This is a genomic window from Roseateles sp. GW821-FHT09H11 (assembly GCF_059415845.1).
This window is the reverse complement of record NZ_JBWKOA010000002.1, coordinates 622,367-826,859: the sequence shown is the minus strand read 5'-3', so window position 1 is coordinate 826,859 and position 204,493 is coordinate 622,367. Positions and strand designations below refer to the sequence as shown.

The 204,493-nt window shown below is 69.4% G+C and carries 179 protein-coding genes, 2 tRNA genes and 2 pseudogenes (1 of these 183 only partly in view); 99 read left to right on the top strand and 84 right to left on the bottom strand.

Features of this window, described 5'->3' with window-relative positions; translation table 11 throughout:
• Positions 1-264: 264 nt before the first annotated feature.
• Positions 265-906, top strand: coding sequence for a nitroreductase family protein (locus tag AC07PR_RS10840; protein ID WP_495135292.1), 642 nt, complete (start codon positions 265-267; stop codon positions 904-906).
• 63 nt (positions 907-969) lie between these two features.
• Here AC07PR_RS10840 and AC07PR_RS10835 read toward each other — a convergent pair whose 3' ends face one another.
• Positions 970-1,989 carry a LacI family DNA-binding transcriptional regulator gene (locus AC07PR_RS10835; protein WP_495135291.1) on the bottom strand — a complete coding sequence of 340 codons (1,020 nt, stop codon included), beginning with the start codon at positions 1,987-1,989 and terminating at the stop codon, positions 970-972.
• 204 nt (positions 1,990-2,193) lie between these two features.
• On the opposite strand from AC07PR_RS10835, the gene AC07PR_RS10830 reads away from it, so the two are divergent.
• The 9 genes from AC07PR_RS10830 to AC07PR_RS10790 all read left to right on the top strand — a co-directional run bounded on the left by AC07PR_RS10830 (position 2,194) and on the right by AC07PR_RS10790 (position 11,745).
• Positions 2,194-4,587: a TonB-dependent receptor gene (locus AC07PR_RS10830; RefSeq protein WP_495135290.1), complete on the top strand. Its 2,394-nt coding sequence runs from the start codon at positions 2,194-2,196 to the stop codon at positions 4,585-4,587.
• Positions 4,577-5,956, top strand: coding sequence for an LLM class flavin-dependent oxidoreductase (locus AC07PR_RS10825; protein WP_495135289.1), 1,380 nt, complete (start codon positions 4,577-4,579; stop codon positions 5,954-5,956). The genes AC07PR_RS10830 and AC07PR_RS10825 overlap by 11 nt, the downstream gene beginning before the upstream one ends.
• Before the next feature lie 32 nt (positions 5,957-5,988).
• Positions 5,989-7,026: an aliphatic sulfonate ABC transporter substrate-binding protein gene (locus AC07PR_RS10820; protein WP_495135288.1), complete on the top strand. Its 1,038-nt coding sequence runs from the start codon at positions 5,989-5,991 to the stop codon at positions 7,024-7,026.
• Between the two features lie 131 nt (positions 7,027-7,157).
• Positions 7,158-8,111 (top strand): DUF2272 domain-containing protein, encoded by a 954-nt coding sequence (locus tag AC07PR_RS10815; protein WP_495135287.1) that lies wholly within the window; start codon positions 7,158-7,160, stop codon positions 8,109-8,111.
• Positions 8,108-8,719 carry a hypothetical protein gene (locus AC07PR_RS10810; protein ID WP_377154543.1) on the top strand — a complete coding sequence of 204 codons (612 nt, stop codon included), beginning with the start codon at positions 8,108-8,110 and terminating at the stop codon, positions 8,717-8,719. Before AC07PR_RS10815 ends, AC07PR_RS10810 begins: the two co-directional genes overlap by 4 nt.
• Before the next feature lie 213 nt (positions 8,720-8,932).
• Positions 8,933-9,712: a sensor histidine kinase gene (locus tag AC07PR_RS10805; protein WP_377154541.1), complete on the top strand. Its 780-nt coding sequence runs from the start codon at positions 8,933-8,935 to the stop codon at positions 9,710-9,712.
• A gap of 73 nt (positions 9,713-9,785) precedes the next feature.
• Positions 9,786-10,460, top strand: a complete 675-nt coding sequence (locus AC07PR_RS10800; protein ID WP_377154539.1) for a response regulator — start codon at positions 9,786-9,788, stop codon at positions 10,458-10,460.
• Entirely contained in the window at positions 10,451-11,257 is an 807-nt protein-coding gene (locus AC07PR_RS10795) for a bestrophin-like domain (protein ID WP_377154537.1), read from the top strand. Before AC07PR_RS10800 ends, AC07PR_RS10795 begins: the two co-directional genes overlap by 10 nt.
• A gap of 140 nt (positions 11,258-11,397) precedes the next feature.
• A complete protein-coding gene (locus tag AC07PR_RS10790) occupies positions 11,398-11,745 on the top strand; it encodes a UBP-type zinc finger domain-containing protein (RefSeq protein WP_495135286.1) in 348 nt (115 codons plus the stop codon).
• A 39-nt stretch (positions 11,746-11,784) separates the two neighbouring features.
• Here the strand turns inward: AC07PR_RS10790 and AC07PR_RS10785 are convergent, their stop codons facing one another.
• Together AC07PR_RS10785 and AC07PR_RS10780 are read right to left on the bottom strand one after the other, a co-directional pair.
• The gene (locus AC07PR_RS10785) at positions 11,785-13,113 is read right to left on the bottom strand and encodes a hypothetical protein (protein ID WP_495135285.1); all 1,329 of its coding nucleotides are present in this window, start codon (positions 13,111-13,113) and stop codon (positions 11,785-11,787) included.
• Between the two features lie 25 nt (positions 13,114-13,138).
• On the bottom strand, positions 13,139-13,642 hold the full coding sequence (locus AC07PR_RS10780) for a hypothetical protein (protein ID WP_495135284.1): 504 nt from the start codon (positions 13,640-13,642) through the stop codon (positions 13,139-13,141).
• Between the two features lie 177 nt (positions 13,643-13,819).
• On the opposite strand from AC07PR_RS10780, the gene AC07PR_RS10775 reads away from it, so the two are divergent.
• The 5 genes from AC07PR_RS10775 (at position 13,820) to AC07PR_RS10755 (ending at position 18,350) form a co-directional block, all read left to right on the top strand.
• A complete protein-coding gene (locus tag AC07PR_RS10775; protein WP_495135283.1) occupies positions 13,820-15,472 on the top strand; it encodes a phospholipase D-like domain-containing protein in 1,653 nt (550 codons plus the stop codon).
• A 144-nt stretch (positions 15,473-15,616) separates the two neighbouring features.
• Positions 15,617-16,081 (top strand): hypothetical protein, encoded by a 465-nt coding sequence (locus AC07PR_RS10770; protein WP_495135282.1) that lies wholly within the window; start codon positions 15,617-15,619, stop codon positions 16,079-16,081.
• A 13-nt stretch (positions 16,082-16,094) separates the two neighbouring features.
• On the top strand, positions 16,095-16,337 hold the full coding sequence (locus tag AC07PR_RS10765; protein WP_495135281.1) for a hypothetical protein: 243 nt from the start codon (positions 16,095-16,097) through the stop codon (positions 16,335-16,337).
• Between the two features lie 19 nt (positions 16,338-16,356).
• Complete coding sequence (locus AC07PR_RS10760; RefSeq protein WP_495135280.1) at positions 16,357-17,025, top strand: DUF2625 family protein; 669 nt, start codon at positions 16,357-16,359, stop codon at positions 17,023-17,025.
• A gap of 68 nt (positions 17,026-17,093) precedes the next feature.
• Positions 17,094-18,350 (top strand): DUF1444 domain-containing protein, encoded by a 1,257-nt coding sequence (locus tag AC07PR_RS10755; protein ID WP_495135279.1) that lies wholly within the window; start codon positions 17,094-17,096, stop codon positions 18,348-18,350.
• A 561-nt stretch (positions 18,351-18,911) separates the two neighbouring features.
• Here AC07PR_RS10755 and AC07PR_RS10750 read toward each other — a convergent pair.
• The gene (locus tag AC07PR_RS10750; protein ID WP_377154525.1) at positions 18,912-19,223 is read right to left on the bottom strand and encodes an ArsR/SmtB family transcription factor; all 312 of its coding nucleotides are present in this window, start codon (positions 19,221-19,223) and stop codon (positions 18,912-18,914) included.
• Positions 19,224-19,435: 212 nt separating this feature from the next.
• On the opposite strand from AC07PR_RS10750, the gene AC07PR_RS10745 reads away from it, so the two are divergent.
• Complete coding sequence (locus tag AC07PR_RS10745; RefSeq protein WP_495135278.1) at positions 19,436-20,407, top strand: zinc-dependent alcohol dehydrogenase family protein; 972 nt, start codon at positions 19,436-19,438, stop codon at positions 20,405-20,407.
• Between the two features lie 3 nt (positions 20,408-20,410).
• Here the strand turns inward: AC07PR_RS10745 and AC07PR_RS10740 are convergent, their stop codons facing one another.
• Positions 20,411-21,886, bottom strand: coding sequence for a hypothetical protein (locus AC07PR_RS10740; protein ID WP_495135277.1), 1,476 nt, complete (start codon positions 21,884-21,886; stop codon positions 20,411-20,413).
• Positions 21,887-22,061: 175 nt separating this feature from the next.
• Between AC07PR_RS10740 and AC07PR_RS10735 the strand changes: the two genes are divergently transcribed.
• Genes AC07PR_RS10735 through AC07PR_RS10725 form a run of 3 tightly spaced genes read left to right on the top strand, consistent with a single transcriptional unit; the run spans position 22,062 to position 23,465 of the window.
• Positions 22,062-22,634: a YceI family protein gene (locus tag AC07PR_RS10735; RefSeq protein WP_495135276.1), complete on the top strand. Its 573-nt coding sequence runs from the start codon at positions 22,062-22,064 to the stop codon at positions 22,632-22,634.
• Positions 22,635-22,689: 55 nt separating this feature from the next.
• Positions 22,690-22,944 carry a hypothetical protein gene (locus tag AC07PR_RS10730; RefSeq protein ID WP_377154513.1) on the top strand — a complete coding sequence of 85 codons (255 nt, stop codon included), beginning with the start codon at positions 22,690-22,692 and terminating at the stop codon, positions 22,942-22,944.
• Positions 22,941-23,465 carry a hypothetical protein gene (locus AC07PR_RS10725; protein ID WP_495135275.1) on the top strand — a complete coding sequence of 175 codons (525 nt, stop codon included), beginning with the start codon at positions 22,941-22,943 and terminating at the stop codon, positions 23,463-23,465. The genes AC07PR_RS10730 and AC07PR_RS10725 overlap by 4 nt, the downstream gene beginning before the upstream one ends.
• Positions 23,466-23,511: 46 nt before the next feature.
• Here the strand turns inward: AC07PR_RS10725 and AC07PR_RS10720 are convergent, their stop codons facing one another.
• Positions 23,512-24,279: a DUF72 domain-containing protein gene (locus tag AC07PR_RS10720; RefSeq protein ID WP_483106745.1), complete on the bottom strand. Its 768-nt coding sequence runs from the start codon at positions 24,277-24,279 to the stop codon at positions 23,512-23,514.
• Positions 24,280-24,428: 149 nt separating this feature from the next.
• On the opposite strand from AC07PR_RS10720, the gene AC07PR_RS10715 reads away from it, so the two are divergent.
• The 5 genes from AC07PR_RS10715 (at position 24,429) to AC07PR_RS10695 (ending at position 27,365) form a co-directional block, all read left to right on the top strand.
• On the top strand, positions 24,429-24,737 hold the full coding sequence (locus AC07PR_RS10715; RefSeq protein ID WP_495135274.1) for a hypothetical protein: 309 nt from the start codon (positions 24,429-24,431) through the stop codon (positions 24,735-24,737).
• 166 nt (positions 24,738-24,903) lie between these two features.
• Positions 24,904-25,173: a hypothetical protein gene (locus AC07PR_RS10710; RefSeq protein ID WP_495135273.1), complete on the top strand. Its 270-nt coding sequence runs from the start codon at positions 24,904-24,906 to the stop codon at positions 25,171-25,173.
• Between the two features lie 94 nt (positions 25,174-25,267).
• Positions 25,268-25,789 (top strand): hemerythrin domain-containing protein, encoded by a 522-nt coding sequence (locus AC07PR_RS10705; protein WP_495135272.1) that lies wholly within the window; start codon positions 25,268-25,270, stop codon positions 25,787-25,789.
• Positions 25,790-25,888: 99 nt separating this feature from the next.
• The gene (locus tag AC07PR_RS10700) at positions 25,889-26,746 is read left to right on the top strand and encodes an SDR family oxidoreductase (RefSeq protein ID WP_495135271.1); all 858 of its coding nucleotides are present in this window, start codon (positions 25,889-25,891) and stop codon (positions 26,744-26,746) included.
• Between the two features lie 13 nt (positions 26,747-26,759).
• On the top strand, positions 26,760-27,365 hold the full coding sequence (locus tag AC07PR_RS10695) for a cysteine hydrolase family protein (protein WP_495135270.1): 606 nt from the start codon (positions 26,760-26,762) through the stop codon (positions 27,363-27,365).
• Between the two features lie 37 nt (positions 27,366-27,402).
• On the opposite strand, the gene AC07PR_RS10690 is transcribed toward AC07PR_RS10695, so the two are convergent.
• A complete protein-coding gene (locus AC07PR_RS10690) occupies positions 27,403-27,882 on the bottom strand; it encodes an ExbD/TolR family protein (RefSeq protein ID WP_495135269.1) in 480 nt (159 codons plus the stop codon).
• Between the two features lie 176 nt (positions 27,883-28,058).
• Here AC07PR_RS10690 and AC07PR_RS10685 point away from each other — a divergent pair, with 176 nt between their 5' ends.
• The gene (locus AC07PR_RS10685) at positions 28,059-28,466 is read left to right on the top strand and encodes a DUF3224 domain-containing protein (protein ID WP_495135268.1); all 408 of its coding nucleotides are present in this window, start codon (positions 28,059-28,061) and stop codon (positions 28,464-28,466) included.
• Between the two features lie 131 nt (positions 28,467-28,597).
• On the opposite strand, the gene AC07PR_RS10680 is transcribed toward AC07PR_RS10685, so the two are convergent.
• Positions 28,598-29,380, bottom strand: a complete 783-nt coding sequence (locus AC07PR_RS10680; protein WP_495135267.1) for an SDR family oxidoreductase — start codon at positions 29,378-29,380, stop codon at positions 28,598-28,600.
• The gene (locus AC07PR_RS10675; protein ID WP_495135266.1) at positions 29,377-29,706 is read right to left on the bottom strand and encodes a nuclear transport factor 2 family protein; all 330 of its coding nucleotides are present in this window, start codon (positions 29,704-29,706) and stop codon (positions 29,377-29,379) included. Before AC07PR_RS10675 ends, AC07PR_RS10680 begins: the two co-directional genes overlap by 4 nt.
• Before the next feature lie 101 nt (positions 29,707-29,807).
• On the opposite strand from AC07PR_RS10675, the gene AC07PR_RS10670 reads away from it, so the two are divergent.
• Positions 29,808-30,716, top strand: coding sequence for a LysR family transcriptional regulator (locus tag AC07PR_RS10670; protein WP_495135265.1), 909 nt, complete (start codon positions 29,808-29,810; stop codon positions 30,714-30,716).
• Positions 30,717-30,752: 36 nt separating this feature from the next.
• Here the strand turns inward: AC07PR_RS10670 and AC07PR_RS10665 are convergent, their stop codons facing one another.
• Entirely contained in the window at positions 30,753-31,769 is a 1,017-nt protein-coding gene (locus AC07PR_RS10665; protein WP_483106753.1) for a 1-aminocyclopropane-1-carboxylate deaminase, read from the bottom strand.
• Between the two features lie 135 nt (positions 31,770-31,904).
• On the opposite strand from AC07PR_RS10665, the gene AC07PR_RS10660 reads away from it, so the two are divergent.
• From AC07PR_RS10660 to AC07PR_RS10635, 6 genes are all read left to right on the top strand, one after another.
• Entirely contained in the window at positions 31,905-32,420 is a 516-nt protein-coding gene (locus AC07PR_RS10660; RefSeq protein WP_377154485.1) for an Lrp/AsnC family transcriptional regulator, read from the top strand.
• Between the two features lie 295 nt (positions 32,421-32,715).
• Positions 32,716-34,302 carry a GMC family oxidoreductase gene (locus AC07PR_RS10655; RefSeq protein WP_495135264.1) on the top strand — a complete coding sequence of 529 codons (1,587 nt, stop codon included), beginning with the start codon at positions 32,716-32,718 and terminating at the stop codon, positions 34,300-34,302.
• A gap of 103 nt (positions 34,303-34,405) precedes the next feature.
• A complete protein-coding gene (locus AC07PR_RS10650; protein WP_495135263.1) occupies positions 34,406-35,203 on the top strand; it encodes an alpha/beta fold hydrolase in 798 nt (265 codons plus the stop codon).
• 136 nt (positions 35,204-35,339) lie between these two features.
• On the top strand, positions 35,340-35,867 hold the full coding sequence (locus tag AC07PR_RS10645; RefSeq protein ID WP_495135262.1) for a hypothetical protein: 528 nt from the start codon (positions 35,340-35,342) through the stop codon (positions 35,865-35,867).
• Between the two features lie 90 nt (positions 35,868-35,957).
• Complete coding sequence (locus AC07PR_RS10640; protein WP_495135261.1) at positions 35,958-36,785, top strand: hypothetical protein; 828 nt, start codon at positions 35,958-35,960, stop codon at positions 36,783-36,785.
• A 688-nt stretch (positions 36,786-37,473) separates the two neighbouring features.
• Positions 37,474-38,217 (top strand): hypothetical protein, encoded by a 744-nt coding sequence (locus AC07PR_RS10635; RefSeq protein ID WP_495135260.1) that lies wholly within the window; start codon positions 37,474-37,476, stop codon positions 38,215-38,217.
• Between the two features lie 125 nt (positions 38,218-38,342).
• Here AC07PR_RS10635 and AC07PR_RS10630 read toward each other — a convergent pair whose 3' ends face one another.
• Together AC07PR_RS10630 and AC07PR_RS10625 are read right to left on the bottom strand one after the other, a co-directional pair.
• Positions 38,343-38,825, bottom strand: coding sequence for a hypothetical protein (locus AC07PR_RS10630; protein ID WP_495135259.1), 483 nt, complete (start codon positions 38,823-38,825; stop codon positions 38,343-38,345).
• On the bottom strand, positions 38,822-42,481 hold the full coding sequence (locus AC07PR_RS10625) for an nSTAND1 domain-containing NTPase (RefSeq protein ID WP_495135258.1): 3,660 nt from the start codon (positions 42,479-42,481) through the stop codon (positions 38,822-38,824). The genes AC07PR_RS10630 and AC07PR_RS10625 overlap by 4 nt, the downstream gene beginning before the upstream one ends.
• Before the next feature lie 365 nt (positions 42,482-42,846).
• Here AC07PR_RS10625 and AC07PR_RS10620 point away from each other — a divergent pair, with 365 nt between their 5' ends.
• The 17 genes from AC07PR_RS10620 to AC07PR_RS10540 all read left to right on the top strand — a co-directional run bounded on the left by AC07PR_RS10620 (position 42,847) and on the right by AC07PR_RS10540 (position 65,081).
• On the top strand, positions 42,847-43,419 hold the full coding sequence (locus tag AC07PR_RS10620; protein ID WP_495135257.1) for a Pvc16 family protein: 573 nt from the start codon (positions 42,847-42,849) through the stop codon (positions 43,417-43,419).
• A gap of 17 nt (positions 43,420-43,436) precedes the next feature.
• Entirely contained in the window at positions 43,437-44,288 is an 852-nt protein-coding gene (locus AC07PR_RS10615; protein WP_495135256.1) for a hypothetical protein, read from the top strand.
• An 18-nt stretch (positions 44,289-44,306) separates the two neighbouring features.
• Positions 44,307-45,923: a phage tail sheath family protein gene (locus AC07PR_RS10610; RefSeq protein WP_495135255.1), complete on the top strand. Its 1,617-nt coding sequence runs from the start codon at positions 44,307-44,309 to the stop codon at positions 45,921-45,923.
• Between the two features lie 130 nt (positions 45,924-46,053).
• Complete coding sequence (locus tag AC07PR_RS10605) at positions 46,054-46,512, top strand: phage tail protein (protein WP_431104049.1); 459 nt, start codon at positions 46,054-46,056, stop codon at positions 46,510-46,512.
• Positions 46,512-47,111, top strand: a complete 600-nt coding sequence (locus AC07PR_RS10600; protein WP_377154465.1) for a phage tail protein — start codon at positions 46,512-46,514, stop codon at positions 47,109-47,111. The genes AC07PR_RS10605 and AC07PR_RS10600 overlap by 1 nt, the downstream gene beginning before the upstream one ends.
• A 63-nt stretch (positions 47,112-47,174) precedes the next feature.
• Positions 47,175-47,342 (top strand): DUF5908 family protein, encoded by a 168-nt coding sequence (locus tag AC07PR_RS10595; protein ID WP_297526290.1) that lies wholly within the window; start codon positions 47,175-47,177, stop codon positions 47,340-47,342.
• A gap of 1 nt (position 47,343) precedes the next feature.
• Positions 47,344-48,105 (top strand): CIS tube protein, encoded by a 762-nt coding sequence (locus AC07PR_RS10590; protein ID WP_377154462.1) that lies wholly within the window; start codon positions 47,344-47,346, stop codon positions 48,103-48,105.
• A 1-nt stretch (position 48,106) separates the two neighbouring features.
• Complete coding sequence (gene vgrG / locus AC07PR_RS10585; protein WP_495135254.1) at positions 48,107-49,900, top strand: type VI secretion system tip protein VgrG; 1,794 nt, start codon at positions 48,107-48,109, stop codon at positions 49,898-49,900.
• A 13-nt stretch (positions 49,901-49,913) separates the two neighbouring features.
• Positions 49,914-50,213, top strand: a complete 300-nt coding sequence (locus tag AC07PR_RS10580; RefSeq protein ID WP_377154458.1) for a PAAR domain-containing protein — start codon at positions 49,914-49,916, stop codon at positions 50,211-50,213.
• A 58-nt stretch (positions 50,214-50,271) separates the two neighbouring features.
• The gene (locus AC07PR_RS10575; RefSeq protein ID WP_377154456.1) at positions 50,272-50,727 is read left to right on the top strand and encodes a GPW/gp25 family protein; all 456 of its coding nucleotides are present in this window, start codon (positions 50,272-50,274) and stop codon (positions 50,725-50,727) included.
• Positions 50,724-54,659, top strand: coding sequence for a baseplate J/gp47 family protein (locus AC07PR_RS10570; protein ID WP_495135253.1), 3,936 nt, complete (start codon positions 50,724-50,726; stop codon positions 54,657-54,659). Before AC07PR_RS10575 ends, AC07PR_RS10570 begins: the two co-directional genes overlap by 4 nt.
• Positions 54,656-55,456: a hypothetical protein gene (locus AC07PR_RS10565; RefSeq protein WP_377154448.1), complete on the top strand. Its 801-nt coding sequence runs from the start codon at positions 54,656-54,658 to the stop codon at positions 55,454-55,456. Before AC07PR_RS10570 ends, AC07PR_RS10565 begins: the two co-directional genes overlap by 4 nt.
• Positions 55,453-58,161 (top strand): baseplate wedge protein, encoded by a 2,709-nt coding sequence (locus AC07PR_RS10560; protein ID WP_495135252.1) that lies wholly within the window; start codon positions 55,453-55,455, stop codon positions 58,159-58,161. The genes AC07PR_RS10565 and AC07PR_RS10560 overlap by 4 nt, the downstream gene beginning before the upstream one ends.
• Positions 58,154-60,181: a contractile injection system tape measure protein gene (locus AC07PR_RS10555; protein WP_495135251.1), complete on the top strand. Its 2,028-nt coding sequence runs from the start codon at positions 58,154-58,156 to the stop codon at positions 60,179-60,181. The genes AC07PR_RS10560 and AC07PR_RS10555 overlap by 8 nt, the downstream gene beginning before the upstream one ends.
• On the top strand, positions 60,165-61,577 hold the full coding sequence (locus tag AC07PR_RS10550) for an ATP-binding protein (protein ID WP_495135250.1): 1,413 nt from the start codon (positions 60,165-60,167) through the stop codon (positions 61,575-61,577). Before AC07PR_RS10555 ends, AC07PR_RS10550 begins: the two co-directional genes overlap by 17 nt.
• A 5-nt stretch (positions 61,578-61,582) precedes the next feature.
• Positions 61,583-64,369 (top strand): Ig domain-containing protein, encoded by a 2,787-nt coding sequence (locus AC07PR_RS10545; protein ID WP_495135249.1) that lies wholly within the window; start codon positions 61,583-61,585, stop codon positions 64,367-64,369.
• Positions 64,370-64,457: 88 nt separating this feature from the next.
• Positions 64,458-65,081 (top strand): eCIS core domain-containing protein, encoded by a 624-nt coding sequence (locus tag AC07PR_RS10540; RefSeq protein ID WP_495135248.1) that lies wholly within the window; start codon positions 64,458-64,460, stop codon positions 65,079-65,081.
• A 33-nt stretch (positions 65,082-65,114) separates the two neighbouring features.
• Here the strand turns inward: AC07PR_RS10540 and AC07PR_RS10535 are convergent, their stop codons facing one another.
• Complete coding sequence (locus AC07PR_RS10535) at positions 65,115-65,486, bottom strand: VOC family protein (protein WP_495135247.1); 372 nt, start codon at positions 65,484-65,486, stop codon at positions 65,115-65,117.
• Positions 65,487-65,535: 49 nt separating this feature from the next.
• Positions 65,536-66,234 carry a helix-turn-helix transcriptional regulator gene (locus tag AC07PR_RS10530; RefSeq protein ID WP_495135246.1) on the bottom strand — a complete coding sequence of 233 codons (699 nt, stop codon included), beginning with the start codon at positions 66,232-66,234 and terminating at the stop codon, positions 65,536-65,538.
• 1,033 nt (positions 66,235-67,267) lie between these two features.
• Here AC07PR_RS10530 and AC07PR_RS10525 point away from each other — a divergent pair.
• The gene (locus AC07PR_RS10525; RefSeq protein WP_495135245.1) at positions 67,268-69,349 is read left to right on the top strand and encodes a TonB-dependent siderophore receptor; all 2,082 of its coding nucleotides are present in this window, start codon (positions 67,268-67,270) and stop codon (positions 69,347-69,349) included.
• Positions 69,350-69,469: 120 nt separating this feature from the next.
• Here AC07PR_RS10525 and AC07PR_RS10520 read toward each other — a convergent pair whose 3' ends face one another.
• Positions 69,470-71,059, bottom strand: coding sequence for an FAD-dependent oxidoreductase (locus AC07PR_RS10520; RefSeq protein ID WP_495135244.1), 1,590 nt, complete (start codon positions 71,057-71,059; stop codon positions 69,470-69,472).
• 77 nt (positions 71,060-71,136) lie between these two features.
• On the opposite strand from AC07PR_RS10520, the gene AC07PR_RS10515 reads away from it, so the two are divergent.
• Positions 71,137-71,589: a MarR family winged helix-turn-helix transcriptional regulator gene (locus AC07PR_RS10515; protein ID WP_495135243.1), complete on the top strand. Its 453-nt coding sequence runs from the start codon at positions 71,137-71,139 to the stop codon at positions 71,587-71,589.
• Positions 71,590-71,727: 138 nt separating this feature from the next.
• Here AC07PR_RS10515 and AC07PR_RS10510 read toward each other — a convergent pair whose 3' ends face one another.
• Complete coding sequence (locus AC07PR_RS10510) at positions 71,728-73,911, bottom strand: pectate lyase-like domain-containing protein (protein ID WP_495135242.1); 2,184 nt, start codon at positions 73,909-73,911, stop codon at positions 71,728-71,730.
• Between the two features lie 505 nt (positions 73,912-74,416).
• On the opposite strand from AC07PR_RS10510, the gene AC07PR_RS10505 reads away from it, so the two are divergent.
• The gene (locus AC07PR_RS10505; RefSeq protein ID WP_495135241.1) at positions 74,417-76,936 is read left to right on the top strand and encodes a glycosyl hydrolase family 18 protein; all 2,520 of its coding nucleotides are present in this window, start codon (positions 74,417-74,419) and stop codon (positions 76,934-76,936) included.
• 12 nt (positions 76,937-76,948) lie between these two features.
• A complete protein-coding gene (locus AC07PR_RS10500; protein ID WP_495135240.1) occupies positions 76,949-78,433 on the top strand; it encodes a chitosanase in 1,485 nt (494 codons plus the stop codon).
• Between the two features lie 142 nt (positions 78,434-78,575).
• Here the strand turns inward: AC07PR_RS10500 and AC07PR_RS10495 are convergent, their stop codons facing one another.
• From AC07PR_RS10495 to AC07PR_RS10485, 3 genes and pseudogenes are all read right to left on the bottom strand, one after another.
• The gene (locus AC07PR_RS10495) at positions 78,576-79,421 is read right to left on the bottom strand and encodes an ABC transporter permease subunit (RefSeq protein ID WP_483106799.1); all 846 of its coding nucleotides are present in this window, start codon (positions 79,419-79,421) and stop codon (positions 78,576-78,578) included.
• Positions 79,408-80,280, bottom strand: a complete 873-nt coding sequence (locus AC07PR_RS10490) for a taurine ABC transporter ATP-binding protein (protein WP_495135239.1) — start codon at positions 80,278-80,280, stop codon at positions 79,408-79,410. The genes AC07PR_RS10495 and AC07PR_RS10490 overlap by 14 nt, the downstream gene beginning before the upstream one ends.
• Positions 80,281-80,303: 23 nt before the next feature.
• A pseudogene (locus AC07PR_RS10485) lies at positions 80,304-81,241 on the bottom strand (taurine ABC transporter substrate-binding protein).
• Positions 81,242-81,492: 251 nt separating this feature from the next.
• Between AC07PR_RS10485 and AC07PR_RS10480 the strand changes: the two are divergent.
• The 6 genes from AC07PR_RS10480 to AC07PR_RS10455 all read left to right on the top strand — a co-directional run bounded on the left by AC07PR_RS10480 (position 81,493) and on the right by AC07PR_RS10455 (position 84,864).
• Positions 81,493-82,455, top strand: a complete 963-nt coding sequence (locus AC07PR_RS10480; protein WP_495135238.1) for an alpha/beta fold hydrolase — start codon at positions 81,493-81,495, stop codon at positions 82,453-82,455.
• Positions 82,456-82,640: 185 nt separating this feature from the next.
• On the top strand, positions 82,641-82,880 hold the full coding sequence (locus tag AC07PR_RS10475) for a hypothetical protein (protein WP_495135237.1): 240 nt from the start codon (positions 82,641-82,643) through the stop codon (positions 82,878-82,880).
• A 316-nt stretch (positions 82,881-83,196) separates the two neighbouring features.
• On the top strand, positions 83,197-83,334 hold the full coding sequence (locus AC07PR_RS10470) for a hypothetical protein (protein ID WP_377154393.1): 138 nt from the start codon (positions 83,197-83,199) through the stop codon (positions 83,332-83,334).
• Complete coding sequence (locus AC07PR_RS10465) at positions 83,331-83,519, top strand: hypothetical protein (protein WP_495135236.1); 189 nt, start codon at positions 83,331-83,333, stop codon at positions 83,517-83,519. The genes AC07PR_RS10470 and AC07PR_RS10465 overlap by 4 nt, the downstream gene beginning before the upstream one ends.
• Before the next feature lie 153 nt (positions 83,520-83,672).
• Entirely contained in the window at positions 83,673-84,356 is a 684-nt protein-coding gene (locus AC07PR_RS10460; protein ID WP_495135235.1) for a hypothetical protein, read from the top strand.
• Positions 84,357-84,462: 106 nt separating this feature from the next.
• The gene (locus AC07PR_RS10455; RefSeq protein ID WP_495135234.1) at positions 84,463-84,864 is read left to right on the top strand and encodes a hypothetical protein; all 402 of its coding nucleotides are present in this window, start codon (positions 84,463-84,465) and stop codon (positions 84,862-84,864) included.
• Here AC07PR_RS10455 and AC07PR_RS10450 read toward each other — a convergent pair.
• Positions 84,809-85,678, bottom strand: coding sequence for an NmrA family NAD(P)-binding protein (locus AC07PR_RS10450; RefSeq protein WP_495135233.1), 870 nt, complete (start codon positions 85,676-85,678; stop codon positions 84,809-84,811). The two genes, AC07PR_RS10455 and AC07PR_RS10450, sit on opposite strands and share 56 nt — an antisense overlap.
• 230 nt (positions 85,679-85,908) lie before the next feature.
• Between AC07PR_RS10450 and AC07PR_RS10445 the strand changes: the two genes are divergently transcribed.
• Positions 85,909-86,583 (top strand): DUF6345 domain-containing protein, encoded by a 675-nt coding sequence (locus tag AC07PR_RS10445; RefSeq protein WP_377154377.1) that lies wholly within the window; start codon positions 85,909-85,911, stop codon positions 86,581-86,583.
• A gap of 16 nt (positions 86,584-86,599) precedes the next feature.
• Positions 86,600-87,448, top strand: coding sequence for a hypothetical protein (locus tag AC07PR_RS10440; protein WP_483106807.1), 849 nt, complete (start codon positions 86,600-86,602; stop codon positions 87,446-87,448).
• A gap of 87 nt (positions 87,449-87,535) precedes the next feature.
• On the opposite strand, the gene AC07PR_RS10435 is transcribed toward AC07PR_RS10440, so the two are convergent.
• On the bottom strand, positions 87,536-88,834 hold the full coding sequence (locus AC07PR_RS10435) for an immunoglobulin domain-containing protein (protein ID WP_483106808.1): 1,299 nt from the start codon (positions 88,832-88,834) through the stop codon (positions 87,536-87,538).
• A gap of 333 nt (positions 88,835-89,167) precedes the next feature.
• Here AC07PR_RS10435 and AC07PR_RS10430 point away from each other — a divergent pair, with 333 nt between their 5' ends.
• Positions 89,168-89,455 (top strand): YMGG-like glycine zipper-containing protein, encoded by a 288-nt coding sequence (locus AC07PR_RS10430; protein WP_421034114.1) that lies wholly within the window; start codon positions 89,168-89,170, stop codon positions 89,453-89,455.
• A gap of 194 nt (positions 89,456-89,649) precedes the next feature.
• Here AC07PR_RS10430 and AC07PR_RS10425 read toward each other — a convergent pair whose 3' ends face one another.
• The 6 genes from AC07PR_RS10425 to AC07PR_RS10400 all read right to left on the bottom strand — a co-directional run bounded on the left by AC07PR_RS10425 (position 89,650) and on the right by AC07PR_RS10400 (position 99,885).
• Positions 89,650-90,723, bottom strand: coding sequence for a hypothetical protein (locus AC07PR_RS10425; protein WP_377154367.1), 1,074 nt, complete (start codon positions 90,721-90,723; stop codon positions 89,650-89,652).
• 170 nt (positions 90,724-90,893) lie between these two features.
• Positions 90,894-92,585 carry a dipeptide ABC transporter ATP-binding protein gene (locus AC07PR_RS10420; RefSeq protein ID WP_495135232.1) on the bottom strand — a complete coding sequence of 564 codons (1,692 nt, stop codon included), beginning with the start codon at positions 92,583-92,585 and terminating at the stop codon, positions 90,894-90,896.
• Positions 92,582-93,514 (bottom strand): ABC transporter permease subunit, encoded by a 933-nt coding sequence (locus tag AC07PR_RS10415; RefSeq protein ID WP_483106811.1) that lies wholly within the window; start codon positions 93,512-93,514, stop codon positions 92,582-92,584. The genes AC07PR_RS10420 and AC07PR_RS10415 overlap by 4 nt, the downstream gene beginning before the upstream one ends.
• On the bottom strand, positions 93,511-96,135 hold the full coding sequence (locus AC07PR_RS10410) for an ABC transporter substrate-binding protein (protein WP_495135231.1): 2,625 nt from the start codon (positions 96,133-96,135) through the stop codon (positions 93,511-93,513). The genes AC07PR_RS10415 and AC07PR_RS10410 overlap by 4 nt, the downstream gene beginning before the upstream one ends.
• A gap of 14 nt (positions 96,136-96,149) precedes the next feature.
• Positions 96,150-97,571: a tetratricopeptide repeat protein gene (locus AC07PR_RS10405; RefSeq protein WP_495135230.1), complete on the bottom strand. Its 1,422-nt coding sequence runs from the start codon at positions 97,569-97,571 to the stop codon at positions 96,150-96,152.
• A gap of 130 nt (positions 97,572-97,701) precedes the next feature.
• Complete coding sequence (locus AC07PR_RS10400; RefSeq protein WP_495135309.1) at positions 97,702-99,885, bottom strand: TonB-dependent receptor; 2,184 nt, start codon at positions 99,883-99,885, stop codon at positions 97,702-97,704.
• A gap of 405 nt (positions 99,886-100,290) precedes the next feature.
• Between AC07PR_RS10400 and AC07PR_RS10395 the strand changes: the two genes are divergently transcribed.
• A complete protein-coding gene (locus AC07PR_RS10395) occupies positions 100,291-102,444 on the top strand; it encodes a TonB-dependent siderophore receptor (RefSeq protein WP_495135229.1) in 2,154 nt (717 codons plus the stop codon).
• A 29-nt stretch (positions 102,445-102,473) separates the two neighbouring features.
• Here the strand turns inward: AC07PR_RS10395 and AC07PR_RS10390 are convergent, their stop codons facing one another.
• On the bottom strand, positions 102,474-102,809 hold the full coding sequence (locus tag AC07PR_RS10390) for a hypothetical protein (RefSeq protein ID WP_495135228.1): 336 nt from the start codon (positions 102,807-102,809) through the stop codon (positions 102,474-102,476).
• A 104-nt stretch (positions 102,810-102,913) separates the two neighbouring features.
• Between AC07PR_RS10390 and AC07PR_RS10385 the strand changes: the two genes are divergently transcribed.
• Complete coding sequence (locus AC07PR_RS10385; RefSeq protein ID WP_495135227.1) at positions 102,914-103,123, top strand: hypothetical protein; 210 nt, start codon at positions 102,914-102,916, stop codon at positions 103,121-103,123.
• Between the two features lie 12 nt (positions 103,124-103,135).
• Here the strand turns inward: AC07PR_RS10385 and AC07PR_RS10380 are convergent, their stop codons facing one another.
• Together AC07PR_RS10380 and AC07PR_RS10375 are read right to left on the bottom strand one after the other, a co-directional pair.
• The gene (locus AC07PR_RS10380; RefSeq protein WP_495135226.1) at positions 103,136-104,092 is read right to left on the bottom strand and encodes an ABC transporter substrate-binding protein; all 957 of its coding nucleotides are present in this window, start codon (positions 104,090-104,092) and stop codon (positions 103,136-103,138) included.
• 37 nt (positions 104,093-104,129) lie between these two features.
• Entirely contained in the window at positions 104,130-105,215 is a 1,086-nt protein-coding gene (locus tag AC07PR_RS10375; RefSeq protein WP_495135225.1) for an LLM class flavin-dependent oxidoreductase, read from the bottom strand.
• 154 nt (positions 105,216-105,369) lie between these two features.
• Between AC07PR_RS10375 and AC07PR_RS10370 the strand changes: the two genes are divergently transcribed.
• The 3 genes from AC07PR_RS10370 to AC07PR_RS10360 all read left to right on the top strand — a co-directional run bounded on the left by AC07PR_RS10370 (position 105,370) and on the right by AC07PR_RS10360 (position 110,452).
• The gene (locus AC07PR_RS10370) at positions 105,370-105,972 is read left to right on the top strand and encodes a cysteine dioxygenase family protein (protein ID WP_495135224.1); all 603 of its coding nucleotides are present in this window, start codon (positions 105,370-105,372) and stop codon (positions 105,970-105,972) included.
• 278 nt (positions 105,973-106,250) lie between these two features.
• The gene (locus tag AC07PR_RS10365) at positions 106,251-109,844 is read left to right on the top strand and encodes an alpha-1,6-glucosidase domain-containing protein (RefSeq protein WP_495135223.1); all 3,594 of its coding nucleotides are present in this window, start codon (positions 106,251-106,253) and stop codon (positions 109,842-109,844) included.
• Between the two features lie 11 nt (positions 109,845-109,855).
• Positions 109,856-110,452: a PEP-CTERM sorting domain-containing protein gene (locus tag AC07PR_RS10360; protein ID WP_495135222.1), complete on the top strand. Its 597-nt coding sequence runs from the start codon at positions 109,856-109,858 to the stop codon at positions 110,450-110,452.
• A gap of 21 nt (positions 110,453-110,473) precedes the next feature.
• Here AC07PR_RS10360 and AC07PR_RS10355 read toward each other — a convergent pair whose 3' ends face one another.
• From AC07PR_RS10355 to AC07PR_RS10345, 3 genes are all read right to left on the bottom strand, one after another.
• Complete coding sequence (locus AC07PR_RS10355) at positions 110,474-111,379, bottom strand: OmpA family protein (RefSeq protein WP_377154335.1); 906 nt, start codon at positions 111,377-111,379, stop codon at positions 110,474-110,476.
• 29 nt (positions 111,380-111,408) lie between these two features.
• Positions 111,409-111,795, bottom strand: a complete 387-nt coding sequence (locus AC07PR_RS10350) for a DUF4398 domain-containing protein (RefSeq protein WP_495135221.1) — start codon at positions 111,793-111,795, stop codon at positions 111,409-111,411.
• A gap of 182 nt (positions 111,796-111,977) precedes the next feature.
• Positions 111,978-112,214, bottom strand: coding sequence for a hypothetical protein (locus AC07PR_RS10345; protein WP_377154330.1), 237 nt, complete (start codon positions 112,212-112,214; stop codon positions 111,978-111,980).
• Positions 112,215-112,486: 272 nt separating this feature from the next.
• On the opposite strand from AC07PR_RS10345, the gene AC07PR_RS10340 reads away from it, so the two are divergent.
• From AC07PR_RS10340 to AC07PR_RS10295, 10 genes are all read left to right on the top strand, one after another.
• A complete protein-coding gene (locus AC07PR_RS10340) occupies positions 112,487-112,708 on the top strand; it encodes a hypothetical protein (protein ID WP_483106824.1) in 222 nt (73 codons plus the stop codon).
• Between the two features lie 10 nt (positions 112,709-112,718).
• Complete coding sequence (locus AC07PR_RS10335) at positions 112,719-113,258, top strand: universal stress protein (RefSeq protein WP_495135220.1); 540 nt, start codon at positions 112,719-112,721, stop codon at positions 113,256-113,258.
• A gap of 151 nt (positions 113,259-113,409) precedes the next feature.
• Positions 113,410-117,159 carry a chemotaxis protein CheB gene (locus tag AC07PR_RS10330; protein ID WP_495135219.1) on the top strand — a complete coding sequence of 1,250 codons (3,750 nt, stop codon included), beginning with the start codon at positions 113,410-113,412 and terminating at the stop codon, positions 117,157-117,159.
• A 237-nt stretch (positions 117,160-117,396) separates the two neighbouring features.
• Positions 117,397-118,221 carry an SDR family oxidoreductase gene (locus tag AC07PR_RS10325; RefSeq protein ID WP_483106827.1) on the top strand — a complete coding sequence of 275 codons (825 nt, stop codon included), beginning with the start codon at positions 117,397-117,399 and terminating at the stop codon, positions 118,219-118,221.
• A complete protein-coding gene (locus tag AC07PR_RS10320; RefSeq protein ID WP_495135218.1) occupies positions 118,218-118,910 on the top strand; it encodes a D-glycero-alpha-D-manno-heptose-1,7-bisphosphate 7-phosphatase in 693 nt (230 codons plus the stop codon). The genes AC07PR_RS10325 and AC07PR_RS10320 overlap by 4 nt, the downstream gene beginning before the upstream one ends.
• Entirely contained in the window at positions 118,883-119,383 is a 501-nt protein-coding gene (locus AC07PR_RS10315) for an adenylyltransferase/cytidyltransferase family protein (RefSeq protein ID WP_377154315.1), read from the top strand. Before AC07PR_RS10320 ends, AC07PR_RS10315 begins: the two co-directional genes overlap by 28 nt.
• Complete coding sequence (locus tag AC07PR_RS10310; RefSeq protein WP_495135217.1) at positions 119,380-120,309, top strand: bifunctional heptose 7-phosphate kinase/heptose 1-phosphate adenyltransferase; 930 nt, start codon at positions 119,380-119,382, stop codon at positions 120,307-120,309. The genes AC07PR_RS10315 and AC07PR_RS10310 overlap by 4 nt, the downstream gene beginning before the upstream one ends.
• On the top strand, positions 120,306-120,992 hold the full coding sequence (locus AC07PR_RS10305; protein ID WP_495135216.1) for a D-sedoheptulose 7-phosphate isomerase: 687 nt from the start codon (positions 120,306-120,308) through the stop codon (positions 120,990-120,992). Before AC07PR_RS10310 ends, AC07PR_RS10305 begins: the two co-directional genes overlap by 4 nt.
• On the top strand, positions 120,989-122,164 hold the full coding sequence (locus tag AC07PR_RS10300) for a hypothetical protein (protein WP_495135215.1): 1,176 nt from the start codon (positions 120,989-120,991) through the stop codon (positions 122,162-122,164). Before AC07PR_RS10305 ends, AC07PR_RS10300 begins: the two co-directional genes overlap by 4 nt.
• A gap of 94 nt (positions 122,165-122,258) precedes the next feature.
• Complete coding sequence (locus tag AC07PR_RS10295) at positions 122,259-122,486, top strand: hypothetical protein (protein ID WP_495135214.1); 228 nt, start codon at positions 122,259-122,261, stop codon at positions 122,484-122,486.
• 100 nt (positions 122,487-122,586) lie between these two features.
• Here AC07PR_RS10295 and AC07PR_RS10290 read toward each other — a convergent pair whose 3' ends face one another.
• The 11 genes from AC07PR_RS10290 to AC07PR_RS10240 all read right to left on the bottom strand — a co-directional run bounded on the left by AC07PR_RS10290 (position 122,587) and on the right by AC07PR_RS10240 (position 134,704).
• Positions 122,587-123,165: a hypothetical protein gene (locus tag AC07PR_RS10290; RefSeq protein WP_495135213.1), complete on the bottom strand. Its 579-nt coding sequence runs from the start codon at positions 123,163-123,165 to the stop codon at positions 122,587-122,589.
• The gene (locus AC07PR_RS10285) at positions 123,162-124,343 is read right to left on the bottom strand and encodes a zinc-dependent alcohol dehydrogenase (RefSeq protein ID WP_495135212.1); all 1,182 of its coding nucleotides are present in this window, start codon (positions 124,341-124,343) and stop codon (positions 123,162-123,164) included. Before AC07PR_RS10285 ends, AC07PR_RS10290 begins: the two co-directional genes overlap by 4 nt.
• Before the next feature lie 43 nt (positions 124,344-124,386).
• Positions 124,387-125,424, bottom strand: coding sequence for a UDP-glucuronic acid decarboxylase family protein (locus tag AC07PR_RS10280; RefSeq protein ID WP_495135211.1), 1,038 nt, complete (start codon positions 125,422-125,424; stop codon positions 124,387-124,389).
• Complete coding sequence (locus AC07PR_RS10275; RefSeq protein WP_495135210.1) at positions 125,421-125,666, bottom strand: glycosyltransferase; 246 nt, start codon at positions 125,664-125,666, stop codon at positions 125,421-125,423. Before AC07PR_RS10275 ends, AC07PR_RS10280 begins: the two co-directional genes overlap by 4 nt.
• A 674-nt stretch (positions 125,667-126,340) precedes the next feature.
• The gene (locus AC07PR_RS10270; RefSeq protein ID WP_495135209.1) at positions 126,341-127,558 is read right to left on the bottom strand and encodes a glycosyltransferase family 9 protein; all 1,218 of its coding nucleotides are present in this window, start codon (positions 127,556-127,558) and stop codon (positions 126,341-126,343) included.
• Positions 127,559-127,593: 35 nt separating this feature from the next.
• A complete protein-coding gene (locus AC07PR_RS10265; RefSeq protein WP_495135208.1) occupies positions 127,594-128,601 on the bottom strand; it encodes a glycosyltransferase family 2 protein in 1,008 nt (335 codons plus the stop codon).
• Positions 128,598-129,764, bottom strand: a complete 1,167-nt coding sequence (locus tag AC07PR_RS10260; RefSeq protein ID WP_495135207.1) for a glycosyltransferase family 9 protein — start codon at positions 129,762-129,764, stop codon at positions 128,598-128,600. Before AC07PR_RS10260 ends, AC07PR_RS10265 begins: the two co-directional genes overlap by 4 nt.
• On the bottom strand, positions 129,761-131,083 hold the full coding sequence (locus AC07PR_RS10255; RefSeq protein WP_483106840.1) for a glycosyltransferase family 4 protein: 1,323 nt from the start codon (positions 131,081-131,083) through the stop codon (positions 129,761-129,763). The genes AC07PR_RS10260 and AC07PR_RS10255 overlap by 4 nt, the downstream gene beginning before the upstream one ends.
• 36 nt (positions 131,084-131,119) lie before the next feature.
• Positions 131,120-132,349 (bottom strand): glycosyltransferase, encoded by a 1,230-nt coding sequence (locus tag AC07PR_RS10250; protein ID WP_495135206.1) that lies wholly within the window; start codon positions 132,347-132,349, stop codon positions 131,120-131,122.
• A gap of 40 nt (positions 132,350-132,389) precedes the next feature.
• Positions 132,390-133,409, bottom strand: coding sequence for an amidohydrolase family protein (locus AC07PR_RS10245; RefSeq protein ID WP_495135205.1), 1,020 nt, complete (start codon positions 133,407-133,409; stop codon positions 132,390-132,392).
• 2 nt (positions 133,410-133,411) lie between these two features.
• Positions 133,412-134,704 (bottom strand): glycosyltransferase, encoded by a 1,293-nt coding sequence (locus tag AC07PR_RS10240; protein WP_495135204.1) that lies wholly within the window; start codon positions 134,702-134,704, stop codon positions 133,412-133,414.
• 432 nt (positions 134,705-135,136) lie between these two features.
• On the opposite strand from AC07PR_RS10240, the gene AC07PR_RS10235 reads away from it, so the two are divergent.
• The 3 genes from AC07PR_RS10235 to AC07PR_RS10225 are packed head-to-tail and all read left to right on the top strand — an operon-like array spanning position 135,137 to position 141,049.
• Positions 135,137-137,962: an ATP-binding cassette domain-containing protein gene (locus tag AC07PR_RS10235; RefSeq protein WP_495135203.1), complete on the top strand. Its 2,826-nt coding sequence runs from the start codon at positions 135,137-135,139 to the stop codon at positions 137,960-137,962.
• Positions 137,963-137,981: 19 nt separating this feature from the next.
• Complete coding sequence (locus AC07PR_RS10230; protein ID WP_495135202.1) at positions 137,982-139,871, top strand: carbamoyltransferase family protein; 1,890 nt, start codon at positions 137,982-137,984, stop codon at positions 139,869-139,871.
• Positions 139,868-141,049, top strand: coding sequence for a PAS domain-containing sensor histidine kinase (locus AC07PR_RS10225; protein WP_495135201.1), 1,182 nt, complete (start codon positions 139,868-139,870; stop codon positions 141,047-141,049). Before AC07PR_RS10230 ends, AC07PR_RS10225 begins: the two co-directional genes overlap by 4 nt.
• Positions 141,050-141,256: 207 nt before the next feature.
• Here AC07PR_RS10225 and AC07PR_RS10220 read toward each other — a convergent pair whose 3' ends face one another.
• Both AC07PR_RS10220 and AC07PR_RS10215 read right to left on the bottom strand, forming a co-directional pair.
• Positions 141,257-143,701 (bottom strand): catalase, encoded by a 2,445-nt coding sequence (locus tag AC07PR_RS10220; protein ID WP_495135200.1) that lies wholly within the window; start codon positions 143,699-143,701, stop codon positions 141,257-141,259.
• Positions 143,702-143,812: 111 nt separating this feature from the next.
• Positions 143,813-144,424 (bottom strand): hemerythrin domain-containing protein, encoded by a 612-nt coding sequence (locus AC07PR_RS10215; RefSeq protein WP_495135199.1) that lies wholly within the window; start codon positions 144,422-144,424, stop codon positions 143,813-143,815.
• A gap of 415 nt (positions 144,425-144,839) precedes the next feature.
• Between AC07PR_RS10215 and AC07PR_RS10210 the strand changes: the two genes are divergently transcribed.
• The 3 genes from AC07PR_RS10210 (at position 144,840) to AC07PR_RS10200 (ending at position 147,228) form a co-directional block, all read left to right on the top strand.
• Positions 144,840-145,370 (top strand): hypothetical protein, encoded by a 531-nt coding sequence (locus AC07PR_RS10210; protein ID WP_377154280.1) that lies wholly within the window; start codon positions 144,840-144,842, stop codon positions 145,368-145,370.
• An 85-nt stretch (positions 145,371-145,455) separates the two neighbouring features.
• Complete coding sequence (locus tag AC07PR_RS10205; protein ID WP_495135198.1) at positions 145,456-146,601, top strand: extracellular catalytic domain type 1 short-chain-length polyhydroxyalkanoate depolymerase; 1,146 nt, start codon at positions 145,456-145,458, stop codon at positions 146,599-146,601.
• Between the two features lie 123 nt (positions 146,602-146,724).
• Positions 146,725-147,228: a YciE/YciF ferroxidase family protein gene (locus tag AC07PR_RS10200; protein ID WP_377154275.1), complete on the top strand. Its 504-nt coding sequence runs from the start codon at positions 146,725-146,727 to the stop codon at positions 147,226-147,228.
• A 21-nt stretch (positions 147,229-147,249) separates the two neighbouring features.
• On the opposite strand, the gene AC07PR_RS10195 is transcribed toward AC07PR_RS10200, so the two are convergent.
• The 3 genes from AC07PR_RS10195 to AC07PR_RS10185 are packed head-to-tail and all read right to left on the bottom strand — an operon-like array spanning position 147,250 to position 149,416.
• A complete protein-coding gene (locus tag AC07PR_RS10195) occupies positions 147,250-148,557 on the bottom strand; it encodes a cation:proton antiporter (RefSeq protein ID WP_495135197.1) in 1,308 nt (435 codons plus the stop codon).
• 31 nt (positions 148,558-148,588) lie between these two features.
• Positions 148,589-149,287 (bottom strand): hypothetical protein, encoded by a 699-nt coding sequence (locus AC07PR_RS10190; RefSeq protein ID WP_495135196.1) that lies wholly within the window; start codon positions 149,285-149,287, stop codon positions 148,589-148,591.
• Entirely contained in the window at positions 149,288-149,416 is a 129-nt protein-coding gene (locus AC07PR_RS10185; RefSeq protein WP_377154269.1) for a hypothetical protein, read from the bottom strand.
• Positions 149,417-149,598: 182 nt separating this feature from the next.
• On the opposite strand from AC07PR_RS10185, the gene AC07PR_RS10180 reads away from it, so the two are divergent.
• Both AC07PR_RS10180 and AC07PR_RS10175 read left to right on the top strand, forming a co-directional pair.
• Positions 149,599-150,324, top strand: coding sequence for a Crp/Fnr family transcriptional regulator (locus AC07PR_RS10180; RefSeq protein ID WP_431104102.1), 726 nt, complete (start codon positions 149,599-149,601; stop codon positions 150,322-150,324).
• 83 nt (positions 150,325-150,407) lie between these two features.
• Entirely contained in the window at positions 150,408-151,424 is a 1,017-nt protein-coding gene (locus AC07PR_RS10175; RefSeq protein ID WP_495135195.1) for a sensor histidine kinase, read from the top strand.
• A 143-nt stretch (positions 151,425-151,567) separates the two neighbouring features.
• Here AC07PR_RS10175 and AC07PR_RS10170 read toward each other — a convergent pair.
• The 7 genes from AC07PR_RS10170 to uvrC all read right to left on the bottom strand — a co-directional run bounded on the left by AC07PR_RS10170 (position 151,568) and on the right by uvrC (position 157,607).
• Positions 151,568-151,643: transfer RNA gene (locus tag AC07PR_RS10170), tRNA-His, on the bottom strand.
• 119 nt (positions 151,644-151,762) lie between these two features.
• Positions 151,763-153,676, bottom strand: coding sequence for a peptidylprolyl isomerase (locus AC07PR_RS10165; protein ID WP_495135194.1), 1,914 nt, complete (start codon positions 153,674-153,676; stop codon positions 151,763-151,765).
• A 102-nt stretch (positions 153,677-153,778) separates the two neighbouring features.
• Positions 153,779-153,854, bottom strand: a tRNA-Val gene (locus tag AC07PR_RS10160).
• A 9-nt stretch (positions 153,855-153,863) separates the two neighbouring features.
• Complete coding sequence (locus AC07PR_RS10155) at positions 153,864-154,136, bottom strand: HU family DNA-binding protein (protein WP_067270581.1); 273 nt, start codon at positions 154,134-154,136, stop codon at positions 153,864-153,866.
• Positions 154,137-154,449: 313 nt separating this feature from the next.
• The gene (pgsA, locus tag AC07PR_RS10150) at positions 154,450-155,016 is read right to left on the bottom strand and encodes a CDP-diacylglycerol--glycerol-3-phosphate 3-phosphatidyltransferase (RefSeq protein ID WP_377154260.1); all 567 of its coding nucleotides are present in this window, start codon (positions 155,014-155,016) and stop codon (positions 154,450-154,452) included.
• 62 nt (positions 155,017-155,078) lie between these two features.
• Positions 155,079-155,642, bottom strand: coding sequence for a hypothetical protein (locus AC07PR_RS10145; protein WP_495135193.1), 564 nt, complete (start codon positions 155,640-155,642; stop codon positions 155,079-155,081).
• A gap of 27 nt (positions 155,643-155,669) precedes the next feature.
• Positions 155,670-157,607 carry an excinuclease ABC subunit UvrC gene (gene uvrC, locus AC07PR_RS10140; protein WP_431104907.1) on the bottom strand — a complete coding sequence of 646 codons (1,938 nt, stop codon included), beginning with the start codon at positions 157,605-157,607 and terminating at the stop codon, positions 155,670-155,672.
• Positions 157,608-157,789: 182 nt separating this feature from the next.
• On the opposite strand from uvrC, the gene earP reads away from it, so the two are divergent.
• A complete protein-coding gene (gene earP, locus AC07PR_RS10135) occupies positions 157,790-158,896 on the top strand; it encodes an elongation factor P maturation arginine rhamnosyltransferase EarP (RefSeq protein ID WP_495135192.1) in 1,107 nt (368 codons plus the stop codon).
• A 179-nt stretch (positions 158,897-159,075) separates the two neighbouring features.
• Positions 159,076-159,630: an elongation factor P gene (gene efp, locus AC07PR_RS10130; RefSeq protein ID WP_088383725.1), complete on the top strand. Its 555-nt coding sequence runs from the start codon at positions 159,076-159,078 to the stop codon at positions 159,628-159,630.
• A gap of 87 nt (positions 159,631-159,717) precedes the next feature.
• Here the strand turns inward: efp and AC07PR_RS10125 are convergent, their stop codons facing one another.
• From AC07PR_RS10125 to AC07PR_RS10100, 6 genes are all read right to left on the bottom strand, one after another.
• Positions 159,718-160,053, bottom strand: a complete 336-nt coding sequence (locus AC07PR_RS10125) for a hypothetical protein (RefSeq protein ID WP_495135191.1) — start codon at positions 160,051-160,053, stop codon at positions 159,718-159,720.
• 86 nt (positions 160,054-160,139) lie between these two features.
• The gene (locus AC07PR_RS10120; RefSeq protein ID WP_483106859.1) at positions 160,140-161,000 is read right to left on the bottom strand and encodes a 2OG-Fe(II) oxygenase; all 861 of its coding nucleotides are present in this window, start codon (positions 160,998-161,000) and stop codon (positions 160,140-160,142) included.
• A 181-nt stretch (positions 161,001-161,181) separates the two neighbouring features.
• Complete coding sequence (gene yaaA, locus AC07PR_RS10115; RefSeq protein ID WP_377154249.1) at positions 161,182-161,967, bottom strand: peroxide stress protein YaaA; 786 nt, start codon at positions 161,965-161,967, stop codon at positions 161,182-161,184.
• Between the two features lie 253 nt (positions 161,968-162,220).
• Positions 162,221-163,591: a TolC family outer membrane protein gene (locus AC07PR_RS10110; RefSeq protein WP_377154247.1), complete on the bottom strand. Its 1,371-nt coding sequence runs from the start codon at positions 163,589-163,591 to the stop codon at positions 162,221-162,223.
• A gap of 249 nt (positions 163,592-163,840) precedes the next feature.
• A complete protein-coding gene (locus AC07PR_RS10105) occupies positions 163,841-164,494 on the bottom strand; it encodes a protein-L-isoaspartate O-methyltransferase family protein (RefSeq protein WP_377154245.1) in 654 nt (217 codons plus the stop codon).
• A 57-nt stretch (positions 164,495-164,551) separates the two neighbouring features.
• The gene (locus AC07PR_RS10100) at positions 164,552-165,256 is read right to left on the bottom strand and encodes a TetR/AcrR family transcriptional regulator (RefSeq protein WP_495135190.1); all 705 of its coding nucleotides are present in this window, start codon (positions 165,254-165,256) and stop codon (positions 164,552-164,554) included.
• 248 nt (positions 165,257-165,504) lie between these two features.
• Between AC07PR_RS10100 and AC07PR_RS10095 the strand changes: the two genes are divergently transcribed.
• The 5 genes from AC07PR_RS10095 (at position 165,505) to AC07PR_RS10075 (ending at position 171,829) form a co-directional block, all read left to right on the top strand.
• On the top strand, positions 165,505-166,332 hold the full coding sequence (locus tag AC07PR_RS10095) for an undecaprenyl-diphosphate phosphatase (RefSeq protein ID WP_377154240.1): 828 nt from the start codon (positions 165,505-165,507) through the stop codon (positions 166,330-166,332).
• Positions 166,333-166,487: 155 nt separating this feature from the next.
• Positions 166,488-167,306: a type I methionyl aminopeptidase gene (map, locus tag AC07PR_RS10090; RefSeq protein WP_377154237.1), complete on the top strand. Its 819-nt coding sequence runs from the start codon at positions 166,488-166,490 to the stop codon at positions 167,304-167,306.
• Positions 167,307-167,322: 16 nt separating this feature from the next.
• Positions 167,323-169,989, top strand: coding sequence for a [protein-PII] uridylyltransferase (locus AC07PR_RS10085; protein ID WP_495135189.1), 2,667 nt, complete (start codon positions 167,323-167,325; stop codon positions 169,987-169,989).
• 4 nt (positions 169,990-169,993) lie between these two features.
• Positions 169,994-171,061, top strand: a complete 1,068-nt coding sequence (gene mnmH / locus AC07PR_RS10080) for a tRNA 2-selenouridine(34) synthase MnmH (protein WP_495135188.1) — start codon at positions 169,994-169,996, stop codon at positions 171,059-171,061.
• Positions 171,062-171,496: 435 nt separating this feature from the next.
• Positions 171,497-171,829, top strand: a complete 333-nt coding sequence (locus tag AC07PR_RS10075) for a 1-deoxy-D-xylulose-5-phosphate synthase (protein WP_431104115.1) — start codon at positions 171,497-171,499, stop codon at positions 171,827-171,829.
• Positions 171,830-172,227: 398 nt separating this feature from the next.
• Here the strand turns inward: AC07PR_RS10075 and AC07PR_RS10070 are convergent, their stop codons facing one another.
• The 4 genes and pseudogenes from AC07PR_RS10070 to AC07PR_RS10055 all read right to left on the bottom strand — a co-directional run bounded on the left by AC07PR_RS10070 (position 172,228) and on the right by AC07PR_RS10055 (position 174,922).
• Positions 172,228-172,575 carry an FKBP-type peptidyl-prolyl cis-trans isomerase gene (locus AC07PR_RS10070; protein WP_231993353.1) on the bottom strand — a complete coding sequence of 116 codons (348 nt, stop codon included), beginning with the start codon at positions 172,573-172,575 and terminating at the stop codon, positions 172,228-172,230.
• A 33-nt stretch (positions 172,576-172,608) separates the two neighbouring features.
• Positions 172,609-172,953: pseudogene (locus AC07PR_RS10065) on the bottom strand (FKBP-type peptidyl-prolyl cis-trans isomerase); the annotation flags it as partial.
• 77 nt (positions 172,954-173,030) lie between these two features.
• A complete protein-coding gene (gene gluQRS / locus AC07PR_RS10060; protein ID WP_495135187.1) occupies positions 173,031-173,963 on the bottom strand; it encodes a tRNA glutamyl-Q(34) synthetase GluQRS in 933 nt (310 codons plus the stop codon).
• Positions 173,963-174,922: a LysR family transcriptional regulator gene (locus tag AC07PR_RS10055; protein WP_377154224.1), complete on the bottom strand. Its 960-nt coding sequence runs from the start codon at positions 174,920-174,922 to the stop codon at positions 173,963-173,965. The genes gluQRS and AC07PR_RS10055 overlap by 1 nt, the downstream gene beginning before the upstream one ends.
• A gap of 131 nt (positions 174,923-175,053) precedes the next feature.
• Here AC07PR_RS10055 and AC07PR_RS10050 point away from each other — a divergent pair, with 131 nt between their 5' ends.
• From AC07PR_RS10050 to AC07PR_RS10040, 3 genes are all read left to right on the top strand, one after another.
• A complete protein-coding gene (locus tag AC07PR_RS10050) occupies positions 175,054-175,776 on the top strand; it encodes a pirin family protein (protein WP_377154222.1) in 723 nt (240 codons plus the stop codon).
• A gap of 112 nt (positions 175,777-175,888) precedes the next feature.
• Complete coding sequence (locus AC07PR_RS10045; RefSeq protein ID WP_495135186.1) at positions 175,889-176,380, top strand: hypothetical protein; 492 nt, start codon at positions 175,889-175,891, stop codon at positions 176,378-176,380.
• Between the two features lie 125 nt (positions 176,381-176,505).
• Positions 176,506-177,213 carry a DUF599 domain-containing protein gene (locus AC07PR_RS10040; RefSeq protein WP_377154217.1) on the top strand — a complete coding sequence of 236 codons (708 nt, stop codon included), beginning with the start codon at positions 176,506-176,508 and terminating at the stop codon, positions 177,211-177,213.
• A gap of 140 nt (positions 177,214-177,353) precedes the next feature.
• Here AC07PR_RS10040 and clpB read toward each other — a convergent pair whose 3' ends face one another.
• From clpB to AC07PR_RS10025, 3 genes are all read right to left on the bottom strand, one after another.
• Positions 177,354-179,966, bottom strand: coding sequence for an ATP-dependent chaperone ClpB (gene clpB / locus AC07PR_RS10035; protein ID WP_377154214.1), 2,613 nt, complete (start codon positions 179,964-179,966; stop codon positions 177,354-177,356).
• 181 nt (positions 179,967-180,147) lie between these two features.
• A complete protein-coding gene (gene crcB / locus AC07PR_RS10030) occupies positions 180,148-180,534 on the bottom strand; it encodes a fluoride efflux transporter CrcB (protein WP_377154211.1) in 387 nt (128 codons plus the stop codon).
• Positions 180,531-181,028, bottom strand: a complete 498-nt coding sequence (locus AC07PR_RS10025) for a molybdenum cofactor biosynthesis protein MoaE (protein WP_495135185.1) — start codon at positions 181,026-181,028, stop codon at positions 180,531-180,533. The genes crcB and AC07PR_RS10025 overlap by 4 nt, the downstream gene beginning before the upstream one ends.
• 153 nt (positions 181,029-181,181) lie before the next feature.
• Between AC07PR_RS10025 and AC07PR_RS10020 the strand changes: the two genes are divergently transcribed.
• The 4 genes from AC07PR_RS10020 (at position 181,182) to AC07PR_RS10005 (ending at position 184,235) form a co-directional block, all read left to right on the top strand.
• Positions 181,182-181,901, top strand: coding sequence for a type 1 glutamine amidotransferase (locus tag AC07PR_RS10020; RefSeq protein WP_483106872.1), 720 nt, complete (start codon positions 181,182-181,184; stop codon positions 181,899-181,901).
• Between the two features lie 189 nt (positions 181,902-182,090).
• Complete coding sequence (locus AC07PR_RS10015; protein WP_495135184.1) at positions 182,091-182,579, top strand: hypothetical protein; 489 nt, start codon at positions 182,091-182,093, stop codon at positions 182,577-182,579.
• A gap of 170 nt (positions 182,580-182,749) precedes the next feature.
• Positions 182,750-183,259, top strand: coding sequence for a DUF2306 domain-containing protein (locus AC07PR_RS10010; RefSeq protein ID WP_377154194.1), 510 nt, complete (start codon positions 182,750-182,752; stop codon positions 183,257-183,259).
• Positions 183,260-183,485: 226 nt separating this feature from the next.
• The gene (locus tag AC07PR_RS10005; RefSeq protein ID WP_495135183.1) at positions 183,486-184,235 is read left to right on the top strand and encodes a glutamine amidotransferase; all 750 of its coding nucleotides are present in this window, start codon (positions 183,486-183,488) and stop codon (positions 184,233-184,235) included.
• Here the strand turns inward: AC07PR_RS10005 and AC07PR_RS10000 are convergent.
• The 15 genes from AC07PR_RS10000 to kdpA all read right to left on the bottom strand — a co-directional run.
• Entirely contained in the window at positions 184,217-185,365 is a 1,149-nt protein-coding gene (locus AC07PR_RS10000; protein ID WP_495135182.1) for an AAA family ATPase, read from the bottom strand. The two genes, AC07PR_RS10005 and AC07PR_RS10000, sit on opposite strands and share 19 nt — an antisense overlap.
• 20 nt (positions 185,366-185,385) lie before the next feature.
• Complete coding sequence (locus AC07PR_RS09995) at positions 185,386-186,306, bottom strand: RNA ligase family protein (RefSeq protein WP_495135181.1); 921 nt, start codon at positions 186,304-186,306, stop codon at positions 185,386-185,388.
• A gap of 473 nt (positions 186,307-186,779) precedes the next feature.
• On the bottom strand, positions 186,780-187,514 hold the full coding sequence (locus tag AC07PR_RS09990) for a hypothetical protein (protein ID WP_495135180.1): 735 nt from the start codon (positions 187,512-187,514) through the stop codon (positions 186,780-186,782).
• A gap of 245 nt (positions 187,515-187,759) precedes the next feature.
• Entirely contained in the window at positions 187,760-188,737 is a 978-nt protein-coding gene (locus AC07PR_RS09985) for a TIGR03571 family LLM class oxidoreductase (protein ID WP_495135308.1), read from the bottom strand.
• Between the two features lie 48 nt (positions 188,738-188,785).
• On the bottom strand, positions 188,786-189,703 hold the full coding sequence (locus AC07PR_RS09980) for a hypothetical protein (RefSeq protein WP_495135179.1): 918 nt from the start codon (positions 189,701-189,703) through the stop codon (positions 188,786-188,788).
• A 92-nt stretch (positions 189,704-189,795) separates the two neighbouring features.
• Complete coding sequence (locus tag AC07PR_RS09975) at positions 189,796-190,068, bottom strand: hypothetical protein (protein ID WP_431104132.1); 273 nt, start codon at positions 190,066-190,068, stop codon at positions 189,796-189,798.
• Positions 190,069-190,141: 73 nt separating this feature from the next.
• Entirely contained in the window at positions 190,142-191,002 is an 861-nt protein-coding gene (locus tag AC07PR_RS09970; protein ID WP_495135178.1) for a hypothetical protein, read from the bottom strand.
• 90 nt (positions 191,003-191,092) lie between these two features.
• Positions 191,093-191,800: a two-component system response regulator KdpE gene (gene kdpE / locus AC07PR_RS09965; RefSeq protein ID WP_377154173.1), complete on the bottom strand. Its 708-nt coding sequence runs from the start codon at positions 191,798-191,800 to the stop codon at positions 191,093-191,095.
• Positions 191,801-191,807: 7 nt separating this feature from the next.
• On the bottom strand, positions 191,808-194,612 hold the full coding sequence (locus tag AC07PR_RS09960; RefSeq protein ID WP_495135177.1) for a DUF4118 domain-containing protein: 2,805 nt from the start codon (positions 194,610-194,612) through the stop codon (positions 191,808-191,810).
• 17 nt (positions 194,613-194,629) lie between these two features.
• Positions 194,630-197,452, bottom strand: coding sequence for a hypothetical protein (locus AC07PR_RS09955; protein WP_495135176.1), 2,823 nt, complete (start codon positions 197,450-197,452; stop codon positions 194,630-194,632).
• A 71-nt stretch (positions 197,453-197,523) separates the two neighbouring features.
• The gene (locus AC07PR_RS09950; RefSeq protein WP_495135175.1) at positions 197,524-200,298 is read right to left on the bottom strand and encodes a hypothetical protein; all 2,775 of its coding nucleotides are present in this window, start codon (positions 200,296-200,298) and stop codon (positions 197,524-197,526) included.
• Between the two features lie 70 nt (positions 200,299-200,368).
• Complete coding sequence (locus tag AC07PR_RS09945) at positions 200,369-201,217, bottom strand: TorF family putative porin (RefSeq protein WP_495135174.1); 849 nt, start codon at positions 201,215-201,217, stop codon at positions 200,369-200,371.
• 5 nt (positions 201,218-201,222) lie between these two features.
• Complete coding sequence (gene kdpC / locus AC07PR_RS09940; RefSeq protein WP_483106883.1) at positions 201,223-201,858, bottom strand: potassium-transporting ATPase subunit KdpC; 636 nt, start codon at positions 201,856-201,858, stop codon at positions 201,223-201,225.
• 16 nt (positions 201,859-201,874) lie between these two features.
• Positions 201,875-203,956, bottom strand: a complete 2,082-nt coding sequence (kdpB, locus tag AC07PR_RS09935) for a potassium-transporting ATPase subunit KdpB (RefSeq protein WP_483109260.1) — start codon at positions 203,954-203,956, stop codon at positions 201,875-201,877.
• Positions 203,957-204,134: 178 nt separating this feature from the next.
• Positions 204,135-204,493, bottom strand: partial view of a potassium-transporting ATPase subunit KdpA gene (gene kdpA, locus AC07PR_RS09930; RefSeq protein WP_495135173.1) — the final stretch only. It continues 1,435 nt past the right edge of the window; 359 of the gene's 1,794 nt are visible here — the last part of the coding sequence; its start codon lies off the right edge, out of view; its stop codon occupies positions 204,135-204,137.

Sequence of the window (204,493 nt, the reverse complement as noted above, 5' to 3'; positions counted from 1 at the left end):
CTGAGCCTCAGTGGCTCGAACAAGTGTGGGTCAAGATTGGATGGAAACGGTGGGTCAGGATCGCGCGGGAATCAACAGAGAGAGGACGGACGAGAAAGGTCAGACGCGACAACGCCGGCCACCGCGGGATGTCCTCGGCGCCCTGACGGTCACGCAGTTGCTTATGCGTCTTTCTGCGTGGCGCGCCGGCGGGCGACATGCCAAGGTCCGGGCCATCCCGCGCCGGCGGTTGGTGTCCGGCGATCCGTTCCAAGGAGTCTCGTCATGTCCCAAGCCCTGTCCACCGCACAGCCCACCGCCGTTCCCGCAGCCCTGCCCGCCGTCCGCGAGGCCGACCATCCGATCGATCCGCTGTTCCTGAACCGCTGGTCGCCGCGCGCCTTCACCGGCGAGCCGCTGGACACCGCCACGCTGTTGCGCTTCCTCGAGGCCGCGCGCTGGGCGCCGTCCGGCTACAACGTGCAGCCGTGGCGCTTCGTCTATGCGCTGGCCGGCACGCCGGCCTGGGCCACGCTGTTCGAGACCCTCAGCATCACCAACCAGAGCTGGGCGCATCGCGCGTCGGCGCTGGTGCTGGTCGTGTCCCAGCAGCGCTGGCTGCCGCCGGGCAAGTCCGCGCTGGAGCCCAACGCCACCCACGCCTTCGACGCCGGCGCCGCCTGGTCGCACCTCGCGCTGCAGGCCTCGCTGTCGGGCTGGCACGCGCACAGCATCGGCGGCTTCGACCGCGCGTTGGCGCGCAGCTCGCTGGACATCCCCGAGGACTACGCGCCGCAGGTCATCGTGGCGCTGGGCCGTCGCGGCGACAAGTCCGTGCTGCCCGAAGCGCTGCAGGCGCGCGAGCAGCCCAACACACGCCTGCCGCTCAGCGCGATCGCGGCGGAAGGCCGCTTTCCTTTCGAGTGAAGCGCGGCTGAGGCACCACCGAGGCGCCCTTACCCGTGCCCTTGTCCTCGCAGGACACCGCGTTCACGCGCTCTCGCGCGCGATGACTTCGCACTGGAGCGCCGTGAGGCGCTCCGGCTGTTCGCCCGCCACCAGCTTGAGCACATGCGCCGCCGCGTGCTCGCCGATCTCGCGAGCCGGCGGGCGGATCGTGCTCAGGCTGGGCAGCAGCTTGTCGGCGAACGCGTAGTCGCCGAAGCCGAAGACCGCCACGTCGCCCGGCACCGACCAGCCTTCGCGCTGCGCCGCCAGCAGCGCGCCGCAGGCCAGGTTGTCGTTGGCGAAGAACACCGCATCCGGCCGCTGCCGCTTGCGCGCCAGCAGCGCGCGCAGCGCCTCGGCGCCCGCCTCCATCGGCGCGGGCGCAACCGGGCGGAGGGCCACCGGCTCGCCGCGATGGCCGAGCTCACGCAACGCTTCGGCAAAGCCTTCGTGCCGCTCCTGCGCGCTGAGGTCGCCCGCCGCGCAGTTGTGCACGAACGCCAGCTTGCGATACCCGCGCGCCCACAGGTGCGCTGCGGCATCGCGTCCGACCTGACGGTGCGAAAACCCGATCTGCAGCGTCGGCCGGCGCGGCGTCAGCTCCCAGGTCTCGATGACGGGGACCTGCGTCGCCTCGATCAAGCGCTCGGTCGCGGCGCTGTGGTGCCGGCTCGTGAGCACCAGCGCGGCCGGCCGCCAGCCGAGGAAGGCGCGCACCGCGCGTTCCTCGTTCTCCTTCGAGAAGTAGCTCGACGCAAGCAGCAGTTGATACCCCGCCGCCGCCAGCCCGTCCGAGAGCGCCTCCAGCGTGTGGGCAAAGATCGGCCCGGAGATGTTGGGCACCACCATCGCCACGACGCGGCTCTGCGCCGACGCCAGTCCGCCGGCGGCCAGGTTGGGCACGTAGTCCAGCGCGTCGACGGCGGCCTTCACGCGCGCGGCCGCCTCCGCGCCGACGCGATGCGGTTCGTTGAAGAAGCGCGACACCGTAATCGCGGACACCCCCGCCGCCGCCGCCACATCCATCAGCGTGGTCCGCTGCGTGGTCTTGCGCTTACGCATCGGTGCCTCCGCCGCCTGCGTCTGCGTGGGACGCGCGCGCCGAAGAAGCACCCGCCACGACGCCGTGGCCAGAACGGAAACCGTTTAAGGAAATCATCTTTTGGTCTTTGACGCGCCTTGGCGCCGATTCGGATGATGCGAACCATGTTAGCGCTAACAGCTTGTTGGCCATCTCAATCGCTTCTGAGGAAAACGGAGAACGCCATGCGCCGCCCGACCATCGCCCCACACCGCCCCGCCCGGCGGCGCTACGACCGGCAGCACCGGATGCTCACCGCGGCCTGCAGCCTGCTGTGCGCCATGGCGGCCGAGCAGGTGCTGGCGCAGGACACCGCAGCAGCAGCGGCATCCGAGACCGCGGCGTCCGGCGCCGCCTCCCAGGCCGGCGCCGCAGTGGGCGGCGGGGCCGACGCGGCCGCGCTGAACGCCCTCCCCGCCGTGACCGTCACCGCTGCCAAACGCAGCGAGTCGCTGCAGCGCGTCCCCGTCGCCGTGTCCGTGCTCGACGGCGAGACCTTGGAGAACGCCAATCGCAACACGCTCGGCAGCCTGGCCGCCGCGGTGCCCAGCCTCAACTTCCGCACCGGCGCCTCCAACAAGGACACCTCGCTGTTCGTGCGCGGCGTGGGCACGATCTCGACCTCGCCGGGCGTGGAGCCCACGGTCTCCACCGTCATCGACGGCGTGCCGCTCGCGCGCCCCGGCCAGAGCACGCTGGATCTGCTCGACGTCCAGCGCGTCGAAGTGCTGCGCGGCCCGCAGGGCACGCTGTTCGGGAAGAACGCGTCGGCGGGCGTGGTCAACATCGTGAGCCGCGAGCCGGCCTCGCAGCTGGAGCGCTTCATCGACCTCAGCCATTACGGCGGCGGCAACGAGACGCGGCTGCGCGGTGGCATCTCCGGCCCGCTGGCCGGCGGCGTGCGCGCCTCGCTGACGGCGCTGGGCGCCCGCTACGACGGCAACGTGACCAACGTGCAGGACGGCAGCCGCGTCAACGGCTACGACAAGCGCGGCGTGCGGGCGCGCGTCGACTGGGACATCGACGCGCTCAGCAGGCTTGCGCTGACCGCCGACTACCTCAAGTCCAAGGACGACATCCCGACCGGCGTCGTGACCCGCACGCACCTGATCGCGTATCCGTCGGGCGCGGTCACGGACTTCCCCGCCTTCGCGTCGGCGCTCGCGCCGGTCGTGGCCAGCGACGACAACCGCCGCATCAACACCAACCTCGCGACCACCGTCCACGACCGCAACCGCGGCGCCTCGCTGACCTACGAGCGCAAGCTCCCCGCCGGCCATCAGCTGACCGCCATCACCGGCTGGCGCGGCTGGGACAACACGCAGGTGCAGGACGGCGACCGCCTGGCCGCGCCCGCCGCCGGACTGCCGCAATCGCATGACCGCGGCATCGTGGACTTCGAGCAGCTGTCGCAGGAGATCCGCATCGCCTCGCCGCAGGGCTCGGCCTTTGGGCTGCCGATCGACTACGTCGCCGGGCTCTTCACGATGCACACGCACGACAAGGAGATCTACCGCCGCGACGTGGCGCGCGTCACCGCGACCGGCACCTACGCCGACTGGGGCGAGGCGCATTACGGGACCGACAGCCACAGCACCGCGCTTTTCGGCGAGGGCCGCTGGCACCTGACCCCGGCGTGGACCGTGCTGGCCGGGGCGCGCTGGACGCAGGATCGCCTGGACTTCACGCACGAGCGCGCCCGCAGCACGCCGGATGCGCAGTTCGCCGGCGCGATCCCGGGCGTGAACGGCGCGGTGGCGCTGGGCGGCGACACGACGGCGGTCGGGCGCTCCGGCCGTGTCGGCCTGCAGCATGCGGTCGACGAGGACCTCAGCACCTACCTCACCTGGTCGCGCGGCTACAAGGGACCGGCCTTCAACGTGTTCTTCAACATGCTGGCGCGCGACGCGCTGGCGCTGAAGCCCGAGACCTCCAACAGCGTCGAAGCCGGCCTGAAGTCGGAATGGCTGGACCGCCGGCTGCGGGTCAACCTGGCGGTGTTCTCCACCGACTACCGCAACTACCAGGCCAACTTCTTCGACACGGTCGACGGCACCGTGATCACGCGGCTGATCAACGCGGGGGATGTCGCGAGCCGCGGCGCGGAACTCGATCTCGATGCGCGCGTGACGCGCGACTTCAGCGTCGCCGCGTCGGTCGCCTACGTGCATGCGCGCATCGACCGCTTCAACTGCCCCGTCGGCGCGACCGCGAGCTGCGACGTCAACGGCAAGCCGCTGCCCTTCTCGCCGGACTGGAAGGGCACGGTCCGCGCGAGCTACCGCATCCCGCTGGCGGGAGGACGGCAGCTGGAGCTGGGCAGCGACTACGCCTGGCAGAGCCGCGTGCAGTACGACATCGGCCAGTTCGCCGACACCCGGCAGGGCGCGTACGGGATCTGGAACGCGAGCATCGCGCTGCAGCAACCCAGCCAGGGCTGGCGCGTCGCGCTGGTGGCGAAGAACCTGCTCGACAAGTCGTATGCCTCCTTCCTCGGTCGCGGGGGCAGCTACGTGAACCGCTGGGTCCCGCGCGACGACCAGCGCTACTTCGGCGTGCAGGCGCGGCATGACTTCTGAGGCGTCCCCCTCCGGGATCTCCGAGGCTGCGGCACGTCATCGCGGCCAGGGGCGCCGCATGCACCTCGGCGCCTTCCTGCTCGAGTCCGGCCATCACGTCGCCGCGTGGCGGCATCCCGACGTGCCGCCGCATGCCGGCGTCGATCTCGCGCTCTATCGACACCTGGCACGCGAGGCGGAGGCCGCCTGCCTGGATGCGATCTTCCTGGCCGATTCCGTGGCGACCGAGGACGGACCGGGCGCGGAGCGCCTGTCGCGGTCCTCGCGCTTCGAGCCATTGACGCTGCTGTCCGCGCTGGCGGCGGGCACCTCGCGCATCGGACTCGTCAGCACGGTGACCACGAGCTACAACGAGCCCTACACGGTCGCGCGCCAGCTGGCATCGCTGGACCACCTCAGCGGCGGTCGCGTGGGCTGGAACCTGGTCACCTCGGACAACGCGAACGAGGCCGGCAACTTCGGCCGCGACGCGCACCTCGCACACGGCGACCGGTATCGGCGCGCGCAGGAGTTCCTCGCCGTCGCCCAAGGCCTGTGGGACAGCTGGGAGGACGACGCGCTGATCGACGACCGCGATCAGGGCCTCTATTACGACCCGACGCGACGCCACGTGCTGAACCATCGCGGCGAGCACTTCCGCGTGCGCGGACCGCTGAACGTGCCGCGTTCGCCGCAAGGCCGGCCGGTGATCGTCCAGGCGGGCGCGTCCGAGCCGGGACGGCAGCTGGCCGCGGCCAGCGCGGAGCTGGTCTTCACCGCGCAGCCGACCCGGGCGCGTGCGCAGGCCTTCTACGCCGACCTGAAGTCCCGCGCGGAAGCCGCCGGTCGCCCGCGCGACGCGCTGAAGATCCTCCCCGGCGCCTATGTGCTGGTCGCGCCGACGCGTGCCGAGGCCGAGGACCGGCAGGCCGAGCTGCAATCGCTGGTTCACCGCGACACCGCGCTGGGCCTGCTGTCCCGGATGATCGGCAACATCGACCTGCGCGGCCTCGACTGGGACGCGCCGCTGCCCGAACTGCCGCTCACCGACAGCGGCCAGCGCAGCCGCCAGCAGTTGCTGACGCAGCTCGGCCACGACGGCGGCCTGACGCTCGGTCAGCTCGCGATGAAGATCGCCGGCGGTCGCGGCCACCTGTCCGCCATCGGCAGCGTGAGCGACGTGGCCGACATCCTGCAGGACTGGTTCGAGCACGACGCCGCCGACGGCTTCAACCTGATGCCGCCGCTGCTGCCGACCGGCTTCGAGGCGATCACGCGCCTGCTCGTGCCCGAGCTGCAGCGGCGCGGGCTGTTCCGCACGCGCTATGAAGGCACGACGCTGCGCGATCACCTGGGGCTGGCGCGGCCGGCTCATCCCGGTCACACCTAGGCCATCGCCAACACCCTCGTCAAGGAGTCCCCATGAAGCGCCGTACCCTGCTCGCCGCCGTGCCCCTGTTGTCGACGGTGATCGCCGTCGGCACCGGTGCACGGGCCGCGGCCGCTGGCCCTCACCCCCACCCGCTCTCGCAAGCGGGAGAGGGAGTCCGACCGAGCGGTGCCACGACGGAGCGCTCGGTGCGCACCAGGCGCACGCTGCGTGTCGGGTTCCAGAAAGGCGGGCTGTTGCCGCTCGTGAAGGTTCGAGGGCTACTGGAGCAACGACTGGCCCCGCTCGGCTGGCAAGTCGCCTGGCTCGAGTTCCCTGCCGGCCCGCAGCTGCTGGAGGCCTTCAACGTGGACGCCGTCGACATCGGCGTCACGGGCGCGCCGCCGCCGATCTTTGCGCAGGCGGCGCGCACCGACTTCGTCTACATCGCCGCCGAGCCCGGCCAGCCGCACAGCGAAGCCATCCTGGTGAAACCCGACAGCCCGCTGCGCGGCGTCGCGGACCTGAAGGGCCGCCGCGTCGGGCTGCAGAAGGGGTCGAGTTCGCACTACCTGCTGCTGGCCTCGCTGGCCAAGGCAGGACTGCAGCTGCGCGACGTGTCGCCGGTGTTCCTCTCGCCGGCGGACGCGCGCGCGGCCTTCGAGCGCGGCGCGATCGACGCGTGGGTCGTCTGGGATCCCTACCTCACCTTCGCGCAGGCGGCCACGCAGGCGCGCGTGCTGGCCGCCTTCAGTGCCCTCGCCCCCGAGTCCCCGCCGTGGAGCTTCTACGAGGCGCGCCGCGCCTTCGCCGCCGAGCATGGCGCGCTGCTGCGCGAGCAGGTGATCCCGCTGCTCGCGGAGGCCGGGGCCTGGGCCAACGAGCACCGCGAGGAGAGCGCGCGCCTCGTGGCGCCGCTCTTCGGCGTGCCGGAGGCGCAGCTGCTGCAGTTGCAGAAGCGCCTGCGCTATGGTGCGCGTCCGCTGACGGCCGCGATCGCGGCGGACCAGCAGCGCATCGCCGATGCCTTCTTCGCGCAGAAGATCATTCCAGCGAAGGTGGCGGTGAAGGAGGCGTTCTGGGGCTTGTGACCCAGCGCCGGGGCGGCGGGAGCGGTTCCGGATTTCTCACCCTCAAGCTCAGCCTTCCTCCGATGCCCTGAGCGCCGGGCCGCCACGACGATGAGCCTTCCGCGTCCCCGTTCCGCGACGCAGGAGGCCTCATGTCACAGCGTCCGCCCCGGCGGGTGTACCGCCACGATCCGTTTCCTCGCGATCTCTCGCACGCCGTGCTGCTGGCGCTGCTCGCGCTCGTCGCGCTCTGGCTGCAGGGCTGCGCGCAGACGAAGCCGATCGCGGCACCGCCGCCGTGGCCGCTCGACGATCCGGCGCCGGTCTATGAAGTGGAGCCGCCGCGTCCGGCCGCCATGTCGAACCTCGGTTCGAACGCCGCTTCGAAAGCCACTCCAGACGTCAGTCCGACGACCGGCCTCGGCGGCGAGACCGCGCCGCCTGCGCCGTCGACCGAGCGCCTGCTCGCGCTCGCGCTGCAGGAATGGGAGCTCTGGGGTCGAGGTCGCTGGGATGCCGCCACCAACCTCACCGAGCGCCGGCTGGACGCACCGCGCCGGCAGGAAACCGAGCCCTACCTCCACACCCGCGTGCTGCTGTACTGGATCGGCGTGAAGGGCCCCGACTACCCGCTCCAGCGCACGCGCTTCGACGATGGCTCGCTGAAGCCGTGGAGCGCGGTCTTCATCTCCTGGCTGATGCGCAACGCCGGCTTCGGCGATCGCCAGTTCGAGGCCAGCGAGCTGCACTGGCACTACATCCGCGCGGCGCTGGACGGGAGCCGTCCGGGCCTGGAGGCCCGCGACGCCGCCGTCACGCCGCCGCGACCGGGCGACGTCATCTGCGCGCCGCGCGACGCGCAGCCCGACGCACCGACCGGCTTCGCCCAATGGAGCACCCTGCCCCGCACCTTGCGCGGCCGCATCTGGACCTGGCATTGCGACCTGGTCGTGCAGGTGGACGGCGGCGAGCTGGGCGCCATCGGCGGCAACGTCAGCGAAAGCGTCAGCTGGACGCGCGCGCCGCTGGACGCCGGGGGCCGGCTGATCGCGACGCCGGACCGCGCCTGGACGGTCCTGCTGCGCCAGAAGGGAGCGCCGCCTTGAGCGCCTCCGACAACGTCAGGATGCCGCGCGACCGCCGCGCGGCGGTGCTCGGCTACTGGCAGGCGGCGGTCGGGCTGGCCACGGGCCTGAGCGTCATCGTCGGGGTGCTGATCTCGGTCACCCAGCTCGTCGCCTGGGTGGACGACAGCAAGCGCGCCAACCTGACGGAGCGGCTGCAGTCGCTGCAGCACGTCGCCCACCTGCTGGAGCGCGACGAGCGCATCCGGCTGCGCGCCCGCGCGTTCCAGCGCGAGCTGCTGCCCGAGATCGGCCCGCACGCCCAGGAGCTCATCCGCCTGGCCGGCTCGGGCGAGGACCTCTACCTGAGCCAGGACATGGAGAACTTCGCCGCCGTCCACTTCCATTACGAGCAGCTGGGCGCGCTGGTGAAGCTGGAGTACATCGAGTTTCCCCTGGTCTACGAAGTCGTCCCCTTCCCCGACGACTACATGGCGGCCGTCGACCCGCTGCGCAAGGCGCTGGCCGAGCACTGGAAAGGCATCGGGCGGCCGCTGCCGGACCTGGGCGCCAACATCGATTACCTGAAGCGCTGCTACGACCTCAGCCGTGCCACGCCGCACCAGCGTCCGCACTGCCCCCGCGAATGAACGGCCTGGCCGGTCGGTCGCGAGCGCGGGCAAAAGCGTGCAAGGGCGTGCAAACGCCCGCAAGCGCCTGTTTCCGGACCTTCCGGAACCTGACGGCGCTTCCGGAAGGTTTCCGGAAGGTCGCGGAAGACGGCGCCGACTACCGTCTGCGGCACCGATCCCCCGGGGTCGGCATCCACACGACGACGCCGTCCAGGCGCACAGGGAGCTCGCATGAACCTCACCCCACACCGTCCCCGCCAGCGTGAAGAGTCCCCGCCGCCGACGCGGCCCCGTTCCACCGGCCCGACCGGCCGGCTCGCCCGCGAGCACCGGCTCGAGCGGCTGACCCGTCTGCAGATGACGCTCGCGGAAGCGCACGCCGACGCCGAACTCCGTGAGCGCGAACGCGTCGCCCAGCTGCTGCATGACCAGGTCGGCGGCCTGATCGTCCGGCTGCGGCTGGCGTTCGGGGAGTGGCGCCAGGGCGCGACCGCCCCGGCCGGCGCGGATCCGGCGCTGGCCCAGGTCACCGCGCTGCTGGGCGAGCTGTCGCAGACGGTCCGCACGCTGACCTTCGCGCTGGCGCCGCCGGACTGGCACGGCGACCTGCCGACGGCGCTGGCCGCCATGGCGGCGGAGCTGGGCCTGCTCGGCCCGCTGGCGATCCATGTCGACGGCAGCGCGATGGCGGCCCCCGGCACTGTCGAGATCCCGGCCGCGCAACGCGCGGTCGCCTGCCGCGTGGTGCGGGAGCTCTGCCTGAACGTGCAGAAGCACGCCTCGGCGTCCCGCGTCGACATCGTGCCGACGGTCGACGCCGGATGGCTGAGCGTGCGCGTGCGCGACGACGGGCGCGGCTTCGCGACCGGCCAGGGCGACACCGAGGCGCGAGGGCTCGGCCTGAGTGGCGCGCGCGCCCAGCTGCAGGCCCTGGGCGGCGCGCTCGTGCTGCGCTCCGAGCCGGGTCGCGGCACCTGCGCGACTCTGCTGATCCCGATCGACTCCGCGTGATCACGCGGAGTGCCGAGCGATCACACGCCCGCTTCCTCGTTCCGCTTTCACGTTCCTTTTCAGGGAGATTCCGATGACCCTCCGCATCGTCCTGGCGGACGACCACCAACTCGTGCGCGAAGGCTTGCGCGCGCTCCTGTCCCGAGACGCCGAGCTGGACGTCGTCGGGCTGGCCGAGGACGGCGCCGCCGCCGTCAAGCTCGTGCGCCATCTGCAGCCGGATCTGCTGATCACGGACATCGCGATGCCGGGCCTCAACGGCATCGAGGCCACGCGCCGCGTCCGCGCCCACCATCCGTCGGTGCAGGCGATCTGCCTGTCGATGCACGGCGATCAGCGCAGCGTGGTCACGGCGCTGCAGGCGGGGGCGTCGGGGTACGTGCTCAAGGACGCGTCGAGCGAGGAGCTGCTGCGCGCGGTGCGCGACGTGGCCAGCGGCCGCATCTACCTGAGCCCGGGACTGATGGGCGGACTGGTCGACGAGATCCGTACGCGGCACCGGCTGCCCGAGGCCGGCACGCCGATCCCGGCCGGTCCCGCGCTGACGGCGCGTGAGCGGGAGATCGTCCAGCTCTTCGCCGAGGACCTGAGCACGCAGGAGATCGCGGACCGGCTCAAGCTCAGCGCGAAGACGGTGGCGACGCATCGCGAGAACGTGACGCGCAAGCTCGGCGTGCGCGGGGTGGCGGGCATGACGCGGTATGCGCTGAGCGAAGGCCTGAGCGAGGGAGGCGTGCCATGCCGGTGATCGTCTACGACGTGCCGAACTGGGCGCTCGGGATGGGGCTGGTGCTGACCTGGGTGCTGCTGGGACTGGGGGCGCAGGCGGTGCTTCCGCGGCGGTGGCGCGAGCATGCGACCGAGGCGGATCGCAACGTCGCGCTCGCGTCGCTGGGCGTGATCGCGACGATCAACTCGCTGCTGCTGGCGTTCTCGGCGGTGTCGGTGTGGGACTCGTTCAGCGCGGCGGAGCAGGCGGTGAGCCGGGAGGCGACGGCAATGGCGCAACTGGGCCGGTCGCTGGCGGTGTACGGGACGCCGGAGTCGACGCTCGCGCGCGAACGGCTGCGCGGCTATGGCCGGAGCGTCATCGGCAAGGAATGGGCGGCGATGCAGCACGAGCAGCCGAGTCAGCAGACGCAGGACGCGTTCGACGACGTCTACCGGTCGCTGGGCGCCCTGCGACCGGCGAGCGCGGCGGAGACCGTGCTGGTCGAGCAGATGTGGAGCCAGGTGAATGACCTGCTGATGCAGAGACGCGCCCGGCTGGAGGCCAGCGATGGCAAGGTGCCGACGACGCTGTGGGTGGTGGTGCTGGTGAGCTCGCTGCTGACGTTGGCTCCGGTGGCGGTGCTGCCGGTCACCGCGTGCAGTCGCGGGGCGATCGTGGTGCTGGCGATTGCCCTCGGATTGGTCTTCCACTTCGTCGCCGCGATGGACCGGCCATTCCTCGGCGCGGAACGCGTCACGTCAGATCCGATCGAGAACGCGCTCGCGAACATGCAGCGGTGGGATGCGAGGAGTTTGCCGGTGGCGGCGAGGTAGCGGTCTGTTGGCTCAGAGCCGCCAGCTCGACCCGCGGCACGGCGCTGTTCATCCCGTGCCGATGGCGGAACGCAGTGTTTCCGGATACTGGACGACTCAGGCAGGCCGAGCGAGCTCCGACGCCATGGGCCACTGCTAGGATGAGCTCGCCGTTCAAAGGCGACTCTGAGGAGACCACAGTGGCACGTTCTTGCACACACCGGGACAGCATTCGAACGGTGATTCCCAGCGCGCGAGGCTGCGAGGAGTGCCTCAAGATGGGCAGCGAATGGGTGCATCTCCGCATCTGCCGCACCTGTGGGCACGTCGGATGCTGCGATGACTCGCCCCATCGGCATGCACGAGCCCACTACACCGCGACCCAGCACCCCATCATCGAAGGCTACGACCCGCCAGAAGGATGGGGATGGTGCTTCGTCGACAAGACCATCGTGGACCTGGGAGCGGATACGACCCCGCAGGATGGCCCGATTCCGAAGTACCTGTAGCGATTCTCCTTCCCCGATTCCTGTCTCGGCTGCCCTTTCCTAGCTGCGGGGACTGCAGGTGAGTTTCTGGAACGACGTGCAGTCGCGACCATTGCAGATCCGCTGATCAGAGATCACGACGGTCAGGCCGTAGTTCGGCTTCGCGACTTCATTGCTCGATGGTCCCAAGCCCTTCGATGCGCAAAAGGCGTCCGCGGCCGGCTTGCCGCAATTGGTGGCCCACTCGCGGCACCAATCGAGCTGGACGCTGTCGCCGCTCTTGAGCTTCAGCTCTGGAGAGAAGACGGTGAGGGATCCGTCCGCCGCGCGCTGCGTCGACATCTCCGAATACGCGCGCGGTGCACGGGCGCACCTCATGTTCACGTCCGTCACAAAGCGCCCGTTGCTGGAGGTCCAGACCGACAACGACGTGGCCAATTCGCCGGCCGGGCACCTGCCCTTGTTCGGCTTGCCTTTGCCACGCGGGAGGTTGTTGCTTCCTCCGAAAGCGATGGCCGAGCCGGTCACCGTCTGCGGCGGTGCGAGCGTGCTGCACTGCAGGGTCACCCTGTCGGCAAACGCGGCATCCCCCTGAAGCACCTTCGCGACTTCCCACGCGCTGACGGCGGAGCCCGCAGGACAGCTCTGCGTGACCGCCCCGCCGCCTTTGCCGCCAACGGGGCGACCTGCCCGCCCCTCGATAGGAAGGTGGGTTCTCTCGTTCCAGCCGGCGCATGTCGGGCCGACGGCGTCGATCCAGAGGCCGGCTTTCCCGGTGAGTCCTGTGACCCACTGGTCTTTGCCGCACGCGGCTTCCTTGCCCACGGTGAGCGAGGCCCAGGCGGGGACGGCCATCGATGCCATCGCGGTTGCCAAGGCCCACGCCCGCATGCGGATGAGTGAACGTGTCATCTTGGCCTCCTCCCAGTGCCGGTGGATCGTGCACCAGCCAGCGAGGACGGACATCCCTAGTTCCTCAGGAAGACCGTGGTTGGTGACTGACGTCCTTGGCAAAATCGATCGTCCTTGACCGGCGGACACCTTCGTCCACCAAGACCAGACATCTTCCGGAGCCAAGACTTGACCGCTCAGATCCACGACAGGCTCCACTACGCAGGCCGGGAGTTCATCATCATCGGCTCGCGCGGAGACGAGCTTTTCAATCCCGCACGATTCGGTCTGAAGGTGAACCCGATCTCGACCGCGTGCTATCGCGGATTCCATTGCAGCTATGTCGTGGATGAAGAGGGGCTGCTGTTGCTCGATGAGGTCTACCTCGGAATCGATCTGGACGACGCATCGCAGCGCAACGCGACGTTGTTCGGGCGAACGCCAGAGACCTATCTCCGGCACGCCACGAAGCTGACGGACACGGGTCTCGTCGACCACACCTGGACGCCTCACGACCGCCGTCTCACCGATCTCCGGGAGTCGGCATCGCAATGCCGATCTTCTCGAGCTCGCCCTTGGCTTGCTCGAAGGTCATCTCTCCCTTGTTCACCTTGGCCAGGATCTCGTCACGACGCGTGGCTTGCAAAAAGTTGGCGGCGCGCTCGTTGTCGGCGGACTGCCGGATGGACGCGGTTTCCCTCGCCTGATTCAGGGCGTTGAGCTTGAACGCCGGATCGAGGCTGACTCCGAGCTGGGCCGCGGTGATGGCGAGGGTGTTCAGTTCCACGGCGCCGCTCACGTTGAGTGGCGCCTTGTCGAGCTTCTCGCGCTGTTCGCGCAGCCAGCGCTCCTGCTCGCCACGATCGTTGATCAGGCGCTCCCGGCCCTCGATGCGCGGGCTGCCGACATAGATCTGGCCGTAGTTGGTACCGGGCTCGTTGCGCTTGAGCAGCGTGTCACAGCCAGTGCTGAGCAATGCAACGCCAGTGGCTGCGGCAATCAGGCCTGTTCTGCGATGACGGTTCATGCGCGCCTCCATTTGACCCCGCGCACTCTAGGACCAGCGGCCAAACGAATCATCCTCAGTCCAGTGGATTGGGAGAACCCTGCCGGACCGGGACCGCAAGCTCATGAATTCTGTGGATGCGAAGCGATGTCGCGACTGACACAGTGGACGGTCTCACGAGGATCAGGGAGGTCCACCATGCGCAGTGCCGTCGTCACCAGTCCCAAGGGCCTTCAATTGCGGGCCATCGCCGGTACCTACGTGGTACTGCTCGCGATGAATTGCGATGAGGCGTATAGCCGCAGATTGCTGGGATTCGGAATCCTGCGCATCGACCGTGGCGGCGGCAAGCCCAAGTGGCTGCCCGCCCTGAAGCGCTTTGACCTGCCACCCACGGGTGCTGCCGACACGAGCCAGCACCCGATTCAGAAGTTCCACTGGGGCGACTACACCGCCAGTCCAGGGGGGCGCTATACCTACGAGGTGCACGCATTCCGGGGCCATCCGGGAGCGCTCGTGGACGACGATGTCGTCTCGGTCGACGTGCAATGCGAGAATCCCGACCACGTGGGGGCCAGCGGCCATGCCGTCCACTTCAACCGCAGCGCGGCCGCGAGCCAGGCCTTCGCCAGACGTTTCCCCAACCTGCCCAAGGGCGACGTGGACGACCCCGCGGCGAGGAATTGGCTGTCGCGCGGATTGTCTGAGGCGTTGATCGCCTTCATCGACAACACCGCCGCCACTGAGAAGCTGCGCCTGTTCGTGTATGAGTTCGAGAAGCCGGAGTTCCTGCAGGCCCTGCGCCGCGCCGCCGACCGCGGCGTGGAGTTGCAGATCCTGTACGACGGCATCATCAACGCCGCCGGCAAAGGCCCCAGCGTGAAGAGCGTCCCGGCAATCGAGGAGGCCCGTCTGGAAGGCTTCTGCCGTGCGCGCCTGGGCAGCGGCCTGAAGATCTCGCACAACAAGTTCATGGTCCGGTGCGACAGCGCCGGCAAGGCCCGAGCGGTGTGGACCGGCTCCACCAACTTCACCGACAGCGGCATCTACGGCCAGTCCAACGTCGGTCATGCAGTCACCGATGACACGCTGGCCGACCAGTTTCTGCAATGGCACCAGTGGGTGTGGCAGGGCTCGGACGTCGCCGGCAGCGGCCTTTCGGCGGTCGACTCACGCATCCAGGCGATGCTGTTGTCGCCCGTGCCAGGCATGCCGAGGCCGACCCTGAGTCTGTTGCTGAGCCCGCGCAAGACGATTGAAGCCATCGATCTTTGCGCCTCGCTCGTCGGGCAGGCAGAGCAGATGGTGTGCTTCACCGCGCCGTTCGCGATGCACGACGATCTCGAGAAGGCGCTGGAGGAGGCGCCGGCCCAGGTGTTCGGCCTGCTGAACAATGATGGCGTGGTCGGCCCGGACCTGAAGGCTGCGCCCAACACCCAACTCGCCGCCGCCGCGGCACTGAATGAAGCGAGCGTGCTCGAAGCGTGGCAGGACCGGTTGCTGGCCGAGTCCATGCAGCACAGCGGCGTGTTCATCCACACCAAGTTCCTGCTCATCGATCCGTTGGGCGAGCACCCGGTGGTGGTTTCCGGGTCGGCCAACTTCAGCATCAGCTCATCGACGGGCAACGACGAGAACCAGCTCTTCATCGTCGGCGACAAGGCCGTGGCCGATGTCTACCTCGGCGAGTTCATGCGCATGTTCGACCACTACCAATTCCGCGATTACATGCGCGAGGTCGCCCGGCAGAAGCTGCGCGACCCCACGGCGGGATTTCTGGACAGCACCGACGGCTGGACCGACCGCTTCTTCGGCGGGCACCGTGAGGCGGCACGGTTGGCGTTCTTCTAAGCACAACCCATCAGGACGGGCCAGGGCCTCGAATCCGTGGAGGAAGTGCGGGCGAAACCCCTTAGGGGTCAGGACTTGCCAGAAACCGTTGACGGGGCGACGTCAGGACGTATCCTCCTCCCCGCGTCAAAGGCATCTCTGCGCATGGACCTCAGCCTCACATTCCAGGACAACCAGACCGGCCACAAGGACATCGTTCTCCGGTTCGCTGGGCAGGAGTGGATCTGCGACTCCTACTATCTGGCGCTAGACAATGACCTTCTCCCCGGCATCGAGGACGAATCCAAGATTCGAGCAGTCCTGTCGCGAATTCACGAGCAGTGGCTAGCCGTCGTTCAGAGTCTGAAGGTCGGTGAGACCGGGTATCTTCCCTACGACTTCTCCGACCAATACTCCGCGTGGCTGCGTTGCACCGCCACGCTGAACGGGTACACCTTGGCCCAGGGTTGGTCGACCGTGGAAGGCTGCACGCTCTCACCTTCCAACGTCGGCGATCTCCTTCACCACCTCGACGGCTTCCGCGTCGACGGCCCGACGCTGGAGGTGGATCGCGACGATCTCCTGTCCGCCATCCGCGCGTCGGCCTTGCTGGCAAAGATCCATGAATAGCGGACAGCACGTGGTGTACCTCGTGCTCACCCCTGCGGGGCTCCAGCGAGCGATGCTCCGGGCATTGCAGGACGACAGCATCTGGTGCGCATCCGACGCCATCTCGGCGGATGAGTTCAGGGAGAATCCACCGCCGCGCGTCACCCGGCTTTCCTATTCGCTGGACGATGAGGAAAGCACCCAGCGCGCGCTAGGGACCATCGCCGAGCATCATCCCGGAGACCTGATCTGGGTTGAGACGGTCATGGCGAAGTGAACCTCATGGAGCCACACGCTTGAAGAGCCTCGACGAGTTGATCCGAACCGACGATCCCGCCTGGCCGATGGTCTCGGAGTGGATAGCGTCCTGCCCGAACGTGTCCGTCCTTCCCACCGACCCCGTGAGCGCCGATGCCGCCCTGCTCGCCCTGCAGGTCACGCTGCGCTCACCCATGGGCGCGCTGGTCCATCACACGGGCGGCCTGCTCATCGATAACGGATGGCTGCGCATCCTCGGGGCCGGCGGCTCGCAGATGCAGCGCTCCCTGCCCGGCTGGAACAAGGACAAGGCGCCCTTCGATGAGGACGGCCGTCCCGGCTTCCTGCTCATCGCCGACGACGTGATGGGCGGCTGGTTCGCTCTCAACGGCGGCAGCCTCGGACCGAGCCTGGGCCACGTCCTGTACTTCGGCCCCGACTCGCTGGAGTGGCAGGACCTCGGTGCCGGCTACAGCGACTTCCTCGCCTGGGCACTGTCGCCCGACATGCCGACCTTCTATCAATCGCTCCGTTGGCCCGGATGGGAACGCGACATTGCAGAGGTGACTGGCGATCATGCGTTGTCAGTCTTCCCCTTCGCTTGGGCCAGCGGCCCTCCCTTAAATCAGCGCGCCAAGCGCCCCGTACCCGTGGATGAACAATTCAGGCTCTCCATGGACATCGCCCGGCAGATCAACGATCGCTGAACGGGGATCGACGCCCGACCGGATCCTTCCTCGACAATCCGCCCCAACCAGACAGCAGGGACTTGCTCATGATGGAATGGATCCGTTGGCATTTCAGCAAGCCGACCGCGGCTGACGTCGTTCAGCGCGTCGTCAATCGCCTGAACGATGCCGGCGCCACGCAGGTGATCTTCAAGGAAGGATCGCCCGAGGTCACTTTCACGCTCAACGGCACGCAGATGCACTCGCATCTGGTGCATCTGCTGAGTGACGTCCTCCGGGCCAAGGGCGGCCGCGCACGCGACGCCGAGGTCTACCGCTACGTGGACGGCGTCATGCTCCGCTCGATGTCCAAGGACCTTCCCGAGCACGCGGAGGACTACGCCAGCGTCCGCTCCCGCCTGATCCCCCTGCTGCGCACGCACGCCGACATGGGCAAGAACGCGCTGAACGCCGCCAACAGCCTGAGCCTGGCCAAGGACGCGCCGCGCGAGGCGAACGACATGCCTTATCGCGCCCTTGTCGGCGACTACGTCGCCCTCCTCGGTCTGGACACGCCGGAGAGCACCGCCCGCGTGGCACAGGGCATGCTCGACAGATGGGGCGTCAGCTTCGACGACGCCTTCAACGACGCGCTCCAGAACCTGCGCGGGCTTCCGGCGAACGACGGCTGGCAGCAGGTCGCCCCCGGACTCTGGCAGGGCGCGTGGAACGACTCCTACGAATCGTCGCGGCTCTTCCTGCCGGATGTGATCGACCGCTCCGGCGTGGCGCATCCCGTCGTGATGGTGCCGCTGCGGCACGTGCTGTTCGCGACGGATGCCAACGACCTCGCGGGCCTGGCGCTGATGGCCGCCGCGTGCCGGCGGATGCAGCAGGAGCACACCCGCTGGCTGTCCTGCCGGCCGCTGCAGCTCGTCGACCGCGAGTGGCAACCCTTCGAGCCGCCCGAACCGCTGCGCGAGCAGTTCCAGGCGCTGATCGCGGTCGAGGACTCGGAGGACTACATCACGCAGAAAAACCTGCTGGAGCAGCAGCATGCGCAGGATCCGGCGGCCCCCTTCGTCGGCTCGATCCAGCTGCTGCAGTTCAAGGACAGCGATCGGGTGGTGAGCTACTCGGTGTGGTCGAACGGCGTGGACACGCTGCTGCCTCACACCGACCTGGTGGCCTTCGCCTCGCAGGAGAAACCGGATCAGACGGTGATCGTCGCCTGGGCGGACGCGGTACGCATCGCCGGGCATCACATGCAGCGCGTCGACGGCCTGCATCCTCCGCGTGTGCGCGTGAGCGTCTTCCCGACCGAGGATGAGCAGGCGCAGTTGAAGGCGGTGCAGGCGCTCTGAGTGCCCCGGTCCACATCCGTCGCGCGAGCGCCCCGTGCCCCGACCTGGACCGATCGGATTTGACCTGGACGACGCGCTGCCCCATTCCGTGGCGCGGCGATGCGGGCGACCGCGACTACGTGCTGCACAATTTCGAGGCGCTCAAGAAGTACTTCCTGGATGCGGCGGCGTCCTGAAGCGGCATGCTCCGCTGGATTGCCTGAAGGCGATCGGACTCGCCGACCCCAGTGCAGCTCCTCACGCAGAGATTCCCAAGACGCCATGAAAATCCCGGCAGTTCCCCTTCTACCGGCACCAGACACACCGGAATCCCAAGCCATCGTCGGATTCAAGTGGGCAGGTCGCCCAATGGGCGCTCGCCATCGGATAGGCGGCGACCCTGAGTGGATCCAGGATCCAGACGTCCCCACCTGCGCATGCACAAGGCCGATGTCTTTCTATGCCCAGATCGATTCCCTCGGCGATGCGGTCTGCATCGGAGACTGCGGGATGTTGTACGTCTTCATCTGCTGGGACTGTCTCACGACCAAGAGCGTGTTGCAGTCCTTCTAGCAGCAGAAATCACAGCTCGCGCGCCATCCGCTTCGCCAACGCCGCAATCGCCCGCTCATCGCGCCGGTAGTACGACCACCTCCCCGCCCGCTTGACGGTCACCAGACCGACGCTCGCCAGGTCGGCGAGGTACTTCGAGGTCGTCGAGAACGCCAGTCCCTGCCCTTCCTGAATCGACGACACGCAGACGCCGTCGACCAGCGGGTCGCCCTCGTCCTGCGGCGGGAAACTCCCGGGCGTCTTGAGCTTGCGCAGGATCTCCAGGCGCTGCGCGTTGGCCAGCACTTCGAGCACGCGGAGCAGGGGCACTTCTTCGGACATGGGCGGAATCGAGCGTTTGAGCGGCCAGTGTACGGGCGGCTCGCGCGAGGGATAGCAGCGCGCGCCGGGACGCGCAAGGCCTGACCCATCACCATCGCCGCCAGGAGGGTTGAAGTTCATCGCCTCAACATATCGATGATTTGCGATATGACAATGGCGACGTTCCGCAGAAATCGGCGGAGCGAGACAGACCTCAACCTTTGCGAGCCCCCATGAAAGCCATCGTCCTGACCGCCTTCGGCGGCGTCGAGCACCTGCAGCTGCAGGAGATCCCCGTGCCGGACGTCGATCCCGGTGAACTCCTCGTGCGCGTCATCGCCACGTCCATCAATCCGCTGGACTATCAGATCCGCCGCGGCGACTACCCGGCGTACGTGCCCCTGCCAGCCGTCATCGGGCACGACGTGTCCGGCGTGGTCGAGCGCGTCGGCGCCGGCGTGCACGACTTCAAGCCCGGCGACGAGGTCTTCTACACACCGAAGATCTTCGGCCCCAAGGGCGGCAGCTACGCCGAGTTCAACGTCGTCCCGCAGGAGCTGGTGACGCACAAGCCGCGCAACCTGACGCACGCCGAAGCGGCGTCGACCACGCTGGTCGGCGGCACCGCCTGGGAAGCGCTGGTCTCGCGCGCCCGCCTGCAGCCTGCTGAAACCGTCCTGATCCACGGCGGCGCCGGCGGCGTCGGCTCCATCGCCATTCAGCTCGCCAAGACGATGGGCGCACGGGTGCTGACCACCTGCAGAGCCCCGCAGTCCGACTTCGTCCGCTCGCTCGGCGCGGATGAGGCGATCGACTACGAGTCCGGCGACTACGTCGACCACGTGCGTGAGCTGACGGGTGCCCGCGGCGTGAACGTCGTGCTGGACACCATCGGCGGCAGGACGCTCGAGCGTTCGCCGCAGGTCCTGGCGGATGCGGGACGCGTCGTGTCGATCGTCGACATCGCGACGCCTCAGAACCTGAATGCCGCCTGGGGCGTGAATGCGGAGTACCACTTCGTCTTTACGCGGCAGAACCGCGGCAAGCTGCTCGCGCTGAAAGACCTGCTGGAGCGCGAGCGCATCCGGCCGGTCATCGGCGCCACCTTCCCGCTGGCCCGGATCGGCGCGGCGCACACGGCCCTCGAAAGCGGTCGGAACGGCGATCAACCGCTCCGCGGCAAGGTCGTCATCGAGGTGGGTTGAGGATCAGTTGCGCGTGATTGCCAGGAACTCGGAGAAGATGCTCGCCAGGTTTCCCTCCGTCCCCGCGCTGGCGGTGAACGCCCGCAACTGCATCTCGCACAGCACCAGCTTCTTTTGCCTTTCCGCATGATCCTGCTGGTCGGAAGCCACTCGGCCGTCGATCATGTCGAACCCGAAGTTGATGCCGATGTCGGTGATGAGGTCGCCGATCTCGGCCCCTTGCACAAAATCGAAAGGCCTCTGGTTGATCGGATTGATGAACAGCTTCTGCATCTCCTGAAGAATGTCATTCAGATCGGCCGTGACGGGATTTGGCACCGGGATGTTGGCCTGCCGGCTCGCCGTTTCGATCAACCCGGAGACCGCTTTCAAGGTTGCAACGGGGTCCACCATCTCATCCTCGTCAACCAGGGACTGACCGAGGGCTTCCACACGATCGGCAGAGAATCCGATGATCTGGTTGTAGGGCCCCTGACCGGAAAATAGATTGGCTTCATTCAAGTACACCGTGTCGTAGACCTTCTTGGTGATGTCATGCACCGTTTCACCATCCGTCGAAACGCCAACGGCATTGCCGATTTCGATCATCCTTCTTTTGCGCGCAGGCGGATCGGCCGTGTACTTGCCGTACTCCACCTCAAGCGCCCGTTTCAGGCTGGCGTTGCGGATCACATGACGGATGTTGTCGCCCGCTCCGAAACCGAGCTTGGTCTTGAGGTCACCACTCCATGTCGGACGACTGAGGCCCGTCACCGTGAACTTCTTGAGGACCGGCGTCGTCTTGTCGCCTTTTGTCTTCCGTTCTCGCCCCGCCAGCCAGGTCATGAAGGCGCCCAGAAATTCGGACGCGTCGGCGAAGTTGATGTTGTGCTCGCGGATGTAGGCCACCAGCTGCGACTTGATGCCGTACGACTTGAAGTCGTTCTTTTCGAGATGGGGAACGACAACCTCGCTGTGCAGAGCGTTGATGCGTCGAGAGGCATGTGTGAATGTGTCGGTGCCGATCTTGATCACCCGTTGCACCGTGGGTGTCGGCGGGTGCCGGAGATGCGGCAGGCGCCATTGGCCGGGCACCACGCCCGCGAGTTGCGCGATGTCCCCATCGCTCTTCGAAGTACGCCCATCCGGCGCCGTTGCGGATGAGCCGTCTCGTATCGAGGCGACCAATGCGCGTTGGGCAGCAATCCGAGGACTGTGCTCGATCGCCTCCCTCAGCGCTCGCTGAGCCACGGTGGCCGGGCCGCTGCCAGCGAATGTCAGGACCTCGCCCGGTTGGAAGACGCGCTCGGCAGCGGGTTGGCGGCTCTGTTCAGCGGATCGAGGCTTCGCCGCATGTTCCATCGCATGGGCCTCCAGGTTCCAGATCGAAGGGATCCGCATTGCACGGCGTGCCAGCGGACTGATCGAATCTAGAGAGGAGCGCCGCCGTGCGGCATCGGAGGGATGCCGAATCCGGCCTTCATGAAATCGCAGACGCATGCCGTGGCACAGGCGACGAGCCGATCCACCGCACTGCTGGCACGTCATGACAGTAATGTCGACGGCTGATTGCGCCGCAACGCGGCGGCTGGATGATGATCCGACCTTGTCGAAATCCGCCCACCCGATTCGTCGTCAGACAGGCACTCCCGCCAAACCCACTCAAGGAATCCCGATGAACTCGCTGCTGCTCGTCCCCGCCCTGCTCTTCTCCGCCGCCGCCGCGCAGGCCGCGCCCGTGACCTACGACATCGACCCGTCGCACACCTACCCCAGCTTCGAGGCCGACCACATGGGCATGTCCCACTGGCGCGGCAAGCTCAACAAGAGCGCCGGCACCATCGTCTACGACAAGGCCACCGGCGCGGGCAGCGTCGACGTGAAGATGGACCTGGCCAGCATCGACTTCGGCCTGGACGCGATGAACGCCTGGGCCACCGGCGACAAGTTCTTCAACGTCGAGAAGAACCCGAGCGCCACGTTCAAGGGCCGCTTCGACGGCGCCAAGGGCGGCGTGCCGACCCAGGTGGTGGGCGAACTCACGCTGAACGGCAAGACCCGACCCTTGACGCTGACGATCCACCAGCTCAAGTGCATGCCGCACCCGATGTTCAAGCGCGACTTCTGCGGCGCCGACGCCTCGGGCAGCTTCAACCGCGAGGAGTTCGGACTGGCCGCGGGCAAGGACTACGGCTTCAAGATGGACGTGGCCCTGCGCATCCAGGTGGAAGCCGTCGCGAAGGAGTGACCTCGGGACGCCAGGCGCGGGCTGTTACCCTCCTGGCCCCGTCGAAGGCTTCTTCATGCTGCACATCTCCCCCGTCAAAATCGCCGCCGGCATCGCGGCCATCGTCCTGGCCGTGACCGGGCTGTTCTACTTCTCCGAGGCTCGCCAGGGCGTGGTGAACATGTTCGCGGCCCGCAAGAAGCCACCGGCGGCGCAGACGACTCGTCAGGCCGACGCCACGGCGACCGCCTCCGGCGTGCGTGTCATCCCCATCGGCGTCGCGCCCCAGGCGAGTTCGGCCCCCGCGAGGCGCTCGTCGAGCGGCGGTTGACCCGCCCTGCCATGCGCCTGCCGCGCCGCTTCGACGACGCCCTGATGATCCCGCCCGATGCGCTCGGCGCGGTCGATGCGCCTTTGCTCTCGTCGCTGCGCGCCTGGTGCGAGAGCGGCACCTTCCCGGTCGTCACGGAGCCGCTGCGCGCGGCCAGCATCGCGCCTCACAACGGCCTGGATGGCCTCGCGTGCGAACTCGACGGCAGCCATGAACTGGCACGACTGGGCCGCTGGCGAGGCCTGCAATGGCGCTTGGAGATCTTGTGGCGCGAATGCGTGATGCAGCGAGGCGCTCAGCCTCACGACCCGTGGGATTGCGGTTGGTGGCGAGCGGGTCCGCTGGAGTCCGCCGCGGCGTTCCGACCGCGCCGGCCCACGTTGTTGATGGTGCATGAATCGGACCCTGCTGTCGTCGCGGCACTGCTCGCCACCCTGCGCGCAAACAGTCCGGCTTATACGAAGCCCGTGCGTGTGCTGGTGGTATCGGCCGTGTCCGTTGACGGCATCGAGCGCCTCTAGCCACGGCCCGTGGCGCGCCTTCGCTTGAACGATCCCGCGCCAGCGATCACGGCCCCTTGAGACCGCCGCTCAGCAAGGCCTGCAGTCGCAACGCGTCGTCGGCGGCCGCCCCGGAGGCAGTGTTGTCGAAGACGCACCAGACCTGCGTGCCCGTCGGCCACCGCGAGATCTCCGATGCCTGCGCGGCGAGCCAGTCATCCTCATACCGCGACCAGTACATGCGCGGCGAGCCGTGCCAGCGGTAGTAGACCGTGGCGCCGCGGCCATCGCCCTTTTCCCCGAGCCATCCGCCCGGCGCGGCCGCACCGTCCGGTTTCGCGGGATCCGCGGCGACGCGTCCGACACGTTCCTCGATGAGCAGCCGCTCGGCGGCCGCGGTGAACCAGCTCGGGTGCCGGGGCTCGCACAGCACGGCGCCTTCGAATCCAGCGTGGATCGAACGGAAGAAGGCGCGCGCCGTCCTCGTGTCCAGGTCGAGCGACGGCGGCAGTTGCACGAGCAACGCGGCCAGCCGATCGCCCAGCCCGGCCAGCGACGCGGTGAAGGCCCGGACCTCCGCGCGAGGCACCTTCAGCCGCGCGCCGTGCGTCATCGCTTCCGGCACCTTCGCCGAGAAGCGGAAGTCCGCCGGCGTTTCGTTCGCCCAGCGCTCAAACGTCGTTGGCCGGTGGGTGCGGCTGAAGGTCGTGTTGATCTCGGCGCATTCGAGGACGCGGGCATAACGCGTCAGCTGACTGCCGTCGCCGGGGAAGGAGGACGCGACGGCCTTGGGGATGCTCCAACCGGCGGTGCCGATGCGGACGGTGACGGGCATGCGGGCGACTCCGGGACGACAGGTTCTGCCGGACCGTGGCAAGCGGCGCACCGCCCCGGCGATGGCAACCGGCATGGCCGAGCCGGCATGCGCATTGCCCATTTCCTGCTGTCGGTGTCTTTGCCGACGCGCACAACGTGGAGACCATCATGGCTCAGCAACCCAACGCGCAGAACCCGCAGCAGGCCCCGGGCGGACAAGGCCAGCAGAAGCAGCAACAACAGCAGCATCAGCAAGGCCAGCAAGGACAGAACCAGCCCGGCGGCCAGCAGCAAGGATCAGGATCGCAAGGCCAGCGGCAATCGCCGCAGCAGGGCCAGCCCGGCAGCGGCCGGCAAGGCCAGATGAACGAAGGTTCGCAGCAGCAGCAGAACCCGCAGACCTCCCGCGATCAATCCAACCGCGCCTCCAAGGACGATCAAAGCCAGGACAGCGACTCGTCGCGCGACGATCGCTGAAGGCTCGTCCTTTCGAACGGCTTCGCGGCGGTCGCTACCGCTGACAGCCCGCGTCACCAGCCCCGGCCCGCCGGGGCTTTTTTTTCGTCCCCCCGCCGCAGGTCCTCCGCAGTCCTCCGCTGAATGCCGTGGACCATCGCTGGCGAGCCGCTTGCCTCGGCGGGTCATGGACCCACTGCTCAACGCGCTTCAATGGCCCGCGATGGTCGTCACGCTCGTCGCCGCCTGGCTGGTCGGCGGTCGCAGCGCACGGCGCCGGACCTGGGGCTTCTGGGTCTTCGTGCTCAGCAATCTGCTGTGGTGCGTCTGGGGCGCCTTCACGCAGTCGTACGCCCTGATCGTCCTGCAGCTGGGTCTGTTCGCGATGAACCTGCGCGGCGTGCGCAAGAACAAGAAGGAGGACGAAGAAGCTGCGCCGTCGGACGATCCCGGTTAGCGGACGCGGCGGCGGGCATCGCCTTTGCCAATGAACTTGCTGCGGCGAGCCATGAGGGCTCGCCGCCCCAGCCATCACCGCCAGGAGAACTTCCATGCCATCCACGACGACCGCGACCAACAGCCGCAAATCGACCACCCGCCGCACGACCACCGCGCGCACGAAGACGCCGGATGCCGTGAGCCTGCTGCGCGCCGATCACAAGCTGGTCGCCGGGCTCTTCGATCAGTTCGAGAAGTCCCGCTCCACCGCGAAGAAGAAGCAGCTCGTCTCGCAGATCTGCCTGGAGCTGACGGTGCACGCCCAGGTCGAGGAAGAGATCTTCTACCCGGAAGTCCAGGCCGCGTTGAAGGACAAGGAGCTCGTCCCCGAGGCGCGTGTCGAGCACCAGAGCATCAAGGACCTGATCGCCGCCGTCGAAGGCGTCGAGCCTGGCGGCGAGGACTATGACGCCAAGGTCAAGGTCATGAGCGAATGGGTCAAGCATCACGTCAAGGAAGAACAGAACGAGATGTTCCCGAAGGCGAAGAAGTCCGGACTGGACATGGCCGAGCTCGGCGAACGGATCCTGCAGCGCAAGCAGGAACTGATGGCGCAGGAGCAGGCCAAGCATTGATCGCGGCGCGAGGCCGGCGCCACAGGCATCCGCGTTGCCGCATCTGCGTCACTGCGGATGCGGCAACGCGGTCGCCGCGTCTTTCCCAGGAGTATTCCGATGACGGACAAGATCGCCTTTCCGAAGCAGTCACAGCCATGGCCGGGCCTTGCCCGCGACATGACGCCGCCGCCCGACCACGGCGAGAAGAGCTACGTGGGGCATGGGCGACTCGCCGGTCGCCGCGCCTTGATCACCGGCGGTGACAGCGGCATCGGCCGCGCGGCCGCGATCGCCTTCGCGCGCGAGGGCGCGGACGTCGCGATCAACTACCTGCCCGACGAGGAGCCCGACGCGCGCGAGGTGATCGCGCTGATCCGGGAGACCGGACGCCAGGGGATCGCGCTACCGGGCGACCTGCGCGAGGAAGCCTTCTGCCAACGCTTGGTGGCGGACGTGGTGCGCGAGCTCGGCGGCCTGGACATCCTCGTCAACAACGCCGCCCGGCAGCAGAGCCACGAATCGATCCTGGACATCAGCACCGAGCAGTTCGACTGGACCTTCAAGACCAACATCTACGCGCCGTTCTGGCTGTGCAAGGCGGCGATCCCGCATCTCGCGCCGGGCAGCTCGATCATCAACACGGCGTCCGTCAACTCGTACGACCCGGGCGAGAACCTGCTGGACTACGCGTCCACCAAGGGCGCAATCCTGATCTTCACCAAGGGGCTCGCGAAGCAGCTGGCCAAGCAGGGCATCCGCGTCAACGCGGTCGCGCCGGGGCCGTTCTGGACGCCGCTGCAGGTCTGCGGCGGTCAGACGCAGGAGAAGTTGCAGAAATTCGGCACCGACACGCCGATGGGGCGGGCGGGTCAGCCCGCGGAACTGGCGGCGGTGTACGTGCTGCTGGCGTCGGCGGAGTCCGGCTACGCCACCGGGCAGGTCTACGGCGCGTCGGGCGGACGCGGCGATCCATGAAAGCGCGTTGACCATGCCATCCCGTTCCAGCGCCCGCGCGATCGACCGGAAGGTCGCGAGCGGGACGGGCATGCCGCGTTCACGCAAGGTGCTGCTGCTGGTGGACTTCATCAATCCGCTTCGCTTCGAAGGCGCCGGGGACATCGCCGACGCGGCGGTGGAAGCGGCGCGCGCCACCGCGCGGCTGAGGAAGCAGTTCCATGCCGACGGGTCGTGCGTCATCTACGTCAACGACAACTTCGGCCAGTGGCGGTCGGATGTGCAGACGCTGCTGCGCGAATGCCGCAAAGCGGGCGGCGCCGCCGCCGAACTGGCGCGGCTGCTGCCGCCCGCCAAGGCCGACCTGCTGATCCTCAAGCCGCGACATTCCGGCTTCTACGCGACGCCGCTGGATCTTCTCCTGGCGCAGCTGGGCGCCAAGGATCTCGTCATCACGGGTCTCGCGACGGACTATTGCGTCAAGTGCACGGCGATGGACGCGTATGTCCGCGGCTATCGCGTGGCAGTCCCCGCCGACTGCACGGCCTCCGAATCGGAGCAGCGCAAGCACGAGGCGCTCGACTGGATGAAGGACGTGCTGAAAGCGCGGATCACGGCGGTCCCACAACACGCTCGGTGAGCGGCGGTGTCAGGTCTTGCCCAGCTGCTCGTGAGGCTCAGAGATGGTCGATGACCCTCGGGGCGTCGGCCGGCACGCCGCGGATGCGCATCGGCCCCTCTCCGATCAGGTCGACCGATGCCACGCCATTGCGCTGAGCGGCAGCCATGACGGCCATGAACGCACCGTAGCGGGCCCATTTGTGCGGCACGACATGGATCGCCGGCTGCTGAGCGATGGCCTCGGCACCGATGGCGCTCATCCGGCGATCGAGGGCCGCGCGATCGGCCAGCACCTCGCCATCCCAGGTGACGTCCCCGACCTGGTCGATGATGACGATGTGGACTGGAGGCCCCTCCGGACCCATCACGCCCACGCAACCGTCGCCGGGAAGATCAAAGCCGATCTCATGAAGCGACGGAGGAACCGCCGCCATCCACAGCGCCAACAAGGCGAGCAGCACGCCGCCGAGGGGCGCCGTGCTCGCGGCCATGAAGCGCATGGGCTCTGCGTGTTCGGAAAAGTGGAGCTTGCTCATTCCCGGTCCGGTCAGCGTCTCGTGCCGAGCATATCCAATGACTAGACTATCCGGATGACGACGCCGCCGTTGCGGTGTCCGTTCTGAGCCGCCTGGAGCAGGCATTTCAGCATTCCCGTCATGCCAGGATGAAGCGGCTCGTCATCATCGATTGGTAGATCGACCCCGAGGCCACCATGACCCAGACCCACACCCTCCGCGGCACCTTCGACGTGCAGATGACGCCGCTGACCCCGGCGCCTGAAGAGGCCGAGGCGAACCTCGGCCACCTGCTGCTTCGCAAGCAGTTCCACGGCGAACTCGACGCGACCGGCCTCGGCCACATGCTGGCCTTCCGCAGCGCGGAGCCAAGTTCGGCCGGCTACGTCGCCATGGAGCGCGTCGAGGGCCGGGTGGCGGGCCGCAGCGGCTCGTTCATGCTGATGCACTTCGGCGAGATGAATCGCGGCACGCCCAGGCTGATCGTCCAGGTCGTGCCCGATTCCGGCACCGGCGAACTGGTCGGCCTGAGCGGCACGCTCAGCATCGACGTGCGGGACGGCAAACACTTCTACGAATTCAGCTACTACCTCCCGGCGGAGTGAATCCGCAACCCCGAGACTTCAGTCGCCGCCCTTCTTCCGCAAGCGTCCGCCTTTGCGGACCACGCCAATACGTGATTCTCTTGGGGTCAGGACTTGCCACCTCCCGTCCGGGAACGGCACGCCCCGTCGCCCTACACCGTCGGGACGGTCCCGCCGTCGATCAGATGCTCCGACCCCGAGATCGAGCCGGCGCGCGGCGACACCAGGAAGGTGATCAGATCCGCCACCTCCTGCGGCTTGGCCGGCCTGCCCAGTGGAATGCCGCCGAGCGACTGCATGATGATCCGCTTCCCGCCCTCGTAGTCCGTGCCGGCCTGGGCCGCCAGCCGCTGCGCCAGCGCCACGGCTGCTTCCGTCTCGATCCAGCCTGGCGCGACGCTCAGCACGCGGACGCCCTTGGGCGTCACCTCCTTCGACAAGGCCTTGCTGTAGGTGGACAGGGCCGCCTTGGCCGCGGCGTAGGCCGTCGTCGACTCCGGCAGCGGCAGCAGCCGCTGGATCGAGCTCACGTGAACGATGACGCCCGACCCCCGCGCCAGCATGGCGGGCAGCAGCGCGCGGTCCAGGCGCACCGCGGGCATCAGGTTCTGGTTCAGCTCGCTGAACCATTGCGCATCGTCCAGCGCCGCGAAACCGCCACCGGGCGCGCTGGAACCACCGAGCAGGTTGACCAGGATATCGACGCCACCCCACCGCTCGAGCGCGACCTGCGCGACGCGGCTCGCGCCCTCGGCCGTCGACAGATCGGCGGTGACGTAGAACGCGCCGTCCGTCGATGACGCCGGCACGGCCCGCGCCGTAGTCATCACCTGCGCGCCGGCATCGAGCAGGCTCTGCACGACCGCGGCTCCCACGCCCTTGGTACCGCCCGTGACCAGCGCCCGAAGGCCATTCAATTGAAGATCGAAACTCATGCGGTGATCTCCAGCTGTGCGATCAGGCCGCGCTCAAGGCGGAAGTGATACCTGAGATCGACCGGGCTGCCGGGGAAGTTCCCGACCACATGGCTGCTCACGACGTGACCGCCCTCCTCCGGCGCCACGGCGAACGGCTCGCTCGTGTACGTGTACCTGGCCGCCGCCTCGGCCTTCCACGCCTTGATGGCATCGCGGCCCGTGTAGGTGCGCCCCTCGTCCTTCACGACCGCCTGGGCGGTGAAGCATCGGGCAACGCTGTCCGGGTTCTGCCTGTCGGCGGCGAAGTAGGCGGCGATGGGATCGGGAAGGATCGATTCGTTCATGACGAGACTCCTTTCAGGCTTCGAAGTCCCTAGCTTCCGTCCGATGGAGACATTAGAGAATCACCTAGAATCTGGATAGGCCATGTAGCAACGGATACAGAATGCGCGGATCGGAATTCGCCGAACTGAAGGCCTTCGTCGCGGTGGTCGAGCGGGAGAGCTTCGCCCGCGCCGCCGAGCATCTCGGCCTGTCCCCTTCGGCGCTGAGCCAGACGATCCGGCAACTGGAAGAACGGCTCGGCGCGCGGCTGCTGAACCGCACCACCCGCAGCGTGGCGCCGTCGACCAGCGGGGAGCAGCTCTACCGGCGCGTCGCCCCGCTCTTCCGGGAAATGGCCGACGCCGTCGCCGAGGCCAGCGCGGCGACCGGCCAGATGGGCGGAACGCTGCGCATCAACACGCTGGGGATGGCGGCACGAACCGTCATCGCGCCACGGCTCGGCCGGTTCCATCGTGCGCATCCGGATGTGGCGCTCGACATCGTGGTGGACGACGCGCTGAGCGACATCGTCGCCGGTCGCTTCGATGCCGGCATCCGCGTGGGCGCTCAGCTGGAGAAGGACATGGTCGCCGTGCGCCTGACCCCCGACGTGCGCATGATCGCGGTGGCGTCGCCCGACTATCTGGCGAGCCGCGGCACGCCGCAGTCACCCGCCGACCTGCACGGCCATGCCTGCATCAACTGGCGGCTGCAGCTCGACGGCCGCGTGTATCGATGGGAGTTCAAGAAGAAGGGCAAACGCGTCGAGGTCGCGGCGGAAGGCCCCCTGGTCACCAACCACTCCGACATCGGTGTGGCCGCGGCGCTGCAAGGGCTGGGCATCACCTACGCCTTCGACCGCCAGCACGTCGACGAGTGGCTCGCCCAGGGGCGTCTGGTGCAGGTCCTCGCCGACTGGACGATCACGCGGCCCGGGCTCTTCCTCTACTACTCGAACCGGCGCCATCGCCCCGCGGCGTTGAGCGCCTTCATCGACTGCCTGCTGGATCGCGACCTGACCCCGGCTTAGGCTGGCCGTTAGCGCAACGAGCTCTCGCGCCCGCCGTCAGCCGTTGCGGAAGAGGAAGCTGTAGGCGTTCAGCGCGGGCACGCCGCCCAGATGCGCGTAGAGGACGCGGGAGCCCTCCGGGAACTCGCCCTTGCGCACCTTGTCGATCATGCCGTGCATGGACTTCCCCTCATACACCGGGTCGGTCAGCATGCCCTCCTGCCGTGCGCACAGACGGATCGACTCTAGCGTGCCGTCGTTCGGCAGGCCGTATTCCGGTCCGCCGTAGCGGTCGTCCAGCACCACATCGCTGTCCTGGAGGGAGCGCCCCAGTTCCACGATCTCGGCAGTGTGGCGCGCAATGCGCAGGATCTGCGCGCGGGTCTTGTCGGGTCTGGCCGAGGCATCGATGCCGATGACCCGGTCGGCACGACCGTCCGCGGCGAAGCCGACCACCATGCCGGCCTGCGTGCTGCCCGTCACCGAGCAGACCACGATGTAGTCGAACCGGAAGCCCAGGGCCTGTTCCTGCTGTCGCACTTCCTCGGCGAAGCCGACGAAGCCCAGTCCGCCGAGCGGATGCTCGGAGCAGCCCGCCGGGATCGGATAGGGCTTGCCGCCGGCGCGCTTCACGTCCTCGATCGCCTGCTCCCAGCTGGGACGGATGCCGATGTCGAATCCCGCCGCGTCCAGCGTGACCTCGGCGCCCAGGATGCGGGACATCTCGATGTTGCCGACCCGGTCATAGACCGCGTCGGAATAGTTGACCCAGTTCTCCTGCACGAGCACGCAGCGCAGGCCCAGGTGCGCGGCGACCGCGGCGACCTGGCGGGTCTGGTTGGACTGGATCCCGCCGATCGACACCAGCGTGTCATAGCCGCCTGCCAGGACCTCCGGGATGAGGTACTCGAGCTTGCGCGTCTTGTTGCCGCCGAAGGCCAGGCCGCTGTTGCAGTCCTCGCGTTTCGCGTAGAGCTCGACCTTGCCGCCGAGGTGCTCGGACAGGCGCTTGAGCGGTTGGATCGGCGTGGGCCCGAAGGTCAGCGGATGACGGGGAAACTTCGACAGATTCATCGCAGGCACTCCTGATTGCGGGTCCATCGATGATAGGAACAAGCCTGAACAATGTTGCTGCAACATCACGGCCTTTCACGAGTCGATAGTTCTCCGTACAGTCGATTCAAATCACAAACCCTCTCGAAGGTCAGAATGAACGCAAGAAAAGTGCAGAGCAAGAGTGTCGTCGCCACGGATCTCTCGCCGGCCACCCTGGACAAGATCGACAAGGCGATCCTGAGGGCGCTGCAGAAGGATGCGTCGATCTCCAACGTGGCCCTCGCCGGCAAGGTCAACCTGAGTCCGCCAGCCTGCCTGAGGCGCGTGGAACGGCTCAAGGAGGCCGGCTACATCAAGGGCATCGTGGCGCTCCTCAATCCGTCCGCGCTGGATGCCGGGATGCTGGTGGTGATCGGCGTGGTGCTCGACCGCTCGACACCGGAATCGTTCGCGGCGTTCGAGAAGGCCGTGCAGAAGGTCCCCGGCTGCCAGGAATGCCATGTCGTGACCGGCGAGTTCGACTACTTCATGGTGGTCCGCGCCAAGGACAACGCCGGCTACAACCGCCTGCATGCCGAGCACCTCCTGCATCTGCCCGGCGTCCGGCAGGTGAGGTCCTTCATGGTCCTCAAGGAAGTGCTCTCCACCACCGCGATTCCGATTGCCTGAGTTCGTCCGGACCCCGTTCGGACTCCATTTGCACCTCGTTGGAGCCCGCTTGATTCCCCCTGAAGCCATCCCTCAATGGCGCGTGGAATTAAATTTCTTCTCAGCCATCAATCCTCTAATCTTCTTAGGCGATCAAGCGTGAAGATCGCATCAAGGCCTGTTCGAACGACGATGTTCACAACCTCATTTCGCGGCACTCCTCCTACCATTTCGTAGCCGCCAAGTCCTTCCTTTCTGATCGATGTCGCGGCCACATCCGCGTCACAAGCCATCGGCCTTGGCCGATCAGAAAGCAATGGAACATTCGCATCCGAACCCCGTCAGCGCCGACGCTGCCGGAACGACCTACGACTTCATCATCTGCGGCGCCGGCACGGCCGGCTCCGTCGTCGCGGGACGTCTGGCGCAGGACCCCAACGTCAAGGTGCTTCTCATCGAAGCGGGTGGCGACGACGATCTGCCGGAAGTGATGACGCCCGGCCAGTGGCCGCTGAATCTCGGATCGGCGCGTGACTGGAACTTCAGCGGCGCGCCCAATCCGCATCTGAACCACCGGTCGATCCCGCTCAACATGGGTCGCGTCCTGGGCGGCGGATCCAGCATCAACGTGGGACTCTGGGCGCGCGGCCACAAGAACGACTGGGAGGACTTCGCCGAGGAGTCCGGCAACCCCGCGTGGAACTACGAATCCGTGCTGAAGATCTACCGGCGCGTGGAGGACTACCGCGGGCCGGCCGATGCGCTGCGGCGGGGCGCGGGCGGTCCCGTCCACGTCGCCGCCGTGCAGGATCCGCAGCCGATCGCCCGGGCACTGGTGGAGGCCGCGCGCGCGAGCGACATCCCCCACTTCGACAGCCCCAACGGCGCCATGATGGAAGGTCTCGGCGGCGTCGCCTTCAACGACCTCATCGTCAAGGACGGCCGCAGGCATTCCATCTACCGCGCCTACGTCCACCCCCGACGCGGCCAGTCGAACCTGACGGTGCTCACCGGCACCGTGGTGAGCCGGCTGCAGTTCTCCGGCCGCCGCGTCGTGGGCGTGGAAGCGCTGCGCCACGGCCGCATCGAGCGCTTCAACGCCGATCGCGAAGTCATCCTGTCCCTGGGCGCCGTCAACACGCCCAAGCTCCTCATGCAGTCCGGCATCGGGCCCGCGGCGGAACTGCACCGTCACGGCATTCCCCTGGTCCAGCACCTCCCCGGCGTCGGCGAGAACCACCAGGACCATGTCTCCTTCGCGGCGATCTTCGAGTATGAGGAACCGCAAGCCGTGGGCTACGGCGGATCGGAAGCCACGCTGTACTGGAGCAGCAGCAGCGCCCTGCGACTGCCCGACATGTTCCATTGCCAGGTGGAGTTCCCGGTGCCGAGCGCGGAGAACGCCTCGCTCGGCGTTCCCGCCCATGGCTGGACGATGTTCGCCGGACTGGCCCATCCGCAGAGCCGCGGCCGCATCACGCTCTCCGGACGCGAGTTCACGGACGCCCCCGTGATCGACACCGGCACCTTGTCGCACCCGGACGACCTTCGCAGCGCGATCCGGAGCATCGAGCTGGTCCGCGAACTCGGCGCGAGCCCGGCCTTCAAGGGGCTTGTCAAAGGCGAATCGCTGCCCGGCCGGATGCAGGGCGAGGCGCTGGCGCACTACCTCCGCAATGCCGCCGTGACCTACTGGCATCAGTCCTGCACGGCCAAGATGGGCCGCGACGCGATGGCGGTGGTGGACGGGCAACTGAAGGTCTACGGCATCGACGGCCTGCGCATCGCCGATGCCTCGGTCATGCCGCACGTGACCAGCGGCAACACGATGGCGCCCTGCGTCGTCATCGGGGAGCGCGCCGTCGAGGAGCTCGTGTCGACGCACGGTCTCCGACTTCCCTGACCGGATCCCCTCGCCGGATCCTTCCACCCGAGCGGACCGTGTCGTCGGTCATCCACCGGCCGTGTTGGCCCGCATGCAGTTCCCCCACCCAAGGAGATTCATCATGAGCAGACAAGCCATCCTTTCCGCCGTCCTGGCCGTTTCCGCCACGGCCGGTCTGTCGGACCTCGCGTCCGCGCAGACGGCCCGGAGTAGCTCGGAGGTCAAGCCTGCCCGGAACGTGGTGCTGGTGCACGGCGCCTTCGCCGACGGGTCGGGCTGGCGCGGTGTCCACGACGACCTCACGAAGCGCGGCTACCGCGTCACCATCGTGCAGAACCCGCTGACCTCGCTGGCGGACGATGTCGCCGCCACCAAGCGCGCACTGGCGCAGCAGGACGGCCCGACCGTGCTGGTGGGACATTCCTGGGGCGGCACCGTGATCACCGAGGCCGGCGTGGATCCCAAGGTCACGGCGCTGGTCTACGTGTCGGCCCTGTCGCCGGACGCCGGAGAGACGACGGCGCAGCAGTACACCGGCTTCACCACGCCGCCGGAGTTCGTGCTTGACACACTGCCCGACGGTTTCGGCATCGTCCGTCCGGACAAGTTCAAGGCCGGTTTCGCCGCGGACGCCAGCGATGCGGACGCCGCCTTCCTTCGCGACAGCCAGGTGCCGATCAACATGGCCTCGTTCGGCACGAAGCTGCAGAACGCCGCGTGGCGCAGCAGGCCGAGCTGGGCGGTCATCGCGACCGACGACAAGGCCTTCGACCAGCGCATGCTGCAGTCGATGGCCAAGCGCATCGGCGCGTCCGTGACGGAAGTGAAGGCCAGTCATGCGGTGTTCATGACGCAGGCAAAGGTCGTGGCCGACGTCGTGCACCGGGCGGCGCAGCAGGGCGTGCAGGTGGCGCGCTGAGCGGACGGCGCGGCGGGCGTGGTGTCTTGCGAGACCATGTTCTGCCTGCGAGGCGAGAACGCCACACGAGGGTTTGGCACGACATGTGGCAACGCTATATTTCAGCGCCTCACACGCCTGCACAAGAACCCGCCCCATGCGCCGCATCCGACCGACGCTCGTTGTCCTGCTCCTGCTGCTGAGCACGCCCGCTGCCGTGTGGGCGATGACACCCGAGGAACTGGAGCAGACGCCCACGCTGCCCCGATGCCAGAAGGAAATGGTGAATCTGACGCCACTCTTCGATCGCCGTGACGAAGGCATGACTCGAGAACGGGCGTTGGCCATTGCCGAGGGCGCGGGTGGCGCCATCATCTCGACACGCGCGGTGCAGATCGCCTACGACTTTCCGAAGATGCCTCGGGACGGTACGCAGCTCTATACGCTCTGGACCTGCCACGCGCTGGCGCACTACGTTCCCGTGCGACCGCTCAAGGAGATCGAAGCCGAGATGCAGGCCTGCTTCAGCAAACCGGCCTGGGATCGCGAATCCTGCGGTCCGGCCTTGTATCTCAAGGTCATCGGTCTCCCAGCGGACTACCAGTCCCGCGGGAAGCAGGTCGTGGTCCTGCCGCCGCCGATCCCTGGCAACACGCCGGTGAGCCGCGCCGCATCGGCGCCCTGAATCTGCTCTTCTCACCGGTCGCCGGACTCCTGAGGGTCAGGCCTTGTCGGCACGACCAGACCGAGCACCGCCTTCGCCACCGAGAACGTCATGCCCTTGATTCACAAAGCCGCTCTGCCCCTTGCACTGATGGTCTCGACAGCGCTTGCGCACAGCGCCCCCACCGACATTCGTGACGTCGCTGCGGCGATCCTCCCCGTGCCTCTGGTCGCGGAGTACACGTGCGGCGCCTTTGCCGAGGCTGAGATGCGCCCGGCGTTCGCGGCGCGTTGGTCAGACAAGGTCCGGTCGGCGGCATCGCCCCGCACGACCCTGAAAGAAGCGTTGACCGAGTACGTCGGGCTCATGCGCGCGTTCTGCGACGACGTGCAGTCGGCGTTCAAGGGCAAGGACGCCCTCGTCGTCGAGATCTATGCAGCTCAATTGCCCGGCTTCGATACGGACATGTCCCGCGTCCTCGGCGACGCGAAAGTCATGTCGTGGCTGAAGCGGGAGACGGATTTCCTCAGGAAGAGCGTCGTGCTGGGCAATGCCTACCGGACGGCGAAGGTGATCGCTCCGGACCTCTTCGGACCGCCGGATCCTTTCCGGGTCAAGCACGTCGAGTACAAGCAACTCATGGAGATGTCCACGGGCACCATCGCCCAGATGGAGCGCTTCGACCTGATTACCCTGCTGCGCGATCCCGCCTTCATCGACAGCGCGCCCAAGGGATTCGATGAGGGCTGGTGGCGGACCGAGGAGAAATCCTTGCGGGAGGAAGGCAGCGGGCTCGCCTGGAAGCTCAGCTTCAATTCGAACGCCAACGAGCTCACGCGCAGGTATGTGCTCTCCGAGGAATACCAGACCAGGCTGGGGCTGGCTCCGATCAGGGAGCGTCATCTCCGGAAGTTCCGGACCGGGCCGCAGGGCAAGTAGCGGACCCTTTGCCGCTGGGCGACTGGAGGAAATCATGCCGAAGCGGCTGGTCGTGTTCGACCTGGACGAGAGGCTCGTGCACGCGCGAAAAGATCCGCTGTGCTGAAGGAGTCCCCCACTCACCGGCTCGCTCACGGGCATACTGACCGGGTGCCCTTCACGCTTTCACAATATTCAGTCGTCCGTGTCTCAGCGATTCGCGAAGGTCGCTTCAGCGGACCAGCGGTCCACGATGCTCGACATCCTCGGCTCGGGGACATCGGCGCGGTGCTTGAGATCCACACAACGCCGGAACTGGCGTATGAGGTCGAGTGCTCAGATCCTCAGACCGGTGAGACCCTCTGGCTCAACGCCATGTTTCCGGATGAGTTGGAGGCCATCGCAGAGCAAGCTGTCGCGCCGTACCCAGGTGTCAAAACTTGATTGCGGCCTGCGGAGAGCCCTCGTCTTCGTCAGTCCCCCGCGTTGACGGACGCGTCAGTGCACCGCACCGCTGACGGCGAAGGAGAAGACCCACGGTGGTCTTCGAGGCGCCGGACGATGCATTGCGTCACGCCGGCACGACAACCTCAGTATTTCCGCAGCCACAGCTCAGCATTCTGCTGATGTGCCGCAAGCGGCGGCCGCCACATCCTCTCCTTTCCGCGTGACGGCGCTGTAACGATGCATTCGGATCAAGGGAGTCGGGATGACCAGTACCTACAGACACGACAGCAACTGCACGACCAGCCGCGCTGCAGCCGTGACGCAGTCGCGTCGGTCAGCCGCCGCGACGGCGCCGACCGGCATTGACGCCTCGCCCCGCATGCTGGCGCAGCGCCGGACGATCGAATCCCTGTTCGGCGCTCAAGCGGCCGCCCCCTCCTCCCCGGCACAACGCAGGGAACTGCCCGGCGCCTACGCCGCGGCACGTGCCGCGCTGGCGCCGGAGGTCGCGCGCGAAACGCCCGCAGGCACAGGCCCCGTGCAACGATTGACCGGGGCTTATGACGAGGCCGGCAAGCTGATCGCCGCCTATTCGCCGGACTCCTACGACAAGTGGGCCGCCCGCCTGCAGGAGGCCGAGGACCTGGGGTTCGCCGCACCGACACTGGCCGGGCATGCCTCCAAGCGATCCGGCACCGACGACAAGGGCGAAAAGAACCGACAGCAGCAGAACAACACCCGGCTCGAGAAGTGGTGGAATGAATTCGAGAAATGGAAAAAGAAGAACAAGAAGGATGACGACGAGGACGAGGACGGCGCCTCCGGCGGCGCGGTGACCACCTCGAGCAGCGGGAGCGGCCAGCGCTCCGAGAGCCATCGGGACACGTACAAGCAGCAGCGGAAGACGGAAAAGCGAGAGGCGTACGAGTCCAAGTCGACGTATGTCTATGTGCCGCCCTGGAAAGGCGGCCCATCGGCCTGGACCTCGAATCGCACCGGTGATTGACGGACGACCCCGGAGACGATGATCAGGGGTCAGGTGTTGCCAGTACGGAAAATGCCTCGGCCGGCATGCAACGCTGGGGCGCGCAGCAAGCCAGCCGTGGTCAAGCACACGCTGAATCCTCGCGCCTAGTTGCTCCCGTTCTTGATCTCCGGATCGGCGGTGGCGACCAGCCAATCCACCTTGTCGCCGGCGGCCGGCGAGCGGAACACCAGGATCACGCCTCGCGTCATGCCCGGCAGCACCGGGATGACCAGCGAGGTCTCCTTCGGATTTCCCGCCGCGATGAAGCTGTTGTTGAGGTTGCACGGCGAGTCCAGCGTCTTCGCCACGGCCGACATCAGGGTGAGGTCCAGCTCCTCCTTGGGCTTCTCCCCCTTTTGCGTCGTGGCGCGTTGGCTCAGCTGGAAGAAGTAGAAATCGCTGCGCATGGGCTTGTGATCGACCCGGTTCCAGCAATGGTCAAAGTAGCGGCACTCCACCAGGGTCGTTTCCACGTCGCCGTTCGGCACCGTCTGCAGGGACCACGGCACCACATAGAACTGCGCCACGCCCGGAGTGCCACGGGTTGTTTCGGTCGTCGTGTCGTCAGTCGTTGCGAAATCAGTCATGACACAGGTTTCCTTGTCGTCGTTGGGGTTGGGGTTGGGGTTGGGGTTGAAGTGGGGGTTGAAATGGGGGTCGAAGGAAGTGCGGAAATCGTGAGCCGGTTCGGCGCGTAGCCGCCCGCGCGCAGGCGCGCCGCCGCCTCGGTGTCGGCCGCCGACTCGCCCAGGCAGCGCCGAGCCGCGAGCCAGGCCTCCAGCACGAGGCCGCCCTGCCCGGCCATCACCGCCGAGCCCAGACCGTCGCGCAGTTGCAGGCAGACGCCTCGCGAGCTGGTCGCGGCGTTGTCCCGCACTCCTTCTCGTACTCCGTCTCGCGCGCCGTCGCGAGGGCCGTCGCGGGGTCCGTGCGCCTCGGGCATCGCCAGCGCCATCAGCCCGAGCCGCGCCTTCAGCTCGAGGGTCTGCCAATGCCGCGGCGCCAGCGCGAGCAGCGACTGCACCTCGTCACCGGCCGCCGCATGCAGCCGTTGGAAGTCCTCGCGCGCGCCACCGCGCGCCGCCAGCATCGTCTCGGCGACCGCCAATCGCGCCAGCACCTCGCGGCGCATGAATTCGCGGCTCGGCTCCGCGTCGGGCCGCGCGGGCACCTGGCCGCGGAGCGCGTCCAGCGCTTCGCGCACCGCCATCCCCGCGTCCGTCTGCAGCTGCAGGAGGCTGGCCTGCGCATGCAGCCGGTCCGCCGACCAGTAGCGGTTGCTGGCATCGCGGCGCTCCACATCGCGCAGGAGCTCCACCGCCGCGCTCATCACCGCGAGTCCTTCGTGGACACGGCCCATCGCCCACAACGCATCGCCGCGCCGCGCCTCCACCGTCGCCAGATCGCGCTGGCGCACGAGCGCGTCGGGCGAGCGCGCCGCCAGCGTCGCCAGCGGTTGCCGGGCCAGGTCGAAGAGCGCCAGCGCCTCCACAGGATTGCCCCGGACATACGCGACCCGCCCGAGCCAGATGCGCGAGCTCGCCACCGACTCCTGCGCTTCCGCGTTCTCCGGCTTCAGCGCCAGCGTCGCCAGCTTCATCGCGAGCGCCTGCTCGAACCAGCGCTGCGCCTCGTCCCAGGCCGCGCGCCGGACCGCGATGGAGCCCAGGCTGTTCACCGCGAACGCGAGTTCGACCGGCGCGTCCGCGTCGTCGGGCAAGACCTGGCGCCAGGTCTGCGACGCCTGCCGGTAACGCGTCATCTCCTGCGAGGCCGTGTCGAAGTCACCGGCGTCGTAGGCGATCTGGCCGAGCCAGAACGACGCGGCGCCCAATGTCTTGTAGTAGGCGGCGGGATCCTGCTGCGCGGCCAGCGACAGCGGCGCCAGCAGCCGCCGCGCCGCCTGCAGCGCATCGATCGCGATGTCGGTGCGACCCTGTCCGCGGCTGCTGTTGACCTCGCCGATCACCACCAGCGCCCGGGCGCGCTGCAGCGCGTCGGCGGGCGTCTCGCGGCCGCCCTCGGCCGGCGCCAGCAGCTTCACGCCCTGTTCGCCGATGCGGCTGAGCACGTCGAGCTGCCCCATCGGCCGCAGCTTGTCCGCCAGCTCGCCCAGCATGAAGGACGCCAGTTGCCGGCTCTGGCGCTGACGTTCCGCCGCGACCTCGGCCTGCCGCGCATAGCCGATCGCGGCAATGCCCGCGATGCCGGCCAGCAGGAAGGCCCCCGTGCTCGCCGCGCCCAGGCCCCAGCGCTGGCGCCGCAGGCGCCGCTGCGAGCGCTCGATGAAATCCCGCTCCTCATCGCCGAACAGCTGCGGCGCCTCCGCCAGCGCGCGCGCCGCCGTCCACAGCGTCGAGCCGCGCGGCATCAGCAGCGGGCCGGCCCGGTCCGCCTCGATCCAGCGCGCGACCCACGGCCGCAGTTCGTCGCGCGCGGCCAGCGACGCGCGGTGCTGCGCGACCCACGACGTCACGCGGGGCCAGCGCCGCAGCAGCGCTTCGTGCGCGACGCGGTAGCCGCTCACGCCTGCGCTTGCCCCTCCACCCAGCCCTCCGTTGATCGCCCCGTTCGTGCCTGCGTTCAAGCCTGCGTTGCCGCCGGCCAGATCCGCCACCAGCAGTCGCGCATCGACGAAGGCGCGCACCAGCGCCTGTTCCTGCGGATCCGTCAGTTCGGACGCGGCGATCCAGCGGCTGGTCGGCGACGCCTCCTCGCCGCCCAGCGTGACGAGCCGGGGCAGCAGCCGCGGCAACGCCTCCTGCTGGGCCGCCGGCAGCTCGCCGAGCAGCGCCTCCGCGCGGCGCCCGATGGCGCCTTCCAGGCCGCCGAGGTCCTCGTAGGCCGACCACGCCAGCACGTCCCCCGGCGCGCGGTGCAGGTAGAGCTGCTGCAGCGTGTACTGCAGCAGCGGCAAGGCATCTGCCGCCTGCATCGCGTCGATGCACAGCCGGTCGTCGAGGCGGTTCAGGCCGCTCTCGTCGGCACCGTAGCTCAGGCCCGCGGCGCGCGCCGGAAGGCGGATCATCTGCGCGATCGCGCGCGCGTCGGGCGGCGCCAGGTCCAGGTGGGCGCCGTCCTCCTTGCCGCGCATCAGCGACGGCCAGCGGGCCAGCGCGGCATAGAAGTCATTGCGGCAGATCGCCAGCACGACCATCCGCGCGCTGGTCACCAAGCGGTCGAGCATCGCGAACCACGCGCGGAGATGCCCGTCGTCGTCCTGGAAGATCGCCTCCAGCCGGTCCAGCACCAGCAGCGGCGGTGCCTGCGCGCCGCTGCGCAGCGCGCGCGTGGCGTCCAGCCCGATCTCGAGCTGCCGCAGCACCTCGCCCGGTGCCTCGCGCAGATCCGCGGCCAGCGTGTCGATGCTGTAGCCGGACAGCAGCGGCACGCCCTGGCATTCCCAGTCCAGCATCGCACCGGCCACCCCGGCCCAGGCGTCCAACCCGCCCAACGCGCCGAGGTCCACCAGCGCCGCCGCGCTGACGCGCAGCAACGGGCCGCTGGAGCCGCCCAGGCCGGTGTCCGGCGCACCGCCGACCAACGGCGCCGAGCCCGAGCCCGAGCCCGAGCCCGAGCCCGAGCCCGAGGTCGAGGTCGAGGTCGACCCCGAAGCCCCTCGCGTCAACGCCGGCACCAGGCCCGCCTGCACCAGCGAGGTCTTGCCCGAGCCGCTCGGCCCCAGCAGCACCACCAGCGGGTGGCCCGAGCGCCATTGCCGCGTCAGACGCAGGTGCAGCGCCGCGACGGCATCGTCGCGGCCGAAGAACACGCTCGCATGTGCCGCGTCGAACGGCTCCAGCCCGCGGAACGGCGACAGCCCGCGCCACCCGCCGGCGTGGCTGCGCGGCCCTTCCGCCGACAGCACGCCGATCGGCGCCACCAGCCGGTAGCCCTGCTTGCGGATGGTCTCCAGGTAACGCGGCGAGGTGGCGCTGTCGCCGAGGGCCCGGCGCAGGCCGGCCACCACCTTGTGCACCGGGTTGTCCCCGAGCGTCGTGGCCTCCGGCCAGCAGTCCTGCAGCAGCGCCTCGGCGGACACCACCTCGCCCGGATGACGGCACAGCGCGGCCAGCACCGCCATCGGACGCGGCTCCAGCGTCACGGTCTCGTCATCGCGACGCAGCCGGCGCGTGGGCACGTCGACGATCCAGTCGCCGAGCAGGAAGCTCAGCGGCTCGCCCGCCTTCATCCCGCGAGCGGACGTCGCGGGCGGCGGACCCTCCTCGGTCCTCGGATCCATTGCTTCACCTCCTGAGCCCGGCCTCTTCGGACCGTGAGCGCGGAGTCTAGGAGCGGCGGCCCCGCACGTGTGCATGTCCACCCCGAAAGGGTTGACAGCTTGACAGGGGACAACGCGCGCTTGCGCCGCAACCGCGATCCGCCAGTGCGGCGGTCCGAGCCGAATCTCCGCAAACCCGGCCCCCAACATCGGCATCCGTCGGATGGGATGCGAGGGCGCGCGCTCCTATCGTTCAACGCATCGACAGCCCGGTGCCTCCGCACCTCCAGCCGTTCCCCCACTCGCCCTTTCGCCACCGCCTCGCCGCCCCTTCACCCGCTCCTTCATCCGCGCCCTCACCCGCAGCCTCAACCCACCGGCCCACCATGATCGACGCCGCCCTCCTCCACATCGCCGGCCACCTGAACGCCGTGCTGCGCCGCTCGCACCAGTCGGCGGAGGACCTCGTCGCCGTGACCGCGCTGCATGAAGCGGACGGCGCCCCGGCGGCCGGCGCGGCGCATCGGCTCTGCGCCTTCCTGGTCAACCTGGAACGCGACGCCGTCCCCGGCATGCCGGCACACACGCTGGGCAGCGGCGACCGGATGGCGCGCTCCGCCCCGCCGGTCCAGCTGAACCTGCTGGTGATGTTCGCGGCCAACTACGGCGGCAGCACCTATCCGGAGGCGCTCAAGCTGGTCTCCAGCACCATCGCCTGCTTCCAGGCCACGCCGGTGCTCGATCCGCAGAATTCGCCCGGCCTGGACCCGCGCATCGACAAGCTCACGCTGAACATCGAGCCGCTCACCCTGCACGACCTGTCCACGCTGTGGGGCGTGCTGGGCGGCCGCTACGTGCCGTCGGTGCTCTACCGCGTGCGGCTCCTCACCATCGACGCCCGCAAGCCCGACGCGCAACTGCCGCCGGTGCGCACGCCGGCCGTCGGTGTCCACGGCTGAACGGGCGGGAGCACGGCATGAGTCACAGGGGCCCCTACTTCCCGTTGCTGCAGGTGAACGTCGACCACGGCTACTACGCCGACGGCCGCTGCCGCGGGCTGCGCTTCGTCCCCGTCGGATCGACCGCCGAGCGGCTGCGCCGCGCCGACGCGCTGGTGCGGGCCGACGGCGGATCGCTCCGCATCGACGGCCCGGCCGAAGCGGTCGAGCATCTGCGCGCCGATGCCGAGGACGCCGCGTTGAGCTGGTGTGTGTTCGCCACCGACGACGACTTCGCCTGCGGCACCGAGGACGCCGCCGACCGGCCACGCGAGCTGCTGTGGGTCGAGCCGGGCCGATCGGACGGCGATCCCTCGGTCGTCCTCGATGCATCGCCAAGAGCGATCGACGCGCCCGAATGCCAGCCGCTGCTGACTCAGCGCGACCGTCGCCTGCCGCCCTTCGCGCTGCTGCACCTGCCGCTGGCGCATCTGCCGGCGCAAGGTCCCTCGCGCGATCCCGCGGCCTGGCCCGTGCGTCATCGCTGGCCGCTGGCGCCGCGTGCCACGGTCTGGAAGTACTGCCTGCTCGGCGACTGGACCGAGCCCGCGCTCGCCGTCGTCGACCTGGCCGGCGAGACCGATTTCACCGCGCCCGCGCTGGAGCGCCTGGACGACGGCACGCCGATGCTGGCGATCCGGTCCCGCGGCCGCGTGCCGCTGGCGCAGCGCTCGCCGCGCCGATTCCAGCTGCGCAGCCGCATCGAGGCGGGCGCAGGCAACGACAAGGTGCTGATCCGCCGCCTGCCCACGGCAGCGGCGCAACTGCTCGCCCGCGAAATGATCGACGGCCAACCGGCGATCGTCTCCGAGATCCACGTGCATCGCTAACCCGCAGAGGAGGCCGCCATGGCTATGAAGACACCCGGTGTCTATATCGTCGAGAAGAATGCGTTTCCCAATTCGGTCGTCGAGGTGGCCACCGCGGTGCCCGCCTTCGTCGGCTACACCCGCCGGGCCGAGAACGGCGGCAAGTCGCTGCTGAACAAGCCCTGGCGCATCAGCTCGATGGCGGAGTACCACACCTACTTCGGCCACGGCCCCGACCCCCACCTGACCATCGCCGAGGCGCCGCCCAACACGCGCTCCGACTTCCGCGGCGACGACAAGGACTACGCCCTGACCCAGGCCGACGGCGCCGAAGGCGGCCGCTTCCTGCTGTACCACGGCATGGTCCACTTCTTCCAGAACGGCGGCGGTCCCTGCTACGTCGTCTCCGTGGGCAACTACGGCGGCCTGGTCGAGGCGCAGGCGCTCACCGACGGCATCGACACGCTGATCAAGGAGCAGGAACCGACCATGCTGGTCATCCCCGACGCGGTGCTGCTCAAGCGCGCCGACTGCGTCGCGGTCCAGCAGGCCATGCTGCAGCACTGCGGCGGCCGCATGCGCAACCGCATCGCTATCCTCGACGTCTGGAACGGCTACCTGGACCGCAAGGACCCGGGCGGCGATCCGATCGAGGGCTTCCGCAACGACCTGGGCGTCAACTTCCTGGACTTCGCCGCGGCCTACTACCCGTGGGTCAACACCACCGTCGTGCAGGACAAGGACCTGGACTACACCCGCATCGCCAACCCGGCGCTGCTGGCCCAGCTGCTGCGCAAGGAGCTGTCGCTGCCCGACGCCGTCGACCCCGCGATGCCCCCGCGCGCCGCGCAGCAGACGCAGGCCGTGGCCGACATCCTCAAGACCGACGAGGACTGGACCAAGTACGTCACCGACCTGGTCAACACCTCCACCAAGTCCGACCTGGAGAAGCAGAAGGCGCTGACGCCCGCCGCGCTCGCCGTCGCGGTGGAGACGCACAAGTCGCTGCTGCACAAGAGCCTGGTCTCGATGAGCCCGCTCTACAACACGGTGATGACCGAGGCGCGCAACCGGCTCAACCTGCTGCCGCCCTCGGCCGCGATGGCTGGCGTGTACACGATGGTCGACAACAGCCGCGGCGTCTGGAAGGCGCCCGCCAACGTCAGCCTCAACGGCGTGGTGTCGCCCGAGGTGACCATCTCGCACGAGGACCAGGAAGACCTCAACGTCACGACGCAGGGCAAGTCGATCAATGCGATCCGGTCCTTCATCGGCGAGGGCGTGCTCGTCTGGGGCGCCCGCACGCTGGACGGCAACAGCCTGGACTGGCGCTACATCAACGTGCGCCGCACGATGATCATGCTGGAGGAGTCCTGCCGGCTGGCGTCCAAGGCGATGGTGTTCGAGCCCAACGTGGCCAATACCTGGGTGACCATCAAGAGCATGATCTCCAGCTTCCTCACCGGGATCTGGAAGCGCGGCGGCCTGGCCGGCGCGGTCCCCGACGACGCCTTCAGCGTCCACGTCGGCCTGGGCGAGACGATGACCGCCGAGGACATCCTCGAGGGCATCCTGCGCGTGACCGTCCTGGTCGCCATCAGCCGCCCGGCCGAGTTCATCGAGATCACCTTCCAGCAGCAGATGCAGAAGTCGTGATGCCGCGCGTCCCCGATGCCATCGGCATCGCGGGCGTCCCCGGATCTCGGCGCGGCATCGCGGCGCCATATCGCGGCGCCGTATCGCGCACCCTCAATTTTCGACCTCATAACCCTCGTGGAGGCAGGCAATGGCAGACGACGGATCAGCGCAATCGGGCACGGTGTGGCCCCTCCCCAAGTTCCGTTTCGAAGTGAAGTGGGACTCGGCGGTGATGTCCTTCCAGGAGGTCTCCGGCCTGGACGTGGAAGCCCAGCCCATCGAGTACCGGCACGGGGACAGCCCCGCGTTCTCGGTGCTCAAGATGCCGGGCATGAAGAAGTACAGCGACGTCACGATGAAGAAAGGCGTCTTCAAGGGCGACAACAAGTTCTGGGACTGGTTCAACGAGATCAAGATGAACACCATCAAGCGCAAGCCGGTGACCATCAGTCTCCTGGACGAGGCCGGCAAGCCCACGATGGTCTGGACGCTGGCCAACGCCTGGCCGACCAAGATCACCAGCACCGACCTGAAGTCCACCGGCAACGAGGTGGCGATCGAGACCATCGTGATCGCGCACGAAGGCCTCGTCATCGCCAACGCCTGATGCCGCCGGTCCCGCCCGCGCCGCCGCTGCCGCCCGCGGCCCGTCCGTCGGCGCGGGTGAGCCCGACGCCGGCGGCGGCGAAGCGGCCGTCCGCGGCGGCCGGCGCCGCGGGTCCGGGCACCGCGTCGGCCTCGGCCGCGCTGCGGGCGGAGATGCTCTACCCGCCGCCGGCCTTCCGCTTCGCGGTGACCTTCGGGTCGGCCGGCAGGAACAGCGACAACGCCTTCCGCGAGGTCACCGGCCTGGGGCCGGAGCTGGACACGGAGACGGTGGTCGAAGGCGGACAGAACACCTTCGTCCACCAGCTGCCCAAGCCGGCCAAGCATCCGAAGCTGGTGCTCTCGCGCGGCGTCGCGACGATGGAGTCGGGCCTGCTGCAGTGGTGCCAGGAGGTGCTGGAAGGCGGCTTCGCGCAGCCCATCGTGCCGCAGCTGCTGCACGTCTTCCTGCTCGACCAGGACGGCGGTCCGCTGCGGGTGTGGTCGGTGCGGAACGCGTATCCGGTGAAGTGGTCGGTCGAGGCCTTCCAGTCCACCCGCAACGAGGTCGCCATCGAACGCGTCGAGCTGGCCTACGCCGGATCGAGCCGCCTGGTGTGACGGCACGGCAGGACGACCACGACCGCCCCGGGATCAAGACCTGACCCCCGATCGAGAAAGACCATGAGCATCGAAGTCAGACAACTGCTGATCCGCTCGCAGGTGACGCCCGCACCGGCGCCGCCCGCGCCCGCGATCGCCCAGCGGGACCTGCAGCGGCTGCGCGAGCAGCTGCTCGCCGAATGCCGCGCCTGGCTGGCCGACCGGCTGCGCGCGCAGCGGGAGCGTTGAGATGCCGGCGCCCGCCACCGCTTCGTCGTCCTCGGCCTCGTCGTCGTCCTCATCGACGTCGTCATCGTCGATGTCCGCCTCGCCGCAGCTGACCCGGCTGCTGCTGACGCGCTACAACCTCAGCAAGACCGGCACGGTCGAGCTGGACAAGGACGTCACCTTCCAGGCGCAGATCAACCCGTCCGAGTTCAGCCACAGCTTCGGCATCCGCTACGACAAGACCAAGTCGCAGGGCTCGCCGGGCGTGGAGCCGAAGTTCAGCGCCATCGACGACGAGCGGGTCAACTTCTCCATCGTGCTGGACAGCACCGGCGTGGTCCCGCCCGTGCCGGGCCAGCCGACGGACGTGAAGGGCCAGCTCGCCCAGCTCAACAAGGTCGTGTACGAGTACATCGACCTGCGCACCGAGCCGCCCTACGTCCGCGTGCTGTGGGGCACGCTGATCTTCTTCGGCCGGCTGGAGTCGCTGAAGGCGCAGTACACGCTGTTCAAGCCGGGCGGCGATCCGCTGCGCGCGAAGGTGGACCTGGCCTTCGTCGGCGCGATGAGCAAGGAGGAGGAGCGCCGCGTCACCAGCCGCGCCAGCACCTCCGACCTGACGCAGACGGTGAAGATGAAGCAAGGCGATTCGCTGGGCGCGCTCTGCGAGAAGATCTACGGCGACTCCTCCGCCTTCATGAAGGTGGCCCGCTACAACGGCCTGAACGACTTCCGCGCCATCCCGCCCGGGACGGTGCTGAAGTTTCCACCGGTGGGGAAGTGACATGCCCGGCGTCTCCCCGCTCCAGGACACCGTCGGCGTCGTCACGCTCAGCGTGCTCGTCGACGGCGAGCGCCTGCCCGAAAGCGCCGACCTCATGTCGGTGACCGTGCGCCGCGCCGCCAACACCGTGCCCAGCGCCCGGCTCGTCTTCAACGACGGCGACATGCCGGACCGCGAGTTCCCGCTCAGCGACGCGGCCCACTTCAAGCCCGGCGCCGCGCTCACCGTGCAGGCCGGCTACGGCCAGCAGGAGGAGACGATCTTCGAAGGCGTGGTCGTGCGCCACGGCCTGCGGGTCGAGGGCGACAACGACGCGCGCCTGGTCGTCGACTGCCGCGACAAGGCGGTGAAGATGACGGTGGGCCGGCGCAATGTGAACTACATCGACCAGCTCGACAGCGACATCATGAGCACGCTGGCCGGCGCGCACGGCCTGTCCGCGGACGTCGAGGCGACCACGATCACGCATCCCGAGCTGGTGCAGCACTTCTGCAGCGACTGGGACTTCCTGCTGACGCGGGCCGACGCCAACGGCATGCTGGTCCTCGTCAACGACGGCGCGCTGGCCGTCGCCGCGCCCAAGGCCGGCGGCGAGCCGGCGCTGTCGGTCACCTACGGCGTGGACCTGATCTCGTTCGAGGGCGACGTCGACGCGCGGCACCAGTACGGCAGCGCGATGGCGGTGTCCTGGGATCCCAAGGCGCAGGCCGCGCTGGAAGGCACCGCCGCCGATCCCGCCACGCTGCCGGTGCAGGGCGACCTCGACACCAGCACGCTGTCGGAGGTCATCGGCCTGGCGAGCTTCCGGCTGCAGGCCGGCGCGCCGCAGTCGCGCGACATGCTGACGCAGTGGGCCAAGGCGCAGCAGCTCAAGTCGGGCCTGGCGCGCCTGCGCGGCCACCTGAGCTTCCAGGGCAGCGCCAAGGCCAAGGTCGGCGGGCTCATCGACCTGCAGGGCGTGGGCAAGCGCTTCAGCGGCACGGTCTTCATCACCGGGCTGCGCCACCACATCGAGGACGGCGCCTGGACGACCGAGGCGGACTTCGGCCTCGATCCCGACTGGTTCAGCGCGCGGCCCGACGTGCCGGCGCTGCCGGCGGCCGGCCTGCTGCCGCCGGTGCCGGGCCTGCAGGTCGGCGTGGTGATGAAGCTCGACGCCGACCCGGCCGGCGAGCAGCGCATCCAGGTCAAGGTCCCCGTGCTGCAGGCCGAGACCGAAGGCGTCTGGGCACGGCTGCTGCAGTCGCACGCCAGCAGCGGCTTCGGCGCGTTCTTCCTGCCGGAGGTCGGCGACGAGGTCGTGCTGGGCTACTTCGCCGGCGACCCCTCGCACCCGGTCGTCCTGGGCAGCCTCTACAGCAGCAGCCGCACGCCGCCCTATGCGCTGGCCGCGCCCAACGACACCAAGGCCTTCGTCACGCGCTGCAGGCACAAGCTCGAGTTCGACGAGAAGGACAAGGTCATCACCGTCACCACGCCGGGCAACAACCGCATCGTGCTGAGCGACAAGGACAAGTCCATCCTGCTCGCGGACCAGAACGGCAACACGGTCGAGCTCGGTCCCTCCGGCATCGCGCTGGACAGCCCCAAGGACATCACCGTCACCGCCAAGGGCCAGATCAAGCTGGACGCCGTCGGCGCGGTGTCGATCACGTCCAAGGCCGACGTGAAGACCGCCGGCATGAACGTGAACAACGAGGCGCAGATCGCTTTCTCCGCCAAGGGCAACGCCTCCGCGGAACTCTCGGCCTCGGGTCAGACCGTGGTCAAGGGCGCGATGGTCATGATCAATTGAGGAAGGACACGCCATGCCGCCCGCCGCCCGACTCACCGACCTGCATGTCTGCCCCATGGTCACGCCCGGCCTGCCGCCGATCCCGCACGTGGGCGGCCCGGTCATCGGGCCCGGCGTGCCGACGGTGCTCATCGGCTCGCTGCCCGCCGCCGTGCTGGGCGACAACGCGACCTGCGTCGGTCCGCCGGACGCGATCGTGATGGGCTCCACCACGGTGCTGATCGGCAACAAGCCGGCGGCGCGCGTCGGCGACCCCACCGCGCACGGCGGCAACATCGCGATCGGCCTGCCGACCGTGCTGATCGGCGGATGACGCCGCCGCCCGGACTTCCCTCCGACTCCTCCACGGACCCGCTCACGGACACCTCCACATGGACGGCGAACACGACTTCCTCGGCACCGGCTGGGCCTTCCCGCCGGCCTTCGACCGGCGCACGCGCGGCGGCGTGATGGTGTCCGGCGTGACCGACGTCGAGGAGAGCCTGCGCATCCTGCTGACCACCGCGCCGGGCGAGCGCGTGATGCACCCGACCTACGGCTGCGGCCTGCGGCGCATGGTCTTCGAGACGATGAACGACAGCACGCTGACGGAGATCCGCAGCCTCATCCAGCAGGCCATCCTGTTCTTCGAGGCGCGCATCGCGCTCAACGCGATCGACATCGACACCTCCGGGCTGTACGACGGGGTGCTGCGCATCCAGCTCGACTACACGCTGCGCAGCAGCAACAGCCGCTACAACTTCGTGTTCCCGCTCTACCTGCGCGAAGGCGAGGTGCTGGGGACCGAGGACCCGGGGCGCGACGCGCCAGGGAGGATCGCCGCATGAGCACCGGCACCGAACAGCGCGAGCGCTTCCCGATGGCCCTGGCGCCGGGCTACTTCCGCCCGGACGACCTGGACTTCGAGCAGCGCGTGGAGATGACGGCGCAGCTGGCGCGCCATCTGCGCTTCATCGACCTGGACGACCACGACGCGGGCGACTGGAGCTCGCTCTTCGCCACCGATCCGACGCTGGTGATGGCGCGCATCGCCGCGGTCGATCCGTGGCCGCTGCAGCAGCGCTTCGGACGCGAGGTGGACTCGGCGCCGCTGCCGCAGCTGGCGCGCCAGGTGTTGACGCTGGCGGGCTGGCTGGACCTGTGGTGGCGCGCGCTGGCCGGCATCCACGACACCGCGCCGCGCGTGCTGCGCGAGCGCATCCACCTGCTGGTCGACCAGCAGCTGGCGGCCGACCTGCGCTGGGTCGAGCGGCGCTTCCTCCAGGGCGAGGACAGGCAGGACGCGCCGGCCGCGCCGCGCCCGCCGGGACCGGTGGAGCGCGAGCTCTCGCGCATGTGGCACCGCCAGATCAGCGAAGAGCCGGCCGTCGATCCGGACGCGGAGCGCGAGGACCGCGAGCGGCTGCGCGAACGCTTCTTCGCCTTCCTCAGCGCGGTGGACGACGTGCGCCGGCTGGCGCGCGAGCTGCTGCCCGACAGCATCGCCACGGCCAACCACGAGCCCGCGGCGGCGCTGCTGGTCGCCTTCCTGAAGGTCTGCGAGACGGCGCAGCGCGAGGTCAACCGCTTCCCCGCCCGGCACACCGCGTTCTACTACCGCGACTGCCTGGGCTTCGACCTCGCGCCGTCGCGCGCCGACACCGTCTACCTGGCCTGCCAGCGCGACCTGCGCGCGCCCGGCGACGTGCACGTGCCGGCGGGCACCGCCTTCGACGCGGGCAAGGACGCGGCGGGCCGGCCGGTGCGTTTCGTCAGCGAGGGTCCCTTGACCGTCACCGATGCGCGCGTGGAGACGCTGCGCACGCTGCGGCTGGAACGGGACCGGCTGATCGCGCCCGAGCGCGACCTCAACTACGTCACCCGCGCCAAGGTCGCGCAGCCGGTGGCGGACGGCCGCACCGTCTGGCCGCTGTTCGGCGCGGCCGGCGGCGCGGGGGCCGAGGATGCGCGCATCGGCCTGGCCATTGCGTCGCCGCTGCTCCTGTTGCGCGAAGGCGAGCGCGAGATCCGCGTGATCCTGCGTCAGACCTCGTCCGGCGCCGCGCCGGACCTGCGCGGGCTGCGCGACGCGGTGCTGCGCGCCAAGACCGCGGACGCCTTCCGCGATGCCTTCGGGGATCTGGTGCCGCAATGGCTGCTGGCCGGCGGCGACGCAAGACCTGGCACCACCGCGGAGGCCAACCAGGACCTGCGCGACACCGACTGGATCTCGATGCGCAACGCCGCGCACCGCCTGCTCGGCGAAGGCCTGCCCGCGATGTTCGACGGTTCCGGCGCGCCCAACCGCGCGCTGATCTTCGACCGGCTGCTGCAGGGCGCGTTCCGCCTGAGCCTGAGCACGGCGGCCGGCTGGTGGACCGTCGAGAGCCGCCTCGACCGCGCCGCCGGCGCCGGCCTGTCGCTGCTGATCCGGCTGCGCGCGGACGCGCCGGCCATCACCGGCTGCGATCCCGCCGTGCACGGCGCGGAATGGCCGACGCGGCTGCCGGTGCTGCAACTGGAGGTCGCGACGCAGGGGCGGCTCTATCCGTACTCGCTGCTCGCGCGGCTGCCGTTGGCGGAGGTCGACCTGCGCGTGTGCGTGCGCGGCGTGCGCGAGGTGCGGCTGGCCAACAACCTCGGCCCGCTCGATCCGACCAAGGCCTTCGCGCCCTTCGGTCCGCTGCCGGGCCTGTCCTCCTACCTGGTCGTGGGCTCGCCCGAGGCGGCGCGCAAGACGCTGGACCGGCTCTCGCTGGACATCGAATGGGGCGGCCTGCCGCTCGAGCCCGGCGGCTTCGACACGCATTACGCCGGCTACGGCGGCAGCGCCGGCAAGGAACTGCGCCAGGGCCAGTTCAGCACCGAGATCGCCTGGCTGCGCGACAGCCAATGGCAGGCCTGCGCGAACCGCTCGGCCCAGCAGCCGCTGTTCGCCGGCGCCAACCCGGCCGGCGAGCTGATCGCGACGCAGCACATCGAGATCGATCCCGGCTCGGTGCGCAAGCTCAGCCGCGCCACCGACGAGGACTGGTCCACGATGCCGATGCCGCGCAACGGCCTGTGCCGGCTGCAGCTCAGCGGCCCGCGCGCGGCCTTCGGCCATGCGGCCTATCCGGTCGAGCTGGCCGCGACGGTGGCCGCCAACGCGCGCACCAAGCGCCCGAGCCCGCTGCCGAATCCGCCGTACACGCCGGTGATCGAGCGGATCTCGCTGAACTACGAGGCCGCCAGCGTCATCGCGCTCGACCGCGACGACGATCCGCCCGAGGGCGTCGACGGCGAGCGGCTGTTCCACCTCCACCCCTTCGGCCTGCAGACGCTGTATTCGGCGATGTCGGGCGGCGGTCACGACCTGCTGCCGCGCCTGGGCGTCGACGGCAACCTCTACATCGGCCTGTCCTCCTGCGATCCCGGCGGCGTGCTGACGCTGCTGTTCCAGCTGCGCGAGTCGTCGGCGCGCAGCCTGCTCAACGGGTCGCGGCCGCGCGCCGTGCAATGGGCCACGCTGGCCAACGACGAGTGGCGGACGCTGGCCCCATCGCGCGTACTCGGCGACACGACGCACGGCTGCCTGACCTCCGGCATCGTGACGCTGGACCTGCCGCGCGACATGAGCACCGACCACACCGTGATGCCGGCCGGGCTGTACTGGCTGCGGCTGTCGGCGGCCGCGGAGTTCGATTCCTTCGCCGGTCTCGTGTCCGTGCGCACGCAGGGCGTGCGATTGCGGCGGCAAATGCCGGGCGATGCGGGAATGACGGGCGCTGCGCCGCCGCGCACCGGCAGCGCGCCGCCCGCCCCGCCGGTGCCGCTGGTGGACGGCGCCATCGTGCGGCCGTCGGCGACGCTGCCGGGGCTGGCCTCGGTGACGCAGGTCGGACGCTCCTTCAGTCTGCAGCGCGAGGAGGACGAACGCGCCATGATCACGCGCGCCGGCGAGCGGTTGCAGCACAAGGGCCGCGCGTCGCTGGGCTGGGACGTCGAGCGGCTGCTGCTGTCGCGCTTTCCCGATGTGATGAAGGCGCGCTGCCTGCCCGCGCAGGACGGCAGCGGCGGCGTGACGGCGGTGGTGATCCCGACGCTGCCGCGCAACCTGCCCGCGCTGGCCTGCGCGGCGCCGCGCTTCAACGCGGTCGAGCTGGCCCGCATGACCGCCGCGTTGACGGAGATCGGCTCGCCCTTCGCGCGCTTCCAGGTGCGCAATCCCGCCTACGACCGGCTGCAGTTGCGCGCGACGCTCGGCCTGACGCGCGGCGCGCACGAAGGCGCGACGCTGCGCCGCGTCAACGAGGCCATCGTCCACTACCTGTCGCCGTGGTTCGACGACGGCTACGGCGCGCGTTTCGACTGGCTGGTGCGCAGCGAGGACCTCGAGGCCCGGCTGCGCGCGCTGGAGGGCGTGAGCTTCGTGACGCAGCTGTCGCTGATCACCGTGGCCTGCGACGATCGCGACGTCTACACGCTGTCCGACACCGCCCGCGGGCCGCTGGACGTCCCGCCGCCGGGTCGGCGCGGCAACGACGGACAGAACGGCCATGGCGGCCGTGCCAGCGCGCCGCCGACCACCGGCGCGGCCCATGCGCGCGCGCGGCTGCCGTGGAGCATCGCACTGCCGATGCCGCAGCACATCCTCACCGCGGTCGACCGCTTTCCGGAGACGGTGTCGCCGCGCGCCACCGGCGTGGACCGGCTGGCGGTCGGCAGCACCTTCATCATCGGCGGACCGGAGCGGCAGGACGCCGGGCCCGCCGTCGTGATCGGCAGGGGCGCGCCATGACGACCCGCAACCGCGACACGCTCAAGCAGTTCTTCCAGGAGGGTCGGCTGCCCACCAGCGACCACTTCGGCGACCTGATCGACTCGATGCTCAACATGAGCGACGAGGGCTTCCGCAAGACGCCGGAGAACGGCTTCGAGGTCTCCACGCCGGTCAGCCACGACGCGCTGATCAGCTTCTACCGCGAGCAGAGCGGCCGCGAGGCGATCTGGTCGATGGCCTACGGCGGCGACCGCGACCAGCTGCTGTTCCACCACGGCGACGCGCGCGCCGCCGGCACGCGGGACCCGGTGCTGGCGCTGGACACCGAGGGCCGCGTCGGCATCGGCACGGCGAAGCCGCGACAGGCGCTGGAGGTGGCGGGCGTGGTCGCGTCGTCGGGCCGGCTCGGCGACCTGCGCCGCGAGGACGAGGCCGGCCAGCCGCTCAAGGCCGACGGCGAGTGGCACGACCTGACCGGCGCGCTGAGCGGCTGCCAGGCCTTCGAGGTGATGGCCGGCGTCGGGCAGAAGGACGGCGGGCGCTTCGCGATGCTGCATGCGATCGCGATGAACACCTACAACCCGCTGCCGGGCTGGCTGGAGTTCCTCTCGCCGCGCAAGCGCATCCGCAGCCAGCATGCCTGGTACGGCCGCCGCTGCGACCGCATCCAGTTGCGCTGGGCGGGCGGCCACGGCCGGCGCGCGAGCTACCGGCTGCAGATCCGCACGCAGTGCGACTACGGCGAGGGCAAGGTGATCCAGGCCTCCGTGTCGCAGCTGTGGTTCGACCCCGAGATGACGGGAGGATCAACATGAGCGCGGGCGGCGCGAAGTCGCACGCCTCGGCGTTCCCGTCCGATCTGCCGGGGCCGTCCGCGCCTCCGGTCATGCCGACGACGCCGGTCAAGCTGACGCCGACGACCGACGAGGAGCGCGACGTCGGCTTCGACGGGCTGCGCGCGCGCGGCATCGCCCTGCTGCAGCAGCTCAGCGGCGGCGTGTGGACCGACCACAACCTGCACGACCCCGGCATCACGATGCTGGAGCAGCTGTGCTTCGGCCTCACCGATGTCGTCTACCGCGCCGGCTTCCCGGTGGCGGATCATCTGACCGGACCCGACGGCACCATCGACTACGAAGCCCTGTCGCTGCATCCGCCGGCGGAGGTCTTCCCTTGCCGGCCGACCACGCCGGCGGACTACCGGCGTCACCTGCTCGACGCGGCGCCCGGGCTCGACGACGCCACGCTGCTGGCCGAGCCGGGCACCGGCCTGTACCGCCTGCAGCTGCAGCTGACGCGCGACACGGGCGCTGCCACGAACGGCTGGGGGAACGGGTCGGCCAGCAACGCCACGTCCGGATCGCCGGGCCGTGCCGTCCTGTCGGACGAAGTCGCCGCCGAGCGCATCGCCGCGGCGCGCGCGGCCTACTTCGAGCGCCGCAACCTCGGCGAGGACCTGCATCCCGACATCGTCCGCATGCGCGACGTGCCCTGCGACCTGCATGCCGACATCGACATCGCCGGCCCGCGCGACGGCGTCGACATCCTGGCCGAGGTCTACGACCGCTGCGCGCGGCACATCGCGCGCGCGGCGGTCTCGCGCACGCTGGACGAGCTGCTGCGCGAAGGCCAGTCGCTGGAGCGCATCTACACCGGGCCCGAGCTGCGCAACGGTTTCATCGAGGACGCGCCGGCACCGGAGGCGGGCTACGCGGTCGACTGGCTGTTCCTCTCGGACCTGACGACGGTGGTGCTGTCGGTGCCGGGCGTCGTCGACGCGCGCGTGGTCGCCCTGCGCGCCGAGGGCCGTGAGACGAACGCCGGCTCGGTCGAATGGCGCGGCCGGGACTGGGCGCTGTCGCTGCGCCTGCCCGACCGCGACGTGCCGCCGACGATCAGCGTGCGCCGGCGCGGCAACGTGGTGCCGGTGGCCTGGAACGACCTGCGCCGGCGGCTGGAGGACCTGCGCTCGGCCGGCCGCTCCCATCAGGCGCGCGGACGCACCGAGCAGGCCGCGCGCGCCGCCGAACTGCTGCCGCGCGGCGTGCACCGCCGGCTCGACACCTACGTCTCGGTGCAGGACCACCTGCCCGCGATCTACGGCCTGGGGCGCTACGGCGTGCCGTCCACCGCGCCGCCGCAGCGGCAGGCGCGCGCCCGGCAGCTCAAGGCCTACCTGGTGATGCAGGAGCAGGCCATCGCGCAAGGCCTGGCCCAGCTGCAGCATCTGCGCGAGCTCTTCTCCGTCACGCCCGGCGCGCGTCAGGGCCTGTGGACGCAGATGATCGGCGCCGACGCCGTGCCGGGGCTGGAGCAGCTCTACAAGGAAGCGCCGCAGGCCGTGGCCGAGGCGGTGTACCGCCCGTTCGACCGCTCGGCGCGGCGCAAGAACCGCGCGCTCGACCACCTGCTGGCGCTGCACGGCGAGACCTACACGCAGAACTCGATGCGGCAGTTCCTCGGCCACCTCAGCCCCGAGGAGTCCGAGACGCTGCTGCTGGAGAACAAGGCCACCTGGCTGCGCGACATCGTGCAGCTGACGCGCGACCGCGCGGGCGGCTTCGATCCCACCCGGCCGTCGTGGGACGTGCCGGACAACTGCGGCGGGCTGCAGCGCCGCGCGAGCCTGCTGCTGGGCTTCAAGCAGTGGCACGACCGACCGCTGACGCGCGCGCTGCGCGAGCAGCGCTTCACCCTCGTCGCCAGGCCGGGCGCCGGACATCAGCCCTGGCTGCTCGACGGCCAGGACGACGCCGTGCGGCTGGCGCCGTCCGCGGGCCACGCCGTGCAGCCGTCCGACCGCGCGCAGGTGCGCGAGGACCTGCAACGCATGCCCTGGCTGCGCTTGCGGATTCCGGCGGGGCTGCTGCGCGCCGGTCAGCACAGCGCGCGTTACCGGCTGATGCCGGCCGCGGGCCGCGGCGAAGCGCGCCGCCTCATCCTCGGGCCCGATGAGAACCAGCAATGGTGGCTGCTCGGCGAGTTCCCCGACGCCGCCGCCGCGCGCCGCGGTGCCGCCAGCCTGCGGCTGTTCCTGCGTCATCTGGACCAGGAGAGCGAAGGCATGCACGTCGTCGAGCACGTGCTGCTGCGGCCGCTGCGCCAGGATGCGCTTTCGCATGCGCGCCTGGGGCTGTCGAAGGACTTCCATCAACTGCGCGTGACGGTGGTGCTGCCGGGGTGGACGCATCGCACGTCGCAACCGGCCTTTCGCCACTTCGCGGAAGAGACGCTGCGCATCAGCTGCCCCGCCCACCTGACGCTGCGCTGCGTGTGGCTGGACGCCGAGCCGATGCAGCGATTCGAGGACACCTATGCGGCCTGGCTGGAGGCGCGACTCGCGTGGGCCGGCGCCCCCGACGACGAGCGCGCGCGGACGCTGGCGGACGAGACCGCGTGCCGCGTGATCGAGCGCCTGGGGATCGACGACGCAGCGATGACCGGCAACGGCGACGGCGCCGGCAGCGGACCACGCGGAGAGGACGACGGCCACGGGCCGATCGTGCAAGGCCATGCGTGACGCCGACCGCGCCTTGCCGCATCTGGTCGAACGCATGACGGTCGACGCGGACTTCGGCACCGGACTGGGGCTCGGCCAGGGCGTCGGCCAGGCCCTCGGCATGACGCCGGGCGAGACGGAGGCGCGCCTGGTCGCGTGCGTGCAGGGGCCGTTGCTGCGCGTGATCGACGAGGTCTTCGACGAATGCTGTCCGGCCGAGGAGCACTGGCGGCTGGACGAGCTGGAGATCGACCTCGGCGAGCTGCCCGCCGCCGAGTGGGAGACCGAAGCGCCGCGCCTGCTGCGCGAGCGCCTGCGCCGCGTGCTGCAGGAACTGCGCGGCCCCGGCGCGACCAGCGCATCCGGCCGCGCGACCGGCCTGCGCGTGAGCACACGGCCGCAGGCGCGACGCGACGCGTTGCTGCATTTCCTGCGTCATGGCCGGCTGCCCTGGCAGGGACGCGGGGACGATCCGATCAGCCTCGCCCGCGACGCGCTGCGCGAGGACGCGGGCGCGCTCGTCGCCGCATTGCGCGCCACGCCGGACCGCGCGGCGCTGCTACAGCGGCTGGCCGCGCAATTCGACGAGGACCTGCTGGGCGCGCTGGTCCACGCCTTCATGCCCGGCGAGCCGGCGGCGGCGGCGCGACTGCTCGACATCGTCGCGCAGGCCCGCCGCAACGGCCGCTCGCCGCGCACGCAGGCGGCGCTGTGGGAATCGGTGCTGGGCCAGGCGATGGACCACGCGGTGGCGCCACGGCCCGCCGCGTTGATGCTGCTGCGCGCGCAGTTGCTCGCGGCGCTGGATGCGGGCGCGGCGTTCTCGAGCGGCAGCGATCCGCTGCACGGCGTCGCGCACGCGTGGGCACCGCTGCTGCGCGAAGACCGCGACTGGCTGCGCGCCACCTTGCAGCGCGTCGGTGAGACGGCGATCGTGCGCGAACGCCTGGTGCAGGCCTTGCCCGAACGGTTGCTGCCGCGCCTGCTCAGCCTGTGGATGGCCGAGCCCGCGGCGGAGGCCGTCGCCGCGTGGATCGCCGCCGTCGCGGCCGGCCAGGTGTCGGCCGACATGGCAGGCGACATGGCAGGCGATAGATTCAGCGACGTTGCGGCGGGGATGTCGGGGTCACATGCGACGGGCCGGTCTCCTTCATCGAAGCACCCTGCTCCATCGACCACCGACGGCGCGACGATCGAAGCACGTCGACGTCGACTCTGGCAGGCGACGCTCGGCCACGCGGTGCGTCATCCGTCGTCGAGCTTCGATCCGGCCCGCTATGAGGCCGAGGTCCGCGAAGACCTGGAGCGCCATGCCCCGCCCGGATCGGAGCCGCCCGCGCGCTGGTTCGACCGCGCGGTGCGCGCCGCCACGGCCGTGCTGTCGGCCGCGCTGTCCGTGTTGCGCCTGCCGTGGCGCAAGTCCTCCGCCGCGTCACGCGCGACGCGGGGACAGGGAGACTCCGATGCGTCGAGGACGCCCGGCTCGTCGATCGACGTCGACGCTCATGCCGGCGCTGATGCCGATGCCCACGCGTCAAGCGCGCAGATCGCCGTCGGCAACGCGGGGCTCGTGCTGGTGTCGCCCTACCTGCCGCGGCTGTTCTCGATGCTCGGCCTCGCCGACGACCGCGCCTTCATCGGACCGGAGGCCGCCGCGCGCGCCGTGCTGCTGCTGCAGGCGCTGGCGACCGGCCATGCCGCGGCGCCCGAGCCGGAGCTCGTGCTCAACAAGCTGCTGTGCGGCGTGCCGCTGGACACGACGGTGCCGCGCCTGATCGAGCTCTCCGACGCCGAGCGCGAAGCGATCGACGGCCTGCTCGGCGCCGTGATCCAGCACTGGCGGATCCTGGGCACCACGTCGATCGACGGCCTGCGCGGCAGCTTCCTGCGCCGCGCCGGCCAGCTGGAGCGCGGCGACGACGCGTGGCAGCTGTCGGTCGAGCCCGGCCCCTTCGACATGCTGATCGATCAACTGCCCTGGGGCTACGCGACCTTGCGGCACCCGTGGATGGAAAGGGTGATTCATGTGGACTGGCGCTGACCCGTCGCCGCGCGCGACGAACAACGCGCGCGCACTGGAGGCCGAGCTGCACTGGCTGGACCGCGTGCTGCAGCTGCGCCTGGCCGGGCACTTCGGGCAGGAAGAGGTGGTCGCGCCGCCGAGGTCGGCATCGCCGCGGTTCCCGGATCGCGGCGAACTGCCCCCGCCGCCCGCCTTGCCGCCGCCGGCGGTCGAGCCGGACGACGACCTCACGCGGCTGATCCGCGAAGGCGAACTCGGCCCGGCGGAGCGGCTGGTGCTCGCGCTCGCGCTCGCGCCGCACCTGCGGCCACAGCTGATGGACCTGCTCTTCGTCAGCAACCGCAACCTGGATCGCGGCTTCTGCGAGTTCGGCGGCTGGAAGGGTCGGCACCACGGCGGCTTCCTGCCGACGGTGGAGACGGCGGCCTTCCTGATCGCGGGCGACGACCTGGCGCGCCGCTTCGCGCTGCGGCAGATGCTCGACGAGACGGCGCCGCTGCGCCGGCTCGGCATGGTGCGGCTCGCGCATGAGGCGCCGGGCGAGCCCTGGTACGGCTCCGCGCTGCTGGCCGGCGCGGACACGCTGGACCTGCTGTGCACCGGCGAGGCCCGCAAGCCCGACTACAGCACGCAGTTCCCCGCCAAGCTGATCGAGACCAAGCTCGGCTGGAACGACCTCGTGCTCGATCCCGACGTGATGGACGAGGTCGAGGCGATCATCACCTGGGCCCGCCACGGCGACACGCTGATGCGGGACTGGCAGCTCGACAAGGCGCTCAAGCCGGGATACCGCTGCCTGTTCTTCGGCCCGCCCGGCACGGGCAAGACGCTGACCGCCACGCTGATCGGCGACAAGGTCGGCGCGGACGTCTACCGCATCGACCTGTCGATGGTGGTCTCCAAGTACATCGGCGAGACGGAGAAGAACCTCGCCCAGGTCTTCGACCAGGCGCAGCACCGGCGCTGGATCCTGTTCTTCGACGAGGCGGACGCGCTCTTCGGCAAGCGGACCGCGACCTCCAGCAGCAACGACCGGCACGCCAACCAGGAGGTGTCCTACCTGCTGCAACGCGTCGAGGACTTCCCCGGCACGGTGATCCTGGCGAGCAACCTCAAGGGCAACATCGACGACGCGTTCGCGCGGCGCTTCCAGTCGGCGGTGTATTTCCCCATGCCGGACGCCGAGCAGCGCCTGCGGCTGTGGGAAGGCATGGTGCGGCACACGGGGCGGCTGGACGTGGACGTGGACCTCGCGGAATTCGCCGAGCGGCATGAGCTGGCCGGCGGCGCGATCGCCAACGTGGTGCGCTTCGGCGCGATCAACGCGATGCAGGCGGGACGCGACCGCATCCTGGCCGCCGACCTGCGCCGCGGCATCGCCAAGGAACTGCGCAAGGAAGGACGCACGGTGTAGGCGCCATGGGAACACGCTCCTTCTTCCAATCGATGCGTCGGCGGTGGTCCGTCGACGAATGGGCCGATGACGCGCCCGACACCGGGCGCGTGTCGTCGCCTTGCCGTCACTGCGCCCGCGTGCGCTGGTTCGTCGGCGGCACGCTGCTCGCGGCGGCGCTGCTGGTGCTGCACGCGAGCGCGCAGTCGCCGGCGGCAGCGCCGGCGTCCTCGGCGTCCTCGGCGTCCGACACGACGACCTACGTCGCGACGCCGCGTCCGTTGCCTCCTCGGCCCGAGCAGCCGATCGCCTCGGCTCCCCTGCCTGCTTCAGCCGCTTCGGCCGCGGCCTCTGCCGCGGGTCGCGATCCGATGTGGCTGGTCTACCAGACGATTCCACTGCCGTCCGGCCGGCTCGACCGTCCGTACAAGGCGCGTGATCTCGTGCGCGGCGGCAGGCCGCCCTACCGCATCGCCATCGACGGCGCGTTGCCGCCGGGCATGTTCGTCGAGGAGGACGGCGCGCTCGCCGGCACGCCGACGAAGACCGGCACGTTCCGTTTCCTGCTCACCGCGACCGACGCCTCGCGGACGAGGAACCTCGAGCAGGCGCTGTACGAGATCCGCGTCGTCGATCCCAAGCCCGCGCCGGTCGCACGGCCGGCCGCGGCGCCGGCATCGGTCCCGGCGCGCGCGCCCGCGACGGCACGGGCTCGCCCGCCCAACCCGCTGACGTCGATCACCGAGGACCAGACCAACCGCGTCGTGCCGGCGGATCCGCCGATGCCGATGACCTACGTGCTCACCGAGGCGAAACTGGCCGAGATCTTCAAGAACGCGGAGGCCTCGGCGGGCGAGTCGCTGATGACGGCGGCCGCCGCGGGCGAAGCCGCGGCTGAGGGCGAGCCGGCGGGCCCGAAGGCGCTCGCGGTGAAGCCGCCGGTGATGGGGCCCACGCTCGACCAGTTGCGCGAGATGCTGATGCCCTTGAAGGACGTGGAACACCCGACGCGCGCGGTGTTCCAGGACTCGCTGCGGGCGCGGCAGTGCGAGTATTTCCTGCGCCACGTCAACGAACTCACGCGCGAGCTCGACAAGGACCAGATCCAGCGCTGCCCGCGCAAGGAGGATCTGGCGGAACGCGACCGCGAGCCGCCGCCGCCGCGGCCGTCACCGGGGAGCGGGCGCGCGCCGGAACAGGACAACGCGATCGACGGCCGCATCGCCGCCGCGGAGCTGGAGCGCAAGCAGCAGCTGGAGAAGGAGAAACAGCAGCAGAAGCAAGAGGAGAAGGCGGCGAAGCCCGGCCACGTGCCGACGTTGCCGCCGGGACGGCTGGCGGTGGACACCTTCCTCGACATGCTGATGCCGGCGACCTTGCGCGAGGAGATCACCGACGCGGCCGGCGTCGAGCATCCGATGACGGGCGTCAAGCCGCTGAACCTCGTCCCGGAGGACTGCGGCTGCAGCCTGCAGGCCATCGAGACCGACGTGTACGCCTTCCTGCCCTTCTGGATGCAGGGCGCGAGCGATGCGGCCATCCCGGTGCGCTTCGACAAGTTCACGCGCATGCAGTACATGGGCGCGGTCCTGCGCAACGACGGCAGCTATCAGGCGCCGCCCGGTGTCGAGAGCCCGGGGGGCGGCTTCGCGCGCCGTGTGAACCAGCACGACGTCGGCCTGGACCTGGTGCTGTACCGCCGCGACTTCCACGTGCTGATGCGGCTGGTCAAGCCGGCGCGCGACGACGTGCTGGCCAACAGCGCGGCGGCCATCGGCGCGATGCTGGACATCCGGCACAGCGACCTGCAGGGCCGGTTCGAGGCCCTGCTGCCGCCGGGCTGGCGCGAGGAGGCGCATGTCTACGACGGGATGACGGTGTTCTTCGAGCCGACGGACGCGGAGGCGGAGGACCCGCGCTTCGAGCGCTTCTTCATCGACTACGTGCAGTCGCTGGTGACCCAGATGCAGAAGCGGGCGCCGCGGGCCTTCCAACTGAACCTGGTGATCCCGCAGCACCTGCTCGGCGAGAAGGGGACGGCATTCCGGTTCAGGAACCTGCTGGCCATCATGAAGACGGCGGAGCGCAACCGGGCGGAGGCCTCCCCCGGCGAATACAAGGAGCGCGGCGCGGCGACGGCCTCCTACAAGTCGACGCCCGACTACGTCGGCAAGAGCCCGATCACGGTGCGCATCCTGACGCCGCTGGGCATGGGGTCGGACGTGAACAAGATGCAGCTTCGCAACCGCACCGACTTCACCGACGAGCTCAGCGGGCCGGACCGCATGGCGCTGCTCGTCAGCGTGATGCCGGTGCTGGTGTACCCGGGCGGCAAGCCCGTCGACTTCGCGGGGGCCGAGAGCATGGACCGCGACCTGGTCTACATCGGCTGGTCCTTCGGCGGCGTGGCGTTCTGGCCGCTGCCGGTGTCCAGCATCGGCGCCGGCAAGACCGTGGTGGAGCTGCTGGACACGCGCTTCTGGTCCTTCCTCGACCAGGACACCCGCTTCTGCAAGATCGTCTGCCCGATGCGCATGCCGCTGCGGCTGGGACTCGAGGCGCTGCTGGTGATCGTGGGCACGACGCTGCTGCTCTACGGGTGGAACTGCCGCGTGCGGCGGATGGGTCACGTGATCCTGATGGTGCTGTGGGCAGGGGCGCTGGTGACGCTCGCGGTGGCCAGCGCGATCTTCTCCTGCGACCCGTCGCTGAATCAGCTGAGGACGGGGAACACCTTGCTGGTGGTGATCATCCTGGTGCTGATCGTGGGCGGGTTGATCGTCACGTTCAAGCCTCGGGTGGAAGCTCCCTGAACGCCCGGAAGACTCACGCAAGACACGCACCAGCACGCACAAACCACGCGCAAAGACACGCGCAGATCGCTCACGAGAGGAGCCTCCGATGAAGGACTCGACCAACGACAACGGCGCGTTCGAGCATGCGCCAGCGGCCTCGCCGGCGCAGCGGCGAGCGCTGGAGGGCGGCGACCTGTCCGCGATGCTGGACGGATCGCCGCGGCAGCTGGCGCAGCGCCGGCGCATCGATGCGGCGTTCGGGCCGGTCGCGCAGCGCGAGACCGGGCTGGAGGAGGACGAGCTGGGCACGGCGCAGGCCATGGTCGCGCAGCGCGAGACCGGCAGGCTCGATGACGAGGAGCTCGGCACGGCGCAGGCCAAGGCCGCGCCGGTGCAGCGCCAGGAGAACCGGACGGGGATGCCCGATGGATTGAAGTCCGGCATCGAGTCGCTCTCCGGCACGGACCTGTCGGACGTGCGGGTGCATCGCAACTCGTCGCAGCCGGCGCAGCTGAATGCGCTCGCCTACGCGCAGGGGAACGACATCCACCTCGGCCCGGGTCAGGAGCAGCACCTCCCGCATGAAGCGTGGCACGTGGTGCAGCAGCGCGAGGGGCGCGTGCAGCCGACGATGCAGATGCAGGGTGTCGACATCAACGATGACACCGGGCTGGAGGCGGAGGCGGATCGGATGGGGGACAAGGCGATGAGCATCGGGCGGGAGGGGTGAACGGACCGCCGCGCTTTAGCGGCGGCCAGGCATTTACCCGCGCGCCGCCGGCGAGAACACCCGGAGGCGATGACCATCGGGATCGGTCGCCGTAAAGGTGTAGCCGAAGTCCATCGCGGTCGGCGTCTGCAGGATGGGCATGCCGGAGGTCTTCCAGGCCTCGAAGCGCGCATCGACCGCGGCCGCATCCTGGACCGCGAAGGCAAGTTCGCTGCCGCCCGCCGGCGTGGCGGCGGGTGCGACGCCCGCCGAGGCCCACAGGCCCAGCATCACGCCCGAGTCCAGCGCGAACATCGCGAAGGTGGGCGAGTTCTCGACGGGGGGCTTGCCGAGCAGGCGCGTGTAGAACGCGCTGCTCTCGGCCGGGCTGGCGACGTACAGGAGGATGAAGTTGGGGTGACTCATGACAGGTTCCTGGTTGGGTTGACGCAGCGGATGCTAGGAACCGGGTCTGTCAATTTCCGTCAGCAGCAGCGATGCCCTCGCGTTCCCGCCAGGCCTTCAGCAAGGCGGCCTTGCGCTGGGGATAGCGCTCCTCGATCAGCACGGGGGCGGTCACGCGATCGGTGCGGAAGCTGCGGATCTCCTCGCGCAGTTCGCACCAGGCCACGAGCACCTGGACGCGATCGAAATAGCCCAGCGCGAAAGGCCAGACGGTGCGCTCGCTGTCCTTGCCCTTGAGGTCGCGATAGTGGATGCGCAGCTTGTGCTCGTGGCGGATCGCCCGGCGCATCAGCGACAGGACGTCTCGGTCGACGTCCGGTGGATCCGAGGGGCCCGGAAGCAGCGACGTGTTGTCCAGTTCATGGCGCATGGCCGGCGGCAGCACGGCCGCGATCTTGGCCAGTGCGTCACGCGCCGCGATGCTCAATCGCGCGTCGCTGCGACCGGCGACCCAGCGCGAGCCGAGCACAAGCGCCTCGACCTCGTCGACAGAGAACATCAGCGGCGGCAGCACGAAACCTTCGCGCAGCACATACCCCAGGCCAGGCGCGCCGTCGATGCGCGCGCCTTGCGATTGCAGCGTCGCGATGTCGCGGTAGAGCGTGCGCAGGCTGATGTCCAGCGCGGTCGCCAACGCCTCGCCAGTGATGGGGTGACGGTGGCGGCGCAAGGTCTGGATCAGGTCGAGCAGGCGGGCGGAACGGGACAAACCAATCCTCCATGAGAGCAGGCCCGAGAATAGGTCGTTTCGCGACGGCTCCGCCCCGCCTCACCGCCACCGCGAAACCGCGCTTCAATCGCTTCGAGCTCGAACGTCCGACGATCGAAAGGAGATCCAGGTGACGACAGTCGGTGATTCAGGTCAGCAAGTTTGGATCATGCATTCGTCCAGTGGACGAAATCGTGTCTCATGCCCGGCAAATGCTGGCCCCGAGTCGTCGGGGACGACTTACCCCACGCCGTCTCTGTCACAGGTCGGTGAATCCGCATCGAAAGTCGCAGCGAAGCCATCTCCCACGAAGGACGGGAAATGATATTTCTTGCGGGATTCCTGATCTTGGAGTTTGCATGTCGGTTGGCATATCAGCTTCCGATAGCCGCGGCACTGGCGACTGTCCTCAGTTCCTTATTCATGATTGTCTGTTTTCGCTGGGGCGGGTGGACGTCACCTCGGGCGGCCTGGCGATGGCTCCGCGCGCGTCCCTTGATTCGCCTTCTATTGATATTGGGAACAGGGGGCGGAATCGCCCTATTCCTATACAACGGCCTTGAAGCACCTCAAATAATTGCCGAAACAATCTCCGGATACTTCTTTTTCCACGCCTTTGGCGCTGTTGGCGAATCTATCCGGGAGCGGCTGCGCGGTACCGGCCGGTAACCGACGCCGCCGTGCCGACTACGCGAGGTGCATCGCCGCCACGATCAACAGCCCGACTTTGACGAGCACGCCCGCCCCGACGGCCCACTTCGTCCACTTGCTCTTCAGCAAGACCTGCCACCGCGCGTTCATGCCTGGCTCCGATCGAAGATCTCGTCCCTCCATCCGACGCATTCCTTCGTCAGGCCGTGCGCTGACCGGCTGACGCCCGCCGCCCGTCCTTCGAGGCGCCACCGCTCCGTGGTATCGCTACCACGTGCTGCACGAGATGACTCGTTCTTGTCATTTCACTTAATGCGAATCAATCTCACCTGCGTTAAAGTCCCGGCCGAAAGTCACCTCCTCCCCTCTTCCGGACTACTCGATGAAGCAGCAATTCCTGATGACCGCGTGCGCCCTGGCGGCGTCCCTCGCGATCGGCGACCTGGCCTACGCCCAGGACGCCACGCTCGACAAGATCGTCGTGACCGGCAAGCGCGCGAACCGCGTCTCCAAGGGTGCGACCGGCCTGCCCATGGACGTGAAGGACACGCCGCAGACGATCAGCTCGATCGACCAGGAAGACATGGCCAACTTCGGCCTGACCGGCAGCAACGAGGCGCTGGCCCTGGCCACCGGCATCAACGTCGAGCAGTACGAGACCAACCGCGCGACCTTCAACGCCCGCGGCTTCGAGATCCAGTTGACCCAGGTCGACGGCCTGGGCATGACCAACTCCTGGGGCACGGTCGTCGGCAGGGAGGACACCTTCCTGTTCGAGCGCATCGAGCTGATCCGCGGCGCCAACGGCCTGCTGACCGGCGTGGGCAACTCGTCGGGCACGATCAACTACATCCGCAAGCGCCCGAAGAACGAGGACAGCGGCGAGTTCAACGTCTCCTTCGGCTCCTACGGCAAGAAGCGCGCGGCCCTCGACTACAACAAGGTGCTGACCGAGGACGGCTCGTGGGCCGGACGCTTCGTCGTCGCGACCGAGGACAAGGACTCCTACCTGCGCGACCTCAAGGACAAGCGCACCTCGGTCTACGGCGTCGTGGACGGCCAGATCGGCACGAACGGCGTGCTGACCGTGGGCATCACCGCGGTGGACGCGAAGCAGGACTCGCCGATGTGGGGCTCGCTGACGCTGCTGCGCTCGGACGGCACGCAGGCCGACTTCCCGGTGGGCTCGTCGACCTCGCAGAAGTGGACCTACTGGAACACCAAGTCCTACAACGCCTTCGCCGAGTACACCCACCAGTTGAGCAAGAACTGGGAAGCCAAGGTCACCTACAACTACCGGCACGGCAACGAGGCGACGCGCCTGCTGTACGCCTATTCCAACAGCGGCGTGCTGAACCCGGACAACACCGGTCTGGTCGGATGGCCGTACCGCAGCCTGGGCAGCTCGGACAACAACGTGCTGGACGCCAACGTCAACGGCAAGTTCAACCTGTTCGGCCGTGAGCACACGGTGCTGGTGGGCCTGAGCCGGTCGCACCAGGAGACCAAGACCGACACCTACGCCGTGCTGGACCACATGCTGGATCCGCTGCCGGCCTTCCCGTACGACGGCGACGCCTACACGCAGCCGCAATGGGGTCCGCGCGCCGCCGGCGAAGGCGGCGAGCAGACGCTGACGCGCCTGTACGCGGCGTCGCGCATCGCGGTGACCGACTCGCTCAAGGCCATCGTCGGGGTCAACGCGGTCAAGCTGGAACGTGCAGGCTCGACGGTCTACGGCAATCCGGCCACGGGCACGGACTATCCGGACACGAAGAAGACCAGCCCCTACTTCGGCGTGACCTACGACATCACGTCCGACGTGCTGGCCTACGCGTCGTACTCCAACATCTTCCAGAACCAGGACCAGTACGACATCAACGGCACCTACCTCGCGCCGATGAAGGGCGTGAACGGCGAAGTGGGCGTGAAGGCCGAGTGGCTGAACAAGGCGCTGCTGACCACCGCCGCCGTCTTCACGTCGAAGCAGGAAGGCCTGGCGACCTACGGCGGAATGACCTCGGGCGGCCAGTACTGGTACGTGCCGAAGGACGTCAAGTCCAAGGGCTGGGAAGTCGAGGCCACCGGCCGCATCGGCAAGGACACGAAGCTGACCGCGGGCTACACCCGCCTGATGCTGACCGGCCCGGACGGCAACGACATCTACGAATGGGTGCCGCGCCACACCTTGAACTTCCGCGTCGACACCCGCGTGCCGATGCTGCCGGCGCTGCGCGTCGGCCTGGGCGGCCGCTGGCAGTCGGAGGTCAGCAAGATCGGCAGCGCCAAGCAAGGCGCCTATGTCGTGGCCAACGCGTTCGCGTCCTACGAGCTGTCCAAGTCGGCCACGCTGCGCGCCAACGTCAACAACCTGTTCGACAAGAAGTACATCGGCGGCCTGGCCTACGGCGCCATCTACGGCGCGCCGCGCAACTACGGCGTGTCGCTGGACTACAAGCTCTGACAAGCGCCGATCGAGGCGCGGTCAACGCGCGGTCAACGCACGTTCAACGCGCTTCGAGAGCGCCCTGACGCTCCTGCACTTCAAGACCCGGGCTGAGTCCCGGGTCTTTTTTCGCCTGCCTCAGGGCCGCGGCAGGCCGCAGGCGCTCAGGAAGCGTTCGAGCGCCTCGAGGTTCGACGACGACACGATCGCGGCGATGTAGCCGTCAGGACGCACCAGCGCGCAGTCGCCGGGCTGCAACGCATAGGCGTCGCGGAAGTCGCCGTGCTCGTCCACGTAGTCGCCGCCTTCGCCCGCCTCGCCGATCGCGTGAATACGAAGACCAGCTCGCGCGGGCAGGCCCCTGCGCGAGTTCAATGAAGTCCGCGACCTGCGGTACGCCAGCAGCGTCCAGTGCGGTCCCTGGAACAGCTCGAACAGCCGCGTCCCCTGCCCCGCCGCGCCACGCAGGCGCGCATCGGGCGCGCGTTCGCCGGCCAGCGGGCCGCGCTCGCGGGCCGGCACTTCCAGCGCGAGCGAGGACTCCGGATATCCGATGTCGAGTTGATGCACCTCGCGACCGCGGCGGTTGTCGCCGCGCTTGGCCGCGTCGAGCAGCCGGGTCGAGAGCTTGAGCATGCCCTCGGCCACGGGCCTGCGCTCCTCCTCATACGTTTCCAGCAGCGCCTGCGGCGCGCCGTGCAGCACGGCGCCCAGTTTCCAGCCGAGGTTGTAGGCATCCTGCACGCTGGTGTTGAGGCCCTGACCGCCCGTCGGCGGATGGATGTGCGCCGCGTCGCCGACGAGGAACACCCGCCCCACGCGATAGCGATCGGCCAGGCGCGCGTTCATGTTGTACGCGGAGGCCCAGGACACGGCCTCGATGCGAATGTCGTCGCGGCCCGAACGATCCTTCACCATCGCGTTGAGCCCGTCGACGCCGAGGTCGACCTCGCCCTCCAGCGGGACCGGCGCCTGCAGCTGGAACAAGGCCGTCCCCGCCAGCGGACAGAGCGCGAGCTGCCGCGCCATCGATCCGTCGTTGAACTGATGCCAGGCGTCGCGCGACAGTCCGGTCAGGGTGACGTCCGCCACCACCGCGCGCACGCCCAGCGTCTTGCCGGGGAAATCGATGCCCAACTGCTTGCGCACGTCACTGCGGCCGCCATCGGCGCCGACGAGGTAGCGCGCACGAATCCGCTCATCGCGGAGATCCGCCCCGCCCACGGTCCCGTCGGCCTCGTCGGCCTCGTGGGTCCCGACCGCCACGCGTGCGGTGACACCCTCTTCATCCTGCTCGAAGTCCACCAGCGCGCAGCCGTAGCGTGGCGCGTGGCCGAGTTCCGCCAGCCGCTCGCGCATCACCGCCTCGGTCAGGAACTGCGGCACCATGAGCGGCATCTGATGCGGCTCGGACGAGGTCGGCGGCGAGGTCTCGAAGCTCGTTTCGGTGAAACTGCCGTCCGCCGCATGGTGGCGCTGCGGCGGATACGGCGCGCCGGTCGCCACCAGCCGGTCGAGCAGGCCGAGGTCCTCCAGGACCTCCTGCGTGCGTGGCTGGATGCCTTTGCCGCGCGAGCCGTGGAATGGCCGGGCGGCCTGCTCGATCAGTTGAAAATCGACACCCCGACGGGCCAGGTCGATGGCGAGCGTCAAGCCCGCCGCGCCGGCGCCGACGATGAGGACCTGGGTGGTAGCAGGCAAGGCGCCCGGGAGGAAGGATTCGTTCATGTCGCTCCAATTGAGTGTAGTTTGCACATAACTGAAGGGATGGTATGCCGGCTCGAAAAAATGTGCAAGATGCACATATGTCGACCCAACTGAAGGCCTTGCACGGCGCGCTGATCCGCATCGCGAGCGTGATGAACCGCCCGCGCAACGACGAGCGCCTGATCGAGGAAGCGGGCGTGCTGCTGGACCGGGCGCTGTTCCCCTTGCTCGTGGGCATCGAGCGTTTCGGGCCGATCGGCGTGGTGGACCTGTCTGATCGCGTGGGACGCGACTACACGACGGTGAGCCGCCAAGTGGCGAAGCTGGAGTCCTTGAACCTGGTCAGCCGCCAGAAGAGCGTTCAGGACAGCCGCGTCCGCGAGGCCGTCGTCACCGCCGAGGGTCAGGCGATGACCGATCGCATCGACGATGCGCGCCAGCGCATGGGCCGTCAGATCTTCGGCGAGTGGAGCAAGGAAGAGCTCGACGACCTGGTGCGCCTGATGACGAAGTTCGTCGACGCGCTGGAAGGCGCGACCGACGCGCCCTGATCCCGCCACCGCCCGCCGACGACAACGCCCGCAGGACTCGCGTCGTGCGGGCGTTGCCATTCAGGCCGTCGCGGCGCCTTCGCTCACGGCGGACCGCCTCCCGGCGGCCTCACCCGTGAACGACGTGTCGACTTCCGCTCAGGGAAAGTTCGTCACCGTCGGCGTGAACGAGGCATTGCAGCCGGTCTGCGCGCCGGTGTTGTTGATCACGTGCACGATGCCGCCGTTGTTGCCCAGGCAGACCGAGATCATGTTGTGGAAGCGCACGTTGCCGTTGACCGGCGCCTCGATCGCGCGATCCAGCAGGATGCCGCCATTGGTGAACACGCTGTAGACGCCCAGTCCCCAGGCCTCGTGGCTGGTGACGCTGTCCGCCACCTTGTACGAGGCCCAGCCGCGGCCGGTCGGGCTGTTCCAGCCGGCCTGGCTCTGCGGGTCGTACGGGATCTCCGATTGATAGAAGTACACGCGGCCGCCGTTGCCGTTCCAGACCACCTGGTGCTTCTGGAAGTGCTCGACGAACAGCCCGTACATGGTCACGTCGTTGCCGTTGACCCAGAGGCCGTTCTCCGACGGGTTCTGCGTCCAGCCCACGCCCGCGCCGTGGTCGGCGCGCCAGACCCAGGTGTGGTCGACGATGGTGTTGTTCGCGTTGACGCTCAGCGCGATGCGGACCCTGCCCGCCGCCGCGCCGCCGACGCGGAAGAACAGGTCATGCAGCACCGTCGGGTTGGCCGCGTGGTTGGCGGCCGCGCCGTTCGGGCCGACCTCGAGCAGCACGCCCGATTCCACCGCGCCCGCGTCGAAGAACAGGCCCGAGATCGTCAGCCCGTCCACGTCCGCCGTCTGCATCAGCGGCTGGCCGTTGTCCGAGCGCAGCGTCGGGAAGCCGATGCCCAGCACCACCGTGTCCGGGTTGTTGACCCGCAACGGCTGCGTCAGCACGTAGGTGCCAGGTGTGAACAGCAGGTGCTTGCCGGCCGCCAGCTGCGTGTTGATCGCGGCCGCCGTGTCGCCCGGCTTGGCGATGTGGAACTGCCCGATCGGGATCGTGCGTCCCGGCGTCGCGCCGCCGTTATTCCAGGAGATGCCGCTGCTGTTCTGGCGCAGCGCGGGCACGCGCACCGCGTAGCTGCCGTCGGTGTCGATGAACAGGAAGGGCTTCTCGCGGATCACCGGCGTCTGCGCGATCTTGGTATAGCGCTGGCCCGCGGTCGGGAAGCTGCCCGCCGGCGCGTTGGGCACGCCGACGAAGACCATGTTCCAGTTGGAGCCCGTCCAACTGCCCCACTGGCTGTTGCGCGAGATCCATTGCTGTTGGCTGGCGGAGTTCACCTGCCCGTCCACCAGCACGTCGGAGAACCAGCCGCCGCTGGACCAGCCGCTGTTCTGGTTGAGCTTGATGTTGCCGCGCACGTGCATGCGCCGGAACGGGATCGCCTGCGACACCGCCCACTGCATCGTGTTGTTGCCGATGCCCAGGCTGGGCGTGACCGAGAAGTTCTCGGCGCCGCGCCAGAAGTTCTGCGTCGCGTTGTCGCCGCCCAGGAAGGCATTGGAGCGCAGGTCGCCGTTGACGTGGACCAGGTCCGGATGGCTGCCCAGGCCCAGCACCTGCGTGTAGAAGCCCACCGGGATGCGCAGGTTGTTGTAGGTGCCCGGCGTCAGCAGGATGGCGTCGCGGCGCGGGCCGAAATGATTCGGCTGCTGCGCGTTGTAGATGCCGTCGATCACGCCCTGCAGGTTGGGCGTGGTCGGGCTGACGATGTGCACGCTGGACCCGAAGTCCGGCGGCGTTCCGGTGGTGGGCGGCGTCGGAGGCGTCGTCGGCTGGTCCGCGATGACGAACTGCTCCCAGGCCTGCACCGCGTTGCGGTTGGCCACGAGCACGCCGCCAAGGTTCAGGTCGGCGCTGACGTACAGCCCGCTGGCCACCGAGCGCAGCGCCACCGTGCCGTTGGCCTGCGGCACGACGACGAATTGCTCCCACGCATCGGCGGTGCGCCGGTTGGCGATCAGGCGGCCGGTGTTGGGCGCGGCCAGGCCGATGTCGGCGGAGACGAAGTTGCCGCTGATGCGCGCCCGGAACGACACCGTGCCGTTGCCGTTGTTGACGACGTCGAACTGCTCCCAGCTGTTGGCGGCGCCGGCGGTCGCCGTGAGGTACGAGGAGCCGGTCGCCGTCGCGCTGACGAAGTTGTTGTTGGCCGCCGCGCGCAGCGTGGCCGCGTCGGCGTCCTCCGCCGACAGCGTCAGCGCGGCGATCCAGCCCGCCGCCAGCAGCGCGTGCAGGGGCCACGCCCGTCCTTGATTCCATGCCATGACGAATCTCCTTCCTGAAAGTGGCGCGAGTCTAGAAAGAAGAAATACCAATCCAATACTTCGACCGTGTCCGGCTGTTTCCGATCAGCGGTCGCAAATACCCCCTCTCCCCCGCAATGACGGGGCCGGTCCGCACAAATGTTTTCAAACCTGTCAATTCTTCGCCCGAAAGAGGTAGGAAGATTCGCCACACGGTTTCCAGCTCGCTTCGCCGTTCGTCGGATCGCCTTCACTCCCTTACACATCAAGGACTTTCGCCGCTCGTCGGCGTGAATGCACCGCTCGGGTGCCGTCGTCCCATATTCCAGCCACAGGAAAATCGGGAGTGCCGACGGCGACGTGATGTTTTGCAGTATTCGACACACTCCGACACCGCATCCGCATACTGCTTGTCACAGCGTGACTTTCCTGCTGTTCCTACATTCCGCCACTGGTTTCATGGTGGTTTTATCGCGAACAACAAGCCCGCACGCCCACCGGTGCGAGACAGCAGGAGTGATTGCACATGCGTACTGGACAAATCAAGGCGGTGGCGTTGGCCGCCGCGCTGCTGGCCGCGGGATCGCAGGCCCAGGCGGGCACGATCGTCGCGCCCTACTTCTTCACCTGGGGCTTCGGCAGCGGCGCGTACGGCATCAAGACGCTGAGCGAGGCGAAATCCAAGGCCGGCATCGACGCCGTGACGCTGGCCTTCGGCGTGTCCGGCGGCGGCTGCACGGTCGGCGGCGGTCTGGAAACGACGATCAGCAACCCCAGCTTCCAAGCCGACATCAAGGCCTACATCAAGTCCGGCGGCCGGGTCATCCTGTCCCTGGGCGGCGCCAACGGCACCTACCTGGAGTCGACCTGCTCGGTGAACGACCTGGTCGCGCAGCTGCGCCGCCTGATCGACGCGAACGGCACGCGCTCGATCGACTGGGACATCGAAGGCGGCCAGCTCGGCGACACGCGCCTGAACAACGTGCGCAACGCCGCGATCCAGCAGCTGCAGTCCATCTATCCGGACCTGTACACCTCGTTCACGCTGCCGGTCGTTCCCTACGTCAACGCCAACGACACCGGCGGCCTGCAGCGCGAGGCGGTCGAGCTGCTGCGCAGCGCCGTCAACGCCGGCGTGAAGATCAGCATCGTCAACCTGATGACGATGGACTACGGCGGCTACTACAGCAACGGCAAGCGCATGGGCGACCTGGCGGTCTCCGCCGCGACGCAGACGGTGGCACAGCTCAAGCCGCTGTATCCCGGCAAGACCGACGCGCAGCTGTGGGCCATGATCGGCATCACGCCGATGATCGGCCAGAACGACGTGGCGTCCGAGGTCTTCACCCCGGCGGACGCCGTGACGGTGGCCAACTTCGCCAAACAGAAGGGCGTGGGCCTGCTGTCCTACTGGGCCGCGCAGCGCGACCGCGTCGGCAACGGCGCTCTCGGCGAGTACAGCCGCGCCAACACGCGAGACTTCGAATACTGGCAGGCCTTCGCCGCGGCGAAGAGCGGCTCGCCCGCGCCTTCTCCGGCGCCGCAGCCGCCGGCGCCCGCGCCGTCGCCCACTCCTGCTCCGAGCCCGAGCCCTGCCCCGAGTCCTTCGCCCGCTCCCGCGCCGAACCCCGGCACCTGCGTGGCCTGGGCCGAAGGCAAGACCTTCACCGCAGGCCAGGTGGTCAGCTACCAGGGCAAGACCTACAAGGCGCTGGTGACGCACACCGCGTGGGTCGGCACCGGTTGGAACCCGGCCGCGACACCGTCGCTGTGGACGCCGACCTCGGCAAGCTGCAGCGGCTCGCCGGCGCCTGCGCCCGCACCGACGCCCGCGCCTTCGCCGTCCCCGGCACCCTCGCCCTCTCCGGCCCCGTCGCCCTCGCCCGCGCCATCGCCGAGCCCCGCGCCGGCGCCCTCGCCCGGCGGCGCCCTGACGCTGCCCGAAGCGCTGAAGGCGACGCAGACGCGCCGCGTCTACGTCGGCTACTACCCGACCTGGAGCGACAACTGGTTCGACGCCACCGGCAAGTCCGCCAACGACGTCTACAAGGCCAGCAAGTTCGCGCGTACGCCGGCCACCTACACGCATGTGATGGTGTCCTTCGCGGATCCGGCCTTCTCATGGGCCGGCTTGTCGGCCAACACCTTCTCGGGCACCGGCATCAACTTCAACGCGACGCCGCGTGACATCAAGGCCGCGATCGACGTGCTGCACCAGCGCAACCAGAAGGTCATCCTGGCCGTCGGCGGCGCGACGTACAACAACTGGGGCACGCTCGCCGCGGAAGGCGCGGCCGGCAACGGACCGACGATCAACGCGCTGGCGAAGATCCAGACGGAGCTCGGCTTCGACGGCCTGGACGTGGACTACGAGACCGACGGCGACGTGGACCGCTACGCCAACGTCATCAAGGCGTTGCGCCGCGCGGTGGACATCGCCGGCAATGGCCGCGTGCTGACGCTGGCCGGCTGGTCGACGGGCGCGGACTGCACCGCGGCGACCTCGGCCGACGCGTCCTGCGCGGGCAAGGTCTCGTTCTGGGGCGGCAACGCGGGCCGCGAGCGCGCGGTGGTGCGCAAGTTCCCGGCCGTGGCCAACATGCTCGACATGGTCAACGTGATGAGCTACGACGCGCGCTTCGAGAACTACGACGGCGTGACCGCGTACAACGACTACCGCTCGCTGTTCCCGGCCAAGACCATCGTGTCCATCGGCCTGGAGCCGGCGCCCGAGGGCTGGGCCGGCGGTCTGCTGGTGGTCAACGACGGCGACGCGCAGTGCACCGGTTCGCGCAACCTGAAGAGCCAGTACGGCGCCACCCTCAACCAGCCGTACTCGGTGCAGCGCTATACCAACGCGGTGCTGAACGGCAGCGCGCCCAACCGCAACGCGCGGGACGGCGCAATGCTGTGGGCCATCATCAAGACAGGGGGCGGCAACTGCGGCGCCGCGCCGTTGGCAACACCTGGCACCGTCGGCCAGAAGGTCGGCTCGACGTTCGGCCTCACAGCGGATCCGCTGCTGCAATCTTCCGAGTGGAAATAAGGAGCCTCCGTCATGAACCATCACTTTCCCGCCGCTCCGCGGCCACCGCGTGCTTCGAGTTTCCTGGCCACGCCCGCGCTGCTCGCGGTCGCCAGCGCCTGCCTGACCGCCTGCGGCGGCGGCGGCGGTGACGACGCCGGCAAGAGCGTCTTCGCGCAGTCCGCCGATGCGGCGGCGTCGGCCGCCTCCGACGCCGCCAGCGAGAACGCGCCCGACGCACGTGCCCTCGCCGCCGGCGCGGTCACCGTCGCGGCCGGCCTCTACACCATCGAATCCGGCGAGTCCGGTCTCTGCCTGGACATCGCCGGCAACGTCGGCGCCAACGGCACGAAGCTGCAGCAGAACCGCTGTGGCACGCAGGCCTCGCAGCGCTTCGAGCTGCGCGCCGACACCGGCGGCAGCTATCGCCTGGTCAACGTCGCCAGCGGCAAGTCGCTGGACGTGACGGACGTCTCCACCGCCAACGGCGCGCTGATCCAGCAATGGGCAACGGCGCCGACGGACAACCAGCGCTTCCTGGTCGCGCCTTCCGCCGATGGCTACACGCTGAAGGCGCGCCACAGCGGCAAGTGCGTCGACGTGAAGGACCATTCGACGGCTGCCGGCGGTGCGATCCAGCAATGGGACTGCACCGGTGGCGCGAACCAGCGCTGGAAGCTGAAAGCGGTCGGCGCTCCGGCGCCCGCACCATCGCCGGCGCCGGCACCGGCTCCTTCGCCAGCTCCCGCTCCCGCTCCGGCACCTGCTCCCGCCCCGGCACCGGCCCCTGCGCCCGCTCCGGCACCTTCAGCCGGCCTGTCCGACCCGAAGGTCAAGGACATCGCCATGCAGATCGTCTCCAGCGCGGAGAACTCGTCACTCGACTGGAAGGCGCAGTACCGCTACATCCAGGACATCCGCGACGGCCGCGGCTACACGGCGGGCATCATCGGCTTCTGCTCCGGCACCGGCGACATGCTGGAGCTGGTCCAGTACTACAACTCGGTCAAGCCGGGCAACGTGCTCGCGAAGTACCTGAACGCGCTGCGATCGGTCAACGGCAGCGACTCGCATGCCGGCCTCGATCCCAACTTCCAGACCGACTGGAAGACGGCGGCGAGCGACACCGTCTTCCAGCAGGCACAGGACCACGAGCGCGACCGGTCCTACTTCAACCCCTCCGTGCAGCAGGCCAAGAACGACGGGCTGAAGGCGCTCGGCCAGTTCATCTACTACGACGCGATCGTGATGCACGGCCCGGGCAACAGCGGCGTGAGCTTCGGCGGCATCCGCAAGGCGGCAATGGCCAAGGCGAAGACGCCCGCGCAGGGCGGCAATGAGGTCACTTACCTCAACGCATTCCTCGATGCGCGCGTGGCGGCGATGAAGACCGAAGAGGCGCACAGCGACGTCAGCCGCGTGGAGACCGCGCAGCGCGTGTGGCTCAAGGCGGGGAACCTGGACCTGAAGACACCGCTGAACTGGAAGGTGTACGGGGACAGCTACTCGATCAAGTGAGCGCCATGCCCAAGTCAGCGCCGACCGACTTCGGGAGGCCAGGCGCGGGCTCTCCACGGGGCATGAGGGCTCCCTCCTGGACCCTCAAGCTCCATTCCGGCCCCACTGAGACCCGTGCACGCGGGCCTTGGCGACGAGGGGCTCAGGCCCGTCCGCGCCAGGGCACCAGGTGACGCTCGACGCGGCGCATCAGCAGATCGAAGGCCCAGGCCACGCCGCCGATGACCAGGATGCCCATCACGACGATGTCGGTGCGCAGGAAGTTGGAGGCGTTGAGCACCATCTGGCCGAGCCCGGAAGACGCGGCCACCATCTCGGCCGCGACCAGCGTGGTCCAGCCGAAACCGACCGCGATGCGCATGCCCACAAGGATCTCGGGCAACGCCGCCGGCAGCGCGACGTGGCGCAGCAGCTGCCAGCGGCTCGCGCCCATCGACAGCGCAGCCTGCAGTTGCTCCGGCGCAGCGCTGCGCATGCCGGAGCGCGCGGCCAATGCGAGCGGCGCGAAGCACGACAGGTAGATCAGCAGCACCTTCGGGATCTCGTCGATGCCGAACCAGATGATGATCAGCGGCAGGTACGCCAGCGGCGGCAGCGGGCGGTAGAACTCCAGCGGCGGATCGAGCAGCCCGCGCGCCCAACGCGACATGCCCATCGCCAGACCGATCGGGATCGCCGTCGCGCACGCCAGCACGAAGGCACCCATCACGCGCGCCAGGCTGGCGGCCAGGTGCCGCCACAGCGGCAGGTCGTTGGCCTGGCCGGTGAGGTATTCGGCGAACTGTCGACCCACCGCCTGCGGCGACGGCAGGAACAAGGGCTTGACCCAACCCGCCGCGGTCACGAGCCACCACAGCAGCAGGAGCGCGGCGATCGTGCCGACACTGATCCATCGGGTGGACCCCTCCTCCAATCCGATGAAGCGACTGACCCGCGCGGCCGGCGCGGTCTTCACCGGCGTCGCCGCCGCGCGCTCAGGCGGCGGCATGCCGCAGCTCCACGCGCGGGTCCTGGCGGACGCCCGGGAGAGAGGCCTCACCGGGCTCCGGAGGCGCGGACAGCGGCGCGACGTGACGCCCATGCAACTGCGCGAGCACCTCCTCGCGCAACTCGATGAACTCGCGGCTGGACTTCTCCGCGCGCGCATCGCCGTGCGCGAGGAAGCGGCGCGAGAACGGCAGCGCGTCGAACTCGCGCACGATGCGACCCGGGCCGGGGCTCATCAACACGAGCCGCGTGGCCATGAACAGCGCCTCCTCGACCGAGTGCGTGATGAAGAGCACCAGCTTGTCGGTCCGCTGCCAGACCCGCAGCAGTTGCTCCTGCACCTGCTCGCGCGTGAAGGCGTCGAGCGCACCGAGCGGCTCGTCCATCAGCAGCAAGGCCGGATCGCTGGCCAGCGCCCGCGCGATGCCCACGCGCTGCTGCATGCCACCCGAGAGTTCCCAGATGCGGCGCGCGCCCTGCCCGGCGAGCCCGAGCAGGGAGAGGCATCGCTCGGCGGCCTCATGTCGCTCGGCCTTGCCGACACCGCGGATGCGCAGCGGCAAGGCCACGTTGTCGCGCACATTCAGCCACGGCAGCAAGGCATGGCGCTGGAACACGACGCCACGATCGGCGCCCGGACCTTCGACCGGCTGGCCGTCGAGCAGGATCTCGCCGTCGCTCGGCGGCAGGAAGCCGGCCACGGCATGGAGCAGGCTGGTCTTGCCGCAGCCCGACGCGCCGAGCAGCACGACGAACTCGCTGCCGGCGACGCGCAGGTCCACCGGCGCAAGCGCCTGCACCGCGGCGCCGTCGGGACCGGCGTAGCGGATCTCGAGTCCGCGCAGTTCGAGCGTCGTCATCGCTGGGCGTCGTCGTCGGCGCCTCAGCGCGCCGCCAGCGCCTTCTTCACGTATTCACCGGTGACGAAGGCGCCGTAGTCCGGCTTGAGCTCCTGCACCCGGCCCTGCTCCTTGAGGAAGGCCGCGGTGTTGGCCAGCGCCTTCGCGGCGCCGCCGCCCAGCCACTGGGGCGAGAGCTGTTCCTGCGGCGTGGGGAAGCGGTAGAGCGCGATGGCGGCGGGCACGTCCTTCGGATCGGCCTTGCTCCATTTCGCGATGGCCCGGACCTCCGGCGTATCGGGCGTCCAGCGCGCGCCCTGGGTGCGATAGGCCGCGTCGGCGCGCGACAGCGCCTGCACCAGCGCGACGACGAAGGCCTCGTGCTTCGCCGCCCATTGCGCGTTGACGACGAGTCCGTCGAAGGTCGGATGGCCCTTGCGGCCGATGCTGCCGGAGGTCGCGATGACCTTGCCGCTGGCCTTGATGCGGGCCAGCGCCGGATCCCAGACGAAGGCGGCGTCGATGTCGCCGCGCTCCCAGGCGGCGGCGACCTCGGGCGGACGCAGGTTGACGATCTGCACGGGCCCTTCAGGTCCTTCCACGACTGGATGCCGCTGCCGTTGCGGGCCACGAGCGCCTCGGCGTCGGCGATGTCGTCCAGGATCCAGAACAGGCGCAGGTCCTGACCCTGGCTCGCGGCGGCGGCGATCGGACTGGAGCCGGCCTCGCCGATCTGCACGTCGCCGGAGGCCATCGCGCGGATGACGTCGCCGCCGCCGCCGAACTGCCGCCACTGGATCTTGTAGCCGGTGCTCTTCTCCAGCTCGCCGGACTCGATCAGCGTGCGCAGCGGCACCAGCATGTCCTGATAGGCGAAGGTGACCTCGCGCGTCTGCGCCCACGCGCTGGAGGACAGCGCCAACGCACCCGCCAATGCGCCGTTCAACCCGGCAGTCAACACGCGGATCCAAGATCGTTTCATCGCATTCCCTTGAAGTCGGAGAGCTCGCCCCGTCCATTTGTCTATCCGTCGATCGGTCGGTCGATCAGTCGATCGGTGGACCGGACGGACGAGCCCGTGATGCCGCAAGCGGCGCTGGCCGGGATTCTGGGCAGCGCCGCCCCAGCGCCCAAGGAAGTCGTCCGCATCTGCATATGCGGCATGCGTCCAAGCGGCACTGGCGCGACAGGCGCGCAGGTGGTTAGGCTCTCGCCTCCTACTGGAGTCCCGCCTTGCTGAAGATCCTTTCGTATGTCGTTCTCGTCGTGCTGCTGGCGCTGGTCGCGCTGGCGGCGATCGCGTGGTGGTCGCTGCGCGCGCCCGACCTGCCCGCCGAGCAGCTGGAGCGCGAGTTCCAGACACCTCATGAGCGCTACGTCGAGGTCAGCCCCGGCCTGCGGCTGCACTACCGCGACGAAGGGCCGGCCGACGCGCCGGTCCTGCTGCTGCTCCATGGCTACGGCGATTCCTATGCGACCTGGGAAGGTTGGTCGCCGGTGCTGCGCGAGAAGTGGCGCGTCATCAGCCTGGACCTGCCCGGCCACGGCCTGACGGCCGCGCCGGCGGGCTTCGTGCTCAACGGCGGCGCGTTCACCGCGATCGTGCTGGGCTTCGCCGACAAGATCGGCGTGAAGCGCTTCGCGGTGGCGGGCAACTCGATGGGCGGCGGCGTGGCGTGGAAGCTCGCGCTGGCGGCGCCGGAGCGCGTGCAGGCGCTGGTGCTGGTGTCCGCGGCGGGTTGGCCCAGCGATGCCACCGGCACGAGCCCGTCGCTCGCCTTCCGCCTGCTGCAATACAAGTGGGGTCGCGACCTGCTCGCCAGCATCGACAACCGTCCGCTGATCAAGCAAGGCCTGACCGCGCAGGTCCACGACAAGGCGCTCATCACCGACGCGGTGATCGACCGCTGGGCCCGCTACCAGCGCTATCCGGGCCATCGGGACATCCTGATGTCGGCCTCGCCCGCGAGTCATGCGACGGCGACCAAGGAGCTGCTCGCCACCGTGAAGGTGCCGACGCTGGTGCTGCACGGCGACTACGACCCGCTGATCCCGGTCGAGCACTCGCGCCGCTTCGCCGCGGCGATCCCTGGCGCGAAGCTGATCGTCTATCCGAACGTCGGGCACCTGCCGCAGCGGGAGATTCCGGAGCGGTCGGCGAAGGATGTGGGGGAGTTCCTCGCGGCGCAGCGATGAAGTGAGAGGCCCGGTTCGGAAACATCGGCGGCGGTGTTTCTGAAAGTTGTTGGCTCGCGCGGCGACACTAGGACCATGTCCAAATCAATGCGCGTGTTCTGTCTGTTGGCCGTCGCCGGACTGATCGCCGGAGCGGTCTGGCTGCATGGTCACGACATGAAGGGGGAGGCGTCTTCGCCGCTTGCATGGTCTACCTGCTGATGTGCTTCGCTTTCCTCGGCGAGGTGTGGGTACCCGTCAGCAACAGCGCGCCGCGAAGGCCCTACGACGGCGAGTCCCGGGCGGAACTCATCCGACGAGACCTCGACGCGCTGAAGGAGAGATACCCGGACTCGAAGTGGCCGGCACGGCACGGCGCGGTCACAGCCGTGCTCTCCCTGGGTTTCCTCTTATGGGTTGGCATCTGGGCGGTGATCCTCTTCTGAACAACCATGCGCGACCCATTGATCGACCCTGCCGGCCGACCGCACATCAAGTGCCTCAAATGTCGAACCTTCGTCGTGTGGCCCTCGGAGCTGAAGCCCGAAGACGCGGTACGGCTTGGTGTATTCGCTCGACGGAGTCGCTTGGAAGCTGCGAAATATGCCGAGACAGTCCTCGGGCTCGAACCGCGAGCGGCAAAAGCCCTGGCCCTTCATCTCGCGGTGGACGATGCCTGTCACAAGTGCGGACGTGTGGTGCCGAAAGGCGTGTCTTTGTGTGAATGCCGCTCGGCCAACATCAACTGGTAAAGAGCGGTCCATGAATCCTGAGATGAGCGTGATGCAGCTCGACGGAGCCCGCATCACCCGGTGGACGGGCCGGGAGATGGCACTCGACGGCGGCAATGACGTGGTGACGGACGACACAGTGCGGAACTCCGGCCCAAGAGATCGATGACGTGCAAGCTCTGCGACCGGCTGCTCGGCCAGCCCGACGATCCGCTGTCAACCGACTGCGGCGGTGACTGTTGGGGATGTGTCGGCGAGATCGAAGCCCGCATGGGCGACCCGCAATCGCTGGATAAAGTACGAGACGAGTCCGCCCGTGGTTTGCGCCCAAGCTGGACCGATCCCGACCACTGAATGTCAGCACCCCAGGACCGCATGAACCGCTTCATTCGACCCCTGTCTTCTCTCGCTTGCCACCGTCGGGTGCGATGCCTCGCGTGGGGCGTCGGATTGATCGCTGCGGTCACGGCAGTCAACGCCGCGGATCCCCCACTCGCGCCGCCCGGCGTGATGCTGCAACAAGGCGAGTGGCGTGGCTCCGTGGGCAGCTATGAGGTGCCCGCTCCGTTCGACAAGATCCCCGCCGCGCAGTGGCCGATGGACGGCTGGGTGGCGATGCGCGTCGACGCCAAGGCCGCCACGATGACGCTGACGCCGCTCCCGACCAACGAGGCGAAGACCGCCTTCAAGTCCATCCTCGCGCATCGACAGATCGCCGAGCAGCAACAGGAGATCGAGCTGGACGATAGCGACGGAGTCTCCGACGACGGAGATGTCTACGTTCGACTTCCCGGCCCGCGCCTGAAGGCTGGCGTCGTTCCGCTGCATCGATTCAAGAACGGCACGACGCGCCTGGTGCCGGAACTTGGCCATCGCTTCCAGCTCAAACTCGCCGAACTGTCCTATGCCTTCACGCTGCAGAACGGCTTGCGGACCGCCGATGGCCGTCCGTATGGCGAGGGCACGCAGTTCACGTTGGAGATCGAAGGCCAACGGTATGAATACGATCTCGGCGGCTATGGATGGGACGTGACCATCGAGGCGCTGGGCGATTTCGACGGTGACGGTCGGCCAGACTTCCTGTTCCACCTCAACGGCTCGAACTCGTCCCATCAGGCCTTGGTGCTGTCGAGCCGGGCCCGGCCAGGAAAGAACCCGCCGACGACCTATCTGACGGCGTTCGGCTGCTGATGCTATTGACCCTCTCGGCTTTCTCCGGCGCGATGGCCCCGGTGCTTCTCCTGATCGCGGCATGCGCGGTGCAGGGGCAATGTTTGTGAGCAACGATCGATCGCGCATGTCCGACGACCACGTCCCCGACGCCTATCGCGTCTTCGCCGAAGCGCTCGCCATCCTCGCCTCCACAGCCGAGGAGCAATGCGAATCCATCAGCGACTTCAATGTCGCCTGGGAGCTCAAGGACGAGGTGCAGGCCGGTCAGTACCTCGTTGGAAAGGGCCATTTCAACGCCGAGCAGGAAGCCTGGATCTTGGCCCTCGCGTGCGCGCTCGACGCGGTGCCCGCGACGACGCTGCCAGCGGGCTCAGGCCGGGAGTCGAACCTCGCTGCCATGCAGCACCCGGCCTGGATTCCGCTTCGTGTCCTCGGGCGTCACGCGCTGGAGGCGTTGCCTCCAGCGCTGCTCACGCCGACGGACGCGTCGCCTCCACCAGATCGCGTACGTACTCGTCGATCGTGACGCGGCCCTTGATGGACACCTCGGGCAGATCGAGGCCATCCAGCGTGGCGCCGGTCATCCGCGCATAGGACTCGGCCGCCGCCTGCGAGAACCCCAGTCCGCGGAACGACGCCTCCCACTGCTCCCGCGGCGTGACGACCACCCGGACGTCCCGCTGCAAGGCCGCGGCGAAGGCGGCGGCGACGTCGTTCGCGCTGTAGCGCTCAGGGCCCTCCACGTGCTGGACACCGACATCGGCGAGCGATGAGACCAGGCGCCTCGCAGCGATCTCGCCGAGATCGCGCGGGGCCGCCATCGGCAGGCGCAGGTCGGCGGGAAACAGCGAGACGAGCTCGCCGGACTCGCGCACCGCATCGAGCTGCGCATCCCAGTTGCTCATGTAGAAGCCCGCGCGATTGATCGCTGCGGGGATCGGCTGATGCCGCAGCCGTTCCTCCAGCTCCCAGAGCACGTTCAGGTCGCCCAGGCGCTCGCCGGGACGGGCGCCGCTCGTCGATTCGGCCACCACCTTCTCGAGGCCACTCCCCTGCAAGGCCTCGAGGAGGCGCGCCACCGTGCGCCGCTCGGTCTTGTCGGTGTCTCCGTCCACCGCCGCCGGCGGGTTGAGGAGGAAGGCCCGTCGTCCCTGCCTGAACACCGCGCGCATGGCATCCGGATCGTTCACGTCCGCCAGCGCGACCTGCGCGCCGGTCCCTTCCCATCGCCACGCGTGCCCCGGGTCATGCGTCACGACGATGACGTCCTGCTCATCGCGCAGCAAGGCCTTCACCACCTCGGATCCCACATGCCCGAATGCACCCATGATGATCAACATCGTCGTGTTCCTTTCCGGCGGCCCTCCACCGTGGAGCGGCCCGATCCGATCGGGGCAAACGTGTTGCCCGGCATGACGCCGATCCTGTCGTCGCTGCCCACACGCCCCCCTAGCTTGATCCCCGACTCCCGCGCCGCCTCCCTAGTTCCAGCGTTGCCCGCCCTGCCCTCCCCGGCGCATCTTTGCGCCCTCGCAATCACAGCCGTCGCGCTGTTCAAAGGGGAGTTCACATGGGCAGTATCGGAATCGAATGGGTGCGCCAGTACCACGGGCTGGCGTCCGACCTCACCAACACCAAGCCTCAGGCCGAGGGGTTCTACAACACGCTCAGCGCCACGCGCCGCTTCCAGTGGGGCGACGACCTCGCGTGGGACCGCGACTTCGAGCAGCAGGGCGTCGGCTCGCCGGCCTCGGGCTCCGACACGATCTGGGCCGACAACGTCGACATGGTGTTCTTCTCCGGCCACGGCTCGCCGGGCGGCTTCCACTTCGGCGTCAAGATCGACGACGCGCTCGCCCGACCCACCGAGATCCGCTGGGGCGACCAGGACCTCGAATGGATCGCGCTGGACGCCTGCAACGTGCTGGAGGAAAGCGGCGTGTTCAGCCGCTGGGGATGGCCGGTCTTCAAGGGCCTGCATTACATCCTCGGCTTCCACACCACCACCTCCGACGAGGCCGACCGCGGCCGCATCCTCGCGCAGTACCTGAACAACGGCGAGACCGTCCGCCGCGCCTGGATCAAGGCCTGTCAGGACACCGAGGGCTCGGACACGCAATGGGCCTACCTGCGCGCCGACGCCGAAGGCACCGACACCTACAACGACCACTGGTGGGGCAAGGGCAGCGTCTCGGCGGATCCGGACAGCCCCAACGTCCTCTACTACGCCCGCGGCGCCTGCTGAGTTCAAGGAGTACGAGATGAGTGTGAAGATCCAGTTTCCCGACCTGCCGCGCGTGAATCGCGAGCTGCCCGTGTATGCGGCCCTGCCGCCCACCTGGACACCGGACAAGGTCGCCCGCCTGGCCGCGCGCTTCGACATGAAGGGCGATGTCGCCGATGCCGGCGCGTGGTACGTCTGCCGCAACGAGACCTCGGCGCTCGAGGTCTACCAGGCCAGCCACTCGCTGCGCATCGAGCGCCTGGACATCGATGCGGAAGGCCGCCACCTGGTGCTCGATCCGCCCGATCGCGAGCGCGCGCTCGAGACGGCCAAGCGCGTGATGGCGATGATCGGCGACGAATACGCACGGCCGGACGTCCACTCGGTGACCGAGCTGTCAGTGCTCCAGGCCACGCGAGATAAGCGCGAGGGCGAACGCAAGGTGGTCGGCCTGCAGGTCAACTACCGCTACGCGCTTGACGGATTGCCGCTCGTGGGACCGGGCGCCAAGGCCCAGGTCACCGTCGCGGCGGACGGGCAGATGATGCAGGCCTACCGCTTCGCCCGGGCGGTCGAGCGCATCGGCGCGCGGGCCAGCGTCGAGCCCGAGGAGGCGATGCGCCGCTTCGCCGCCAGCGAGGCGCTGGCCCGGCTGGACGAACGCGCCAAGGTGACCGTGGCCTCGGTGGAACTGGGCCTGCTCGCCATCCCGCCCACCGAGGTGCAGAGCGTGCTCGTGCCCACGTACGTGCTGCGCGGCGAGGTGAACACCGAGCAGTTGCCGCGCTACGAGTTCATCGCGTACGTCGCGGCCACCGAGCTCGGCGAGGCGGATGCCAAGCGCAAGCGCTGGCAGCAGGTGCGGCCGAGTCTGTTGACGGCTTGAAAGGAAATCGCCGCCGGTGTTGCGCAGTCGATGCGCAAGCCGGCGGCGACGGAGGAGCCGAATGCCTTCAGCTCAACGGTGATCCCATCAGATCTTCATCGCCGCCACGATGCTGTCATGCGCCGCCTTGTTCATGCGGATGTCGAAGGGCAGGAAGGTGAGCCGGTCGACGGCCGTGGCGCCGCTCGGATTCGACACGTAGTAGCTGCCGCCCAGCAGCGTGCCGTCCTTGATCAGCGCGCCGGTGTAGACGTTGCCGTTGAGCTCGAAGTAGATGCGGTACTGGACCGTCGAGCTCAGCGTCGCCGACTGCGGACGCGGATTCGTCGCCACCCAGACCGGCACGCCGTCGACGGTGCGGACCGCGCCGTTGGCCAGGACGTAGGTCGTGCCGTCGCTGTTGGACACGATGCCGGCGGTCATCGCGGCCGTCAGCGTCATGCCCGTGCGGCACGGCGTGACCGCGGCGCCGGTGGTCGCCGTCGTGCAGTCGAAGGCGTTGTAGCGGTCGCCCTTGTTGGTCTGCGCGAACTTGACGTAACTCGATCCCGCCGCATAGGTGGCCGCGGCGTTGAGCACGCCCGCGTTCGAGAAGAACGAGTTGTGGAAATGCGCGAAGTCAGCCGGTGTCGCGGCGATGGTGCCGGTCAGCGGCACGGTCACGTAGTTGCTGCGGATCTCCGAGAACGCCACCGTGGTGTTGTCCGCGGCGAGCGAGTCGACGCGCACGTCGCTGTTCACGTAGCTCACCTTGTTCGACCCTGCCGTGGCCGGCACGACGAGAACGACGCCATTCTTGAGCACCCGCGTCGGTCCCGGCGAGGGAAGCGCCAAGGTGCTCGTGATGTTGTGAGGGGCGCTCTGCGCGTTGATCTGCGGACCGTTGGTCAACGGCGACGCTGTCAGCACGCCGAAGTCCGAGTAGGCGTAGTTCGTGACATTGATCTGCGGACCCGAGTAGTTGAGGTTCCAGTGCAGGAAGTAGCTGCCCGCGTTGGGCGACAGGATCAGGTTCTCGAAGGCCTGCTGGTTGGCGCTCAGCTGCAGCGTCAGCTGCGCGGCCGAGCTCGTGACGCTGCCGGACGAGTTCGTCACCACGACCGTGTACTTGGCGCCGCTGTCCGCGGACGTGACGGCCGGCGTCTGGTACGACGCGGACGTGGCGCCCGCGATGGCCACGCCGTTCTTCTGCCATTGATAGCCGAGACCGCTGCCCGTGGCCACGACCGTGAACATCGTCGTGCCGTCGGTGAGCACAGTGGCGTTCATCGGCTGCGTGGCGATGACGGGCGCCGGGCCGTCGTCGGAACCGCCACCGCCGCAGGCCGCGACGATGACCGACAGGGCTGCCAATGCGGCAGCGTTCTTGCGCTTCACTGAGACCATGGGGTCCTCCTCCCGTTGAAATCGACTGCCTGGCGGTCCATCGACGGGACCGCTCCGGCGTTTTGCGGCGGCGAGTATAGGAGGCGGATATCGCCCATTCCGCGAGCCAGGCGCGCACTATTTCTCTTTGTTTTTCGCTTTGTTTTGCGTATGTGAAGCAGCGCTGCCTCTTTCGACACCGCACTCGTCAAGACCGCGTTAGCGCCGCGCTTCGGTGATGTCTCCCCGTCCGGTGCCGCCTCCCCGATCAAGGGCAAGGACAAAGGTAAAGGCGGAGGGAAAGGCACAGCGCTTGCCGTGCGGGTTCATCCACCAACATCGTTGAGGAAAGCCATGAGGACATCCCTGCTGAGGAACGCGGCGCTCATCGCCGCCTGCGCCGCCATGACGGTCGGTTGTGCCACGCGTGACGCGCGCAATGCGGGCGTGGGCGCCGTCGGCGGCGCGGTCGTCGGTGCCGTGGCCGGCGGCAGCGCCGTGACGGGCGCCGTGGTCGGCGCCGTCGCGGGCGCAGTCATCGGACGGCTGCTCGTCGACGGACGCGAGCGCGAGGTCTACTCCGACGGCAACGGCGGCCGGTACTGGGTCGATGAGGACGGCCGGCGTCGCCCGGTCCGCTGACCCGGGTCGTCAGCTACCGCGCGGGCGTTGCCAGACCGGGAAGGATCTCGAAAAGTCGCCCGTGCGCCTGGTAGTACGGAATGCCGGTCATCAGGAGCATGGGGAACAGCACAGCGGCAATGCCCCAGAAGATGATCGCGCCGAGCAGTGCCCGGCGCCATGCGTTCAGGGGCGGCGCGCCGAAGGCGCCCCCATCAGATCTTCATCGCCGCCGCGATGCTGTCATGCGCGGCCTTGTTCATGCGGATGTCGAAGGGCAGGAAGGTGAGCCGCTGGGTGACCGTGGTGCCGGCCGGATTCGACACGTAGTAGCTGTCGCCCATCAGCGCGCCGTCCTTGGTCAGTCCGCCGGTGTAGACGTTGCCGTTCAGTTCGAAGTAGACGCGGTACTGGACCGTCGAGGTCATCGTGGCCGACTGCGGACGCGGATTGGTCGCCACCCAGACCGACACGCCGTCGACCGTGCTGATGGTGCCGTTGGCCAGGCGATACGTGGTGCCGTCGCTGTTGGACGTGATGCCCGCAGTGAGCGCGGCCGTCAGCGTCGTGGCGGTGCGGCACGGCGTGATGTTGGTGCCGGTGGTCGCCGTCGTGCAGTCGAAGGCGTTGTAGCGGTCGCCCTTGTTGGTCTGGTCGAACTTGAGGTAGGCCGCACCGGGCAGATACGTCGCGGTAGCGTCGAGCACGTTCGCGTTCGAGAAGAACGAGTTGTGGAAGTGCGCGAAGTCCGCCGGCGCCGACTTGACGAGGCCGGTCAGCGCCACGGTTTCGTAGTTGCTGCGAACCTCGGAGAACACCACGGTGACGCCGTCCGCGGCGAGCGAGTCCACGCGCACGTCGTCGCCGACGTACGACACCGTGCTCGACCTGCTCGCGACCAGCACGGCGCCGTTCTTCAGCACGCGCGTGGCGCCCGGCGTGGGCAGCGCCAGCGTGCTGGTGATGTTGTGGGGAGCGCTCTGCGGGCTGGGCTGCGGACCGCTCGTCAACGGCGACGCCGTCAGCAGGCCGAAGTCCGAATACGCGTAGCTCACGCCGGCGGTCTGCGCGCCGGAGTAGTTCAGGTTCCAGTGCAGGAAGTAGCTGCCCTCGGCGGGTGCCAGGATGAAGCTTTCGAAGATCTGCTGGTTGGCGCTGAGCGTCGTCGGCACCGACGAGGCCCGGGCGACCGAGTCCGGACCGGCGTCGCCACCGCCGCCGCAGGCCGCGACGATGAGGGTCGAGATCGCCGCCAGAATGGCGGCATGCGTGCGCTTCGCTGAAATCATGGGTTCCTCCCCGTTGAAAGATCGGTCGCCGAAGTCCTCTGAACGGGACCGCTTTGGCGTGATGGGCGCGGAGTATAGGAGGGAGTCGTGCCGTGTTGATGGCCATCGCACAGCCGTCACTTCGAAATGGCCGGCAGCGACCTTCGGCGCCCGCTTGAGCGCCCGGGCCTCTACGCGGCGTCTGCCTCCGCACGTCGCCTCGAGGCCAGCGCGCGGTCCAGGTCCGGCGCCGCCGCGAGCAGCGCCTGCGTGTACGCATGCCGCGGCGCGGCGAAGACCTCGGCGGTGGCGCCCTCTTCCACCACGCGGCCTTGCTGCAGCACGATCACGCGATCCGTGACCGCGCGCACCACCGCCAGATCGTGCGTGACGAACAGCGTGGCCACGCCGCGCTCGCGGCACAGGCGCTCCAGCAGGGTCAGGACTTGCGCCCGCAGCGAGACGTCCAGCGCGGAGACCGCTTCGTCCAGCACCAGCAGGTCGGGTTCGACCATCAGCGCCCGCGCGATCGCGAGCCGCTGGCGCTGTCCGCCGGAGAACTCGTGCGGGAAGCGCCGCAGCGCATCGGCGCCCAGCCCGACCTGCTCCAGCAGATGCACGGCGCGATCGCGCGCCTGTGCCTCGCTCAACGCCGGTCTCAGCAGATGCAAGGGCTCGGCGAGCACCCGCTCCACGCGCCAGCGCGGATCGAAGCTGCCATACGGATCCTGGAACACGATCTGCACGCGCCGCCGCAAGGCCGTCTCGGCGCCGGTGAATCGCTCTCCGGCCAGTCGGACCTCGCCTGACGCCGGCCGCTGCAATCCGAGCACCGTCCGCAGCAGCGTGGACTTGCCGCTGCCCGACTCGCCGACCAGGCCGACGCGCTCGCCGGGCAGCACGTCGAAGCTCACATGATCGACGGCCCGCACGCGCCGGCGCGGACGGAAGAAGCTGCGGTCGGCCGCGGGGTACTCGCACACGATCGCGCGCAGCGACAGCAAGGGCACGACGGGCACGTCGCGCTCGCTGGTCTCGGCCATCGGCGTCTCACGCGGCAGCGCCGAGGTCAGCCGCGATTGCTCGACCAGCGCCCGCGTGTACGGATGACGCGGCGGATCGAGCAGTTGCCGCATCGGGCCTTGCTCCTGCACCTCGCCTTGTCGCAGCACGACCAGCCGGTCGGCCATCTCCGCGACCACGCCGAGGTCGTGCGTGATCAGCAGCAGCCCGCAGCCGTCCTCCCGCGCCAGTCGCCTGAGCAGATCGAGGATCTGCGCCTGGCTGCGGACGTCGAGCGCCGTCGTCGGCTCATCGGCGATCAGCAGGCGCGGCCGGCAGGCCACCGCGATCGCGATGGCCACGCGCTGGCGTTGACCGCCGGACAGCTCATGCGGATAGCGGCGCGCGTCCACGCCCGTCGCTTTGTCCGCTGCGACGCCTGAAGTCCGCAGACCGACGCGCTCCAGCAACCGGTCCACCTCCGCTCGCCGTTCGGCGGCATTGCCCCGACCGTGCAGCCGCAGCGCCTCCTCGATCTGCGCGCCGATGGGCATCAACGGGTTCAGCGCCGTCATCGGCTCCTGGAACACCAAACCCACGCGAGCGCCGCGCACGCGCCGCCAACCGGCCTCGTCGAGCGCGCCCAGATCAACGCCCTCCAAGTGCAACGAGCCCCGCCGCGACAGCTCCGGCGGGAGAAGACCCAGCAGGGCCAGTGCGGTCAGCGACTTCCCGGATCCGGACTCGCCGACGAGGCCCACGATCTCGCCCGCGGCCACGTCCAGTTCCGGAACGAAGAGCAGGCGGCGCTCGCCGGCCTGCAGCGAGAGATCGCGCACGCGCAGCAGCGCCGCGCCGGGCGGGGAAAGAGTCACCGTCATGGGAAGGTCCAGTCAGATCGATTCGATCGATCCGATCCAAGTGATGCGTGTGATCCGAGTGATCCGTTCGATCCATGCGATCCATGCGATCGGGCGGATCGCGGGTTCAGCCGCTCACGCAGCCCGTCCCCCACCAGCTGGAAAGCCAGCGCCGAGAGCGCCACCGCCAGACCTGGAAACACCGCCAGCGTCGGCGCAAGCGCCGTCAGCGTCTGGGCGTCGGCCAGCATGCGGCCCCAGCTCGGTTGTGGCGGCTGCGTGCCCAGGCCCAGGTAGGAGAGCCCCGTCTCGGCCAGCAGTCCGAGCGCGAGCTGGATGCTCAGCTGCACCAGCAGCAATCCGCCCAGGTTGGGCAGCACGTGCTCGATCGAGATGCGCCACGCGCCCTTGCCGGCGACGCGTGCGGCCAGCGTGAATTCCCGCTGCCACAGCGGCAGCGCCGCGCCGCGCGTCAGCCGCGCGAAGACGGGGATGTTGAACACGCCCACCGCCAGGATCGCGTTGATCGCGCCGGGCCCGAGCGCCGTGCTCAGCAGCACGGCCAGCAGCAGCGACGGAAACGCGAAGACGAGGTCGTTGCCGCGCATCAGCAGCTCGTCGACCCCGCCGCCCCGCGCCGCCGCCCACAGGCCCAGCGGTACGCCGACGCCGGCCCCCAGCGCCACCGCGACCAGCGACACGCCCAGCGAGGTCGCGCCGCCGCGCATCAACTGCGACAGCACATCGCGGCCGAGCGCATCGGTGCCCAGCCAGTGCGTCCACGACGGTCCCTGCAAGCGCGCGGGCAGATCCAGCGCGGCGGGGTCCCACGGCGTCCACCACAGCGACAGCAGCGCCAGCGCCGACAGCACGGCGCTCAGGACGAGACCGCCGATGAGCCTGCCTGGAAGATGTGGAGGACGTGAGGGACGTGACGGATGCGCGCTCATGACCGGCCTCCCGCGCGCGCCAGGCGCGGATCGGCGGCACGCCCGCTGAGATCGACGATGAAGGACAGCAGCACCACGGTCGCGACCAGCAGCAGCACCACGCTCTGCACCAGCACGAGGTCGCGCTGCGCGACCGCCTGGAACAGCAGCCGGCCGAGGCCGGGCAGGAAGAAGACGTTCTCGATGATCACGGACCCCGCCAGCAGGAAGGACAGCTGCAGACCCAGCAGCGTGAGCAGCGGCAGCGCCGCGTTGGGCAGCGCGTGGCGCCACAGCACGCGCCAGTCGCCGGCGCCCTTGGCGCGCGCGGTGCGCAGGAAATCCTCGCCGCCGAGGTCCAGCAGGCTGCCGCGCAGCACGCGCGCCAGGATGGCCGCCTGCGGCAAGGCGAGCGCGATCGCCGGCAGCGTCAGCGACGCCAGTCCGGCGGACAAGCCCTGACCCCAGCCTTCGAAACCACCGGCGGGCACCCAGCGCAGCCCGACGGCGAAGACGAGGCTCAACAGCAGGCCCAGCCAGAAGTTCGGTACCGCGAGGCCCAACTGGCTGAGCTGGTCGATGAAGCGATCCAGGCGACTACCGGGCCGCCATGCGCCGCCGAGGCCCGCCGGAGCCGCGATCGCGACCGCCAGCAGCAGCGCGTACAGCGCCAGCGGCACGCTCAGCGGCAGGCGCTCCAGCAGCAGGCCGGACACCGGCACGCGGTAGGTGATGCTGTTGCCGAAGTCGCCGCGCAGCAGCCCGGCGACCCAGTCGAGGTAGCGGCTCGGCCACGACGCGTCGAGGCCGAGCTCCCGTCGCAACTGCGCGACCGTCGCCTCGTCGGCCTGCAGCCCGAGGATCTGCCGCGCCGGATCACCCGGCGCCAGCTGCACGAGCGCGAAGACGACGAAGCTCGCCAGCACCAGGGTCAGCGCGAGGCTCACGCCGCGCGCCGCCAGCCAGGCGGGATCGCAGCGGCGACCGACCCACACGAGCCACGCCGCCGCCAGCGCCGCGCCCACGAGCGCGAGCGCCAGGAACGACCAGCGCGCGCCCGCCGGGCCACTCGCGGCGCGCGAGCCGCTCCCGACCGACGCGCCCTGCCCGTCCACACTGGCGCCCCCGAAGAACGCGCCCGCGAGTTCCACGCCGCCGATGCCGTTGGTGCCGAGCCCGTGCAGGTCCGCGCGACGCACCAGCAGCCGAGGGTACTGGAACAGGAAGCCGTTGACCGCGTCGTCGCTGAGCCGGCGCTGGATCGCGTGGAGCCGCTCGCGCTGTTCCGCCGGATCGCTGGTCGCGTCCAGCACGCGCAGCAGCGCCTGGTAGGCCGGGCTCCGATAGCCGAAGTAGTAGCCGTCGCGGCCGTAGATGTCGTAGTCCTGCGGCTCGGCATGGACGATGACGGTGAGGTCGAAGTCGTGGCGCGTGTAGACCTGGTCCAACCACTGCGCCCATTCGAGGTTCTGGATCTGCACCCGCAGCCCGATCGCCGCGAGCTGCGCCGCGAGGATCTCGCCGCAGCGCCGCGCGTAGGACGTCGGCGGCAGCTTCATCCGCAGCGGCGGGATCGTCGCCGGCGCGATTCCGGCCTCCGCGAGCGCCGCCCGCGCACGCGCGGGGTCGAAGTTCGATGCGGCCGTCAGGTCCACGTAGGCCGCGTTGCGCGGCGGGAAGTGGCTGCCGATCGGCTCGCCGTAGCCGAACATCGCGCCCTCGATCAGCGCCTGGCGGTTGATGGCATGGGAGATCGCGCGCCGCACCGCGAGCTGGGCCAGCAGCGGGTTGCGGTGGTTGAAGGCGAGGATCGTCTCGCCCTCGCTGCTGCCGATCTCCACCGCGAAGCGCCGGTCCGCGCGGAACTGCGCCAGGTTCTCCGGCGACGGGAAGTTGGGGAACAGGTCGATGTCGCCGGCCATCAGCGCCGCATACGCCGCCGTGGGATCGGCGATGAAACGGAAGCGCAGGCGCTCCAAGGTCGACGTCTGCGTCGATGCCACCCCCCAGTAGTCGGCATTGCGTCGCAGCGTCACCGAGTCGCCGCGGCGCCATTGGTCGAAACGCCAAGGCCCGGTGCCGACCGGCGTCGTGCGGTTGTTGTCCGCGGTGGCGGGCGCGACCATCACCAGCGCGGCGCTCGACAGCGCGATCGGCAGGCGGCCCGAGCGCTCGCGCAGCCAGATGTCGAGCACGCGCGGACTGCTCGCGACCACACGCGTGATCGCGGCCAGCGACGTGCGCTGCGGATTGGGCGACTCCGGCGCCCTGGCGCGGTCGAGCGCGAACTTCGCGACGCTCGCATCGAAGACTGTGCCGTCGTGGAAGCGCACGCCGTCGCGCAGTTGGAAGCGGTAATGCAGACCGCCGTCGAGGACTTCCCAGCTTTCTGCCAGGCGCGGCTTCGGCAACCCGTCCTCACCCAGCGTGAGCAGACCTTCGAAGAGATTGCCGTAGACCAGCTCCCCGATCGGCGCGGCGGCGCTGGAGGTGGGGTCGAGGATCGGCGGTTCCAGCTGCATCGCGATGCGGACCTCGCGATCGGCGGGCGCCGCCGCGAGCGCGCCGGAGAACGCGCCGGAGAACGCGATCAGCACGCTGGCGATCATCACCTGCGCACGGCGCCGGAAGGCAGCAGTCATCCCCTCTCCCATCGTCATGCGCGCCATCCCGATTCCGCCGTCACGCGCGCCACGCGCCGTCGTGCCTCATCCGCCAGCGTGGGCAGGTCGAGCTGTCGATAGACGTCGGCCAGCCGGCGGTTGACCGCCACCTCGTCCGGATCGACGCGGCGCCGCGACTCCAGCGCCTGCTGCGCATCGACCAGCGCGCCGGCATGCGCGGCCGCGTCGACGTGCAGCAGCGCGAAGAGATCCCGCTGCGCATGGCTGCCGCCGATGTGCACCAGGCCGGGCAGCGCCTGGCTCAACGGATGCCAGGCCCGTTCCGGCTCGCCGCGCGCATGCGCGACCAGTCCGACGGCAGCGGGCCAGACGATGTCGGACCACACGTCGCGTCGGCCTTGATCGGCCTCGCGCACGGCCGCCAGCAGCGCCTCCGCTTCGGGCCGCTCGGCACGCGCGAGGCCGTAGAGATAAAGCAGCGTGAGGAACGGCTCCACCGTGTCGATGCCGCGTTCGGCGATGAAGCCGGCCAGTTCCGACCATCGATCGCCAACCTCCACGCCGCACCATTCCAGGCGCGCCAGCAACTGCACCGCGCCGGCCTGATCCTGCGAGTAGCTCCGCGACACGCCCCACACCGCGCCGTCGTACAGCGCAAGCGCCTCGGCGTCGCGTCCGCGCGCGAGATAGAACAGCGCCAGGTGCCAGGCCAGATGCGTCGACATGAACGAGTTCAAGCCGGTCCAGCCCGAGCGCCAGCCTTCGAGCAGGCGGGTGCCCTCCTCGACCCGGCCCTGCGTCAGCAGCACGTGCGCGAGCGCGTGCTGCGCCCAGGGTTCGCGCTCGTTCGCGCTGAGCGCCAGCGCGCGACGCGCCGCCGCCTCAGCCTCTTCCAGCAGGTGGCACTGCTCATACGCGAAGGCGGCCATGCCATGGGCATAGGCGTTCTCGGCGTGCAGCGGCAGCACGCGCAGGATCGCGCGCAGCATCGCGGGCGAGTCGCCGCGGTTGAACGCGAAGTACTGCCGCAGCTTCACCACGAGCAGATCACGCGGGAAGTGCTCGATCAACGCGTCGGCCTCGCGTTGCGCGGCGGGCGCGTCGCCGTCCACCCAATGCGCCAGCAGCTGGACATGGCGCGCTTCCCGTTCCGCCGCCGCGCGCTCGTCCGGCGAGCCGCTGGCGGCGACGGGCGGCTGGTCGCGCAGCGCCCGCTCCGCGGCTTCGAGGAAGGGCCGCGCTTGCGGCGGCCCCTGCGGCGACTCCAGGAACATCCACAACCAGCCGGCGTAGACCTGCGCCAGCACGGCATCCGGATGCGCCTGCGCGGCGGCCAGGATGCCTTCCGCGCGCGTCTCGTACGCGAGCAGACCGCCGATGAAATCGTTGATCCCCGCACGCGCATCCGAGGACGCGGCGCGGAACGGATTTCCCAACTCGTCGTTCAGCAACATGACAGTCCTTCCCTGAGCAACTTCCGCGGCCCCGATTCGGGTGCGGAGCTAGGCGCAAACCGGAGCCATAGCAGCGAGCGCTATGGCGAGGATTTGCAACGACGCGCCGCGCCCGAATCGGGGCCGCGGCTCAGTAGTTGTAGCTCAGGGTCAGTGTCGCCGTCCTCGGCGCGCCTGCGGCAGCGACGTTCAGATCATCCTGCGTGCTTGGCCGGTTGCCGAAGAAGTTGCGCGTCAGGTCGTACTGCTTGTTGAACAGGTTCTGCACGCCGAGCTGCACCGACCACGGCGAGCTGACCGGCGCCACCTCCACCCGCGCGTTGGCGAGCCAGTAGCTCGGGATGTCGTAGGTCTTGCCGCCGTCGACGTTGAGCAGGTTCAGCCAGGACGGGTACTTTGCGTGATAGCTGTAATCGGCCGCCACACGCCAGTCGAGGCTGGCCGCCGTCCAGGCATACGCGATGTTGCCGCCGTAGCTGACCTTGGGCAGGAACTGATCGCGCCCGGACAGGTCGCCCAGCAGCGGCGAGTTGAAGCGGTCGAACTTCGCGCGCTTGTAGCCCAGCGCCTGCCCGATCGTCAGGCCGGCCAGCGGGCGCCATTGCAGCTCGACCTCGCCGCCGTCGACCTTGGACTTGTCGATGTTGATGATCTTCCCGACCAGCGCGCCGGTGGCGGTCGTCGTCACGTCCTGGAACTGCTGGTCGCGATAGTCGTAATGGAAGATCGCCGTGTTGACGCGCAGGCTGCGGCTCAGGTCGGCCTTGTAGCCGAGCTCGAAGGCCAGCAGCTTCTCGGGCTGGAATGGCGCCAGCGCCAGCGTGTTGAAGGTGTTGTGCGCGGTGATGCCGCCGGACTTCACGCCGCGGCTGATCGACCCGTACAGCAGCTGTCCCGCCGCCGGCGTGTACTCCAGCGCCAGCTTGCCCGAGGTGTTGTTCTTCGACAGCGACTGCGCCGCGCCGTTGACGCCAAGGCCCGGGACGACCGGCGTCGTGTTGGTGCTGAAGTCGTCGATGGCGCGCTTCTCGTGCTCCTGACGCAGGCCGACGACCAGCTTCAGGTCGCGGCTCAGCGCCTGGTCGACCTGCCCGAACACGGCCCAGGTGCGACCGGTCTGGTCGTAGCGTGTGCGCGTGATCAGGCCGTAGTCGCGGCGGAAGTCGGTGGTCCAGTCCTCGCTGAGTTTTTCGCGCGACGCATACACGCCGCCGACCCAGTTGAAGCTGCCCGTGCCTTTCGAGGCGAGCCGCAACTCCTGGCTCAGCGTGGTGGCCTTGTCCTTCCAGAACACGTCCGAATGGTTGACCTCGGTACCGTCCCAGTCCGCGAGTTCCTTGCGGTCAAAGCGCTGGTGCGCGGTGATGCTCGTCAGCTGCGTGGCGCCCAGGTCCCAGTTCAGCGTCAGCGCGACGTTGGTGGCGCTGTTGTCCTTGTGCGGCTTCGCGTCGGCCGATTCGCCGACCAGCGCGGCGAAGTCGCTCGCGAAGCCCCAGCCGGTCGACCGGCGGCTCGTATCGGCGGCGAAGCCGTAGCTCGGCCGCGCGGTGAAGAGGTAGAGCCCCTGGACATCGGACTTGTCGACGTTGTGGTTGACGCTGAGCTTCGCGGTGAGGTCGCGGGTCACGTCCCACTCGAGCTGGCCGCGCAGCGCGCTGATGTTCTTGTCGCCGAGCTTCTCGCCGGTGGTCCGGTTGCGTTGCCAGCCGCCGTCCTGCTCGGTGGCGGCGGAGAGCCGGCCGCGCACCGTGTCGCTGAGCGCGCCGGAGACGAAACCCTGCGCCGTCTTCGCGCCGTAGGAGCCGATGCCGATGGATCCGCCGAACTCGGTCTGCTTCGTCGGCGCCTTGGACACGAAGTTGATCGCGCCGCCGGTCGTGTTCTTGCCGTAGAGCGTGCCCTGCGGTCCGCGCAGCACCTCGACGCGTTCGAGGTCGAAGAGCAGGCCCTGCGTCTGCACCGGGAAGGCGAAGGACACCTCGTCCAGGTAGACGCCGACCGGCGACGAGTTGTTGCTGCCGTAGTCCTGGAAGCCGATGCCGCGGATGCGGAACTGCGGCTGGCCGCTGCCGAAGGCGGGCTCGATCTCCAGGCTCGGCACTTCGTTCTGCAGCTTGTTGACGCTGGTGATGCCCTTGGCGCGCAGTTCGTCGCCGGACAGCACGCTCACCGCCACGCCGACCTCCTGCGCCGATTCGACGCGCCGTTGCGCGGTCACCTCGACGCGGTCCAGCGTCGCCGTTGAAGCGGCCGTCGCAGGCGCGCCTTGCGCCATCGCCGAGGTGCCCAGCACGGCCAGCACGGCCGCGGACACCGCTTTCAATTCACTTCGAACACCCACTCGCATACCCACTCGCATACCGATCCCGATCTTCGTCATTTGTTGATCTGACCTCGGCGGGTCCCGTGCACGTCCGTGGCGGGCGCCGAAGGTGGCCGTTGTATTTCCGGGCCAGCGGCGACTTTAGGAATCGCGCGGATTCCGTGCGACGAAGGAATCGGCGCATCGATATGCGCACAAGCGGCCGCCTCGGGCGCTCTGCGGCTCGTTTTCCCCTGGACTAGCGCACATCGGGACACCGCATTCGAATATCGATACGCCGAAAGGTTTCTCTGCATTTCCAGGCGCCTGAATAGAGTGAAACGTGAGCCGCAAAGCATTTTGCAGTAATCGCACATATTCACGTCTTATTAACGCCAAAGAATAATGCACACCCATTTGAAAGCAGTTTCCCTGGCTGTCGCCACGCTGGTCGCCGGCTCGTTCGGTGCGGTCGGCAACGCCTCGGCCCAGTCCAACGCCGATGCCGCAACGGGCGGCCAGAACGCATCCGAAGCCGCTGGCCCCACCACCGCCGCCAGCACGGCCCTGTCCACCGTGACCGTGCAGGGCTCGCGAACGCGCGAGCGCTCGCTCGGCGCCGGCGCGCTCGGTGCCAGGTCTGAACTGGAGACGCCCTTCTCCACCCGCCAGGTCGATGCGGAGGACCTCGACGCCCGCCAGGTGAAGTCGCTCGGCAAGGTGTTCGCCAACGACGCATCGGTGATGTCGCTGGGCGACACCTATTCGTTCAACGCGTACTCGATCAACGTGCGCGGCATTCCGCTGGACGATTACAACGGCTACAAGATCAACGGCCTGCCGTTCTTCATGACCACCGTCGAGTTGCCGATCGAGACCTTCGAATCGGTGCAGCTGCTCAAGGGCTCGTCCGGTTTCATGTACGGCTTCGGCGCGCCGGGCGGGATCATCAACTTCGTCACCAAGAAGCCGACCGACAAGCCGCTGCTGAGCTTCGACGTGGGCTATCGCTCCGACGGCGTCTTCAGCGAGCACGTCGACGCGGGCGGCCGCGTCGGCGCCGACGATCGCTACGGCTACCGCCTGAACCTCACGCATGAGCAGGGCGAGACCTACAACGGCGCGCATGTGCAGCGCAACTCGGGCTCGGTGTCGGTGGACACGCGGCTCACCTCGTCGCTGACCTGGACCGCGGACGCGATCTACCAGTCGCGACGCGTCCAGGGCGGCGTGCAGGACTTCTTCCTCGACGACTTCACCGGCACACAGATCCCGAAGGCGCCGAGCGGCCGCAAGGACCTCAACGCACATGACACGACCTTCTTCAACTCCAACGTGTTCTTCGTGTCCACAGGCCTGCAGTGGAAGATCGATCCCACCTGGACCGCGAAGCTGGACGTCAGCCGCAGCCAGGACCGCCGCCGCTACTCGGGCCAATGGATGGGCCTGCTCAACGAGGCCGGCGACTACACGGTCTACCTGAACAAGGCGCAAGGCGCGGCGACCTACGAGCAGGCGCAGGCGCTGATCGAAGGCAGCTTCTCGACGGCCGGCCTCCAGCATCAGGTGACGGCGGGTCTGGCGTGGCAGGGATTGAACAAGCAGACGGTGCCGAAGTCGCTGTACACGCCGATCGGCGACGAGAACCTCTACCAGCCCATCACGCCGCTGCCGTGGAACGGCAGCTACGACGACTCGCTGCAGTATCACAACTACCACTCGGCGCAGAAGGCGGTCTTCGCGAGCGACACGGTGGCGTTCTCAGACCAGTGGTCGGTGCTGCTGGGTCTGCGCTACTCGGACTACAACCAGACCTCGTACAACACTGCCGGCGCGGTCACCAACCAGTACAGGAAGACGCCGGTCACGCCGACGGTGGCGGTGATGTTTCGTCCGCGCGCGGACACGCTGGTGTACGCGAGCTACGTGGAGGCGCTCGAGCAAGGCAGCACGGTGGGCACGACCTACGCGAACGCCGACGAGGTGCTCGCGCCGCTGAAGAGCAAGCAGTACGAGGTCGGCGCCAAGCACGATGGCCGCGGCTGGGGCGTGACGGGCGCGCTGTTCGAGATCGACCGCGGCGCGGAGTACGCGAACGCGCAGAACTACTACGTCTCCAACGGCCAGGTGCGGCTGCGGGGGGCGGAGCTGAACGGCTATGTCAATGTGGACACGGGCACGCGCCTGACCGCCAGCGCCGCGTACACGACCGGCACCTATCGCCGGACCGATCCGAGCCTGGAAGGCAACCGTCTGGAGGGCATCCCGAAGTGGCAGGCGTCAGTCGGCGTCACTCAGAAGGTGCCAGGTGTTGAGGGCTTGAGCGCCAACGCCGAAGTCCATTACTTCGATGGCCTCACCGCAGACGCCAACAACAAGTACCGGCTGCCGAGCTACTCGCTGGTGAACCTGGGCGTGAGCTACCAGACGAACGTTGCGCATCACCCGGTGACGCTGCGCGCGGGCGTGGACAACGTGTTCAACCGCAACTACTGGGGGTTCCTGGCGTCGGGCTACACGTTCGTGGGAGCGCCGCGGACGCTGGGGGTGAACGCGAAGATCGAGCTTTGAGGTCGGTTCTTGCGTGAGGCTGCTGGCCCTCACCCCTGCCCTCTCCCGCAAGCGGGAGAGGGAGTCAGCAACGCCACGGCGAATTCCGTCAGGCCCTCCGTGGACTCGACGCCCCACGGTCGTTCGGTATTGACCCGCATCAGCGCCCGCCCGCTGTCGTCGGTCCATTCAGCGACGACTTCGCAATCGATGGAGCCCGGGCGCGGGTAACTGCTCGTCGACAGAAGGGCTTCCGTCGTGACGACGGGCACCTTCTCGATGAAGACGTGGGACTTCCCGAATGCGTCGACCAGCACGCACTCGACAAAGCCCGGGAAGTGTTCGTCAACGAACCGCGAAATCTGGATGGGGACGCTGGAGCGCATGGTCGCTCATCGTATCCAGGGAACCGCGACGCACCCGTGCCACTCCCTATGTTCGCTACCGAACATTTCCCGATACGATCGCCGGACAAGAACGAGGGGTCGGGATGCGAGTCACGCACGGGCTGGCGGCGGTGGTCATGGCGGCGATCGCGGTATGGAATGCGCAGGTGGGGTGGGAACTCCAGCCGTCGCAGCCGGAAGAAGCATTGGGCAACTTCCTGGGGTCGGCGCTGCTGCTCGCCTGCAGCGCCGCGCTGGCCTGGCACGGCCGGGCCAAGCCCCGCGCGCAGACGCCGGACAACAAGTCCTTCTGACGCGTGTCGCGGTCAGACCAGCGTGATGGTCGGCCGCACGTCCAAACGCTGTTTGAGCAGACCCACCTGCAGATAGAAGTCCGCGCTGCGCTGTTGATCGGCGAGCACCTGGTCGTCGAGCGCGATCCAGCGCGTGGCGCGACGCTCGAACTGCAGGCGCGCGGCTTCGACGGGGATGCCAATGATGCGCGCCAGGGCCGCGGAGAACTCCGGCACGTGCTGGTAGGACCAGGCCTGCGCGCGCTTCACGCGTTGGGCCAGGTCCGCCAGCGCTTCGCGCTTGGTCGCCAGCGCCTTGTCGGTCGCCGCCAGGAAGCTCAGCCCCGACCACTGCCCTCGCCCGCTGACCAGCACGCGCGCATGGCCGGCCGTTTCCGCCAGCGCGGTGTACGGCTCCCACGTCGCCCACGCGTCGAGCGAGCCTTGCGTCAATGCGAGCTTGGCCTCCGCCGGCGGCAGGAAGCGGACCTGCGCGTCGTCCGGCTTCAAGCCCGCCGATGCCAGCGCCTTCAGCGCGATGAAGTGCCCGATCGAACCGCGGTTCGTCCCGATCGACTTGCCCTTGAGGTCCGCAGCCGTCTTGAACGGCGAGTCCGGCCGCACGAGCACCGCCGTGCCGTAGGCATCGGAGCGGTTCACGGCGAAGGCCTTGATGCGTGTGCCGGCGGCGATCGCGAACAGCAGCGGCGCATCGCCGATCGGTCCGAAGTCGACGGCCTCCGCGTTGAGCGCCTCGGCCAGCGGCGCGGCGGCGGGGAACTCGCTCCATTGGATGTCGTAGGGCAACTGGCGCAGTTCGTCCGCCGCTTCCAGCAGCGCGCGCAGGTTGCCCTTCTGGTCGCCGGCCTTCACCACCACGCGGCCTTGCGCGCGCACGGAGCGCGCATACGGAATCGCGGCCAATGCCGCGAGCGCGGCACCACCGGTGAGCGCTCGACGGCGCGAGAAGTCGTTGGAATGGGAACTCATGCGGTCCTCGAAACTGAGAGGGAGAAGGCGATCCGGCTCAAGCGGCTTGCCGCTGCGCCAGCCGCTGCTCGACCAACGCCCGCGTGCGCGGGATCAACTCGCGGCCGTAGTCGATCGCGTCTTCCAGCGGATCGAAGCCGCGGATCAGGAAAGTTGTGACGCCGAGGTCGTAGTAGTCGAGCAGCGCCTCGGCCACCTGCTCCGGCGTGCCGACCAGCGCGGTGCTGTTGTGGCGCGCGCCGGTCTCGCGCGCGATCTCGGTCCACAGCCGCTTGTCGACGCGGCTGCCCTTCTCCGCCGCCGCCAGCAGGCGTCGCGCGCCCTCGCTCTGCTGCGGGCCGCCGCGGCTGTAGCCCGCCGCCACACGCAGGCGGCGCGTGTCCTCCAGGATGCGCTCGGCACGAGCCCAGGCGGCCTCTTCGGTGTCCGCGAGGATCGGTCGGAAGGAGACCGAGAACCCGATGCTGCGCCCATGCCGCGCCGCCTCCGCGCGCACGCGCCGCGTCAGCTCGGCGGTCTGCTCCAGCGATTCGCCCCACAGCGCGTAGACGTCCGCATGCTTGCCGGCCACCGGCAACGCCGCGTCGGACGCGCCGCCGAAGAACACCGGGATGTGCGGCTGCTGGCGCGGCTTGACCTCGCTGAAGCCGCCGTCGAAGCGGTAGTGCGTGCCTTCGTGGTCGAAGGGCTGGTCGCTGGTCCAGAGCTGCCGCAGCAGGCCGACGTATTCGTCGGTCCGCTCGTAACGCTGGTCGTGGTCGAGGTAGTCGCCGTCGCGGCGCTGCTCGGCGTCGGAGCCGCCGGAGATCACATGCACCGCGAGACGTCCGCCGGTGAACTGGTCCAGCGTCGCGAGCTCCCGCGCCGCGAGCGTCGGCGCGACGAAGCCGGGCCGGTGCGCCAGCAGGAAGCCGATGCGCGAGGTGTGCGCCGCGGCGTGGGCGATCGTCAGCTGCGCGCTGGGCCCGGTCGAATGGTGCGGCACCAGGATGCGGTCGAATCCGGCCGCCTCGTGCGCCTGGGCAAAGGCGGCCACGTAGTCCGGATCGACGACCGGGCCGCTGGCCGGGTGGATCTCGGAGGTCTTCTGCGACTGGATCATGCCCATGAATTGGATGCTCATGCTGGTGGCCTCTGCGTGGGTCGGACAGGACCGAAACGTAGAGACCGGCGCGCTTGTCCGCAAAGAACGAATCCGACTTTCCATGCTCGGAATGCAGGATTCACAGCGGTCAGGGCCTTGTCCACACTGGGTCCGGCACATGAGGGGAATCGACATGCCAGAGCTCGAGGTCGAGGCGCGCGAGGCTGCGTCCGCGGAATTCACCGTGCCGGCGCCACTGGCCCGCTTCATCGATCGCACCGGGGATCTGCTCGATCAGGGCCTGCGCGAGCCGGAGCTGCTCACGTCGCTGCGCCCGTTGCTCGCCGAGCTCGTCGCGCGCGACGACTGGCTGCCGCCAACCCACGCGCGGCCGGGCGCCGATCGCTACCGCCAGTACCCGCTGCACGTCGACCCGCAGGGGCGCTTCTCCATCGTGTCCTTCGTCTGGGGACCGGGCCAGGCCACGCCGATCCACGATCACACCGTGTGGGGCCTGATCGGCATGCTGCGCGGCGCGGAGGACTCGCAGGGCTACCGCTTCACCGGCCCGCACGAGCTGGTGCCGGACGGCCCGCCGGTGCGCTTGTCACCGGGTCAGGTCGAGGCCGTCTCGCCGCGCCTGGGCGACATCCACCGCGTGCACAACGCGATCGAGGGTCAGGTCTCGATCAGCATCCACGTCTATGGCGCCGACATCGGCCGCATCGAGCGGTCGACCTACGACGCCGATGGCACGCCGCATCGATTCGTGTCGGGGTACTCGGCGTTGACGTGAGGGGCGCCGGGGGGCGCCGGGAGGCGCCGGATGACTGCCGCGTCCGCTGGCCCTCACCCTCACCCTCTCCCGCAAGCGGGCGAGGGAGCGCCCTCTCGATGAAGCAAAACTACATCAAGCCTCGTCCGGCGGCCCTGGCGGGACGCCCAAACCCTGTCTCCCGCCTGCCTCCTGCCTGTCCCATGAACCATCGACATGTAATCCGACTTCGGGATTCCACCGTCTTGTGATGTAGTTTTACTTCCTTAGCATCCAGCCACCTTTGAGGAGGGCTGGACATGCAGGCATGGGCTGACGGTTGGTCGCGCACGGCGCGACGGGTGGTGGGCGCCTTGACGATCGGCTTGTGCGGGCTGCTGTCGGCATGCGGCGGCGGCGAGGCCGGGCTCGCGCAGCAGAAGGTGGCCGGCACCGGCGCGGCGGTGGTCGACGAGAACGGCGTCGCGTTGATCGCGGGCGTTCCCGAGTCACCCACCTCGTCGCGCGCGCGGGCGGCCGCGGCGGCAACACCTGACACCCCGGCGACCTCGCTGCGCGTCCACTACCGGCGCGCCGACGGCAACCACGCCGGCTGGCAGATCCACACCTGGGGCGCCGCGCAGGGCCCCAACTGGAATGAAGGCTGGAACGCCGCGGGCAGCGACGACTTCGGCGTCTACTACGACGTGCCCCTGGCCGCCACGAGCGGCACCGTCGGCTTCCTCTTCCACAACGGCGACAACAAGGACAACGGCGGCGCCGACCAGAGCCTGGTGCTGCAGGCCGGCGCCAACGAGGTCTGGCGCCTGCAGGGCGACAGCACCAACTACCCGAGCAATCCGCTGCTGCTGGCCACGCCCGACATCACGACGGTGCGCGTGCACTACAAGCGCTTCGACGGCGCCTACAGCGCCTGGGGCCTGCACCTGTGGAACGGCAGCGGCCTCAACGTGGCGGCGCTGCCCGGCGGCGTCACCATCGACAACTGGAACCAGCCCGTCGCCTTCAGCGCCATGCCGGGTTACTCGGCCGGCAGCGACGAGATCGTCTTCGACATCCCGGTGCTCAATCCCCAAGGCGACGCGAGCCGCAAAGGACTGGAATTCATCGTCCACGGCATGCCGCCGAACGAGAACGACAAGGACGGCCGTGACAACAACATCCGCGTCGAGTTCTCCGCGCTGACGATCCAGAACCAGGTCGGCCAGGTGTGGCTGGTGGAGCGCGATGCGACGGTCTACACCGCGACGCCGGACCTGCGCCAGGTGTCCAGCACCGACGCGCGCGCCGTGTGGCTCAACAAGACGCTCGTGAAATGGCCGCGCATCAGCGCCTCGGGCGCCGTGCGCCTGTACCACTCGGCGACGGGACAGATCAGCGTCGCCGCCAACGCGCCGGTGAGCGGCGCCGACGGCTTCATCACGCTCGATGCCTTCACCGGCACCGTGCCGCCGGCCGATGCGCAACGCTTCAAGTACGTGGCCAGCGGCGCGGTCTTCGCCGTCCGCGCGGCCGATGTCGCGCGGCTGCCGTCGCTGCATCAGCGGCAACTCGTGCTCGTGCAGGAGGATGCGGACGGCCGCGTCCAGAACGCAACGACCGCGCAGATCGCCGGCGCGCTCGACGACCTCTACGCGGCCGCCGCCGACGTGCCGGACCTCGGCGCCGTCGTGGCCAACGGCTCGACCAGCTTCAAGCTGTGGGCGCCGACCGCGCAAGACGTGGCCCTGGTGCTGACCACGCCGATCGCCGGCTCGACGCTCACGCGCACCACCACCGAGCCCATGACGCGCGACGCCGCGACCGGCGTCTGGCGCCTCACCAAGGCGGGCAGCCTGCAGGGCGCCACCTACCGCTACCAGGTGCAGGTCTTCGTGAAGGGTGTGGGACTGGTGCGCAACCTGGTCGCCGATCCCTACTCGCTGGGCGTGACGCTCGGCGGCCAGCAGAGCGTGGTGATGGACCTGCAGTCCGGGTCGACCAAGCCCGCGGGCTGGGACGCCGGTGCGCCGCCGGCCACCGTCTCCGCGCCGTCGGACCTGAGCATCTACGAGCTGCACGTGCGCGACTTCTCGATCAACGACGCCACCGTGCCCGCCGCCCGGCGCGGCAAGTACCTGGCCTTCGCCGAGAGCGGCTCCAACGGCATGCGCCACCTGAGCGCCCTCGCCGCCGCGGGGCTGACCGATGTGCACCTGCTGCCGGTGTTCGACTTCGCCACCGTCAACGAGAAGGGCTGCGTCACGCCCTCGCCCGCCGGCGCGCCGGACGGCGAGACGCAGCAGGCCGCCGTCGCCGCCACGGCCGGCACCGACTGCTTCAACTGGGGCTACGACCCGCAGCACTTCTCGACGCCGGAGGGCAGCTACTCGAGCAACGCGAACGATCCGCTCGCGCGTGTCGTCGAGTTCCGCCGCATGGTGCAGGCGCTCAACGCCGCCGGCCTGCGCGTGGGCATGGACCTGGTCTACAACCACACCACCTCGTCGGGGCAGAACGCCACCTCGGTGCTCGACAAGGTCGTGCCCAACTACTACTTCCGCTACAACGCGGCCGGCGGCATCGAGCGATCGACCTGCTGCGAGAACACGGCCTCCGAGAACCTCATGATGGCCAAGCTGATGATCGATTCGGCGGTCACATGGACGCGGGACTACCGCATCAGCTCGCTGCGCTTCGACATCATGGGCCACCATCCGCGCGCGGTCATGGAGGCGCTGAAGGCGCGCGTGAAGCAGGCCGCCGGTCGCGAGGTGCAGATCGTCGGCGAGGGCTGGAACTTCGGCGAGGTCGCCAACGGCGCGCGCTTCGTGCAGGCGGAGATGCTGTCGCTGAACGGCTCGGGCATCGGCAGCTTCAACCCGCTGATCCGCGACGCGGTGCGCGGCGGCGGCTGCTGCGATTCGGGCGAGGCGCTGCTCGCCAGCCAGGGTTACGTGAACGGCTTCTTCTACGACGGCAACGGCCACAACGGCGGCCAGACCCGCGGGGAACTGATGTGGCAGGCGGACCGCATCCGCGCGGCGCTGGCGGGCTCGATCCGCAGCTTCCAGATGCAGACGAGCTGGGACGCCACGCTTCGGCTGGAGCAGATCGACGTCGGCGGCATTCCGGCGGGCTGGGTGCTGGAGCCGGGCGAGGTCGTCAACTACGTGGAGAACCACGACAACCTGACGCTGTTCGACAACAACGCGTTCCGGCTGCCGGTCGGCACGAGCCGCGAGGACCGCGCCCGGGTGCAGATCCTGGCCAGCGCGATCAACGCATTCAGCCAGGGCGTGGCGTACTTCCATGCGGGCACGGACACGCTGCGCAGCAAGTCGCTGGACCGGAACAGCTACGACAGCGGCGACTGGTTCAACCGCCTGGACTGGACCTACGCGGACAACAACTTCGGCGTCGGCCTGCCGCCGTCGCGCGACAACGCGGACAACTGGCCGTATGCGAAGCCGCTGCTGGCGAACCCGCTGATCAAGCCGGCCGCGGCGGACATCGCATGGACGCGCGACGCCTTCCGCGACCTGCTGCGCATCCGCAAGAGCTCGACGCTGCTGCGGCTGCGCACGGCCGAGGACATCAAGGCGCGGCTCACGTTCCTGAACACGGGCTCGTCGCAGGAGGCGACGGTGCTGGTCGGCAAGCTCGATGGCATGGGCTATCCCGGCGCCAACTTCGACGAGCTGGTCTACCTGATCAACGTCGACAAGACGGCCAAGGAACTGACGCTGCCGGCGCTCGCGGGACATGCGCTGGCGCTGCATCCGGTCCACACGGCGCCTACGGCCGCCGATTCGCGTGCCCGCCAGGCCAGCTTCGACCGGACCACCGGCCGCTTCAACGTGCCGGCGCGCACGGCGGTCGTGTTCGTGGCGCCCTCCTCCGCTTCCCATTGAAAGGCGACGTCATGAAGACATTCCAACACCTGGTCGCCGCGTCCGTCGTGGCTGCTTCCGCACTGCTGGGTCTCGCCAGCGCACCCGCGCAGGCGACGCCCGTCGTCATCGACGTCGGCGGCGCGCAGAGCATCAACCTGCAGGGCGAAGCCGGCAACACGGTCTGGTTCATCGATGTGGGGGCGAACGCGGTGCTGAATTCGCTGTCCTGGTCGCTCGATCTGAACGCCTTCGCGCCGAGCGTGCTGTCGGAGATGCAGGTCAGCTTCGGCGGATCGAGCGGCTTGGACCTGCTCACGTTCGCGCCCGGCGGCGCGGACTTCGCGAGCGGCACCGGCAGCTACAGCGGCTCGCTCGACCTGAGCCCGTTCGGGCTGGGCGTCGGCGCGGACGGCCTGCTGCGCCTTGAGTTCAGCGAGGCGTACAAGGACTTCGCGCTCGACGTCGCGGAAGGCGAATGGCTGCAAGGCAGCCTGACGTTCGATGTGACGGCCTCGGCGGTGCCGGAGCCGGGCACCGCGGCGCTGGTGCTGCTGGGGTTGGGGCTCATCGGCATCCGGACGCGCCGCGCCCACGCGCAGACCGCGCGTCGGCGTGTCGTCGGCTGAGGGCCATCGGCCCTCCCGCCCTCACTGCACCTTCACCGGACTCAACAACACCTCCACGCGCCGGTTCATCTGCCTGCCGGCCGCCGTCTCATTGGAGGCCACGGGCTGCGCGGATCCGTAGGAACGCGTGCTGAGTTGATCGTTGCGGACGCCCTGGCGGACCAGCGCGTTCAGCACCGCTTCCGCGCGCCGTTCCGACAGCGCGAGGTTGGACGCCTTGGAGCCGACGTTGTCCGTGTGCCCTTCGACGACGGCACCGCGCGTCGGATCGTGCTTGAGGTAGTCGACGAGCTTTCCCATGCTGCGTCCTCCCTCGGCGCTCAAGGTCGATCGGCCGGTCTCGAACAGCGTGTCGCCCAGCGTGAGCACCATGCCGCGATCGGTACGGACCGCATGCAGGTCGGTCAGCTGGGTTTCCAGCTCCCTCACCCGCACCTCCTTGTTCGCGAGCTCCGATTGATCGCGCGACATCTGCGTGTTCGCCGCGTTCAGCGCGACGTCCTGCCGGACGTTGTCGCGTCGGGATTGGGCCAGCTGTCGCTGGGCCGTCTCGGCTTCCTGCGTGCGCAGCATCAGGCGCTTCTGATCACGCTCGGCGGCGATGCGGTCCACCTGCGCCTGCGCGGCGCGGGACGTCGCGGCCTCCTGCGCGATGACGACCCGCTGCTGCGCGACGTAGGCCAGGTGGTCGACGTCCGCGTTGTCGGCGCCCGCCTTCGCCGCGGCGTCCGCCTGGGTCAACGCCGCGTCGGCGCGCATCAGCTCGTTCGGGGCGAGGCTGGCGACCTGCGGGTCGGCGCGCACCGCGTCATGGCGCGCGTGCGCACGGTCCAGGGACGCATGGCGATCGGGCAAGGCGCCGCATGCCGCCAGCGATGCGGCCAGGGTCGACACGAGCAGGAGATGGAGCGGGGTCAAGGCATTCATGGGGAGTCCTTCAATTCGATGGGGGCGGATCAACGCGGCGTGCGGCGGGCCGCCTCTTCGTCCAGCGCGCGCGCGGCGGCCTGCGATTCGGCCGAGGCCTGCTGCGAGCGCGCGGACTGCGCATGCGCCACCGCGGCCTGCGCGTCGACCTGGGCCTCGTCGGCCAGCCTGCGGGCGCCGGCGTAGTCCTTGGCCGTCTGGGCGGCGCGCGCCGCGCTGAGCTTGCCGACGGCCAGCTGCAGTTGCGCGCCGGCAAGCCGCGCGGTGTCCGGCGTGTTGGCGCCCTGGACGGCCGCTTCGGCGACCGCCAGTTGGGCGACGGGATCCGGCGTGGTGGCGCAGGCGCCAAGCACAAGCGCAGCGACGGTGATGAGCGTCAACGCGGCATGCCGCGTCAGCGAATGGGGGATAGTCATGGGGGTGCCTCCAAGGGCAGTGAGCACCCAGCATGGGGCGCGCGACACGGCGCGTCTGTCCGGCGCCGTACGTAGCGGCCCGAATGGCCTGCACGCCGAGGCCTGGCGCCGAGGCCTGCGCCGAGACCTGGCGCAGAAGCCAGGCGCAGGAGACACAGCCCCCGTGAACGACCGTCAGGACTTCAGTCGAAGCGCCTGACGTCGAGCGCCTGGCCGATCGACCAGATCACGGCGTGGCGTGCGCTCTCGTCGTCGGCCTTGCACACGCAGCCCGTCATCTCGAAGACCTTCGGGGCCATGTGGAAGGTCGCGATCCAGGTCAGGAAGCTGTCCCTCGCGATGACGTCGGCGCAGACCTTGACGGATCGGCCCGTGTCTTCAAACGTGTGCTGGAAGTCGACCATCAATGACTGGCTCATCGTCCGTTCCCCCGCAGCGCCTGGCTGACGCGAGGTCTGGGAGGCCCAGGTGCGCGTGCGGTCAGTGGCGATCATTGAAGCACGGATGCCTGGGCAGGCATTGCCATTCTTTTCTGCCCGGGACGGAGACGGAACCGCCTCCGGCGCCGCGTCCCGGCTCGGGGCAGGCAGGACATCGCGGGGACCTCCAGCGTGCGGCAGCCCACAGACCCCGCGGCGCCGCGACCTCAAGCTGCGGGTGTCCCCTCGATCCCATCGCCGGAGTCCCGCTCATGAACGCCCTGCTCATCCTGTCGGTCGCGCCCCTCGCCGTCCTGGGCGCCGTGCTCATCGCCTACGGCTCGTTCGGCTGGGGCATGTCGCTCTGGCTGGTCGCCATCTCGCTGAGCCAGGTGAGCTTCCTGGCCGACGTGTGGGCCGAATACAAGCGCCAGGACGCCACCGCGCTGTCCCTGTACGCGGCCTTCATGACCTGCATCCGCCGCATCGCGTGAGGAGCGCGCCATGACAACGATGACACCGATGACACCGATGACCCCCATGAACGATGCGATCCTCGTGCCGATCGACGGCAGCCGGGCCGCCGACGCCAGCCTCGCCTACGCGCTCGGCCTGGCCGTCGCGCTGAAGGCGCGCGTCGTGCTGCTGCACGTGATCGATGCGGAGCCGCTCTTCCTGCAGACCGCCGACGACTTCAACGAGCATCGCCGCACGCTCCGCGCCTACGGGGAAGAACTGCTCGGGAAGGCGGCCGTGGCCGTCCAGGACTGCGGACTGCAGGTGTCGTACTTCCTGCACGAGACCGTCGAGTCCCATGCCGCGGCGATCATCGTCGCGCAGGCGGTGGCCCAGCATTGCGGTCTCATCGTGCTGGGCACGCATGGCCGTCGCCCGTTGAGCAGGCTGCCGCTGGGCCGCGACGCCGAAATCGTGCTGCGCGACAGCGCCGTGCCGGTGCTGTTCGTCCGCTCGCCGGTCCCCGAGGACACCCGGGCCTCCCGACACGGCGAGGCCTCGTCCGACCGGAGGGCCCTCACCGCCTGAAGCCGATGCCGGCGGCACTTGATTCCCTGGCATCGCCGTTAGTGGCGTAGCATCGCAGTCGACTGAAAGACAAGCCGCAGTGCCCGATCGGGACAAGCGGCGCTCCCCCTGACCCCCCCGGTCCGGCTCATCCCCTCTCGAAAGCGCCGATGTGACCCAGCAGGCCTACCCCATCGTGGGCATCGGCACCTCCGCTGGTGGTCTGGATGCCCTGAGCGAACTGCTCTCCCTGCTGCCTGCGGACGCGGGCATGGCGCTGCTCGTCGTGCAACACCTCGATCGCTCGCATCCGAGCCTGCTGACGGAGATCCTCGCCCAGCGCACGCCGCTCGCCGTGGAGGAAGCGACGGACGGCCAGCTCGTCGAGGAGAACCACGTCTACGTCATCCCGCCCGACACCAGCATGTCGGTGGCCCACGGCCGCCTGGTGCTCCGCCCCCGCGGCGAGACCCTGGGCCCGCCCATGCCGATCGACGACATGCTGGATTCGCTGGCCAAGGACCAGGGCAGCAAGGCCATCGGCGTCATCCTCTCCGGCAGCGGCACCGACGGCGCCATCGGCATGCAGGCGATCAAGGGCTGCGGCGGCATCGGCTTCGCGCAGGACGACGACTCGGCGCGGTACACGAGCATGCCGCGCGCCGCGGTGGAACTGGGCGGCGTCGACCGCACGCTCCCGCCCGCGCAGATCGCCGCCGCGCTGCTGCGGCTGGTGCGCAACCCCTTCCTCGACGTGCAGGCGCTCGATGCCGACGACCGCGGCGGCTCACACGACGGCGCGCACATGGACCGCGTGTTCCGCCGGCTGCACGCCGTCTGCCACATCGACTTCACCCACTACAAGCGCGGCACCGTCGAGCGGCGCCTGGGCCGTCGCCTGGCGCTCCACGGGCTCGAGCACCTGGCGGCCTACCTGCCGGTCCTCGAATCGGACCCGGAGGAAGCGCATGCGCTGTGCCACGACCTGCTGATCCGCTACACCGAATTCTTCCGGGACCCCGAGTCCTTCGTCGCGCTGTCGGACACCGCGCTGCCCCGGCTGCTGAAGCATGTGGACCCCGCGTTGCCGCTGCGCATCTGGGTGCCCGGCTGCGCGACCGGCGAGGAGGTCTATTCCATCGCCATCTGCGTGCTGGAGTACCTGGCCGAACACGCGCCGCACCGGCAGGTGCAGCTCTTCGGCACCGACGTCAGCGAGGAGTCGCTCGCCATCGCGCGCAACGGCCGCTACATCGAGAACATCGCCCGCAACGTCACCGCCGAGCGCCTGGCCCGCTTCTTCATCCAGGACGGCGATCACTACCGCGTCTCCAAGACCCTGCGCGACTGCTGCACCTTCGCGCGCCAGAACGTCGCCTACGACCCGCCCTTCTCCCGCATCGACCTGATCAGCTGCCGCAACCTGCTGATCTACCTCGACCCGACGCTGCAGAAGCGCATCATGCCGGCCTTCCATTTCGCGCTGCAGCGCGAAGGCATGCTGATGCTGGGCCTGTCGGAAACGGTCGGCGCCTACTCCGAACTCTTCAGCGCGCTGGAGGGCAAACGCACCCGGCTCTACCTGAAGAAGGCCGTGCCGCATCGCGTCCTGGCCGCGATGGGCCAGCCGGTGCGACCCGCGATGACGGCGGTGCCGAGCCCACGCCGCAACGGCACGTCCCTGCCGCCGGACCGGGACACGCTGCGGCGGGAGATCGACCGGATCTCGATGGCGCGCTTCACGCCGCCGTGCGTGCTCTGCGACGACGACCTCAACGTGCTCGAATTCCGCGGCGAGACCGGCGCCTTCCTCTCCCTGCCCGCGGGGGCGCCGACGCAGCAGCTGCAGCGCCTGGCGCGGCCGGGCGTGTTCATCGCCGTCAGCGAGGCGCTGCGCCAGGCCCGCACCGAGGCCTCGCCCGTGCGCCGCACCGGACTGCGCGTCGAGACGGGCCCGGGCCAGTTGCGCGACGCCGCGATCGAGGTCGTGCCGCTGTACCCCGGCGAGACGGGGCCGCGCTGGTTCCTGGTGTTCTTCCTCCTGTCCGACACGCCCCTGCCGCTGCCGGACACCGTCGTCCGGACGGGGCTGACGCAGACCGTCAAGGCGGCGGTGCTGGCGCGGCTGGCGGGCGGTTCCGCGCGCCGCAACGACGTGGACCGCGGCGAGATCCGCCGCCTGACCGACGAACTGCGCGCGACCCGCGAGCAGACCCGCGTGATGCTCGAGGAACACGATCGCGCCATGGAGTCGCTCAAGGCGCTGGAAGAGGAGACGCAGTCGAGCAACGAGGAGCTCCAGAGCACCAACGAGGAACTGGAGACCGCCAAGGAAGAACTCCAGTCCCTGAACGAGGAGCTGTCCACGACCAACGACGAGCTGCGCTTCCGCAACCGCGAGCTCAAGGTCCTGCATGACGAGGTGACGCAGGGGCGCGACTTCGCCGACGCGATCATCGAGACGATGTCCCAGCCGCTGCTGGTGCTGACGACGGACCTGCGCGTCACGCGCGCCAACCAGGCCTTCTACGCCGCCTACGAGACCAGTCCGCGCGAGACCCTCCAGCACGTGCTGTACGAACTGGGCGACGGTCAATGGAACATCCCCGCGCTGCGCGAACTGCTCGAGACCCTGGTCCCGCGGCACACGCGGGTGCGCGACTATGAGCTCACCGCGGTCTTCCCCCACATCGGGGCGCGCACGGTCAAGCTCAACGCGGCCCGCGTGGCCTGGCCGGACCGCACCCTGATCCTGCTGACGATCGACGACGTCACGACCAAGCACCGCGCCTTCGACCGGCTGACGCAGGCGGACCGGCAGAAGGACGAGTTCCTGGCGATGCTGGCGCACGAGCTGCGCAACCCGATGGCCGCCATGACCAACGCGATGCACCTGTGGCGGCATGAAGGCGCCGACGACGCGACGCGGCACAAGGCGGTCGCGACCATCGAGCGGCAGCTGCGCAACCAGGTCCGCATGGTGGACGACCTGCTGGACGTCTCGCGCATCAGCCGCGGCATGGTGTCGCTTCACATGGAGCGCCTGGACCTGTCGCAGATCGTGCGGCAGGCGCATGACGCGCTGCGCCAGCCCATCGAGGCGCGTCGCCACGAGCTCACCGTGACCCTGCCCCCCGGACCGGTCTTCGTCGACGGCGACGCGGTGCGGCTGGAGCAGATCGTGGCCAACCTGATCGGCAACTCGATCAAGTACACCCCGGCCGGCGGCGTCATCCACGTGTCGCTGCAACGCGGCGACCAGGAAGCCGTGCTGACCGTGACCGACAACGGCATCGGCATGACCGAGGCGTTCCAGGCCGAGCTCTTCACCGTGTTCGTCCAGGCCGACCGCTCGGCGGGCCAGAACATGGGCGGGCTGGGCATCGGGCTGGCGGTCGTGCGCCGGCTCGTCGAGCTGCACGGCGGCCAGGTGAGCGCCTTCAGCGCGGGCCTGACCCAGGGCAGCCGCTTCGTCGTGAGACTGCCGCACCGCGAGGAGGCCGCAAACTTGCCCGATGCGCGACCGCAGCCGCCGGCCGAGCCCGTCGCAAAGTCGCCGCGCCGGGTGCTGGTGGTCGACGACAACGCCGACGCGAGCCAGAGCACGGCGGCCTTGCTGACGCTCGCCGGGCACGACGTGCAGATCGCCGACGACGGACCGTCCGCGCTGGCGCAGATGCGGGACTTCCATCCGGACGCCGTGGTGCTCGACATCGGTCTGCCGGGCATGAACGGCTACGAGGTCTGCCGCCAGTTGCGCGAGATGCCCGGCCACGAGGACACGCTGGTGATCGCGGTCAGCGGCTACGGCCAGCTGGACGACGTCGATCGGGGCCGGGAGGCCGGCGTCACGCATTACCTCACCAAGCCCGCGGATCCCGATGAGATCGCGCATCTGCTCGGACAGCATGCGCAGGCATAGGCGCAGATAGGCGCAGGCGCAGGCGTCGGCGTAGGCGCGGGCCATCGCAGGCAGTCGCGGGCGTCGTCGCCGGCGTGGAAGGCCCGGGTACGCCCCTTGCTGAAGGGAGATCGATCCGAGCCGCTTCTGCTGGGTAGACCGTGGGGTCACTGGTGTCCGCCCCTCGCCTCCTTCCATCGTGCGCAGTTCCGGCCGGCGATGGCTGCCCGCCTGCCGCCCGTTCCCTGGAGCCTCGCCATGATCGACACCGCCGCGACGACCCCGTCGTTCCCCTTGCCACGCGCGTCCGACGACCGCCCCTCCCCACCGGCCTCCGCGGCTGAAACCGCCGACACGCCGTCGCTGGCCGGCCAGGTCGCCCTGATCACCGGCGGCAGCCGGGGCCTTGGCGCGGCGATCGCGCAGGTGCTCGGCGAATCGGGCATGCGCGTCGTGCTGGCCGATCTCGACGTGGAGCGCGCCCGCAACCGCGCCGCGGTCCTCGCGGAACTCGACATCCAGGCCGTGCCCCTGGCGCTGGACGTGTCCGACCCGCGGCAGTGCGAGCAGGCGGTCGCGGACACGGTGCGGGACCTGGGCCGGCTCGACGTGCTGATCAACAACGCCGCGATCGACGTCACCGCGCCCTTGTCCGAACTCAGCGTCGAGGACTGGCAGCGCGTGCTCGCCACCAACCTGTCCGGGCCGCTGCTGATGGCCAAGTTCGCCTCCGCGCGGATGTTCGGACAGCCGCGCGGCGGTCACATCGTCAACATCGCCTCGACGGCGTCCAAGCGCGCCTGGCCCAATGCCAGCGCCTATCACGCGACCAAGTGGGGCCTGCTGGGCCTGTCGCACGCGCTGCATGCGGAGCTGCGGGACCGGAACGTGCGCGTCTCGGCGATCGTCGCCGGCGGCATGAAGACGCCCTTCCTGCTCGACCGATTCCCCGGGATCGACGTGGCCACGCTGCAGGACCCGATCAACGTCGCGCGCGCGGTGCGCTGGGTGCTGACGCAGCCCGCCGGCACCGTCATCCCCGAAGTGACGGTGCTGCCGATGCGCGAAAGCTCCTGGCCATGAGCCTGCCCCTCGATCCGCTCGGCATGCTGCCGGTCCAGGACCTGGACCTAGCCGCGCCGGCCGCGGAGCGCGCCCGCGGTGCGCCGCTGCGGCCCTGCCTGTTCATCGACAAGGACGGCACGCTCATCGAGAACGTGCCCTACAACGTCGATCCCCGGCAATTGCGTTTCATGCCCGGCGTGGGCGCGGCGCTGGCGCGGCTGCAGGCGGCCGGACTGGCGCTGGTGATCGTCACCAACCAGAGCGGCATCGCGCGCGGCCATTTCTCGCGCGCGCAATTTGCGCAATTGCAGGAGGTGCTGCTGCAACGCCTGCGTGACGAGGCCGGCGTCGCCATCGACGATCTCATGCTCTGCCCCCACGAACCCGATGCCCAGGGCCGTCCCGCCTGCCTGTGCCGCAAGCCCGCGCCGGGCATGCTGATCGGCGCGGCGCGCCGGCTGAACCTGGACCTGACGCGCTCGTGGATGGTGGGCGACACGCTCGACGACGTCGAGGCCGGCCACCGGGCCGGCGCGGGCGGCCTGCTGTTCGACAGCGGCGGGGAAACCGTCTGGCGCCGCTCGCCGCTGCGCGAGCCGGACGCCGTCTTCACCGACTGGGACGCGCTGGCGGCACACCTGCTGGCGCGGCTCGGCGATTCATGGCAAGGGAGCTCCTCATGCTCGACAAGTGGAACAGCGCGCTGAAGGTCCTGCCGCCCGAGCGGCTGCGGGAAACGGTCTCGCGGGTCGCGCGCCCGCTGGTGTTCACCAACGGGGTGTTCGACATCCTCCACGCCGGCCACGTCGCCTACCTGGAAGCCGCCAGCGCGCAGGGCAGCAGCCTGGTCGTCGCGCTCAACAGCGACCGCTCGGCGCGCGGCCTCGGCAAATCGGACCATGCCGGCGATCGGCCCTTCCACACGCTGGCCGACCGGGCGCGCGTCGTGGCGGCGCTGGCCTGCGTGTCCTGGGTGACCTGGTTCGACGAAGCGACGCCGGCCCTGCTGCTGCAGGCGCTGCGGCCGGAGGTCTACGTCAAGGGCGGCGACTACCGCATCGAGGACCTGCCGGAAACCCCGCTGGTGCGCAGCTGGGGCGGCCGCGTGACGATCGGCCCGCTGCTGCCGGGGCATTCGAGCACCGGCCTGATCGAGCATCTGCAGGCGACGGCGCGATGATCCCCGAGCTGGCGCGGCCCGAGGTCCTGATCGTCGGCGATTGCATGCTGGACGTGTACCTCGAAGGTGCCGTGGAGCGCATCTCCCCCGAGGCGCCGGTGCCCGTGCTGCGGCTGCATCGCCAGACGCAGCGGGCCGGCGGCGCGGCCAACGTCGCGCTCAACCTGGCGCAGCTGCGCTGCCCGTGCACACTCACCGGCCTGGTCGGCGCGGACAACGCGGGCGCCTGCCTGATCGCGCTGCTGGACCAGCCGGGCATCACGCAGCACTTCGTGCGCAGTCCCGGCGTCGACACGACCCAGAAGATGCGCATGGTCAGTCGGCGCCAGCAGCTGCTGCGCATGGACGTCGAGTCCGCGCCGCCCGCCGACGCCGTCGACGAACTGACCCGGCTGGCCGGCACGCTGGCCGAACGCCACCGCTGGATCGTGCTGTCCGATTACGCCAAGGGCGCGCTGCGCGACGCGGGCGTGCTGATCGAGCGCTGCCGCGGGACATCGCGCCAGGTGCTCGTCGATCCCAAGCGCCGGGACCTGGCGGCCTACGCCGGGGCCTGGCTGATCAAGCCCAACCTGGCCGAACTGCACGAGGTGCTCGGCGACTGGCCGGACGAGGCCCAGCTCGGCGACCGCGTCGCCTCGCTGCTGGCGCGGCTCGACATCGAGCACCTGCTGCTGACGCGCGGCGACGACGGCATGAGCCTGTACTCGCGCGGCCGCGGCGGCCTGCACATCGCGGCCCAGACCCGCGAGGTCTACGACGTCAGCGGCGCCGGCGACACCGTGCTGGCCGCGCTGACCTGCTTCCTCGCCCGCGGCGAGACGCTGGAGGACGCCGTGCGCGCCGCCAACCAGGCGGCGGGTCTCGTCGTCGGCAAGTTCGGGACGGCCTCGGTCACCTTGGACGAACTCGGAGTGCCTGCATGAAAGCCCTGTCCTTCCCCGCGCCGTTCCCGGCGCCCTACTCGACCACGCCGGTGCTGCCGGCCGCGCCGGGCCGGCGCGCGTCGCCGCGGCCACCGCCCGGTCCGTCGCCGGCGACGGCCCTCTTCGAAGAAGGCCTGCGGGACCACCGCGCGCTGTTCGACCGCCTCGACGCGATGTGGCCGGCCATCGCCGACGCGGCGATCCTGATGACCGAGACCTTGCGCGCCGGACGCAAGCTGCTGCTCATGGGCAACGGCGGATCGGCCGCCGACTGCCAGCATCTGGCCGCGGAGTTCGTCGGCCGCTTCCACGCGGAACGCGCGCCGCTGGCCGCGCTGGCCTTGACGACCGACAGCTCCGCGCTGACCGCGATCGGCAACGATTACGGCTTCGCCGAGGTGTTCGCGCGGCAGATCGCGGGCCTCGGCGTCGCGGGCGACTGCGTCATCGCGATCTCCACCTCGGGCAACTCCGCGAACGTGCTGCGAGGACTGACGCAGGCCAGGCAGCTCGGCATGAGCACCATCGGCCTGAGCGGACGCGACGGCGGCGCGATGAACGCGCTGTGCGACCTCTGCCTGGTCGTGCCGCACGGCGACACCGCCCGCATCCAGGAGGCGCACATCTTCATCGGGCACAGCTGGTGTGCGCTGGTGGAGCAGGCGCTCGCCACGCCGTCGTGAGCGGCCCGCCGGAGGACATCGCGTCGCCGTTCCGGTCGTTCTGGATGGGCGGCTACGAGGGCGCCGATCACGTCAACGCACGCGGCGACGCGCTCGACATGGTGCGCGTCACCGGCCACGACCGCCAGCTGCGCGGCGACTACGCCGCGGCCCGCGGCCTCGGCCTGCGCTGCGTGCGCGAGAGCGTCGGCTGGCGCCTGAGCGAACGCGAGCCCGGCCGCTGGGACTTCTCACGCGCCTGCGAGATGGCGCGCACCGCGCGGCGCGAAGGCCTGCAGGTGCTGTGGACGCTGATGCACTACGGGGTCCCGCCCGACCTCTCGCTGCGCGACGACCGCCTGATCCCGCGCTTCGCGCGATTCGCGGCCGAGGCGGCGCGCGCGCTGAGGCCGCTGTGCCCCGCGCCGCGCATCTACACACCGGTCAACGAGATCAGCTTCCTCGCCTGGGCGGCGTCGGCGACCAACGGCATGGGACCGGCCGGCGTGCTGGACGACGCCGGCCAGGAGGACACGGGCGTGAGCGGCTTCGAGATGAAGCGCCGGCTCGCGCAAGCCGCGCTCGCCGGCATGGCCGCCATCCGAGAGGTCGACCCCGGGGCGCGCTTCCTCCACATCGAGCCGGTCGTGCACGTCGTGCCGGCGGAGGACACGGACGAGCTGCGCGCGCTTGCCGATCGCATCGCGTCCTACCAATGGCAGTCGCTGGACATGCTCTCGGGCCGCCTCTCGCCGGAGATCGGCGGACATCCCGACGCGCTCGATCTCATCGGCCTCAACCACTACCACAGCAGCCAATGGGAAGTGCCGACCGAGCGGCGGCTCGCCTGGCATCTGCAGGATCCGCGGCGCATGCCGCTGTCGGAGATGCTGCGGCTCGTGTTCGAGCGCTACGGCAGGCCGATGGTCGTCGCCGAGACCGGCCACTTCGGACGTGGCCGCGCGGACTGGCTCGAGGACATCGCGGCGGAGGCCCGACGCGCTTCGGCACTCGGCCTGCCGCTGCTGGGCGTGTGCTTCTATCCGCTGCTCGACCGGCCCGACTGGAACGAGCCGGAACGCTGGCACCGCAGCGGGGTGTGGCATGCGACGCGCGACGCGCGCGGCGAGGTCCACGGCCGGCGCGTGGTGCATCGTTACGCGCGCGCGTTGGCGGCGCTGAGCCGTCGATGAGCGCGTCGTTCGTTCCGGGTCCGGTGTCGCTGATTCCAACCGACCCTGGCACGCCGCCTGCCCTGATGGCCCGTCTTCATCATCGCGAGGATCCATGCATCCATTCGATCTCGACTACATCGGCCAGCTCGCCGCCCGGGCGGTGACGCCCAAGGGCCGGCAGGCCGCCGTGGCCTCCCGACGCGCGGCGGCGCGCATCGCCGCCCTGCGGGTCTCCGCCGACCCCTATCAGCGCGTGCTGGGCGCGGGGAGCATCGACGGACTCGGCCAACCAGCCGACCCGGCGAAGACGGGTCGCATCCTCAAGGCCGCCAACCTGTAGTGCGGCGTCGCGCTCGCACGCGGGTGGCGGCCGGTGCATCGCTCGATTCACGCCGAGGAGGGGCGGCGTGAGATCTCCGTGACGCGGCCGGCCGCCGGACTCAGTCCTGTTCGTCGCGCTGATGCCGGCGCCAAAGCCAATAGGCCACCCCTGCCACGGCCGCGACCGCCACCACTTTCCGGGCGGCGCCGGCGGGGTTGTGCCTGAGCTCCGCGCGCCCGCCCATCTCGTTGTAGATGCGCGGCACATGGCCCGAGGCGACATCGCTGAACAGGCCCTCGACCACGTCGACGCGATCCGCCAGCAGCAGGATCAGCCAACGTCGCAGGTCGTTTTCGCTGTATCGGAATCCGGTCCGTCGCAGCATGCCGCTGAGCCCGCGCGGCGGCGCGCTGGTGCCGTACACCGGCGTCAGTCCGGAGCGTTCGGTCGAGTGCAGCACCTCGACGTCGGACTGCTGCTGCGACGGCATGTCCCAGTCGATGCCGTCGAGCCGCGGCGGCGTGCGCTCCATCGGCACCGCCGGGCGATCCTTCCGGTTGCGGTCCACGCCCCAGCCAGGGATGTGTGAATACTGGCTGGCGTCGATGGGTGGCCGGTGCACGTGGCCGGCAGCCATGGCCTGCTCGCGCGCGTCGCGGGCGCCGGCGTCCGGCGCGTAGGACTCGTCGTTCTTCATGCGGCTCTCCCGATGGGCCAGCCCAGCTCGTCGGCGCCCGGCGGAATCAGTACCGTCTTGATGCAGCCGTCGAGCTTGCTGGAGAACAGGTGATAGGCGTCCGCCACTTCCTCGAGCGGCAGGCGGTGGGTGATGATGTCCCGCGGCCGGATATGCCCCGCGCGGATGTGTTCGATCAGGCGCGGCAGATGGCGCTTCACGCTGGCCTGGTTCATCCGCAGCGTCAGCCCCTTGTTCACCGCATTGCCCATCGGGAAGGCGTTGAAGGTCGGGCCGTAGACGCCGACGATGGACACCCGGCCGCCCTTGCGCACGGCATTCACCGCCCAGTGCAGCACGGTGGCGGCGCCACCCTGGAGCTTCATGCGCACGCCGGTCAGGCTCTGCAGGAAGTTGCCCGCCGCTTCGGCGCCGACGCAGTCGATGCACACGTCCGCGCCCAGCCCATCGGTCATTCGCTTGATGTGTTCGGCCATGTCCCGCACCTCGCGGAAGTTGATGACCTCGCACTGCGCGAAGCGCTGCGCGAAGTCGAGCCGGTACTCGACGTGGTCCACCACGATCACGCGGCCCGCGCCCATCAGCCAGGCGCTCTTCGCCGCGAACAGGCCGATGGGACCGGCGCCGAAGACGACGACGGTGTCGCCCTCACGGATGTCGCCCATCTCCGCCGCCTGATAGCCGGTCGGGAAGGCGTCCGTCAGCAGCACGGCATCCTCGGCGTGCAGGTCATCGGGGATCTTGGTCGGCCCGACATCCGCCATCGGCACGCGCACGAACTCCGCCTGCCCGCCGTCGTAGCCGCCTGTCGTGTGCGAGTAGCCGTAGATGCCGCCCACCGCGGTCGCCTCCGGGTTCGTGGCGTGGCAGTTCCCGTAGAGCTCGCGCTGGCAGAAGAAGCAGGTGCCGCAGAAGATGTTGAAGGGGACCAGCACGCGATCACCGACGCGGAGCTGCTTCACGCCGGGACCGACATCGACGACCTGCCCGATGAACTCGTGGCCGAAGGTCGATCCGACGCGGGTGTCAGGCACGAGGCCGTGATAGAGATGCAGGTCGGAGCCGCAGATGCAGCTGCGCACCACGCGAACGATCGCATCCTGCGGATGCTCGATCGCCGGTGTCGGCTTGTGCACGGTCCGGATGCGGTACGGGCCGCGGTATTCCATGGCAAGCATTGATGTTCTCCAGAAAGGGAATGCGATTGATCGGAGACTGTCTTCAAGCCACCGTCCGCGTGCGTGCACCCAGCACGACGCGGAAGTGCTCGATCGTGCGGCGCAGCCCGTCCTCCAGGCTGACCTCCGGCTGCCACCCCAGCGCGGTCCGCGCAAGGTCGATGTCCGGGCAGCGGCGCCGCGGATCGTCCTCGGGCAGCGGCATGAACACGAGCGGCGATCGGCTGCCGGTCAGGCGCAGGACCATCTCGGCCAGGGCCAGCATCGTGTGCTCGCCGGGATTGCCGACGTTGATCGGGCCGATGTGCGGGCCGTCCATCATGCGGATCAGCGCGCGCACGGTGTCGTCGACGAAGCAGAAGCTGCGCGTCTGCCCGCCGTCGCCGTAGACCGTCAGCGCCTCGCCCTGCAGGGCCTGCACGATGAAGTTGCTGACCACGCGGCCGTCGCCCGGCCGCAGCCGCGGGCCGTAGGTGTTGAAGATTCGGGCCAGGCGCACGTCGACGCCCTGCTCGCGGTGGTAGGCCATCAGCATCGCCTCCGCGCAGCGCTTGCCCTCGTCGTAGCAGGAGCGCGCGCCGTTCGGATTGACGTTGCCCCAGTAGTCCTCGCGCTGAGGATGGCGTTCGGCGTCGCCGTAGACCTCGCTGGTCGAGGTCTGCAGCAGTCGCGCGCCGCTGGCCTGCGCCATCGTCGCCAGCCGCCACACGCCGAGCACGCTGCTGAGCACCGTGTCCACCGGCGCCGTCTGGTAATACGCCGGGCTCGCCGGACAGGCCAGGTTGAAGATCCGGTCCGCGCCGGCCATCTCCGGCGTCACTTCCTGGCAGATGTCGCGGCGCTGGAAGGTGAAGCCGCGGTGTCCGAGCAGGTGCTCCAGATGGTCGGCGTCGCCGGTGCTGAGGTTGTCCACGCCCATCACGCGGTCGCCGCGCCGCAGCAGCGCCTCGCACAGGTGGCTGCCGACGAAGCCGGCGGCGCCGGTGACGAGCACGGTGTGAGCGGAGCGGCGGGACTCGGCCGGCAACGTGTCGGCACTCTCGGATGTGGATGCGGATGCGCCCTGCGCGGAGTCGTTCATGTGCTCACCTCGTGCAAGGTCTGCATCCAGTCCGCGACGAAGCGGTCGATGTTGAAGCGCTCGCGGGCCAGCGCGCGGCCGCGTTGCCCCCATTCCCGCGCCAGTCCGGGATCGCGCAGCAGGCGCCGCATGGCGTCCTCGAGCACGTCCGGCCGGTTGTCGAGGAAGCCGCTCTCGCCGCTGCGGATCACCGTGCTCAGCTCGGTGGTCGCCAGGCCGATCACCGGCTGCCCGACCAGCATCGCCTCGATCAGCGAGGCCCAGGCTGGTGTAGCGCGCCGGATGGAAGAAGAAGCGATGCGAGGCCATCCACGCCGGCAGCGCCAGCGGCGACGCCTCGCCCTGCCCGCCCGGCATCTCCTCGCTGCCCATGCCCACCAGCGCCAGCGGCAGGCGCCCGCCCAGTTCGCGATACAGGTCGGCGCCGAGGCGTCGGCCGCGTCGGGCCAGATGGTTCACGACCACCAATCCCTTTTCGACCTCGCCCATCCAGGTCTGCCGGGTCAGCGGCTGCACGCCGTGTTCGATCACGCGCGACGGCGTGTCGCCCGCGTCCCACATCAGCGCATTGAAGTGGGTGCAATGCACGAGCAGCGCGCCCCGGTCCTGCACCCAGTGCCGGGTGTCGGTCGGATGCCGCTGCGGCGGATCGTGCTCGAGGTAGATGCGTGGCAGCCGCTGCTGCGCCGCGTCGAGCCAGCGCTCGCGGTCCTCGTCCCATCCCGCGCGGTGCTGGTAGAGCACGACGTCGAAGGGCATGCGGGCGATCTCGGCGATCGGCGCCTCGTGGACGTTGTCGCCCCACGGCAGCGCGCCCACGCGGCCGGCACGCCCCGGCGCTTGGCCCGGCGCTTGGCCCGGCGCTTGACCCGCCGTTTGGCCCGGCGTGCGCCCCGCATCGGTCACCAGGTAGAAGTCATGCGGAACCTGCGTGAGGTTGAAGAGGTAGTTGCCGTGGACATGCCACGTCAGGATGCGCAAGCGTCGGGGCATGGTGGCCCTCCTTGATCGTTGGTCCGGTGGCGAGGCGCGGCTGCCGCAGCAGGTCCTCGATCGCGACGAGCACCTCGGCCACGGTCAGTGCCTCGGCGCAGGGATGGCCGTAGGGACAGTCGGACAACGCGCAGGGCCGGCATGGCGCCGGCTTGGACAGCACGCGGTGCAGCACGTGATCGACGGGCGCCCAGCGCTCGGCATCGCCGCCGCAGGAAGTCACGACGCTGGGCACGCGCAGCGCCGCCGCGACGTGCGACACGCCGGTGTCGTTGCAGACCAGCAGCCGCGCGCCGCGCAGCAGCGCGCCGAAGGCCCACAGCGAGGTCTGGCCGGCGAGGTTGACGCAGGGCACGTGGAACGCCGCGAGCCGTGATGCGAGCGTCGCCACCAGCGGACCTTCGTCGGCGGTGCCGGTCAGCACGACCGTGTGGCCGGCTTCATGCAAGGCCCAGCCGACGGCGGCGAAGCGCGCGACCGGCCAGCGCCGCGACGGGAGCTGCGCGCCGGCGTGGAGGCAGACATACGAGGCCACCTCGTCCCGACCGGGCCAGGCCTGACGCAGGTGCTGCTCGTCGTCGTCGCGCAGCGGGAAGGACAGGTGCTCGCTCGTCGGCGGAAGGCCGAGATGGCGGCACAGCGACAGCAGCCGCTGTGTCTCGTGACCGACCTCGGGCCAGGGGAAGAAGCGCGCGGCATCCCGCGCCGGTACCCAGGCCTGAGGGCCGTGGAAGCCGGCGTTGCAACGCGCGCCGAGCAGCGCGAGGAAGGGATTGGTCCGCTCGCCGCTGCCGTGCAGCTGGATCGCGAGATCCCAGTTGCCGCCCTGCATCGTCGCGAGGAAGGCCGGCAGCTCGCGCAGGTCCGGCGGGTGCTCGGGCAGGCCCGGCCAGCCGGGGAACGGGATCCACTCGTCGATGCAGTCCAGGCGCGAGACGTACTCGCGCGCCGCGGGCAGGCCCATCAAGGCGATATGCGCATGCGGCCACGCCTCGCGCAGCGTGCGCAACGCGGGGACCGCACAGATCAGATCGCCCAAGACCAGCGCGCGCAGCACGAGGACGCGCAGGATGGGCGCTTCGATGACCGGTTCAATGACCGCGTCGACGGCCACGACGGCCGCGTCAGTCGACACTTCCATCGACCGTTCGATCGGGGACGTGATGGCGGCGGTCATCACAGGAACGGCGTCCGGAAATGCCAGGCGCCGCGCAGGCGCCAGTACACCGACAGGAACGGGATGGCAGCCGACGTGCACAGCATCTCCACCACGTGCGCGGGCGAACGCGACGTGTGCAGCAGGCGCCGCGCGGCGATGCGCAGCATCAGCAGCAGCGCGACGGTCATGGGCAGCGCCGCCGCGCCGATCCGCCCCGACCCCGCCAGCACGGCCGCGGCCAGCGTCAGCGCCACGATCGCGTAGTAGTCCCACGGCGGCACGCGGCGGATGCGGCGGCGGTACAGCGCGGGATGCTTGCGATACAGCAGCGCGTCGAAGAAGACGTTGCGCTGCTGGCGCAGCGACACGCCCCATCGTTCCGGCCGGACCGGATGCCACACCAGCGCGCGCGTCGCGTGCCCCACCGGCCCCAGGCGTTCGAGGCGGAACTGCAGGTCCGAGTCCTCGCGCCACGGGCGCCGGAAGCGTTCGTCGAAGCCGTCGATCGCCACCAGCGCGGCGCGCCGGACGAAGGCGTTGGCGGTGACGAACTCGGCAGTCTCCAGGCCGCGGGTCATCAGCTCATGGTCGGTCGGCGCGCGATGCACGCCGCGCCGGCGGCGCGAGGTCGGCGGCACTCGGACGCGGCCCGACGCGGCGACCCAGTCGGGATGCCGCGCCATCGCGGTGAGACCCAGCCGCAGCCAGCCGGTCTCGGGCCGCGTGTCGTCGTCGGTGAAGGCGACGATGGGCGCGGCGGCGGCGCGCCAGCCGGTGTTGCGCGCCACGGCCGGCCCCTTCCCGCGGACGGGACACAGGTAGCGGATGAGCGGCGCGCCTTCGAGCGCGGCGATCGCCTGCACCCGGTCGCGGCAACGGCTGTCGTGCCCGTCGTCGACGACGATGATCTCGAAGCGCTCGCGCGCCAGGGTCTGCGCCAGCAAGGCCAGCAGGCAGCGCTCCAGCAACTGGGGCCGCCCATAGGTCGGGATCACGACGGAGACGTCCAGCCCGCGCCCGCTCATGCCACGGCTCCCATCGCCGGCAGCAGCAGCGCACCGGCCGCCTCGGCGATCTGGCCGGACGCGATGCCACGCAGGCAGGCGTGGTGCAGTTCCGGGCAGACGCTCTGCTGGCAGTTGCGACAGGGCACGTCGTGGCTCAGCACCCGCGAGGCCACCTGCCACGGCGTATGCTGCGGATTCGTCAGCGCGTACAGGTCCACCACCGGTGTTCCCAACGCCGCGGCGAGGTGCACCGGGCCGCTGTTGTTCGCCACCAGCAAGCGCGCGTCCGCGATCAGCGCGGCCAGTTCGCCGATGCAGGCGGACGTCGCCACCACGATGGCGGGACCGCGCATCGCGCGCCGCATCTCGGCGAGCAGTGCCACCTCGCCGGGTCCCGCGCACAGGACGGCCACGGTGCGGCCGGTGCGGTCCTCGCGGACGATCCGGTCCGCGGCCTCGCCCAGCCGGTCCGCCGGATAGCGGCGCGACGGGGCGCTCGCACCCGGATGGAACAGCACATAGGGCCGCCCGTCCGCGAGGCCTGCCCCGCGCAAGGTCGCGCGGACCGCCATGCGATCGCGCGCGACCAGCGCGAAGCGCAGGCGCTCGTCCTGCGTGCGGCAGCCCACGCGCGCCACCAGGTCCAGCTGGCGTCGCACCTCATGGCGCATGCCTGGTCCGATGCGGTCCGGATCGGCCACCTCGTCGCTGAGCAGGCCATAGGCGCGCTCGCGCGCATGTCCGAGCACGAGCGGGATGCCGGCCAGCCGGCACAGCGTCGCCGCCGGGAACACGCTCTGCGTGCACACCGTGAAGATGATCGCGGCGTCCGGGCGCTCCCGGTCGCCGCCGTCGGCGCCGGAGAGGCGCCGCACCAGTTGCCGCTCGGTCCAGCCGCGCGGGGTCTCGCCGCGGTCCGCCGCCGCCGCGCCGGCCTTGGTCCATGGCGCGTCGAAGCCGATGACCTCGTCGACCATCGGCAGATGCGGCGCCAGCGCCACCGTCGACGGCGCGGCCAGCAGGGTCAGGTGAGCGCCGGGCAGCGACTCCCGCACCGCGGCGATGGCGGGCGTCGTCATCAGCACGTCGCCCAGGTTGTCCAGCCGGATCAGCAGCACGCGGCGCGCCGCGCGCCAGCGATGGGCGCGGCGCTCGTCAGTCCTTTCGGCCTCGAGCGTCATCCCTTCGCCTCCACGACGGACGACCCGGCGCCGACCGGGACACGTGCCGCCGCGAGGCGGTGGACGCCCTGCGCCTGCCGCGGCGCGCGCCGCGCGGCCAGCCCGCCGTAGACCGCGGCGAGCTTCGCGGCGACGCTGTCCCAGGTGAACTCCCGCTGCGCCCGCTGCAGCCCGGCGCGGCCCATCAGGCGGCCGAGCTCCGGCTGGCGGCGCAGGTCGTCCAGGCGCAGCGCGAGGATCGCCGGATCCTGCGCCGGCACCAGGAAGCCGGTCAGCCCGTCGACGACGCTGTGCTGGATGCCGCCCACCGCCGCGCCGATCACCGGCGTCGCGCAGGCCATGCTCTCCAGCGGCGTGATGCCGAAGGGCTCGTACCACGGCGTCGTCACGAAGACGTCGGCGGCGCGGTAGTAGTCGCGCAACTGGTCGCGGTCGCGGCGCCCGACAAAGGTCACGCGCGCTGCCACGCCGCAGTCCTGCGCGACGCGGCGCAGCCGGCCGATCTCGGGCGTGCGGGCCTCGTCCGGCAACGTCGACTCGCCGCCGACGATCAGCAGCCGCCACGGCACCCCCGACGGCAGGCGCGCGACGGCGCGGATCACGTTGTCGACGCCCTTGCGCGGCACCAGCCGGCCGAGCTGCAGCACGATGAACTCGTCCCCCGCCAGGTGCAGCTTGCGTCGCGCCTCGGCGCGGTCCCCGGGGCCGAACTCGTCCAGGTCGACGCCGCAAGGCACCTGCGCGATCCGATCGGGCGGCGCGCCGCAATGGCGGATCAGATCGTCGGCATCCTGCGGGCACTCCGCGATGACGCAATCGGCCTCTTCGGCGATGCGGCGCTCGATCGCGATGCGCTCCTGCGGGAAGCGGTCCGACTCCTTCTGATGCAGGCGCCGCACGGCGCCCAGCGCGTGGAAGGTCTGCACCAGCGGCACGCCGAGCATGCGACGCAGCCGCAGGCCCACGAGTCCCGACATGAAGAAGTTGGCGTGCATCACGTCATGGCGCACGCTGCCGCGCATCAGCCGCAGCGCGGCGGCGCCGAAGGCGCGCATGTGCGGCAGCAGCTGCTCCTTGGGCACGAAGGCGGCCGGGCCGGCATCGATGTGGAACACGCGCACGCCGGGCCGCATGTCGACGGCGGTCGGCAGCGCGCGCTGGTCGCGCCGCGTCAGGACGTCGACGTGATGCCCGCGCCGCGCCAATGCCGCGGCGACATGCGCCACGTAGACGTTCTGGCCGCCGGCGTCCACCCCGCCCTGCTGGGCCAGCGGGGAGGCGTGTTCGCTGATCAGCGCGACTCTCAAAGGTGCTTCCATGATGGACGGCTCCAGGGGTGGGGATTCGAAGAAGGTTCAGCGCTTGCGCGCCGGTGCCGTGACGCGCGTGGCGCGGGCGACTTCCAGCGCGCTGCCCGGTCGCGTGATGTGCCGCATGCGATCGCCGAGCGCGTCGAGGTGCCGGTCGAGCCGGTGGTGGCGGACCATGCGGGCCCGCGCCTGTTCGCCCATGCGCTGGCGCAACTCGGGCTGCGTCAGCATCTGGTGGATGCGGCCGGCCAGGTCCTCGGCGTCGCGCGGCGCGACCAGCCAACCGGTGCCGCCGTGCTCGACGATCTCGGGCACGCCGCCGACGCGGGTCGCCACGACCGGCAGCCCGCTGGCCATGCCCTCCATCAGCGCCAGCGGCATCGCCTCGGAATGGGAGCTCGACACCAGCAGGTCGAGGTCGTGATAGATGGGCCGCACATCGTCGACGCCGCCGACGATGTGCACATGCGAGGCCAGGCCCTGCCGCTCGATGGCCTCGCGCAGCCCGGACTTCATCGGCCCCTCGCCGACGAGGGCGAAGTGCGCGTCGGGCAGCGTCTGCCGCAGGATCGCCGCCGCGCGCACGAAGACGTCCGGCGCCTTCTCGGGCGACAGGCGGCCGACGAGCCCGGCGAGCATCACCTGCCCCTCCAGCCCGAGCGAGGCGCGCAAGCCCTGGGCCGGCCGCGCGCCGGGCCGGAAGGCGTCGACATCGACGCCGTTGGGTTCCAGGCTCAGGCGGCCGCGCTCCACGCCGAGACCGAGCGCGTGGTAGTAGCTCTGGCGGCAGACCACGCTGAGGAAGCTGCCGGTGGCGCGATGCACTTCGAGGTCGGACAGTCCCGCCTGTCGCGCGTGGATGGTCGCCATCACCGGCACGCCGCCGAGCCGGCCCGCGAGTCCCGCCAGCACATGCGCGTTGGGCAGGTGGGCATGCAGCAGGTCGACGCGCTCCGCGGTGATCAGGCTCGCCACCATCTGGATGGCGGACCACGGCGGATCGTCGGGCATCGCGACGATGACGACGGTCGCGCCGGCCTGGCGCAGCCGCTCCGCGAAGGCGCCCTCCGACGGGCACAGCGCGGTGAAGCGGAAACCGCCCTCGCGGCCCAGGTGGGCGACCAGGCGCTCCACGCAACGCTCCATGCCGCCGACGATGTCGTTGCCGACGACCTCCAGCACATGCAGCGGCGCCTGCGTGCTCGGCACCGGGTGCAGCGAGGCGTGGCCGTCCTCGATCAAGGCGGCGACGGCGTGGGGGGAAGCGATGTCCATGATGGGTCTTGGTGGGTGACGGGGGATCGGGCCTTGACGGTCAGCAGCACACGGGCCGCCAGCGCCGGGCGCCGGCGTCGAGGTGTTCGAGGCCCTCCGACGCGCGGGACACGAGGGAAGCGAAGGACGCGCGCGGCACGGCAGAGGCGACGGCGCCGATGGATGCGCCAGTCGGGACAGGGTCGACGGATGCGAACGACTGGGCGGGATCGACGCGGTGAGCACTGGGGACGGGATCCGCGGGACGTTCAGACTGGTCGAGTCCCAGCCACGCGGCCGCGGTGCCACGCCAGATCTGCTGGCGATCGCCCTCGCCCAGCGCCAGCTGGTCCATGAGGTCCGCGACCCACTGCCTGCGCTCGCGCAGCTCGGCGCCGGAACAGGGCAGGAAGCAGTCGCTGCCGAACTGCAGCGACCCCGCGCCGAGCACCGCCAGCATCCGCGACAGCACCTCGAGCCGGTACGGCGGCGGCGGGCCGAACGAGATGTCCAGCCGGAACTGCGCCTGCGCGTGCGGCACGCCGTGGATGCGGTCGATCAGCGCGACGGCCAGGGCCTCGTCGGTCCACGGCCAGCCCATGTGGGCCAGCGCGACCCGCGTGCGGGGATGGTCGCGCAACGCCTCGAAGTAGGTCGGCCGGCAGAAGCGGCCAGACCGCCCGTCGATGAAGATGCCGCTGTGGAACAGCAGCGGCAGCGCGAGCTCGTCGGCGACGGCAAAGACCGGCTGCACGCGCTCCTCATGCGGATACCAGCCGGTCGGCACCATCTTCGCGCCGCGCAGGCCGAGGTCCTCGATCGCATGCCGCAGGTCCGCCGGCGCGTCCGGATCGCGCGGATCGACCACGGCCAGGCCGATCAGCCGGTCCGGGTGATCGCGGACCAGGCGGGACAGGTGGGCATTGCCGCGTCGCAGCGAGGCGGCATCGTCGAGCGAATACCCATCGCCGAGGAACGGCGCCAGCAGTACGCCGACGTCGATACCCGCCTCGTCCAGCGTACGCAGCACGTCGTCCGCCGTCTCGCGGCCGGTGCAATGGAGATGGGCGTCGATGATCATGATCAGGCGGCCCGCAGCGCGGTTGCGGTTGCGGTTGCGGTTGCGGGCGTCGCTGCAGGCACGGTCGGGACCGGCGCGGTCGCCGCGGGCGCACTCGGCCGGGCGGCGGCGGGGAGCTCGGCGAGCCAGCCCCGCACGCGATCGGCGGCCACGTCCCAGGTGCCCGCCGCCACGACGGCGGCCGCGGCCTTCTGCCAGCTCGCACGCATCTGGGGCGATTCGTACAGCACCGCATCGCAGGCGGCGATGAAGCCCGCCGCATCGCGCCCGATGCGGACCGCGCCGCCGTATAGGCTGATCACGTCGCGGATCGCGGTGCTGACGACGGGCTTGCCCCCGGCCAGGTATTCCAGCGTCTTCGTCGGACTGATGAAACGCGTCGACTCGTTGAGCGCGAACGGCATCAGGCACAGGTCCCAGCCGGCCAGCAGGTGCGGCAGCTGCGCGTAGCTCTGCATGCCCAGCCAGCGCAGGTTGGGACGGCGCGGCAGCGAGGCCTCGTCGATCTTGACGACCGGGCCGACCATGACGATCTGCCAGTCGGGACGCGCGTCCGCGAGGGCCGCCACCAGCTCGAGGTCCATCCGTTCGTCGATGACACCGAAGTAGCCGAGCCGCGGGTGCGCCAGGTCGCCTTGCAGCTCGTTCGCACGCGCGGCCAGGATATCGGCCTCGGTCTCGGTCTCGGCCTCGGTCTCGGCCTCGGTCTCGCCTTCATCCTCCCCTCCGCCCATTGCTGGCGTCGTCGGCGCGAAGTGGGCCGGATCGACCGCGCTGGGCAGGCAGTGCAGGTTCGGATGCAGGCCCTCGCGTGCCTCGTACAGCGACGGACCGCCGCACAGCACCAGGTCGGCCGACGCCATCAGCGCGCGTTCGCGCTGGCGCAGTTGCGCGGGGGCATAACGGAAGGCGGACAGCTCGTCCATGCAGTCGTAGATCAGCGCCCTCGGGCCCAGGCTGGCGATCAGCGGCAAGGCCATCGGCGTGTACAGCCACACCAGCGGATCGACGACGTCGCGCCGGGCGAGCTCGCGCTCCAGCAGCGGCAGCAGCGCGGGCAGCTGGGCATCGTCGAAGCCGGGCGCGGCGACCGGCGTGAAGGGCACCAGCACCTCCACCTCCGCGCCTCGCACGCCTTCCCACCTCGACGCGATGCGCGGGGGCGCGGTCGCATCGAGGATGGGCTCCTCGATGAAGATCACGCGACGGTCGGCCGTCAGGCGGGACATCAGATGCTGCGGACGCTGGAACACGAAGTTCCATCGCAGGTGCGAGAACACGATCAAGGGTGACATTGGAATTCCCGTTGGCGCGCTTGGCGCTGCGCCTGGGTGAAGGACGTGGCGGGCCGGGGCACCGACCACGGGGGCAAGGTCCCTCCTCGTTGTCCGGCGGCCCCGTCTGGATGTGGGGGGACGCCACGGAGGGCTTGTGAACAACGGTTTGGCAAGAGCGGGGCCCATGCCCGGTCATGCCTCGCGATGCCGTCGGCTCGATGACCTGCGGCGAGGGCCGGTTCTCAGAGAAGCGCTGACCCGTTCGATGCGTCGGCGACCTGCTCGCCTCCGGTGCCGGCATGCCGCGCCGACGCGCCGCGATGCAGGTCGGATCGGCCGTCGACATGCCCATCCGGAAATCGTCGATCGGCTCGAATTACCGATTCCATCGGGGTTCTCGGTCATCTGAACCGACTTCCCCGGGCATCCGTCTTGCGAAGGACCAGGACGATGGACACCCCCGTTGCCAGTTCGTCCGCTTCCCCCAGTTCCTCCGGCCCTTCCGGTTCGCCCAGTCGCCGCGCCCTGCTCGGTCTGGGGCGGGCCCTGTGGCGGTGGCGTGCGCGCACGCTGCTGGCCGTGCTGCTGCTGGTGCTGTCCAAGCTGGCGGCGGTGGGCGTGCCGGCGATGCTCAAGGCGATCGTCGATCACCTGACGCCGTTGCAGGCGATGCAGCCGACGTCGTCCATGTCGTCGTCCATGCCGTCGTCCATGTCGTCGCCCGGCACCGCCGCGCAGGGCCTGGTCATCGGCCTCTCCGTCCCGGTGGCCCTGCTGATCGGCTACGCGCTGCTGCGCTACGCGAGCACCCTGTTCACCGAGTTGCGCGACCTCGCGTTCGCGCGCGTCGGCAAGCAGGTCGTCGGCAGCTTCTCCGAACGCGCCTTCGCGCACCTGCTGGCGATGAGCCCGCGTTTCCATGCCGAACGCAACACCGGCGCGCTGATCCGCGAGGTCGAGCGCGGCACCGATGGCCTGGGCTATCTGCTCGGCGCCGGCGTCTTCACGGTCGTGCCGACGGCGGTGGAATTCGCCGCGGTGCTGCTGATCATCCTGGCCAGCTTCGGCGTGCCGTACGTGCTCGTCATCGGCGCGAGCATGCTCGCGTACGGTGCATGGACCACCACCATGACCCGCACGCGCGTGGCCCGGCAACGCGTGATGAACGCGCATGACTCCCAGGCGCACGGACTGCTCGTCGACACCCTGCTGAACTACGAGGCGGTGAAGACGCACGGCCGCGAGGCCAGCGAGCGCGACCGCTACGCCGGCGTGCTCTCGCGCTGGATCGACGGCAGCGTGCGCAGCCAGAGGACGCTGTCGCTGCTGCACCTGGGCCAGGCCGCGATCATCGCCGTCGGCGTGGGCGCGGTGATGCTGATGGCCGGGCGCGACACGGTGGCCGGCCGCATGAGCATCGGCGACCTGGTCATGGTCAACGCCTATCTGATCCAGGTCTTCCTGCCGCTGAACACGCTGGGCTTCGTGTTCCGCGAGACGCGCGACGCGCTGCTCAACACGGAGACGCTGTTCGCGCTGCTCGACCGCGAGCCCGACATCCGCGACGCACCCGATGCCCGGCCGCTGGCGGGCGCGGACACGACGGTCCGCTTCGACGGCATCGACTTCGGCTACGACCGCCAGCGGCGCATCCTGCACGGCCTGACGCTGGAGATTCCCCATGGGCACACCTATGCCGTCGTGGGCAGCAGCGGCTCCGGCAAGTCGACGCTGGCGCGGCTGCTGATGCGCCTGTACGACCCGGACGGCGGCGAGGTCAGCATCGGCGGCCAGCCGCTCAAGGGCCTGACGCAGCGCAGCCTGCGCGAGGCCATCGGCGTCGTCCCGCAGGATCCCGTGCTGTTCAACGACACCATCGCCTACAACATCGGCTATGGCCGTCCGGACGCCCGCGAGGACGAGATCGTCGCCGCCGCGCAGGCCGCGCAGGCCGACGAATTCATCGCCCTGCTGCCCGACGGCTACGCCACCCGCGTCGGCGAGCGCGGCGCGCGGCTGTCCGGCGGCGAGAAGCAGCGCATCGCGATCGCGCGGGCCTTCCTGAAGAATCCGCCCATCGTGGTGCTGGACGAGGCGACCTCGGCGCTGGACTCCAAGGCCGAACGCGCCATCCAGGGCGCGCTGGCGCGCGTGGCCCGGGACCGGACCTCGCTGATCATTGCCCACCGGCTGTCCACCGTCGTCGACGCCGACCAGATCATCGTGATGGACCGCGGCGAGATTGCCGAGCGCGGGCGTCACGAGGAGCTGCTCGCGCATCGCGGGCTCTACGCGCAGCTGTGGGAGCTGCAGCGCCAGCAGCAGCAGGCGCAGACGCTGGAGCGCCGCATCGCCCACCACCCCGTCAACCTGGCGGGTCTGCTGGTGCTGAGCCTGGACGCGCTGCGCGAGACGCTGGCCGAGGCCGACATCGATCTCTACACCGACATCGACCTGGACGTCGCCAGCGTCCATGGCGACGCGAGCCGCCTGGCGCGCATCGTGCAGCTGATGTGCCTGCTCGCGCTGCACGGCGCCAGCCGCGGCCGCATGGAAGGCCGTCTGGCACGCGAGGAACGCGCGAGCCGGCTGACCGTCGGCGTCCAGGGCCGGCTCGATGCGGGCACCACGCCGCCGGACACGCTGGAGCTGCGCACGCTGATCAACGAGGCCGGCGGCCACCTCGCCATCGAGCGCGATGCGGCCGGTGGGGAGCAGCGGTACGAACTCGAGCTGCCCCTGCCCGCGCTGGCCGACGCGCCGTTGTCGCGCGAGGCGCTGCGCGCCTCTCCCGAAGCCGTGGTGGAGGCCGCGCTGGCGGCCGAGACGACGGCGATCGAGACGGGCTTCGGGCTGTCGCCGCATCCGCTGGCCGGGCTGCAGGTGATGTGCGTGGACGACGACGAGGACGCGCTGGAATCGCTGGGCCTGCTGCTCGAACTCGAAGGCGCGCGCACGGAGCGCATCAGCCGCGGGCACGAGGCCCTGCGCCGGCTCAACGAACGCGATCCCAGCGCCTGGCCGCAGGCGCTGGTGTGCGACATCGCCCTCGGGCACGAGGACGGCCATGCCGTCGTGCGCGGCATCCGGGTGCTGGAGGCCCGTCGGGAGGTGCCGCTCGGGCGGCGCCTGCCGGCCATCGCGCTGACCGGCATGGCGCAGCCGGAGGACCGCCTGCGCGCGCTGGTGGCCGGCTTCCAGCGCCACATGGCCAAGCCGGTCATGCCGCAGGAGTTGATCCGCGCGCTGCACGACATGGCGCTCGTGCCCAGTTGACGAACACTGCGAGGAACTCATGAAACCCCACCCGCCGCCGGCCGTCCCCGCCGCCTCGACCCCGCGCGTCCTGACCCTGGGCATCAACGCCAGCTTCCACGACTCCGCCGCCGCGCTGATGCGGGACGGCGAGGTCATCGCCGCCGTCGAGGAAGAACGCTTCACCCGGATCAAGCACGGCAAGCGTCCCCTGCCCTTCACCGCCTGGGAGCTGCCCTGGCATGCGATCGACGACTGTCTAAAGCAGGCCGGCGCGACGCTGGCCGAGGTGACGGACGTGGCCTACAGCTTCGATCCGCAGCGCTTCATCGGCGACCGGGCGCCGGAGGGCAGGTTCACGCTGCCGCTGCAACCGTCGGACGCCGCGGCCGGGAACGCGTCGAAGCACGCATCAGGCCACGCCTGGGAGAACCCCTGGGACCCGCTGTTCGCGGCCTACGTGCTGAGCGCGCCGCGGCTGCTGACGGACGGCGTGCCGCATCACCTGCGGCGGCGCTTCGCCGGCGTGCGTCACGCCGACGCGCCGTACCGCTGGCATTTCGTGCCGCATCACCTGTGCCATCAGGCGAGCGCCTTCCTCGCCGCGCCGTTCTCGCGCTGCGCCGTCATGACGCTGGACGGCCGGGGCGAGCGGGCCACCACCGCCTACGGCCGCTATCGCGACGGCCGCTACGAATCGCTGGGCGAGGTGCAGGTGCCGCATTCGCTCGGCCTGATGTATGAGCGGGTCACGACCTACCTCGGCTTCCTGCATTCGAGCGACGAGTACAAGGTGATGGCCATGGCGGCGATGGGCCAGCCGCGCCACATCGACGTGCTGCGCCAGCACCTGGTCGTCGATGCCGACGGCCAGTATCGCCACCTGCCGCTGGACCTGGTGGCGCGGTTCGGTCCGGCGCGCGTGCCGGGCTCGACGATGGACCAGCGCTACCTGGACCTGGCCGCCTCCGTGCAACTGGTGCTGGAGGAAACCGTGCTGCGCCTGGCCACCTGGCTGCGCGAGCGCACCGGCGAGGACCAGCTGGCGATGGCGGGCGGCGTCGCGCTCAACTGCGTGATGAACGCGAAGCTGCGCGACGCCGGCATCTTCCGGCGCGTGTGGGTGCAGCCCGCGGCAGGCGATGCGGGTACCGCGCTGGGCGCGGCGCTGTGGGTGGATGCGCGGGCGCGGCGCGGGCTCGATGCGGACGTCGGCACCAGCAGCGACAGCGGCGACAGCGGCGACAGCGGCATCTTCGCGCTCGGTCCGCGCCGCTGGCAGATGGACCATGCCTACCTCGGTCCGGCCTTCGACGACGAGCACATCGAGGGCCTGCTCCAGTGGGCGCGGCTGCGCTACCGGCGCGTCGACGATGTGGCGACGGGGACCGCGGCGTTGCTGGCGCAGAACAAGATCGTCGCGTGGTTCCAGGGCCGGATGGAATTCGGCCCGCGGGCGCTCGGCACGCGCTCGCTGCTGGCCTCGCCGGTGGATCCGGCGATGCAGGCCCGGCTCAACGACCTGAAGGACCGCGAAGACTTCCGTCCGGTCGCGCCGTCGGTGAAGCACGAGGACCTTGCGGACTGGTTCGAGCCGCCCGACGCCAACGGCGGCGCGTCGCCGTTCATGCTCTTCGTCTACGGCGTGCGGCCGGGACAGGCCGCGCGCATCCCGTCCGCGCTGCACACCGACCGCACGGCCCGCGTGCAGACGGTGCATGCGGACACGAACCCGCTGTTCCATCGCCTGCTGACGGCGGTCGGTGCCGCGACCGGCGTGCCGGTGCTGGTCAACACCTCCTTCAACGTGCGCGGCGAGCCCATCGTCGGCACGCCGAAGGCCGCCATCGAAGCCTTCTTCAGCACGCCGATCGATGCGCTGGCGATCGGGTCGTTCATCCTCGAGAAGTTCCCGGGAGCAGAGCCATGACGCTGCATCGCACCGAACACGGCGCCTGGTCGCCCACCGACGTCGACCTGGTGCTGGCACTGCTCACGGTGCACGAATGCCAGTACGGGATCGCCTTCCTGGATCCGGCGGGCACGATCACCGGCTGGACCGAGGGCGCGCACGCGGTCACCGGCTACACGGCGGACGAGGTCATCGGACAGGCGTTCGCCATCCTGTTCGTCCCCGAGGACGTCGCGCACGGTCAGGATCTCCACGAGCTGAATGCGGCGCGGACCCTCGGCGCCGCCGAGGACGAGCGCTGGCACATGCGCAAGGACGGCTCGCGCTTCTGGGCCAGCGGGCTCACGCTGCCGATGCACGACGGCGAACGCTTCCACGGCTTCGCGAAGCTGTTCCGCGATGCCACCCACCTGCAGCTGCGGACCTTGCGGCTGGAGAACGAGGCGCAGCGCCTCACGGGCGAGCGGCAGGAGCATGACGTCTTTCTCGCCACCATCGCGCATGAACTGCGCAATCCGCTGCATCCGATGCGCCTGGCCACGCGGCTGCTGTCGCCGCCCACGGAACCGGTGCGGCAGGATCAGGCCGTGAAGATCCTGACGCGACAGCTCGCGCTCATGGACCGGCTGGTCGAGGACCTGATCGACATGACGCGCGCCGGCCAGGGCAAGATGACGCTCGTCTACGAACGCGTGGACCTGCAGCGGCTGCTTCAGGACACGATCGACGCCAGCCGGGACATTGCCGAGACGGGCGGCGTCACCCTGATCGGCGTGCTGCCGCCGATGCCGGTCGTCGTGGAAGTGGATCCGGGCCGCTTCCAGCAGGTCGTGATGAACCTGCTGAACAACGCCATCAAGTTCACGCCGCGAGACGGTCAGGTGTCGGTGCTGCTGAACGTGGATCAGTCGCACCTCGTGCTGAAGGTGCAGGACACCGGGAACGGCATCGGGCCGGAACTGCAGCCGCGCATCTTCGACATGTTCACGCAGGCCGACGGCGCGACGACGCATCGCGGCGACGGGCTGGGCATCGGACTGGCGCTGGTCAAGGAGATCGTGTCGCTGCACCACGGCACCGTGGAGGCGAAGAGCGAAGGCGTCGGCCAGGGCAGCGAGTTTCTCGTGCGGATGCCGCTGGAGAAGCCGACCCCCTTCGACGTGTCGGAGCATCCCGTCGCGGCGCCACCCTCGTGACAGGATGCGCAGAGGGAGCCAGAAGGCCGGTGCACTGCCACGGCCGCTGGCCCTCACCCCTGCCCTCTCCCGCAAGCGGGAGAGGGAGCGACACGGTCATCTCAGTGCGTTCTCACTCCCTCTCCCGCTTGCGGGAGAGGGTGGGGGTGAGGGCCAACGGCGCAGGCAGTCAGAAAGCCCTTCTCACAGGGCCTCAAGACGGGCGCATCAGACCTTCGGCGGGTCGGATTCGCGCTCGAAGTGGCGGTGCGTCGCCAGGCCCTCGATGAGCGCCTTGGCGCCGGCAGCCGCGGAGTCGCTGGTGATGAGCCCCGGCGTCATGACGTCCGGCTCCAGGGCCGGTCCGAGACCCGCCGCGCGCAGCAGCGAGACGCCCGCGCCCAGCGCCAGGATCGGCTTGCAATGCCGGAACTGGTCGCGGATGAACTCGTAGACGTGGGCGTCCCGGCCGAGGGCGCGGATCGCTTCCTCGCCGTCCGGCACGACGAGCGCGTCGAACAGGAAGCCGGGTTCGTTCTCCAGCGACACGTCCGCTTCCACGGCAACGCCGTCGGCCGTCTGCACGGGTCCGATGCGCGGCGCCGCGAAGCGCGGCACGGCCCCCTTCGCGAACAGCGCGGCATGGACGTCGGTGACGCCCTGGCCGTTGACGCCGTCCGCGACGAGGATCACCACCTTGCGCCCCGCGATCGAGCCGTCGCCCGGACGCGCCATCAGCGACAGCGCCGGCGACACGCGCACTTCGGGTTCGGGCGCCTGCTCGATGGCCAGCGGCATCGCCGGCGGCAGCGGCATGTTCAGGCCCTCGGCGATCTTGGCCGCGAGTTCTTCCGACGCGTTCCGCAGCGAGGCCAGCATGCGCTCGCGGATCGCGGGCACCGTGACCTTGCTCAGCTCGAAGCGGAAGGCCGCCGCGATGTGGGCCTGCTCCGCCGGGGACTGGCTGTCGAAGAAGAGCCTGGCCTGGTTGTAATGCTCGGCGAAGAGCTCCGGCTTGGCGCGCACCTTGGCCTGCTCGTCCGATCCGCGCTGGCGCGCGGCGACGGACGTGAAGCCCTGCGCCGCGCCCGCCTGGAACGGACAGCCGCCCGCGAGCGAGTTGGGCTCATAGGACACGCGGCCGCGCGGGATCGCCTGCCGGTGGGCGCCGTCGCGCTGGTTGTTGTGGACCTGCGCGACCGGCGCGTTGATCGGGATCTCGTGGAAGTTGGGCCCGCCCAGCCGCGTGATCTGCGTGTCCACGTAGGAGTGGATGCGTCCCGCCAGCAGCGGGTCGTTGCTGAAGTCGATGCCGGGAATGATGTGGGCCGTGCAGAACGCGACCTGCTCCGTCTCGGCGAAGAAGTTGTCGGGGTTGCGGTTCAGCACCATGCGGCCGACCGGACGCACCGGCACCAGCTCCTCGGGGATGAGCTTGGTCGCGTCGAGGATGTCGAAGCTGAACTGCTCCGCCTGTTCCTCGGTGAAGACCTGCACGCCGAGCTCGTACTCGGGGAAGGCGCCCGCTTCGATGCGTTCCCACAGGTCGCGGCGATGGAAGTCCGGATCGGCGCCGGAGATCTTCACCGCCTCGTCCCAGACCAGCGAGTGCGTGCCGGCCTTGGGCGTCCAGTGGAACTTGACGAAGACGCTGTCGCCGGCCTCGTTGACCAGGCGGAAGGTGTGCACGCCGAAGCCCTGCATCGTGGCGTAGGAACGCGGGATGCCGCGGTCGCTCATCACCCACATCAGCATGTGCGTCGACTCCGGCATCAGCGACACGAAGTCCCAGAAGGTGTCATGCGCGCTGGCGGCCTGCGGCATCTGGTGATGCGGCTCCGGCTTCACCGCGTGGACCAGGTCGGGGAACTTCATCGCGTCCTGGATGAAGAACACCGGGATGTTGTTGCCGACCAGGTCCCAGTTGCCTTCGTCGGTATAGAACTTGACGGCGAAGCCACGGACGTCGCGTGCCGTGTCCTTGCTGCCGCGTTCGCCCTGCACCGTCGAGAAGCGGACGAAGACCGGCGTCTGCTTGCCGGCTTCCTTGAACGGCGCCGCCTTGGTGAGGTCGGTCAGCGCGTCGTAGCACTCGAAGAAGCCGTGGGCCGCGGAGCCGCGCGCATGCACGATGCGCTCGGGGATGCGCTCATGGTCGAAGTGGGTGATCTTCTCGCGGAGGATGAAGTCCTCCAGCAGGGCCGGGCCACGCGGGCCGGCCTTCAGCGAGTTCTGGTTGTCGGCGATGCGCACGCCCTGGTTGGTCGTGAGCATCTGGCCGGACGAATCGACGCGCACGCGGTCGAGCGGCGCGATGGCGGCGTTGCGGCCTTCGGGCGCCTGCGTGCCGACCTTGTCGTTGGTCTGGCGTTCGGACAGCGTGCTGCCCAGCGGCACGCGCGACGGCGGCGTGGCGGTGGCGCCGGCCTGCGGGCGCACGCCCTGGTCGAAGCCGTGCTCGCCGGCCTTGTTGGCGTTGAACGGAAAGGCCGCGGCGAGCTGGCCGGTCTCGACGGCCTTCTGCAGCGCGACATCGCCGCCGTCATCGGACGGCGCGGTCGACGGACCGCTGTCGGTGTTGCGGGCGGCGGCCTTCGGGCCGGCATTGCCTGGGGCGTTGCTGGCCGCTCCCTTGCGGGAGGGAGCAGCGGGCGGAGTGGGTGATTTAGGCATGGTCGTCCTCTTGGTTCTGCGGAAAGCTCGACGGCATGCGGCAGAAACCGTTCCTGCCGAGCGCGTCGAGACCGGCAGCGCCGGTCGGTGTCATGCCTGTGGGCGACAGCCTCACGAGGCGGCTTCTTCCTCGAACTCGACGAGGAGTTCCGCCTTACGGGCGCTCAACTCGTCGCCGAGCGCGTCGAGGTCGAGGTCGGACTGCTGCACCTTCGGGAACAGCTCCTTCTCTTCTTCCTTGACGTGGTGGGCGATGTACTCGCCGAGCACCTTGACCTTGGCGTCGTAGAGCTCGTCGGCGGCGGAGCCTTCGGCGATCTGCGCGATCAGCTCCTTGGCGCTGGCGTGTTCGACCTCGGCCTCGTCCAGCAGGTCGTCGCCTTCATCGTCCTCGAGCGAGTCGCGCGCGGCGGGATAGAAGATCTCTTCCTCGATGGTCGCGTGGATGGTCAGCTTGGCGCAGATGTCCTGGGCGAGCTGCTCGCGCAGATCGTCCTCGCCATCGTCGTCGACCAGCTTCTGGTAGGCCTTGAACAGCGCCTGCACTTCCTTGTGGTCATCGGTCAGCAACTTGATCGCGTCGACCGCGCCGTCGGCGTCGCGGGTCGCGGCCTTGGGCTTGTCGGCCCCCTGGGTCGATGTCTTGGCGGAAGACGCCGAGGACTTGGCGGGGCCGGTCTTTGCGGGAGTCTTGCTGGCGGTCTTGGTGGTGCTTGCGGGCATGGAAATTCCTTGGCTGGGAAGCCCGTCGGGCTTGCCTGGCGTGAGTGGATGGGAGGGGAAGGCGATGAGGCGCAGGCCTCTGAGCGTCCGGAGAGTCCGGTGCCCTCCCATACGCAAGATCGAGGCCGTTCCCCGTGTTCATCGTGTAAAGACGCGATGCGCTTGGCGTCATGCCTCGCGTCGTCAACCCTTGCCTGTGCAACGACATCGCGACCGATCGCGAGGTCCGCGCGCAATCGGTAATCGGCACCGATACCAGGAAACCGCAGAGAGAACTTCCCGGGTCGACGCTCGCCGGATGGGCCGCGCTCATAGGCAAACGGGCCGGGCACGCCGGCGCGGACGGGCGGGGGCCTGGTATGCCATGTCCGGGCATGCGGGCCACATCCGGTCCTCTCAACCCTCAGGAATCACGATGAACAGCACCACTTCCCAAGACCGCCTGGTCACCGGCCTCTTCCCCGATCGCGCCAGCGCGGAGTCCGCGTACGGCTCGGTCAGCGAGCGCGGCTACGACCCGAAGGACATCGACCTGGTCATGTCCGACGACACCCGCCAGCGCCACTTCAGCGACAAGAGCGTGGAGACCGAACTCGGCAACAAGGCCGCTGAAGGCGCGGGCATCGGCGGCGCCATCGGCGGCACCGTGGGCGCGATCGCCGCCGCAGTCGCCGCGGTCGGGACCAGCCTGGTGCTGCCGGGCCTGGGCCTGGTGATCGCGGGTCCGCTCGCGGCGGCTGCCGCGGGTGCGGGCGCCGGCGCGGCGGGCGGCGGCCTGATCGGCGCGCTGATCGGCTGGAGCATGCCGGAGGAACGCGTCAAGCAATACGAGGAAGGCGTGCGCAACGGCGGCATCCTGATGGGTCTGCGCGCGAAGAACGACGAGGACGCGGAGCACTTCGAACGCAGCTGGACCGCCGCCAACGGCCAGCACGTGGCGCGGTGATGCGTCGCGCCCGCCTCGCCTTCTCTGCCGCCTCGGCGGCCTTTGCAGGGTTCGCCCGCTGTCCCTGCGTCAAGAAAGAACCCTGATGAATCCCGACTTTCAACGAATGATGGCGCGCGCCGCGCAGCAGACGCGCGGCGGCGACCTGATGGCGGCCACGCGTTCCATCCAGGACGCGCTGGCCGGCACGGTCGAGGCGGCGGCTGAGGCCGAGGCAGCGACGCAGGACCGCGACGTCATCGATGTCGACGCGCGCGTGATCGAGGATCACCCCATCGGCATCGGCGCCACCGAGAGCCTGCGGTCGCGGTCCACGACTCGTGAACATCACGAGCCGCCTCGCGAAGCCCGCGCGCCGGTGATGGACGAGGAGCGCTTCCTCGCCGCCACCTACGCGCGCGGCCGCGCCTCCATCGACTACAAGCTCTACGTGCCGCCCGGCGATCCGTCGGTGCCGCGTCCCTTGCTGTTGATGCTGCATGGCTGCACGCAGAACCCGGACGACTTCGCCATCGGGACCCGCATGAACGAGGTCGCCAGGCGCAACGGCTGGCTGGTGCTCTATCCGGAGCAGTCCACCAAGCTCAACCCGCAGGGCTGCTGGAACTGGTTCAAGACCAGCCACCAGGAGCGCGGTCGCGGCGAGCCGGCGCTGCTCGCGGCGCTGACGCATCACGTCATGGCCCACCACCGCGTCGATGCGCGGCGGGTGCACGTGGCGGGCCTGTCCGCCGGCGGCGCGATGGCCGCCGTGCTGGGGCAGACCTATCCGGAGCTGTTCGCCTCGGTCGGCGTGCATTCGGGACTGCCCAGCGGCGCGGTCGCCAGTGCGCCCGAGGCGCTCGCGATGATGCGGACCGGCCAGGACACGCGGAGCACCGCGCGCATGACCACCTCGCCGCCGCGACCGATCCCGACCATCGTCTTCCACGGCACGCGGGACATGACGGTCCACCCGCTCAACGGCGAGCACGTCTACGCCGATGCGATCACGGGCCTCACGGGCACGGAGCGCGTCGAGCACGGCCGCGAAGGCGGACGGGCCTACACGCGCAAGACCACCGTCGCGACGGACGGACGCGCGCTCGCCGAGCTCTGGCTCATCGACGGCGCCGGCCATGCCTGGTCCGGCGGCGACCGGCGCGGCTCGCATGCCGACTGGCAAGGCCCGGATGCGGCCGGCCAGATGATCTGTTTCTTCTCCGCGCATCCGCGCACCGGCGACGCGTGATCGCGGCGGACCGTCGGCGTCGGGTCGTCCCCGCGCGCCCGGTCCCGCGGCGTCCGCCCGTTCGCCTGCCCTTCCCCTTCCCTTTCCTTTCCTTTCCTCCCCCCCACTTTCTGGAGCGCCACCATGGCCAACATCTCAAACCTGTCCGACCTGTACATCGACGAACTGAAAGACCTCTGGTCCGCCAACGACCAGATGGCACGCGCCCTCAAGGCCATCGCGCCGCGCGCCACGAACGAGAAGCTGACGCAGATGCTCGAGGACGCGCAGGCCGGCATCGCCGACCACACCGACCTTCTGAAGGCGCTGATCGCCAATCAGGGCGAGGACGTGTCGAAGGAGCACTGCAAGGGCATGGAGGGCCTGGTGAAGGAGGCGCTCAAGCACACCGTGGAGGACGCGCCGGAACAGGGCCCGGTGCTGGACGCCGCGATCATTGCGCAGTACCAGCGCATGACGCATTACGGCATCACCGGCTTCGGCACGGTGGCGGCGTTCGCGAACGCGCTGCAGCTCGATGACGACAGCCGACAGCTGAAGGATGCCGTCGACGACATGTACGACGCGGACGAGCTGATGTCGGAGCTCGCCGAGGCGGCCGTGAACCGCGAAGCCGCTGAGGAGTGACGCGTCGCGCGACGGCGGCGCTCAGCGCCGGCCGTCGTGCCAGTCCGTCAGCGTGCGGGTCGTCAGCCCGTGCAGCAGGATCGACAAGGCCACCGTCCACAGCGTCACGCTGACCAGCGTCGTCCCGACCTCATCGGGGACGCCGGGGATGCCGTGGTGGAGCACGAACAGCAGGTAGTACACCGAGCCCACGCCGCGGATGCCGAACCAGCCCAGCATCAGGTGCTCCCGGCGCGTGAGGCGCTCGCCCACCGTGGCCACGAGCGCGGACGCCGGGCGCAGCACCAGCAGGCCCAGCAGGGCCATGCCCAGCACCGACGGCGACAGCGGCGCGTAGGGCAGCATCGCGCCCACCATCAGCACGAGCCCCATCTCCGCGACCTCCTCGACCTGATCGTTGAAGCGGCCGACGGAGTCCTTCATCGTCGCGCTCGCATGGTGCGAGTGCGTCTCCAACGATTCATGCGGATGTCCCGCGACGTCCTCGGGACGGCCCAGCGGGGCTTCGCGCGGCGCAGGCTGCTCCGAGACCCGCCCGAAGGCGATGCCCGCGGCCAGCACGGCCAGGAAGCCCGACGCGTCGATCGAGAGCGCCGCGCCGTAGGCGACGCCGATCAGGCCGAGACCGAGGAAGGCGTCGAACCCGACGGCCTGCTGATAGCGGCTGCGCAGGAACACCACGCACCAGCCGACGGCCGCGCCCAGCGTCGCGCCGAGCACCGCGCCGGTCACCGGGGTCCAGAGCAGGTCCACGGCGATCCATTGCAGCCAGTCGACGCCGGTCGTCGAACCGCCCGCCAGCAGCGCGAGGCCGAGCAGGACGAAGGGCAGCGCGGCGCCATCGTTGAGTCCGCCTTCCGCGGCGAGGCTGAAGCCGATGCGCTCCGGGTCCTCGCCCGCGTCGGTATGCACGCCGGACGCCAGCACGGGATCGGTGGGCGCCAGGATCGCGCCCAGCAGCACCGCGGCGCCCAGCGGCAGATCCAGCAGCGTGACGCCGACCAGGGCGGTCAGTCCCACCATGGCGGCCAGCGAGAAGAAGGCCAGGCGCAGCGGCAGGCGCCATCGGCGATCGAGCAAGGGGACGCCCAGGCGCAGCCCGACGGCGAACAGCGAAATCATCAGTCCCAGTTCCGCCAGGCGCATCAGCAGGCCGGCGTCGTCAAAGGGATCGGGCCGGAGGATGTCCAGCACCTGCGGCCCGAGCATCCAACCGACGCCCAGATAAATGATGGCGCTGGTGAGCTGCATGCGGCCGAGCAGCGTCCCGACCAGGACCATCCCGAGCAGCAGCACGCCCAGGACCAGCATCCACGCGGGGAAGCTCACTCGACGGTCTCCCGTTGCGGACCGCCGGCGCTCAGGCGGCGAGCGGCGGCTCGATCCAGTACCGGTCGCGGCCGTGACCGCGATGCAGCTGGGATTCGTACTCGCGGTCGATCGAGGCGATGTCCTGGAACGGCGGGCTGGCGCGGATGGCCGCGCGATCGACGGACAGGCGGAGCTCTTTCGCCTCGATGTCGATCGCCTCGATCCAGCGCACGCCGATCAGCACGCGATGGCCGCCCGGCCACCACGCGGCGGTGTCGACCAGCAGATAGCGCAGCGTCCAGTCCACGTCGTCGTAGACCAGGTCCACCACGCGGCCGATGCCAAGGCCGCCCGAGGACAGTTCGCAATCCAGCAGCGCGGTCTCGATCAGGAGCGGGACGTCCGCCGCCGGCGGCACCGGCTGCCCGTAGTGGAGCAACGCGCTCCGCGCCTGCTGCACCGAGATGCCCTGCAGCGGATGCAGCGTCGGGCTGGTCCTGACCGTGCGCCGGCTGACGTCCATGTGCATGCTGCCGCGCGCGATCGGCTGCAGCAGCAGGGACGGCAGGATCAGCACCCAGCGGCCGAACAGCCAGGGGCTGGACTCCAGCACCAGGAAGTGGATGCGCCAGTCCACCGTGTCGAACAGCGCCAGGCGCACATGCCCGATGTCGCCGTCGTTGCCGGTCACCTTGCAGCGCTGGAGCAGGCTCAGGCTGTTCAATCGGCCGCGGCAGGACGCGGTCATCTACCGCCGGCCGACGCGCGACGGCGCCACCGGGGGGGTCACGGGACCGGGCAACTCGGGCGACGGCGTGGGCGGCCTCGCCTGCTTGGGCTTCTTCGCTTCCTTGTTGCCGTGTTGACGTTTGGACATGGGTGCTCCTGGACAGATGAGGGATTGAGCCTGGAGCCTGCGCCGATCCGCCCGCCGGGTCGGTGCGCCACCGTACCCATCCGGCGGGTCGGCCGCGGGCGCCCTCGCGCGCCCTCGCCGGCTGGCGCTCCGGACCCGCGCCCTATACTCGATCAACGGCCTTACGCCGCAAGGATGCGCTGATGGTGAGCATGGAGTTGGCGCGCGAGAACCGGCTCCTCGCCGCGCTGTCGGATGAAGAGCTGTCCCGGTGGCTGCCGGACCTGGAAGTGGTGGACGCCCCGCTCGGGCAGGTGCTCTATGAATCGGGCGGGCAGTTGTCGCATGTCTACTTCCCCACGACCTGCATCGTGTCCCTGCTCTACGTGCTCGAGGACGGCGGCTCGGCCGAGATCTCCGTCGTGGGCTACGAGGGCGTGCTGGGGGTGTCGCTCTTCATGGGCGGCCAGACCACGCCGAGCCGCGGGGTGGTGCAGAGCGCCGGCCAGTTGCTGCGGCTGCGGTCCGATCTGATGCTGTCGGAGTTCAACCGCGCCGGCAAGGTGATGCAGCTGCTGCTGCGCTACACGCAGGCGCTGCTGACGCAGATGTCGCAGACGGCGGTGTGCAACCGCCATCACTCGCTGGATCAGCAGCTCTGCCGCTGGCTGCTGCTGAGCCTGGACCGGCTCCGCGGCGACGACCTCGTCATGACCCAGGAGCTGATCGCCAACATGCTGGGCGTGCGCCGCGAAGGCGTGACGGAAGCGGCGGGCAACCTGCAGGACGCGGGTCTCATCCGCTATCGACGCGGCCACATCACGGTGCTCGACCGTCCGGGGCTGGAGCTGCGCACCTGCGAGTGCTACGCGGTCGTCAAGAACGAATACAACCGGCTGCTGCAGGCGCCGCTCGTCCGGGGGATCTGAGCAAATCCGGGGGATGTTCGCCGCCGTACAGACTCGGCGGCGAATGGGACTCAAGGTGAGGTGTCTTCGCTTCAGGAACCTCGATGTCCTTGCTCCAGGAATCCACCTCGCCTCGCGTCTTCGGCGTGGAGGCGGGCCACGCGCCCTGCGCCTCCCTCGACGATCCCGACGAGATGGCCCGGCGCCTGGTGGCCGCGCTGCCATCGGCCTTTCTCACCCGCCCGGGCGCCTGGCGGCCCTTTGTCGCGGAGCTGCTGGCGGTGGATCCGTCGGACACGCCCATGGTGACGCTGGGCGATGGCCGGCAGCAATGGCTGCTGGATCAGGGCGCCGCGGTGCTGTCGCAGCATTGGACGCGCTACGAGCAGGGCCTGAAGCCCGGCGCCCTGGGCGTGCACGTCGCGGAGCAGAAGCGCAGCGACATCCTGGCGCTCGTCGCGCATGAGCTGCGGGATCCGCTGGCGGCGATCGGCTCCGCCTTGAAGGTGCTCCAGCTCAGGGCGAATGCCCAGGACGCCGCGGAACGCGCCATCATCGAGCGGCAATTGGGCACCTGCCTGCGCGTGGTGGGCGACCTGCTGGATCAATCGCTGGTCTCGCGCAACACCTTGACGGTCCATCGCCTGCCGATCCCGGTGCGCGGCTTCCTGTCGACCGCGCTGGAGGCCACCGCGCCCGGACGCGAGACGAAGCGGCACCGGCTGATGGCCTTCCTCCCGGAGGTGTCCGTGCAGGTGCGCGGGGACAGCACGCGCTTGTCGCAGGTCGTGGGGAATCTCCTCTCGAACGCCACGCGGTACACGCCCGAGGACGGCTGCATCGACCTGTGGACGGAGCAAGACGCCGGCCAGTGCGTGGTCCATGTGAAGGACAACGGCCAAGGCATCGGCGCGGAGCACATCGCGCGCATCTTCGAACCGTATGTGCAGGGTCATCGGCCGCCCGGCACGGTGTATCGCGGACTGGGCCTCGGACTGGCCCTGGCACGTGCGATCGTGGAGCTGCACGACGGCTCGCTCAAGGTGTTCAGCGCGGGCCCGGGTCGGGGCAGCGAGTTCTGCCTCACGCTGCCGATCTGGGAGCCACCGCCAGAACGTTGATGGCGACTCGGTCGGGACAGGTGCGGTCCCGTCCGATCCACTTCCGAAGCACCAAGCTCGAAGCTCGAAGCTCGAAGCTCGAAGCTCGAAGCGCCAAACAAAACGCCCGCAGGACTTGCGTCTTGCGGGCGTTCTTTATTCGGTGGGGTGGCTGATGGGACTCGAACCCACGACGACCAGAATCACAATCTGGGACTCTACCAACTGAGCTACAGCCACCACTGGAGAAGCCTTAGATTATGGCCAAAATTCTCCTCTGTGGGAAGCACTTTCTGCGATTCTTCTGCAAATAGCTTGAATCGCGCGAGTGCCGCCCTTTTTCCTTCGTCGCCGCGCGCTCAGTTCGCCGGCGCCGAGGCGGCCGTCGCCTTCAGCACCGCCGGCTTGATCGCCGCCTTGTACTCGGCCTTGAGCACGTTGTAGTAGCTGGCCATCTCGACCGCGCTCCAGGCACGCGCGTACTGCTCCGCCGCCCGCTTCGCGTCGATCAGCGCCGGATCGCGCGGCAGGATCTTGTCGATCTTCACGACGAGGTAGTCGCCGTTGCCCGCATCCGCGCCGACGTAGGCCGGCAGCTTGGACGCGTCCGCGCGCAGGACCTGGTCCAGCGCCTTCTGCGGCAGCACGCCCGGCTTGGCGCGCGACACGGTCACCGCGTCGCCCAGACCCTTGGCATCGCCGCTCTTCTTCAGCTCGGCCAGTCGGGTCTCGCCGGCCTTCTTCGCGGCTTGCGCGGCGTTGTCCTGCACCCAGGCCATCGTCAGCAGCGGCTTGACCTCCGCCAGCGGCGGCACGCGCGCCGGCTTGTAGGCGACGACGCGCGCCGACACCAGCTGGTTGCCGCCCGCCTCGATGGCGGCCGTGTTGTGCTTGTCCTTCAGCGAGTCCGCGGCGAACACCGCCTCCAGCAGCTTCGGCGAAGCCAGGACTCCGGTCGCGTCCGGCGCGGCCTTGCGTTGCACGGTCGCCTTCTGGATCGGCAGCTTGAACTTGTCGGCCGCCGGCTTCAGCGAGTCCGCATCGCTGTACACCGCGTCGGTGAAGCTGTCCGCCTGCTCGGTGAAGCGCTTCTGCGCCAGCTCGCGGCGCAGGTCGGCTTCGATGCCGGCCTTGACCGTCTCGAACGGACGCAGCTGACCACCGCGCACGTCCGTCAGCATGATGATGTGATAACCGAAGTCGGACTGGACCACGTTGCTGATCTCGCCCTTCTTCAGCGCGTAGACCGCGTCCTCGAAGGGCTTGACCATCGCGCCCTTGCCGAAGAAGTCCAGGTCGCCGCCGTTCGGGGCCGAGCCCGGATCCTCGGAGTTCTTCTTCGCGAGTTCGGCGAAGCCGGCCGGGTTCTTGCGCGCCTCGACCAGCAGCTCGTCGGCCTTGGCCTTCGCCTTGGCCTTGTCCGCCGCCGACATGTCGGCGCCGGCCTTGATCAGGATGTGGCTCGCGCGGCGTTCCTGGTCCGTCGTGAAGCGCGGCTCGTTGGCCTTGTAGTACTTCTCCACGTCTTCCGGATTGATCGTCACGCCGGCCTGCAGCGCGCCGACGTCCAGCACGACGTACTCGATGTCCGCGCTTTCCGGCAGCTGGAACTTCGCGGCGACCTTCGGGTCCTTGTAGTAGGCCTCGAGGTCCGCGTCCTTGGGCGTCAGCGTCGCGGCGAAGTCCTTCGCGGCGAAGGTCTGGAACTGCAGTTCACGCTGCTGCAGCAGCGCGTCGAAGGCCAGGCCGGCGCTCGACTGCGTGGGCAGCGCGCTCTGCGCGATCGGGGCCAGCACGCCGTTGATCTGCAGGTTCTGGCGGACGCTCTGCAACAGGCCGTCGACCGTCATGCCCTGCTGCGCGGCGATGCGCTTGGCCGTTTCCACGTCGCGCAGCGGCGCGAGCTGCGGATCCGTGCGGATCAGCTCGAGCAACTGGTCGTTGCTGATGGTGCGATGCTCGTCGGCCGCCTTGGCGGCCAGCACACGTTCGCGCAGCAGGTTCTCGAGCACGTCCTTGCGCACTTCCGGCGAGTCGAAGACCTTCGGGTCCATCGTCGGCGCTTCCATGCGCATGCGTTCGACCTGCTTCTTCTGCGCGTCGTCCCAGTCGGCCTGCGTGATCTTGTGGCCGTCGACGGACGCGACCGCCGCGTTGCCGCCTTCCATGAAGCGGCTGTAGCCCTCCAGGCCGACCAGCACGAAGGACGGCACGATCAGGATCAGCAGCAGGAACTGCAACAACCGCGTGTGCTTGCGTACGAAATCAAACATCAACAACCTCAGGTCATTTCACATACGACAAAGGCGAACCGGGGTTCGCCTTTGGGCCGCGGCATTCTAGTCCACGGATGACGTGGACACGCCTCGGTTTTCTGGTGGGCGCTGACGGGCTCGAACCGCCGACAATCTCCGTGTAAGGGAGGTGCTCTACCAACTGAGCTAAGCGCCCGGAATCTGTTCAGTTCACGGCGTCCTTGAGGGCCTTGCCCGGACGGAATTTCGGCACCTTGGCCGACTTGATCTTGATCGCCTCGTTCGTGCGCGGATTGCGGCCGGTGCGCGCCGCTCTTTTCGTGACGCTGAAGGTGCCGAAGCCCACCAGCGACACGGTGCCGTTCTTCTTGAGCGTGGTCTTCACACCGCCGATCACGGCTTCCAGTGCGCGCCCCGCGGCCGCCTTGGAAATGTCCGCCTGCTTGGCGATGTGCTCGATCAATTCGGACTTGTTCACGAAGGTACCCCCTCATTGGTTTGCCAGGCCGCCCGAACGGCGCGGGAAGCGGATTCTAGACGCATTGCCCTCGGGCTCAGACAAGGGGGAAGTCCCGATACAAGGGGGGCGCCCGACAGTCGCCCAGGGGACAGCGCCCCGCTTGAAACGCCGCATTCGAACGCACTCGTCACACGCTGTTTCATCGCTCCCCGCGAACGGGGGATCGTCCGGAAACTTGGACTGGCATCGACCGGGACCGGTGAGGCCCGATGAGGTCCGATGCGGCACGACGGGGGATGAGTGCGGATGGCGCGGCCGCTGAGCCGCGCGCTCAGCGCGCCTTGGCCCGGATCTCGGGCAGCGCCTTCTGCAGGTAGTAGACCATCGACCAGATGGTCAGCACCGCGGCCAGGTAGATCAGCCAGGTGCCCCAGATCCGCGTGTTGATCACGTCGAACAGCTTGCCGTCGAACAGCAGGAAGGGGATGGCCACCATCTGGACCGTCGTCTTGAGCTTGCCCAGCACGTGCACCGCCACCGAGCGCGAGGCGCCGATCTGCGCCATCCACTCGCGCAGCGCGGAGATCGCGATCTCTCGCCCGACGATGACCAGCGCCACCAGCGCGTCCACGCGCTGCTGCTCCAGCAGCACCAGCAAGGCGGCGCAGACCAGGAACTTGTCGGCCACCGGATCGAGGAACGCGCCGAAGGACGAGGTCTGGTTGAGCCTGCGCGCCAGGTAGCCGTCCGCCCAGTCCGTCAGCGCCACCGTGATGAACAGGACCGTGGCCAGCAGGTTTTGATGGGCGGGCGACATCTGCAGGTGGAACACCCCGACGATCAGCGGGATGGCCACGATGCGGGCCCAGGTCAGCAGGGTTGGCAGCGTCCAGAACATGGGCGGCATTGTGCCCAGGTTTCACGGCGCGAAACCGTCGGCCGCTTCTTAATCGTCGAGCCTCAATCGTCCAGCGTTCGCGGCTTGAAGCGCCGGTCGTCGTCGAAGAGGAAGACCTCGACGAACTTCCAGGGCTTGGGCAGCCGGCTCACGTCGCCGAACGGCGCGGCGCGGCGCACCGCCGCGATGGCGACCTCGATCGTGTCCTCGGCCTGGGTCGGCTTGCGCAGCACGCGGATGTGCTTGATGGAGCCGTCGTGGTTGAGTTCGACCTCCAGCACGGGAATGGCCAGCAGCTCCGACGGCACCTCGCCCATGTAGGTGCCGTCCGGGTTGGCGGCGACCATGCGCTGCGCGGCCTGGCGGCGCAGGTCCTCATGCGTGCTGACCGCATGCGGTGCCGGCAGCGGCAGGCCGCGGCGCACGGCCGGCGAGGTCGGCACCGGCCCGGCGGGCGCGATGGGGGTCGCGGCCGGTTCGCGCGGCGCGTCCTGCACCGGAGGACGCACCGGCTGACGCTGCGTCGGCGAGCCGCACGCGGCCAGCGACAGCGCGAGCACCAGCTTGCCGCTCCAGCGTGCGACGTGTCGCAGGCTCACCGGGGTCATCTGATCGATCGTTGTCATGTCTGTTCCCAACAAGCCGCGCGCCGTTCAATGCAGCGCGCGATAGATTTCTTCCGCCAGCTCGCGCGAGATGCCCTTGACACTGCAGAGCTCCTCGACGCTGGCGCCGGCCACGCCACGCACGCCGCCGAAACGCTGCAGCAACTGCGCGCGCTTCTTCGGCCCGACGCCGGGCACGTCCTCCAGGCGCGAACCGCCGGTGCGGATCGACGCGCGCTTGGCCCGCATGCCGGTGATGGCGAAGCGGTGAGCCTCGTCGCGGATCTGGGCCACGAGCATCAGCGCCGCCGAGTCGCGCCCGAGGTACACCTTCTCGCGCCCGTCGGCGAAGACGAGTTCCTCGAGGCCGACCTTGCGCCCCTCGCCCTTTTCAACGCCGACGATGAGGCTCAGGTCGACACCGAGTTCCTCGAAGACCTCGCGCGCCATCGACACCTGCCCCTTGCCACCGTCCACCAGCACCAGGTCCGGCATGCGACCGGTGCCATTCTGGGCGGCCTCGGCCATCTTGCTGTAACGGCGTGTCAGGACCTGGCGCATCGCCGCGTAGTCGTCGCCGCCGGTGATGCCTTCGATGTTGAAGCGCCGGTACTGGGCGCTCTGCATCTGGTGGCCCTCGAAGACGACGCACGAGGCCTGCGTCGCCTCGCCGGCCGTGTGGCTGATGTCGAAGCACTCGATGCGGAACTTGTCGAGCTCGGTGACGCTGAGGTCCAGCGCCTCGATCAGCGCGCGCGTGCGCGCCTGCTGGGAGCCCTCTTCCGACAGCAGCCGCGCCAGCGCGATCTCCGCGCCCTTGACGCACATCTCCTGCCAGATGCGGCGCTGGCCGCGCGGCTGGGCTTGCGTCGTGACGCGGTAACCGGCCTGCGCGCTGAGCGCTTCGGCCAGCGCCGGATCGACCGCCTCCGACAGCACCAGCAGCGACGGCACCGCCATCTCGAGGTAGTGCTGCGCGATGAAGGCTTCCAGCACCAGCCGCTCGGGGCTCGCGGGCTCGACGCGGATGCCGCCGTCCTCGCCTTCAACCGGCGTCAGCTCGTCGTCGTCCAGCAACTGGACGGCGGTCGCGTCGTCGACGTGTTTCGGGAAATACGCGCGGTCGCCCAGGTGCCGCCCGCCGCGCACCATCGCCAGGTTCACGCAGGCCCGCCCGCCCTGCAGCTTCACCGCGAGGATGTCGACGTCGCGGTCGCGGCCGGTCGCGCTGTTCTCGTCGACGGCCTGCTGCTGCAGGACCTTCGACAACGCGGTGATCTGGTTGCGGATGCCCGCCGCCTGCTCGTACTCGAAGCGCTCGGCGTGCGTCATCATCTGCGCCTGCAGCGCGTCCATCACCTCCTGCGTCTCGCCGAGCAGGAATCGCTCCGCGTTGCTGACGTTGCGGCGGTAGTCGTCGTTCTGCCCTTCGGGCACGCAGGGCGCGGTGCAGCGATGGATCTGATGCAGCAGGCAGGGCCGGCTGCGGTTGTTGAAGACGGTGTCCTCGCAGGTCCGCAGCTGGAAGACCTTCTGGATCAGCTGGATCGACTCCTTCACCGCCCAGGCGCTGGGGAACGGGCCGAAGTAGCGATGGCGCCGGTCCACCGCGCCGCGGTAGTAGCTGATGCGCGGCCAGGCGTGGCCGGACAGGCGCATGTAGGGGTAGCTCTTGTCGTCGCGGAACAGGATGTTGAACCGCGGATTGAGCGCCTTGATCAGGTTGTTCTCGAGCAGCAGCGCCTCGGCCTCGGTGCGCACCACCGTGGTCTCCAGCCGCGCGATGCGCGCGATCATCATGCCGATGCGCGTGCCGCCGTGGTCCTTCTGGAAATAGCTCGAGACGCGGCGCTTGAGGTTCTTCGCCTTGCCGACGTAGAGCACGTGGTCCTGCGCGTCGAAGTAGCGGTAGACGCCGGGCAGCGCCGGCAGCGCCAGCACCTCGGCCAGCAGGCGGTCGCGGCCCTCGCGCGCGGCGCGCTCCATGTCGGCGACGCGGCGCGACTCGGCGGCCTCGATGGCCGCGGACTGGGCGTTCCACTCGTCGGCGTGCGAGGCGTCAGGCGCAGCGGCCGCGGGGGAAGGATCGGGGATCGGCTCCGGCACTTCGCTGGTGCCGGCGGGGGTCGTGCTCATGGGGGGCGATTGTGCCGCCTGATAATTCCTCGATGCCCGACAGCCCCGCCGAATCCTCTTGCGCCGCACAGACTCCTGACAAGCCGACGTGGGACATCTTCTGCCGCGTCATCGACAACTACGGGGATCTCGGCGTGTGCCTGCGTCTGGCGCGCGATCTGGCGCAACGCGGCGCGCAGGCGCGTCTGTGGAGCGACGACCTCTCGCCGCTGGCCTGGATGCAGCCGGAGCCGGTCGAGGGACTGTCCTGCCGGCCCTGGGCCGACAGCGCGCGCGCCGAGCCGGGCGATGTCGTCGTCGAGACCTTCGGCTGCGAGCTGCCGGAGGCGTTCGTCGCGGCGATGGCCGCACGGCCGGTGACGCCGGCGTGGATCAACCTCGAGTACCTCAGCGCGGAAAGCTACGTCGAGCGCAGCCACGGATTGAGGTCGCCGCAGTTCTCCGGCCCCGGCGCCGGCCTGGAGAAGCGCTTCTTCTATCCCGGCTTCAACGAGCGCACCGGCGGACTGCTGCGCGAGCCCGGCCTCATCGAGGCGGCGACCTCGCACCACGGCGACGCCTGGCTCGCCGCGCGCGGATGGGGACGCCAACCCGGCGAAAGGGTGTTGAGCCTGTTCGCGTATCCGCGGGCGCCACTGGCCGAGTTCCTGGAAGCGCTGGGCCCGGGCTGGCTGCTCCTCCTCTGCCCCGGTGCGCCACAGCTGGAAGCGCCGCCGCTGCTGCGAACGGGGCAGCGCGCGATCGCCCTGCCCCACCTCAGCCAGGCCGACTACGACCGGCTGCTGTGGTCATGCGACCTCAACCTCGTGCGCGGCGAGGACTCCTTCGTCCGCGCGCAATGGGCCGGCCAACCCATGCTCTGGCAGATCTATTTCCAGGACGACGGCGCCCATGGGCCGAAGCTGGAGACCTTCCTCGCGCAGTCGCTGGCCGGCGCCCCCGAGGCGCTGCGCACGAACTGGAGCGCCCTCTCCCGCGCCTGGAACGGCCTGGCGCCGTGGACATCGCAGGCCGCCGACGCGCTCCGCGAACTGACCGCCGCCACGGCGCACGCCCGGGCCTGGCGTGCGGAACTGGGCGAACAACCGGATCTGAGCTCACGGCTCCAGGCCTTCGCCGGGCTGTCGAGTGGCGCGTGAGGGGCCTTTCGGGCTAGAATGCGCGGCTTTTCCGCGTTCTGACTGCGCGGCTCCTCGAACAGCTCCAGGCGATGGCCACGGGCTGCGGGATCCGATACGGAACGCCTCACACCGCCGGAACAGTTCGGATCTCCAAGCATCCAGATGACTGTGCCCGGACCCAATCTCCCGGAATCATCATGAAGATCGCTCAAGAAATTCGCGCCGGCAACGTGATCATGCACGGCAAGGACCCCATGGTCGTGCTGAAGACCGAGTACAGCCGCGGTGGCCGCAATGCCGCCACCGTGCGCATGAAGCTGAAGAGCCTGCTGAACAACTCGGGCACCGAAGTCGTCTTCAAGGCCGACGACAAGATGGACCAGATCATCCTGGAGAAGAAGGAGTGCACCTACACGTACTTCGCCGATCCGATGTATGTGTTCATGGACACCGAGTACAACCAGTTCGAGGTGGAAGCCGAGAACATGGGCGACGCCATCAACTACCTGCAGGACAGCATGGAAGTGGAAGTGGTGTTCTACGACGGCAAGGCCATCTCGGTGGAACTGCCGACCAGCGTCGTGCGTGAAGTGACCTGGACCGAGCCGGCCGTCAAGGGCGACACCTCGGGCAAGGTCCTGAAGCCCGCCAAGATCGCCACCGGTTTCGAGATCCCCGTGCCCATCTTCGTGGCGCAAGGCGACAACATCGAAATCGACACGCGTACGCACGAGTACCGCAAGCGCGTCTGAGACGCCTGCACCGTGCCCGGGCCCAGCGGCCCGGCACCAACGAAAAAGCAGCCCGAGGGCTGCTTTTTTGCTTTCCGGGATCCGGCCTCAAGCGGCGGCGTGACGCTGCTTGCTTTTCTTCGGCTTGGCGTTCGCGACCTTCTTCGAGCCCGACTTGCCCGACGAGGCATGCTGCGCCGGCTTCTTCTTCGCGCCGGACTTCTTGGCGGCGGCGTGCTTGCCGCCCTGCTTCGCGGTCTTGCCGGTGGCCTTGTGCTTGCCGCCGGCCTTGACCGGCTTGGCTGCGGGCGACGCCGGCGCGGCCATGTCGGCATGCGCGGCCGCGATCGGCGCCGTGGCGGGAGGCGCCGGTTGCGGCTGGGCTTGCGCCTGCGCGAGCGTGGTCAGCAGTGCGGTGCCCAGGACGGCGATCAACGACTTCATGTGGATTTCCTTCTTCGGGACGCGCCGACCGGGGCCGGCGCTCGTGATGATGAGGGGAGTCTAGCGGGCGGCCGGTGAAGGCCGCGTCAAACGAACTCGCCCTGACGTAACCATTTCGTGGCGACCCACTTCTCGCCCTCGACGACCGGCGCGCCGCCATGCAGCGTCAGCGTCGCGGGATCGGGCCGGTCGTAGCTGAAGAAGACCGCGTTGCCCTTCTGCGCCATCACGTCGAGCTTGATGTCGGGGAACACCGTCGCGCCGCCGCGCGGCGGCGTGTTCAGGTACATCACGATCGTCGCGACCCGCTGGCCGCCGCGCTCCAGGATCGCCTTGCTGCTGGCGTGGCGCGGGTCGAAGTAGTCGTAATGCGGCTGGTATTCGGCGCCGGCGCGGTAGCGCAGCACCTGCAGGCCCTCGCCGTTGCGGACAGGCCAGTTCAGCAGCGTCGCGATGCGACGCTCGATGCGGGCGACGACCTCGTTCTCGCCGCGCTCGAAGAACATGCCCTCGCTGGTGCGGGCCGAGTTGACCTCGCTGCCTTCGCGCTGCGCCGCGACCGTCTCCGATCGCGCCAGACGCTGGCCGGCGTTCGTGACGATCGCGTCGCACTCCTGCTCCGACAGCAGGTTTCCGAACACGATCACCCGCGGCCGCTGCAGCGCCATCAGGATCTCGACGCGGTGGCCGTCGGGCAGCAGCACGCTGCGCTGCTCGCCCAGGTCGGGCTCCGGCAGGGAGCCGGCTTCGATCGCGGGCTCCGGGAGCTCGGGCAGCGTCAACGGCGCCTCGAAGGGTCGATGCTCGGCCAGCGCCTGCTGCGCCAAGTCGGACTGCCAGCCGCTGGTCAGCATGGCCTGGTACAGCGCTTCGCGGGTGATGCCGTTGCGCAGCTGCGCGGCCACCCATTCGCGCAACTCCGGCGTGAGGTATTGCGAGTTACTCATATCCGCGACGGTATCAAACTGATCGGTGTCTGCCTGTATCCCGGTGTGCCCGACAAGGGGCGCCGCTTACGCTTCGCTGCGCATTCGTCGTCGAGCACCCGGCCACGACGCTCGGCCATGACGCTCGGCCATGACGCTCGGCCATGACGCTCGGCCATGACTCTCGGCCATGACTCTGCCATCACTCGACGATACGACGGCGGAAGACCAGCCGCTCCGGCTCGCTCGCGTCGGGCGCATAGGCGTAGCCGTCGACGGCGAAGTCCTGCAATCCTGCCGGCGTGCCGATGCGATGCTGGATCGCATACCGCGCCATCAGGCCGCGCGCGCGCTTGGCGAAGAAGCTGATGATCTTGTAGCGGCCATTCTTCCAGTCTTCGAACTGGCATTCGATGACGCGCGGCTTCAGCACCTTGCGTGCGGCGGCCTTGAAGTACTCCTGCGACGCCAGGTTCACGATCACTGGTGACTGCAACTGCGCGCTCTGGGCGTTCAGGTGCTCGGCGATCGTGTCGCCCCAGTAGGCGTAGAGGTTGCCGCCCTTGTCGTTCTTCAGCGCCGTGCCCATCTCGAGACGGTAGGGCTGAAGCCGGTCCAGCGGCCGCAGCACGCCGTAAAGGCCGGACAGGATGGCCAGATGGCGCTGCGCCCACTGCAGGTCGTCCAGCGACAGGGTCGATGCCTGCAGGCCGTCGTACACGTCGCCATTGAAAGCGAGCACGGCCGGCTTGCTGTTCCTGTCGGTGAAGCGTGTCGACCATGCGTGGTAGCGGGCGACGTTCAAGCTTGCGAGGGCTTCGGAGATATCCATCAGCCCGCCGATGTCAGAGGTGGAGCGGGTCTTGAGGATCTCGATCAGTTCGGCCGATTGCGGCACGAATTGGGGACGACTGGCCAGCGCGGCGACGGCGTCGGGTGTCGGAGTGTCGTAGTCCAGGGACTTCGCGGGTGAGATCACGAAAAGCATGGCCCGGATTGTCGCGCGTCCACGACGCAAGACCTGTCACCATCCCTCTTGATGGACGAAAGCCGCCCGAAGGCGGCCTGAACAGTGTGACTGCGGCGGAGGATCACCCGGGGCCGGCGGAGTGGCCGAGCCCTGGACTGACTGGGGCGCCGTCTGTTCGAGCAAAGCGAACCGCAGGTGAGCGGCGCGAGTTGGCGCCCAGCGAGGCCGCTCCGCCGGCCCCGGGTGATCTTCCGCCGGCGCTCGGTCGCGATTACTTCGCGAGCAGCGTATTGATCGCCGTGATGTCCTCAGGGCGCAACTGCCCCGACGCCTGACGCAGCTTGAGGCTGTTCACCAGCACGTCATAGCGCGCCTTGGCCAGGTCGCGCTGCGTCGTGTACAGCTGCGTCTGCGCATTGAGCACATCGAGGTTGACGCGCACGCCGACCTTGTAGCCCAACTGCGTCGCTTCCAACGCCAGTTTCGAGGACGACTCGGCCGCCTCATACGCCTTCACCTGCGCCTGCAGCGACTGCACGCCGAAGAACGCGCGCTTGGTACTCTCCTCGACGCTGCGGCGGGCGAAGTTGAGGTCGTTGCGGGATTTCTCCTCCAGCGACATCGTCTCCTTGATCCGATTGGTGATCTGACCGCCGGTATACACGGGCAGGTTCACCGACACGCCCAGCGAGCCCTGCTTGGTGTTGCCGGTGTAGCTGACGCCCTCGCCGGTCTGGCGCTGCACGCCCAGCGAGGCATTCAGGTCGACGGTCGGCCAACGGGCGCCCTGGGCGCGCTCGATCTCGATCCTGGCGATGTCCAAGCCCAACTGGGCCTTGCGGATGGCCGGATGGGCGCCCTCGGCCTGACTGACCCAGGGCTCCACCGACGATGGCGCCACCGGCGGCAACGCCACCGGCACGGCCAACGGGCGCGGCTCGACGCCGACGCGACCCACCAGCTGGTCCAGCGTCACGCGCTTGACGCGCAGGTCGTTGTCGGCGGCGAGTTCCTGCGCGGTCGCCAGGTCATAACGGGCCTGCGCTTCGCGGGTGTCGGTGATGGTGGCGGTGCCGACCTCGAAGTTGCGCTTGGCCGAGGCGAGCTGCTCCGCGATCGCGGCCTTGTTGGCGCTGGAGGTCGAGAGCGTGTCCTTGGCGGCCAGCACGTCGAAGTAGGCCTGCGCCACGCGGACGATCAGATCCTGCTCCGCCGTCTCCAGGTCGGACTGGGCGACGTCGACGCCCAGGCGGGCCTGCTCGATGCTGCCGGCGTTCGGACGGTTGAAGATCGCGTACTTCGCGCTCAGTCCGGCGTTGCTGACCGTGTTGCCCTGCCAACCGGAATTGACCGTGCCGCCCTGGCCGTTGGAGATGGCCGGCAGGTCGACCTCGTTGCGCGTCGCGCCCACGCCCAGGCCCACGCTGGGACGCGCCAGCGCCTGCGCCTGGCCATAGCGGTACTGCGCCGAATCCGCCACCGCGCGCGCGGCGAGGAAGGTCGCGTCGTAGGCACGGGCCGCGTCGTACAGCTCTTGCAGGCTCTGCGCCTGGGCCGCGCCGGCCGCGAAGGCGAGCGCCGCGGCCAGGAGCGTGACCCGCGGCAGGCGGGAGATCGGAGACGGACGGCGTTCAGCGGCCATGAGGCATCCTCGTGTCGATGTGATGTTCTTCGGATCGATCCAACTGCGGACCGGCCGCGGACAGGCCGCGACCGGGATTCAGTACCTCGGCACCGCCGGATCGATCGCCTCCGATCCGGCCCCGGTGCCGCGGGCGAGGTTATAGATCACCTCCCCCGCCTCTCTCGAAAGAAATGCGACGACTTGCAGTCTTCGCACCCCCTGACGGCAATTACGCGCGACGGGCTGCAAGCGCCGACTGCAGCGTCCTCAGAACGTGAAGTGCGAGCCCGTGTCGAAACCGTCCAGTCGTTGCACCACCGTCTCGAACAGGTTTTTCGTCGCGAACTCGCGCTCGCCGGTGCGGGTGATGATGCGCGCGGTCATCGCGGGCTCTTCCCCGACGATCACGCCCATGCGACCGCCGACCTTGAGCTGGTCCAGCAGCACCTGCGGCACCTGCGCCACCGAGCCCGACAGCAGGATCACGTCGAAAGGCGCCTCGCCGGGCAGGCCCTTGGCGCCGTCGCCCTCGACCACCGTCACGTTCAGCACGCCGTTGCGGCGCAGCGCGTCGCGGGCGGCGCCGACCAGTTGCGGGTCCTGCTCGACGCTGAAGACCTGCTGCGCCTTGTGGCCCAGCAGCGCGGCCAGGTAGCCGGCGCCGGTGCCGATCTCCAGCACCTTCTCGTGGCGCTCGATCTGCAGCTCCTGCATCCACCGGGCCTCGACCCGCGGGGGCAGCATCTTGCGGCCATGGGCCAGCGGCAGCTCGACGTCGGTGAACGCCACGTTGCGGTAGGCGGCGGGCACGAAGTCCTCGCGCTTGACCACCGCCAGCAGGGCCAGCACCGAGGTGTCCAGCACATCCCAGGGGCGGATCTGCTGTTCGATCATGTTGAAGCGGGCTTGTTCGAAATTCATGTTCAGTCCTCTGGCGCCGCACGGCGCGCCAATGCGGTCGGGAATGCGGGCGGTATTCTAGGCGGCCGGCCGGGGCGTGGCCGGATCGATCGGGTGGTGCGGGCGGTTGAGGAGTCCCTCGAACATCAATTCGAGCTGCAGCTTCAGCACCGTCTCGGGTTCGGGCTTGTGATCGTGCACCACGCCCGCCGCGCCGATCGAATGCTGATGCAGCACCAGATGCAGCACCGGACCGATCAGCACCATCACGCAGGCATCGGGGTCCACGTCACGGAACTCGCCCGAGGCGACGCCCCGCCGGACGACCTCGGCCAGCAGCGCGCAACTGGGCTCGATGACCTCGTCGTTGTAGAACGCGGCCAGCTGCGGGAAGTTGCCGGCCTCGCTCATCATGATCTTGTGGATGCCGCCCGCGGGGGTCAGCCCCATGCGCTCCCACCAGCTCCACAGCATCCAGGTCAGCAGCTCCGCCATCGACCCCTGGTGCTTGCCCAGTTCCGAGACGCCTTCGGCGATCTTGGTGCCGATGGCCTCGCGCACCACCGCCTTGAAGAGCTCCTCCTTCGAGGGGTAGTACAGGTACAGCGTCCCCTTGGATACCCCCGCCTTGGCGGCGACCTCCTCCGAGCGGGTGGCGGCGAAGCCCTTCTCGACGAACAGCGACAGCGCGGCCTCGAGCAGCTCCTGCGGCCGCGCCTCCTTCCGCCGCTGTCGAGGGGACAACGGCGCCGGGGCGGCGGGCTTGGCGGGGGCGCGAGGCATGGTGGACGGCGGGGGACTAACTGACTAACCGGTCAGTAATGTAGCGGCCGGCTTTCGGGCCGGTCAAGCGCCCTCCCCGCAGGGCGCCCTTTTGAAGGGACTGCGGAAGGGACTGCGGACCTTCACGCCCCCCTCACGCGAGACCGCCCATCCGGGTGCTGCACCGCCGCAAACCCGGTTCGAGCCACGGCTATGATCCCCGCCGACCCGCCTCCACCCCGAGCGAGGCGGCATTCTGGAGTCGTAGTTTGGACACTGTGCTGCTGATCAAGGCCGCGATCATGGGGATCGTCGAAGGCCTGACCGAATTCCTGCCGATCTCGTCGACCGGTCACCTGATCCTGACGGGCGCGCTGCTCGGCGGCTTCGAGGACGCCCGGGGCAAGGTGTTCGACATCGCGATCCAGACCGGGGCGATCCTGGCGGTGATCATCGTGTACTGGCAGCGCCTGCGCGAGACGGCCGCCGGTCTGGGCAGCGACGTCCGCGCCCGGCGCTTCGTGCTGAACGTGGCCATCGGCTTCCTGCCGGCGGTCATCCTGGGCCTGCTGTTCGGCAAGGTGATCAAGGAACACCTGTTCACCCCCATCGTGGTGGCGAGCACCTTCATCATCGGCGGCTTCATCATCCTGTGGGCCGAACGCCGGCAGCAGTCCGCCGTGCGCATCCAGGACGTCGACCAGATGTCGCCGATGGACGCGCTGAAGGTCGGTCTCGTGCAGTGCCTGGCGATGGTGCCGGGAACCAGCCGTTCCGGCGCGACCATCATCGGCGGCATGCTGCTGGGCCTGTCGCGCAAGGCGGCGACCGATTTCAGCTTCTTCCTGGCGATCCCGACGCTGATCGGCGCCGGCCTGTACAGCCTGTACAAGGAGCGCTCGGTGCTGTCGACCGGCGACATCCCGCTGTTCGCGGTCGGGCTGTTCTTCTCGTTCGTCAGCGCCTGGATCTGCGTGCGCTGGCTGCTGAAGTACATCGCCAGCCACAGCTTCGTGCCCTTCGCGTGGTACCGGATCGCCTTCGGCATCGTGGTGCTCGTCACCGCCTACACGGGCGTCATCGTCTGGGCTGAATGAGGCTCCCCCTGCCGGCTTCGCCGCCCCTCCCCAAGGGGGAGCGCCCGTGAGCCTGGCAGCGCCAGATCTCCGGGCTCCGCTTGAAAAGTCGGCCACCGCCGGGGCCTCCGCCGGTGGCCCGGCGATTTCATCCGGCGGCAGCTAAAATTGGTCCCATGACCATCACGATCAAGACCGGCGCCGACATCGACGCCATGCGCATCGCCGGCCGACTGGCGTCCGAGGTGCTGGACATGCTGACCCCGCACGTCAAGCCGGGCGTCACGACCGACCACCTCGACAAGCTGGCCCACGACTACATCGTGAACGTGCAGCAGGGCATCCCCGCACCGCTGAACTACCAGCCGCCCGGCTACACGCCCTACCCGAAGTCGATCTGCACCTCGATCAACCATCAGGTCTGCCACGGCATCCCCAACGACCGCCCGCTGAAGAACGGCGACATCGTCAACATCGACGTCACCGTCATCAAGGACGGCTGGCACGGCGACACGAGCCGGATGTTCGTCGTCGGCGAGGGCTCGATCGCGGCCAAGCGGCTGTGCAGCTTCACCTACGAGGCCATGTGGAAGGGCATCCAGAAGGTCAAGCCGGGCGCCAGACTGGGCGACATCGGCCATTCGATCCAGACCTTCGCGGAGAACGCCGGTTTCAGCGTCGTGCGCGAGTTCTGCGGCCACGGCATCGGCCAGAAGTTCCACGAAGAGCCGCAGGTGCTGCACTACGGCCGCCCCGGCACGCTCGAGGAACTGGTGCCCGGCATGGTCTTCACGATCGAGCCGATGATCAACGCCGGCCGGCGCGAGATCCGCGAGATGGGCGACGGCTGGACCATCGTCACCAAGGACCGTTCGCTGTCGGCGCAGTGGGAGCACACGGTGCTGGTCACCGAGACCGGCTTCGAGATCCTCACGCAGTCGGCCGGCACGCCGCCGCCGCCGGCCTTCGTCCAGCCCCAGGCCGTTCCGGCCTGATCCGCGCAGGTCGCCCATGAACGCCAGGACGCCCGGCGAGGTCGGCGTTTCTTCAGACGTCGCGTCGAACGTTCCGTCCGCCGCCCTGTCGGTCGCCGAACTGCGCCAGCACTTCAAGAGCGGCAAGCAGCTGCTGCTGGACGACTTCGCGGCCGCCAAGGCCAGCGTGTCCGCGGCAGCGCGGCTGATGCGGCTGCTGGCCAAACACGTCGACGGCACGCTGCAGGCCTTGTGGACGCAATCGGGCATCGCCGCGGCGGCGCCCGAAGCCGCCCTGGTCGCGGTCGGCGGCTACGGACGCGGCGAGCTGTTCCCGCATTCGGACGTCGACGTCCTGCTGCTGCTGCCCGACACCTTGCCGGACGGCGTCACATCGGACCAGCCCGGTCCGCTCAAGCACGCGATCGAGGCCTTCATCACCGCCTGCTGGGACATCGGGCTGGAGATCGGCTCTTCGGTGCGCTCGGTCAAGGAATGCCTGGACGAGGCCGCCGGCGACGTCACGATCCAGACCGCGCTGCTGGAGTCCCGCTGGCTGGCGGGCGCCCGGCCGCTGGTCAAGCGCTTCGACCTGGCCTTCCGCGCGGCCGTCGATCCGCGCGCGTTCATGCGCGCCAAGACGCTGGAGATGCGCCAGCGCCACACCAAGTACGAAGAGACGCCCTACGCGCTCGAACCCAACATCAAGGAAAGCCCCGGCGGTCTGCGCGACCTGCAGGTGCTGATCTGGATCGCGCGAGGGGCCGGACTGGGCAAGACCTGGCCACAGCTGGCCGCCAAAGGCCTGATCACGCCCTTCGAGGCGCGGCAGCTCCAGCGCAATGAGGGCGTGCTCAAGAGCATCCGCTGCCAGTTGCACCTGGCGGCGAAGCGGCGCGAAGACCGGCTGGTGTTCGACCTCCAGACCTCGGTGGCGGAACGCTTCGGCTACGAGTCGACGCGCTCGCTGCGGGCGTCCGAGAAGCTGATGCGCCGCTACTACTGGGCGGCCAAGGCAGTCACCCAGCTGAACCAGATCACGCTGCTGAACCTGGAAGAACAGATCAACGGCACCCTCGGCCAGGAGCTGCGGCCGGTGGACGAGCGCTTCCTGGAACGCAGCGGCATGTTGGAGATCGCGAGCGACGATCTCTACGAGCGCGAGCCGCACGCGATCCTCGAGACCTTCCTGATCTACCAGCAGACGCCCGGCATCAAGGGGCTGTCGGCGAAGACGCTGCGCGCGCTCTACAACGCGCGCGGACAGATGAACAGCGCGTTCCGGCGCGATCCGGCCAACCGCGCGATGTTCATGCGCATCCTGGAGGAGCCCCAGGGCCAGACGCACGCTTTCCGGCTGATGAACCAGACCTCGGTGCTGGGGCGCTACCTGTGGGTGTTCCGCCGCATCGTCGGGCAGATGCAGCACGACCTGTTCCACGTCTACACGGTGGACCAGCACATCCTGATGGTGCTGCGCAACATCCGGCGCTTCTTCATCCCCGAGCACACGCACGAGTACCCGTTCTGCTCGCAGCTGGCGGCGCAGTTCGACCGGCCGTCGGCGCTCTATGTCGCGGCGCTGTTCCACGACATCGCCAAGGGTCGCGGCGGGGATCATTCCGACCTCGGCGCGGCCGAGGCCAGACGCTTCTGCCGCGCGCACGGGCTGCCGAAGGCGGACGCGGCGCTGGTCGTGTTCCTCGTCGAGCACCACCTGACGATGTCGCGCGTCGCGCAGAAGGAGGACCTGTCGGATCCCGAGGTCATCCAGCACTTCGCCCGGCTCGTCAAGGACGAGCGCACGCTGACGGCGCTCTATCTGCTGACCGTGGCCGACATCCGGGGGACCGGACCCAAGGTCTGGAACGCGTGGAAGGGCAAGCTGCTCGAGGACCTCTACCGGCTGACGCTGCGCGCGCTGGGCGGTGCGAAGCTGAACATGGCCGCCGAGATCGAGGCGCGCAAGCAGGAGGCGCGGCAGGAACTGGCGCTCAAGGCGCAGTTGCCGGGCACCGAGGACGCGTTGTGGAAGACGCTGGACCTGAGCTACTTCGCGCGTCATGACGCGCCCGACCTCGCCTGGCACGCACGGGCGCTGTGGCGCCATGTCGAGAGCACCGTGCCCGTGGTCCACGCGCGGCCGTCACCGGTCGGCGAAGGCCTGCAGGTGCTGGTCTACGCGAAGGACCAGCAGGACCTGTTCGCACGGATCTGCGGCTACTTCGACGGCGCCGGCTTCAACATCCTCGACGCCAAGGTCCACACGACACGCAGCGGTTATGCGCTGGACACCTTCCAGGTGATCGCGCCCGAGCTCGATCTGCACCACCGCGACCTGACCGCGCTGGTCGAGTCCAAGCTCGGCCAGGCGCTGGTCGCCCCGGGGCCGCTGCCCGAGCCCCGCAAGGGTCGGCTCTCGCGGCGCGTGAAGAGCTTCCCCTTCACCCCGCGCATCGCGCTGCGGCCCGATGAACGCGCGCAACGCTGGCTCCTGTCCGTCAGCGCCACCGACCGGGCGGGTCTGCTGTACGCCATCGCGCGCGTGCTGGCGCGGCATGGCATCAACCTGCAGCTCGCCAAGGTCTCGACCCTCGGCGAGCGCGTCGAAGACACGTTCCTGCTCGACGGCGCGGCCCTGCAGCAGAACAGGATGCAGCTGCAGATCGAAACGGAATTGCTGGACGCGCTCGCGGTGCAGTGAGGCGATGAGCCAGTACCACGTGATCCCGTCGGCCGAGGCCTTCGCCCGGCTCGACGAGTTCGGCAGCGTGATCGACGTGCGGTCGCCCGGGGAGTTCGAGGAAGACCACCTGCCCGGCGCCCTGAACTGGCCCGTGCTCGACAACGACGAGCGGCGCGTCGTCGGCACGCTCTACCGGCAGGATCCGCTGGAAGCGCGCAAGCTCGGCGCGGCGATCGTCGCGCGCAACATCGCCAACCATCTCGATGCCAACCGGCCGCTGATGCGCAAACATTGGCGGCCGCTGGTCTACTGCTGGCGCGGCGGCCAGCGGTCCGGAGCGATGAACTGGTTCCTGAACCAGATCGGGTTCAAGTCGCTGCAACTGGTGGGGGGCTACAAGGCTTTTCGCGGCGAGGTGATCAAGACCTTGGCGGAGCAGCCGGCGAGATTCGACTTCGTCGTGCTGTGCGGGCGGACGGGATCGGGCAAGACGCGGCTGCTGCAGGCGCTTGCTGCCGGCGGCGAGCAGGTGCTGGACCTGGAGGCCATCGCGCGCCATCGCGGCTCGGTGCTGGGCGCCCTGCCCGATCAGCCGCAGCCCAGCCAGAAGGCCTTCGATACGGCGTTGTGGCAGACGATGGTGAAACTCGATCCGTCACGGCCGGTGTTCGTCGAAAGCGAGAGCCGCAAGATCGGCGGGGTGCAGTTGCCCGAACCGCTTCATCTGCGATTGAGGCAGCACGGGCGCTGCGTCTGGATCGACATGGCCGACCCAGGGCGGGTGCAACTGCTGCTGGAAGACTACGCCCACTTCAAGGCGGATCCGCAGGCGTTCAACTCGCTCATCGGAGGGTTGGTCGCGCTGCGCGGCCGGGAACGCGTGGGACGGTGGCAAGCCATGGCCCTCAGCGGACAGTGGGCGGAAGTCTTCGGGGAGCTCATGCGGGATCACTACGACCCCGGATATGAACGATCGCTCACCAACCACTTTCCGCAACTCGCCAATGCGCCGCGGGTCACCATGCTCGACGGTAGCGGGGGGGAAACCGGCAAGGCCGCTCAAGAAGTCATCGCGTTGGCTCGCGGGTGAAATCAGGCTTGCTCACCGCGTGAGAGCCCGCCGGGTCTCGGCCCGGCTGCCGAGTCCCTTTGTCAGCCGACAAAGGAACCAAAACGGCTCTGACGACGCTCATATGCGCTCGCTGTGTGGCCGTCGTCGCTCTCACGCTACGCTCGCGAGACTCCTCCAACGATGCCCTCAAACGGCCACCACCGGAGTCCTCGCACCGCCTCTCTCTACAGGCTTGCTCGCTTCGCTCGTCGCGCCAGCCACTCAACGCGGTCCGCATCCGCCTTGCACGCTCGCCCCTAGCGGGGTCTCGCAGCGAAGCAGTCCTCTGTCGTTGTCGTGGCGGTGGCCGTTGCGGTTGCCGCTGCCGTCGAGTCGTGCTGTGATGAATGGCATCCGCCATCGATGGTGCGAGACTGGCTGGTGACGCTCCGATGGCGTCAGCGGGGAGGCGTCATGAAGCAACGGATCATGTACATCGAGTCGAAGAGTGGTGGACTCACTGGGCCAGCACGCATTGGTCGCGTCACGTTCTCGAAGACCGGCGCGACGCTGTACTACGACGGCAGGTCATTCCAGAGTCAGAAGGGCCAAGGCTTCAAGTCGAATTACTTCGACGTGGAAACGGGCGACATCTACTGGATCTCCGGTCCGCGCAAGGATGGACAGGACAGTCTCTACGCGACCCATCAACGACCTGCGGTCGATGCCGATGTCTGGGACGAGTACTGGACCGCGATACGCGGACACGAGCGGCCGCCGAAACGCCGAAACCTGGACGACCTCTGAACCAGACAGTCGAACGTAGCCGTCGAACGTGCGCTGCCGAACGGTGAGACGTTGCGAGACCCCGCTAGGGGCGAGCGTGCAAGGCGGATGCGGACCGCGTTGAGTGGCTGGCGCGACGAGCGAAGCGAGCAAGCCTGTAGAGAGAGGCGGTGCGAGGACTCCGGTGGTGGCCGTTTGAGGGCATCGTTGGAGGAGTCTCGCGAGCGTAGCGTGAGAGCGACGACGGCCACACAGCGAGCGCATATGAGCGTCGTCAGAGCCGTTTTGGTTCCTTTGTCGGCTGACAAAGGGACTCGGCAGCCGGGCCGAGACCCGGCGGGGTGCAGGGAGCAGAAAGTTCAGCCGACCGGCCGATCAAGAATCAACCGATCAACCGATCAGCCGATCCCTTCACCCGATCAAACGGCCAGCAATTCCACTTCAAACAGCAGCGTTGCATGCGGCGGAATCACACCGCCCGCGCCGTAGGCGCCGTAGCCCAGTTCCGACGGAATGACGAGGAAGCGGGTCCCCCCGACCTTCATCCCTTGGACGCCTTCATCCCAGCCCTTGATGACTTCCCCAGCGCCCAGGTGGAAGCGGAACGGATCCCGCCGATCCTTGGAGGAATCGAACTTGCGGCCTCGTTGCCCGTCCTTGTAGAGCCACCCGGTGTAGTGAACGGTGACGCGCTTGCCGGCTTCGGCGACAGCGCCCTCGCCTTCCTTGACGTCTTCGAACTGGAGTCCGCTGGCGGTGGTCGCCAGCTTGTTCAGCTCGATGGCTTCCACGCCGCCGGACACGCCGAGCAATTCCACCTCGAACATCAGCGTCGCGTTGGGCGGGATCACACCGCCGGCGCCCCGCGCGCCATACCCGAGCTGAGGCGGGATGACGAGCACGCGCGTGCCGCCGACCTGCATGCCCTGGACGCCTTCATCCCAGCCCTTGATGACCATGCCGCCGTCGAGTTCGAACTCGAACGGTTCACCGCGGTCCTTGCTGGAGTCGAACTTGGTGCCCTTCTCGCCGTCCTTGAAGAGCCAGCCGGTGTAGTGCACTTTCACGTCCTGGCCGGCGCGGGCGGTCGCGCCGGTACCGGCGGTGGTGTCGTCGTATTGCAGGCCGCTGTCGGTCGTCTTCATCGAAGGTTCCTTGAAAGGGGGACGCTGGTTCGCGTCCCGAAACGCAAAGGCGTGATCATGCCAGCCGCCGAAGGTCCTTACACCGGGCGCTGCCGTACATGCCACGCCGCCACGGCGCGGGCGAGCCACTCGGGCACCGTCCGCGCCTCCAGCGCCGGCAACCCGAGTCGAGCGCCGGCGCGCCCCAATCTGGCAAGCGGGTCGCCCAGGTCGAGGGCCTGGGCGCCGTTCTGCTTGGAGAGCTTCTCGCCGTTCTCGCCCAGCACCAGCGGCGTGTGCAGATACCGGGGCTGGGGCAGGCCGAGCAATTCCTGCAGCCGGATCTGCCGGGGCGTGTTGTCGGCGAGGTCCTCGCCGCGGACGACGTCGGTGATGCCCTGACAGCCGTCATCGACGACGACCGCCAGCTGATACGCCCAGAGCCCGTCCGCGCGCTGGAGGACGAAGTCGCCGACCTCGTCGGTCAGGTCCTGGGACTGCCCGCCGAGGCGGCGGTCCCGCCAGTCGATGCGCAGGGATGTGTCGCCATCGACGGTCGACGAGCTCCGCAGCCGCCACGCCCGCGCGGGCTTGCCGTGCAGCCCATGCCGGCAGGTGCCCGGATAGACGAGTTCCCCATGCCGCTCCCGCTGACCGCCCTGGGCGGCGATCGCTTCGGCGATGTCCTTGCGCGAGCATCCGCACGGGTAGGCCCAGCCCGCGGCGATCAGCCGATCCAACGCAGCCTGGTAGGCCGCATCACGCTTCGACTGCCAGATCGGCGGCTCGTCCGGCAGCAGCCGGACCTGGGCGAGCTGCGACAGCACCACGGCATCGGTACCCGCCGGACAGCGCGGCCGGTCGACGTCCTCGATCCGGATCAGCCACCGCCCGCCATGCGCCCGGGCATCCAGCCAGCTCGCCAATGCCGCGACCAGCGAGCCCTCATGCAAGGGCCCCGTGGGCGACGGTGCGAACCGGCCGACGTAGCTGCGGCCTGCCGCCCGGTCCGCCGCTCGATCCGCCAGCATCACAGCAGCAGGCCCTCGTGCTGCTCGATCAGGGACCGCCGCGTCGTCTCGCTCCGGAGCCGGTCCAGCCACCAGGCCAGCGCCTTGGCCGGGCGATGGCCGTTGCGCCACGCGTAGTGCATGGGCGAGATGCGCTTGCCCTGGAAGGTCTCCTTCTGGACCAGTCGCCCCGCGTCCACATGCCGCCGCACCATCGGCGTCGGCAGCGAACCCACGCCCAGGCCGCGCAGCAGCGCCTCGAGCTTGATCGCCATCGACGGCACGGTCAGCACCTCCTGCCCTGGCACCACGCCGACGGTCATCGGCGCGAGGCTGCGCGCCGTGTCCGCCACGGCGACGATGCGATGCCGCGCGATCTCGGCCGAGGTCAGCACCCCCTCGAAGCCCGCCAAGGGGTGATGCGGCGCGACGCAGAACACCATCTCCATCGGCCCGAGCACCTCGCAGACGACCGAGCTGCCCGGCGGCTGCGCGCTGGTGCCGATCGCCAGATCCGCCTGGCCGGAGATCAGCGCCTCCCAGGTCCCCGACAGCACCTCGGTGCGCAGCTTCAGGCGCGTCGGCGGCGGCTTGCCGTCCTCGGCCTGGAGATAGAAGGCCTCCATCAGGTCGAAGATCGCGCGCCGCGCGATCGCATCGTCGAAGGCGATGGTGAGTTCGCTCTCCCATCCCGTGGCGACGCGCTTGACGCGGTTCGCGACCGCATCCATCTCCTGGAGCAGCCGGCGACCTTCGGTCAGCAGCTCGTGCCCGGCCGCCGTCAGCACCGCCTGGCGCGAACTGCGGTCGAACAGCAGCACGTCCAGCGCGTCCTCGAGCTGCCTCACCGAGTAGGTCAGCGCCGACGGCACCTTGCCCATCTCCCGCGCCGCCGCGGCGAAGCTGCCGCTGCGCGCGATGCTGTCCATCATCGCCAGCGCTTCCGGCGTCAGCACCCGTCGTTTGTCTTGTTGAGCCATTCCTTCATCTTATTTGAATGCTGGCTTCAAGCCCCCTCCCCCTCGGCAGAGGCCTGCTTCCCTACAGTGAGTCCATCGCCAACCAGCAGGCCCTCTCCACCACACCGGGGGGCCACACAAGGAGCATCGACATGCGTGAAGTCATCAAGTCCTCGGATCGCGGCTACGCCGACCACGGCTGGCTCAAGAGCTTCCACAGCTTCTCGTTCGCGGACTATCACAACCCGCGCCGGATGGGCTTCGGCCCGCTGCGCGTCATCAACGAGGACCGCATCGCCGGCGGCACCGGCTTCGGCACGCACGGCCACCGCGACATGGAGATCATCAGCTACGTGCTCAGCGGCGAGCTGGCGCACCAGGACAGCATGGGCAACGGCACGCCCGGCGGCGCCAACGCGGGCGTGATCCGTCCCGGCGACGTGCAGCGGATGAGCGCCGGCACCGGCGTGCGCCACAGCGAGTTCAACCACTCGAAGGACGGCCAGACCCACTTCCTGCAGATCTGGATCATGCCGGACCGCCAGGGCGTGACGCCGGGCTACGAGCAGAAGCACTTCGCCGACGCCGACAAGCGCGGCAAGCTGCGGCTGGTCGCTTCGCCGGACGGCGCGCAGGACTCGGTGTCCATCCATCAGGATGCGCGCTTGTACGCCGGACTGTTCAACGGCGATGAACGCGCCGAGCTGCCGCTGGCCGCGGACCGCATCGCCTACGTGCACGTCGTGCGCGGGCAGGCGACCGTGAACGGCGAAGCGCTGGGCGCCGGCGACGCGCTCCAGCTGGCCAAGGAGGCGGGCGTGACGGTCGAAGCCGGCCAGGACGCCGAGGTGCTGGTGTTCGACCTGCCGGTCTGAGCCCGGCGGGCGGGTGTGAACCTGCCCGCCCGGGCCCGGCACTTCGTCGCTTCACTCCGAGAGGCGGACCCGTCGCATGCCGCGGCGGGCCGCCGACGGATGGAGATTGCGGATGAAGCCCGGCGCCTTGACCTTCCCGATGCCTCCCCTGGCGGCTGATCCCGTCAGTGCGGCCCTCCCGGCCGCCTTGCCGTCACTGATCCGCCAGTTGACGGGCCTCGCCGACTGGCCCGAAGACCATGGCATCCGCGTCCGCCTGCGCGGGCAGTACACGCCGCTGGTGTACGCGCGGGTCGCCACGTCCAGGCACGTGGTCGAGATCCTGTTCGATCCCTCGACCGGCCACTACGAGTGCACCAACTGCCAGGCGATCGACTTCATGCTGCCGACGTCGATACCGGACGAAGCGCAAGGCAGCTTCGTCGTCGCGGTGATCCGCGGGCTGAGCGCCGCGGCGGCGACGGCCCTTCTGAACGCCGCCATCGCGCTGCTCGAGCCGTGCTGGCCCCACTGGGCCGCGCTGGCCGATGCCGGCGGCATCGCGCTCGACGACGCGGGTTCCGCGGTCCTGCCCGACGCCGTGCGCCGCAAGCGCGCCGCCTGAACGCCGACTGAGCGCCGCATGAGCGCCGCATGAGCGCGGCCTTGGCGCTGGCCCTGGCACCGCGCCCTGGGAGCGCATCCGTGAAGCGCCCCTTGGCGCTCGCAGGGCGCCTCTACACTCGCGCGATGCAATCGCTTCGACAACTGCTGGCCGCGCTGCCGCTGCTCGATTGGGCCTCGCTGGGCCTGTTCTTCCTGGCCTGGATCGGCTATGCCCAGTTCTCCAAGCGTCATGCGGACGGGCGCGGCTCGCTGCTGGCCATCACCAACCGCGTGCGGCGCCAGTGGATGCTGCAGCTGACCTACCGCGAGATGCGGGTGCTGGACGGCGCGGTCAGTCAGGCGCTGCTGTCGAGCCCGTCCTTCTTCGCCTCCACGACCATCCTGATCATCGGCGGCCTGCTGGCCGCGCTGGGTGCGAGCGAGCAGACCAGCGCCCTGGTGCTGGGGCTGCCGTTCGCGGTCAAGACGAGCACGCTGGTCTTCGACATCAAGCTCGCGCTGCTGACCGGCATCTTCGTGTACGCCTTCTTCCGCTTCACCTGGAGCATGCGGCAGTACACCTTCGGCGCGCTGCTGGTGGCGTCCGCGCCGGAGGCGGGCCAGTTCGCGCAACTGGGGCCCGATGCGCGGGAGGAATTCGCCGACCGCGCCGGCGCGGTCGTCGGCATGGCGGCCGAGGCCTTCAACGACGGCTTGCGCGGCTACTACCTCGCGTTCCCCGTCGTGGCCTGGTTCTTCTCGCCCTGGGCGCTGGCCCTGTCCACCGCCGGCGTGCTCTACGTGCTGTACCAGCGAGAGTTCCGATCGGAAGTGCTCGAGAAGCTCCGCTAAAACGGGCTCTGTGCAGCTGATCAGGTCCACGAAGCACGCGGCCCCGATTTGGGATGCACCGCTAGGCGCAAACCGCAGCCATAGCCCAGCTATGGCGAGGATTTGCAACGACGCGGTGCGCCCAAAGCGGGGCTGCGGGCTTAGTGGACGACGCGTCCGAAGCTGAACTCGCCGGGCTCTCCGGCGGGTGAGGTCTCGACGCTCACCGGGATCACGTCCTTCGGACCGAAGCGGCCCTGCAGGATCAGCTTGGACAGCGGGTTCTCGATCCGCTGCTGGATCGCGCGCTTGAGCGGCCGCGCCCCGAAGACCGGATCGAAGCCGACCTTGGCCAACTCGGCGAGCGCCTCCTCGCTGACGTCGAGCTTCATCTCCAGCTTGTCGAGCCGCTGCTCGAGCTGACGCAGCTGGATCCGCGCGATCGACTTGATGTGGTCCGCGCCCAGCGCATGGAAGATCACGGTCTCGTCGATGCGGTTGAGGAACTCGGGCCGGAAATGCGCCTTGACCTCGCCCCACACCGCGTCGCGGATCACCTCGTCGGGCTCGCCCTGCAAGGCCATGATGTGCTGCGAGCCCAGGTTGGACGTCATCACGATCACGCAGTTCTTGAAGTCGACCGTGCGGCCCTGGCCGTCGGTCAGGCGGCCGTCGTCCAGCACCTGCAGCAGCACGTTGAACACGTCCGGATGCGCCTTCTCGACCTCGTCGAGCAACAGCACGCTGTAGGGCTTGCGGCGCACGGCCTCGGTCAGGTAACCGCCCTCGTCATAGCCGACATAGCCCGGAGGCGCGCCGATCAGGCGGCTCACGGAGTGCTTCTCCATGAACTCGCTCATGTCGATGCGGATCATGTGGTCCTCGCTGTCGAACAGGAAACCCGCCAGCGCCTTGCACAGCTCGGTCTTGCCGACGCCGGTCGGGCCCAGGAACAGGAAACTGCCCAGCGGCTTGTCCGGATCGGACAGCCCCGCGCGCGAGCGCCGGATCGCGTCAGCGACCGCGACGATCGCCTCGTCCTGGCCGACGACGCGCTCATGCAGCTTCTCTTCCATCTGCAGCAGCTTGTCGCGCTCGCCTTGCATCAGCTTGGCCACGGGGATTCCGGTGGCGCGGGCGACCACCTCGGCGATCTCCTCGGCGCCGACCATCGTGCGCAGCAGTTGCGGCTGGCTCTTGTCCTTGGCCTTGCCCATCTCCTTGGCCTGCGCCTCGTTCAGGCGCTTCTCCAGGTCCGGCAGCTTGCCGTACTGCAGCTCGGCGACCTTGTTGAAGTCGCCCTTGCGCTTGAGTTCCTCGATCTGGAACTTGATGCGGTCGATCTCTTCCTTGACGTGCGCGGAGCCCTGGGCCTGCGCCTTCTCGGTGGTCCAGATCTCTTCCAGGTCGTTGTACTCGCGCTGGAGCTTGAGCAGCTCTTCCTCGATCAACGAGAAGCGGCGCTGGGAGCCCTCGTCGGTCTCCTTGCGCACGGCCTCGCGCTCGATCTTGAGCTGGATCATGCGGCGGTCGAGCCGGTCCATCGCCTCGGGCTTGGAGTCGATCTCGATCTTGATCTTGGCCGCGGCCTCGTCGATCAGGTCGATGGCCTTGTCGGGCAGGAAGCGGTCGGTGATGTAGCGGTGCGAGAGTTCGGCCGCGGCGACGATGGCCGGGTCGGTGATCTCGACGCCGTGGTGGACCTCGTACTTCTCCTGCAGGCCGCGCAGGATGGCGATGGTGGCCTCGACGGTCGGCTCGTCGACCAGCACCTTCTGGAAGCGGCGCTCCAGCGCGGCGTCCTTCTCGACGTACTTGCGGTACTCGTCGAGCGTGGTCGCGCCGATGCAGTGCAGCTCGCCGCGCGCCAGCGCGGGCTTGAGCATGTTGCCGGCGTCCATGGCGCCCTCGGCCTTGCCGGCGCCGACCATGGTGTGGATCTCGTCGATGAACAGGATGATGCGGCCTTCATCGGCAGCGACTTCCTTGAGCACCGACTTCAGGCGTTCCTCGAATTCGCCTCGGAACTTGGCGCCCGCGAGCAGGCCGGCCATGTCCAGCGACAGCACCCGCTTGCCCTTCAGGCTTTCCGGCACTTCCTCGTTGACGATGCGCTGCGCCAGGCCTTCGACGATGGCGGTCTTGCCGACGCCGGGTTCGCCGATCAGCACGGGGTTGTTCTTCGTGCGGCGCTGCAGCACCTGGATCGCGCGGCGGATCTCGTCGTCGCGGCCGATCACCGGGTCGAGCTTGCCGGCGCGGGCGCGCTCGGTCAGGTCCAGGGTGTACTTCTTCAGCGCCTCGCGCTGGCCTTCGGATTCCTGGCTGTCGACCTTCTGGCCGCCGCGCACGGCTTCGACCGCCGTCTCCAGCGCCTTGCGGGTCAGGCCGTGGCCGCGCACGATGCCCGCCAGGTCGCTCTTGGCGTCGGCCAGGGACAGCAGGAACATCTCGCTGGCGATGAAGTGGTCGCCGCGCTTGGAGGCTTCCTTCTCCGCGTTCTGGAGCAGACCGATCAGGTCTCGGCTGGGCTGGACCTGCTGGCCCTCGCCCTGCACCTGCGGCAGGCCGCCGAGGATGCCGTCCAGCGCGCTCTTGAGCGCCGGGACCTTCACGCCGGCGCGCTCCAGCAGCGCCTTCGGGCCCTCGTCCTGGGCCAGCATCGCGGCCAGCACGTGGACGGGTTCAATGTAGGGGTTCTCGCGCGTCACCGCCAGGCTTTGGGCCTCGGCCAGCGCTTCCTGAAACTTCGTGGTGAGCTTGTCGACTCGCATGGGAAATAACCTCCGTTGCGACCGAAGTGGGGAGTGTGACCCCTATTTTCAAGAGGAGGCTCCGGCAAGAGACGCGCCCAAGATTTTTATCGTTTCGCTCCCACCCCATCCCCGCCCTCCAAGCGGGCGGGGCGCAGCCACCCCACCCCCGCCCGCCCCCACGGGGCGGGAGCCATTCACTTCATGCGAGGGATTGGGTCAGCATCTGCATGACCTTGAGCCCGGCCGCTGCGGCGGCCAGGGATCCCACCACGTGCGCGGCGGAGTGCGAGAGCGCCATCAGGAACTCGCCGCGCTGCAGCAGCGACAGCGATTCGCCGGAGAAGGACGAGAAGGTCGTGAGGCCGCCGAGGAAGCCGGTGACCAGCAGCAGCTTGAGCATGTCGTTGGGATAGCGCCCGAACCACTCCAGCGCCATGCCGATGAGGAAGCCCCCGACGATGTTGACGGCCAGTGTGCCGAGCGGAAAACCCTGCCACTTCGTGTTGAGCATCAACCCCGCGCCCCAGCGCGCGAGCGCGCCGCCCGACGCTCCGACGGACACCGCCGCCACCTGCATCCAGCTCATCGACCATTCCCCTCCACGTTGATGCCCCACCGCGCGAGCGCCTCGTCGTCGGCGACGCGCGCGTCCACCCAGCGGGCGCCGTCCGGTCCGTGTTCCTTCTTCCAGAACGGCGCCTGCGTCTTCAAGTAATCCATCAGGAACTCGCAGGCCTGGAACGCCTGGCCGCGGTGGCGCGAGCTCACGAGCACCAACACGATCTGGTCACGCGGCTTCAGCGCCCCGACGCGGTGGATGACCCGTGCGCCGCGGATGTCGAAGCGCCGGAAGGCCTCGTCGATCATGGCCTCGATCGCGGCCTCGGTCATGCCGGGATAGTGCTCGAGCTCCATCAGCGAGACGGGCGTGCCGTCCGCCCCATCGCGCACCGTGCCGACGAAGCTCACCACCGCGCCGACGCCGCCGTCCTCGGCGCGCAGCGCCAGCGTCTCGGCGCTGAGGTCGAAGTCGGCGGTCTGGACGATGGCGCGCGGTGCGCGCGGGGCGGGCGAGTTCATCACGCCATTTTGGCATTCGTCCATCCCGGATGCGCCTCTTGATGACTTCTTGACGCCCAGGGGCCGGGTCTTGCCCCGACCTTGATGCGCGGCTCCCTACGCTGGAGACCTCGCAACAACGGCGCGCACGCCGCGCCCCTTCGCATGAGACCGGTGTTGATCCTTCAGCACGAACCCGCGCAAGGTCCGGGCTACCTGCTCCAGTGCCTGCGCGCGCACGACGTGCCGGTGCATCTGCTGCGGCCCGACCTGGGCGACACCCTGCCGCGGACCGCAGGCGCGTTCAGCGGCCTGGTGCTGCTGGGCAGCGATCACGGCGTCAACGACGGCACGCCCTGGATCCGGGCGGAGCAGGCCCTGCTGATCGACGCGCTGCGGCTGAGCCGGCCGATCCTGGGCCATTGCTTCGGCGCGCAGCAGCTGGCGCGCGCCATGGGCGCGGGCGTGGCCCGCAATCCGCGGCCCGACATCGGCTGGCGCGAGCTGTGGATCACGCCCGCCGCGCGCGGACTGTTCGGCGGCGAGGATCGCCTGCTCAGCTTCAACTGGCACTACGACAGCTTCCAGATCCCGGCGGGCGCGACACGGACGCTGTTCGGCTCGAACTGCCTGAACAAGGGGTTCTCGCTGGGCCCGCACATCGGACTCCAGAGCCACCTGGAAGTGACCGAGCAAAGCCTGCGCGACTGGTGCGCGCAGGGGCGCGAAGAGCTGAGCCGCGGACGCGGCGTGACGGTGCAGAGCGAGGCCGAGATCCTGGCCGCCCTGCCCGAGCGCCTCGCGCGCCTGCGCGGCGCGGCGACGAGCGTCTATCGACATTGGATCGGACAACTGGATCGGCCACCCGTCTTCGGTCGCGCACGCGCCGCCTGATCCTGACCGGTCTTCTTCGCATGGCGGTCGAGTACCTGCACCCCTCCCCTGTGGCATCCGACCGGCCTGATCGGAATTGATTGCTCCGACGGGGCAGCGGTCGAATCAACGTCGATGGATTTCCACTGACCCCGTGCGCCGCCGCCCATGAGTGACGCACGCGTGTCATCAACCAGCAGGAAATCATCAATGAAAACCAGCCGCACCACCGACTACAGCTCCCTGTCCGACTACCAGGACATGGCCCCTTACCAGCAGGCCGAAAGCGACTGTCGGACACCGTGGGAGCAACGGGGGGCAGCCGGGTTGCCGTCCAACCAGGTGCCCGGCGAGCAAGGCCGAGTCGCCAACGGGCAGAACGACCCGATGCGACCGGAAAATGCGCCAGCCACCCACCTGCCGTCGGGCCTGGCCGCGCTGCCTGCAGGCAATGGCGTTCTTCCCAGCATCTCGAACCGCGCGTCCGGCGCGTATGCCACGCCCACGCCGAGCAAAGATCGTCCCGCGACGTTGCGGCCGGCACGGACCCCGCGGGTTGACGAAGCGCGTCGCCATGGGAACGTCTTCGAGGGCACTGCCTTGCGAAAAACGGGGCGACTGGGCGTCGTTGGCGATGTCGGTCGCGGCAACGGGCCGGAGCTCCCCGCTCGCCGATATCGCCAGAGTGAGATCGATTGAACCGGCGGCCGGGCGGCACCGTCTACTGCGGGTGATCGCCTCCGGGAAACCCCGCCCTGAGTCCTCCCCCATCCGACCGATGCGCGCGCCCCCGGGCACCCCCTAAGGTGTCCGCAGGAGCGCGCCGCGCTCCGGCCCGCCGCGGCGACGCGGCTCAGCAGGGAGCACACATGTTCGGTCTGACCCTCCTTGGCGCTGTCCACACGGCGTTCGCACTGGTGGCCCTGGTGGCCGGCTACGCATTGATCTTCCGGACCGGCCGCATCGAGGGCCAGTCCACGCTCGGTCGCACCTACCTCTGGTGCACCGTCATCACCTGCCTGACGGCGTTCGGCATCTTCCGTCATGGCGGCTTCAACATCGCCCACGTGCTGGCGATCGTCACGTTGGTCACCTTGGCCGTCGCCGTCGCGGCGCATCGCACGCGCTTCCTCGGCGGCCTCTCGCCGTATGCGGAGACGCTGGGCTACAGCTTCACGCTGTTCTGCCACATGATCCCCGGCCTGAACGAGACCTTCACCCGCGTGCCGGTTGGCGCCCCGCTGTTCACCGGCCCCGACGACCCGGCGCTGCAGAAGGCGATCGGGGTCGTGTTCCTGCTCTTCGTGATCCTGATGGCCGTGCAGGCCTGGCGCATCCGCAAGGGCCCCTCGGCGGGACGGCAGCCGCATCCCGCCTGATCCGATCCGGATCACCTCCCGGTCCGGACCTCTGAAGATCACGTCGGGCAGCGTCGGCGCGAATCGACGAGTTGACGCAAGGACGAGTTGCCGAATTGGCGGAGGGTCCGATGGACGAATGGACGCGTCGGCTGGACGATCGGATGCGTCCTGAACGGTGACGGGCGTGGCGGGCGCGGATACTGCGCCCGTCCTCACCTCCTCGCGCGCCCGTCGCGTCATTCCGATGTCCACGCCCAAGACCGTCCTTGCCGTCCGCCATCTGGCTTTCGAAGACCTCGGCCTGCTGCAGCCCGTGCTGGCCGAGCGCGGCTTCGAGCGCTTCCTCACGCGGGACGCAGGTGTCGATGATCTGCGCGACGTAGACCTCGATGCGGTCGATCTGCTGGTCGTGCTCGGCGGCCCGATCGGCGCCTATGACGACGCGCTGTATCCGTATCTGAACGACGAGATCGCGCTCATCCGCCGACGCCTCGATTCGCGGCGGCCGCTGCTCGGGATCTGCCTCGGCGCGCAACTGATGGCGCGGGCGCTGGGCGCCGACGTGCGGCCGATGCCGCATGGCCGCAAGGAGATCGGCTTCGCGCCGCTGAGGCTCACCGAGTCCGGCCGCGACTCCGCGCTCGCGCCGCTCGCGAGCGGTGCGAGGGGCGTGGTCGACCAACCCGTGCTGCACTGGCATGGCGACCAGTTCGAGATCCCGGCAGGCGCGACGAGCCTGGCCACCACGCCGCTGTGTCCGAACCAGGCCTTCGCGATCGAGGGCTTCGCGCTCGCGCTGCAGTTCCATCTGGAAAGCGATCCCTCACGCCTGGAGCAATGGCTGATCGGCCACGCCGGCGAGCTCGCGCAGGCGCGCGTGCCGCTGGACGCGCTGCGGCGCGACGCCGCCACGCATGGCGCGGGGTTGCGGGCCGCGCTCGGCGCGGTCGTCGACCGCTGGATGGCGGACTGGCCTCAGTCCGCCGGGCAGTAACGCACCACATGCGCCTCCGTCGGCACCGGCAGCTCCCACTTCCGCAGCATGCCCTGCAGCGCGCTGTTGGAGAGCGACGTATCCCGCCGGTCATTGCGACGCAACAGCTCCGCGCGTGGCCGCTCAAGGTAGACGATCTCCACCTCCGCGCCGTACGCGAAGAGCAGATCCAGCGTCTTGTCGCGCATCTGCTGGCTGAGGTGGGTCGCGTTCCATACGAACGGCGCCCGGGCGCGCAGCAGCGACTTCGCCTTGTCCACGGCCGCGTGCGCGACCTTGCCTTCGTTCTGCCCGTGCCGCAGGCCGAGTTCCGAGCGGGCGTCGTCGAAGGACACCACCGGCAGGCCGCGCCGGTGCGCCGCGATCCACGTGTCCTTGCCTGACGCAGGCAAACCGCACATCACCGTGACGCGAGCGCCGGACTCCTGGAACAGCGCGTACTCGGGGTGCACATCCGCACCGCGGAAGTAGCTGACTCGCGTGTGCGCGTCCACGAACGCGCGCGGCCGACCGTAGCAGCCCTCCTCCCGCGCCAACTCCCGGAACAGTTCGATGTGATCGAGCACCCGGTCGCGGTCCTGGCAGACGCGACCGCGCATGTCGGCTTCGGCCAGCGCGGCCAGCAGCGGCAGGCTCAGCCGGCACGACAGCTCGCGCACGATGAACTCCGGCGACAGACCGCGCTTCGAATCGGCCAGCGCGAAGAACGGCACCTGGTGCACGGCGATCAGGCGGCAGACCGCCTCGCGCTGCTCGAACGGCATGCCCGCGTCCCACAGCAGCACGCGCGCATCGATCGCGCCGATGCGCGAATGGCCCGGCTGGCCGATGGCGCGCGTCACCGGATCGATCACGGTCGTCGCATGCTTGGACACGTCGTGCAACAGCGCGGCCAGGAACAGCACTTCCTGGTCGGCGCGGCTCGCGGCCTGGTAGTCAGGCAAGGCGAGCAGTTCCTCGATCACCATCATCGTGTGCGTCCAGACGTCGCCCTCGGCGTGATGGCGCGGATCCTGCGGCGTGGTCTTCGCGAGTTCCAGCACCGGGAACGCAGCCAGACAGGCCGCGAAGTCCGGAGACCGGCCCGCTTCAGGCACCAGGGCCTGGATGTCTTTCCATTGAATGTTCATGCTTCTCTCCTCCGTCCCGTTCAGGGACATCGGCGTTCGTACTCGTTGCGCGAGGCGGCTTTCATCGCCGCCATGGCCTTCAGCGCGGACAACGACGTGATCGTCTCCAACCCGAGATCGCCCCACGTCACCGTCGGCCGTTCGGCGAAGAGATCCGCCCCCGGCGCCAGCGCGTTCGGCAAGATCGGCCGCCGGGCATGGTGGGTCTCGCTGTCGAGGATCGTCTGCGTGAAGGACGGCCTCACCAGCTTGAAGCGACCGAGCACCTGTTCGTCATCTTCGATCTTCAGGTAGAGGCCTTCGGACTGGTCGGACTTGTCGGTCTGCCTCCAGCACAGATCGAGCGGCAGCGATTCGCGCCGCGTCGCGGCCTCGAACGCTTTGCGCCAGTCCGGCGACTTCGCCAGCGAGCGCATCACCAGCTTCCACAACAGCTTCGGATCGGTCGGCATCGGTCCCGCATACAGCACGGGCACCGACAAGACCGGCGATCCGGCGAGCAGCGCATGACGGCGCGGCGTCGACAGGAAACGCGACGTGGCGCGGTCGTAGACGTCGAACTCGTTGAAGTAATGCGGCAGCCGGTCGTACCAGACGCTGTGCTTGGCGTAGGCCCATTCGCCGTACAGGACGTAGCGGTCCTCGAGGCGCTCGATCAGCCGGTGCTCGTGCGCGAGCGCCCAGATCTTCATCGGGTTGAACTGGCGTTCGCCGAATCCGCCGATGAGGTAGTGGCCGCGCGACTGCAGCAGCAGATCGCCGCCGTCGCTGAACGAGATGCCGGCGTTGGCGCCGTCGAGTTTTTCTTCGATGACGACCTGGCAGCCGTCGAGCGCCGCGAGCGGCATCTGGTCATGGGCGGAGTCGCCCGCCTGCAGGCGGCTGCCCGCGAGGTGCGCCGTGCGTGGATAGCGCAGCAGCGGCAGGGATTGCAAATGCATGGGGTCCGTCACCCGCCGCGTTGTTGGCGCGCGCGGGTCCTGGTGGGGTCAGGAAACCGACGGACGTGTCGCGGGCGCGGTCGAGTCGCTGCCGCTCCGCAGGAGCGGGCAGAGTCGCTGGGGGAAGTCGCGGGAGGTTTCGTGCCCCGCCGGCCTCATGGCAGGCGTCGGGGCGTCAGGAACCGGTGCCGCAGCCTTCGCGGGCGCAGACGGCGCCGACACGATGCTGCAGAGATGCAGTCGTCGGCAATCAGCAGTGGATGGACGTACGGATCTTCATGGGGCACCTCCTGGACAGTGAAGAGGTTGGAACGCGCGCGGACGGAGCCGTCCGGCGTGGGCGCGATTCTTCAACGCATGGGCCGCCGCGTCAACCCGCGCGGACCTGCGTTGAGGCATTGATCCGACACCGGAATCGGGGGCAACGGTGAGTCATGTCCGTCGGATGGCAAAGGAGGCCCGGCAACGCATCGTCACGGCCCGAGGAAAGCCGTGGACCGCTTGCCATCGATCGTCAATCTGTGTTCCTGGATCTGGCCGTTGGAGAACGTCGTGCGCACGAACAGACCGCTCGGCACATCCGCAATGCCGGCACTGAACGCAGGGTCGGGCAGCCGCCAGCCTCGGTGCCCGCGCGATTGAATCAGTTTGTCGTCGCGGACCCACTTCTCCATCTTCCTCGCGAAATGCTCCGGGAACTCCGGCGCCGGGCACACGATGTTGGCCCACGGATCGCAGATGTGGAGGTGTTCCGGCCAACGGACCAGAGGCTGCGCGACGTAACGCTGATCCACGGTGCCGATGACCGCCGCCATATGGTCGACGCCGAACCCGACCCTCGATGTCTGCACACCGGGGAATCGCTCGCCCAGCCAGTCCTGGGCAGCCCATACCAGTCGCTCGCAGTTGCTGACATCACTGGTCCAAACGTCCACCGCGCGTCGCGCGTTGAGTCGAGTGTCTTCGCAGGATCCCAGCAGCATGGGACTGATGCCTGGAAACGACGGATCTTCCCGATCGTGGACCGACCACTTGTTCGTCGACTTTCTCTCCACATACAGACGGTTGTGCAGCGCCAGCCGGACGTTCTCCAAAGCCTCCGATGCTGCCGAACCATTGATGCCCGCCTGTGTGCGGTCCTCGCCATCCGCGACCTCGTGGGGAGTAGCCGCCGGTTCACCCGCGTCGATTCGTCGCAGGGTATCCATGGCCTTCGATGCGTAGTGGGTTCGCAATCGACTGGCTTTCTCCGCCTCGGCAACCGAGCCCGTGTGAGGGGGGACAGAGGGCCATGCATTGCAAGCGAGGCCCGCGTCAGACCGGATCGACCGCAACGTCCGCGCGGCTTCGTCGACATTCCGCCACGCCTCGTCGGCATCGCAAGACGGTGCATTCGAAGTGATTGGATTCCAGGGCGGGAGCATGCTGACCAGTCGCGAGTGTCGGGAGAGACTCAGTCGCCGTCGGCAGACAACGGTTCCGCGAGCGCCGGCAACACCTCGCGGCCGAGCTCCTCGATGACCTCGCGCGCCGGCCGCCCTCGCCCAAGGTTGAACAGCACATGGGCCACGCCCATCGCGTGCAGGCGCCGCAGATAGCCGATCAGCGCGTGGCGTCCGGTGCGCAGGCCGAGCTCGAGCGGCTCCGGCGACGCGTCCGGATCGGCGAGCAGCTCCAGCTGCACCGACTGCACGAACGGCTTGGCGCCGACACCCTTCTGCTCCAGCGCGCGCTGCCACAGCTCGATGCGGCCTTCCTGCCGCGCTTCCTCGCGGTGATAGGTGGCCCACGCATCCGCATGCGTCGCCGTCCATTGCAGCGACTGCCGCGCCGAGCCCACGACGATCATCGGGATCCGTTGCGCCGGCGCGGGCAGCACCTCGAAACCACCGGTCGCGGCGACCACCGCCGCGCGTTCATCGGCGTCGGGCGACAGCGCCGCGCGCACGATGGCCCAACGACTGCGGAAGCTCTCCGCGCGCTGGTCCAGGTCCTCGCCGAAGGCCGCGAACTCCGCGGGCCGGTCGCCCGACCCCATGCCGAGGATGAAGCGTCCGCCGCTGAGCCGGTCCAGCGACAGCGCGGCCTTCGCCACATGCAGCGGATGCCGCAGCGGCAGCACGATCGCCGCGGCGCCGACGGCGATGTCGCGCGTCGCGCCGGCCAGCGCGGCCAGCCAGAGGAAGGGATCGTCGAGCGCGCTCGCCGTGTTGTCGCTGCCCTGAGGCACCATCAGCGGGACGTCCCGCGTCCACAGCGCCGCGAAGCCGAGCCGGTCCGCGAGCGCGGCCAGCGCGAGCGCCTCGCCGACATCGGCCATCCGGTCGGGGTTGGCGTCGACGGGCGTCATCAGTCCGACCGTGAGCCGGCCGGGCCGAAAGACGCAAGCATGCGCGCGGTTGAACGGAAAGGAGAACGGGGAAGAGTTCATTCGATCCATGGCATCGTCGCTGTTGCGGAGATCGCCAGCGCCATCGCCTCAGATGCCAGTATCCCGCTCCTGTGAGCTGCCACTGCTCTGCAGCAGCACGTTCCTGAACTGCCCGTTCCGATGGGTGAGGCGCGCAAGCACCTGCGGGGCCTGGTTCACGATGTCGAGCCACGCCTTGTCATTCGCAGGGTGCCAATCGCTCCCCTCACGGATCAGCTTCCTGCCCGCTGCCCATTGCTCCATCTTTTCGGTGAAAAAGCGGGGGTAGTCGCAGGCGCGGCAGTTGAGATTGGCCCAGGGGTCGCAGACCTGGAGATGCGGCGGCCAGGTCGCCATGGGGCGGGACGCTGTCTCCGCGTCGAGGGCTCCGATCACGGCCAGGGAATGCGCTCCCGCGAGCATGACGAGGCTGGTCGGGAGCTCGGGACGGCGATGCGCCAGCACGTCCTGTGCAGCGATCGCCAGCTCGGTGCAGTTGTGGGCGGTGGCCCGCCAGACGCTGGCCGAGTGAGCCACGGCGGCGACCCGCGAGTAGCCGAAGCTGGTGGCTTCCGAATAACACGCCCTCGGAAAGATCGGCGGCGCCTCCCCCAACCTCATCTTGTTGTCCGACTTGAGCGCTCCGAAGCTGCGGTTGTAGAGCGCAAGATGCACCTGTCGCAGCGCTTCCCCGCTGGCCGACTCTGTCGCCTTCGCATCTTGCGCGCAGGCGCCGTACGTCCTCAAAGGGCCGGCGGGCTGGCCTTGCAGGATCTGGGCAAAACGCCGGTGAGCGCGTCCGGCGAACTGCCTTCGCCATCGCTCGGCGACCGCAGCATCATGGGTGGCGCGGACCTTGAAAGGCAGCCCGCCGTGAGCGACGTCCACCACGGCGACATCCGCGGCGACATCTGCGGCGGGCGCACGATCCACCGGTTCGCCGAAGCGGTGCCCGACGACCTCAAGAGATGAAACTGGAATGCGCATGGGATCTCCTGCAATGGAGATCCCGTAGTCGAACGACACCCACCGCAGTTCGCTCCACGGATGGTGTTCGAGCGCTCACGCGCTCGATCCGTTCACTTGGTCTTCTGCTGCACCACCTTGACGTAGTCCGCCTGCAGCTTGGTCATGAAGTCGGAGGTGACGCGGAACTGCTGCTCGTGGAAATCGATCAGCTTCTGGAACTGGTCGGCGGCGACGTCGAAGGGCGGGCCGCCTGCGCGCATCGATTCCAGGATGGCCTTCTGCGATGAGAGCACCGTGCTCCACGCGGCGTAGTTCTGTTCGAACGCCTTCTTCGACTGCTCGAAGAAGGTCTTGGCGAGTTCAACCTGGGCCTGCTGGATCATGAGTTGTCTCCTGGTGTTGTCGGGCCGCGCCCAGGGCTTGGGCGTGCGGGCAATGCTACAGCGCCCGGCCCCCTCAGCGGGACAGTCGCCCTTCTTCCCCCTTCTCCACCACGATCACCTTCGCCGTGGACTGGCCCGAAACGTGGCGTTGCCCGATGAAGACCCGGTCGATGCGCCCAGGACAGCGCAGCCAGGCCGGCAGTGTCGGCGACTGCCATCCCGCCGTCCCCGTGATCAGCAGCTTCTTGCCCGCAGCCGCCCATTTCCTCATCTTGTCCTCGAAGCGTCGGGGATAGTCGGGCGCCGGGCAGGCGATGCCGGCCCAGGGATCGCAGACCATCAGATGGGGCGGCCACGAGCTCATGGGCCGTTGGGCGAGTTCAGGATCGAAGGAACCGACGACCACCATCACATGTTCTGGCTGGAGTTCCACCCGCGTCGTCTGCACCGTCTGGAAACCGTCGCCGAGAAAGTCCTCGACCGCGCGGCACAGCCCTCCGCAGTTGCGGCTGAGGCCCGCCCAGGCATTGGCCGACAAGCCAGCGACCTCGAAACGCCGCTTCAGCGCGGGATCGTCGTTCAACAACTCCCGCAGCTCGCTCAGGTCCAGTCTCTGCTCGACGGGCATGAACGGATCGGGCCGACCCGCGGACCACTTGTTGGTCGACTTGGCGGACCCCGCCAAACGGTCGTGCAGCGAGCGCCCTACCGCAAGAAGCGCAGCGTCGGCGGCCCGGGCGTTGACCCCGGCCAGGGTGGTGTCCGCCGGCGACGGGTACTTGACGCGCCGGCCGAGCGGCTCGTCATCCACGGCCATCTCCATCCGGTCATAGGCCTGGCGGAGGAACTTGTCCTTCACCGCCCTCGCCTCGGCCTCGCGGACCGGATCGGTCGGGTCATCGGGGACTATCCATGTCCCGCCGGCAATTCGCATGAAGACAACTTCGAAGAGTCGAAAGTTGTCCAGTGAGAACTTCGGCGGTCAGGGTTCCCGCATGACCACTGCCGCGGTGGCAACGATGGCCTACGGCATCAGCCGATATCCCACGCCGGTCTCCGTCAGCAGGTGCTTCGGACTGGCCGGTTCCGCCTCGAGCTTCTGGCGCAGGTTGCCCATGTAGACGCGCAGGTAGTGGTTCTGCTCCACCTGCGACGGCCCCCACACCGCCTTCAGCAGCTGGCGGTGCGTCAGCACCTTGCCGGCGTTGCCGATCAGGTGGCTGAGCAGGCGGTACTCGATCGGCGTGAGGTGCACGTCCTCGGCGGCGCGGCGCACACGGCGCGCGGCCAGGTCGATCTCGACATCGCCGAAGCGGAAGACCGGGTCCTGCTGCTCGCCGGACCGCGCCTGGCTGCGCCGCAGCGCGACGCGCACGCGCGCCATCAGCTCGCCGACGCCGAAGGGCTTGCTCAGGTAGTCGTCGGCGCCGTGGTCGAGGGCAGCGATCTTGTCGTCCTCGGCGCCGCGCGCCGACAGCACGATCACCGGCACCGCCGACCACGCGCGCAGGTCGCGCAGGAAGTCCTGGCCGTCGCCGTCCGGCAGGCCCAGGTCGAGGATGACCAGATCCGGCCGCCGCGTCCCCGCGTCGATCAGGCCCTGGCGCAAGGTGCCGGTCTCGTGCACGGACCAGCCCTCGCCCTCCAGGGCCAGGCGCACGAAGCGGCGGATGTTCGGTTCGTCCTCGACGATCAGCGCCACGGGGACGACGCTCAGCGGCGACTCGCTCACGATTGACTCACGGTTGGAGTTCCCTGTCTTCCTCGAACGCCGGCAGCGCCGGCGGCTCGCCCAGCGGCAGCGCCAGACTGAAACGCGCCCCGCCCTGCGGCGTCGCGCGCTCCGCCCAGATGCGGCCGCCGTGGGCCTGCATGATGGCACGGCAGATCGCCAGCCCCAGCCCCACGCCGGGCAGGTGCGACTCGCTGTGGCCGCGCGTGAATTTCTCGAACAGCGCCTCTTCGCGACCGGGCGGCAGGCCGGGGCCGTTGTCCTCGACGGACAGGCGCATCTCGCCCCGGCCGGCGACGACGTCGCCGTCGACGTCCAAGCCGCTCGACCGGTGCGAGACGCTCAAGACGCCCGAGTCGCCCGCATCGCCCGCGCCGTGCGTGCGCGCGATCACGCGGATCTCGCTGCCCGGCGGCGTGTACTTCGCGGCGTTCTCCAGCAGGTTGGCCAGCACGCGCTCGATGAGCACCGCGTCCAGTTCCACCAGCGGCAGCGTCGCCGGCACGTCCAGCACCACGCGATGCCGCGCCAGCGCCGTGCCCATCAGCTGCAGGCTGCTGCCGATGACTTCGTCCACCGGCTGCCACTGCCGGTTGAGCTTGAGCGCGCCGCTCTGCAGCCGGGCCATGTCCAGCAGGTTGTGCACCATCGCGTTGATGCGCAGCGACTGCTGCTCGATCGCCTGCGCGGTCTCGGCCGCGCCGGGGTCCAGATCGCGCTTGGCCAGCGTCTCGGCCAGCCCCTGCAGCGCGGCCAGCGGCGTGCGCAGGTCATGCGACAGCGCCGACAGCAGCGAGTTGCGCAGCCGCTCCGATTCGATCTGCAGCAGCGCCTGCTGCGCGACCTCGACGTAGTGCACGCGCTCCAGCGCCTGCCCCGCGATGCGCGCGGCCGTCTCCAGCTGCGCGCGGCGCTCCGGCAGCATCAGCGTCTGCGCGTCGCCGGGGCGCAGCGCGAGCACGCCGCGCGTGCGCATCGGCGCGCGCAGCGGCAGATAGAACCATTGGCTGCCCGGCAGCGTGTCCGTGCCCAGGCCCGCCGCCTGCTCGTGATCCAGCGCCCAGCGCGCGGTGCCGGCATCGGAGCGATCGCCGACGGCCAGGGTCTCCTCCGTCGGCGACGGCTGCAGCCGGTCGTCGTCGTCGAGCACATGCAGCAGCGCCCGTCCGCCGAACTGCAACGCGAGCTGCTGCTCCGCCGTCGCGACGACCTGCTCGGTCTGCAGCGCGCCGGCGAGTTCGCGGGTCAGCTCGAACAGGCCGCGCGCCCTCGCCTCGCGCTCCGACGACACGCGCGCCTCATAGCGCAGTCCCGCCGTCAGCTGACCGGTGATCAGGCCGACCGCCAGCATCACGACGAAGGTGATCACGTATTGCACGTCGCTGACCGCCAGGCTCAGCCGCGGGGCGACGAAGAGGAAGTCGAACAGCGCGACGCTGAGGAAGCTGGCCAGCACGGCCGGTCCGCGCCCCCAGCGCATGGCGACGCCCACCACGCCGAGCAGGAACAGCATGACGATGTTGTCGTTGGCGATGCGGTGCGACAGCGGCAAGCAGACCGCGGCCACGCCGACGCAGGCCAGCGTTGCCCAGACGTAGCGCCGAGGCGCGGCGCCGAAGGTCGGGCCGGGGTCGTCCTCGTTGCTGCGCTGCGTCGCCGACGCGCCGACCTGGATCAGGTCCAGCTCCGGCGCCGCGCGGCCGAGGTGCGCCGCCAGGTCGCGGCTGCCCCAGCGCCGCGGCGAGGGCGCGCCCCGCCCCATCAGCAGCTTGGACAGGTTGTGCTCGCGTGCGTACTCGGCCAGCGCCTGCGCGGGATCCTGCGCGGCCAGCACCGCCGTCGTGGCGCCGAGGTCCTGCGCCAGCCGCACTGCGCGCAGGGACCGCTCGCGGCGCGCGTCGGGCAGGCGGTGCAGCGCCGGCGTCTCGACGTAGACCGCATGCCAGCTCACCGCCAGCTGCTGCGCGAGCTGCGCGGCGCTGCGCACGACCGATTCGGCCTCGTCGCCGGGCCCGATCGCGCAGAGGATCGCGGCCTCGGTCTTCCACACCGGCGCGATGCGCTCGTTGCTGCGCCAGGCCTGCACGTCGTCCTCGACGCGGTCGGCCGTGCGGCGCAGCGCGAGCTCGCGCAGCGCCATCAGGTTGCCCTTGCGGAAGAAGTGCTGGCCGGCGCGCTCCGCCTGCGCGCCCTGGTAGACCTTGCCGGCCTTCAGCCGCGCGAGCAGCTCGTCGGCCGGCGTGTCGACCAGCACGACCTCGTCGGCGCGGTCGAAGAAGGTGTCGGGCAGCGTCTCCTGCACCCGCACGCCGGTGATGCCGCCGACGACGTCGTTGAGGCTCTCCAGGTGCTGGACGTTGACCGTCGTGTAGACGCTGATGCCGTTGGCGAGCAGTTCCTCGACGTCCTGCCAGCGCTTGGGATGCCGCGATCCGGCGACGTTGGAATGCGCCAGCTCGTCGACCAGGATCAGCGCGGCCGGCTGGTCCTTCAGACGCGCCAGCGCGCCGTCGAGGTCGAACTCCGGCAGCGCGCGGCCGCGGTGGTCGACCTGCCGCATCGGCAGCCGCGGCAGGCCGTCGAGCAGCGCGGCGGTGTCGGCCCGGCCATGCGTCTCGACGACGCCGATCAGCGGCGCGCGGCCCTGGTCCGCCAGGTGCCGCGCCGCCTGCAGCATCGCGAAGGTCTTGCCCACGCCCGCCGAGGCGCCGAAGTAGATCCGCAGGCGGCCTCGCCCCTCGGACTGCTCCTGCCGCTGGAGGTGGGCCAGCAGCGCGTCGGGGTCGGGTCGGTCGTCGGTGGGGCTGCGCATGGAAGGTGATTGTCGTGTCAGGGCGCCGCGGACGGCGCGTCATCGGTTCGTCGTGGCGACAGGCGTGCGGCCAACGCCGCCAGAGGAGGGAGGACCTGTTCCCGCCGCCTCCTCGCCAGGGCGGCGACCATGTCGGCGTATGCCTGCGACGCGGCGTCGTTGGCGGCGCGGACCGCCTCGTCATCGTCCCCGGCGGCGTCGATCGCGGCGTCGAACCGGGCCTGCGCCTCGGACAGCAGGCGAGCCTCGTGCGCGCGATGTCCCGACTCGCGGTCCAGCACCTTCGACAGGTGGTCGCCGACCAGTCCGCCCGGCACCAGGCAGTCGTGCGAGGTGGCGAAGCCGCTCTCGACCTCCGCGTCGATCAAGGCGTCGGCCTGCCGGTCGCGTCGTCGCGTCACCTCGTCATCGCGCCACCGATCGCCGGCAATGCCCAGGTGGGCATAGATCGGCGTGTCGCCGGCGTCGGCGGCCTCGGCCGGCGCATGCCCCAGTCGCGTTCCCAGGCGGGTCCGCACGGCCTGGCGGAGCAGCATGGCCTCCTCGAGGGTCTCGTTGAAGTCGCCGTGCGTCTCCACCACCCACTGATCGGCGCGCAGCTCGCAGGCGAAACGCAGCGCGATCTCGACCGCCGCGGCGGTGTCGCTTGCCTCCCCGGCGTCGTTCAGCAGGGCCATCTGATGCAGGACCCGCAGGTACGCGTCCGCGCAGCCGCCGTCCTGCGAGCGGATCAGCGCCTCGCATTGCGACGCGAAGGCCCCGTCGTCCAGTACGCGCAGGAGCACCGGACCGACGCGCGCACGCAGCGCGGCCCTCTCGTCGCGCTCCGTCGCCCCCCGGTGCCACAGGATGAGCCGCACCAGCCAGGACAGGAAGTGCGGCCTATCGGTCAGTTGACCGCGTTGCCTGCCTGTCCAGATCAGGCTCGGCGTCAGCCGGATGATTTCGTCCAGCATCCGGCCCCGTACCGACAGCACATCCAGGTCGCGGACCAGTTCCGGATCGTCGCCGCGAGGAAACTCGCCGCCGCCGAACAACAGTCGGGACAGTCGGGGGAAGTCGCTCACCAGCCCCGCGACCACGCGCCGCCGCCAGGCGTCCCGGGGCCATCCCTCGCCCGCCGAGTCGATGTCCAGCGAGTCCGCTTCCGGCCATCGCAGGGCTGCCGGCGCGCGCTCCGCCTCCAGGTGCGCGCCGCTGAACCGGATGCCGAAGGAGAACCGCTCGGCCAGGACACGGTTGACCTCGCCGGGATCGAACACGGCCTCTCCCCGGTAGTCCAGCGTCAATCCCAGCGCCTCGCCACGTGAGCGGGCGATGTCCGCGATCAAGGCCGCCGGTGGCGCATCGAGGTCGGCCACCCAGGCGTTGCCGCGCAGCAGTCCCGCCGTCGGCAAGGACTGGCACGCGCCGTGATGCGCCTGGCCGGCCAGATGGACATACCAGCGTTCCCGCCGCAGGGCGTCCCCGGACGGGGCCTCGTCCATCCACCGGCGAAGTGCCGCCAGGGCCCGCCTCGAGCTGCCGGGCATCGCTTCCGGCGACAGGCCGCCGGGTGTCCGCAGCACCATGCGCAGGCCCAGCAGGCGGACGAGATGGAGCGCGTCGCTCACCACGTCCTCCTCCTCCCGGGACAGGAACACGAGATCCTCGAAGGCGGGGTCAGGACTCAACACCTGCAGGGCCGCATCGCGGAGCGCCTGCAGGGCGGGGGTCAGCGCCGCGGCCGGCACGGCTTTCAGGCATCGGGACATGGCGGCGGCCTCGGCGCGGTCCAGCCACCGCGGTCGCCTCGGGGAGAAGAGCGTCTCGCTGGTGTACGCACCGACGTCCGTGGCGCGGGACAGCCCGTCGATCATGCCGGCCACCTCGTCCTGCACGTCCAAGGGGCAGGTGCTCCTCGGGAGGGCGAAGGGCGCCCTTCGCAGTTCGGCGGCGATCGCCTCCATGGCCGCGAGCCGATCCGCAGGGGTCCCTGGCGCCTGCGCGACGAGCCCGCATCGCAGGGCGACCTGACTGTCGTCGACGATGGCGGACAGCAGCCTCTCGATGAGCTGAGCGAGCGCGGGCTTGACCGGCGCCGTGCCGCTCAGCGCCACGACGTCCCGGGCCAGCCGGTCGAACACCCGCGGACGCCCGCAGGACCCCAGCACGTCCGGTCGATCCACGACATCGCGAAGGGATCGTCCCAGGACCTCGCAGAGGCGCTGGAACTTGCCGACGCCGTCGTGGCGACCCGGAGTGCTCAGCACCCATCGACCGTCCTCCTCACGACGGGCGTGGTCCATCAGCGCCGGCACCACCAGGTGGCTGTCCTTCGGCAACACGATCTCCATCAGGTTCGGGCAATGCTGCCGATAGGCGGGCAGCCATCGCCAGTCCCGGACGTCCGGACATCCGTCGAACTCCAGGCGTCGTGTCCAGGCCGCCGTTGTCGCGGGCAGCCGCCCGGACAGCGTGTCCAGTGCGGCGGTGCCCAGTTGCCAGGTCCGGCCAGCCGGAGAGATTCGATCGTTCTCCGGGGCGTTGGGGTGGCGATGGCGGATGAAGGTGGAGAGCCAATCGTCCGCCGAGTCGTCCGTTGAGTCGTCCGCCGGGTCGTTCGCCATGTTGCCGGTCGTGTTGCCGGTCGTGTTGCCCGTCCTGTTGCCGGTCGTGGCGGCGGTCGACCCCAAAGGCTGGATGAGGGCCGGCCGCTCCAGTTGGAGCGTCGACTGCCACGCCAGTCCCGGTTCGAGCCGGGGCGTCTTTGCGGGGACCGGACCGGAAGATCCCGCTGACGTCCGCGGCGAGGCGTCGACCATCCAGGGGGACAAGGGGTTGTTGGACATCGGATGCACGCGGAGTCTCCTGCTGAGCGATCGAGTTGATCGACGCAGGGTCAGTGGCCGGATCGACGCAGCGGCATGCATCAGATCGCGGGCGGCAAGGTGTCGGTGGGTCGGGTGGCCGACAGGCGGTCCTTCAGCGTCCGGATGGCGCCGTCGAGATGCTGTCGACGCCGGGCCTGCAGCGCGGCGCTCAGGCCGTCCAGGTCCCGCGTCATGGCATCGTCGGCGGCCTGCTGGGCCACGGCATCGTCGCCGGCCTGCGCGGACGCGTGCTCATAGCGCGCCCGCGCCTCCGCGCGGAGCCCTTCCTCCAGCGCGGCATTGCCGATCTCCTGATCCAGACGCCTCGTCAACAGGTCGCCGATCAGGCCGTCGGGGTCCAGGCAATCGAAGGACGTGGCGAAGCCGCTGGCGATCTCCGCCTCGATGATCGCGTCGGCCCGCCGCGATCGCGCCGCGCGCCCGGAGGCGTCGTTCCACCGGGCGCCCTCCCTGCCCAGATGGCCGAAGCTCACGTCCTCCAGCACCTGGACATCGTCGCCAAGCCGGTCGCGCAGGCGCTGCGCGACGGCCACACGCAGCAGCAACGCATCCTCCAGGTTCTCGTGGTACTCGGGGTCGGCCGCCTGGGCCGCGCCGTCGGCGCGCAGCATGCAGGCCAGCTGGAAGGCGGCCAGCACGGCCGTGTGGGCATCGCCGGTCAGGCCGCCATTGCTCAACACGACCAGTCGATACAGCGAGCGGCGATAGGCATCGACGCATCCGCCGTCCTGCTGGAGGATCTGGTCCGCGCCACGCGCGGCGAAGTCCTCGTCCTCGATGACCCGGGCCACCACGGGCGCGACCAGTTCCGCCAGGGGAGGTCCGGCGTTCGACCGGTCCGACAGCGCATAGAGCCCGTGCAACCAGTCCCGGAATGCCGCTTGCGTCCTCAGACGATTGCGTCGCCGGCCATTCCACAGGACGCCGGGGAGCCGCCCGCCGATGTCGTCCACGCGCTTGTCCCACGCGGCCCGGTCGAGAGTCACGAGCGTGTCCATCACCACGGTGACGTCCTGGGTCGGACAGCAGAACTGACACGCGATCGCGTTCGGAAGTTCGGCGGCCACGGCCTGCCTGATCGCTTGAATGTAGAGAAGGCGGTCCGGGCTGGTGAATTCCTGCTCCGTCAGGTGGATCTCCACCCGTTCCGCATCCTTCCATCGCAAGCGCTCCGGAATGCGGTCGCCCACGAGGTGCGCGCGCCGCAGCCCCAATCCGAAGGCGAAGCGCTCCGCCAGCACGCGATTCACCGCATCGGCATTCGTCACGGGCTCTCCCAGCCAGTGCAGATCCAGCCAGAGCGCCCGCCCCCAGAACGTCGCGATGGCCGCGATGGGCGGGCTCGGCGGCGCATCCAGATCCGGCTCACCCGGCTTGCCACGCAGCAGGCCGGGCACCGGTGTCCGCGCCCGGGTGTGCCAATGCGTCTGGCTGAGGATGTGCCGATACCACCGCTCGCAGCGGAGGCCGTCCATGCCGGTCGCGCCGGCCACCCAGTCCGTCAACGTCGCCAACGCCATGCGCACCTCGCGAGGCAGCGCCTCCAGCCTCGCGCGTTCGAGCCAGGGATCTCCGATCACGCGGCACTCGGACTGGAGGGCCAGATGGAGGGCGTCGATCAGGACATCCTCCTCCGCGAAGGAGAGGAACACGGTGTCGGCGAAGGCCTTGTCCGCCTGCAGGATCCGCAACGCGCAGTCGCGAACGAAGCGCATGGTCGCCGTCATGACCGACGCGGGCACGCGATTCAGAAACTCCACGGCCGTCGAGCGTTCGGTGGCGTTCAGCGATGTCGGACGCGACGCTTCGTCGCTGGCGATCCGGCCATGGGCCGCGCGCCCGCGCGGACGCAGGTGCGTCGCGTTCATGCGGACGATCAAGCCGACGGCGGCATGCGAATGCCCGAACGACAGCCCCTCGACGCGCGGAGATGACCGCAGGACCAGCGGCGCGCGCTGCAGTTCGGCGACCATCTCCTCCATCGCCGCCAGACGGTCCGGGGGTGTCCGCTGCTCCTTCGCGATCAGCGCGCAATGGATGGCGATCTGATCGTCATCGACGATGGCGCGCACCAACGCGGCGATCCGATCGCCCAAGGCGGGATCGGGCGGCGCCGCGGCGCGGATCGCCTCGACATCGCGCGCCAGACGCTCGAACAGCGGAGGGCGCCCCATCGCGCCGAGGACTTGCGGCCGTCGCACCGAATCGCCCAGCGTGCGGCGCAGCGCGGCGCAGAGCAGGTCATGACCGCCCACGCCGTCCTCGCGCCTGGCGATGCGCAGCAGCCAGCGACCGTCCGGTGTCCGGTCGCCGTGCGTGCGCAGATCGGGCGCCACCCGCTCGCTGCCGCCGGGCAGCACGATCTCCACCAGGTTCGGACAACGTTGCACATACGCGGGCAGCCATCGCCAGTCCTGCGCATCGGGCATCTCCGCGAACACCAGGCGGCGTGTCCAGGCGGCCTGCTCGACGGGCACGCGGACGTGAAGCGCCGCCTGCCCTTCCGTGGACAGGTCCCAGCGCGCCCCGTCCGCCCGGATGCGGACCGCCTCGTCGCCGGATCGCGAGTCCGGATCGACGCACAGCGCGGGTCGTTCGAGCATCAACGCATGAGGCGGCCCCAAGGTCGAGCCGAACACCTCCACGGCCCCTGGACGCGCACCGGAGAGGAACGGCCCGCGCCTCGACGGCAGGTCGCCGGCCGTCTCTTCGAACGAGCGCCCCTGCGGGCCGTCATGCGGGCTGTCGCAAAAGCTGTCGTCCGAGCTGCTGAACGAACTGTCGAACGAGCTGTTGAAGGAACTGGGGTTCATGCCACGGGGCTCGCGAGTCGATCCATCGCGCATCAGTGTGCGAATGCCCCGCGGCGTTGCGCGAATCGCGTCAGAAGGTCCTGGACACGCTCAGCACGACGCCTGTGTCACCCAGCCGCTTCGCGCGCTGCGCGGCCGAGTCGCCGGCCTGGTACAGCGCCTTGTCGGCGTCGGTGCCGACGACGGCCAGGCTGAGCGTCAGGCCGCCGAGGTCCTTCATCTCCTTGCTCACGGACAGCTTCCAGTCGGTGTAGGACAGGTCGCCGTACTTGCGCACCCACAGGTGGCCGAGGTGAACGCCGGCGTTGACGCCCTGCCCCAGCTCGAAGCCGTAGTTGAGGTCCAGGTAGGCCGTGCCCTTGGACGAGCCCTTGGCCGGCAGCGCGTTGAAGTAGGCGTAGCCGGCGGTCTCGCTGTCCAGGCCGAAGTAGTCGGTCGCGGCGACCGACAGCTTGGCGGAGAACGTGCCCGCCGTGACGGCGGCATAGACGTCGACGTTGTCGTACTTGTTCGAGGTCGGCTGGCCGGGCGCGGCGTTCAGGCGCGCGCCGGGATAGACGTAGGCCAGCGCGCCGACGTCCAGCGTGACGGCCTCGGTCACCGGCAGCTTGTAGCCGCCGTAGAGGTCCCATTCCATGCCGGCACCGTTGTTGTAGCTGTTGCCCGAGACGTTGGACGCCCAGGTGCCCAGGTACAGGCCGCTGCTGTGGCTGTAGTCGAAGCCGGCCTGCACGGCCGGGCGCTTCCAGGTCTGGCTGATGCCGCGGAAGCGGTAGTCGCTGACGAAGGCCACGTTGCCGGTGAAGGTGTGCTCGGGCGTCGGCGCGGGCGCGGCCGCCGGGGCTTCGCCTTCGGCGCGCGCGGCGGCGTGCAGGAAGCAGGAGGAGATCAGGAACAGCGAGAGAAGACGAGTTTTCATGAAGTTCAATGAGCGGGTTGCGCCTTGTCGAGCGCGAGGTTGAGCTTGAGCACGTTGACGCGCGGTTCGCCGAGGACGGCAAGGTCGCGGGCCTCGGTGTTGGCCTGGATCAGGCGCTGCACGGCCTCGATCGGCAGGCCGCGTTCGCGGGCCACGCGGGCGGCCTGGTAACGCGCCGCGGCCATGCTGATGTGCGGATCCAGGCCGCTGGCCGAGGCGCTGACCAGGTCGACCGGCACCGGCGCGGTGTTGCCCGGATCGGCGGCCTTGAGCGCCGAGAGACGGCCCTTCACGGCATCGACCAGCGCCGGGTTCGTGGGGCCCTGGTTGGAGCCGCTGGAGCCGGTGGCGTTGTTGGCCATCGGCGCGGTGGCCGACGGACGGCCCCAGAAGTAGCGCGGCGACGAGAAGTTCTGGCCGATCAGCTCGGAGCCGACCACCTTGCCGTCGTGCAGGATGAGGCTGCCCTCGGCCTGGAACGGGAACATCGTCTTGGCGACGCCGGTCACGAGCGCCGGATACAGCAGGCCGGTGACGGCGCTCAGCAGCACGAAGCCGACGAGCGCGGGGCGCAGCATGCGCAACGGCGAATGAGACGTCGGATGCGAGGCCGACGAAGCGGTGGATTGCGTGGTTGTCATGATGGAGTCCTCCGCGTCACACGAGGTGGAGCGCGACCAGCAGCAGGTCGATCGCCTTGATGCCGACGAACGGCACGATCAGGCCGCCCAGGCCGTAGATCCACAGGTTGCGGCGCAGGAGCGCGGCCGCGCCGATGGGCCGGTACGCGACGCCCTTGAGCGCCAGCGGGATGAGCGCGACGATGATCAGCGCGTTGAAGATGACGGCCGACAGGATCGCGGACGCCGGGCTGTGCAGGCCCATCACGTTGAGCGCGGCCAGCTGCGGATACACGCCCAGGAACATCGCCGGGATGATGGCGAAGTACTTCGCCACGTCGTTGGCGATGGAGAAGGTCGTCAGCGAGCCGCGCGTCATCAGCAGCTGCTTGCCGGTCTCGACGATCTCCAGCAGCTTGGTCGGATTCGAATCGAGGTCGACCATGTTGCCGGCCTCCTTCGCGGCCTGCGTGCCGCTGGCCATCGCCACCGCCACGTCGGCCTGCGCCAGCGCGGGGGCGTCGTTGGTGCCGTCGCCGGTCATCGCGACCAGGCGGCCTTCGGCCTGGTAGTCGCGGATCAGCTTGAGCTTGGCCTCGGGCGTCGCCTCGGCGAGGAAGTCGTCGACGCCCGCCTCGGCCGCGATCGCCGCGGCGGTGAGGCGGTTGTCGCCGGTGATCATCACCGTGCGGATGCCCATCTTGCGCAGCTGCGCGAAGCGCTCCTTGATGCCGCCCTTGACGATGTCCTTGAGCTCGACCACGCCCAGCACGCGGGCCTGGCCCTCGTTCAGGTCGGCCACGACCAGCGGCGTGCTGCCGCGGCGCGCGACTTCCTCGGCCACCGCGGTGACCTGCGCCGGCATCTGGCCGCCGTGCTGCTCGACGAAGCGGCGGATCGCCTCCACCGCGCCCTTGCGCAGCTGGCGCTTGGGCGCCGCGGGATCGCCGAAGTCGACGCCGCTCATGCGGGTCTGCGCGGTGAACGGGACAAAGTGCGCCTGCAGCGTCGCCAGCTCGCGCTCGCGCAGGTTGAAGCGCTGCTTGGCCAGCACGACGATGGAGCGGCCTTCCGGCGTCTCGTCGGCCAGCGAAGCGAGCTGCGCCGCGTCGGCGAGCAGCTGCTCCTGCAGCGTCGGCGCCGGCAGGAAGGCGCTGGCCTGGCGGTTGCCCAGCGTGATCGTGCCGGTCTTGTCGAGCATCAGCACGTCGACGTCGCCGGCGGCCTCGACCGCGCGGCCGGAGGTGGCGATCACGTTGGCCTGCATCAGCCGGCTCATGCCGGCCACGCCGATCGCGGACAGCAGGCCGCCGATGGTCGTCGGGATCAGGCAGACGAGGAGTGAGACCAGCGCAGTGATGGACACGACGGTGCCGGCGCCGGCCGCTTCCACGCTGAACAGCGAATACGGCAGCAGCGTCACGGTGACGACCAGGAACACCAGCGTCAGCGCGACCAGCAGGATGGTCAGCGCGATCTCGTTGGGCGTCTTCTGGCGCTTGGCGCTCTCGACCATCGCGATCATGCGGTCGAGGAAGGCCTCGCCCGGGTTGACGGCGATGCGCACGACGACCCAGTCCGACAGCACGCGCGTGCCGCCGGTGACGGCGGAGAAGTCGCCGCCGGATTCGCGGATCACCGGCGCGGATTCGCCGGTGATGGCGCTCTCGTCGACCGAGGCGACGCCTTCGATGACCTCGCCGTCCAGCGGCACCAGGTCGCCGGCCTCGACCAGCACGACGTGGCCCTTGCGCAGCTCCTCGGACGGCACCGGGTGCCAGGACGAGCCGTGGCGCGGGGTCTCGAGCTTCTTCGCCCAGGTCTTGGCCTTGAGGCCGCGCAGCGACGCGGCCTGCGCCTTGGAGCGGCCTTCGGCCAGCGCCTCGGCGAAGTTGGCGAACAGCACGGTGAACCACAGCCACAGCGCGATCGCGAGCATGAAGCCCGGGCCTTCGGCGCCGGCCAGCTCGGGCTTGGCGAAGCTCGCCAGCCACAGGCCGGTGGTGAGGATGCTGCCGGCGTAGACGACGAACATCACCGGGTTGCGCAGCTGCACCGACGGCGCGAGCTTGACGAACGAATCGCGGATCGCCGGCTTCACCAGCGCGGGGTCCCACATGCCGGTCTTGGCGTTGGGGCGCGGGGGCTGCGGGTCCTGTCCTTGCGGGCCGGAAGATCCTTGCGGACCTTGCGGTCCCGTGGAGACCTTGGCGCCGCCGAGGACCTCGGTGCGTGCCGAGGCAGGCACCGAGGTATGAAGGGTCTTGAGTTGATTGGTCATGACGGGCTCCGAAGGCTTACTTCCAGAGCATCAGGTGCTCGACGACGGGACCCAGCGCGAGCGCGGGCACGTAGTTCAGCAGGCCGACCAGGAGGACGGTGCCGATGAGCAGGACGACGAACAGCGGGCCGTGGGTGGGCAGCGTGCCCTCGCCGACGGGGATGCGCTTCTTGGCGGCCAGGCTGCCGGCGATGGCCAGCACCGGGACGATGACCAGGAAGCGGCCGAGCCACATCGCGATGCCGAGCAGCGTGTTGTAGAACGGCGTGTTGGCGGACAGGCCGGCGAAGGCGCTGCCGTTGTTGTTGGCCGCCGAGGTGAAGGCGTAGAGGATCTCGCTGAAGCCGTGCACGCCGGGGTTGGCGATGCCCGCCT

Excerpts from the sequence above, each read along its gene's own strand:
- AC07PR_RS10045 (WP_495135186.1), top strand. The coding sequence starts at position 175,889 with ATGAAGCCCGGCGCCTTGACCTTCCCGATGCCTCCCCTGGCGGCTGAT.
- AC07PR_RS10390 (WP_495135228.1), bottom strand. The coding sequence starts at position 102,809 with ATGCGCTCCAGCGTCCCCATCCAGATTTCGCGGTTCGTTGACGAACAC.
- AC07PR_RS10260 (WP_495135207.1), bottom strand. The coding sequence starts at position 129,764 with ATGACGCTCGAGGCCGAAAGGACTGACGAGCGCCGCGCCCATCGCTGG.
- AC07PR_RS10325 (WP_483106827.1), top strand. The coding sequence starts at position 117,397 with ATGATCGACACCGCCGCGACGACCCCGTCGTTCCCCTTGCCACGCGCG.
- AC07PR_RS10000 (WP_495135182.1), bottom strand. The coding sequence starts at position 185,365 with ATGAACATTCAATGGAAAGACATCCAGGCCCTGGTGCCTGAAGCGGGC.
- AC07PR_RS10650 (WP_495135263.1), top strand. The coding sequence starts at position 34,406 with ATGAGCAGACAAGCCATCCTTTCCGCCGTCCTGGCCGTTTCCGCCACG.
- kdpB (WP_483109260.1), bottom strand. The coding sequence starts at position 203,956 with ATGTGGGACCCCGCGCTGGTGAAGCCGGCGATCCGCGATTCGTTCGTC.
- AC07PR_RS10415 (WP_483106811.1), bottom strand. The coding sequence starts at position 93,514 with ATGAGCGCGCATCCGTCACGTCCCTCACGTCCTCCACATCTTCCAGGC.
- AC07PR_RS10575 (WP_377154456.1), top strand. The coding sequence starts at position 50,272 with ATGGACGGCGAACACGACTTCCTCGGCACCGGCTGGGCCTTCCCGCCG.
- AC07PR_RS10540 (WP_495135248.1), top strand. The coding sequence starts at position 64,458 with ATGAAGGACTCGACCAACGACAACGGCGCGTTCGAGCATGCGCCAGCG.
- AC07PR_RS10790 (WP_495135286.1), top strand. The coding sequence starts at position 11,398 with ATGAGCTCGCCGTTCAAAGGCGACTCTGAGGAGACCACAGTGGCACGT.
- AC07PR_RS09975 (WP_431104132.1), bottom strand. The coding sequence starts at position 190,068 with ATGATCCAGCAGGCCCAGGTTGAACTCGCCAAGACCTTCTTCGAGCAG.
- AC07PR_RS10280 (WP_495135211.1), bottom strand. The coding sequence starts at position 125,424 with ATGAACGACTCCGCGCAGGGCGCATCCGCATCCACATCCGAGAGTGCC.
- AC07PR_RS10520 (WP_495135244.1), bottom strand. The coding sequence starts at position 71,059 with ATGAACGAATCCTTCCTCCCGGGCGCCTTGCCTGCTACCACCCAGGTC.
- AC07PR_RS10680 (WP_495135267.1), bottom strand. The coding sequence starts at position 29,380 with ATGAGTTTCGATCTTCAATTGAATGGCCTTCGGGCGCTGGTCACGGGC.
- AC07PR_RS10015 (WP_495135184.1), top strand. The coding sequence starts at position 182,091 with ATGAAAACCAGCCGCACCACCGACTACAGCTCCCTGTCCGACTACCAG.
- AC07PR_RS10230 (WP_495135202.1), top strand. The coding sequence starts at position 137,982 with ATGAAACCCCACCCGCCGCCGGCCGTCCCCGCCGCCTCGACCCCGCGC.
- AC07PR_RS10110 (WP_377154247.1), bottom strand. The coding sequence starts at position 163,591 with ATGGCCGCTGAACGCCGTCCGTCTCCGATCTCCCGCCTGCCGCGGGTC.
- AC07PR_RS10630 (WP_495135259.1), bottom strand. The coding sequence starts at position 38,825 with ATGACTGATTTCGCAACGACTGACGACACGACGACCGAAACAACCCGT.
- AC07PR_RS10240 (WP_495135204.1), bottom strand. The coding sequence starts at position 134,704 with ATGTCACCCTTGATCGTGTTCTCGCACCTGCGATGGAACTTCGTGTTC.
- AC07PR_RS10235 (WP_495135203.1), top strand. The coding sequence starts at position 135,137 with ATGGACACCCCCGTTGCCAGTTCGTCCGCTTCCCCCAGTTCCTCCGGC.
- AC07PR_RS10560 (WP_495135252.1), top strand. The coding sequence starts at position 55,453 with ATGAGCGCGGGCGGCGCGAAGTCGCACGCCTCGGCGTTCCCGTCCGAT.
- AC07PR_RS10270 (WP_495135209.1), bottom strand. The coding sequence starts at position 127,558 with ATGGAAGTGTCGACTGACGCGGCCGTCGTGGCCGTCGACGCGGTCATT.
- AC07PR_RS10445 (WP_377154377.1), top strand. The coding sequence starts at position 85,909 with ATGGGCAGTATCGGAATCGAATGGGTGCGCCAGTACCACGGGCTGGCG.
- AC07PR_RS10670 (WP_495135265.1), top strand. The coding sequence starts at position 29,808 with ATGCGCGGATCGGAATTCGCCGAACTGAAGGCCTTCGTCGCGGTGGTC.
- AC07PR_RS10695 (WP_495135270.1), top strand. The coding sequence starts at position 26,760 with ATGCCATCCCGTTCCAGCGCCCGCGCGATCGACCGGAAGGTCGCGAGC.
- AC07PR_RS10255 (WP_483106840.1), bottom strand. The coding sequence starts at position 131,083 with ATGGAAGCACCTTTGAGAGTCGCGCTGATCAGCGAACACGCCTCCCCG.
- AC07PR_RS10660 (WP_377154485.1), top strand. The coding sequence starts at position 31,905 with ATGAACGCAAGAAAAGTGCAGAGCAAGAGTGTCGTCGCCACGGATCTC.
- AC07PR_RS10720 (WP_483106745.1), bottom strand. The coding sequence starts at position 24,279 with ATGCCCGTCACCGTCCGCATCGGCACCGCCGGTTGGAGCATCCCCAAG.
- AC07PR_RS10515 (WP_495135243.1), top strand. The coding sequence starts at position 71,137 with ATGTCGACCCAACTGAAGGCCTTGCACGGCGCGCTGATCCGCATCGCG.
- AC07PR_RS10820 (WP_495135288.1), top strand. The coding sequence starts at position 5,989 with ATGAAGCGCCGTACCCTGCTCGCCGCCGTGCCCCTGTTGTCGACGGTG.
- AC07PR_RS10385 (WP_495135227.1), top strand. The coding sequence starts at position 102,914 with ATGCGAGTCACGCACGGGCTGGCGGCGGTGGTCATGGCGGCGATCGCG.
- AC07PR_RS10165 (WP_495135194.1), bottom strand. The coding sequence starts at position 153,676 with ATGTTTGATTTCGTACGCAAGCACACGCGGTTGTTGCAGTTCCTGCTG.
- map (WP_377154237.1), top strand. The coding sequence starts at position 166,488 with ATGACCATCACGATCAAGACCGGCGCCGACATCGACGCCATGCGCATC.
- AC07PR_RS10175 (WP_495135195.1), top strand. The coding sequence starts at position 150,408 with ATGTCCTTGCTCCAGGAATCCACCTCGCCTCGCGTCTTCGGCGTGGAG.
- AC07PR_RS10075 (WP_431104115.1), top strand. The coding sequence starts at position 171,497 with ATGAAGCAACGGATCATGTACATCGAGTCGAAGAGTGGTGGACTCACT.
- AC07PR_RS10345 (WP_377154330.1), bottom strand. The coding sequence starts at position 112,214 with ATGAGCCAGTCATTGATGGTCGACTTCCAGCACACGTTTGAAGACACG.
- AC07PR_RS10620 (WP_495135257.1), top strand. The coding sequence starts at position 42,847 with ATGATCGACGCCGCCCTCCTCCACATCGCCGGCCACCTGAACGCCGTG.
- AC07PR_RS10730 (WP_377154513.1), top strand. The coding sequence starts at position 22,690 with ATGCTGCACATCTCCCCCGTCAAAATCGCCGCCGGCATCGCGGCCATC.
- AC07PR_RS10320 (WP_495135218.1), top strand. The coding sequence starts at position 118,218 with ATGAGCCTGCCCCTCGATCCGCTCGGCATGCTGCCGGTCCAGGACCTG.
- AC07PR_RS10545 (WP_495135249.1), top strand. The coding sequence starts at position 61,583 with ATGGGAACACGCTCCTTCTTCCAATCGATGCGTCGGCGGTGGTCCGTC.
- efp (WP_088383725.1), top strand. The coding sequence starts at position 159,076 with ATGAAGATCGCTCAAGAAATTCGCGCCGGCAACGTGATCATGCACGGC.
- AC07PR_RS10450 (WP_495135233.1), bottom strand. The coding sequence starts at position 85,678 with ATGTTGATCATCATGGGTGCATTCGGGCATGTGGGATCCGAGGTGGTG.
- AC07PR_RS10225 (WP_495135201.1), top strand. The coding sequence starts at position 139,868 with ATGACGCTGCATCGCACCGAACACGGCGCCTGGTCGCCCACCGACGTC.
- AC07PR_RS10755 (WP_495135279.1), top strand. The coding sequence starts at position 17,094 with ATGATGGAATGGATCCGTTGGCATTTCAGCAAGCCGACCGCGGCTGAC.
- AC07PR_RS10840 (WP_495135292.1), top strand. The coding sequence starts at position 265 with ATGTCCCAAGCCCTGTCCACCGCACAGCCCACCGCCGTTCCCGCAGCC.
- AC07PR_RS10440 (WP_483106807.1), top strand. The coding sequence starts at position 86,600 with ATGAGTGTGAAGATCCAGTTTCCCGACCTGCCGCGCGTGAATCGCGAG.
- earP (WP_495135192.1), top strand. The coding sequence starts at position 157,790 with ATGCCCGACAGCCCCGCCGAATCCTCTTGCGCCGCACAGACTCCTGAC.
- AC07PR_RS10040 (WP_377154217.1), top strand. The coding sequence starts at position 176,506 with ATGCAATCGCTTCGACAACTGCTGGCCGCGCTGCCGCTGCTCGATTGG.
- AC07PR_RS10365 (WP_495135223.1), top strand. The coding sequence starts at position 106,251 with ATGCAGGCATGGGCTGACGGTTGGTCGCGCACGGCGCGACGGGTGGTG.
- AC07PR_RS10710 (WP_495135273.1), top strand. The coding sequence starts at position 24,904 with ATGGACCCACTGCTCAACGCGCTTCAATGGCCCGCGATGGTCGTCACG.
- AC07PR_RS10615 (WP_495135256.1), top strand. The coding sequence starts at position 43,437 with ATGAGTCACAGGGGCCCCTACTTCCCGTTGCTGCAGGTGAACGTCGAC.
- AC07PR_RS10535 (WP_495135247.1), bottom strand. The coding sequence starts at position 65,486 with ATGAGTCACCCCAACTTCATCCTCCTGTACGTCGCCAGCCCGGCCGAG.
- AC07PR_RS10340 (WP_483106824.1), top strand. The coding sequence starts at position 112,487 with ATGAACGCCCTGCTCATCCTGTCGGTCGCGCCCCTCGCCGTCCTGGGC.
- AC07PR_RS10555 (WP_495135251.1), top strand. The coding sequence starts at position 58,154 with ATGCGTGACGCCGACCGCGCCTTGCCGCATCTGGTCGAACGCATGACG.
- AC07PR_RS10215 (WP_495135199.1), bottom strand. The coding sequence starts at position 144,424 with ATGCCCGCAAGCACCACCAAGACCGCCAGCAAGACTCCCGCAAAGACC.
- AC07PR_RS10370 (WP_495135224.1), top strand. The coding sequence starts at position 105,370 with ATGCCAGAGCTCGAGGTCGAGGCGCGCGAGGCTGCGTCCGCGGAATTC.
- AC07PR_RS10570 (WP_495135253.1), top strand. The coding sequence starts at position 50,724 with ATGAGCACCGGCACCGAACAGCGCGAGCGCTTCCCGATGGCCCTGGCG.
- AC07PR_RS10315 (WP_377154315.1), top strand. The coding sequence starts at position 118,883 with ATGCTCGACAAGTGGAACAGCGCGCTGAAGGTCCTGCCGCCCGAGCGG.
- AC07PR_RS10305 (WP_495135216.1), top strand. The coding sequence starts at position 120,306 with ATGAAAGCCCTGTCCTTCCCCGCGCCGTTCCCGGCGCCCTACTCGACC.
- AC07PR_RS09950 (WP_495135175.1), bottom strand. The coding sequence starts at position 200,298 with ATGAACCCCAGTTCCTTCAACAGCTCGTTCGACAGTTCGTTCAGCAGC.
- AC07PR_RS10735 (WP_495135276.1), top strand. The coding sequence starts at position 22,062 with ATGAACTCGCTGCTGCTCGTCCCCGCCCTGCTCTTCTCCGCCGCCGCC.
- AC07PR_RS10805 (WP_377154541.1), top strand. The coding sequence starts at position 8,933 with ATGAACCTCACCCCACACCGTCCCCGCCAGCGTGAAGAGTCCCCGCCG.
- AC07PR_RS10275 (WP_495135210.1), bottom strand. The coding sequence starts at position 125,666 with ATGCTGGTCGGGCAGCCGGTGATCGGCCTGGCGACCACCGAGCTGAGC.
- AC07PR_RS10655 (WP_495135264.1), top strand. The coding sequence starts at position 32,716 with ATGGAACATTCGCATCCGAACCCCGTCAGCGCCGACGCTGCCGGAACG.
- AC07PR_RS10595 (WP_297526290.1), top strand. The coding sequence starts at position 47,175 with ATGAGCATCGAAGTCAGACAACTGCTGATCCGCTCGCAGGTGACGCCC.
- AC07PR_RS09990 (WP_495135180.1), bottom strand. The coding sequence starts at position 187,514 with ATGGATACCCTGCGACGAATCGACGCGGGTGAACCGGCGGCTACTCCC.
- AC07PR_RS10350 (WP_495135221.1), bottom strand. The coding sequence starts at position 111,795 with ATGACTATCCCCCATTCGCTGACGCGGCATGCCGCGTTGACGCTCATC.
- AC07PR_RS10245 (WP_495135205.1), bottom strand. The coding sequence starts at position 133,409 with ATGATCATCGACGCCCATCTCCATTGCACCGGCCGCGAGACGGCGGAC.
- AC07PR_RS10025 (WP_495135185.1), bottom strand. The coding sequence starts at position 181,028 with ATGAACTCGCCCGCCCCGCGCGCACCGCGCGCCATCGTCCAGACCGCC.
- vgrG (WP_495135254.1), top strand. The coding sequence starts at position 48,107 with ATGCCCGGCGTCTCCCCGCTCCAGGACACCGTCGGCGTCGTCACGCTC.
- AC07PR_RS10265 (WP_495135208.1), bottom strand. The coding sequence starts at position 128,601 with ATGAGCGGGCGCGGGCTGGACGTCTCCGTCGTGATCCCGACCTATGGG.
- AC07PR_RS09960 (WP_495135177.1), bottom strand. The coding sequence starts at position 194,612 with ATGCGCAGCCCCACCGACGACCGACCCGACCCCGACGCGCTGCTGGCC.
- AC07PR_RS10380 (WP_495135226.1), bottom strand. The coding sequence starts at position 104,092 with ATGAGTTCCCATTCCAACGACTTCTCGCGCCGTCGAGCGCTCACCGGT.
- AC07PR_RS10475 (WP_495135237.1), top strand. The coding sequence starts at position 82,641 with ATGGTCTACCTGCTGATGTGCTTCGCTTTCCTCGGCGAGGTGTGGGTA.
- AC07PR_RS10815 (WP_495135287.1), top strand. The coding sequence starts at position 7,158 with ATGTCACAGCGTCCGCCCCGGCGGGTGTACCGCCACGATCCGTTTCCT.
- AC07PR_RS10835 (WP_495135291.1), bottom strand. The coding sequence starts at position 1,989 with ATGCGTAAGCGCAAGACCACGCAGCGGACCACGCTGATGGATGTGGCG.
- AC07PR_RS10055 (WP_377154224.1), bottom strand. The coding sequence starts at position 174,922 with ATGGCTCAACAAGACAAACGACGGGTGCTGACGCCGGAAGCGCTGGCG.
- AC07PR_RS09945 (WP_495135174.1), bottom strand. The coding sequence starts at position 201,217 with ATGAAAACTCGTCTTCTCTCGCTGTTCCTGATCTCCTCCTGCTTCCTG.
- AC07PR_RS10830 (WP_495135290.1), top strand. The coding sequence starts at position 2,194 with ATGCGCCGCCCGACCATCGCCCCACACCGCCCCGCCCGGCGGCGCTAC.
- AC07PR_RS10455 (WP_495135234.1), top strand. The coding sequence starts at position 84,463 with ATGTCCGACGACCACGTCCCCGACGCCTATCGCGTCTTCGCCGAAGCG.
- AC07PR_RS10200 (WP_377154275.1), top strand. The coding sequence starts at position 146,725 with ATGGCCAACATCTCAAACCTGTCCGACCTGTACATCGACGAACTGAAA.
- AC07PR_RS09995 (WP_495135181.1), bottom strand. The coding sequence starts at position 186,306 with ATGCATTTGCAATCCCTGCCGCTGCTGCGCTATCCACGCACGGCGCAC.
- AC07PR_RS10525 (WP_495135245.1), top strand. The coding sequence starts at position 67,268 with ATGAAGCAGCAATTCCTGATGACCGCGTGCGCCCTGGCGGCGTCCCTC.
- AC07PR_RS10470 (WP_377154393.1), top strand. The coding sequence starts at position 83,197 with ATGAATCCTGAGATGAGCGTGATGCAGCTCGACGGAGCCCGCATCACC.
- AC07PR_RS09985 (WP_495135308.1), bottom strand. The coding sequence starts at position 188,737 with ATGAACTCTTCCCCGTTCTCCTTTCCGTTCAACCGCGCGCATGCTTGC.
- AC07PR_RS10500 (WP_495135240.1), top strand. The coding sequence starts at position 76,949 with ATGAACCATCACTTTCCCGCCGCTCCGCGGCCACCGCGTGCTTCGAGT.
- AC07PR_RS10775 (WP_495135283.1), top strand. The coding sequence starts at position 13,820 with ATGCGCAGTGCCGTCGTCACCAGTCCCAAGGGCCTTCAATTGCGGGCC.
- AC07PR_RS10750 (WP_377154525.1), bottom strand. The coding sequence starts at position 19,223 with ATGTCCGAAGAAGTGCCCCTGCTCCGCGTGCTCGAAGTGCTGGCCAAC.
- AC07PR_RS10600 (WP_377154465.1), top strand. The coding sequence starts at position 46,512 with ATGCCGCCGGTCCCGCCCGCGCCGCCGCTGCCGCCCGCGGCCCGTCCG.
- AC07PR_RS10085 (WP_495135189.1), top strand. The coding sequence starts at position 167,323 with ATGAACGCCAGGACGCCCGGCGAGGTCGGCGTTTCTTCAGACGTCGCG.
- AC07PR_RS10605 (WP_431104049.1), top strand. The coding sequence starts at position 46,054 with ATGGCAGACGACGGATCAGCGCAATCGGGCACGGTGTGGCCCCTCCCC.
- AC07PR_RS10685 (WP_495135268.1), top strand. The coding sequence starts at position 28,059 with ATGACCCAGACCCACACCCTCCGCGGCACCTTCGACGTGCAGATGACG.
- mnmH (WP_495135188.1), top strand. The coding sequence starts at position 169,994 with ATGAGCCAGTACCACGTGATCCCGTCGGCCGAGGCCTTCGCCCGGCTC.
- pgsA (WP_377154260.1), bottom strand. The coding sequence starts at position 155,016 with ATGTTCTGGACGCTGCCAACCCTGCTGACCTGGGCCCGCATCGTGGCC.
- AC07PR_RS10610 (WP_495135255.1), top strand. The coding sequence starts at position 44,307 with ATGGCTATGAAGACACCCGGTGTCTATATCGTCGAGAAGAATGCGTTT.
- AC07PR_RS10565 (WP_377154448.1), top strand. The coding sequence starts at position 54,656 with ATGACGACCCGCAACCGCGACACGCTCAAGCAGTTCTTCCAGGAGGGT.
- AC07PR_RS10410 (WP_495135231.1), bottom strand. The coding sequence starts at position 96,135 with ATGACTGCTGCCTTCCGGCGCCGTGCGCAGGTGATGATCGCCAGCGTG.
- AC07PR_RS10700 (WP_495135271.1), top strand. The coding sequence starts at position 25,889 with ATGACGGACAAGATCGCCTTTCCGAAGCAGTCACAGCCATGGCCGGGC.
- clpB (WP_377154214.1), bottom strand. The coding sequence starts at position 179,966 with ATGCGAGTCGACAAGCTCACCACGAAGTTTCAGGAAGCGCTGGCCGAG.
- AC07PR_RS10825 (WP_495135289.1), top strand. The coding sequence starts at position 4,577 with ATGACTTCTGAGGCGTCCCCCTCCGGGATCTCCGAGGCTGCGGCACGT.
- AC07PR_RS10780 (WP_495135284.1), bottom strand. The coding sequence starts at position 13,642 with ATGAACCGTCATCGCAGAACAGGCCTGATTGCCGCAGCCACTGGCGTT.
- AC07PR_RS10505 (WP_495135241.1), top strand. The coding sequence starts at position 74,417 with ATGCGTACTGGACAAATCAAGGCGGTGGCGTTGGCCGCCGCGCTGCTG.
- crcB (WP_377154211.1), bottom strand. The coding sequence starts at position 180,534 with ATGAGCTGGATGCAGGTGGCGGCGGTGTCCGTCGGAGCGTCGGGCGGC.
- AC07PR_RS10180 (WP_431104102.1), top strand. The coding sequence starts at position 149,599 with ATGGTGAGCATGGAGTTGGCGCGCGAGAACCGGCTCCTCGCCGCGCTG.
- AC07PR_RS10145 (WP_495135193.1), bottom strand. The coding sequence starts at position 155,642 with ATGACAACGATCGATCAGATGACCCCGGTGAGCCTGCGACACGTCGCA.
- AC07PR_RS10640 (WP_495135261.1), top strand. The coding sequence starts at position 35,958 with ATGCCCTTGATTCACAAAGCCGCTCTGCCCCTTGCACTGATGGTCTCG.
- AC07PR_RS10770 (WP_495135282.1), top strand. The coding sequence starts at position 15,617 with ATGGACCTCAGCCTCACATTCCAGGACAACCAGACCGGCCACAAGGAC.
- AC07PR_RS10550 (WP_495135250.1), top strand. The coding sequence starts at position 60,165 with ATGTGGACTGGCGCTGACCCGTCGCCGCGCGCGACGAACAACGCGCGC.
- gluQRS (WP_495135187.1), bottom strand. The coding sequence starts at position 173,963 with ATGCTGGCGGATCGAGCGGCGGACCGGGCGGCAGGCCGCAGCTACGTC.
- AC07PR_RS10795 (WP_377154537.1), top strand. The coding sequence starts at position 10,451 with ATGCCGGTGATCGTCTACGACGTGCCGAACTGGGCGCTCGGGATGGGG.
- AC07PR_RS10425 (WP_377154367.1), bottom strand. The coding sequence starts at position 90,723 with ATGATTTCAGCGAAGCGCACGCATGCCGCCATTCTGGCGGCGATCTCG.
- AC07PR_RS10105 (WP_377154245.1), bottom strand. The coding sequence starts at position 164,494 with ATGAATTTCGAACAAGCCCGCTTCAACATGATCGAACAGCAGATCCGC.
- AC07PR_RS10490 (WP_495135239.1), bottom strand. The coding sequence starts at position 80,280 with ATGACGACGCTCGAACTGCGCGGACTCGAGATCCGCTACGCCGGTCCC.
- AC07PR_RS10705 (WP_495135272.1), top strand. The coding sequence starts at position 25,268 with ATGCCATCCACGACGACCGCGACCAACAGCCGCAAATCGACCACCCGC.
- AC07PR_RS09970 (WP_495135178.1), bottom strand. The coding sequence starts at position 191,002 with ATGCGAATTGCCGGCGGGACATGGATAGTCCCCGATGACCCGACCGAT.
- AC07PR_RS10590 (WP_377154462.1), top strand. The coding sequence starts at position 47,344 with ATGCCGGCGCCCGCCACCGCTTCGTCGTCCTCGGCCTCGTCGTCGTCC.
- AC07PR_RS10645 (WP_495135262.1), top strand. The coding sequence starts at position 35,340 with ATGCGCCGCATCCGACCGACGCTCGTTGTCCTGCTCCTGCTGCTGAGC.
- AC07PR_RS10745 (WP_495135278.1), top strand. The coding sequence starts at position 19,436 with ATGAAAGCCATCGTCCTGACCGCCTTCGGCGGCGTCGAGCACCTGCAG.
- AC07PR_RS10100 (WP_495135190.1), bottom strand. The coding sequence starts at position 165,256 with ATGCCTCGCGCCCCCGCCAAGCCCGCCGCCCCGGCGCCGTTGTCCCCT.
- AC07PR_RS10310 (WP_495135217.1), top strand. The coding sequence starts at position 119,380 with ATGATCCCCGAGCTGGCGCGGCCCGAGGTCCTGATCGTCGGCGATTGC.
- AC07PR_RS10420 (WP_495135232.1), bottom strand. The coding sequence starts at position 92,585 with ATGACGGTGACTCTTTCCCCGCCCGGCGCGGCGCTGCTGCGCGTGCGC.
- kdpC (WP_483106883.1), bottom strand. The coding sequence starts at position 201,858 with ATGACAACCACGCAATCCACCGCTTCGTCGGCCTCGCATCCGACGTCT.
- AC07PR_RS10715 (WP_495135274.1), top strand. The coding sequence starts at position 24,429 with ATGGCTCAGCAACCCAACGCGCAGAACCCGCAGCAGGCCCCGGGCGGA.
- AC07PR_RS10190 (WP_495135196.1), bottom strand. The coding sequence starts at position 149,287 with ATGACCGCGTCCTGCCGCGGCCGATTGAACAGCCTGAGCCTGCTCCAG.
- AC07PR_RS10675 (WP_495135266.1), bottom strand. The coding sequence starts at position 29,706 with ATGAACGAATCGATCCTTCCCGATCCCATCGCCGCCTACTTCGCCGCC.
- AC07PR_RS10430 (WP_421034114.1), top strand. The coding sequence starts at position 89,168 with ATGAGGACATCCCTGCTGAGGAACGCGGCGCTCATCGCCGCCTGCGCC.
- AC07PR_RS10220 (WP_495135200.1), bottom strand. The coding sequence starts at position 143,701 with ATGCCTAAATCACCCACTCCGCCCGCTGCTCCCTCCCGCAAGGGAGCG.
- AC07PR_RS10495 (WP_483106799.1), bottom strand. The coding sequence starts at position 79,421 with ATGCCGCCGCCTGAGCGCGCGGCGGCGACGCCGGTGAAGACCGCGCCG.
- AC07PR_RS10800 (WP_377154539.1), top strand. The coding sequence starts at position 9,786 with ATGACCCTCCGCATCGTCCTGGCGGACGACCACCAACTCGTGCGCGAA.
- AC07PR_RS10465 (WP_495135236.1), top strand. The coding sequence starts at position 83,331 with ATGACGTGCAAGCTCTGCGACCGGCTGCTCGGCCAGCCCGACGATCCG.
- AC07PR_RS10580 (WP_377154458.1), top strand. The coding sequence starts at position 49,914 with ATGCCGCCCGCCGCCCGACTCACCGACCTGCATGTCTGCCCCATGGTC.
- AC07PR_RS10205 (WP_495135198.1), top strand. The coding sequence starts at position 145,456 with ATGAATCCCGACTTTCAACGAATGATGGCGCGCGCCGCGCAGCAGACG.
- AC07PR_RS10050 (WP_377154222.1), top strand. The coding sequence starts at position 175,054 with ATGCGTGAAGTCATCAAGTCCTCGGATCGCGGCTACGCCGACCACGGC.
- AC07PR_RS10005 (WP_495135183.1), top strand. The coding sequence starts at position 183,486 with ATGTCCACGCCCAAGACCGTCCTTGCCGTCCGCCATCTGGCTTTCGAA.
- AC07PR_RS10295 (WP_495135214.1), top strand. The coding sequence starts at position 122,259 with ATGCATCCATTCGATCTCGACTACATCGGCCAGCTCGCCGCCCGGGCG.
- AC07PR_RS10405 (WP_495135230.1), bottom strand. The coding sequence starts at position 97,571 with ATGTTGCTGAACGACGAGTTGGGAAATCCGTTCCGCGCCGCGTCCTCG.
- AC07PR_RS10635 (WP_495135260.1), top strand. The coding sequence starts at position 37,474 with ATGACCAGTACCTACAGACACGACAGCAACTGCACGACCAGCCGCGCT.
- AC07PR_RS10290 (WP_495135213.1), bottom strand. The coding sequence starts at position 123,165 with ATGAAGAACGACGAGTCCTACGCGCCGGACGCCGGCGCCCGCGACGCG.
- yaaA (WP_377154249.1), bottom strand. The coding sequence starts at position 161,967 with ATGCTTTTCGTGATCTCACCCGCGAAGTCCCTGGACTACGACACTCCG.
- AC07PR_RS09980 (WP_495135179.1), bottom strand. The coding sequence starts at position 189,703 with ATGCGCATTCCAGTTTCATCTCTTGAGGTCGTCGGGCACCGCTTCGGC.
- AC07PR_RS10010 (WP_377154194.1), top strand. The coding sequence starts at position 182,750 with ATGTTCGGTCTGACCCTCCTTGGCGCTGTCCACACGGCGTTCGCACTG.
- AC07PR_RS10285 (WP_495135212.1), bottom strand. The coding sequence starts at position 124,343 with ATGCTTGCCATGGAATACCGCGGCCCGTACCGCATCCGGACCGTGCAC.
- AC07PR_RS10665 (WP_483106753.1), bottom strand. The coding sequence starts at position 31,769 with ATGAATCTGTCGAAGTTTCCCCGTCATCCGCTGACCTTCGGGCCCACG.
- AC07PR_RS10375 (WP_495135225.1), bottom strand. The coding sequence starts at position 105,215 with ATGAGCATCCAATTCATGGGCATGATCCAGTCGCAGAAGACCTCCGAG.
- AC07PR_RS10740 (WP_495135277.1), bottom strand. The coding sequence starts at position 21,886 with ATGCGTCTGCGATTTCATGAAGGCCGGATTCGGCATCCCTCCGATGCC.
- AC07PR_RS10690 (WP_495135269.1), bottom strand. The coding sequence starts at position 27,882 with ATGAGCAAGCTCCACTTTTCCGAACACGCAGAGCCCATGCGCTTCATG.
- AC07PR_RS10625 (WP_495135258.1), bottom strand. The coding sequence starts at position 42,481 with ATGGATCCGAGGACCGAGGAGGGTCCGCCGCCCGCGACGTCCGCTCGC.
- AC07PR_RS10360 (WP_495135222.1), top strand. The coding sequence starts at position 109,856 with ATGAAGACATTCCAACACCTGGTCGCCGCGTCCGTCGTGGCTGCTTCC.
- AC07PR_RS10335 (WP_495135220.1), top strand. The coding sequence starts at position 112,719 with ATGACAACGATGACACCGATGACACCGATGACCCCCATGAACGATGCG.
- AC07PR_RS10185 (WP_377154269.1), bottom strand. The coding sequence starts at position 149,416 with ATGTCCAAACGTCAACACGGCAACAAGGAAGCGAAGAAGCCCAAGCAG.
- AC07PR_RS10250 (WP_495135206.1), bottom strand. The coding sequence starts at position 132,349 with ATGGACATCGCTTCCCCCCACGCCGTCGCCGCCTTGATCGAGGACGGC.
- AC07PR_RS10125 (WP_495135191.1), bottom strand. The coding sequence starts at position 160,053 with ATGAAGTCGTTGATCGCCGTCCTGGGCACCGCACTGCTGACCACGCTC.
- AC07PR_RS10435 (WP_483106808.1), bottom strand. The coding sequence starts at position 88,834 with ATGGTCTCAGTGAAGCGCAAGAACGCTGCCGCATTGGCAGCCCTGTCG.
- uvrC (WP_431104907.1), bottom strand. The coding sequence starts at position 157,607 with ATGGAGCGCGCCGCGCGCGAGGGCCGCGACCGCCTGCTGGCCGAGGTG.
- AC07PR_RS10355 (WP_377154335.1), bottom strand. The coding sequence starts at position 111,379 with ATGAATGCCTTGACCCCGCTCCATCTCCTGCTCGTGTCGACCCTGGCC.
- AC07PR_RS10210 (WP_377154280.1), top strand. The coding sequence starts at position 144,840 with ATGAACAGCACCACTTCCCAAGACCGCCTGGTCACCGGCCTCTTCCCC.
- AC07PR_RS10120 (WP_483106859.1), bottom strand. The coding sequence starts at position 161,000 with ATGAGTAACTCGCAATACCTCACGCCGGAGTTGCGCGAATGGGTGGCC.
- AC07PR_RS10510 (WP_495135242.1), bottom strand. The coding sequence starts at position 73,911 with ATGGCATGGAATCAAGGACGGGCGTGGCCCCTGCACGCGCTGCTGGCG.